Origin of the sequence: Halorubrum aethiopicum (genome assembly GCF_001542905.1) — an archaeon.
GTDB lineage: Archaea > Halobacteriota > Halobacteria > Halobacteriales > Haloferacaceae > Halorubrum > Halorubrum aethiopicum.
Genome location: NZ_LOAJ01000001.1, coordinates 834,427 through 1,057,892, shown reverse-complemented (window position 1 = coordinate 1,057,892; position 223,466 = coordinate 834,427). Strand labels below are relative to the sequence as shown.

The following is a 223,466-nucleotide window of genomic DNA, read 5'->3' as shown; positions in this document are numbered from 1 at the left end:
CCGAGAGGTTCCGCCTGTGGTTCCGGAGCAGCCGTCGCGCCTCCGCGAGCGCGGCGTCGCGGTCGCCGAGACACACCGCCAGCCCCACGTCCGCGCGCTCGTATCGCGCGGTCGCGTTGAGCAGCGTCGAGAACTCGCTGACGTCCCGCAGTTCGGTTCCCGACTCCTCGTCGAGCAGCGTGTAGGAGGTGCCGACGAGCCGCTCGATCCGGTCCGCGGGAACGCCGGAGGCGACGGCGCGCCGTATCAGCGCGGAGACGAGCGTCCGCCGCTCCGCGTCGTCGAGGTCGACCCAGCGCCGCCACTCGCCGTCGCGTCGCGCGTCGACGTCGAGGTCCCGAAGGAAGCCGATCGCGCCCGCCTCGTCGTTGGAGATCCCCGGAATCCGTACGTCGGAGGCGTACTCCAGCAGTTTGGGGAGCGGCCGGGTCTGTCGGCCGTACAGGTCGAGGTCGGTGCGCTCCTCGAGGACGCCCGCGTCGACGCCGTCCGCGACGATCGCCTCGTTCGCGCCGACGAGCCCGCCGTCGCCGTTCTGCATGTCGCCGACCGCGCCGACGACCGCCAGCGCCGCGAGGTCGCGGTTGTCGCCGTCGGGCCCCTCGAGCGCGCGGGCGAGGAGGTAGCTCGCGCCCGCCCCCGAGAGCTCGCTCGCCCCGTCGATCCCCTCGAGCAGGGGATTGAGGTGGAACGTCGTGTCGGCGTCGGCGGGCTGGTGGTGGTCGGCGATCACGGGAACGAAGTCGCCGCGGGCCTCGTGGTCGGCGATGACGTCGATCTGGCCGGAGCCGAAGTCGGTGAAGCAGACCACCTCGAACCCGCGGGCGGCGATCCCCGCTATCGACTCGGCGTCGAGCTGCTTCTCGAAGACGACCTCGTGGTCGATCCCCGCCCGCGCGAGCGCCGCCGACGCGACGGCGGCGCTCGTGAGCCCGTCGGCGTCGATGTGTGAGGCGAGCAGGACGCGGTCGGCCTCGCGCAGGCGACGGGCGCAGGCGCGGGCCCGATCGCCGAGCGCGGGAACGGGGATGTCGGCGGCTGCCATTACCGGTCCGTGGGGCGGCATCGGGGATAAACGCACGTTTCGCTCGACGGGTCGGGGAGAGGGGCGGATCGTGCCTCGAGAGTCACCGCTCCACCGTCAGTTCGATCCGGGCGTCCCGCGCGGAGCGACCGACCTCGACGACGTACTCGCCGGGATCGACGGTCCACCCCGCCTCGGGGTCGTACCGGGAGAACGCGAGGTCGTCGAGGCGGATCGTGACCGTCTCGGTCCCGCCGGCGGCGACGGCGACGCTCTCCGCCCCGGCGAACTCGCGGACGGGGCGGTCGACGCCCGCGACGCGCGGCGGCCGCACGTACGTCTGGACCACCTCGCGCCCGTCGCGGTCGGCGACGTTCTCGACCGTGACCGTGACGGCGACGTCACCCACTTCCTCGCCTTCCTCGTCGACGTCGAGAGCGGCGTCGCGGTACTCGAACGCCGCGTACGAGCGGCCGTGACCGAACGGGTAGGTCGGATCGGGGTCGCGGGCGTCGAACCAGCGGTAGCCGACGAGGACACCCTCGTCGTGGCTGACGCGCCCGTCGACGCCGGGGAAGCGCCGGCGGTCGGCCGTCGGGTACGCGGACTCCGGCGCGAACGTGACCGGGAGCCGGCCCCCCGGATCGGCATCGCCGTACAACAGCGCGGCGAGCGCGTCGCCGTGGACCTGTCCGGGGTACCAGTTGAGGAGGACCGCGTCGACCGCGTCGTGCCACGGGAGCTCGACCGGGCCGCTCGCGGCGACCGCGACGACGGTCCGGTCGGCGGCCGCGGCGACCGCCTCGACCAGTTCGTCCTGGCGGTCGGGGAACCCGATCCCGTCCCGGTCGAGCGCCTCCGTGGTGGCGTCGCGGACGACGACGACGGCGACGTCCGCGACCTCGGCGGCCGCGACCGCCGCGTCGAGGTCCGCGGCGTCGTCGGTCGCGGGGTCGTCCGCGGAGTCGTCCGATTCGCGCGTCTCCTTCTCGCCGGGTTCGTTCTCCCCGTCGCCGCCGTCGCCGCCGACGTCGTCACCGCCCAGGAAGTCGAACATCGAGATCCCCTCGACCGGCGGGTGACCGGGCGCGACGGTCACGGTTCCGTCCGCGCGCGCCTCGAGGCCCTCCCGCGGCGTCGTGGTCGTCTCCGGCGTCGTCTCCGAGGAGCCGCCCCCGCCGAGGACCGCCTCGTCGACCGCGGGACCGACGAGCGCGACGTCGGCGTCGGCCGGAAGCGGGAGGACGCCGTCGTTCTCCAGGAGGACCGACCCCCGCGTCGCCACCCGAAACGTCAGCCGGCGGTGGGCGTCGGCGTCGACGTCAGCGGGGGCTCGGTCCCCGTCCAGCAGGCCGACCCGGTCCATCGTCCGGAGGACGCGCGCCGCCATGTCGTCGAGCCGCTCCCGCGGGAGCGACCCGTCCCTGACCGCGGCGGGGAGCGCCTCGTCGAACGGCTCGCACGTCTCCGGGTCGGGCATCCCGCGGGCGATCTCGGGCGGGAGCGGGTCGGCGGGGTCGTCTCCGTCGGCCCCGTCGGTCCCGTCGTCGCCGGCCTCCACGTCGTCGCCGTCGTCTCCGGGCTCGTCCGCCCCGTCCGCCTCGTCTCCCATCGGGACGCCCGGCATCTCGACGTCGAGACCGGCGGCCGCGGCGTCGACCGCGCCCTCGGTGCCGTACCAGTCGGAGACGACGTAGCCGTCGAACCCCCACTCCTCCTTCAACACGTCCGTCAGCAGTCGGCGGTGGTCGCTCATCCGGGTCCCGTTCACGCGGTTGTACGCCGACATCACCGATCCGGCACCGGCCGCGACCGCGGCGCGGAACGACGGGAGGTACAGCTCGCGGAGCGCGCGCTCGCCGATCTCGGCGCTGACCGTCGCGCGGTCCGTCTCCTGGGAGTTCGCGACGTAGTGTTTCGGCGTCGCGATCACGTCCGCGGACTCGATCCCCTCGACGACGCCCGCGGCGGTCGCGGCCGACAGCACGGGGTCCTCCGCGAAGTACTCGAAGTTCCGCCCGCCCTGCGGGACCCGGATCAGGTTCGTCCCCGGCGCGAGCAGGGCGTCGGCCCCGGCCGCCCTCGTCTCGCGGCCGAGCGCGGCCCCGTGTTCGCGGGCCAGGTCGGCGTCGAAGGTCGCGGCCAGCGCGATCGGGGCGGGAAAGGCGGTCGCCGACTCGCCCGGGATCCGGACCCCGAGCGGCCCGTCGACCAGGGTCAACGGAGGAACCTCGAGCCGGTCGACTCCACCGAGGTAGCCCGTCGCGCGGCCGGCCGGGTCCGTCGTGCCGGAGACGAGTCGACCCGCCTCCTCGAGCGTGAGCGCCTCGACCAGCCGGGATACGGCGTCGTCCGTGGCCATGCCGGACCGTGGGCCGCCGGGCGCAAAGGCGTTCGGCCGGCGGCAGGGGGGCGGACCGCCACGGGTCCGGCAGGGCTTGCCGTAACTGACAGTTATAGATATTCGTAGATATATGCGCAACACACATGACACGTGGGTTCGACACCCGGAGTCTCCACGCCGGGTCGACCGCCGACCCGGCGACCGGAGCTCGCGCGATGCCGATCCACCAGACGACCTCGTACGCGTTCGAGGACGCCGATTCGGCGGCGGACCTGTACGCGCTCCGGGCCGACGGCGACGTCTACTCCCGCGTCTCGAACCCGACCGTTCGCGCCCTCGAGAACCGCCTCGCCGACCTGGAGGGCGGATCGGGCGCGGTCGCGACCGCCTCGGGGATGGGCGCGTTCGACGCGATCACCACGGTGCTCGCGAGCGCCGGCGACAACGTCGTCGCCAGCGAGGAGATGTACGGCGGCACCGCGACGCACCTCACCACCGTCGCGAACCGCCGCGGGATCGAGACCCGCCTCGTCGGCACTACCGACTACGAGGGGTACGCCGAGGCGATCGACGACGACACCGCCTTCGTCCACGTGGAGACGCTCTCGAACCCCTCGCTCGTCACGCCCGACTTCGAGCGGCTCGCGGGGATCGCCCACGACCGCGCGGTCCCGCTCGTCGTCGACAACACGTTCGCGACCCCCGCGCTCTGCCGGCCGATCGAGCACGGCGCGGACGTGGTCTGGGAGTCGACGACCAAGTGGATCACCGGCAACGGCACCACGGTCGGGGGGATCGTCGTCGACGGCGGCACCTTCCCGTGGGACCACCCGGACGCGGAGTACGAGGAGCTCTCCGGGGAGTCGCCGGCGTTCCCGATCGACTTCGTGGAGCGGTTCGGCGACGCCGCCTTCGCGAACGTCGTCCGCCAGCGGGCGGTCCGACCCACGGGGAGCCAGCAGTCCCCATTCGACGCCTGGCAAACGCTCCAGGGCGTGGGGACGCTCCCGCTCCGGATGGAGCGTCACTGCGAGAACGCCCGCGACGTCGCGGAGTTCCTCCGCGGGGACGACCGCGTCGACTGGGTGACGTACCCGGGGTTCGGCGACCACCCGACCCACGACGACGCGAGCGCGTATCTGGAGGGGTACGGCGGGATGGTCACCTTCGGGACCGCCGGCGGGTACGCGGCCGCGAAGACGCTGTGTGAGTCGGTCGACCTCGCGAGCTTCCTCGCGAACATCGGCGACGCGAAGACCCTGGTTATCCACCCCGCCTCCACCACGCACGCACAGCTCGACGAGGCGGCGCGGGCGGCCGCGGGCGTCACCGAGGACATGGTCCGGCTCTCGGTCGGCATCGAGGAGTCCGCGGACGTGATCGCCGACCTCGACGCCGCGCTGGAGGCGGCGGAGGACGCGGGGACGGACCGAGCCGGGACGAACGGCGGAGCGCCGGAGGAGGGGCGGTGAACATGGCGGCGACGCCCACCGAGGCCGGCGTCGCGGCGCTCGGGGAGTTCACCTTCGAGTGCGGCCGGTCGATCCCCGACCTGCGCGTCGCCTACGAGACGTACGGCGAGTTCGACGGCGACAACGTCGTCCTCGTGTGTCACGCGCTCACCGGCAGCCAGAACGTCGCCCGGACGCCGGAGCGCGACGCCGACGCCGGCCAGGCCGGCCAGGCCCGCGCGTGGTGGGACGACGTGGTCGGCCCCGGAAAGGCGATCGACACGACCGAGTACTACGTCGTCTGCGCGAACGTCCCCGGCTCCTGTTACGGCACCTCCGGACCGGCCAGCGAGCGGCCCGCGGACCTCGATCTCGCGGACGAGCCCGACCACGACCGCTGGGGGACGGCGTTCCCGCCGGTTCAAGTCGAGGACTGGACGCGCGCGCAGCGCCGGCTGCTCGACCACCTCGGCGTCGGCCGGCTTCGAGCCGTGGTCGGCGGGAGCGTCGGCGGGATGAACGTCCTCGAGTGGGCGAAGCGCTACCCGGACGACGTGGACCGGATCGTCCCGATCGCCGCCGCCGCCCGGCTCGACGCGCAGTGTCTCGGACTCGACGCGATCGCGCGCCGGGCGATCCGCGCGGACCCGAACTGGAACGGCGGCGACTACTACGGCGAGGGTCGCGACTCGCCCGACACCGGGCTCGCGATGGCCCGACAGATCGGCCACGTGATGTACCTCTCGAAGGCGTCGATGGAGAAGAAGTTCGGCCGGCGCTCGGCGGGTCGAGACTCGCTGAGCCGCGAGCAGGGCGATCTGGGGCTCGAGGCCGACCCCGCGGCCGCCTTCTTCCCGTACCGCGAGGTTGAGTCGTACCTCGACTACCAGGCGGAGGGGTTCGCGGAGCGGTTCGACGCCAACAGCTACCTCTATCTCACGCGCGCGATGGACGAGTACGACCTCGCCGCCGGCTACGGCTCCGACGCCGACGCGCTCGCCGCCTTCGAGGGCGAGGCACTCCTCTTGAGCTTCACCGGCGACTGGCACTTCACCGTCGAGCAGTCGGCGTCGGTCGCGACCGCCTTCCGCGAGCGAGACGTCCCCGTCGCCCACCACGTGATCGACTCCGACCACGGCCACGACGCGTTCCTCGTCGAGCCCGAACGCGTCGGCCCGCCGCTCCGCGACTTCCTCGCCGACGGGGTGGAGGGCCGGGCCGTCGACGACGCGGGTGGAGACGACGAGGACCCCGAGTCCGACCGCGACCCGGACCACGCCCCGGTCCACTCCAGCCTGTTCGGCGGGTGAACCGAGGGAGAGTCGGATACGGAGGAACGAAGACCCGCGGTGCGGTGGCGCGTGCCCGTGAGCGGCCGCCCTCGGCGGCCGCGAACGGCACCGCGCGAGGGAGTCGGCTGGCCGGAGCGAAGCGGAGGGCAGTCGACGAGGCTGGGGAGGCGTGAGGTGCGGGGCGGTGCTGTGCGAGGTGGGACTCAAAGGGGCAGCCGGGAGGACGAAGCCCACCGATGTAAGGACCGCAGGGAGCGAGCAGCGCGAGCGACTGAGGACCGCAGCGAGGTGCGCGAGTCCTCCCGGCTGGGGCTTTGGCGGTGTTCACCACGTCAGCAACCATGTAGAGCCGAGCGGCTGAAGGTTTAGAGCGTTCACCGCGCCGGCAACGATCTCGGTTCAAGCGATGAGAACGTGCTCAAAAAGGCTCGTCATCGAGGGGTCGAACCGGGGTCGGGCGGGTTCGAACCGAAATCGGACGTGCTCGCTTCGCTGCGCGCGACCGATAGAATTCAACCCGCCTCGCATACATTTCTGTGACTCACTTCGTTCGTCCCAGAAACGGGCTCGGGCGGGTTCGAACCACGGTCGCTCCCGTTCGCTCGCGGTGCTCGCTCACCTCCCGCTCCCTGATTCGAACCCGCGCCATACCCGCGGCTCGCGGAGTTGCTCGCCGCGGGTATGGGCTCGGGCGGGTTCGAACCGCCGACCTCAGCCTTGTAAAGGCCGCGTCATAACCAGCTAGACCACGAGCCCTCGTCGAGACCAGCCGCCGCGAGCGGAAAACGGTTTCTGTCTCGGTTGCGAACCCCGGGCGTGAACCGTCGCTTTCCCGCGTTGACCGCCGCCGCCATCGTCGTCTTCGTCCTCGCCGCACTCGTGGTCGCCACCGCGCCCTCCGTCCTGATCCCGGGTTACGAGACGACCACGGTCGAGGCGGTCGACGCCGAGACGGGCGAGACCCTCGCGACCGTCGACGCCCGGATCGCCGACGGCCCGATGAAACGCTACGTCGGCCTCTCGACGACGAACGAACTCGCCGACGACGAGGGGATGCTGTTCGTCCACCGCGAGTCCGGCGAGCACGGCTACGTGATGCGCGATATGGCCTTCGCCATCGACATCGTGTTCGTCGCCGAGGACGGCGAGATCACGGAGATCCGGGAGGCGGAACCCGAGTCGCGCCCGCTCAGAACCTACGAGGGGACGGGAAAATACGTCCTCGAGGTCCCGAGAGGGTGGAGCGCCGACAACGGGATCGAGCCGGGCGACGAACTCCGGTTCGAGTTGCCCTGAGCCGCTCGACGGGGTGCTCCGACCCCCGACGAAACCCTTTCACGCCTCGCTCGCGTCCGACCGCGTATGACCGGTCCCCTCCGACGCGCCGCCTGGAACCTCCGGTACCGCTGGCGGCGGGTGTTCGCGCTCTGCGTCGTCGGCGCGGGCGTGCTCGCGCCCCTCCTCACCGACCTCTGGTGGACGCTGCCGCTCGTCTGGTTCCTCGGCCTGTTCGTCGTCCTCCCCGTGCTCCACACCCTCGCGAAGCCGCTGCCGTCGTCGGACGGTGAGGACGGGGGAAGCGAGCGGGGAGCCGAGATCGACCCCGCGCTCGCCGCGTTGCGCGAGCGCTACGCCCGCGGCGAGATAGACGAACGCGAGTTCGAGCGGCGGCTCGACCGCCTGCTCGAGACGGAGGACGCGGAGGTCGCGGACCGCGACCGCGACGTGGCCGCCCGGATCCGCGGGACCGTCGAGCGCGAACTGGAACGCGTCCGGGAGTGACCAGGGGATCGACTCGGGCTACGGTCGGAGAGGTGGCCGACCGGACCGCCCGGACCGATCGGGACCGCCCGCTCCGATCGGGACTGGCCGGACCGACCGTTTCTTGAGCGCGCGGCCCGGACGGGAGGGTAATGGACGGACCGCTGTGGATCGACACGCACGCGCCGGAGCTGTCGGAGATCCGGCAGACCGACGCCCGCGACCGGCTCGAGCGGGCGGTCGACGAGCCGATGAACCTCGTCGTTCAGGGACCGCCGGGAGCCGGGAAGACGGCCGCGACGCGGGCGCTGGCGCGGGAGTCGCACGCCGACCCCGAGGGCGACCTGATCGAGATCAACGTCGCGGACTTCTTCGGCCGGACGAAAAAGGAGATCCGGACCGATCCCCGCTTCGAGGGGTTCCTCCAGGGGAGAAGCCGGATGGCGAAACGTGACATGATAAACCGCGTGCTGACGGAGTCGGCCTCCTACGCGCCGATGTCGGGCGAGTACAAGACGGTGCTTCTCGACAACGCCGAGTCCATCCGCGAGGACTTCCAGCAGGCGCTCCGGCGGGTGATGGAGAAACACCACCGAACGACCCAGTTCGTCATCGCGACGCGCCAGCCCTCGAAGCTCATCGCGCCGATCCGGTCGCGCTGTTTCCCGATCCGGCTGCGCGCGCCGACGACCGACGAGACCATCGACGTGCTGGAGACGATCTGCGACCGCGAGGGCGTCGACTACGACGCCGACGGGCTGGAGTTCGTCGCCAGCGCGGCCGGCGGCGACCTCAGACGCGCGATCCTCGCGGCGCAGACGACGGCCGTGGAGGGTGAGGAGATCACCATGACGACCGCCTACGAGACGCTCGGCGAGGTGGGCGACGACGACGCGATCCGCGATGCGCTCGCGGCCGCCCGCGAGGGCGAGCTGAAGGACGCCCGGAGCACCCTCGACGACCTCCTCGACGAGGGCGGGTACGACGGGCCGGGGCTGCTCCGCGAGACGCTGCGTGTCGCGCGGGCGGGCTCCGCGTACGGCGGCGACGACCTCGCGCGGCTCCACAAGCTCGCCGGCGAGGCCGACCTCGCGTTGACCGACGGGCTCGACGACCGGCTCCACCTCACCCACCTGCTCGCGGCGTGGGCGGCCGGCCGGACCGACCTCCACGCCGCGTTCCACGAGCCCGAGCCCGCGGAGGCCGAACCGTGAGCCGGAGCCCGCCGCTCGCCCGCGTCCTCCCGTTCGAGGTGGTCGACGACGCCTGGCGGCTGGCGCTCGTGCCCGCGATCGCCGCGGCCGTCGTGGGTCCCTTCCTCCCCCGGCCGGGATCGGTCTGGCCGCGCTCGCGCTCGGCGTCCTCTGGTTCCACCGCGACCCCGAGCGGACGCCGCCCGATCCGGATCGGGCGGTCGTCTCGCCCGCCGACGGCACCGTGAGCGTCGTGCGCGAGGAGGGGACGCGGCTCCGCGTCGGGGTGTACATGAGCGCGGCCGACGTCCACGTGAACCGCGCGCCGATCGCCGGGGAGGTGCGGGAGGTCCGGCACCGCCCCGGCGCGAACCGCCCGGCGTTCGACAAGGAGTCCGAGCGCAACGAGCAGGTCGCGATCGACTTCGGCGAGTACGAGCTGCTCGTCATCGCCGGCTGGTTCGCCCGCCGGATCCACCCCGCGGTCGAGCCCGGCGACCGCGTCGAGCGGGGCGAGCGCGTCGGCCACGTCTCGTTCGGATCGCGCGCCGACGTGGTGTTGCCGGCGGACGTAGACCGCGAGGACCTCCTCGTGAGCGAGGGCGATTCGGTCCGCGCGGGCGAGACGATCGTGGCGGAGCGGGAGTGAGTCGTCGCGGAGCGGGACACGCCACGGATTCGGATCCGGTCGTGATACTCGAGGCGATACGGGTTTATCTCCGGCTCCGTTGGATCGTCCATGACGGAACGGATCGACGTGTTACACGTCGACGACGACCCCTCGGTGCTCGACCTCACCGAGGCGTATCTCGACCGCGAGCTGGCGTCGGCGTCGGTGACGAGCGTGACGGAGCCGGCGGCCGGGCTGGACCGGCTCGAGGTCGACTCGTTCGACTGCGTCGTCAGCGACTACGACATGCCCGACATGGACGGACTGGCGTTCTTCGAGGCGCTGCGGGAGGACCACCCGCACGTCCCGTTCGTGTTGTACACGGGGAAGGGATCCGAGGAGATCGCGAGCCGGGCGCTCAACGCGGGCGTCACGGGCTACTTCCAGAAGGGCGGGCCCGAACAGCTCCAGCGGCTCGCGAACCGGGTCGAGCAGGCGGTCGAGGAACACCGCACCAGGGAGATCGCGGACCGCTACTCGACCGTCATCGACGCGCTCGGCTACCCGGTGTACGTCGTCGACGAGACGGGGACGTTCACCTTCGTCAACGAGCCGTTCACCGATCTGACCGGCTACGACCGCGAGGAGATCGTCGGGAGCACGCCCGACCTGATAAAGGACGAGACGGCGGTTCTGGAGGCCGAAGACCGGCTCGGCTCGATCCTCTCGAGTGACGGCCCGGACATCCAGCGGTTCCGCGTCGAGATCGACCCGAAGGATGGCGACCCGATCCCGTGTCGCGACCACATGGCCGTCCTCCCCTACGAGGGCGAGGAGTTCGAGGGCAGCGTGGGGATCCTCCGGGACGTCTCCGTGGAGGCGGCCCGCCAGGAGGAGCTGGAGACGAAACGGCGGGCGCTCGAGGAGGCCCCCGTCGGGATCACCATCACCGACCCGAGCCTGGCGGACAATCCGATGGTGTACGTCAACGACGAGTTCGTCGAGATGACCGGCTACGACCGCGAGGAAGCGGTCGGGATCAACTGCCGGTTCCTCCAGGGGCCCGACACCGACGAGGTCGCGGTCGCCGAGCTCCGGGAGGCGATAGACGCCGAGGAGCCCGCGAGCGTCGAGCTGTTGAACTACCGGAGGGACGGCACGCCGTTCTGGAACCGCGTCAGTGTCGCGCCGATCCGCGAGCGCGACGACGACCGCGTCACCGGCTGGGTCGGCTTCCAGGAGGACATCACGGCGTTCAAAGAGCGCGAGGAGGCGCTCCGCCGGCAGAACGAGCGGCTCGACGAGTTCGCCGGGATCGTCAGCCACGACCTCCGGAACCCGCTCAACGTCGCCCGCGGCCGCGTGGATCTGGCCCGCGAGGAGACGGGGAACGACCACCTCACCGCCGCGGCCGACGCCCTCGACCGGATCGAGTCGATAGTCGAGCACACGTTGACGCTGGCCCGCGAGGGGGAGACCGTCGGCGACCCGGAGCCGGTCGACCTCGCGGAGCTGGTCGACGACAGCTGGGGAACCGTCGACACCGACGGGGCGACCCTCGAGGTCGACCTCGACGGGCGCGTCCTCGCCGACCCGGACCGGCTCAGAAACCTGTTCGAGAACCTCTTCAGGAACGCGATCGAACACGGCTCGGTCGACGGCGACGACGTCACGATCCGGGTCGGCGACCTGGAGGACGGCTTCTACGTCGCCGACGACGGTCCCGGAGTCCCGGAAGCGATCCGCGACGACCTGTTCGAGCCCGGCGAGAGCGGAGCCGATGGCAACACCGGGTTCGGGCTGGCCATCGTCAAGGAGATCGTCACCGCACACGGCTGGGAGATCGCGGCGGTCGAGCCGGAGGCGGGCGGTGCCCGCTTCGAGGTCCGCGGTTCCGACCGTCCCGTACGGCCGCTCGTCGAGTAGTCGGTCCTCGAGTGGGCGGTCTTCGAGTAATCAGTCCTCGAGTAGGCGGTCCTCGAGTAAGCGATCGTCGCGTCGCGCGCGGCGAGAAACCGGATCGCCTCCCGCCGTCCGCAAGGGCCTTCACGACCCGGGTCGAAGCCGGACCGAATGGGGTCCCTCTCGGAGATTCTCGGGACCGACCGCCGCGTGATCGTCCTCGCGCTCGCGCGGATGGTCGGCGCGGTCGGCAACTCGTTTCTCATCGTCGTCCTTCCCCTCTACGTCGCGAGCGACCTGATCGACATCGACGCGCTCCTCGGCGCGAGCGTCGGGGTCGGTGCCGCGAGCGTGACGCTCACCGAGCCGCTGCTCATCGGGTTCGTCCTCTCGCTTTTCGGCTTCCTCAACAGCTTCTCCCAGCCGTTCACCGGGCGTCTCTCCGACCGGCTGGCCACCCGGCGGCCGTTCGTGCTCGCCGGGATCTTGCTCTTGGGGACCGCGAGCGCGCTCTACACGCTCGCGGACGCCTACTGGATCCTCGTCGTCCTCCGGGCGATCCAGGGGTTCGGGGCGGCGTTGACGATCCCCGCGACGGTCGCGCTCGTCAACGAGTACGCGGGCAGCGCGAACCAGCGCGGGGGGAACTTCGGCGTCTTCAACACCTTCCGGCTGATCGGGTTCGGGTTCGGCCCCGTTCTCGCCGGCGTCGTCGTCGACAACGGCCCCTACGACCTCTCCGCGGTCGGGCTCCCCGTAATAAACGGCTTCGACGCCGCCTTCGCGGCCGCCTGTCTCGGCGCGTACCTCAGCTTCCTCCTCGTCTACCTCCTCGTCCACGACGCCGCCGACGCGGCCGAGGCGGGAGACGACCTCTCGATCCGGGTCCGCGGCGAGGACCGCCTGCTCGACCCCGTCTTCGTGCTCGGGATCGCGACGGTCGCGATGGGGCTGTGTATCGCGCTGTACGCGACGCTCCAGAACCAGGTGAACCTCCGGCTGGACCAGCCGCCCGTCTGGTTCGGCGTCCAGTTCGCGGCGGTCACCATCGCGAACGTGGCCCTCCAGGTCCCCGTCGGGCGCGCGAGCGACCGGATCGGCCGGCGGCCGTTTCTGGTGGCCGGGTTCCTGCTTCTCGCGCCCACGACGCTGTTACAGGGGATCGTCCTCTCGCCGCTCCTGATGACGATCGTTCGCCTCGGCCAGGGCGTCGCCGTCGCCTTCGTCTTCGCGCCGTCGCTCGCGCTCGCCGGCGACCTCGCGCGGGAGGGAGAGTCGGGGACGACGCTGTCGGTGCTCACCATGGGCTTCGGCTTCGGCGTCGCGCTCGGCCCGCTCGCGTCCGGCTGGCTCGTCGGCTTCGGCTTCGTCGTCCCCTTCGCCGTCGGGGCGGTGCTGGCGATCGTCGCGCTCGCGCTGGTGATGACGCAGGTCGAGGAGACGCTGGAGACGACCGACGCCGCGGGCGGGGCGGCCGCGGACGACTGACGCCGTCGCGAGCGAACCCGATAAACCGCCCCCGCCCGAACGGCCGACGTGTCCCGCGACCGCGTCCACTGCGTCGACTGCCGCGAGCCGATCCCCGGCGACGCCCGGATCTGTCCGCACTGCGAGGCGGTCCAACCGTCGCCGCTCGTCGACGCCGGAATCGTCGTCGCCGGGGTCTTCGCGTTCGTCTTCGGCGCGATCCTCGCGCTGATGACGATCGGAACAACCCGGCTGGCGGGCTTCCTGCTCCTCGTCGTCGGCTTCGGGCTCGCCGTCGGCGGCTACACGCGCCACGTCGATCGGCAGGCGGAACGCCGGGCGCGGTGAGGATCGAGGACGACCCACGTTCCCGGCCACGGTCTCCCGACACGCCGACCCTTTAAGACGAACGGCGGCACACGTGCGTCCATGTTCACGCCACTCAACGCGGGGGTCGTCGTCGCGGGCCTCCTGCTCGCGTTCGTCGGCGCGGCAGTCTCCGTCTACGCCGTGTCGCTGACCGGCTTTCTGATCGGCGCCGGCGCGGGCTACCTCGCCGTCCCGAACCTCGCCGGACTGATCGCCGTCGACGGGCTGGTGCTCTCGGCCGCCGGCGTCCTGCTCGGCGGCGCGATCGGCGGCTTCCTCGCGTACGCCGGCCTCTCCTTCGCCGTCCTCGCGATCGGTGGGGTCGTCGGCGGCTTCGCCGGACGGTTCGCGGTCGGGCCGCTCTACGCGGCCGACGCGGTCGGGATCCAGGGGACCGCGCTGCTCGTGGGCGCGACGCTCGCCGGCGTCGCCGTCGGCGCGCTGTTCGGGTTCGTCCTCACGCGCACGACGCTCGTGGTCTCGACGGCGTTCATCGGCGCGGCGCTCGCGTCCCGGTCGCTGACGCCGGCGTCGTTCGCGACCGCCGCCGAGGAGCTGACCGTCGAGCCGCTGCTCTTCGACCCCACCGCGCTCCCGTTCCTCGCGATGTTCGTCCTCGGCGGGCTCTCCCAGCTCGGCCTCTTCAAGTTCGGCTACGTGACGAAGCTGGTCGGGATACTCCCCGGCGCGCGCCGCTGGACGGCGGGCGACGACGAGGGGGCCTCCTCGTGAGTCACGGCTCGTCCGCGGGCGACGCCTCTCCCGTGAGCGACGACGCTCCCGCGGGCGACGACCCCCCCGCGGGCGACGACCCCCTCGAGACCGCCACGGTGCTTCTCACGGGCGCACACGGCACCGTCGGCACCGCGGTGACGGCGCACTCGGCGGCCGACTACGTCCTCCACGACCGGGCGGAGCCGCCGGCGGAGCTCGGCGACGGCACGCCGCACCCGCACCGCGACCGCGAGACGGTCGTCCTCGACGTCGGCGAGCCCGACGCCCCCGCGTCGCTCGCGGCGGTCATGGATGACCGCGGGATCGACGCCGTCGTCCACCTCGCGGGCGAGCCGGCGGTCTCGACCCCCTACGAGGGCGTCGAGCGCAACAACGTCCGGGGGACGCGAAACGTCCTCGAGGCCGCCTCGCGGGCGGGCGTCGGGACGGTCGTCTTCGCCTCCTCGAACCACGCCGTCGGCATGTACGAGGAGCAGCACGCGCCGTCGCTGTACGACCCCGACTACGAGCTGACGGTCGATCACGAGAGCCCGCTGCGGCCCGACTCGGACTACGGCGCGTCGAAGGCGGCGGGCGAGGCGTGGTGCCGGCTCTACGCCGAACGGGAGGGGGTCGACTGCTACGCGCTCCGGATCGGCTCGGTCCGGAACCCGAGCCACGACCACCCGTTCGGCGACGCGGAGAAGGCGGTCGCGCGCGGCGACTGCGAGCGCGGCGACGACGAGTATCGGGAGACCGTCGCGCGGATGCGGTGTACCTGGCTCTCGCGACGGGACTGCGCGGGGCTGGTGGACGCGTGTCTGCGGGACGGGCTGGGTGACGGCGGTGAGGGTGAAGACGGAGACGACGGACGGGGCGTGGACGACCTGAACCCGAGCACCCTCGCCGGCGGGGCCTTCGAGGTGTTCTACGGGATCAGTGACAACCCGAACTCGTGGTTCGACATCGAACACGCCCGCGAGCGGGTGGGATACGAGCCGATGGATTCCGGGAACGGGATGTCCGAACCGCCGGAGTAGGTGGATATAGGTCGGTGTAGATGGCGTTCGTACGCCGATTTTCGACTCTCTCGGTGACGCTCGTGTGAAACCGCCGTTCCGTTACGAACGCGTCCGCGTCAGGACGGGTGAGCTCCGAGAACGTCTCGGCTGGATTACCTTTTTCACCGGCGAACGTGACGGCGGTCACATGAGCACCGGTGTCGGACCCGCTCGGCACGTCCGAAACGGCATCCGGTACGCCGCGGTTGGAGTGGTGCTGCTGGCGGCGTGGAACTTCCTCGCACCGCATGCGGGAGCACCTTCATGGGCACCGTATCTGGACGTATTGCCGGTGATCGTGGGTCGGACCGAAACGAGTGGGCTGGTCAACGCGACACACATCGGCGTCCTCGCGGTCGCCGCCGTGGTAGTGATGAGGGTCTGATCCGATTCGATACGAAGGGACAACTGCGGTGAACACCGCCAAAGCCCCAGTCGCGAGGACTCGCGCGGCTCGCTGTCGTTCGAAAGGCGCAAAGCGCCTTTCGTGATGACGAAACGGCTCTGCCGTTTCGAACCACGCTCCTCGTCGCTCGCTGCGCTCGTTTCTGCGGTGCTTGCGTCGCCGAGCTTCGTCCTTCCGAGAGACTTCGTCTCTCGACTTCCCGCTCGCTTACGCTCGCGGGAATCGCGGCTGCCCCTTTGAATCCCACCCCGCAACAGCACAGCCCCGCGCCTCACGCCTCCCCAGCCTCGCTGCTCACTGCGTTCGCAGCGTCCCTCGCGGGCTCCTCGCGGCCTTCGGCCGTTCGGAGGCGCGCCACCGCTTAGAACACGAAAACGACGGCTTCTCTCTACTCCTCGTCGATTGCCGCTTCCAGCCGGTCGATCAGTTCCTCGTTGCCGACGTACAGCGGGACGCGGTCGTGGATCCCCTCGGGCTCGACGTCGAGGATCGATCTCGAGCCGTTCGAGGAGGCCCCGCCCATCGACTCGATGACGTGCGCGATCGGGTTCGCCTCGAAGGAGAGCCGGAGCTTCCCGTCGGGCGCGTCGACCAGCGCGGGGTACGCGAACACCCCGCCGTAGGTCACCACCTGGTTCACGTCGCCGACCATCGCTCCGCCGTACCGCAGTTTGAGTTCGTCCTCGACCTCGCGTGCGTACTCGCGGAACGCGTCGGGCCAGTCCGGCACCCGGCCGCCGAAGCCGTAGACGGTCGGCTCGTCGGGCAGCGTGAGGTCGTCCTCGACGACGGAGCGGGTGACGCCGGAGCCGTCGGCGGCGTCACCGTCGCCGCGCTCGACGACCTCCTCTCGAACGCCCGACCCGTCGGCGACGACCATCGTCGTGATCGGGCCGTAGAGGACGTAGCCGGCGGCGACGAGATCCCGACCGGTGGCCGGAAGCGGCGCGTCGTATATCCCGACGACGGTCCCCATCGCGTTGTTCGACCGCAGGTTCGAGGAGCCGTCGAGGGGGTCGATCGCGACCGCGTACGCGCCCGCTCCGTCCTCGCCGTCCTCGCCGACCGCGCCGCCCACGTCGATCGCCTCGGGACGCTCCTCGCTGACGAACGAGCCGACGCCCTCGACCGCGGAGAGCGCCTCCAAGAGCAGCTCGTCGGCGTACACGTCGCCCGCCAGCACCGTCTCGCCGGAGGGGTTCTCCGTCCCGCTCTCGACGCGCCGGCCGGGTAAGGCGTCGCGGATCGTCGGGGCCGTCGCCGCGACCGCGTCGAAGACGGCCTCGACGACCGGGTCGGGGTCGGCCATCAGTCGTCGCTCTCGGCGATGGCCAGCGCCTCGGCCGGGTCGACCTCCTGGAAGACCACGGCCTCGAGCGCGTCGAGGATGCGCTCGGGGTCGTCGCGCTGGAAGACGTTTCGGCCGACGGCAAGTCCAGTCGCGCCGGCGTCGATGGCGTCCGCGACGTTCCGGAGGAACGCCTTGTCGTCGCGCATCGTCCCGCCGGACATTACCACCTGCGTCGGGCCGGCCATCTCCACGGCGTCGCCCATCGCCTCGGCGGAGCCCGGATACTTCACCTTCACCAGGTCCGCGCCGAGCTCGAGCCCGAGCCGCGCCCCGTAGGAGATCACCTCGGGGCTCCCGTCGTTGCGCAGCCCCTGTCCGCGCGGGTACGACCACATGACGACGCCCATGTCGTGTTCGCGGGCCCCCTCCTGAGCCTCGCGGAACTCCTCGGCCATCTCGACCTCGTGGTTCGAGCCGCCGTAGACGGTGAAGCCGATCGCGTCGGCACCCAGCTCGGCGGCGTACTCGGCCGAGCAGTTGACCGCGCTGTCCGGCTCGCCCCGCCACAGGTTCGAGGTCCCGTTCAGCTTCAACAGCAGGTTCACCTCGTCGGCGTAGTCGGGATAGTACGCCTCGGCGACCCCCTTCTGGACGGCCAGCGCCGTCACCGCGCTGTGGGTCGCCAGCTCGAACAGCCGCTCCGGGTCGGCCGTCGCCGGGTTCGGCTCGAAGTCGACCGGCCCGTGTTCGAGCCCGTGGTCGTACGCGAGGATGAGCGACTTTCCGTCCCTGGATATCTCGTCGGCGGCGTGTGGGAGCATCGGTACGTAGTTCCAGTTACGTTACCAAAAAGGGCTATGGTCGCTCGGCGATCGGTCGACCCGAAACCCCCGTATTACCCGGCCGTAGGGTCTCTACCTCGACAGGTTGTGAATAACTAACTATCGAAATAGTAAACGGGCTGCCGGAGAGGAGATCGGGGCGCTATCCGGGGCGACGGCCGCCATGTGACGCCCGTCTCGACCCCTGCTTTGAGGATCGCGCGGGCCGACGGTCGATCCGGCGATCGCCGGCGGATCGGCCGTCCGGCGGTCGCCGCCGAACCCATGGCTAGCAAAACGAACGAAACCCCGGTATCCACGGACGCGGTTCCGTGGCACGCCGACGTGCCCGAATCGGTCGTCGACGTCGGATGCCGGATCAGAGACGTCCTGACGTATAGTTCGACGTACCTCGTGTTCATCGCGATGATCGAGGTCCTGACGGTACACATCGTGTTGTCGATACCGCCAAACCCCGCCCCGATCGTGGTCGGGTTGGTCACCTTCGCGGTGTACGCCGGCGACCGGATCGCCGACGCGGCCGACGACGAGGTGTCGAGTCCGGAACGGAGCGCGTTCGTGACGCGCCACCGCACGCTGCTGTCGGTCCTCACGGCGATCACGTACGGTCTCGCGATCGCCCTCTCGCTGACCGGCGGGCCGCTCGCGCTCGCGATCACCCTGCTTCCCGGCGGCTTCTGGATCCTCTACGCCTCCGACTGGCTGCCGTCGCTCGGGTCCTACTTCAAGCGGCTGAAGCGGGTCCTGATCGTGAACTCGACGATCGTCGCCTCGGCGTGGGCGATCGCGGTCGTCGGCCTGCCGCTCGCGTTCGCCGAGGCGTCCGTGACGCCGCTCGCGGCGGTGGTGTTCGTCTACTTCCTCGTCGACACGTTCGTCAACACGGAGATCCCCAACGTCCGGGACGTCGAGGCCGACGAGGCCGTCGGCGTCTCGACGCTTCCGGTCGTCTTCGGGGTTCGACGGACCCGGCACATCCTGTACGGACTCGACCTGGCGCTCGTCGCCTTCGTCGTGGCCGCGCTATCCCTCGGGATACTGCCGGCCGCGGCCGCGGCGGCGATACTCGTCGGCCTCGGCTACGCGTTGGTTCTCGCGTGGTTCGTGGGCCGGAACGCGGCACCGGGGCGTCTCGCCATCGCCGGCGAGGCGAAACACCTCGTGGTGTTCGCGCTCCTCCTCGTGTTCACGACGGGGATCTGAGCGACCGGATCGACCGCGATCGGACCGAACCGACCGCGACCGACCGCGACCCGTCTTTTTTGCTCCGTGAACCGTCGCCGTCGTCCGCCGTTCGCCCGACACCGCCGTCGATCCGTCTCCGAACGCCCCTGATCCCTCTCCGAACGTCCCCGATCCGTCCCCGAACGCCCCCGATCCGTCCGGTCGCCACCGCCGATCCTCCTTGTTTTCCCGGCGTCTCCCGGATAATTCATATGTCGGGGTTCCGTTACGCCCTCACGTGTTTCCCCCGACTTCGGCGGCCGTCCCCCTCCTGTTCGGCTCCGTCGCCATCGGGGTCAGCGCCGCGATCCTCGCGTGGCGGGCGCGGCCGAATCCGGGGGCGATGCCGCTCGTGTGGCTGTTGGCCGGGCAGTCGTGGTGGTCGACGTGCATCGTCTTCAGCCTCTCCGCGGGAACGGCCGCGGAGGCGGTGTTCTGGACGCGAGTCGGCTGGGTCGGCGTCATGACCGTCCCCGTCGCGTGGATCCTGTTCTCCCTGGAGTACACGGGACGCGACGAGTACCTCACCCGCCGGAACGTCGCGCTGTTGGCCGTGATTCCGGCGCTCACGGTCGCTCTCGCGTTGACCGAGGAGTATCACGGCCTCCTGTACGTGCGGGAGGTCGGCGTCACCGCCCGCGGGTCCGTGCTCGTCGAACAGGGGGGGATCTGGTACGTGGTCGCCGCCGGCTACACCTACCTGCTCGCCGTGCTCGGGATCGTCCCGATACTGGGGCTCCTCTCGAGCGGGGCGACCGCGTTCCGCGGGCAGAGCGCGGCGCTGATCGTGGGGGTCGTCACGCCGTGGGCGACGAACGTCCTCTACAACCTGGGGGCGTTCCCCAACGTGGGCATCGACCCGACGCCGATCGCGTTCGCGATCTCCGGCGTCGCGTACCTGGGTGCCATCGACCGGTTCCGGATGTTCGGGGCCAACCCGGCCCCCGCCTGGCGCGCGAAGCAGTTCCTCTTCGACCACATCCACGAGGGCGTCGTCGTCGTCGACGGACACGACACGATCGTCGAGATGAACCGGGCCGCCGCGGAGACCCTCGAGGTGGACGTGAAGCGGGCGGTCGGGTCACGGGGAACCGAGATGCTCCCGTTGAGCGAACCGTTTCGAACCGACGGCGAACGCGAGCTCCTGACGGTCGGCACCGGGTCGGCGTCGCGGTCGTACGACGTGGGCGTGAGCGAACTCACCGACCGGCACGGGGGGACGCTCGGCTACGTGTTCACCCTCCACGACGTCACGCGGTACCTCCAACAACAGCAGCGCCTGAAGGTGCTCAACCGCGTGTTGCGCCACAACATCCGCACCGAGACCAACATCATCCAGGGGTACGCCGAGCGCACCTCCGGAGAGACGGCCGAGACGATCACACAGCGCACGGCGCGCATCGTCGAGATCAGCGAGAAGGGCCGCGACGCGATCGACCTCTTCGAGGACACGGTGAACGACCGGGGTGGAACGTCGCTCGTCGGCCTGCTCGAGCGGAGCCTCGACGACGCCCGCGACGCGTTCCCGGCGGTCGAGTTCGAACTCGAGTACCCCGCCGAGGACGCCGCCGTCTCCGAGGGCCTCTCCGTCGTCCTGAACAACCTGATCGAGAACGCCGCGCTCCACAACGACGGCGAGGACCGGCGCGTCACCGTGACGGCGGAGCTCGACGACGACCGCGCCCGGCTCCGAGTCGTCGACAACGGACCGGGGATCGACGACTACGAGCTGGACGTCCTGAACTCGGGCACCGAGACCCCGCTCCGGCACGCGAGCGGCCTCGGCCTCTGGCTCGTGAAGTGGGGGACGGAGGTGATCGACGGCTCGGTCACGTTCGAGTCGAACGACCCCACGGGGACGGTCGTCACGGCGACGGTCCCCGTCCGTCGGCGCGGTGTCCCGGACCACAACGCTTAGTCCCGCCCCCGCGCCAGCGGATCCCATGTACGAGCCATCCGACGTGGAGACGGTGGGCGTGGTCGGCGCGGGAACGATGGGCCACGGCATCGCGCAGGTCGCCGCGACCGCCGGCTACGACGTGACCATGCGCGACCTCGAACCCGAGTACGTCGACCGCGGCCTCGAGGAGATCGATTCGAGCCTCGAGCGGCTCGCCGCGAAGGGCGCGCTCGACGAGGAGCCGGCGACGATCCGCTCGCGGATCGCGGGCACCACCGACCTCGCGGACCTCGCGGACGCCGACCTCGTGATCGAGGCGGCGGTGGAGCAGATGGCGGTGAAACGGGACGTCTTCGCCGACCTCGACGGGATCGTCGACGACGGCGTCGTCCTCGCGACCAACACGTCCACGCTGTCGGTCACGGAGATAGCGGGCGCGACCGACCGCCCGGACCGGGTCGTCGGCCTCCACTTCATGAACCCGGTCCCCGTGATGGAGGGCGTCGAGGTCGTCGTGGGCGAGCACACCGCCGAGGCGGTCGTCGAGTTCGCCCACGCGTTCGCCGCCGAGCTGGGCAAGGAGACGTGGGAGTCCGACGACAAGCCGGGATTCGTCACCAACCGGATCCTGATGCCGTGGATAAACGAGGGGATCCGCGCGTACGACGAGGGCGTCGCGACGCGGGAGGACGTCGACCGCGGCATGCGGCTCGGCACGAACGTTCCCATGGGTCCCCTCGAGCTCGCCGACCACATCGGGCTCGACGTGGTCCTCGACGCCAGCGAGACGCTCCACGAGGAGCTCGGCGACCGATACAAGCCCGCCTACCTCCTGAAACGCAAGGTCGCCGCCGGCGACCTCGGCAAGAAGACCGGCGAGGGGTTCCACGTCTACGAGTGAGTCGACCGGGAAACGCCTAAGCCGCTCGCCGCCCGCGTTCGGGCATGCACCCGATCTCGATACTCGGTCCCGGCGCGGACGACCTCGCCGGGACGCTCGCGGAGCGGCTGGCGGGCCGGGTCGCGGTCGTTCGGCGGGAGGAGAACGCCGGCGGGCCGGACGAGTCGGACGAGCCCGGAACCGTCGACGGCACTCCCGCCGGCGACACGACCCTCGCGCTCGCCCCCGACGGGAGCTGGACCGGACGGGGGACCGTCGACAGCTTCGACGCGCTCCTCGACGACCTCGCGCCCGACCACGACTACCTCGTCGCGGTCGGCTACGACCGTCTGCGGGTGCCGACCGTGCTCCTCGGTCCCGACGCCGGTCCGGACGACACTCCCGGAGACGTGATCGCGAGCGGCGAGCGCCCCGACGACGTCGACGTCGACGCCCTCCTCGCGGCGCTCGAGCGCGCGGAGCCGTGGATCACCCGCGAACTGCTCGTCGAGCGCGTCGAGCGGTCGGCCGACGCGGAGCGGTCGGGCGCGATCGCGACGTTCACCGGTCGGGTCCGCGCGCGGGACGCCCCCGACGACGACCGGACGACCCACCTCGCCTTCGAGAAGTACGATGGCGTCGCCCGCGAGCGCATGGACGCGATAGCCGCGGAACTGACCGACCGGGAGGGCGTCTTCGAGGTGGCCTTCCACCACCGGACGGGCGTGATCGAGGCCGGCGAGGACATCGTCTTCGTGGTCGTCCTCGCGGGCCACCGCGCGGAGGCGTTCCGGGCGGTCGAGGACGGGATCGACCGGCTCAAAGACGAGGTGCCGATCTTCAAGAAAGAGACCACCGAGTCCGAGGAGTTCTGGCTCCATCAGCGGCCGTGAACCACTCGGTCGATCGCCCCCGAGCGAGTCGCCGTGACCCGCGGTCCGGATCCGACTCGGAGCGGGCCCGATCCGGAACCGATCCGGAACCGATCCGGAACCGATCCGGGGTCGGTCCGGGCTGATCCGGGCCCGATCCGGGGCCGGTCCGAAGTGGATCCTCCACCGAGCGACTCCGCACGCGGTCCGCGCTCGACCGCGCTTGGACGGCCCGCTCGTCAGGATTTAGGCAAAATATTCCGTTAAAAGCCGGAGGCGACGTTCGCACGCCCCTCCCCGATGCCGAATCCGGCGGGATCAGATCGAACGGATCTAAGGAACGTATAAACGGTCTACGTACCTCTCGAACGATCATAAAACGTCGTTGAGGACGTTTTACCGCTCGTTTGACGCCTGAAAGGAGCTGAAACCCCCTGAATGCCGACCAACGGTCTCCTCTTTATAACATCCCCCGTCGCCATGGAGTGGATGTACCATGAGCGCGACTGCGAACCCCTCCACGAACGCGGGCACGACCGACGACCTCTCCAAGGAGGAGCGGCTGAAGCGGTACCTGCTCGAACGCGCCGAAGACGGCGAGATGTACTTCAAAGGGAAGTTCATCTCGGACGACGTCGACCTCTCGCCGAAGGAGATCGGCGCGCTGATGGTGAAGCTCAGCGAGTCCGCAACCGAGCTCACCGTCGAGAAGTGGTCGTACACGGGCGCGACGACCTGGCGCGTCGAGTCCGCCTGAATCGGTCCCCGAACCGGACGCGCTCGCGCGTCCCCGCTGACGGATCGCTTCCGCGAACGCGGATCGCCTCCGTCGAACCCTCGTTCTCTTCGCGCCGACCGTATCCGGTCACCGGCCCCCGCCGTCGGCCGCGGGCCGGTTCGTTCCGCGTCCGGTGACGCGGGGTTTATACTCGGCGACGGCCAACGGCCCACGATGCCAGAACGCGAGGACGGGACGGCGTCGGCGGCGTCCGACGTCCCCCGTCCCGACCCGCTCCGGACGTTCTTCCGCGTCGAGGAGGTCCGCCGCGAGGACGGACGCGTCCGGTACGTGGGCGAGTCGTACATCCCCGAGCGGACGCTCCTCCGGAAGCTCGTCCCGGCGTTCCGCGACGCCGGCTACGACGTCGAGGTGGAGACCGTCGAGGACGGCCACGTCGTCGTCGCGACCCCGTTCGGCCACGGGCGCGAGGGGATCCCGTGGGTGAACGTGGGGCTGTTCCTCGCGACGGTGCTCTCCACGCTGTTCGTCGGCGCGTACGGCTGGTACTACGTCCCGCTCGCGGAGATCCGCGCGAACCCCCTCACGATGCTTCAGGCGTGGCCGTTCACGGCCGCGGTCCTCGGCGTGTTGATGACCCACGAGCTGGGCCACTACGTCGCCGGCCGGTACCACGGCGTCGACGTGTCGCTGCCGTACGTCATCCCGTTCATTTTCCCGTTCGGGACGCTCGGCGCGGTCATCCGGATGCGCGGCCGGATGCCCTCACGGAAGGCGCTCTTCGACGTGGGCGTCGCAGGCCCGATCGCCGGCCTCGTCGCCACCGTGATCGTCACGGCCGTCGGGCTCTCGCTCGACCCGATCCGGGTTCCCGCGGAGCTCGCGACCGGCTCCGGGACGATGATCCGGTTCAACAATCCGCCGCTCTTGAGCCTCATCGCCGGGGCGATCGGGCAGCCGACCTCGTACCCGGACCCGACGCGGGCGGTCCACCCGGTGATCATCGGCGGCTGGGTCGGGATGTTCTTCACCCTCCTGAACCTGCTTCCGGTCGGCCAGCTCGACGGGGGCCACATGGTCCGGGCGATGGTCGGGCCGCGGCAGGAGACGATCGCGTCGCTCGTGCCGGGGGCGCTGTTCGCGATCGCCGCGTACCTCCACTACGGACGCGGGCTCGGGCTCGACGAGTCGGTCGGCCTCTGGGCGTTCTGGGGCGTCTTCTCGCTGCTCATCGCCTTCAACGGCCCGGCGAATCCCGACGACGAGGCGCGGCTCGGCTGGCCGCGCGTCGCCGTCGGCGTGCTCACGTTCGGGGCGGGCGCGCTCTGTTTCCTCCTCGTCCCGATACAGATCGTGTCGGCCTGATCCCCCGCCGATGCTCGATCCCCGCGTGCGGCTCGAACGGCTCGGGTTCCGGACGCTCTACCGGCTCGCGGACCTGACGTACGCCCTCGGGATCGCCACGCCGAAGCGAACCGTCGCCGGAACGTACTGGAGTTTCGAGCCGACGAACCCCCACGGCGACGATCCCGGTCTGGCCGCGCTCTCCCGGCTGCCGGCCGACGCGACTCTCCTCGACGTCGGCGCGCACGTCGGCGAGCACGCGATCCCGCTCGCCGCCGCCACCGACCGCCGGGTCGTCGCGTTCGAGCCCAACGGCGAGAGCGCGGACCGGCTGGCCCGGAACGCCGCCCGAAACGGGCTCGACGTCGGGAGCGATCGCGGGATCGACCTCCGTCGGGCCGGCCTCGGCGACGAGCGCGGGTCGCTGCCGTTCTACCGCTCGACGTTCTCGAAGTGCTCCGCGTTCGACCGTGACCGGGCAACCCGCTGGGGCGCGCGCGTCGCCGCGATCGAGACGGTCCCCGTCTTCCGGCTCGACGACCTGGTCGAAGGGGTCGCCGCGGGCGACGAAGCCGCCGGAGCCGTCGGCTCTGCCGCCGGAGCGACGACCGACGACGCGGTCGTCGAGGACCACACCGCCGCCGGCGACCCGGTCCCACCGCCCGACGCGATCAAGGTCGACGTGGAGGGCCACGAGCTGGCGGTGTTGCGCGGGGCGGCGGCGACGGTCCGGACCCACCGGCCGCTGCTCGTCGTCGAGGTCCACGACGGAACCACCGGCGACGACCCGTCGGAGGACGGCGGCGGGGACTCGCCGGCTGCCGGCGACGACCGCGCCGACGCCCTCCGGTCGTGGCTCTCGGAACGCGGCTACGGCGTGGAGGAGCGCGGCGACGTCTGGGTCTGTCGGGGGTGAGTCGCCGGCGTCAGTCGTCGCGCCGCTCCCGCATTCCCTGTCTGGTGAACTGCGGGTTCCCCGGGATCGTCCGCCGCTTCTTGCGGAACGATCGGTACAACGCGACCGCGAGCGGCGTCGCGAGCAGGAGGACGATCGCCGCGAGCCGCCACTCCTCGGCGAACGAGTAGAGGATCGTCGCCGAGAGGACGCCGACCGCGAGCAGCACGGAGTAGGCGATCCGCATCGCCAGCTTGTCGAGCACCCGCGATTCGTCCTCGATGGTGACGTCGACGTGGAGGTCGCCGCGGTTCGCCCGGTCGAGGAACGACTCGGCCTTCGGCGGGACGGTGAAGAGCGACTCCGTCGTCCGCTGGAGCTGTCTGCCGGCGTCCTCGGCGATCTCGCGGGCGGTCTGCTCGTAGTACCCCTCCGCCTCCAGGTAGTTCGTCGCGGTCTCGATGAAGTCGAACTCGGGATCGAGCGTGACGCAGACGCCCTCGACGACGGTGGCGACCCGGAGGACCAACGCGAGGTTGCGGGGGAGCCGCAGCGGGAACTCGTAGATGGTCGATTCCACCTGCTCGATGATCTGGTTGACGCGGTACTGCTCGATCTGCTCGCCGCGGGCGTCAGCGATGGCGAGATCCATCACCTCGCCCATCACGTCGCGGTCGACCTCCGGCGAGAGCGTCCCCATCGAGATCAGGGTGTCGAGGATCGCGTCGGTGTCCTGTCTCGCGACGGCGACGTAGAACTCCACGATCTTCTCCTGGACGAACGGGTCGACCCGGCCGGACATCCCGAAGTCGTAGAAGACCACCGCGCCGTCGGCGTCGACGGCGAGGTTCCCCGGGTGCGGGTCGGCGTGGAAGACGCCGTCGTCGATGATCATCTGGAGGTACACCTCCTGGAGCGTCTCGGCGATCGCGGTCCGGTCGATCCCCGCCGCGTCGAGCTCGTCGACCCGGCTGATCTTCGTTCCGCCGATGTACTCCATGGTGAGCACGCGCGGCCCCGAGGCGACCTCGTACACCTCCGGGATCCGGATGCGGTCGTCGTCCGCGAAGTTCGCCTTGATCTCCTCGAGCATCTCCCGCTCGCGCCGGTAGTCCATCTCCTCGCGGATCGTCTTCGCGAACTCCTCGGAGAGGTTCTCGATCGAGAACGCCCGGCCGCCGCCGATGAACCGTCTGACGATCGGCAGCGACCAGCGGATCGCTCGAAGGTCGGCCTCGACGAGCGACTCGATCCCGGGGCGGCGAACCTTCACGGCCACGTCCTCCCCCTCGAACCGCGCGGTGTACACCTGCCCGAGGCTCGCCCCGCTTATCGACTCCGTGTCGAAGTCGTCGAACGTCTCGTCGACGGGGCCGAGCTCGTCTTCCAACACCCGCCTCGACTCCGTCCAGTCGGCGGGCGGGACGTCGTCCTGGAGCCCCTCGAGCACGTCGATGTAGGCGGGCGGGAGGATGTCCGGCCGCGTCGACAGCAGCTGGCCGAGCTTGATGAACGTCGGGCCGAGCGTGAGCAGGATGTCGAGGAGGACGTCGGCGCGTTCGCGCTGGGTGGCCGCGTCAACCTCGCGGCTCCGCCCGAACAGCAGGAACCGCTTCCGGTCCCGCCAGTAGGCGAGGATCAGCGGTGAGAACCGCCGGATCACGACGAAGAAACGCCAGTAGGCGCGGAGGTTGACCAGCGTGATCACCCGTCAGGCGCCGGCCTCGTCCCCGTCGTCGACCCCGCCATCGTCGCTTCCGCCGTCGTCGTCGCTCCCCTCGACGGGGATCCGGTGGGCGTCGGCGTCGGCGCGCTTCGGGAGCGTCACCTCGAGGACGCCGCGGTCCATCTCGGCGTCGGCGTCGTCCCCGTCGGCGTCCGGCGGCAGCGGGAGTTCGGCGTCGAGGAACAGGGGCCGGTCCTCCCGGACGTAGCGGAACCCCTCCGGCGTCGACTTCTCGCGGCGGGCCTCGATGACGATCCGGCCGTCCTCGAAGAGGACCTCCGTGGTCCCCGCGGTCGCGCCGGGGAGGTCGACGAGCAGGACGTACCCGTCGTCGGACTCGAGCAGGTCCGCAAACACCGCGTCCGGGAGGTCCCGGAGCGCGTCGCGTAACGCTGACATGGAACGTCGTACGGTCGCCGCGGCGAAAAACCTGTGGTACCCGTTCGACGGGCCGGGGCGGACGCCCGACGGAGTCAGTCGTCGAAGACGTCGCCGAGCTCCTCGAAGTGCTCGCTCACGTCCCGCCCCGTCGACTCCCCGGGGAGGATGTCGCCGAGCGCGCCGCCGAACGCCGCCCCGCCCCAGACGACGGTCACCCTGGCGAACGCCTCCAGCGTCGTCGGGTCCTCCGCGAGGAGCCGGCCCCACAGCGCCATCAGCCCCGCGGAGACGAGGAACGCGACGGTCAGGACGCCGACGAGCCGGCGGGGGACGATCCCGAGGATCGGCCGGTACACCTGGACGTCCCGGAAGTCGGCGTAGTACAACAGCCCGGTGGTCACGCCGACGACGAAACAGACGTGGCCGGCGAGATAAATAGGAAGGCCGGCGACCCGCGCCGCCGCGAACCACGCGGCGATCTCGAAGACCCCGCCCTCGACGAGAAGGGGGAGCGCGAAGACGATCCCGCCGACGAACGACTGGGCGATGTCCCGGGTCGTGTACTTGCTGATCCGCGTCGTGAACGCGTCGCTTCCCGGCATGCGCTCGACCAGCGAGATCGTCTGTCTGACCTTCTCGCGTTCGTCCTCGTCGTCGACCGTCTCCTCGAGCGAGTCCAGTTTCCGCAGGAGGTCGTCGATGTCGGGGTTCTCCCCGTCCGGCGTCGTCGGCGTCGTCGCCGCCGACGGCTCCGATACCGTCCCTCCGGATCCCCGTTCGTCGTCGGTTCCCATACCCTCGGACTCCTCCTCGGGGACAAAAGGATGTCCGGAGCCCGTCCGTCGCGGATCAGTCGAGGCGTTCCAGGAACCCCGCGAGCGCCGCGTTGAACGCGGCCGGCCGCTCGAGCATCGCGAGGTGGGCGGCGTCGTCGATCGCGACGTACTCGCAGTCCGGGATCCGGTCCGCGAGGAACTCGTGATATTGCGGGGGCGTGAGCGCGTCGCGTTCGCCGACGACCGCCAGCGTCGGGACGGTGACCTCGCCCAGCCGGTCGCGGGCGTCGAACCCGTGACAGGTCCGGAAGTCGCGTTCGGTCACCGCCCGGCCGCACTCCCGCATCGCCGTCCGCGAGCGCTCGAGGAGGTCGGCGGACGCGTCGTGAAACAGCCGGTCGGGGCCGTGGAGCCACGACACCGCGCGGTCGAAATCGTCCGCGAGCATCTCCAACAGCCCCTCGCTCACCGCGAGTCTCGCGCCCGTGCCCGCGAGGACGAGTCCGTCGAGTTCGAGGTCGCGTTCGAGCGCGGTCCACAGCGCGACGGCCCCGCCGAGCGAGTTGCCACAGAGCGCGTCGGCGTCGGTCGCCTCCGCGACGGCGACGACGTCGTCGGCGTACGCCTCGAGGGTCGCCTCCCCGGCGGGCGTCCCCACGTCGTCGCTCTCGCCGTGGCCGGAGAGGTCGAGCGCGACGACCGGGAACCGGTCGGCGAGCCGTGCCTGCGCCGTCCAGACGCCGGCGTTCCCGCCGCTTCCGTGGACGAAACAGACGGTCGGCCCGTCGCCGCCCCGGTCGAAGCGGCGGAACGCGGTCGCGCGGTCGTGGTGGATGACTCGGTCCGCGGGTTCCGCTCGGTCCGTGGGCTCCATTGGCCGATCCCCGTACGCGGGCGGGATGAAACGAGGGGATCCGACGGGAAGCGGGAGGATCCGACGGGAAGCGGGGGAGATCCGACGAGGGGCCCGCCTTCCGCGATCCCTCCGGACGTGACGAAACGGACCCGAACCGCAATACCACCGTTCACGCGTTTCTATTCTCACGTCTTGCGATTTTATCCGATTAGTTTATATACTCTCGCACCTAACTTGTGGTTAGGATGACTACCAGACAGACCCGATCGGTCGGCGACGGTTCGCTCCTTCGCCGGTACGAGTACGATGACGGGTGGGTCGTCGCCGCCGACGTCGGCGTCGACGACGAGTCGATCAGCGTCGACACCGTCGGCGACACGGCGATCGTCGTGATCGAGCGCGACGGCGAGCCGGCCGAATCGGAGTTCGAACTGCCCGGCGAGGCCCGGAGCGCCTCGGTGACGAACGGCGTGTTGACGATCGAGGGTGACCGATGAAACTCACCGTCAAACCCCTGAAACAGAAGGACGCCGGCCGCCGGCTCGCGGCGATAGACCGCGTCGCGGCCGAGGAGCTCGGGCTCTCCGGCGGGGACTTCATCCGCGTCGAGGGCTCCGACGGGGCCGCGATCGCGCGCGTCTGGCCGGGCTACCCCGAGGACGACGGGACCGGCGTGGTCCGCATCGACGGGAAGCTCCGCCAGGAGGCCAGCGTCGGCATCGACGACCGCGTGACGGTCGAGCAGGTCGACGTCGAGCCCGCGGAGCGGATCACCATCGCCCTCCCCCAGCGGCTCGGGATCCGCGGCAACATCGACGCGCTGATCCGCCGCGAGCTCGGCGGCCAGCCCGTCACGGAGGGGCAGAACGTCCAGCTCCCGCTCGGCTTCGGCTTCATGGGCGGGCAGTCGCAGGCGGTCCCGCTGAAGGTCGCGGGCACGTCGCCGTCGGGGACCGTCGTGGTCACCGACTCGACGGAGATCGAGATCTCCGAGAAGCCCGCGGAGGAGATCGTCGGCGGCGCGGGCGCGCCGGAGGGCGCGGCCGCCGACGGCTCCCCCGACGTCACCTACGAGGACATCGGCGGGCTCGACGACGAGCTGGAGCAGGTCCGCGAGATGATCGAGCTGCCGATGCGGCACCCGGAGCTGTTCAAGCGGCTCGGCATCGACCCGCCGAAGGGCGTCCTGCTCCACGGCCCGCCGGGGACGGGGAAGACCCTGATCGCGAAGGCGGTCGCCAACGAGATCGACGCCAGCTTCCACACGATCTCCGGCCCGGAGATCATGTCGAAGTACTACGGCGAGAGCGAAGAGCAGCTCCGTGACGTCTTCGAGGAGGCCACCGAGGAGGCCCCCGCGATCGTGTTCATGGACGAGCTGGACTCGATCGCGCCCAAACGCGAGGAGGCCGGCGGCGACGTGGAGCGCCGCGTCGTGGCCCAGCTGCTCTCGCTCATGGACGGGCTCGAGGAGCGCGGCGAGGTCGTCGTCATCGGCGCGACCAACCGCGTCGACGCCATCGACCCCGCGCTCCGGCGCGGCGGCCGCTTCGACCGCGAGATCGAGGTCGGCGTCCCCGACCGCGACGGCCGCAAGGAGATCCTCCAGGTCCACACGCGGAACATGCCGCTGGCCGAGGGGATCGACCTCGACGAGTACGCCGAGAACACCCACGGCTTCGTCGGGGCCGACCTCGAGTCGCTGGCCAAGGAGTCGGCGATGCACGCGCTCCGGCGGATCCGCCCCGAACTCGACTTAGAGAGCGACGAGATCGACGCGGACGTGTTGAACTCGATCCAGGTCACCGAGGGCGACTTCAAGGAGGCGATGAAGGGCATCGAGCCCTCCGCGCTCCGGGAGGTGTTCGTCGAGGTGCCGGACGTCACCTGGAACGACGTCGGCGGGCTCGGCGACACCAAAGAGCGGCTCCGCGAGACGATCCAGTGGCCGCTCGAGTACCCCGAGGTGTTCGACCAGCTCGACATGGCCGCCGCGAAGGGCGTGCTGATGTACGGTCCGCCCGGCACGGGGAAGACCCTGCTCGCGAAGGCGGTCGCCAACGAGAGCGAGTCGAACTTCATCTCGATCAAGGGGCCCGAACTCCTGAACAAGTTCGTGGGCGAGTCCGAGAAGGGCGTCCGCGAGGTGTTCTCGAAGGCCCGGGAGAACGCGCCCACGATCGTGTTCTTCGACGAGATCGACTCGATCGCGACCGAGCGCGGGTCGGGAGCGACCGACTCCGGCGTCGGCGAGCGCGTCGTCTCCCAGCTCCTGACGGAGCTCGACGGGCTCGAGTCGCTGGAGGACGTCGTCGTGATCGCGACGACGAACCGCCCGGACCTGATCGACTCGGCGCTGCTCCGGCCCGGTCGCCTCGACCGGCACGTCCACGTGCCGGTGCCCGACGAGGAGGCCCGGCGGAAGATCCTCGAGGTCCACACCCGCGAGAAGCCGCTCGCGGACGACGTCGACCTCGACGCGATCGCCCGCAAGACCGAGGGGTACGTCGGCGCGGACCTCGAGGCGGTGGCCCGCGAGGCGTCGATGAACGCCTCCAGGGAGTTCATCGCCAGCGTCTCGCGCGAGGAGGTCGGCGAGTCCGTCGGCAACGTCCGCGTGACGATGGCCCACTTCGAGGACGCCCTCGAGGAGGTGAACCCGAGCGTCACCCCGGAGACCCGCGAGCGCTACGAGGAGATCGAAAAACAGTTCCGACGGTCCGAGGTCGACGACCCGGCGGAAGCCGAGTTCGGCGCGTTCCAGTAAGCGCCGGGACCCGGACTCAGCCGTTCCGTTTTTCGCTCGGTTCCTCAGACCAGTCCCGCGACCGACAGACCGTAGAACACGGCGACGACGAGGATCCCGATCGTGATGAGCCGCCACGCGAGCTTCAACACGAACTTGCCGACGACGATCACGATCGCGGCCACGACGAGCGCGACGAGGAGCTGGCCGATCGGGTCGCCGAGGACGCCCGCCTGCCCGAGCGCGGCCGCGATGGTCGTGAGTGCGGTCATGACCACTTCCACGACGAGGCGGGGCATAAGCTTGGTGGGAAGCCACCGTACGAGTACGAATCCTGATACTTCCGTCCGATCAATCCGTGATCGTGGATCGAACACCGTTGACGTACCCGATCCGTCACACCCGATCGCCGGCTCCGGATGCCGAACTGACACCCCTTCTGTTCCGGTGTAGATACCGCTTTCGTCCCCCGATCTCACCACTCACGAATCAGTTTCACCGCGGTCTACCTATTCTTATGTGTCCGGACGGCGTGGATCGGTACCGTACTCGAACCGTAGTCGATCGGCGGGCAGACGATCACATAACGGATCGAATAGATCGCCACCAATTCGGGCCGGGAGCGGAACACAAAAGGGCCCGCTTCGCCAGTAGGGATACACATACATGAGCCAGACCACACGCCACCCGAGCGGGGTGACCGTCGAATGAGCAGCGACGGCGTCTCCGCGGACGAGCTCGAACTGCCGATCAAACGCACCACCGGCGAGACGTTGGAGGAGCGTCTCACGGCCAACGCCTACCACAACATCCTCCCCGCACGCTACCTCCGGAAGGACGCGAACGGGGAGCCCGTCGAGAAACAGGAGGAGCTGTTCGACCGCGTCGCGCGAAACGTCGCGCTCGCGGAGGCGGTCTTCGAGGCGGAAAAGCGGGACGTCGAGGTCACCGTCACGCCGGACCAGCTCAAACCCGACCACCCGCGCCGGGACGAGCTCGCGGAGGAGGTCTTCGGAGCGGGCGTCACCGCCGACGACGAGGCGGAGACGGCACTCACCGCCCACAACGTCAACAAGTTCGCCTACGACACGGTCGTCCCGGAGCTCCCCGACGGGGTCCGCGAGCACGTCGAGGAGACCGCGGCGACGTTCCGCGACGGGATGGAGTCGCTCTCCTTCATGCCGAACTCGCCGACGCTGATGAACGCGGGCGACGAACTCCAGCAGCTCTCCGCCTGCTTCGTCGACTCGCCGGACGACGACATCACCGACATCCACCAGACCGCGAAGGAGGCCGCGGAGGTGTTCCAGTCCGGTGGCGGGATGGGGTACGCCTTCTGGAAGCTGCGCCCCTACGGCGACGCGGTCGGCTCCACCGGCGGGATCGCTTCCGGGCCGATCACGTTCATGCGCACCTTCGACCAGATGTGCGAGACGATCGCGCAGGGCGGCGCGCGACGCGGCGCGCAGATGGGCGTGATGCGCGTCTCCCACCCCGACGTGATCCAGTTCATCCACGCGAAGAACAAGGACGTCTCGCTGGCCCACTCGCTGCGGCTGAACGACCCCGACGACTTCACGCACAACTCCTTCGCGGACGCCTTAGAGGAGGCCCGCGAGCTCATCGACGACGAGGGGCGCGTCCCGGAGCACCTCCGGAACGCGGTGGAGGGCCACCTCTCGAACTTCAACATCAGCGTCGGCATCACCGACGACTTCATGGAGGCGCTGTACGCGGGCGAGGAGTTCACGTTCACCAACCCACGGACCGAGGAGCCCCACGTCGCCACCCCGGAGACGAAGGAGCTCTACGACATGTTCGGGCTCGGCGAGCACGTCGAGGTCGGCGAGACCCTCTCGATCCCGGCCGCGGAGCTGTGGGACCACATCGTCGAGGGCGCGTACGAGAACGGCGAGCCGGGCGTCATCTACCTCGAACGGGTGAACAAGCAACACTCCTTCGACGTGGAGGAGAACCCGGACCACAGGATCCTCGCGACGAACCCCTGCGGGGAGCAGCCGTTGGAGGAGTACGAGGCGTGTAACCTCGGTCACATCAACCTCTCGACGCTCGCGTCCTTCGACGCGCCGGACTGGCGCGTCTGGAGCGAGGAGCACGCCGACGAGTACGACTCCCACGAGGCCGCCGTCGACGCCTTCCTCGCGGAGGCGATCGACTTCGAGGAGTTCGACGACCGGATCGCGTACGGCACGCGCTTCCTGGAGAACGTCGTCACGATGTCGGACTTCCCGGTCGACGAGATCGAGGAGAAGGTGCGGGAGATGCGGAAGATCGGCCTCGGCGTGATGGGGCTCGCCCAGCTGTACATCCAGCTCGGCGTCCGGTACGGCTCGGAGGCGGGCAACGAGATCGCCCGCCAGCTGATGACCCACATCAACCACGAGTCGAAGCTGATCTCCCACGAGCTCGCCGAGGAGCGCGGCGTCTTCGACGACTGGGCCGACTCGAAGTTCGCGGACCCGACCGCGTACCGCGAGTGGTTCGAACACCATACCGGCCTCGACGCCGACGAGTGGGCCGACGGGTTCCCGATCCGCAACCACAACACGACGACCATCGCGCCGACGGGAACCACGTCGATGATCGGCAACACGACCGGCGGCTGTGAGCCCATCTACAACGTCGCGTTCTACAAGAACGTCTCCGACGACGTCCAGGGCGACGAGATGCTCGTCGAGTTCGACGACTACTTCCTGCGGACGCTGGAGGCCAACGACGTCGACGTCGACGCGGTGAAGGAGGAGGCACAGGCGCAGATGGCCGAAAACGAGTTCGACGGCGTCGAGGGGCTGGAGACGGTTCCGGCGGCGATCGGCGAGCTGTTCGTCGTCACCGGCGACCTCTCGGGTATCGAACACGCCGCGGTCCAGTGCGCGTGTCAGGAGGGCGTCGACTCGGCCATCTCGAAGACGTGTAACTTCCCGAACGACGCCACCGCCGCCGACATGGAGGAGGTGTACCGCTACATCTACGACCACGGCGGGAAGGGCGTCACCGTCTACCGCGACGGCACCCGCTCGAAGCAGGTGCTCACCACCCGCGCGAAGAACACGGAGTTCGCCGACGAGTCGGAGGCCGCGGAGACGATCGTCGAGCAGATCCGCGAGGTCTTCGGCGGCGTGGAGGCGTTCCTCGACAACGAGGACGTCAGGGCGGCCGTCGACGCGGAGATATCGGACCTGCTCGAGTCCGCGGACCAGCCGGCGGTCGAGTACACGGAGACCCGGCCCCGTCCCGACTCGCTGTCGGGCGTGACCCAGCGCGTCGAGACGGGCTACGGCAAGCTGTACGTCACCATCAACGAGGAGGAGGACGGCCGCCCGTTCGAGCTGTTCGCGAACATCGGCCACTCCGGCGGCTACACCAACTCCTTCACCGAGGCGCTCGCGAAGGTCATCTCGACCGCGCTCCGTTCCGGCGTCGACCCCGAGGAGATCGTCGACGAGCTCCAGGGCACGCGGAGCCCGAAGGTCGCCTGGGACAAGGGCGAGCAGATCCAGTCGATCCCGGACGCGATCGGCACCGCGCTCCGGCGCTACCTCGACGACGAGATCGACAAGGGGATCCCCCAACAGCAGAGCCTCGACGACGTCGAGGGCGACGCGGCGGGTCGCGACGCCGCGGCCGACCCGCCGAGTCAGACCGACGGCGGCGCGGTCGCCGGCGCGAGTTCGACCGAGGAGCCGGCAGACGTCGGACCGGCGGCAGACGCCGAACCGACCGGTGGTTCCGGCGGAAACGCCGACGGCGACGTCACCCAGGACCTCATCGCCGCGGGCGAATCCCCCGAGTGTCCCGAGTGTGGCGGGATGAACCTCTACTTCTCGGAGGGCTGTAAGACGTGCGAGTCCTGCGGCTGGTCCGAGTGTTGAGGTAGCGTTGCGTTCCTTTTCTGCTTCGTCGGCTCGCTTCGCTTCGAGACGCTGGATCGGACGGTTCGTCGAAGACTGCTTGTTGAGTGGGTGTTACAGGTGGTCATATTCTGACAGAAACGCGACCGTTGCTGGCGCGGTGACCACCGCCAAAGCCCCAATCGCGAGGGCGAAGACGCGCTCGCGACTGTCCCTTTGAGTCCCACCCGACCGCAACCGCCCCGCACCTCACGCCTCCCCAGCCTCGCGGCTCGCGGTTTCACCGCTCGCCGCGTCCCTCGCGGTCGGGTTCGTGCCCTCCGAGCACTCACCGGCGCGCCACCGCTCCGGCGATCGCTCACTCCTTCCTATGTTGACCGAACCGAGGATCGGTCTCGCCACTGGTGAGCTTCGGGGTAACGCTGAGAAGGTGATCGACGCCGGTCAGTCGTCCTCGAGCGCCTGCGCGATGCGCTGGAGCTGGCGGGTCGCGTCGCGGACCTCGTCGCGGAGCTGTCGCACCTCGCGGACGAGCTCCTCGTTGCCGACCTCCTCGCCGCCGCCCTCGCCGCGACCGCCGGGACCGCCACCCATGCCCGGCGGGCCGCCCTGACCGCCGGGGCCGCCGCCGCCCATCATGCCGGACATCATCTGCGCGAAGGGGTTGCCGCCGCCACCGCCGCCCATGCCCGGCGGACCGCCGCCACCGCCGCCCATCATCTCCTCGGGGTCGGGCCGGTCGCCCTCCTCGCGCTCCTGCTCGCGTCGCTCGCGGATCTCCTCGACGCGCTCGCGGAAGGACTTCTCCTCGTCGTCGGCTCCCTCGCCGCCGTCGGCCTGTTCGCCGTCGTCGGCCCGTCCGTCGCCCGCCTCGGAGTCGGTGGAGTCGTCGTCTGGCATACGCCCCGATTCGGTAGCCCGGCCGAAAAGGGTTGTCGCTCCGGACGCGGCGGCGCGGTCGCCTCCGGCGAGCGGTCAGTTACGAACCAGCGTTCGACAGTTCGGACACTCCGTCGCCCCGGCGTCCCGGCCGACCGCCGGAACGTGGTCCCCGCAGTTCGGACAGCGGACCCGGCTACGCGCGTACTCGGTGCTCGACCGGACCGAGGCCTCGTCGCCGTCGTCGGTCATGTGAGGGTGATATTCACTCGCACGGTAAGTACGTTGCCTATATATGCCCTAATACACCGAATACGCGTCGGGAGTCAGTCGTGTCCGGAGACGCGGACCGGCTCGTAGGGCTCCTCGAGCCACTCGATGTCGGAGTCGGAGAGATCGATATCGAGCGCCTCCACCGCGTCCTCCAGGTGTTCGACGCTCGTCGTGCCGACGATCGGCGCGTCGACCGGCTCCTTGTGGAACTGCCAGGCGAGCGCGATCTGCGCCATCTTGACGCCCTTCTCGTCGGCCAGTTCCGCGACGCGGGCGTTGACCGCGGGACCGCCGCCCTCGCGGTAGGGGTGTCGGTAGAGGTGCTCCTCGGTCTCGCCGCGTCTCGTCGCGTCGACGTCGTCGTCGGGGCGCGCCAGATAGCCGCGCGCGAGCGGGCTCCACGGGATCACGCCGATCCCCTCCTTCTCACACAGCGGGAGCATCTCGCGTTCCTCCTCGCGGTAGACGAGGTTGTAGTGGTTCTGCATCGTGGCGAACCGGTCGAGCCCCAGCCGGTCGCTCGCGTGGAGCGCCTCGGCGAACTCGTGGGCCCACATCGAGGAGGCTCCGAGATGGCGGACCTTCCCGCGCCGGACCGCGTCGTCGAGCGCGCGAAGCGTCTCCTCGATCGGCGTCTCCGGGTCGAGCCGGTGGATCTGGTAGAGGTCGACCGTCTCCATCCCGAGCCGGTCGAGGCTGTTCTCGAGCTCCTGTTCTATCGCCTTCCGCGAGAGCCCGCCGGAGTTCGGGTTCGACTCGTCCATCCGAAAGTACCCCTTCGTGGCGACGACCGCCTCCTCGCGATGACCTTCCAGCGCCTCCCCGAGGATCCGCTCGGACTCGCCGTTCGAGTACATGTTGGCGGTGTCGAAGAAATTGATCCCGAGCTCGAGCGCGCGTTCGACGAGCGCCTTCCCCTCCTCCTCGTCGAGCACCCACTCGCGCCAGTCACGGTCGCCGAAGCTCATACAGCCGAGACAGATCTTCGAGACGGTCGTGCCCGTGTTCCCGAGCGTCGTGTACTCCATGGGTCGGCGTGGGCGGCCGCGAGCAAAAGTGTTCGTGGGGTCGCTCGATCCGCCGGGTCGCCCGCTCACTCCCTGCGGAACGACGCGGTGTACACGAGGAACGCCCCGGTGAGGATGACGAACGCGAGGAATGTCACGAGCGCGAGCACGTTCGCGACCGGAGAGAGCGGGTCGAGGAACGGCTGGCCGGTCGAGTCGAGCACGAGCACGGCCAGGAGGGCGGCGATCAGCCCGAGAAGCCAGTTGGTGAGGATCTCGTCCATGTCCCGCCCGTCGTCGACGGCGGATAAAAAGGCGGGTGTTCCTCCCCCGGAGCCCGCTCCCGGACGAGCGCGGTCAAACCGAAGCGGTCGACCCCGGAGCTATGGGACGGCCGACCCCGGAGCTATGTGACTCGCTCCCGTGCGATCGGGCGTGAGCGACTCCACCCTCTGGCTGCTCGGCGACCAGCTCAATCCCGATCTGGACGCGCTCGAGGCCGCTGACGGCGTCCTCCTGATCGAGGCGCACGGGTTCGCGGCCCGCCGACGCTACCACGCACACAAGCTGACGCTCGTCTTCTCGGCGATGCGTCACTTCCGCGACGACCTCCGCGACCGCGGCCACGACGTGACCTACCTCGAGGCGGACTCCTTCGGCGAGGGGGTCGCGACGTTCCTCGCCGAGCGACCGGACGCCGCCCTCGAGCTCATGCGACCCGCGAGCCACGGGGCGGGCGAGCGGCTCCGCGGGATCGTCGAGGCGCGCGGCGGGTCCCTGGAGCTTCTCGAGAACGAGCTGTTCTGGACGACGCCGGCCGACTGGCGTGCGTGGACCGGGGAGTCGGCGGACGACGACCGCACGTATCGCCAGGAGGACTGGTACCGCCACGTTCGCCGGGAGACGGGCGTGTTGATGGACGGCGACGAGCCCGAAGGCGGCGAGTGGAACTACGACGACCGGAACCGCGAGACGCCGCCGGACGGGTGGACGCCGCCGGAGCGTCCGCGGTTCGAGCCGGACGAGCTCACCCGCGAGACCCACGCGTGGGTCCGGAACCGGTTCGACACGTGGGGCGACGGCTCGCTCGAGGGGTTCGCGTGGCCCGTGACCCGGAGGGAGGCGTTGCGGGCGCTCGACGCGTTCGTCGCCCGCGGGCTCCCCGCGTTCGGTCGCTATCAGGACGCCATGGTCGGCGGCGAGCCGTTCCTCGCACACTCCCTGCTCTCGCCCGCGATCAACCTCGGGCTCCTCGACCCGCGCGAGCCGGTCCGGGCGGTCGAGGCGGCCTACGAGACGCGCGACGTCGAACCGGGGGCGTTCGATCCCGACGTCGGCCCCGCGGGGTCGGAGACGACGCTCGACGCGTTCGCGACGGACGGCGAGGGGGACGGCACCGCCGCCGACCTCCCGCCGGTCCCGCTCAACGCGGCGGAGGGGTTCGTTCGGCAGGTGCTCGGCTGGCGCGAGTTCGTCCGTCACGTCTACCGCGAGGCGATGCCGGAACTGGCTGACGCGAACCGGCTCGACCAGGAGCGAGCGCTCCCGCCGCTCTACTGGGACGGCGAGACCGACATGCGGTGTCTGTCGGAGGCGGTCGGCCACGTCCGCGAGCACGGCTACGCCCACCACATCGAGCGGCTGATGGTCCTGTCGAACTTCGCGACGATCCACGGCGTCGACCCCGCCGAACTCAACGAGTGGTTCCACCTCGGGTTCGTCGACGCGTACCACTGGGTGACGACGCCGAACGTGGTCGCGATGGGATCGTTCGGGACCGACGTCCTCTCGTCGAAGCCGTACGCCGCCTCGGGGAGCTACGTGAACCGCATGAGCGACCACTGCGCGTCGTGTCCGTACGCCGTCTCCCGAACGACCGGCGAGGGGGCCTGCCCCTTCAACGCGCTCTACTGGGACTTCCTGATGGAACACGAGGGGACGCTCCGCGGGACCGGTCGGATGGGACTGATGTACTCACACGTCGACAACAAGGACGGGGAGGAGCGGGAGGCGATCCGGGAGCGCGCGGCCCGCGTCCGCGAGCTGGCCGCCGCCGGCGAGCTGTGACCTCGTGCTGCCGGGTCGCCGCCGCAGCCTCACGCGCTGCCGGCGAGCGCGCGAAGGCGGGGGAGCACCTGCTCGTACCCGAGCGCGACGACGCCGACGTACAACGCGACGAGCCCCATCGCGAGCGCCCACAGCCCGACCGCGAGGTCGCCGCCGGCGAGGCCGGCGACGCCGACGCGCTCCAGCGAGACGCCGATGACCGACGCCACGCCCGACCCGACGACGAGCGCGAGGAGTTCGAACAGTTCGACCGCGAACTCGGGGATCCGTGCCATGTCGAAGCGGCCGCGACGGTCGATTATAGCCCTTTCGGCCGCGCGGTCGGTCGCCGTCACCCGCGTCGGTCTTTTTCCCCGCGTCAGTCTCTTTTCCCCGTGTCAGTCGCTCTACTCTCCGCGTCGGTCTCACTTCAGGCCGAACGCGCGCATCGTCGACGTCGCGACGCCCTTCGCGATCAGCGCCAGGCCGGCGACGAGCAGCATCAGTCCCCCGCCGATCACGGGGTCTCGAAGCGTCACGACCGCGATCGCGAGGACCACGACCACGACGCCGGCGATCCCCTCCAGTCCGAGCGTGTCTCGCATGTCAGGCGTCACCGTCCGCCGCCTCTTAAACGAGGCGTCTCCGGACCGCCGCGTCGGATCGGGACCGCCGCGCCGGAGAGTGGGGCTTTTATCGGGTGGGACGCGTATCACCCGCCACGCATGACCGACGGAGACGGCCAGGGCCGGCGCGACCTCCGGATGCCCGACGACGACGAGGTGTTCGCGGAGGTCGTCGAGATGCTCGGTGCCAACCGCGTGAAGGTCCGCTGTGCGGACGGGAAGGAACGGACGGCTCGGATACCGGGGCGAATGCAAAAGCGCGTCTGGATCCGCGAGGACGACATCGTCCTCGTCGAGCCGTGGGACTGGCAGGACGAGAAGGCCGACATCTCCTGGCGCTACGAGAAGAGCGAGGCCGAGCAGCTCCGCGAGGAGGGCCACCTCCAGTGAGCGCGGCCGCGCCGCCACGGCGGCCGCTCGCTCCCCTCGAGGCCCGATAGCGGCCGTCATCGACCGTGACCGATCCCATCCGGCTCGCGATGACCACCGCCGCGGAGACGTACGAACGCGTCCGCGAGCCGCTCGCGGACCGCGGGATCGACGTCGACCACGTCCCAGCCAAGGAGCGGGCGTTTCGACTCGATCGGACGGACGGCGGGACGGTGACAGATGCGATCCCGGCGGACGGGTTCGACGTCGGCTTCGTCTACCCGTCGCGGCTCATGGAGGGGGCGGTCCTCGACCGGCGGCTGTCGGTCCCGTGGGTGAACGGCCGGGACGCGGTCGTGACCTCCCGGAACAAGGCGGGGGTGCTCGCGACGCTCTCGGCGGCCGGACTCCCCGTCCCGCGGACGACGCTGATATCCAACCCGGTCGACGAGTCGGTCGTCGCCGAGGCGGCCGCCGACTTCGAGTTCCCCGTGGTGGTCAAGCCCAACTCGGCCACTCGCGGCGTCGGCGTCGCGAAGGCGACCGACCTCGACTCGCTTCTGGGGGTCGTCGACTACCTGGATCTCGCGCACGACTACCGCGCGACCGGCGACAAGTCGTACCTGATCCAGGAGTTCCTCCCCGGCGCGCGCGACTACCGGGCGATGGTCGTCGACGGGACCTACGCGGGCGCGGTCCGCCGCGAGCTTCCGGTCGACGCGCTCGCTGCCGGCCGCTGGAAACACAACGTCCACCGCGGCGCGGACGCGCGCGGCGTCGACCTCGACGGGGAGGGTCGCGAACTGGCCGAGCGGGCGGCGGCGGCGCTCGGGATCGACTACCTCGGCGTCGACCTGCTGGAGACCGACGACGGATACCTGATCAACGAGACGAACGCCCGCCCGACGGTCGACGCGGCGACGAAGTACGAGCCGGAGTTCTACGACCGGCTCGCGGGACTGATCCGGCGGGTCGCGGAGAACGGGTAGCGGGAGACGGGGTTACGCGACGTCGATGGAGGCGGAATCGTCGTCGCGCTCGAACTCGACCTCGAGCACGCCGTTGTTGAACGTCGCCTCGCCGGACCGCTCGTCGACGGTCGCGGGGAGTTCGACGGTCTCGTCGTACTCGCGTCGGTCGGAGGCCGCCGAGATGGTGAGCGCCTCGCCGTCACACTGCAGGGAGAGCTGCTCTTTCGAGACGGCGGGGAGGTCGGCGACGAGTCGGACGGACTCCTCGGTGGCGTACGCGTCGACGTGCGTCTCCGACCCGAAGCCGGCGTCGTCGGTCCCGTGTCCGCTCCCGGCCATCTCGTTCATCATCCGTTCGATCTCCTCGAAGAAGTCGCCGAACGGGTCGTCTCGGTCGTCTCTGTCCATGCTTCGTGTGAGGGCGGTCTCCCCGATAAGCCTTCTGTCGACGGCCGATTTCCCGTGGATCGACCGTGTGAGACCCGCTCCGCGGCGGGCTCACGCGACTCGGGCGGATTTAAGTGTCTGCGCACCGCTTTTTCGTATATGAGTAAATCGTATCTGTCCGCTGGCGACGAGGTACCCGACGAGGAGGTCGTTCGAGTCGGGCTCAACGGGTTCGGCCGGATCGGTCGCAACGTCTTCCGCGCGGTGCTGGAGGATCCCCGGATCGAGCTCGCCGGGATCAACGACGTGATGGAGTTCGACGACATGGGCTACCTCGCGAAGTACGACACCGTCATGGGACGGCTCGACGGGGTCGAGCTCGTCGACGACGAGCTGGCGATCGGCGGCACGTCGGTGCCGCTTTTCAACGTCCAGGACCCCGCTGACCTCCCGTGGGACGACCTCGACGTCGACGTCGCCCTGGAGTGTACCGGCATCTTCCGGACGAAGGAGGACGCGAGCGCGCACCTCGCCGGCGGGGCCGACACCGTCGTCATCTCCGCGCCGCCGAAGGGCGAGGAGCCGGTCAAACAGCTCGTCTACGGCGTCAACCACGACGAGTACGACGGCGAGGACGTGGTCTCGAACGCCTCGTGTACGACCAACTCCATCACGCCCGTCGCGAAGGTGCTCGACGCCGAGTTCGGCATCGAGGCCGGCACCCTCACCACCGTCCACGCCTACACCGGCTCGCAGGCGCTCATCGACGGCCCGAAGGCGAAGACCCGCCGCGGGCGCGCCGCCGCCGAGAACATCGTCCCGACCTCGACGGGCGCGGCCGGCGCGGCCCAGAAGGTCCTCCCACAGCTCGACGGCAAGATCGACGGGATGGCGATCCGCGTCCCCGTCCCGACCGGCTCGATCACGGAGTTCGTCGTCGACCTCAAGGCGGACGTGACCGAGACGGAGGTCAACGACACCTTCCGCGCCGCCGCCGACGACGGGCCGCTCGCGGGCGTGCTCGGCTACACCGACGACGAGGTCGTCTCGAGCGACGTCACCGGTCTCCCCTTCTCGAGTTACGTCGACCTCCCGTCCACCAACGTCATCGCCGACGGCGGCCTGCTCAAGGTCCTCACGTGGTACGACAACGAGTACGGCTTCTCCTGCCGGATGCTCGACATGGCCGCGTACGTCCACGCGGAGGCGTAACCGCCGCGTTTCCCCGGAATTCACAACCCCTGCCGACGGACACACCGATACACCCAGGCTCATCCATGTCCACGTTCCAGACCATCGACGACCTGCCGGCCGACTCGCGCGTGCTCGTCCGCCTCGATCTGAACTCCCCGATCGAGGGCGGCGAGCCGCAGGACAACCGCCGGTTCGAGCGACACGCGCGCACGGTGCGCGAGCTCGCCGACGCCGGCCACCGCGTCGTCCTCTTAGCCCACCAGGGCCGCCCCGGCCGCGACGACTTCACGTCGCTTTCGGGTCACGCCGAGATCCTCGCCGACCACGTCGGCCGCGAGGTCGAGTTCGTCGCCGACACCTACGGCGAGGAGGCGCTCGCGGCGATCGAGGCGCTCGAGGCGGGCGAGGTGCTCCTCCTCGAGAACACGCGGATGTGCGAGGACGAGCTGCCCGAGGCGTCGCCGACGGAGAAGGCCGACACGGAGTTCGTCCGGACGCTCGCCCCGCGCTTCGACGCGTACGTCAACGACGCCTACTCGGCGGCCCACCGGAAACACGCCTCGCTGGTCGGCTTCCCGGTCGCGCTGCCCGCCTACGCCGGCCGCGTGATGGCCACGGAGTACGAGGCCAACACCGCCATCGCCCGCAGGGAGTTCGACGGCCCGGTCACGATGGTGGTCGGCGGGACGAAGGCCACCGACGTGATCGGCGTGATGGACGCCCTCGGCGACCGCGTCGACCGCTTCCTGCTCGGCGGCGTCGCCGGCGAGCTCTTCTTACGCGCGGCGGGCCACCCGGTCGGCCGCGACCTCGAGGGGATGGATCTCTTCGACGAGCAGTGGGAGGCGAACCGCGACACCGTCGAGGCGATCCTCGAGGAGCGCGGCGACGCGATCCGCCTCGCAAGCGACCTCGCCTACGAGGACGCCGACGGCGACCGCGCCGAGGTTCCCGTGGCCGACATCGACGAGAAGACCGACGCGTACCTCGACGTGGGCTCCGACACCGTCGCCGACTACGACTCCCCCATCCGCGAGTCCGACGCCGTCTTCGTGAAGGGCGCGCTCGGCGTCTTCGAGGACGAGCGCTTCGCCGACGGCACCGTCGGCGTCCTCGAGGCCATCGCCGAGACGGACTGCTTCTCGGTCGTCGGCGGCGGCGACACCTCGCGGGCGATCGGCATGTACGGGCTGGACGAGGACGACTTCTCGCACGTCTCCATCGCCGGCGGCGCGTACATCCGCGCGCTCACCGGCGAGCCGCTGCCGGCGATCGAACTGCTCCGGAAGGCGGACGACGGCGGGACGTAACCGACCGGCGTCGACTGACTCGTCCGTGATCCCCCGTTGAAATCTCCCGTGAGAGGTACGTTCGAGTCCGACTCCGGTCAGCACAGCCACCTTTTTCATCGTCGGGTGCCCTCGCTCACTGCGTTCGCTTCGGGAACCACTCCTCGAAAAACCTGGAGGGAAAAAGCCGACTCCGCCGTCTTCGACGGCTCCGTCGGTGAACCGCTCGCTTCGCTCGCGGATGCTCACTCCAGCCGAAGGAGTGAGCGACCGATTGCGGTGGCGCGCCTCCGAGCGAGCCATCGGCTCGCGAGGAGCCCGCGAGGGACGCTGCGAACGAAGTCGTTCGAAAGACCTCCGGTCTTTCGTGATGACGAAAATCTCCGATTTTCGAACCATGAGCAGCGAGGCTGGGGAGGTGTGAGGTGCGGGGTTGTGCGGGGTGGGACTCAAAGGGGCAGCCGACTCCGGGAAGACGGCCGACGCAAGCAGCGTGGCGCGACGCGCCACGGGCAGCCGGCGGCTCCGCCGCCGGCGACACCGCAGCGAATGAAGTGAGCGAGGAGCGCAGCGAGGCCCTCGACCGGAGTCGGCTGGGGCTTTGAAAGAATTCATCGCGCCAGCAACGATCCTGTTCTACTCACCTTAATCCCCATCGAAGCACCCGTTCTACAAGCACTCGAAATATAGCGGCCGTCTCATGCGATCTCGTTCCGAACGAGAGACGCCCAACCGAGCCTCCGCCGTCGACCGCCCCGCCGTTCCCGGCGCTCAGTCGTCACCGGGCGCGAAGCTCGACGAACCGCCGCCGGCTCCCTCCGTCGGGGCCGTCACCGAGTAGTAGAACATGACCAGCATCGAGACGATCAGGGCACCGCCCCAGAGGAACCCGGTCGGCATGAGGAACGCCAGCCCGAACCCCTCGCCGAGCCAGACGATGCCGGGGATCCCCCACTGTCCGGCGACGAAGAGGCCGGTGACGGCGGTCCGGACGGTCCCCGTCACGCCCAGCGCGGGGACGGCAAAGCCCATCACGATCGCGAGGATGGAGAGCACGCCGAGGTGGGCGTGTCCGCCGATCATCCACGGCGGCACGACGCTGCCGCTCGCCAGCATCACGAACTGATGTAATCCGACGGCCATCATGACCGCCAGTCCGAGAAATCCGGACCCCTTCAGCACACGTGTCATGGATTCGTTCGTGTCGATCCGCTGAATGTTTCATAAACGTTCCCCTACGAGAACCGATTTCCGCGAATCGGTCGGTCGACGGCTCTCCCCGTCCCGCCGAGGCGCGTTTCTCCGTTTACTCAACGCTTTTTCGGCTCGACCCGGAGGAGAGCGTATGGAGCCACTGACGACGTTCACGGACAGTTCGCTTTCGGAGATCCGCCGCGACCTCCACCGACACGCGGAGGCCGGCTGGAAGGAGTTCCGGACCTCGGCGCTGCTCGCGGCCGAACTCGAGGAACTGGGATACGACGTGTTCCTCGGCGAGGACACCGTCGATCCCGACTCGCGGATGGGCGTTCCCCCGTCCGACGAGGTCGCCGCGGCCCGCGAGCGGGCCCGCGAGGAGGGCGCGCCCGCGGAGTACCTCGACCGGATGGGCGATATCACGGGCGTGATCGCGACCCGCACGTTCGGGGACGGCCCGACGATCGGGCTCCGCACCGACATCGACGCCCTGGAGCGCCAGGAGGCGATGGACGACGACCACCGGCCGGCCGCCGAGGGGTTCGCGAGCGTCCACCCCGGCGAGATGCACGCCTGCGGCCACGACGCCCACGCCGCCATCGGGCTCGGCGTGGCCCGCGCGTTCGCGGAGGGCGGCTTCGACGGCACGCTCAAGCTGTTCTTCCAGTCCGCGGAGGAGGGCGGCCGCGGCGGCAAGCCCATGGCCGAGTCGGGCCACCTCGACGACGTCGACCACCTGCTCGCGGTCCACGTCGGGCTCGACGAGCCGGCCGGCACGGTCGTCTCGAGCTACGACGGGCCGCTCTCGAACGCCAAACTCGACGTGACCTTCTCCGGCGCGCCGGCCCACGCCGGGGGCGAGCCCCACGCCGGCCGCAACGCCCTCCAGGCGGCCACGGCCGCGATCGGGAACCTCTACGGGATCGCCAGACACGGCGACGGCGCGACGCGGATCAACGTGGGACGAGTCAACGCGGACAACGCCCAGAACGTCATCTGCGAGGAGACGACGATGCGCGTCGAGGTCCGCGGCGAGACCCACGAGCTCAACGAGTACATGCTCGGACGGGCCCGCGAGGTCGTCGACGGCGCGGCGACGATGCACGACGTGACCTACGAGACGAGCCTCTACGGGAAGACGACGACCTTCGAGAACGACTCGTCGGTCGTGGAGGTCGTCGAGGCGGCCGCGGGCGCGACCGACGGGGTCGACTCCGTGATCACGAAGGAGTTCGGCGGCAGCGAGGACGCCTCCTACCTGATCCGGCGCGTCCAGGAGCGGGGCGGGACGGCGACGTATCTCGGCGTCGGCGGGAGCAACCCGGACGGCCACCACACCGCGTACTTCGACGTCGACGAGGCGTGTATCGACCTCGGCGTCGACGTGATCACGGACGCGGTCCGGCGGCTCGCGGAGAGCTAGCCCGGCCCGTCCCGGATCGACACGACGAGGCGAATCGGTCCCTCGAGACCGGCTACTCCTCGTTGAGGTCGAGTTCGAACTGCTTGTTCTCGACCACCGCGTTGAGCACGACGCTGGTGTTCGACTCGCGGATGTCGGCGTCGGTGAGGATCTCCTTGATCTGGTCGTTCATCCCGTCGGTGTCGGTGAACTTCCCGATCGCGATCACGTCGTAGTCGCCGGTGACCTCGTAGACGCTTATCATCTGTTTCTGCTGGCGGAGCTTCTCGGTGACTTCCGGCAGCGCGCTCCCCTCCACCTTCAACTGGAGGACGGCGGTCACGTCGAAGCCGAGCTTGTCGTAGTCGACGATCGGGCTGTACCCGCGGATGACCTCCTCGTCCTCGAGGTCCCGCAGGTGATTCGAGACCGTCGTCACGGAGACGTCGAGTTCGTCTCCGAGGCTGCGGAGGCTGGCGCGACCGTTTCCGAGAAGCGAGTTCACGAGCTTGGCGTCGAGGTTTTCGTACGTCATTGGGTTCGATCACGGTTTGGGGGGTTTAGAATTTTACGAACGTCCACTACTTGCGGGGACTCGGCGGTTCATGCGTCAAGCGACAAGGCCTTTATACTGGCAGATAAGGACGTAACTGTCCAAAACATGACCGGCGAGAACCCGAAACCGGACGGTGGCCTCACGGCCGAAGAACAGGCGGTACTCGACGAGATCGACGAGGAGAACGTCGACTTCCTGCGGTTACAGTTCACCGACATCCTCGGCGTCGTGAAGAACGTCTCCGTGCCGGCCCACCAGGCCGAGAAGGCGTTCAAAGAGGGCATCTACTTCGACGGCTCCTCCATCGAGGGGTTCGTCCGCATCCAGGAGTCCGACATGCGGCTCGTCCCGGACCCCGAGACGTTCGCGGTGCTCCCGTGGCGCAGCAACGGCGACGACGACTCCGCCGCCGCCCGCCTCATCTGTGACATCGTCGACACCGACGGCGAGCCCTTCGTCGGCGGCCCGCGGCAGGTGCTCAAGAGCGTCCTCGCGAGAGCCGAGGAGATGGGCTACACCGTCTCCATCGGCCCCGAGCCGGAGTTCTTCCTGTTCAAGACCGACGACGACGGGAACGCGACGACGATCCCCCACGACAACGGCGGCTACTTCGACCTCGCGCCGAAGGACCTCGCGAGCGACGTCCGCAAGGAGATCATCTTCACCTTAGAGGAGATGGGCTTCGAGATCGAGGCCTCCCACCACGAGGTCGCCGAGGGCCAACACGAGATCAACTTCAAGTACGCCGACGCGCTCACCACCGCGGACAACATCGCGACGTTCCGCGCCGTCGTCCGCGCGGTCGCCGCCCAACACGACCTCCACGCGACGTTCATGCCCAAGCCGATCGCCGAGATCAACGGCTCGGGGATGCACAGCCACATCTCGCTTTTCGACGAGGACGGCAACGCCTTCGCCGACGACGACGACGAGTTCAACCTGAGCGAGACGGCCTACCAGTTCATGGGCGGCATCCTGAACCACGCGCAGGCGTTCACGGCCGTCACGAACCCGACCGTGAACTCCTACAAGCGGCTGGTTCCCGGCTACGAGGCTCCCATCTACGTCGCGTGGTCCGACACGAACCGCTCGGCGCTGGTCCGCGTCCCCGACGCGGCGGGCGTCTCCGCGCGCTTCGAGGTCCGCAGCCCGGACCCGTCGTGTAACCCCTACCTCGGCATGGCGTCGCTCATCGCCGCCGGCCTCGACGGGATCGAGAACGACGCCGACCCCGGCGACCCGGTCCGCGAGGACATCTACGAGTTCGACGACGAGAAGCGCGAGGAGTACGGCATCGACACGCTGCCGCCGAACCTCGGCGCGGCCGTCGAGGCGCTCGAGAGCGACGAGGTCGTCCAGGACGCGCTCGGCCCGCACGTCTCCGAGAAGTTCGCGGAGGCCAAATCCCAGGAGTTCAGCGAGTACCTCACCCAGGTGTCCCAGTGGGAGGAGGACCGCTACCTCGAGACGTTCTGAGGTCGTCGATCCTGAGGCCGTCGAACGTTCCCCGTTTTTTCGCCGCGTCGACGACCCCCGAGCGGCGCGTCCGCGTCACCCGAAGATCCGGAGCAGCCCGAGCACCCACCGGAGGCCCTCGGAGACCGCGAACAGCGCGCCCTCGATCCGCGAGAGTCGGCGGCCGGTCCACAGCGCGGCGACCATCAGGACCGTCACGGCCGCGAGCCACGCCCCCGTCTCCGCCGCCGCGCCGCTCACCGAGAGCGGGCGGAGCGCGGCGGCGACGCCCATGATCCCGAGCACGTTGAACACGTTCGATCCGACGACGTTGCCGACGGACATCCCGACGTGGCCCTGCCGCATCGCGACGAGCGACACCGCGAGCTCCGGCGTCGAGGTGCCCGCGGCGACGATCGTCCCGCCGATGACCCACTCCGAGATCCCGGCGTCGCGCGCCAGCGACGTGGCCGCCTCCACCATGAAGTGTCCGGACACCAACACCAAGGCGAGCCCGCCGACGAGCAGGACGGCGTCGCGGCCGCGGAACCGGGCGTGATCCGCGAGCGTCTCTGTCACCCGCGAGTCGGGGTACTCCGTGACGATCGAGGGGTCGCCGCGCTCGTCGCGGAGCAGGTAGACCGTGTAGGCGGCGAAGCCGAGCGCGAGCGCGAGTCCCTCGGGACGCGTCACGACGCCGTCCCGGAGGGCGGCGAGCCCCGCGAACGTCGCGAGCACGAGCGCGACCCCGTCGCGGTGGACGAGCGAGCGCTCGACGGGAACGACCCGGACGAGCGAGACGACGCCGAGGATGAACGCGACGTTGTAGACATTGCTGCCGATCACGTTCGAGACGGCGACGTCCCCGAGCCCCGCGAACGCGGCGTCGATCGAGACGACGAGCTCCGGGGTCGAGGTGCCCATCGCCACGATCGTCAGCCCGATCGTCAGCTCCGAGACGCCGAATCGCCGGGCGGCGCGGACGACCGCGTCCACCAGCGAGCGCGCGCCGATCCAGAGCCCGAGGACGGTCCCGGCGATCGTCGCGAGTTCCACGAGGGAGCCGTCGAGCATCGTTTCGACGCCACGGCGCGTCGCGTATTAAACGACGCCCTCGACCCCGCCGACCCGTCCGTCGGCCACCGCCGGCAGCGCGACGACGGCGACGACGGCGACGGTCGTCGCGGCGAGCGTGACGGGAAGCGAGTCGGCGAGCGCGTACGCGCCCACCCAGAGCGCGCCGGTGACCGCGAGCGCCGGGACGGCGACCCGGAGCGGCACCGGCGGCTCGTCGCCGTCGACGAATCGCCAGCCGACCGCGCCGCCGACGCCGGTGGCGATCCCGATGCCCGCCTCGACCACCTCGCCGGTGTGGCCCCCGGCGACGGCGATCCCGGCGGCGACGACGGAGACGACCGCCGCGAGAACGAACGCGGGAGTCGGATCGAGCGCGGCGGTAGGGTCGTCGGCGGTGGGGTCGGCGGTGGGATCGCCGGCGGCGTCCGCGGCGGAGTCCCCGCCCGGCCGGAGCCGCGGGTCGCCGGCGAGCGCGAGCGCGCCGGCGACGACGGCCGCGCCGAGCAGCAGCCCGGCGATCACGTCGACGGCGTAGTGGACCTCGATGACGACCCGCGAGGCCGCCACGGCGACCGCGAGCGCGACCGCCGCGGCCGCGCGGGTCCGCCCCGTCCAGAGGCGGTCGTACGCGAGCGCCAACGCGCCGTAGGCGGCCGCGCCGCCGGTGGCGTGGCCGCTCGGGAAGCCGAAGCCGTCCGAGAGCACCTGCGCCTCGTACCAGCCCGAGAGCAGGGCGGGGAGCCACGTCGGCACGTCGACGGGGCCCGTCGCGCCCGGCGGCCGCGGGACCGCGAAGCCGGCCTTCGCGACCGCGACGGCGGCGTACGCGCAGGTGACGACCGCGATGGCGGTCGCGCCGGCTCGACGCGGCGAGCCCGCGAGCCGGTCGTCGGCGAACCAGTAGCCCACCGCGAGCAGCGTGAACAGGAACCACGGGTCCGCGAGGTGGGTGACGGCCGCGAAGACGACGACGACGACCTCGGGGAGCGCGTCGGCGACGGCGGTCCCGCCGATGCCGCGCTCCGCGGAGACGAGTCCGGTCACGGCCCGGTCAGTCGTCCCCGCGGTTGCGCGCGTAGTCGATCGCCTTTCCCGGGGTCTCGATCAGGTTGAGCCCGACGCCGACGAGGACGAAGAGCGTGTACAGTCCCAGCGTCGACAGCCCGAGGACGAGTATCGCCGCGATCGCGTAGATCCCCCGGAGGAAGGCGAACGCCCCGAGCGTCAGGACCGTCCCGTACAGCAGGACGAGGTACGGTCCCCAGCCGCGGGCGTGGCCGCGACGCATCCGCGCGCGGACGTAGCGTTTCAGTTCGGACTCCAGTTCCGGTTTGTCGACCGTGCGGTCCTCGACGTCCGTCTCGAACTCGTCGAACTCCGCACGCAACTCGCCGAGCTCCTCCTCGAGCGCCGCGACGTCCGGCGCGCCGCGGGGGCGTTCCGCGTCGCCGGCGTCCCCGGCACCGTCCGACTCGCCGTTCATACCCGTGGGTCGGCCGCGGTCGTGTTGTAACTGCCGGTCCGGCGCACGGGCGTCGCGAGCGCGGTCGCGCTCGCCGGCGACCCCGGCCGCGACGTTCCGGTCCGCGAGCACGACGTTGACCACGCCGCCGCCGACGACGACGACGGCAGCGAGGTAGAGCCACGTGACGAGGAGCAGGACGCCGCCGATGACGCCGTACACCTGGTACTGACCGGCACTCGCGGCGTACACCTGAAAGCCGGCCTGGAGCAGCGTCCAGCCGACCGCCGCGACGGCCGCGCCGGGAAGCGCCTCCCGGATGCCGACCGCCGGCTCCGGGAGCAGGTAGTAGAGCGGGAGGAACACCACCGTGAGCACGACGGGCAACGCGAGGATGCTCGCCGCCTCGACCGCCGGGATCGCGTCCGCGGCCGCGAGGAACGCACCGAGACCGACCATCACGCCGATGCCGGCCCCCACGCCGAGCACGACCGCGACCGCGTCCGTGACCTGATCGCGGAAGCCGGGCGGCGACTCGTCGCCGTAGAGCGCGCCGAAGGCCGTATCGAGCCCGCGGAACACCTTCAGCGTCGACCACAGCAGGACGACGGCCCCCAAAACTCCCGCGCCGGTTCGGCCGCTGGCGGAGTAGACGGCCGCGGCGACGGCCTCCTCGCCCGCGGGCGTGAGGAAGTCGCCCGCGGCCGCGACGAGTCCGGCGGCGATCGTCTCGCCGAACACCGCGCTCGCGACGACGACGAGCAACAGCAGCGCGGGGACGAGCGAGACGAACGCGTAGTAGGCGATCGCGGCCGCGAGGAACGTCACCTGTCGGTCCAGCGCGAGGTCGACGACGCGACGGACGGTGTCGAGTGCGGCTGTCTGACGGCGGGACACGTCCGGGGTTCGACCGACGGAACCAAAAGCGCGCCGGGGTCGACCGCCGTTCCGGGGCGTCGTCGCCCCGGAGCGTCGCCCGCCGTCCGGCTACGCCCCGTCGCCGAGGACCGCCTCGCGCATCTCCGGGATCGACGCCGACGACTTGACCGCCGTCCCGCGGTAGTGCGCCCGGCTCGCCTCGTGGCCGGCCGCGCGGAGCCGCTCGACGAACTCCTCCATGCCGATGGCGGGCTCGCTCCACTCCTTGTACAGCCGGTGTTGGTCGTAGTGGGTCGGCGTGTCCAGCTCGCGCGCGACGGTCCCGAGCAGCTTCCGCGCGCGCTTCGCCTCGCCCATGTCGTCGGTGACGCGGTCGCGGACCGCGCGCGCGAACTCGCCGTCTGCGACCGGCCCCAGCCAGAGCGGCCCCGCCGTGAGCACGCGCTCGCTCCCGCACGTCGGACAGGCGTCGACGGGGTCCGCGATCAGCCCGGGAGTCGGCTCCCGCCAGAGGCAGTCCTCGCAGTTGTCGACGTACCCCAGTTCCTCGACCGCGTCGTCGGCGGCGCGCGCGCCCGACTCGAGTTCGAGGTACGTCCGCGCGTAGTGCCGCGAGACGTGCGAGAGGACCGGCCGCGCGGCCTTGTCGTACCGCGCGGCGGTCCGGACCAGCGCGGAGATCAGCGTCCGGAGCCCCATCTCCGGGTGGTAGTCGGTGTTTCGCGGCACCGCGCCGTACTTGCGGATCCCGCTCGCGAGGTGCGCGCCACACAGCGGCGCGGTGTCGGTGGCGGTGACGCAGACGAGGTTCCGCCCGTTCGCGAACGCGGCGTCGGCGAAGGGGATCGGCGTGCCGTACGGGTCGAGATCGATCACGTCGAAGGGGCCCTCGTCGTACAACAGCGCGTTGACGTCGCGGTGGACCGCCTCGCCGTCGAAGTCGTTCACCGCGAGGTTCCGCTCGGCGAGGTCGACCGCGTCGGCGTCGACGTCGGCGCAGGTCACGTCGTACCCCTCGGCGGCGGCGCGGACCCCCCGGATCCCCGAGGCGGCCATCGCGTCGAGGTACGTCGCCGCGCGCGGCTCGCGGTCGCGGTAGGCGCGCAACGTCGCGACCGTGACGTCCCGGTTCAGCTCCTGTGTGGGGTTGAAGAAGACGCCGCCGCCGGTCCCCTCGCTCGCGCCGTCGCGGGCCTCCGGGACCTCGACCGTGACCCCGCCCTCCTCGATGTCCATGGGTCGGCTTCGTCGATACGGGACAAAAGGCCCGCGCTCCGGGCACGGCGGAGCGGCGAACGACGCGGCCGAACCGAAACGGTAAGAGCGCTATCGGACGCCAGAAAGGCGAGAGATGCGATGGCTGCTGCTCGGAATCGGACCGATCGCAGAACGGGCTCAGCGGTTTCGATAAATGGGGCGTGAGAACGCCCAAAACGACCGGTTAGGTTCGGGCCGTTCTCACTCGTTGCCGAACATCTGGCGCATCATCGGGTGCATCTCCATGAGCTGCTCTTCGGCGATCTCCTCGTACAGCTTGTACGTGATCGAGACCGCGAGCAGCAGCCCGGTGCCGGAGACCTGACCGATGGTGCCGAGCAGGTTCGCCATCACGGCGAGCAGTCCGACGAGCGCGCCGCCGATGACGGTCACCTGCGGGATGTACCGCTCCATGACCTTCTCGACGACCTGCGGGTTCCGCCGGAAGCCGGGGATCTGCATCCCGGAGTTCTGGATCTGCTGGGCGGTCGCCTCCGGTCCCATGCCGGTGGTCTCGACCCAGAAGATCGCGAACACCGCCCCGCCGACGACCATGAACGTCAGGTCGATGGCGAGCCGGACGGCGATCATCCACGGCTCGACCGACGCCGGGATCTCCCCGAGGAACCACATCCACTCGGTCCGCGCCTGGATCGGGTTCAGGTAGTAGAACAGCCCGGAGAGGGGTTCGCCCTGGTCGCTGTACTCGCCGAGCCACGCGGGCATCCCCGCCCACTGCGAGGAGAGGATCTGCCCGAGGAACTGGACGTTCGCCTGGAGCGCGCGAACGAGGATCATCGGCAGCACGGACGCGTAGATGAGCTTCACCGGGAACCGCCCTCGAGCACCCTTCACGCGGGCGTGTGACAGCGGGATCTCGACGCGGACCGACTCCGCGTACACGACGATCCCGAAGATGAACACCGTCGTGAACAGCGCGAGGACGTTACCGGGCGCGAAAAGCAGGTTCTGGAGCCCCTCGGCCGTGAACGGCGACAGCGAGACGGGAACGTCACCGAAGACGATCCCGTACCAGCTCGCGAAGAAGCCGGTCGCGCCGAGCGCCGAGAAGCTGAAGAAGCCGCCGACGATCTGCTGGCTCACGGCGGCGATGATGAACAGCCCCACGCCGGAGCCGACGCCCCACTTGCTCACGATCTCGTCCATGAACAGGATGAGGACGCCGCCGACGAAGATCTGCGCGAATATCAGGAACTGAACGCCGAACTCGCCGATCCCGAGCGCCTGTCCGACGGCCTGGTCCGCTGGAAGGAACTCGCCGGTGAACACCATGGGCGCGGCCGTCAACGCGGTCACGATGACCACGAGCAGCTTCTGGAGCCCCTGGTACAGGACCTGGTCGCGCGGGTCGTCGGTGTCGAGGCCGAGCAGGTTCGCCCCGCCGAGCAGCTGCAAGACGATCGACGCGGTGACGATCGGTCCGATACCGACCTGGAGCAGCGACCCCTGCTGGCCGGCCAACACCGAGCGGAACTGCCCGAAGAAGTCGCTCCCCTGTCCGGCCGCGAGGCCGAACGGATTGATGTTGGTCAAAAAGAAGTAGACGAGCAGGATCCCCGCCGTCCACATGAGCTTGCGCCTGAACGGGACGTGACCCGCGGGCCGCTCCACGACGGGCATCCGCGAGAGCACCGGTTCGGCGACCTCCTTCCAACTCATCGTTACGCCTCGTCGGTCTCGTCGTCGGAAGTGTTTTCTGCTTCGTCGGCCGCCTCCTCGGCGCGCTCCGAGAGCGTCGCCTCGCCGCCGGCGGACTCGATCCCCTCGACCGCCCCGGCCGTGAACGCGTCGGCGGTGACGCGGAGCTCGCGGCGGACCTGTCCGCCGCCGAGCACCTTCACCACGTCCGCGTCGTGACCGTCCTCGACGACGTCACGGGCGTCGACGACGTACGCGCCGTCGTCCTCCTCGGCGAGGCCCTCCGCGACGTACAGCGCCGCGTCCTCGTCGAGCTTCTGGGCTTTGACCTCGAGGACCTCCGTCTTGGAGTCCTCGGGGCGCTTGAAGCCGTGTTTACCGAGCGGGCCGTAGTTGTGGTACTCGTGTTTCGAGCGGCCCGCGGCACCGCGACCGCCGCGGTGACCGGCACCGCGCCGGTTCTTGTGCGTGCCGCCGCCGTGCGTCCGGGAGCCGCGCTGTCTGCGGTTCTTGTCCGTCATCGCATCGCCTCCAGGAGCGCGTCCATCTCCTCGGTGGAGTGACGACCGAGCTCGCCGCCCTCCACGATCGGGTGTTTGATGCCGTCGTGGCCGCCGCGGGGCGCGTGAAGGCGGAGCGTCGGGGAGACGCCCTGCTCGCGCAGGGTCGTCTCCTCGGCGACGATCGCCTCGGCCAGCGCCGCCACGTCGTCGTAGTCGGTGTTCTCCGCGACCCACGCGTCGTCGACGTCGGCGTCGCCCTCGAGGGGCTCGCCGCGCCGCTCGATGGTGGCCGCCACCGTCTCGACGCTCGGCTCGCCGAAGGCGACGAGGTCGTTCACCTTCGTGATCATGCCGCGGTAGGAGTCGGTCTCCGGAACGAACGTCGCGTGGTTGACGCGCCCGACGTTCAGCATGTCGAGCGTGTCGACGACGCCCTCGTTCACGTTGACCTCCCCGCGGAGCTGAACGATCGCCTGCATCACTCGCTCACCTCGTCGTAGTGGACCTGGCGCGCGTGCTGGGGCGTGCGGGACTGCGCCGCGTTCTCTAAGGCGTTGAACGTCGCCTTCGCGAGGTTCACCGTGGTCCGGGTGTTGCCGTCGGAGTTCGTCCAGGCGTCCTCGACGCCGGCGAGCTCCAGGATGTTCCGCACCGTCTCCGCGGCGGCCAGCCCGAGCCCCTGCGGGGCGGGCTTGATCTCCACGGTGACGGAGCCGGCCTTCCCCTTCGCCGTCCGGGTCAGCGAGTTCGTGCCGCCGGGCTGGTCCTCCCACGAGCCCGAGCCGCGGTCGACCTCGATGACGTTCAGCTTCGCGACGTCGATCGCCTTCTGGATCGCGCCGCCGACCTGGTCGTCCCGCGCCTGCGCGTAGCCGAGGTAGCCGTCGCGGTTGCCCACCGCCACGACACACCGGAACTTCACGCGCCGGCCGGAGTCGGTCATGCGCTGGACCATGTTGATGTCCAGCACCTCGTCTTCGAGCCCCGGGAGGAGCTGGTCGACGATCTCGGCCTCCTTCAGCGGGAGGCCGGAGTCGAGCGCCTGTTCCATCGACGTGATGTCGCCGTTCTGTACCTTGCGGCCGAGCCGCGTTCGCGGTTCCCAGCCGTCGTTGTGTCTACTCATGGTCCTCCTGTAGCTCGTCGAGCACGGTATCGAAGTGCTCGGGTAACTCGCCGGCGTCGAACTCCCCGCCGTACAGCGGCTCGTCGAGCTGCTCGGCGTACGCGGCGATGTGCTCGCCGCGCGTGCGCGACCAGTCGGCCAGCACGTCGTCGTTGTGGGGGATCTCGAGGCCCGCGTCGATCGCTCCTTCCTGTACCGCGAACGTCTTGTTGCCGGGCGTCGCCGTGTTGAGCCCGATGTCGAGGACGGCCTCCTCGAGGCCGGCCTCGACCGCGCGAGCGCCCGCGAGGTATCCCGTGAGGTACGCGCTGGGGAGATTGCCCGTCGGGGCCTCCCAGCCGTACTCAGCGAGGTCCTCGCTGGAGGCGGCCGCGTGGGTCTCGTCGCCGTCGGGTCCGGGGGTGACCAGCTGCGCCCTGACGTGAGCGTTGCTCACCCGGGCGACCAGGCGAGGCTTGCCCGATTTCAGCAGGCGCAACCTCTGGTGGTAATCCGTCCGGACCTCGCGGCGGCGCCGCATCGGCACCTTGTATCGTGGTCCTGTCGCCATTAGTCGTTCACCTCGTAGCCGTACTGCGTCCGGATGTACGCCTCCAGTCGGGCGACGTCCTCGAACTCGCCGCCGCTCGCCTTGTTGTAGAGCGTGCGGTACTCCGTGGCGTCGAGGACGTCCTCCTCGTCACGCAGCTCCTTCAGGCGGGCCCGCTGTGCGCGGATCCGCGCCTTCCAGTCGTCCTTCGTGTTCTGTCGCGCGCCGGCCTTCCCCTTCCGGGAGCCGGCACCCGTCTTGTGGCCGTACGAGCGCTTCTCCGCGCGCTCGCGGGCCCGCCCGCGGGAGTTCGTCTTCGCCTCCTTCGCGCGGATCGTTCCCTGCTCGATGAGCTCGCGAACGTCCTCGCGCGTGATCGCGTCCTCGATCTCCTCCTGGGCGTCGGGGTCGAGCCAGACGCGGCCCTTGCCGACGTCGAGCTCGTCCGCGGCCAGCCGTTTCTGGGCTTTCAGGTCACTCATCGTCCACCTCCACCTCGACGTAGGTCGGGTTCAACACGCGGATCTCGCGCTCCTCCGCCTCGTCCTCGATCAGTTCGCGTTTCCGAGCGCCGACCTTCGAGGCGATCCGCACCGCCTGCGTGTCGCCGTCGACGCCCTCGAGGTCGTCCGTGTTGTGGACGCGGACCTCCTCGAAGCCGCTCGGGTGGAGGTCGCGCGACGCCGTCGGCGAGCGGAAACCCGCCTCGACGACGGGACCCTTCGCCTTCATGCGACGGCGCTGCTTGGAGAGCCCGCCGCGCGGCTTGCGCCACGAGGTCGGGATCCGCTTTTTCTTGTGGTAGTCCTGCCGGTTGAACTGCGGTTTCCCCTCGCGGTGCTTCTGTGCGAGCGCGCGAGCGGTCTCCTCGTCCAGATCCGGCGTCTTGTCGGCGTGGCCGCGGGGACGCAGCTCCGTCTCGACCGTCTCGTCGGATTCGGCCTCCGCCGCCTCCTCCTCGTCGGTCTCGTCTTCGATCTCCGCTTCTGCCTCCTCGTCGACCTCCAGACCGCCGACGTCGGCTTTGATGCGCGCGGCGAGCGCGTTGCCGACGCCGTCGACCTCGGAGAGCTCCGACTGGGAGGCGGCCTTCACGTCCTCGACCGTCTCGTAGCCGGCCTCGCGAAGCGCGTCCGCCTTCGAGGGACCGACGCCGCTGATGTCTTCGAGTTCGTCTGCCATGTCAGGCACCTCCGGTCGGCTTCTCGACGATGTACACGCCGTCCTGGAAGACGCGCGTGTCCTTGTCGGTCACCTTGGTCAGCTGTTCGATGTCGGCGGCGGTCTGCCCGACGGCCTCCTTGTCGGAGCCCGACAGCGTGACCGTCTCGCCGTCTACCTGTACGTCCGTGTCTCCGCGGATCGGGGTGCGTCGCTGCGCCTTCTCGCCGAGGAAGTTCTCGATGACGACCTCCTCGCCCTCCACGCCGACCTGCATCGGGAAGTGGGCGTAGTACACCTCCATCGTGTACTCCCATCCCTCGGTCACGCCGTGGATCATGTTGGAGACGTGGCTCTCGAAGGTGCCGACCGTGGCGTTCGTCTTCGCGTCCTCGTTCTCCGAGGCGATAACGACAGCGCCGTCCTCGACCGACACGTCGATGTCGGGGTACCAGAGGCGTCGCGTGACGCTCCCGTTTGGACCCTCGACGGTGAGTTCGAGGTGATCGGTCTCGGCGGAGACGTCGTCCGGAATCTCGATTTCGACTCTGTTCATTGTTAGTAGACGTATGCGATCACTTGGCCGCCGATGCCCTCCTCGCGGGCCTCGTAGTGGCTCATGACGCCGTGGCTCGTCGTGACGACCAGCGTCCCGTAGTCACGGGCGGGGAGGTATCGCTTCTCCCACTTCTCGAAGTCGTCCGCGCCCGCCGAGTAGCGGGGCTTGACGGCGCCACATTCGTTGATCGCGCCTTTCAGTTCGACCTCGAACCTCCCGGCTTTCCCGTCGTCGACGTACTCGAAGCCGTCGACGTACCCGCGGTCGTAGAGGACCTCGAGGACGGAGCCGATGATGTTCGAAGCGGGCTCTACCGTGTACGACAGGTGGCCAACGCTCTCGGCGTTGTCCATGCCGGCGAGTGCGTTGGCGAATGGATCGTTTCCTGTCATGATCAGCTGTACTTCTCGAATCCCATGTCTCGAGCGACCTCGCGGAAGCACTGCCGGCAGAGGTTGATGTCGTACTTCCCGACTAACCCCTGCTCGCGGCCACAGCGCCGGCACTCGTGTTGCTGGCCGGTGCGTTTCGCCGCGTGCTCGCCCGTCTCGTTGTTCGCTTCGCTCATTCCGTTACCTCAACGTCGAAGTTCGTTTCGAGGAACGCGATGGCGTCCTCGGCGGTCATCCGGTGGTTCGACGGGATCGACCGGGTCACCTTGTCGCGCTTGGAGACGCGGTAGCCCGGTCGGACGATGGTCGTCGTCACGTCGAGCCCGTAGATGCCGATGTTCGGGTCGTACTCCTGGCTCGGGAAGTCGGTGTGGTCCTCGACCCCGAAGCTCAGGTTCCCCGTGTCGTCGAACTGGCTCGACGAGACGTCGACCAGATCGAGCGCCGTCTCGAGGAACGCGTGGGCGTCCTCGCCGCGCAGCGTCACCTTGACGCCGATCGGGTCGCCCTTGCGGATCCCGAACTCGGCGATGGTGCGCTTGGAGGTGGTCCGGACCGACTGCTGGCCGGTGACCTCCTCGATGATGTTCTCGGCGTCCGCGAGCGGCTCCCCGCCCTGACCGACGCCCATGTGGACGACGACCTTCTCCAGGTACGGCTCGCGCATCTCGTGGGACGCGCTCTCGGCGTCACTCATCCGTCTCACCCGCCTCGTCGGCGTCGTCGGTGTCGTCGTCGGTGAAGTTCTCGTCGATGACGACGACGTACTCCTCGACCGTCTCGTAGCGGTCCTCGCCGTCGCCGACGACGACCGTGTTGGAGCCGGAGCCGAGGGTGACGTCGATCGCCTCGATCTCGCCGATCTGACCGGCGTGCTGGCCGGCGATGGCGGTGACCAGGGCACCCTCCTCGTACTCGAAGTGGGCGACGACCTCCTTCGACTCGTTGTCGATGACGATCGAGTCCTTGGTGTCGTACTCGGTGCCGGCGTCCACGCGGACGTTCGTCCCGTCGTGAAGCGTCAGCTGGACGTCCCCGCCGGGGACGACCGCCTTGTTCGCCACCTTCCCGAGCCGGCTGCCCGCGGACTCCTCGTCGACGGGCGTTAACGCGAGTCGACCCCCCTCGTCGGGGAACACGCGGAAGTACTCCCCGCGGACGGGGAACGCCAGGATGTCGAACATCCCGATCGGACGCTGCTCGTCCGACACCGCGTCCCCGTTCACGAGGACCGAGTCGTTGTTCAGCGCGTAGCGCGCTTCCTTCGTCGAGTCGACGTAGCCGAGCACGTCCCGCAGCAGGACGACGAGCGGGACGCCAGCCTCGCCGTGGGGGCCTGCGCCGGCCTTCACGGTGAACGTCTGGGTCTTCCGCTCGACCGGCCAGGAGTTCGGTACCGCCAGTCGTTTCTGATGTCGCGTCATTCGTTGTCCTCCTGGAGCCGCGCCTCGCGGCGGTCGTCCGAGAGGTCCAGCTCCGTCACGCGGACGTTGCTCGCCGGGATCGGACGGGGAGCCTCTTCCCCGTCCGCTCGCTCGACGGTGACGTCCTCGACGGTGATCCGCTCGGCGGACAGATCCACCGAGAGGACCTCCGCTTCGGTCCCCGCGGCGTCGCCGCGGAGCACCTCGACGGTGTCGCCCGCGTTGACGCGGACGTTCCGCTGGCCGTACTCCTCGCGGAGCTCGGGCGTGAGCGGGGATCGGACCTTCCGTTGCCGCTCGTGAAGCGGCGCGGTCTCCGACTGTTTTCGTTGTTTGCGTGGCTGTTTCGTCATGGTTACACGATCATCGTCGCGGTGGACGCGATGCTCCCGTAGCGTTCGGCGACCTCGCGGGCGACGGGGCCTTTGATCTCCGTGCCCCGCGGCTCGTCGAGGTCGTCGATGATCACGGCCGCGTTGTCCTCGAACCGGACGCGCGTGCCGTCGGGACGGCGGATCGGCTTGCGCTGGCGGACGACGACCGCCTCCAGCACCTGCCGCCGCATCTCCGGCGTCCCCTTCGTGACCGAGACGGTCACCTTGTCGCCGATGCCCGCCTTCGGGTGGCGGTTCTTCGTGCCGGAGTAGCCGGCGACGGAGATCACCTTCAGCTCACGCGCGCCCGTGTTGTCGGCGCACGTGATGAGAGAGCCCTTCGAGAGCCCCTGCGTGACGTCGGCCTTGAGCGCCTCCATCACTGATCACCCGACAGGTTCTCGACGACGACGTGTGATTTCGTCTTCGAGAGCGGCCGCGTCTCCGCGATCGTCACTTCGTCACCTTCCTCGAGCGAGTCGAGCACGCCCGGCACGTGTGCCGGGATGCGCGACCGACGCTTCATGTACCGGTCGTATTTCGGTACGAACACGTCGTATTCTCGCTCGACGATGACGGTCTTTTCCATATCCGTCGACACGACCGTCCCCTCTCGGAGCTGGCCGCGGACGGGAAGCTGCCCGTAGAACGGGCACTTCTCGTAGTCGTAATCCTCCGGGTCGTCTGGCTCCGGAGGCATGGGTACGTCGATTCCTATCGCCATTGTGAGACACCTCGTTCGGTGCGTTCGGCGGGCCGGTCCCGCAGCCGCGTGCCATCCACCGTTACGTAGACCGCGTCTTTGCACTCGCCTCGCCGGCTCGCCGGATCCGCATCGTCACCGTCGACGACGCGTGTGGACCCGGACGGGCCGGACTGACGGGGGCGGACCCCCGCAGTATCCGACCCGAGTTGGGACGCGGACCCCGACGACTGGCCGTCGTCGGCGGCTTCATCTGTGCGTGCGGTCGCCGTCTCGACGACCGCGAACTCGAAGGTCGTGCCCGACTTGGGCACGCGCTTGTCGCTTTCCCCCGATCCGGTCCGCACCACGAGGGTGCGTTCCGTCTCGTACAGCACGCGACCGGCGATCCCGACGTGGGCGTCGCTGTCGGCGTCGGCCACCCGAACCGGGAGGCCGACGAGTTCGTGCCGTGCGAGCGTTTCGGGGGAGATCATCGTTACTCGTCGTCGAAGTCGCCTTCTTCCGCCTGGATCGTCTTGATCCGGGCGATCGTCTTCTTCAGCTCGTTCACGCGGCCGGGGCTCTCGGGCATCCCGCCGGCCGCCTGCTGTGCCTTCGTGTTGAGGAGTTCGGTCTCGAGCTCCTCGAGTTCGACCTCCCGCTCCGCCGCGGTCATGTCGCGGATCTCGTCGGTGTAGAGGATCGCCATTTATTCGTCCTCCTCGGCTTCCTCGTCGGCCGCCTCCATCTCGGCGACCAGGTCGGCCGCCTCCGATTCGATCTCCTCGTCGAGCTCGTCGAGCTCCTCGGACTCCTCGTCGACGTCGCCGGTCTCGACCGGCTCCTCCGCGGGGGCGTCCGTCGCCTCCGTCGCGGTCTCGCCCGTCTCCTCGACGACCTCCTCGACGATCTCCTCGTCGATGACGTCGGCCGGGTCCTCGTCCGGGACCGCCACGTCCTCGTCGTCGTCCCCGACGTCCGGAACCTCTTCCGGCTCCTCCTCGAGGAGCGACTCGACGCCCTCGTCGCCGGCCGCGTCGGCCTGGTCGACCTCGGGCACCTCGGCGTCCTCGCGGACGCCGAAGTCGTCGGGCAGCTCCGCGCCCGGCGGGATGATCTTGACGTTGACCCCGATGGTGCCGAGCTTCATCACCGCGACGCCCTTGCCGTGGTCGACGACCTCCTCCGCGGGCTCGCCGTTGTGCTTGATGTAGCCGCGGTTGAACTTCTCGACGCGCGAGCGCGCCCCGGTGACCTTCCCGGAGAGGACGATCTCCGCGCCGAGCGCTCCGGCGTCCATGATCCGGTCGATCGTGGTGTGGCCCGCCTTCCGGAAGTACCAGCCGCGCTCTAAGGCGTTCGCGAGCCGGTCCGCGACGATCTGGGCGTTCAGGTCGGGCTCGTCGACCTCCTGAACGTCGATCTGCGGGTCGTCCATGTCGAAGCGGTCCTCGAGCTCGGTGGTGATCTTGCGGATGTTCTTCCCGCCCTTCCCGATCACCATGCCGGGCTTCTCGGCCTTCAGGACGATCTGCGTGCCCATCGGCGTCTTGGCGACGTCCATGCCGCCGTAGCCGGCTCGGCCGAGCTCGTCCGCGAAGAACTCGTTGATCTGTGAACGGCGAAGGCCGTCCTCGATGAATTGGTGTTCGTCAGCCATTAGTTCTCAGCCTCCGGCTCCTCGATGATCAGTTCGACGTCCGCGAGCGTGGTGTTCCACTGGGTCGCCCCCGCCGCACGCGGGTTCCGTCCCGGCCGCTCGCCCACCTTGTGGGGAGCGACGTGTTTGATCACCATCTCGTCGCCGTCGAAGCCCTGCTCGTCGGCGTTGTGCTTGACGTTCTCCAGGAGCTTGAGGAAGTCCTTGGCGGCCTTCTCGGGGTAGCGCCCCGCGTCCCAGCCGTCGATGTCGGAGCGGTGGCCCGCGCCGGCGTTGTGCTGGCGCATCGGCACCGAGGTCTCCTCGTCGATGACCTCCTGGAGGTACGCCTCGGCGTCGGCGACCGTCTCGCCTTTGATCTCCCTGGAGATCTCCTTGCTGTCCTTCACGCTGATGGGCCGGTCGCGGAGCATCCCCTTGGCGGTGGTCTCCGGGTCGGCCTCGACGCTGTAGTTGATTCCCATGGGTTACTTGAGGGGCACGAACTTCGAGGACCGGGTCGCGCCGATGCCGGCCTGACCGTGTTCGACGGTGCTTCGAGTCTGGTGGAACTCGCCCAGATAGTGGCCGATCATCTCGGGTTCGACCTGGACGCGCTCGAAGCTGTGACCGTTGTACACGGAGAAGGTGATGCCGACGAACTCCGGAAGGATCGGCATGTCGCGCAGATGCGTCCGGATCGGGTCGTCGGCGGTCGTCTCCTTGTCGCGGCTTCGAGCCTTCTCGAGAAGCTTCTCCTTCTCGACGCTCAGCCCTCGAGTGATACTTCGCCGCTGTCGTGCGGGGAGCAGTTCCGCGACCTCCTCTACGTCCATCTCCTGCAGCTCGTCGAGCGAGTGACCGCGGTAGGCGAACTCCTCGCCCTCGCGGCCGATGCGGTATTCGGAACTCATTTGTTGCTACCTCGTCCGGTCCGTTTGGATGCGATGTCACCGACCTTGCGTCCCGGCGGGGCGTCCCGCGAGACGGACTTCGGCTGGCCGGGGTGTTGGCGACCGCCCCCGCCGAAGGGGTGGTCGACGGCGTTCATCGCGACGCCGCGCACGCGCGGGTATTTGGTCCCGCGCGCCTTCATCTTGTGGTGTTTGTTGCCGGCCTTGACGAAGGGTTTCTCCGTCCGACCGCCGCCCGCGACCACGCCGATCGTGGCGCGACACTGCGGGTCGAGCCGCTTCACTTCCCCGCTCGGAAGCTGGACGACCGCGACGTCGCGGTCGTGCGTGAGAAGCGTCGCCGAGACGCCCGAGGCGCGGGCGAACTTCCCGCCGTCGCCCCGGTTGCTCTCGACGTTACACACGGGGACCCCCTCGGGGATCTCCGCGAGCGGGAGCGTGTTCCCGGGCTTGATCTCCGCCGAGACGCCGACCTGGATCGTCTCGCCCACGCGCACGCCCTCCGGCGCGAGCACGAGCCGCCGGTCGTCGTCGTCGAACTCGACCTCCGCGAGCGGCGCGGAACGCGCCGGGTCGTGTTCGATCCCGACGATCTCGCCGGTGACGAGGTCGGTGTCCTCGAGCGTCTTGTGCGACAGTTCCGCCTTGTAGCGGTGGGAGGGGGCCCGGAACGTCGGGCCGCCGCGTCCTCGCCGCTGTCCTTGGATTCGTCGTCCCATCGTCAGAACACCCCGATCCGGGAGGCGACGTCGGTCGCGTCGTCCTCCTCGGAGAGCGTGACCGTCGCCTTCTTCTTGCCCTTCGACGTCACCTGCGTGTTCACGTCGGTGACGGTGACGTCGTATCGCTCCGCGACCTCGTCGCGGATCTCCGGCTTCGTCGCGTCGATGTCGACGAGGAACAGCAGCTTGTTCTTGAAGTCCATCTCGTTCATCGCCTGCTCGGTCACGAGCGGGTGCTCGATGAGCGAGCTCATCGGTCGGCCACCTCCTCGATCGCCGACTCGGTCCACAGCGTGAGCCGACCCGGGTGCGTGCCGGGCGCGAGGTCCTCCGCGTTGACCTCGCCGGCGGTCGCGACGTCGACGCCCGCGAGGTTGCGGGCGGCCCGCGACGGCTCCTCGCTCGTGACGACCAGGACGGACTTCGGCTGGCTGTACTTGCGACCGCGGGTCTTCCCGCGGCCGGAGCGCACCGAGCGGCCCTCGTCGGCCCGCTCGACGTCGGCGTCGACGCCGACGGCCTCGAGGACGCCCAGGGCCTCCTGGGTCTTCTCGAGATCCTCGAACTCGTCGCTCACGACGAGCGGGAGCTCGAGGTCCTCGTCGAACGCGTGGCCGCGCTCGGCGACGAGCTCGGCGTCGGCGGTGGCCGCGATCGCCGACCGAACGGCGAGCTGGCGCTCCTTGTCGTTCAGTTTCTTCGTCTGGTCCTTCTCGGCCTTCGGCGGGTGCGCGGCGCGGCCCGACACCGCGTGCGGGACGCGGCGGGCGACGTTCTCGGAGCGCGGGACGTGCGCGAGCCCGCGCCCGGAGCCGAACGACTCCGCGGGGGTTCGCAGTCCGGCGAACTCGTCGGCCCCGTAGGCCTGTTTCCGGTTAGCCTGTGCGGCGCTGACCGCCCGACCGATGAGGTCCGGTCGGAACGCGGTCTCGAAGATCGCCGGCAGCTCGATGCTGCCCGCGTCCCCGCCGTCCAGGTCGTGTACTGTCGTGTTCATGGATTATCCCTGGTTGGATGCGGTGGATACGTACCGGACCTCGGGGTCGAGGCGCGGCTGGTCGTTCGGCCGGATGGCCGGGCGGAAGCGCAGCAGGCGCTTGTCCGGCCCCGGCAGCGAGCCCTTGATGAGCGCGTACTCGCCGTCGACCTCGCCGTAGTTGACGAAGCCGCCGTCGACGGAGGCGTCGTCGCCCTCGCCGAAGTCGATGAGGCGCTTGTTGAGCTCGGTGCGCTGGTGGTAGCCGGTCTGGCCCTGCTGGGGGACGGTGGAGCGCACGCGGGAGGGGTTCCACGGACCGAGGTTGCCGATCCGACGCCGCCATCCCTGGCGGGCGTGTTTGCCCTTCCGCTTCTGTACGCCCCAGCGCTTGACGGGACCCTGCGTCCCCTTCCCCTTCGTGACGCCGGAGACGTCGGTGTACTGTCCGGCGCGGAAGACGTCGCCGAACTCGTGGGCACCGCCCGCCTCGACGAGCTCGAGCGCGAAGTCGGCGCGCTCCTCGAGGGAGCCGCCGCCGACGCGCGTCTCCATCACGTCGGGTTTCTTCTTCGGCACGTTCGCGAGCTCCGAGGGGGTCGTGTGGGTGATGACGCGGAGGTCATCGACCACGTCCTCCTCGAGCAGCGCCTCGAGCTCCGTTCGGTCCTCCTCGAAGGTGTCTTCGGCCGGCAGGTCGAGCGCGCGGTCGAGCTCCTCGTGGAACTCGGTCGCCCAGACCTCGGCAACCGGCTTCTGTCCGTACGGCGTCTCCTCGTAGGCTCGCACGGCGACGGCGTGCATCGGCGGCGTCTCCACCACCGTGACGGGGACGGACTCCTCCATCCCCTCACGCGGCGAGTCCGCCTCGTCGTTGACCATCATGACGTGGGTCATCCCGGCCTTGTAGCCGGCGAAGCCCTGCAGTGCGGGCGCACCGTCGTCGTCTGGCCACGAGCGGATGCGCGGTACCTCGCTGTCCGCGCGGGTGCGTGGGCCGTAGCCCAGCGAGCCTTTTCGTGGTCGGCTTGGTTGTGGCATGTGTTTACTCCGTGAGTGTGAGCGAGCCGAGGGTCGCGAACAGAGCCTCCTCCGTTCGGACTACCCCGCTGCCCTGTGCCGGGATCGTGTTCAGCCAGAGGTCGAACCCCGGATCGGGTTCGACTCGGCGGCCGTCGGCGACGGCCGCCCGGACGTCGTCGGGCGAGAGCCCGAGCATCTCCGGAAGCCCCCGTTCCGGCGCGCCGAAGGCGACGGTGTAGCCGCCGGCCTCCCGCGCGTCGACGACGAGGTCGCCGAGCCGCGAGACGGAGAGCTCCTCCCCGTGTCGCGACGTGGCGACGGCGACGTCGTCGCCGGCGAGCGCTTCCGACAGGTCCGCGCCCACGACCTGGAAGCCGACCTCCGGCTTCCCGGTGATGCGGGCGCGGACCGGTTCTCTCGAAGAGACCCTGATGGTGACGCGCTCCCCCCGCTCGACCTCCATTCCGGAGGGGACGAGCAGGGAGATCGGGTGTTCCCCCAGCGGGGAATTGACCCGGACGCGGCCTTCAGGTCCGACCTCGGTCACGAGTCCCTGTGTTGTCGACTCGTCCCCGTTCGGGGCCGAGCCGGTCCGCCACGGCACGCGAAGCGGCGGCAGCACGCCGACGTACCGGAGCTCGTCGCGTTCGCCCCAGAGGTCCTTTCGGAGCTCCGGGGGCGTCGCAGCGTACCCCAGCACGGCGCGGACGTACTCCCCGCCCCGGTCCCGTTCGCCCTCCCCGTCGGGGAAGACGACGAGCCGGTCCGCCCGGAACACCGCCGCCGCACGGGCGACGTAGCCGAGTTTGCGAGTCGCCTCGCGGTCGTCCTCGGCTTCCCGGACGACCGAGGACGGGACACAGATCGTGAGTCCGTCCTCGGTGCGCATCGTAGCGAGACTGTACCCCGTGATTCCGGACGACGGACTAAAAGGATAGCGGTCCGGTTTCCGGACTGTGGAGCGTTCACACGGGTCTATCCGGGTGTTTCGGGATCGGCCGCCGGTCTAGTCGAACCCGCTCACCAGCGTGACGACCCACTGCGCGGGGTCGCGTTCCGCGCGCACCTCGACGCGGGTCACCCACTTCACCCACTGGAACCCCCGGCGGCCGGGCGCGACGAGACGTGCGGGCGCGCCGTGGCCGTGCGAGAGCGGGTCGCCGCCGACGCGGGTCGCGAGCAGCGCGTCCTCGGCCTCCGAGAGCGGGAGGGTCCACCGGTACCCCGTGACGGAGACGAACCGGACGTATCTCTCGTCGGGTTTCGCCTCGCCGCTCTCCGTCCCGTCGCCTCCCTGCGCCCGGCCGCTCCCGTCCGCCCCGCCGGCCGCCTCGATCAGGTCGCCGACCCGCACGCCGCCCCACTCCTGAACCGTGTACCAGCCGCTCGTACAGTCGAGCAGGGCCGAGGTCTCGTCGCCGCCGACGCGCTCGAGGTCGTCAGCGGCGAACTCCCGCGGCTCCGCGACGAGCCCGGTCACCGAGAGCCGGTAGCTCGACCGGTCGATCGGGTCCGGGTCGTCGGCGACCCAGGAGGTGACCGGGAACGCGCCGTTCCCGTCCCCCTCGCGCGGCTGTGACCCGGTGAACCGCCGGTCCGCGCCGGGCGTCGAGAGCAGCCGGTTCGCGCCCTGCTGGAGCCGGTAGACGATCGCGCCCGCGATCAACAGGACTCCGTACCGGATCGCGGTCCGCCGCCCCTCGAAGTCGACCCGTCTCGGCGGCCGGAACCGGGTCGAGGCGTGGGCGACGACGAGGGGGACGAGCGCCAGCCCGAAGCCGACGTGGACGGACAGCAGCGTCCAGTAGGAGAGCCGGACGTCGAGGCCGAACACCCAGACGACCCCCGTCGAGACCGTCCCGACCGCGGCGACGAGGGTGAGGACCGAGAGGGCGGTGGACCGCCGCCACAGCGTCCGGTCGGTCAGGCGGTGACGAACCCGGGCGAGCTTCCAGCCGAGGAGGACGACGATCGCGAGTCCGAGCGCGCGGTGGAGCCAGAAGACCGGCCAGCCGGCGGGCGTCCCGACGGTAAAGGAGACCAGTCCGGTGACCGTCTCCGCGAGCACGACGGCGAGGAGGGACCAGTCGACGATCCGCGGCGGCGGCTCGAGGCGGTCGAGGGCCCTCGAGAGCGTACCACGAACCCCCATGGGATCCCCTCGGTACGAGAGCGACATAGGGCTGACGGGGGCGCGGACCGCGGGACTCCGGGTCCCGGTCCCCGTCGCGCTCACTCCTCGAGCAGGTATCGGAACGCCTGGAGGTGGTTCTCGCCGCTCTCCGTGACCGAGACGTACTGGTACTTGGAGTGTTCCTCGATCTCGATGAACCCGCGGCTTTCGAGGGGATCGACGATCCGCGCGTTGAGCCGCCGGTAGTAGCCCCGGTCGGGGTTCTGGACGCCCTCCGCGTCGTACCGCTCCACGAACGGGAGCCCCTCGCGGCGGCCGTACTCGATGAGCTCCCGCTTCGTGACGGACCCCTCGCGGTCGACGTGGTCGAGGACCGCGACGTGTTCGCGTTTCGGCTCCTCGATGTGGTACTTCGGGAGCGTCTCCGGCGGCCTCGCGCCCGAGGCGACCGGCCGTTCCTCGCCGCCCGCGTACGTCTCCGCGCGCACGTAGTACGGGACTGCTCCGGTCGCCATACACGCGATCATCCCGCCGATCGCGGTCACCTTCGAGCCGGACGCGAGGTTGACGTAGACGCTGTGTTCGCGGAAGCGATTGGCCACCTCCGCGATCGTCCCCAGCGAGCTGTACAGATCGAAGATGTCGCACTCGATCGTCTCCGTCCGGATCCCGGCGTCCCGGATCCGCTCTCTGACCTCCTCGTGGTAGGACGGCCGGTCGACCCCCTCGTCGTCGGGGTTCGGCTCCAAAAAGAGCGCCTCGTCGGCGTCGGCGTCGACGACCGGCTCCACGATGCGGTCCTTCTCGTACCCGAGCGGGACGACGTGAACCCGCCTCGGCGCGTCCAGTTCAGCCATGTTCGGAGATACGGGGCGCGGACATTGATTGTTGTGGCGATACAGTCGATAGTGACGTTTGTGACGACACAATACCTATCCGACCGCACCCCATCGCTTCAGAGAGCCGATGCTCGTTTCAACGAGAGTGAACGATCGGACGATCGAGTACTCCCCCGCCGACCGAAGCCCCTCCTCCGCCGCCGACGCGTCCGTCGTCGACGGACACGTCCCGTCTCGCCGGTCGACCGTCACGGATCCCCGACGATGACGCTCGAACAGCTCTCCCCGACGCCGACGGAGTCCGACTCCGACCGGGACCGCCGAACCGCCTCGCTCGAGGAGTCCGACGGGCTCCTCGAGGTCCTCGCGTCGGCGACCGCCCGCGAGGTGATCGCCGTCGTCCGCGAGTCGCCGTCGACGCCCTCCGAGATCGCCGACGAGCTCGACGTCTCGCTTCAGGCGGTCACCTACCACCTGCGCCGGCTCCAGCGCGTCGACCTCATCACGCCCGTCGGAGTGCGGTACTCGACGAAGGGACGCGAGATGAACCTCTACGACCTGTCGGCCGAGTCGGTGACGATCGATCTCACGGAGCCGGGAATGTGATAGGTTTAAGTGTCTCACCGGCGGAGCATCGATCGCGAAGCACGCACCGGTAGTGTAGTGGTATCACGCAACCTTGCCATGGTTGCAACCCGAGTTCAAATCTCGGCCGGTGCACTCCCTTCGGTCGTGCACCGGCCTGACTCCCGCTCGCGTTGCTCGCGGGAGTCTCGGCCGGTGCTTTCCGTGAACCAAGTGATCGAAATCACCGAGAGGTTCGACGCTATCGACCGCTTTCGATCGGCGGTACGGATACGAAACTCGCGGCTCTGTTGAGATCCTCCGTAGAGGACATGTCGTACTCCGACTGTGGTCAGTACAGGCGAAGGAGTGAACGATCGCCCGAGCGGCGGCGCGCCTCCGAGTGCCCCGACGGGGCACGAGGAGCCCGCGAGGCTGGGGAGGCGTGAGGTGCGGGGCGGTTGCGGTTGGGTGGGACTCAAAGGGGCAGCCGGCTCCGGGAAGACGGCCGACGCAAGCACCGCAGCGAACGAAGTGAGCGAGGAGCGCAGCGAGGCCCTCGACCGGAGCCGGCTGGGGCTTTGGAAGTGTTCACCGCCCCAGCAACGATCCTGTTCTACTCACCTCAATCTCTATCGAAACACCCACTCGATTAACACTCTAGAGCGACCGGCTGTTTCAGTCCAAATCGTGTCTGATGGAGTTCAGCGGAGCCGAACCCGCCCACCGTCAGCCGACGACGACCCCCGGATCGAGGACGATGGCGACGATCAGACACGACAGCACGGAGATCGCCGCCAGTCGAAGCGTGCCGGCCGCGAGACGCCGGTCGTGCGGAAGGGACTCGGCGATCCCGGCCAGCGTGGCCCCGAGAGCCATGACGAGCAGCCAGTCGCTCGAGTCGATGTTGCCGACGATCCTGGAGTAACCATACAGCCCCAGGAACGCGACCGCACCCGCGAACTGGACGAGCGCGTCGGACCGACCGGACGGCTCGCTGAACACGAGGTCGGAGAGGACGGAGGGCATGGTCCCCGTGTCTCCCTCGAGACACAAATAACGATAGTTCGACTCCGCTCCGAGGTCGGTGAGACGACGCGGCGGTCTCACCACGGCCCGTCGTAGTTCACGCGCGGGCGGTCGACGTCGACGCCCAACTCCCGCAGCGTCGCGGTCGCGTTCTCGACCGGCGCGGGCGCGGGGCGGTCGAGCGCGTCGGTCGCCGCCTCGGCGAACCGGACCCGCCAGTCGCCGTCGATCACGACGGTCGCGCGGCGCGGGACGTCGGCGTGCCCCTCCCACGAGTCGGCCAGCAGGTCGTAGGAGTCGGCGATCCCGCCGTGGAAGTCCGAGACGACCGGGAACGGGAGATCGAAGCGGTCGACGTACGCGAACCCGGCGTACAGCGAGTCGCCGGTCAGCGCGACCACGGCCAGGTCCTCTCGGTCGTGCCATCCGGCGTCCCGGACCGCCGCGAACGCCGCCGTGGTCGTCGGGACGAACGTCGCCGGCGCGAACGCGAGGACGACCGCGCGGTATGACTCCACGAGCCGGTAGAGCGCGAGCTCGGTCGCCCGCCCGTCGGCGACCGCCGGCGCGGCGAAGTCGGGGGCTTTGACGCCGGTCTCGATCATCGTTCGCTCACGGTCGCGTGCGTCGCATATAAAATCACCATCCGCGGGGTTCCGGGGATCGGACCGATCCGGAGCCGATCAGGGACCGAACGTCAACGACACGTCGGCGTTGCCCTGGAGGCCGAACATCGAGACGCCGGCCCCGCCGGTGACGCTCCACTCCTGGAGACTGGTGTGTGAGGAGACCAGGTTCCACAGTTTCGACGATATCGACGAGACGACGTTTTTGAGCCACCCGAACAGGTTCTTGAGCCTAGTCCCCACACTAGCGGCGACGGACGAGCGCAACATCGTGAGCCGCTGGGAACACAACTGCGTCGCGTAGGCAGCCTCTCGGATGGATACGGCCTCGTCGCCGCCGTTCGACCCATTCACCTCCTCAAATCCCTGTTCGAGGAGATCGAGTGATCGGACGAACTGATCTTCGCGTTCTTCGATCCGATCCCGACTGAGGCCGTGGTATTCTTCCAGTTCCATATTCGTCCGGTGTTCCAACTCCTCTCTCGAATGACCGTCTTCCTCGTCGTCTCCCGAGACCGGGTACCGTTCGACGAGTTCACTCCCCTCCAACGACTCATCGTTTGTGATAACTTTCCTCAGTTTCTCGATGTCTTCCGTCGACGCCTCGACGAACGCCTTTCGGTACTCCTCCCGGAGGTCGTCGCTCCACTCACCGCCGTCATCACCGATCTCTGCTCCGTTCATGTAGATCCATAAGGGATCGAGATCTCAAAAGAGTTAGCGAGTCACAAGATCGTCCCGTGTTTCTTCTCGGGGAGGTCCTTCTTCACGTCCTCGTAGAAGTCGAAGCGGGCGGCGAGCTGGGCGCGGAGGTCCGAGGGCGGGACGATCTCGTCGATGACGACCTCGCTCGCCATTCGATGTACGTCTATCTCTTCGCGGTACTCCTCGCGGAGCCGCTCCTCCTCGGCCGCGCGCTCCTCCGGATCGTCGATCTCGGCGAGCTTTCGGGCGTAGACCGCGTTGATCGCGGCCTCCGGCCCCATGATCGCGATCTCGCCGGAGGGGAGCCCGATGGTGCTCTCGGGGTCGTAGGCGGGCCCGCCCATGGCGTAGATCCCCGCGCCGTACGCCTTCCGGACCACGACGGTCTGTTTCGGGACCGTCGCGGACGACGTGGCGTAGATCAGTTTCTTCCCCTTCTCCAAGATCCCGTCTCTCTCCACCTGACTCCCCGCCATGAAGCCGGGGGTGTCACAGAGGTATAAGAGGGGGATCTCGTAGGCGTCACACGTCCAGACGAACTCCGCGGCCTTCTCGGCGGCGTCGGGGAAGATCGCGCCCGAGCGCTCCGTCGGCTGGTTGGCGACGACGCCGACGGGCCGCCCGTCGATCCGGCAGAACGCGGTGAGTATCTCGGATCCGTACCCAGATTTCAGCTCGAAGACGGACTCCGCGTCCGCGATCCGGTCGAGGAGGTCGCGAACGTCGTACGGGCGGGTCGGCGACTCGGGGATCAGCTCGTCTATCCCCTCGGGCGAGAACTTCGGCGGCCTCGGCTCGGATCGTGGGGGTTTCTCGCCGGCCCGGTCCGGGAGGTAGCCGATCAGGTCGGCGACGAGTTCGCGGGCGTGTTCCTCGTCGCGGGCGACGAGATCCGCGGAGCCGGACTCCTCAGCGTGGATCCGCGGACCGCCCAGTTCCTGTAGATCGATCTCCTCGCCGGTGACCATCTCGACCATCCGCGGGGAGGCGATCGCCATCGCGGAGACGTCCTCGACCATCACGGTGAAGTCGGCGAAGACGGGCGTGTACGCCGCCCCGGCGATACAGGGGCCGTAGAGCACGCAGATCTGCGGGACCGCCCCCGACAGCATCGAGTGGTTGTAGTAGTACTTCCCGATCCCCTCGCGGTTGGCGAAGAAGCCGGACTGCCGGTCGATCCGCCCGCCCGAGGAGTCCATCAGGTAGAGGACCGGGTTGCCCGTCTTCAGCGCGCGTCGTTGCATGCGGAGGAACTTCTCGACGCCCTTCGCCGCCATCGACCCGGCCTTCACCGTGAAGTCGTTGGCCATGAAGTGGACGTCGCGCCCCTCGAACTCGGCACCGCCCGTCAGGAGGCCGTCGGCCGGGAGGCGGTCGCCGTCGTCGCCGTCGAACGCCTCCGCGTCATCGCTCTCGCCGTCCGCGTCGTCGCCGGCGCTCCCGCCGTCCCGTCCGTGCGCGTTCGGGTGCCAGTCGTCGAAGGCGGCGAACGTCCCGTCCTCGAAGCGCACCCCCGCCGGGCCGTCGTCGCCCGCGTCCGCGTCGCCCGCGCCGCGCGTTCCCCCCTCGCCGCCGAACCAGAGGTCGAGGCGGTCGCGGACGAACAGCTTCCCCTGCTCCTCCAGTCGCTCGCGGTACTTCGCGGGACCGCCCTCCCGGATGTCCGCGATCTCCGCCCGGAGGTCTCGCTCGCGGTCGGTGGGGCCCAGATCGTCCTCGAGGGGATAGGCCGTCTCCGGGGGTCGGCGCTCGCCGCGGGCTCCTCGCTCTCCCCGACGTGGACGTCGACGCCGACGCCGAGGTGCGCCGCGAGCGACCGGGCGATCGCCTCGGCCTCCTCGGCCGTCGCCGCCGACCCGACGTGGATCTTCATGCCGGGGGGACTCCCGGACGGTCCTAAACTGTTTTCCATGGGAAACGCGCCCGCCGGAGGCTCCGTCGCCGTCCCCGCTTGACAATCCTTAAGCCGGCGACACGGCTACCTCGCCGCAATGAGAGTCGTCGTTTCCATCGGCGGGAGCGTGCTCGCGCCGGAGCTCGATCCCGAACGTGTCGCCGCCTACGCCGACGCGGTCGAGCGGCTGACGGCGGAGGAGTGTTCGGTCGCGGCCGTCGTCGGCGGCGGCGGCGTCGCTCGCGAGTACATCACGACCGCCCGCGAGCTCGGCGGCAACGAGGTCGAGCTCGACGAGCTGGGGATCGGCACCACGCGGCTCAACGCTCGCCTGCTGATCGCGGCGCTCGGCGACGCGGCCGCGCCCGCGCCGGCGACGGGGTACGACGAGGCGGCCGCCGCGTTCCGCCGGGGGGAGGTGCCCGTGATGGGCGGGATAACGCCCGGCCAGACGACCGACGCGGTCGCGGTCGCGCTCGCGGAGTCCGTCGACGCCGACCTGCTCGTGTTCGCGACGAGCGCCGACGGCGTCTACGATGTCGATCCCAACAGCCACGACGACGCCACGCGGTTCGAGTCGCTGTCGCCGGCCGAACTCGTCGACGTGGTGCTCCCGATGAGCCGGAACGCCGGCTCCTCCGCCCCCGTCGACCTGCTCGCGGCGAAGCTGATCGACCGCGCCGGGGTCCGCTCCGTCGTCCTCGACGGCACCGACCCCGAGGCGGTCGTCGACGCCGTCCTCCGCGGCGAGCACACGGGAACGAACGTGATCCCCGAGGGAAGCACGGAACCGGCGGCGTGGGCGAGGGGGCGATGACCGGCGACTCGGCGGACGACGGCTCAGCGGACGACGACTCGACGAACGCCGACTCCCCGCACATCCTCTCGGAGCAGGCGGACTCCGGGAGCGGGCTCTCGGGGGACGGCGAGTTCCACGCCTTCTGGGCGGACGTCGTCGCCGACGAGATCGAGGCGCGCGACCCCGACGAGCCGATCGTGATCAAGGGCGGCGTCTCGCCCTCCGGCGTCGCGCACGTCGGCAACGTCAACGAGGTCATGCGCGGCTACTTCGTCGCCGAGGTGCTCCGCGAGCGCGGCCACGAGGTCCGCCAGCTGTTCACCTCCGACGACAAGGACCCGCTCCGGAAGCTTCCCCGGAAACTGGCGAACGCCGACGGCGAGATCGTCGGCCTCGGCGACGTGGACGCGGGCGCGCTCGGCCGCAACCTGGGGAAGCCGTACACGTCCATTCCGGACCCGTTCGGCGAGCGCGAGTCGTACGCGGCCCACTTCGCGGCGCTGCTCTCCGCCGACGCCGACCGCCTCGGCGTCCCCGTCGAGATGGTCTCGAACACGGAGCTGTACGCCGACGGCCGCTTCGACGACGCGGTCCGAACCGTGCTCGCGGACCTCGAGACGGTCCGCGGGACGCTCGGGACGTACCAGGACAAGGTCGACGACGAGTACGTCCCCTTCAACCCGGTCTGTGCGGAGTGCGGGAAGGTCACGGAGACGGTGACGGCGGTCGATCTCGAGGCGGAGACGGTCGAGTACGTCTGTACCGACCTCGAGGTCGGCGACGACATCATCGATGGCTGCGGCCACGAGGGCACCGCCACGTTCCGGGAGGGGAAGCTGCCGTGGCGGCTCGAGTGGCCCGCCCAGTGGGACGTGCTCGACGTCGACTTCGAGCCGTTCGGCAAGGATCACGCCGAGGGGTCGTGGCCCTCCGGCGTCGACCTCGCGCGGACCGTCTTCGGCATCGAGCCGCCCGTGCCGATGGTGTACGAGTGGTTCACGCTCGGCGGGGAGGCGCTCTCCTCGTCGGCGGGCAACGTGGTCACGGTGCCCGAGCTGCTCGAGATACTCGAGCCCGAGGTGGTCCGCTACTTCTTCGCGCTCCACCCGAAGAAGGCGCGCGATCTCGACCTCGAGCGGATCGACCTCCTCGTCGACCGCTTCGACCGCTTCGAGCGGGCGTACTTCGGCGAGGTCGACGACGAGGAGCTGACCCGGTTCGCCGAGCGCGCGTACCCGTTCGTGATGGGATGGGGCGGCGAGTCGCCCGACGGTCGGTCCGGCGACGGTCGGGCGATCTCCGACCGTCCCGCGGACGCCGACCCCGCCGACCGCGTCCGGTTCCCGTACACCTTCGCCGCGGTCCTCGGCATGGTCGAGGACGAGGACCTGCGCGAGCGGCTCGCGCGCGACGAGGGCCACGTCGACGGCGACACCCCGGAGTGGGCGGTCCGGGAGGCGCTCGCCCGCGTCGAGCGCGCGCGGACGTGGGCCGAGCGCACCGACAACGAGTACAACTACCGGCTCCAGACCGATCTCCCGGCCGTCGAGTTCGACGACGACGTGGCCGCGGCGCTCGACGACCTCGCCGACTTCGTCGCCGCGGGCCACGACGGGGAGGCGATCCAGGCCGAGATGTACGAGACCGCCCGCGACCACGGCGTCGAGGTCGCCGACTTCTTCGAGGCGGGCTACCGGCTCTTCTTCGACCAGCCGCAGGGCCCCCGTCTCGGCGAGTTCCTCGGCGAACTGGAACGCGAGTTCGTCGTCGCCAGGCTGCGGCGGGAGGCGTGAATGCCCGAGGACCGCTCGCTCGACGAGTTCGCGCCCGCCGGAAGCGGCGAGGACGATCCGGAAGTCGAGGATGGGTCCGGCGGGGACGACCCGGAAGTCGAGGATGGCCCCGGCGAGGACGGCTCGAACGGGCACGATCCCGCAGAGATCGAGCCGGCCGAGTCGACGTCGACGTGGTCGGCGGACGGGGCCGACTGCGACCGCTGCGGCGCGACGGTCGAACGGCGCTGGCGCGACGACGACGGCTTCGTCTGTGCCGACTGTGCGGAGTGGTAACCGGTCTCGATAGCGATCCGCGACTCGATACCGTGACGTGATGGGCGGGCGTTCGGTCCCTCGGTTTGCCGCCTCGTTCCGCCACGGTGAACACTTAATACACGTCGGATCGACCCGTTAGTTACGGACGATCTACGCTGGGGTTAAGTGATATATAAATGAAATCAGATCCGGATCCGCTCTTCGACCGGTCACCGCGCGCCGTCGCGGGTCTGTACCTCCTCTGTGGCGCGGCGTGTGTGGTCGCGATCGACGTCGCGATCGGGGCGATCTCCGGCTCCGCAGTCCCGTTCTCGCCCGCCCGGATCGCGGGCGGTCTGGCGCTCGTCGGGGCCTCCTCGCTGTTCGTCTACGCCGCGGTGCGTCACCACTCCCGTCGTGCCGCCGCCGCTCGCGAGGAGCTGGAGACCTCGAACCAGCAGCTTCAGGTGTTGAGCCGGGTGTTCAGACACAACGTCCGGAACGACCTCAACGTCGTCCAGGGGTACGCCGACCTGCTCGAGCGTCGCCTGGACGACGAGCGCAGCCGCGAGTGTCTGGCGACTATCCGCGAGACCACGGAGGACATGGTCGAGATAAGCGAGAAGCTCCGGGTCATCGAGGACGCCTCGCCCGGCCCCGTGGAGGACCGCGTCGACCTCACGACGGTCGTCCGCGAGGCGGTCGAGGGGCTGGACGACGAGCGGACGGACGCGGAGGTCTCGCTCGATCTCCCCGAGCACGCGTGGATACGCGCGGACGAGTCCGTGAGCTACCCGGTCCGGGAGGTGTTCGAGAACGCGATCGCCCACAACCACGACCCCGGTCGGCGGGTCCGCGCGCGCGTCGAGACGAGCGGGACGACGACCCGGCTGGAGGTCGACGACAACGGGCCGGGGATCCCCGAGGACGAGCGGGCGGTGTTGCGGGCCGAAGAGGAGACGCCGCTTTCACACGCCAGCAGCATCGGGCTGTGGCTCGTCAAGTGGATGTGCGAGCTACAGGGCGGAACCGTGCGGTTCGACGCCACCGACGACGGCACCACGGTCATGCTTCGGTTTCGGTCGGCGGAGAGATCCCCGGACGGATAACCCCGACCCGCGTCACTCGAGTTCGGTGATCGTGACCGCGTACACCGCCCCGCAGTTGCCGCACTCGACGTGAACCCCCCGGCTCGTCTGTCCTCGAGTGAACTCGGAGATCTCCTCGGAACACGAGCACTCGAACTGGACTTTCATTACTCCAGCTAGACGCTATCCGTATTTAAAACACGGTGATCGATTCTCCTCGGTGATACTCGGGTTCCGAGGGTCGCCGATCTCCGGGCGCTCGAAAAGCTCGCCTAGGCGAGCTTTTCGATGTCGTCGGCGACAGCCGACGGCCAGAGAAGCTGTCTATGACAGCTTTTCTATATTCTCGACGACCGCGTCGGCGAACTCGCTCGTCGCGAGCTTCTCGCCGCCCTCGATCTGGCGGTGGAGGTCGTAGGTGACCTTCCCGGAGGAGATGGTCTCCTCGACGGCGTCGCGCACGAGGTCGGCGGCGTCCGACCAGCCGAGGTAATCGAGCATCTCGCGGCCCGAGAGGATCATCGCGGTGGGGTTCACCTTGTCCTCGCCGGCGTACTTGGGCGCGGAGCCGTGGACGGGCTCGGCGAGCGCGCGGCCGTGGCCGTAGTTGACGCCGGGCGCGATCCCCAGCCCGCCGATCTGCGCGCCGGCGGCGTCGGACATGTAGTCGCCGTTGAGGTTCATCGTCGCGATGACGGAGTAGTCGCCCGTCCGGGTGAGAAGCTGCTGGAGCATGTTGTCCGCGATGCGGTCCTTGACGACGATCGCGTCCTCGGGCTGCTCGCCGTCGTACTCCTCCCACAGCTCGTCCTCGGTGATGAACTCGTCGCCGTACTCCTCCTCGACGACCTCGTAGCCCCAGTCGCGGAACTGCGCCTCGGTGAACTTCATGATGTTCCCCTTGTGGACGAGGGTGACGGAGTCGCGGTCGTTCGCGAGCGCGTAGTCGAGCGCCTCGCGGATGAGCCGCTTGGAGGCGAACTCGGAGATGGGCTTGACGCCGATCCCGATGGGACCGTCGTGGAGCACGCCCTCGACGCCCATGTCCTCCTCGAGGAAGTCGCGGACCTGCTCGACCTCGTCGGTGCCGGCCTCCCACTCGACGCCGGCGTAGACGTCCTCGGTGTTCTCCCGGAAGGTGACCATGTCCATCGCCTCGGGGTTCTTCACGGGCGACGGGACGCCCTCGAGGTGGTAGGTCGGGCGGACGTTCGCGTACAGGTCGAGCGTCTGCCGGAGCGCGACGTTCAGCGAGCGGAAGCCGGAGCCGACCGGCGTCGTCATCGGGCCCTTGATCGCGACGCGGAACTCGCGGATCGCGTTCACGGTGTCGTCGGGGAGGTTCTCGTCGTACTTCTGGCGGGCGCTCTCGCCGCCGTACACGCGCATCCACGCGATGGATCGACCGGTCGCCTCCGCGGCGGCGTCGAGCACCTGCTGGGCGGCCGGACCGACGTCGGTTCCGATGCCGTCCCCGTGGAGGATCGGGACGATCGGGTTCTCGGGAACGTCCAGCTCGCCGGTCTCCTCGTCTGCGAGGGTGATCGGCTCGCCGTCTTCGGGTACGTCGACCTTGTCGTAGCTCATAACGGTCGGAGCTTCTCACACCGCCGTAAAGTGCCTGCCGCTTTCGGCCAGTAGTGTGAGCCCGGAGCGAGGCCGCGAGCGCCCGGTCGCGTGTCCCGGTCTCCGGCGCGCGAGCGCGGCTCCGCGCGCGACCGCCGACCCCGCCGCTTTCCGGAGCCTTATGGGCTCGCCCGCGGAGGGTCGACCATGCGCGTGATACTCCACGGCGGCGCGGGCGGCGTCCCCGACGAACCGGAACCCAGACAGGCGGTCCTCGACGAGGCGGCCGAGGCGGGCGCGGCCGCGTCCACGCCCCTCGACGCGGTCGAGGCGGGGGTCAGGGTCCTCGAGTCGAGCCCCCGGTTCAACGCGGGCGTCGGCGGCGCGGTCCAGTCCGACGGCGTCGTCCGCACGGACGCGGGCCTCATGACCTCGGACCGCGCCGTCGGCGCGGTCTGCTCGATGCCGGGCGTCGAGCACGCGGTCTCGGCCGCCCGCGTCGTCATGGAGGAAACCCCGCACGTCCTCGTGTCGGGCGACCACGCGGTCGAGCTCGCCGCGGAGTTCGGCGTCGAGACCGGCGTCGACCTCCTCACCGACGAGACGCGCGAGCGGTACGAGGCCGAGTCCCCGCCGGACGGCTCCCCGAGCGAGCACCTCGACTGGCTGGAGAGCCGGTTCGCCTCGGGCGCGGACCAGGTGGGCGGGTCGGGGGACGGGGCGGCCGGTGCGGGGACGAGCACGGACGGCGGAGGGGCGGGAGCGGACGGCGACGGGAAGTCGAAACGCGGCGCGCCCGACCACGACACCGTCGGCGCGGTCGCGTCCGACGGCGAGACGTTCGCGGCGGCGACCTCGACCGGCGGACGCTCGTTCGCGCTCGCGGGCCGCGTCGGCGACGTCCCGCAGGTCGGGTCGGGCTTCTTCTGTACCGAGGCGGGCGGCGCGAGCGCGACCGGGGCGGGCGAGGACATCACGCGCGTCACGCTGACGCGCCGGGCGGTCGACTTACTGGAGGAGGGCGTCGGCGCCGAGGCCGCCGCGGAGCGGGCGATCGCGGAGTTCGACGACGTGACCGGCGCGGAGGCGGGCGTGATCGTCCTCGGCGACGAGGAGGTCGGCAGCGCGTTCAACTCCGCCGGGATGCAGACGAGCGTCGCCTCGAGCGAGTGAGCGACGGCGGCCGGACTCGAGCTAGCCGCGGAAGAGGTTCAACACCTCGTCGACCACCGAGGGCTCGACGGCGACGAGGTACGACTCGCCGGGGTGAAGCACCGTCTCCGGACCGGCGAGGGTGTCGCCGGCGGCGTCGGAGACGACGAGGCTCCCGTGCGGCAGCGACACCTCCTCGAGCGAGCGCCCGGCGACGGGCGCTCCCTCCGCGACGTGGACCTCGAGGATGTCGAGCGTCCCGGTGACGTCCTCGAGCGCGCTCACGTCGGGCTCGATGGCGTTGACCGCGGCGCGCGCGCCGGCGCGCTCGGGGAAGATGACCTCGTCGACGAAGCGGTCGAACTCCTCTCCCGGCTCGCGCTCGGTCCGAACGACGGTCTGCGTGTCCGGAGCCAGCTCCCGGACGAGCAGGCAGACCGCGAGGTTCGTCCCCGTCAGGCTCGTCAGCGCGGCGACCACGTCGGCCCGCTCCAAGTCCGCCTGTTCGAGGACGCCCGGCCGCGTGGCGTCGCCCTCGATGACCGTGGCGACGTAGTCGTCGCTGAGCGCCTCCGCCCTGTCGGGGTCCTGCTCGATGACGGTCACGTCGTGGCCCCTGTCGTCGAGGATGTGGGCGACGCGGTTCCCCACGCGACCGCCGCCGGCGATGACGATCCGGAAGTTCCCGTCCATGCGTCAGTCGACGCCACCCTCCGCATTAGAAGTGTCCGTCGGAGCGTCCGCGCCGGAAGGCTCCGCGTCGGAAGCGCCTCGCCGTTCCGGGGTCGATCCCTCGCCGCGAGCGCGCAGGGCGTAGTACGCAAGGGCGCCCGCGAGGATCCAGCCGACGCTCAACGCCAGTGCCAGCGGGTCGGTTCGGACCAGATAGACCACGAGGACGCCGGTGAGGAGGAGGTTCAACGCGATCCCCAACACGGCCGGTATCGGGTAGTACGGCATCTCGTACGGCCGCCGCATGTCCGGTCGCTCCCGCCGGAGCTTGATCACGGCGGCGTTGACGACGACGAACGAGAGGAGGAAAAAGAGGCTGGAGACGTTGCCCGCGCTCTCCGTCGGCAGGACGACCGACCCGAGCATCACGACCGCGCTGAGGAGGATGGCGAGGAACGGGGTGCCGTACCGGTGGTGGATGCGGCCGATCCGCGGGAGGAGCTGTCCCTCGCGCCCCATCGAGAAGGCGACCCGCGAGGAGGCGATGACGACGGCGTTCAGGGCCGTCAGCGTCGAGAACACCGCCCCGAACACGATGAGCGCGCCGCCGTTTCGGATGATCGGGAGCCCCGTCGGCATGAACGAGGTGGCCGCCTCGGCGATGCCCGCCTCGCCGGCGGCCGCGAGCCCCTCGGCCCCGAGCGTGCCGATGGCGACGACGACGACCAGCGCGTAGACGACCACCGTGGCGCCCAGGCTGTAGAAGATCGCTCTGGGAATGTTCTCGCGGGGGTTCTCGACCTCCTCGGTGACGGTCGTGATGAGGTCGTACCCCTCGAAGGCGATGAAGGTCAGCCCCATCGCCGGCAGGATCGAGAACGCCGAGGTCCCCTCGGGAAAGAGCGGGTCGAACTGCTGGAAGGTGAAGCTCGTCTCGCCGCCTCCGCCCGCCGAGAGGAACCCGAAGGCGACGAAGACGACGAGGATGGCGACCTTGACGGCGGTAAACAGCGTCTCCGCGCTGCCGCTTGCGGCCGTCGAGACGGCGTTGACCGTCACGAGCAGCCCCACGGCGGCGAGCGCGAGCCCGACGGAGGCCGGGATCGACACCGGAACCACCGGGACCGCGACGGCCCCGACCTCGCCGGGCGCGGCGGTGAGCCCGTAGACGTGTAACAGCTCCAGGAAGTTCGGGGCGAACCCGAGCGCGTACAGCCCGCCCGCGATCATGTAGGCGAACCAGAGCATCCATCCCATCAGAAACGAGGGGAGGTCGTCGAACGTCTCGCGGACGAAGGCGTACCCGCCGCCGGACTTCGGGATCGAGGCGGCCAGCTCGGCGTACGACAGTCCGGTGAAGGCGGTCACGACCCCGTTGAACATGAACACGAGGATCGCCGCCGGACCGGCGATGTCCGCCGCCAACCCCGTCAACACGAAGATGCCGGCACCGATCATCGCCCCCATCCCGATCATCGTCGCGTCCAACAGGCCGAGCTCGGCCGCTGGCGCGCGGTCGCCGGCACTCATCGTCGTTGACGAGCGTCCCCACCCGATTAGTTGTTTGGTCGGCGACGACCTCGACCGCGGAGCCGAGGATACAAATCCGCCCCCCGCCTTGCGGGCGTATGGTCACGTTCCTCGCGGGCGGCACGGGAACGCCGAAGCTGCTCGAGGGCGCGAGCGCCCGCTGGGACCTCGACGACGTGACGGTCGTCGCCAACACGGGCGACGACGTCGAGCTCGCCGGCCACCTCGTCTGCCCGGACGTCGACACCGTGCTGTTCGCCGGCGGCGACGTCCTCGACCGCGAGCGCTGGTGGGGGATCGCCGGCGACACCACGGAGACCCACGACGAGCTGGCCCGGCTCGCGGAGGCGGCGGGGCTCGCGTCCGGGCCGCGCTACCTCGACGACGCCGCCCAGACCGCGGGCAGGCGGATCGCCCGCTGGCGGCGCTTCTCGGGCGTCGCGGAGTTCATGGAGATCGGCGACCGCGACCGCGCGGTCCACCTCACGCGGACCGGCCTCCTCGACGAGGGCCACACGCTCACCGAGGCCGTTCGAACCCTGTCGGACGCCTTCGGCCTCGCGGTCGACCTGCTCCCCATGTCCGACGATCCCGTCGCGACGCTGGTCCACACGACGGCCGACGAGACGCTCCACTTCCAGGAGTACTGGGTCGCCCGGCGCGGCGAGCCGGCCGTCGCCGACGTGGAGTTCCGCGGCGCGGAGGCGGCCGAGCCGACCGACGCGGTCCGCGCCGCCCTCGCCGACCCCGTCGTGATCGGGCCGTCGAACCCCGTGACGAGCATCGGCCCGATGCTCGCGGTGCCCGGGATCGAGGCGGCGCTCGAGGCGACGCCCGTCGTCGCGGTCTCGCCGTTCGTCGGCAACCGGGTGTTCTCCGGGCCCGCGGCGGAGCTGATGGCGGGCGTCGGGCTCGAGCCCTCGACCGCGGGGGTCGTCGATGCCTACCCGTTCGCGGACGCGTTCGTCCTCGACGACGCCGACCCGACCGAGCCCGACCGCCACGTCGAGCGAACCGACACCCGGATCGACGACGCGGACGACGCCGAGCGGGTCGCGCTCGCGTGCGACCGGGCGCTGGAGGCGCTGGAGGCGGCGTCGTGACCGCCCCGTCGCCGACGCCGTCGTCTCCGCCGGCGGCCCCCGCGGCCGCCGACCCGTTCCTCGTCGCCGCGAGCCTCAGCGGCGAGTCGGACGCGGCGTGGGCGCGGGCGGCCGCCGAGCACGTCGACTGCGCGGTCCTGGGCGGGATCGCGCTCGACCCGGCGAGCCGCGAAGCCGCCCGCGACCTCGTCGCCCGCGGGCGTTCCGAGTTCCTCCCCGAGGACCCGATCGCGTGGATCGACCGGCAGTTGGGATCGCTCGCCGACGCGCCGGTCCGACCCGGGGTCAACGTCCGGAGCGCGACCCTCGAGCCCGTCCGCGAGGCGGCCGCGGTCTGTGCCGATCACGGAGCGGTGTGTGAGATCAACGCCCACTGCCGGCAGCCGGAGCTCCGCGCGGCCGGCTGCGGGGAGACGCTGCTCGCGGACCGCGACCGCCTCGCCGACTACGTCGCGGCCGCGGCCGGAACCGGCGCGACCACGAGCGTGAAGGTCCGCACGGAGGTCGAGGGCGTCGACCTCGTCGCGGTCGCGCGCGCGGTCGCCGAGGCGGGCGGGGACTGGATCCACGTCGACGCGATGGACTCGGAGGCGGTCGTCGCCGAGGTCGCGGCGGCGGCGCGCTCGGCGGTCGCCGGCGCGTCCGTGCCCGTCGACACCGACTCTCCCGCCCCCCCGACGGTCGTCGCCAACAACGGCGTCAGGGGTCGCGAGACGGTTCGCGAGTACGCGGCGTACGGGGCCGACGCGGTGAGCGTCGGCCGGCCGAGCGACGACCCGCGGGTCCTCTCGCGGGTCGCGGACGCGGTCGCCGCGTGGCGCGACGGGGACCTGATCGAGCGGTCCGACGAGCCGGGGCGGGAGGTGTCGCGGTGACGGGAGGATCTCCCGCGGACGACGCCGCCCTCGCGCTGCTGCTCGAGGTCGCGGGGACGCCGAAGCCCGGGAACGTCGACCGCCACCGCGACCTCGCGGACCTCCGGTTCGAGTCGTTCCTCGCCGGTGCGGTCGGGGCCCGCGAGGGACTCGAGCGCGCGGCCCGCGGCGCGGCGGTCGGCCACGCGTTCGAGCGCGCGGTCGCCGGGATGGCCGACCGGGCGGGGACGAACACGCAGTTCGGCTGTCTGTTGCTTCTCGTCCCGCTCCTCCGTGCGACCCGGACCGGCGACCTCTCGCCGGACGGCCTCGACCGCGTGACCCGTGCCACGACCGTCGACGACGCGGTCGCGTTCTACCGGGCGTTCGATCGCGTCGACGTCGCGGTCGGGGATCCCCCTGAGGACGCGACCGCGCTCGACGTGCGCCGGGGGGCCGACACCGAGCCGGTCCTCCGGGAGCGTGGGCTCACCCTCCGTGACGTGATGGCGACGTCGGCGAGCGCCGGTGACGGTCTCGACCGGGTCCCCGACCGCAACGCACAGGAGTGGGTCGAGGGGTTCCCGCGGACGTTCCGCGCCGCCGAGTGGATCCTCGCCGACGAGGGGCCGTTGACGGACCGGGCCGCCAGGGCCTTCCTCGGCCTGCTCGGGACCGAGCCGGACACGCTGGTCGCGACGGCGCACGGGCCGGCGGCCGCGCGCGAGGCGAGCGCGGAGGCGCGCGCGGTCGTCTCGGGCGCGGATCCGACGACGGACGCGGACCCGACGACTCCCCCCGACGGCACCCCGTCCGACGGCACCCCGCCCGACGCCGACGCGGTCCATGGGATCGACCTCGACGCGGCCGAGTCGCTCGCGGCGTCGTTCCTCGAGCGGGGGATCAATCCCGGGACGACGGCGGATCTCACCTGCGCGGCGCTGTACGTCGCGCTTCGTCGCGGGGCGGAGACGAGCGAAGCGGGAGCGTCGAGAAACGGGAGCGAGGCGGAGCCGTGAGCCCCGACGGTTGGCCGGTCGATCTCCGGGGAGTCACGGAGTCCGTCGTCGCCACTCTCGGTCCGAACGACCTGTGGAACGTCGCCGCGCTCGGGCTCCACGCGCCCGACGAACCCGGTGAATCCGTCACCGCCCGGACGTACGGCCGGACCCGGACCCGGCGGAACTTCACCGAGCGCGGCGGCGGCGTGGTCCAGTTCACCGCCGACCCGCGCGAGTTCGTCGACGCGGCGCTCACCGTCCGCGAGGAGGCCGATCCCGTCCTCCCGGACGCAGACGCCTGGGTCGAGGTCGACGCGAGGGAGATCGACGCCGAGACCCGAGGGGACGTCACCGTGCGGACCTGGGCACTCGACCCCGTCGAGAGCGCGGTCCTCTCCGAGCGAGTGCCCACGATCAACCGGGGGTTCGGCGCGGTCGTCGACGCGACCGTGGCGGCCTCGCGGCTCGACGTCCCCGCGTACGACACGGCGGAGCTGCTCGACCGCCTGCGATACTTCGCCGACGTCGTCGATCGGTGCGGCGGACCGGCGGAGCGCGAGGCGTTCGCGCGGATCGACGGGGCGACCGGCTGGCGGGCGATCGCGGCGGAACGCGGACTCGACGCGGACGGGGTCGCGGACGACGACGACTCGGTCGGTTCGGACGACTCGGATGATTCAAACGACTCGGACGACTCGCCGTGAGTCGTCGCCGGGGGGCTACGGGGGGCGTCGTTCCCCCGTACAGCCGCTCGTGCGGGAACGAACCCTTTTAGTTCGGTCCGCCGGTATCGCTCGGTATGGCCATCAAGCCCAAGTACATCAAACAGCTCGCGAACGTCCTCTTGGAGCAGTATCCGGAGTCGTTCAACACCGACTTCGAGACGAACAAGGAGAGCGTCTCCGCGCTGACGACCGTCGAGTCCAAGGGCGTCCGCAACCGTATCGCCGGCTACATCACTCAGAAGAAGTCGCAGGCGGCCGCTTCGGCCTGATTCTCGGATCTCGTCGTCCGTTCCGATAGCCCGACGCGTCGGCGCACGTTTATCCCCGAAGCCGCGGCCACCTCGCCGGGATGGACGCGCTCGTCCGGCCGGTTCTGGACCCGACCTTCGCCGGAGCCGCGCTCGCCTTCCTGTTCTGCGGGGCGGCCCTCGGCACCGTGAGCGGGCTCGTCCCCGGACTCCACGCGAACAACTTCGCGCTGCTGCTCGCGGGGCTCGCGCCCTCGATCCCCGCCGACCCGCTGCTCGTCGGCGTCGCCATGCTCGGCGCGGGAGTCGTCCACTCCTTTCTCGACATCGTCCCCGCGCTCGCGCTCGGCGTGCCCGACGCCGCGACCGCGGTCGCCGCGCTGCCCGGCCACCGGCTCGTCATCGCGGGTCGCGGTCGGGAGGCCCTCCGTCTCTCCGCGGTCGGGTCCGGGCTCGCGGTCGCGCTGGCGGTGCCCTTCGCGGTCCCGATCACCTGGATCATGGCGCGGGGCTACCCGACCGTCCGGGCGCATCTTCCCCTCCTGCTCGGGGCGGTCGTCGCCTTCCTCGTCGTCACCGAGTCCTCGAAGCGGGCCGCGGTCGGCGGGTTGGTCGCCTTCCTCGCGAGCGCCGCGCTCGGCGTCGCCACCCTTGACGTCGACCCGTCGGCACCGCTGGACGCGGGCGGGGTGCTCGCGCCGCTCTTCGCCGGCCTGTTCGGCGCGCCCGTGCTCGTCGACGCGCTCGGCGGCGACGGCGTCCCCCCGCAGTCGGACGCCCGGATCACGATGGGGAGACGCGACCTCGGCGTCAGCGCGACCGCGGGCTCGCTCGCCGGCGCGGTCGTCGGTTACGTACCGGGGATCTCGGCGGCCATCGCGAGCGTCGCGGCGCTACCCGCGGTCCCGGAGAGCGAGGCGGACCGCGGGTTCATCGTCGCCACGAGCGGGGCCAACACGGCCAACACCGTGTTCGCGCTGTTCGCGCTCGCCGCCCTCGGTACGCCGCGGACCGGGGTCACGGTCGCCGTCGACCGCGCCGAGGTGCCGCTCGCGCTGCCGATCCTCCTCGTCGCCTGCGCCACCGCGGCGGCATGCGGGTTCACGCTCCTCCTCCTCGTCGGCGACGCGTACCTCCGGGTGGTCGGGAACGCCGACTACACTCGGCTCTCGATCGGCGTCCTCTGTCTGCTCGGCTGCGTCTCCTACGCGTTCGCGGGCTCGTTCGGCGTCGGCGTCTTCCTCGTCGCCGCGGTCCTCGGTCTCGTTCCGCCGCGGCTCGGCGCGCGGCGCGTCCATCTGATGGGCGTCCTGATCGGGCCGCTGATGTTGGGGTGAACGCAGGGTGCCGGTCCGACGGAGTGAACGTCGGCCGCGGGGCGCGGTCTCCGTCGCCGCGAGCCCAAAGAACAACGGTTAAACGTCACGCGCCGGTGAGAACTGGTATGAGCGATACCGAAAGCCGGGGCACGAAGCAGTGTGTCTCCTGTGGCATCCAGGTGTCCGGGATGAACGCCGCGCGGTTCTCCTGCCCGGACTGTGGCGCGACGATCCACCGGTGTGCGAAGTGCCGGAAGCAGAGCAACCTCTACGAGTGCCACGACTGCGGCTTCCGGGGGCCCTGAGATGGGAGACGTCGCCGCCAAGATCAAGGTCATGCCGAACAGCCCCGAGGTCGACCTCGACGAGCTTCAAGACGACCTCGAGGCCGCGCTCCCGCAGGGCGCGCGCATCCGCGGCTTCGAGCGCGACGACGTCGCGTTCGGCCTCGTCGCGCTCCTCCCGACCGTGATCGTCCCCGACGACGCGGGCGGCACCGAGGCCGTCGAGGAGGCGTTCGCGGCGGTCGAGGACGTCGAGTCCGTCGCCGTCGAGAACGTCGGCCGGCTGTAGGTCGGTCGACCCGCGCTTTTCACGGTTCGCGGCTTCCCGTCTCAGTTTCTCGGTTTCTCACGCGTTCGCGTTCACGTCACGAGCGCGTGCCGTGTTCGACCGAGGAGGCGTCCTCGAACCCCCCGGAGATGGCCGTCGCACCGGCGTTTTTGTGTCCCGTCCGCGAACGTGGCGTATGGACCTGAAACGCAAGCTCGTGGAGGGGGACCGTCCGGTCGGCGGCTGGTGTGCGGTGCCCTCGCCGGGCGTCGCGGAGGCGCTGGCGACGGCCGACTTCGACTTCGTGACCGTCGACACCGAACACTCCGCGGCCACGGCCGAATCCGTCGAGAACATGCTGCGGGCGATCGAGGCGGCCCCCGGCGACGCGGAGGCGCTGGTGCGCGTCGCCGACGTCGAGCCGGCCCGGATCAAGCGCGTGCTCGACGCCGGGCCGTCGGCGATCATGGCCCCGCAGATCGACTCGCCGGCGGCGGCGCGAGAACTCGTCGAACTGTGTCGATACCCGCCGCAGGCCGCGAGCGAGAACGGGAGCGGAGACGACCCGGCAGGTCCGGGCGACCCGGCGGACTCGACCGACCCGGGAGAGCGCGTCGACGCCGACGGCTACCGCGGTCGACGCGGCGTGGCCGGCAGCCGGGCCTCGGACTTCGGGCGACGGCTCGACGGCTATCTCCGATCCGGGGCCGACGACATCGCGGTGATCGCCCAGATCGAGACCCCGCGGGCGGTCGAGGCGGCCGGCGAGATCGCGGCGGTCCCCGGGATCGACGCGCTGTTCGTCGGGCCCGCCGACCTCTCGGCGTCGCTGGGACGGTTCGGCGAGTACGACCATCCCGCGTTCGTGGACGTGGTCGAGGAGACGATCGCGGCCGCGAACGACGAAGGGGTGCCGGTCGGGACGCTGGCGACGAGCGATGAGCTGATCGACCGCTGGGTGGAGGCGGGCTACGACTACCTGATCGCCGGAACGGACATCGGGTTCCTCTCCGTGGGGGCCGACCGGGCGATCGAGCGGTACGAAGGGCAGTTGTAGGGTTCCTCCAGGACTCTCGGCTCGATCCGTCTCGGCCGTCGGAAGCGATTCATCCCGTCGGCTCCCGTGCGGATCGCGAGGCGTCGGGCGCGGTGAACCGCGACCGCCCCGCGCCTCACGCCTCCCCAGCCTCGGCCTCGGTGACCCGCCGGACCCGCCGGCGGGTCTCCTCGGCCTCCCTCGCGCGGACTCCTCGCGCCCTGGTGGGCGCTCGGAGGCGCGCGCCGGGGTTCGGGAGGCTCCGAAACCGACCGGGCTATTCCAGATCGGGTGCCTTCTCGCCGGCGGGGACCACGATCTCCAGCCAGTTCTCCTCGGGCGGGAGCGGGCACGCGAACGTCTCGCTGTACGCACAGAAGGGGCTGTACGCGAGGTTGAAGTCGATCACGACGGCGTCGCCGTCCTCGAGTTCCTCGGCCGGGTCCAGCTCCATGTACCGTCCCTGGTAGTACGTCTGCTGGCCCGTGGTCTTGTCGCGGAACGGGACGAATATCTCGCCGTCCTCGCCCTCCTGACGATAGCCGGCGAGCTCGTGTTCCTCACCGTCGATCTCGAAGGCGAACGTCACGACCCGGAGGTAGCGGACCGGGTTGCTCGCGGTCGTCTCCATCTCGACGGGCTCGGGCTCGTCGTGGACGGTCACGGTCGCCTCGACGCGGTAGTCGGGATCCGGCGGGAAGTACTCGAGCCCGTCGAACCCCTCGCGGTGCTCCGGCGGGATCGGCGACTGCGGGTGTTCGGCGAAGAACTCGTCCTTCTCCTCGCGGTTGGCGGCGAGCCGGTCGGCGTACGCCTGGTCGCTCATGGGCGGACCGAGACGGGCCAGCGGTTTCAGGGTCGCGGTCGCGTCGCTCCGCGTCCCGCCCGGTCAAAGCTCCCGCAGGTCCGCCAGACACGCCTCCAGGTCGCGCGTGGAGGTCGCGAGCGAGAAGCCGTCGACGCGGGCGAGATCGCCGGCGTGCTCCCACAGGTCGTCGGCGTCGATCCCGTGGAGTACGACCGCGTTCGGGGTCGGGCTGACGACGCGCATCGCGACGAGCGGCGACTCCCCGCGGGTGACCCGCGTGAACACGAGCGCGCGGTTGGTCGACTGGCCGTACAGCCGGTAGAACTCCTCGCTCGACAGCCGCGTGATCGCTTGGATGGAGTCGATCACGGTGTGGCCGTTGACGCGGTCGCGGTCGCCGCGGACGACCTCCGTCGCGCCCATCGCCTCGTAGAAGTCCTCGAGCGGCACCGCGGTCGCGTACTCCCGGAGGTCGTGGACGATGTCGCTCTCGAACCCCGCCGAGAGGACGCGGGCGTACTGGCGGAGCCGGCCGCCGCCGCGCCGCTCGTCGATGTCGAGGAGCCCCTCCACGGTTCGGCGGACGACGCCGATTCCCGGGCTCTCGCGCCGGCCGCTCTCGTAGTCGGATATCACGGACGAGGACACGCCGAGCTGGTCGGCCAGCTCCGTCTGTGAGACGTCGAAGTCGGTCCGCCACTTCCGGAGGGTCGCTCCCGGGTCGTCGCTGAGCGTGATCTCGCCGGCGATCCGGCGGGAGAGCTCCTCGCGTGCGGCCTCGCTCATCGTCCGATCCCACGCGTGAGCCCCGCAAAAGGCTACCGTTCGTCCGCGGGTTCGGTCGGGACCCGCGACCGGCCGGTCACTCCACGTACAGCGAGTAGACGATCACCGCGAAGCCGGCGGCCGTCAGCAGGCTGTCGATCGCGATCCCCACCGCGAGATCCGCGCCGATGATCTGGTGGGAGACCCCGCCGACCAGCGCGCCGACGGTGACCACGCCGAAGCCGATCCCGAGCGCCCGCAGCGAGGGGTCGCCGGTGCGCTCGAACGCCCGGAGCGCGTAGTAGGTGATCGAGCCACCCAACACGAGGATGGCGGTCTTTGCCACGATTATCGTCAGGTCGATGTGCGTTGTCATGTTTCCTCACGGAGCTCCGACCACAGGTCGGCCAGCCGTTCGTCGCGCGTCGGTTCCGGCCGCTCGAACTCGACGGTCAGTTCGCGCCCGTCCGCCTCGTCTATCGAGACGACGACCTCCTCGAACGCGACGCTGTACCGCGTCGTGTGCTGGCCGTCGCGTCGGATGTCGGTCGACTCGTTCAACAGGGACGCGTCGGTGAGCTTCTCCAGTTTCCGGTACGTCGTCGAGAGCGGGACGTCACACTCCTCGGAGAGCTCGCTCGCCGTCTTGGGCTCCGAGAGCGCCGCGACGATCCGCCGGGCCGCCTCGTCGGCCAGCGCGTCGAGCACCTCCGCGGGGTCGGGTGGGTCCTCCTCGCGCGACGGATCCCGCACCATACCGGGCGCTTTCGTGCGCCGACTCTTAAACCATCCAACTCGGGCATACTTTTAAGACCCTCCCTCTGGAGAACCCAGGTGAATGCCCTCTCGGAGAACCGACACGGTCGACCTGACGCTCTCCCGCGAGGAGGCGTGGGTCGCGCACGCGGCGCTGCTCGACGCCTGCGAGCGCGCCGTCGACGCCGGCGGGGACGCCTCCCCGTACCGCCGGCCCATCGCCCGCATCGAGCGCGGGGACGAACTCGACGCGAACGGAACCGCGCTGCTCCGGGACGCCCTCGTCGACTACCTCGGCGACGCGCCCGTCCGCGACCGCGCTCCCGGCCGGGCGCTGCTCCGCCGGACCGACGACGCCGTCGATTCGACCCCGCGTCGCGCCTGACGCGCCGACCCCCGACCGCAGCTCCCCGTCAGCTCGCCGTCTCCACCGCCTCGATCAGCAGCTCCGCCACGTCGACGATCTCGACGTCGTCCTCGAAGCCCCCCGTCTTCCGGCCGTCCTCGAACATGGTCGTACACATCGGGCAGGCGACGACGAACTTCTCGATTCCGTCGCCCGCGTCGGTGTCCTCGAGCGCCTCGCGGAGGCGCTCCTCGCTCGGTTTGACCTCCTCGTCGTGTTCGGTCCAGAGGCCGCCGCCGCCGCCGCCACAACAGAAGGAGTCCGACCGCGAGCGGGGCATCTCGTACAGCTCCGCGCCGGTCGCACGGATCAGCTCGCGGGGGGCCTCGTACTCGTCGTTGTACCGCCCGAGGTGACAGGGGTCGTGGTAGGTGACGGTGTAGTCGAGCTCGTCGCCCGAGAGGTCGAGCCGGCCGTCGTTCACGAGGTCCTCGACGACCTGCGTCCAGTGGAGCACGTCGATCTCGCCGTCGGCGTTCCACGGCTCCTCGCGGTCGAACGGCATCATCGGGTCGTCGGCGAACTCCGCGAAGTCGACCTCGGGGTACTCGTTTTTCATCGTGTTGTACGAGTGCGGGTCCGTGCAGACGATCTTCTCGAACTCGCAGTCCGCGAACGTCTCCACGTGGTGGCCGGCGAGTTCGAGGTAGAGGAACTCCTCGCCGATCCGTCTGACGTCGTTGCCGTCGTTCCTCTCGTCGTCGAAGAGGATGCCGAACTCGACGCCGGCCTCCTCGAACAGCCGGGCGAGCGCGCGGGCGACCTTCCTGTTCCGGTCGTCGAAGCTTGGGTAGTCGCCCACGTACCAGAGGTACTCCACCTCGGTCTCGCGGGCGTCGTCGACCGTGAACTCGAGGTCGTCGGCCCAGTCGCCCCGCGTCGACTGCGACTCGCCGAAGGTGTTCCCCTTCGTCATCACGTCCTGGAAGACGTCCTGGAGGTTCGAGTCGACCGCGCCCTCGTCGACCAGCTGGCGGTTCATGCGGGTGAAGGAGGTGAGGTGCTCGATGTCGACGGGACAGGCGTCCATACACGCCATACACGACATACACGACTCCATCGACTCGCTCGCGATGACGCCGCCCTCGTCGGCGACGATGGGGACGGTGCCGCCGTCGCCGGCGGCGGCGCTCGCCACGCCGCCGTCGGTCGCGACGGTCCCGTCGTCGCGTCTCCCCGCCACCGGGTCGTCGACCACGGACTCGCGGTACGCCTTCAGGTCCAGGATCACGTCGCGGGGGTCCAGGTTCCGTCCGACCGTGTCGGCCGGGCAGGCGTCGGTACACCGGCCGCACTTGGTACAGGCGTCGCCGTCCAGCAGCTCCTTCCAGGTGAAGTCGTCGAGCGACTCCGCGTTCGTGTGATCGAGGTCGGCGGGGACGTTCGGGAGCCGCGCGCCGGCCGTCTCGTCGCGGACGACGACGTTCGCGAACGAGGAGATCATGTGGAACGGCTTCGCGTAGGGGATCCACGCGATGAAGGCGAAGGCGAGAAGCGAGTGGCTCCACCAGACGACGCCGTAGACCGCCTCCGCGCCCCCGGTCGTCAGCCCCGCCGCCTCGAAGCCGGCGGCCATCGCCATGCCGACGAAGCTCACCGCCTCGTCCGCGCGCGCCGGCTGGCCGACGATGCCGATGGCCTCGAGCACGAAGCCGCCGACGCCGAGGAGGAACAGCGTCCAGACGAACGCGTCGTCCTCGAGCGAGGTGTGTTTGCCCCACAGCCGTCCGTCGCGCTCGCGGTAGCGCCGGAACATCGCCATCCCGACGCCGACGACGAACAGCAGGCCGAACGCGTCGACGGCGAACTGGTACACGAGGTAGAAGTCGCCGACCCAGAAGGACTCGCCGGCGAGCGGGCGGTAGAGGTCGATGTCGATCCCGAGGATCGTCGTGGCGACGAGCAGGACGAGGAACCCCCAGAGCACGAACGTGTGCATCACGCCGGTGTACAGGTCCCCGTCGAACTGGTTCTCGTTCGAGAGGACCGTCCGCGTCGCCGAGACGACGCGGCGGGGGAGATTCGAGAGCCGGTCACGGGGGTCCTCGCTCCCGCGCGCGTACGCCGCGAACCGGGCGTAGACGCCGTAGCCGAACGCGAGGATCGCCACCGCGGCGAGCCAGTAGAACGCGGCCTTCCCGACCGGACCGATGGTCCAGAACGTCTCGCGGGTGGCCGCCTGCAGCGCGGTCATGATCTATCACGGGCATACGGTCGGGTTAAAACTTGCCACGCGAGGGCGGGACCGGGCCGCCGTCCGGGTCGGGTCGCGGTGGCCACCGGGGATCGGATCGCGATCACCCCCGCGGTCGGATCGCGATCGCCCGCGCGTCAGATCGCGGCCGACGCCGCGACCGCGAGCAGCCCGACGCCGAGCGCGAGCGCGGGGTAGTCCGCCGGCCCGAGCGCCAGCCGCGGGAGCGTCGGGTTCCACGCGAAACACCGCGCGGCCAGCGCGGTCCCCAGCCGGTCGGCCCGGCCGAACGCCCGGTTCGTCCCGGCGACCGCGACCAGTCGTATCCGCTCGCGGACGGGGAGTCGGTCGCCGCCGCGGGCGCGAACCGCCTCGCGCGCGGCCGCCAGGTCGCGCCGGAGCAGCGGGAGGAAGCGGAACACGAGCGCGACGCCGGCCCCGAGGAACGCGCCGGCCCGCCCCGGCACGGTCCGCTGGATCGCCGCCCGCGAGTCGCGAACCGGCGTCGATCGCACGTAGGCCGCGGCGACGACGAGCAGGAGGAGGACGCGATAGCTCGCGAGCGCCGTCGTCGCGGCGCGGGCGGGACGGAACCACGGCGACCCGAGCGTCGCGCCGGCGACGAGGGGGGCGAAGAGGAGGACGGGGAATGCGACCCGGTAGGTCCACAGGTCGGCGACGTCGCCGTCGGCGGCCCACAGACAGCCGCCGGCGAGGAGCGTGAGCGCCGCCAACCCTCGCGGGGTCGCGTGGGCGTAGGCGGCCGCGGCGAACCCGACCTGGACGAGCAGCTTCGTCCGGGGGTCGAGCCGGTGGGCGAGCGAGTCGCCCGGAACGTACGCGAGCGTCACGGGTCGGTCGCTCCTCCCGCGTCGCCGGCGGGGGCATCGAACGTCTCGGGAATCCGCACGCCGAGTCCGGCGAGGTCCGGGACGGCCGCGTCCGGCGGTCCGTCGACGACGACCCGCCCGTCCGCGAGGCCGACGACGCGGTCGGCGGACTCCAGCACGTCCCGGAGGTCGTGAGTGACGACGACGACGCCGGTCCCCGCCGTGTGGAGGTCGCGCAGGCGGGCGAGGACCGACTCGCGCGCGGGCTCGTCGAGCCCGGCGAACGGCTCGTCACAGACGAGGTGGTCGGGCTCCATCGCGAGCGCGCCGGCGATCGCGACGCGCTCGCGCTCGCCGCCCGACAGCGTCGCGATCCGGTCGCCCTCGCGGCCGGCCATGTCCACCGCGTCGAGCGCGGCCGCGACTCGCCGGTCGATCTCGGCGTGAGACAGCCCGAGGTTCTCCGGACCGAACGCGACGTCGCCGCCGACGGTGGCGGCCACCAACTGGTCGCGGGGGTCCTGAAACACCATCCCGATCGCGGCGCGCGCGGCGACGAGGTCCTCCTCGACGGGGACCCCGTTCACCGAGACGGTCCCCGACTCCGGCCGCACGAGCCCGTTGAACGTGCGGACGAGCGTCGTCTTGCCCGACCCGTTCGCGCCGGCGACGACGAGGAACTCGCCGTCGGGGATCGAGAGGGTGACGTCGTCGACGGCGACGATCCCGCCATCGGCCCCGTGCTCGTCGGCTTCGCTCTCGTCGTCGCCGCGGTTGCGACCCTCGTACCGACACGTGACGTTCTCGAGGGCGATCACCGTTCAGGCGGCCGCGATCGCGTCCGAGCGGACGATCCCGACCGCGGCGGCGACCTTCAGCGCCTCCGCGGGGAGGAACGCGACGGCCCCGACCGCCACCGCCTCGACAGGGCCGAGCGAGAGGACGAGCGCGAGGCCGGCGACCCCGAGCGCGTAGATAACCACGGTCCCGAGGACCATCGCGGCGATCAGCGTCGCGATCCCGGCGGACGCGGGATCGCGGAGGGCGGTGCCGCGGTGGACGACCGCGCCCACGACGCCCGCCGCCAGCGGGTACGACCAGAGGTAGCCGGCCGACTGGCCGAGGAGGACGCCGACGCCCGCGGAGCCGCCCTCGAACACCGGCGCGCCGAGCGCGCCCGCGGCCAGGTAGCACACGAGCGCGGCCGGCCCCCACGCCGGACCGAGGTAGATCCCCGCGAGGAAGACGCCGAGCACCTGGAGCGTCACGGAGACGGGCGAGACGGGGTTCGGGAAGGTGACGTACGCGAACGCGCCGACGAGCGCGGCGAACAGCGCTGCGCGCGCGAGGTTGACCGCCGCCTCGTCGCCGACGAGATCGACTGACTCGGTTCGGGTCGACATGCGCCGTGCTCTCTCGTAAACCTATTTGAGCGTACTGGTTTACGAACGCGGGTCGGCGCCGCCTCCGCGCCGGCTTCCCCGTCCGAGCCGCGGATCCCGCCGACACGCTTTTTCCGTCTCGCCGCCTCCTTCCGGGGACATGGACGAGAAGACCGAGGAGCTCCGGGACCTCTTCGTCGACGCCACCGGCTCCGAGACGGTGACCGAGCGGCAGGCGGAGTCGCCCGGAAGCCTGGTCGACCGCGACGACGACGCGGTCGCCGGCCGAGTCGCGGCGCTCGTCGCGACGATGCGCGAGCGGTACGGGTTCGATTCCGACCTCGACGACGCCGACTACGAACGCGTCGTCGCCGGCTTCTTCGACGGCGAGGACGACGCGGCGATCGCCGACGCCGTCGGCGGCTCCGGATCGGCGGTCGACGCCCGCGCGGTTCGCGACGCCCGCCTCGATCTCCACCTCGTCGCCGACGCGGACCGCGACGCCCCCTTCGAGTACGCGGCGCTGAAGCGCCTGCTCGCGGCCGACCGCTCGGTCGAGGTGGCCGCGGCGGAGTTGGACGCCGACGCCGAGACGGTTCGCGAGTTCGTCCCCGTCGCCCGCGCCGACCTCGCGTCCACGCGCGTGAACGACCGCTTCCGCGACGAGTTCCGCGCGCTGCTCACCGACGCCGACATCGAGGACGCCCACGCCGCGACCGCCCGCGAGGACGGGCTCCGGGAGGCGACCGAGGACATCGAGACCGACGTGTCGCTATAAGTCGCGGTTCGGATCCGACCTCACGTGTCGCGTCCGATTCGTTGACCCGACAGCGAAGCGAGGATCGGTTTCGAAGCCCCAGTCGCTCGGACGTACGTCGTTGCTGGCGCGGTGAACGCGACTGGAAAACCACCTCCAAAGCCCCAGTCGCGAGGACTCGATGCGCTCGTTGCGCTCCTCACTCAGTCGCTATCGCTCCTTCGTTGCGGTGCTTACGTCACGCGTCTTCGTCCTCGCGACTGCCCCTTTGAGTCCCACCCGACCGCGACCGCCCCGCACCTCACGCCTCCCCAGCCTCGCTGCTCGCACGTTCCACGCGCTCGCAGCATCCCTCGCGGGCTCCTCGTGCCCCGAAGGGGCACTCGGAGGCGCGCCACCGCTATCGATGATAGCGTATGGCCCTCGATGAACTCCACTCTCCGGATCTATCCGGATCCACCGACTCCTTATACACGATATCGCGGCGATCCCTCCCGTGACCCCCTTCAGCGACCTCGCGGCCGCGGCGTACTGCCCCCGCCAACTCTACTACCGCCGCCGCGAGGACGACCGCAGCCTCCCGGCGGAGGTCCGCGACCGGATCGATCTGGGCTACCGCTACCCGGAGCTGGTCGACGCCCCCGACTCCGTCCTCCGGCGGCTCCCGATCCGGCGCGAGCCGGCAGCGTACCGCCGGAACCTCTCGCGGCTCCGCGAGCGAGACCTGTACGACGGGCTCGTCGACCCGGCCGAGACGCGGGCGTTCCTCTCGGGCCGGGAGTGTCACGGGGTCGTCCACAAGCTGCTGGCGGGCGTCGACGACGGCCCGCCGCTCCCCGTCCTCTGTTCGCCCGGCGAGCCGCCCGAGTCGGGCGTCTGGGAGCCGCAGTCGGTCCGGGCGGTCGCGGCCGCCAAGGCGCTCGCGTGGGAGCGGGAACGCCCCGTCCCGCGAGCGATCCTCGAGTATCCCGCCGTCGGCGTCGTCCGTGAGGTCCGGCTCACGACCCGCCGGAAGGCGGCGTACCGCCGTGCGCTTCGGGCCGTGCGCGCGATCGACGGCCCGCCGGCCCGCGTCGACGACGGCCGGTGTACGTCCTGCGAGTACCGAGCGGAGTGCGGGACCCGCCGCCGAACGCTCCGGTCGCTTCTGGGGTGATCGGTGAGGGATCATCACCGAACCACCGGGGGCAGCCGACGATCGGTCGGCGAGTTCGGACGCGAACCGTCCGTTTTATTACCCTGAGGACCGTCCGCACGGGTACGAATGACACGAGACACTCGTGGTCGTTCGGAGGATAGAGCAAGTCGCCTCGCGGCGGCTGGCCGTGAAATTCGCCGACAGTAACGATCACGCCGCGGCCGACGGCGCGTCAGCCGACGCGTCCGACGCCGACCCGTCGAGCCCCGTTGCCGACGGCGGAGCCGACCGAACGACACCCACGCGGACCACGGAGATCCTTTTGAACCCGAACCCACTCACCGACCTCGAGGAGGTACAGCTACTGGACACGACGCTTCGCGACGGCGAGCAGATGCCGGGCGTCTCGCTCACGCCCGCGGACAAACTCGACGTCGCCCGCGAGCTCGACGCCGCCGGCGTCCACGTGATCGAGGCCGGCTCGGCGTGTACCTCGGAGGGCGAACGCGAGGGGATCCGCCGGGTCGCCCGCGAGGGCCTCGACGCCACGGTCACGAGTTTCGCGCGCGGCGTTCGCGCCGACATCGACCGCGCGCTCGACTGCGGCGTCGACGGCGTCAACCTCGTCGTGCCCGCCTCGGACAAACACGTCGAGACGAAGGTGGGCTCGAGCCGCGAGGAGGTCGTCGAGACCACCGTCGAGCTGGTCGAGTACGCCAAGGAGCACGACCTCTGGGTCGAGGTGCTCGGCGAGGACGGCTCGCGGGCCGACCTCGAGTACCTCGAGCAGCTCATGGGTGCCGGCCTCGACGCGGGCGCGGACCGCGTCTGCTACTGTGACACCGTCGGCGCGGCCGGCCCGGAGCGGACCGCCGAGGTCGCCTCCCGGCTCGCGGATCTGGGCCCGACGAGCCTCCACACCCACGACGATCTCGGCTTCGGGCTGGCGAACGTCCACGCCGGGCTGAAGGCGGGCGCGGACACGGTCCACGGGACCGTCCTCGGCGTCGGCGAGCGCGCCGGCAACGTGGCCTTAGAGGAGGTCGCGATCGCGCTCGACCGCTGTTACGACGTGGACACGGTGGAGGTCGAGCGTCTCTACCGACTCTGCCGGCGCGTCTCGGAGGTGACCGGCGTCGCGATCCCCCCGAACAAGGCGGTGTGCGGCGCGAACGCGTTCGCCCACGAGTCCGGGATCCACACCGACGGCACGCTGAAGGACGGGACGATGTACGAGCCGTACCCGCCGGAGACGGTCGGCCGCGAGCGCCGGCTCGTGTTGGGCAAACACGCCGGGCGCGCGGGCGTCGCGGCCGCGCTCGCCGACCACGGCGTCGACGTCGACGAGGACGAGCTCCGCGAGGTCGTCTCGCGGGTCAAGGAGCTCGGCGACCGCGGGAAACGCGTCACCGACGCGGATCTCTTGGCGATCACCGAGGACGTCCAGGGTCGCGAGCGCGACCGCCACGTGGAGTTGGTCGACCTCTCCGCGACCTCCGGCGGCAACCTGCCGACCGCCTCGGTGCGGCTCCGCGTCGGCGACGAGGAGCGGGTCGCCTCCGGCACCGGTGCCGGACCGGTCGACGCCGGCCTCGAGGCGGTTCGCGCGGCGCTCGACGACGAGGGCAGCGGGAGCGACGCCGTCTCCTTCGAGCTCGACTCCTACCACGTCGACGCGATCACCGGCGGGACGGACGCCGTCGTCACCGTCGCGGTCGACCTCTCGCGCGGCGACCGCTCCGTCTCGGTGTCGGCGTCCGACGCCGACATCACGCGCGCGAGCGTCGTCGCGATGGTCGACGCGCTCGACCGGCTCTCGGAACTCGGAGGCGACGAGGGCGAGGGAGCGGAGGCGTCGACGCCGGTCGGATCCGCCGACGACTGATCCGAGTTCGAGCTTCCTTTCGGAGACGTCGTTGAACTCTCATGCTCGGACGTGAAACGAAGAGAAACGGCCGGTCGCTGAGGAGTGCTTGTAGAACGAATCGTGTGATAGTGGACGGATCGTCGTTGCTGGCGCGGTGAACACGACTGCGGAAAACACGTCCAAAGCCCCAGTCGCAACGGCTCGCGCGACTCGTTGCGGTCCTCAGTCAGTCGCTCTACTCCTTCCTTGCGGTCCTTACATCGTCGGGCTTCGTCCTCGCGACTGCGCCTTTGAGTCCCACCCCGCACAGCCCCGCAACCGCACCTCACACCTCCCCAGCCTCGCCACTCGCGCTTTTCAAGCGCTCGTGGCGTCCCTCGCGGGCTCCTCGCGAGCCGATGGCTCGCTCGGAGGCGCGCCACCGCAATCGATCGCTCCTTCACTTGTATCGACGGTAAACGGACCAGAACGTGTCTTCCGTGCGGGTTTCAACGGGACTCTTTCAGAGGATCCGACCGTCCTCCTCGGCGCGCCGCCCGGTGATCACGCTCGGCGTGCCGCCGGTCTGGATGATGTTGAACGCGGTCATCAGGTCGGACCGCGAGATGAGCCCCACCAGCTCCCCGTTCGCGTCGAGGACGGGGAGCCGCCCCACGCCGTGTTCCTGCATCACCTGGAGGGCACTCATCGCGTCGGTGCCCGCGGTGACGGAGGCGACGTCCGTCTCCATCACGTCCTCGACGCGGTAGGCGTCGCGCTCGACCTCGCGCACCTCACGGGCGTCCTCCAGCGTGACCATGCCGACGAGGTTCCCGCCGTCCATCACCGGGTAGCCGGTGTGTCGCTCCTCGAACATCCGGCTCATCAGGTCGGCAACGGAGGTGGTCTCGGTCACGGTCTGGAGCTCCTCGCGCGGGGTCATCACGTCCGCGACCGTGACGCCCTCGAAGACCGCCTTCAGCGTCGTCTGCTGGGCCTCGCCGGAGGCCGCCATGTAGATGAAGAAGGCGAGCACGATGAGGAGCAGCTGGAACGTCAGCAGCCCGAAGACGCCCATCAGGAACGCGAATATCTTCCCGATCGCGGCCGCTCGCTGGGTCGCCTGCGCGTGCGGTTGGTTGCGCGCGAGCAGCGCTCGCAGGACGCGGCCGCCGTCCATCGGGAACGCCGGGAGCATGTTGAACCCGGCGAGGACGACGTTCAACACCGCGAGATAGCTGAACACGAAGAGCAGGGCGTTCGCCCCCGCGGGCGCGAGGACGAACGCGCCGTAACAGACCGCGCCGACGCCGAGGCTGACGATCGGCCCCGCGACCGCGATCCAGAACTCGTGTTTCCAGTCCTCGGGGAACTCCGCGAAGTTCGCGAGCCCGCCGAGCAGCCACAGCGTGATCGACTCGATCTCGTAGCCGTACCGCATCGCGACGAGCGAGTGGCCGAACTCGTGGAGGAGGACGCCGCCGAACAGCCCGACCACGGCGGCGAGCCCGAGGAGCCACGGGGTCGTCCCCGCGCCGACCGCCGCCGTGTCGATGCCCGCGTTCAGCGTCTCGTTCATCACGCCGGCTATCGTCGTCACTTCCGAGCCGATGAGGTACGCGAAAAGCGGCAACACGATCAGGAACGTCCAGTTGAGCCTGACCGGGATGCCGACGACGGTCCCGATCCGGAGTCCACGCATGCCTCCGTGTTGATCCGGCGGCCGTTTAACTGTTGACCGTCGCGGCGAACGACGATCGTAGCGATCGGCCGCCGCGACCGCCGGGGCGTTCCGAAAGTGCCCCGAAAGCGCCCGAAAGCGCCCCGAAATCGGCGGACTGCGGCGAGAGCGGAGCAGGCGGCGCGAGCGCTACTCGAACACTTCCCCGATGGCCGCGTCGAGGGCGTCGACACCGCGCTCGAGTTCGTCGCGGGTGGTACAGAGCGGCGGCGCGATGAGGATCTGTACGTCCGGCCGCCCGTTGCCGAAGAGGGCCCCCCGGTCTGCGGCCGCCTCCCGGACCGCGGCGACCGGGTTCTCCTCGTCGTCGCCGCCGGCCCACGGGTGGACGAACGGATCGCCGGTCTCGGGGTCGGCGAAGACGACGCTCCGGAGGAAGCCGCGGCCGCGCACGGTCTCGATCACGTCGTGTGCGTTCGCCAGCTCCTCGAGGCGGGACTCGAGCACCGGCGTCAGCGCCCGCGCGTCGTCGATGAGGTGCGAGTCGTACTCCTCGATGGCGGCGCGGCCGGCCGCGCAGGCCACGGGGTGTCCGGCGAACGTCTGTCCCAGGTCGTACCCCTCCTCGCGGACGGTCTCGCCGATCCAGTCGGCGGCGATCACGCCGGCGAGCGGGGCGTACGCGCTCGTGACGCCCTTCGCGAACGTGATCATGTCGGGTTCGACGCCCTCGGTGTCGATGCCGAACCAGTCGCCGCAGCGGCCGAAGCCGGTGATCACCTCGTCGGCGATCAACAGCACGTCGTACTCGTCACAGATCTCGCGGAGCCGCTCGAAGTAGCCCGGCGGCGCGGGGTAGCCGCCGCTCGTTCCCCCGATCGGCTCCATCAGGATCGCGGCGACCGAGTCCGCCCCCTCGTTTTGAATCACGAACTCCACGTGGTCGGCGGCCTGCTCGGCCAGGTCCTCGGGCGAGTCCGCGTCGAACGCCGTCGGCAGGGGCGGCAGGAACTTCCCGGAGCCGGTCGTCGCGGCGTACCGCCCCATCGTCGAGCGCGTGCTCGGGTCGCCGGTGAGCGACCCCGCGCCGGCGGTCCCACCGTGGTAGGACTGCCAGCGCGTCAGCACCTTCGGGGCGTCCTGGACCGTCCGCGCGATCTGCGCGGCCGACTCGTTCGCCTCGCTTCCGGAGACGGAGAAGTACACCTCCGAGAGCGAGCCGGGCGCGATATCCGCCAGATCCGCCGCCAGCGCGTCCCGGACGTCGTTCCCCTTCGCGGAGGAGACGTAGGGGATCCGCTCCATCTGGGCGGTCATCGCGTCCGTTATCGCCTCGTTGCTGTGGCCCGCGTTCGTACAGTAGAGCTGCGAGATGAGATCGAGGTACGCGTTCCCCTCGTCGTCATACACCGTCGCGCCCTCGCCCTCGACGACGGTCATCGCCTCGCTTCCCGGGTCGTGCCAGTGCGGGATCGTCTCCCCGCCGGTTTCGCCGCGGTCGGCATGTGGTACGTTCTCTTGCATGCGACTCAGTGGCCGCTATACCACAATAAATCCATTTATGCCGCCCCCCGACGATCGGGACGACATGAGCGGATCGACCCACGCCGACCCGGAACCGGTCGTCAAGCGCGCGAGCGAGATAGCCTACGAGCCCGTCGACGCGGCCGAAGGGCTCCGGAAGGGCGTCCTCCTCGACGAGTCCGACGGCGCGCCCAACTTCGCGATCCGGCGGTTCGAACTCGCCGCCGGCAGCGAGGTCCCGCGACACACCAACGCGGTCGAACACGAACAGCACGTCCTCGCGGGCGAGTACGTCGTCGGCATCGGCGAGGAGGAGTACACCGTGGAGGCGGGCGACTCGCTTCTCATCCCCGCGGGCGTCGAACACTGGTACCGCAACGACGGCGACGAGCCCGGCGCGTTCCTCTGTGCGGTGCCGAACGGCGACGACACGATCGAACTCGTCGAGTAGGGATCCGAGGAGAGGGCCGGACTACTCGATCGCGCCGACGCGCTCGGCGACGTACCCGAACTGCTCGCGGTAGCCGTACGCCGACAGCAACACGGGGTAGAAGGGCTCCTCGGCGCGGAGCGGCTCCCCGTCGGCGGTCGCGAAGCGGTCGCCGGCCTCGACGCGCTCGAAGTTGTGCGCGAACACCTCGTACTCCTCGGCGGCGGGCTTCGGGATCCGGTCGCGGAGCCGGAAGACGGGCACGTCCTCGCGGCCGCCGGCGTCGATCACGTCGTCGGAGCCGGGCGCGGGCAGCGCGCCGGTCGCCGCGAGGAACGCGCGGGTGACCCAGTAGGCGTTGTCGGCCGCGTCCTCGCTCCCCTGGAGCCCCGCCTCGATCTCGATGGTGTGGGGGTGTTCGATCAGCCGGCCCTCGGTGAAGGCGTCGGTCTGGATGACCGCGTCGACCGGGAGATGCGGCGCGACCGCGCGGGCGACCTCATCCATCGAGTCGACGACCGCGAACGGTTCCGCGTACGACTGCGTCGAGTGGATCGCGAGGGTGGTACAGCCGACGAGTTCCGATCGGAGCCGGTGGGCGAGCCGCTCCTCGTGTGCGTCGGCGTCGGGGTCGCCGGGAAACGACCGGTTGAGGTCGGCCTCGAGGTACCGAGTCTCCTCCGCGAGCGCCTCCTCGTTCGCGACGACCAGCTTCACCGTCCGCTCGACGTCGGGCTCCTCGGCGACGAGCCGCTCGACCGCGCGAACTCCGCAGGGCTCGTCGCCGTGGATCGCCGCGACGACCGCGACCTCCGCCGGGCCCTCGCCCAGCTCGTAGACGTCCATACCCGATCCAGGCGGCCGGCGGGTAAGTCGCGTTCGGATCGAGATTCGGCCGTTTCGTCGGAGTGGACCCCTTTGAACGGTTCCGGTGTAAGACGGCCGTTATATTTCGAGTGCTAGTGGAACGTGTGTTACATGTAATCTTACTCTGATAGAAACGCGATCGCTGCTGGCGCGGTGACCACCGCCAAAGCCCCAGTCGCGAGGACTCGATGCGCTCGCTGTGCTCCTCGGTCGCTCGTTTCACTTGCTCCCTGCGGTGCTTGCTTCGCGCGTCTTCGCCCTCGCGACTGCCCCTTTGAGTCCCACCCGACCGCAACCGCCTCGCACCTCACGCCTCCCCAGCCTCGCCACTCGCTTCGCTCGTGGCGTCCCTCGCGGGCTCCTCGCGCCCCTGCGGGGCACTCGGAGGCGCGCCACCGCTCAGGCGATCGTTCGTTGCTTAGACTCTATTGATCGAACTGGATCGGGATCGCTTCCCTCTCACAGAATTCAACGAAGCCGCCCGGTCGATTCGGACCCGCTCACTCGACCGGATCGAAGACGAGCACGTCGCCCGTGCCCACGCCGCGCTCCTCGGTCCAGCGGTAGGTGACCTCGAGGACGTACTTCCCGCGGCCCTCGTATCCTTGGTTTTCGCCGTCCTCTCCGGGTCCAGGCTCAGGCGCGTGGTGGATCTCGGTGATGACGCCGTCGGCGTCCGCGAACACGATGTCGATCCCGAAGTCCATCTCACGCATCACGTAGGTCCGCTCTTGGACCGACGCGTGGACGAACAGCATGCCGCGGTCCTCGGGGAGCGACTCCGTGTCGCTCAGGCCGAGAAATCGCAGATCTCGTGTGTCCGCGACCGCCGCGGTCACCGAGCCGAGAACGTCGCCGTCGGGGGTCTCCACGGTGACTTCGCGAGTCTCGTATCCGGGGTGGATCGGATCGTTCTCCGCGTCCGCGGAGCCGTCGGAGTCGTCGTCGTTCTCGTTGTTGCCGTCGGCGTCGGCGTCGTCCGGACCCGCGCCAGTCTCCTCGTCCTCGCTTCCGGTCGCGTTCTCTCCCTCGGTTTCGCTCGCGTCGACATCGACTTCGCCCGCGTCGACGCCGGTCGGGTCCATCGACTCGTCTCGGTTCAGACACCCGGCGAGGGAGACGGCTCCGAGCCCGGCGATAGCGCGGAGGTATCGACGGCGGGAGCAGGGGTCGGATCCGGGACGCGTCATCGCTGTCTCCGGTTCGGCGCTCCGGCGACATAAACCGGTCGTCAGGACGGGCGATCCCGTCCGACCCCGTCGCCGCTCCGTCAGTCGAGTTCCTCGGCGTACGCGTAGCTGTCCGGACCGGCGGTCGGCCGGTCGCCGTCGAGTTCGATCCGCCAGCCGTCGATCGCGGTCGGCTCTTCGAGCGCGGCCGCGAGCGTGGCGCGCACGTCGTCGACGTCGACGCCGTAGTAGTCGGCCGGGACGCCGCGGAGGTACTGGAGGGCGGTCTCGAAGAGGCTCCGCATGCCCGCGTCGCTCCCGAAGTCGACGCGTTTGTACGCGCCCGCCGCGACCTGGACCATTCCATGAAGAAAGGCGCTCTCCGTGGTGCCGCGCCCGTAGTTGTACCACTCGTCCTCGAAGCAGTCGTGTGACTCGTGGTACGCGCCGTCGTTGTACAGCCGGACGCCGTGGACCACCGCGCGTCGGAGCGTCCCGTGTTCCCACCCGTTCGACGCGGTCCGGTCGCGTCGCCAGCCGGCGGGCTCGCCCGAGAGGGGCGGCGCGACGCCCGGGTCCCGGGTGTGGTCGTCCATGCGGGTTCGTCGCGTCGCCAGCGACCTAACCGTTTCGCGGATATCGCCGTACACTTACCGTTCGGCTCCGTGCTCGGTCCATGGACGACGAGGGGACCCCAGAGCACGAGGGGGTCTCGGCGGACGAGCGAGTTCGCGAGCACGACCGGGCCCGAGACGACGAGCGATCCCGGTACGCGGCCGCGGTCGTCGACGCCATCCGCGACGGGGCGTACGTGCTCGACGCCGACCGCGTCCGGGTGTTCGCCAACGACCGCCTCCGGGAGGTGACGGGCTTCGACGACGGCCTCCTCCTCGCGAAACACCCCGAGCGGCTCGTCGAGGCGGGGTACTGGCCGGAAGACGAGGGCGACCGGCACCGCGACGCGGTCGAACGCGTCCTCGCGGGCGACTCCCGTGAGGAGCGGATCCAGCTGACGACGACGCTCGCCGACGGGTCGTCGGTGACCACGGAGACGCGGCTCACGCCGCTGACACCCGACGATCTCGATCGGACCGGCGACGGAGACGCCCCGGGCGACGGAGACGTCCCGGGCGAGAGAGACGGCTCCATCGATGGAGACGCCCCGCGGGACCCGGACACAGCCGACGCGCCGATCGTCGGCGTCGTCGGGGTCATCCGCGACGTCACGGCTCGCGTCGAGCGCGAGCGCGAACTCGAGCGGCTCAACGAGCGGCTCGAGCGGCTCTCCGGGTTCCTCTCACACGACCTGCGGAACCCGCTCTCGGTCGCGCAGGGGTACGTCGACCTGACCCGCGAGACCGGCGAGGTGGAGCGGTTGGACTCCGCCGAGGAGGCGCTCGACCGGATCGGAGCGCTGATCGACGACGCGCTGGTGTTGGCGCGCGACCCGTCGGCGATAGACGTCGACGAGACCGCGGTCGATCTCGGCGCCCTCGCGCGCGACTGCCGGGAGTCCGGCGACTTCGGGGAGCAGCCGGCCGAGGCGACGCTCGCCGTGGAGAACGGGGGACCGGTGTACGGGGATCCGACCCTCCTCCGGCGGGCGCTCGGGAACCTGCTCTCGAACGCCTTCGAGCACGCCGGGGAGGCTCCGACGGTTCGGGTCGGCGTCGACGATCGCGGCGTGTACGTCGCCGACGACGGTCCGGGCCTTCCCGAGGAGGAGCGGGAGGCGGTGACCGAGTTCGGCGTCTCCAAGGACGGCGGAACCGGGATCGGGCTCGCCATCGTCGAGCGCGTCGCGGCCGCTCACGGCTGGACGCTGGAGGTCGGCGAGTCGCGGGCGGGCGGGTTCGAGGCGCGGCTGGTCGGCGCGGAACCGACGGCATAAAGGGCTGCGGCGTCGAATCCACGACCGCGTGCGAGGGTAGCCAAGCCCGGAAACGGCGGCGGACTCAAGATCCGCTCCTGTAGAGGTCCGTGGGTTCAAATCCCTCCCCTCGCATCGCCGGGGTCCACCCCCCGTGATGCGGAAGGGCGCTCTCGGAGCGTTCTTCCCTCGCAAAAACTTCACTTCACTGAATTCACTAGTCACGGGTAGTTCGGTACTGAACCGTTACTACCGCGGGGAACGCCGCCAAAGCCCCAGCCCCGAGGACGGCGTACGCTCCCTGCGCTCCTCACTCGGTCGCTCACTTCGTTCGCTTCCTCGTTGCGGTGCTTACGTCGCCTACGCCGTCCTCGCGACTGCCCCTTTGAGTCCCACCCCGCACAGCACCGCACCTCACGCCTCCCCAGCCTCGCGGCTCCCTGCGGTCGCCGCGTCCCTCGCGGTCGGGTTCGCGCCCTCCGGGCGCTCACCGGCGCGCCACCGCACTACGCTCGTTCCCTACTCCACGCGAACGGTTCGACTCGCGCGCACGGGCATCAGCGGCAGGTCGGGGAAGACCACCTCGACGACGAACTCGAGTTCGTCGGCGTCCGGGGGGCCGAACACGCCGACCGGCGTCGTCGTCTCCCCGTCGAGGTACGTCGCGGTCTCGGTCATCTCCACGTCGTTGACGGTGACGCGGATCCCGACGCGCGCGCCGCCGCCCGCGGTCGAGACGCCGACCTCGCACAGCTCGTTCTCGCCGACGGCGATGGTCTCGGGGAACGCGCCCCAGTCGACGTCGATCCGGGGGCACTCGCGGGCGGCCTCGACGATCCGCTCGGCCACCGAGTCGCTCATCCCGGCGTTCGACAGCCCGTCGGCCCCGGCGTCGACGACCGCGGCCGGCGAGGTCAGTCCGGCGTCGGCGAGCCGCTCGGCGCGCCCGGAGCCGACGCCGTCGATGGCGGTGAGCGCGACCGCCTCGCGGGAGACGCCGTGTTCGACCCGCGCCTCGATCCGGCACGCGAGGTTGGCCGCCCGCGGGCCCGAGAAGCGGTCGAGGAACTCCGAGAGGGCGGCGAGCAGCCGCAGGGCGTTCTGGCGGATCACCCAGGCGTCCGAGCGGAGGTCCGAGGGGGTCGCGTCGGCCATCCCCGCGAGCAGGATGGCGAACACCTTCCGGTGGCCGTCCTTGAGGTCGGTGTCGCGGCCGTCGAGGATCCGGTCGACCGCGTCCGACTCGGCGGAGCGCGCCGAGACCGAGTCGAACTCGCCGGCGGCGGCGACCGTCTCGAGCACCGAATCGACCGTGAGCCGGTCGCGCTCCGCGAGGTCGCGGAACTGTCGGGCGGTCTCGAGACGCATGTAGTATTTCGAGGCGAGCCGCCCCAGCGTCGTCGGCTCGACCGCGAGGTCGTCGTCGGCCGCGACGAATCCCTCCTCGACGAGCGAGTCGAGGGCGTCGCGCACGCGGTCGCGGAGGGTCGCGAAGTCGTACGCCTCCGGCTCCGAGCGCGCGCGGACGTAGTAGAACGTCGTCTCCAGCCACTCCATCACGTCCTCCAGTCCGCGGATCGTCCCCATCGCGACCTCGGCGTTGAGGTGCGACTCCAGCTCCGCCGCGAGCCGCGACTCGATCTCCTTGCCCTCCCGGAGGAGGGTTCGGTACTTGTCGGCGTCCGCGCGGTCACACACCACCCAGCCGTACCCCACGTCGTCGTAGCCGGGACGGCCCGCCCGCCCGAGCATCTGGAGCACGTCGAGCGGCGAGATGTCGGTCTCCCCCTCCAGGGGATCGTGGTACTTCGTGTCGCGGATGACGACGCAGCGCGCGGGGAGGTTCACACCCCACGCGAGCGTGGACGTCGAGAAGAGCAGCTTGATCTTCCCCTCCTTGAACCACGCCTCGACGCGGTCGCGGTCCCCCTTCGAGAGCCCGGCGTGGTGGAAGCCGACGCCGTCGAGGACGGACTGTCGCAGGGTGTCGTTCGAGAGCTCCTTCGCGTCGTTGTGGAAGTCGTAGTCGCCCCGCGAGTCGATCGGGACGTCCCGTTCCGTGATCTCGTCGCGCGCCTTCTTCGCCGCCTGGACCGTGTCCTGTCGCGAGGAGACGAACACGAGCGCCTGCCCGTCCTCGCGGACGTGCGGCTCGGCCAAGTCGATCGCCCGGTAGAGCCGGCGGTACTTGTCGGCGAAGGCGTTCGAGCCGTGACTGTACGTCTTGACGCCGGTCTCTAAGTCGACCGGGCGATACTCCTCGCCGAACGAGTAGGTCGTCTCGGGCGGCGCGTCGAGCCACTCGGCCACGTCGTCGACGTTCGGCATCGTCGCCGAGAGCGCGACGACGCGGGGGTCCTGGAGCCGCCGGAGCCGCGAGACGGTGACCTCCAACACGGCTCCGCGCTTCTCGGAGTCGAGCAGGTGGACCTCGTCGATGACGACGCAGTCGACATCGGTGATGAAGGAGTAGCGCGCGGAGTCGTGTTTCCGGGTCGCGCTGTCGGCCTTCTCGGGCGTCGTGACGAGCACGTCGGCGCGCTCGGCGCGCCGGGGGTTGAGGTCGCGCTCGCCGGAGACGACGTACACGGAGTAGCCGAGCTCCTCGAATCGCTCCCACTCGCTCTCCTTCTCGTTCGTGAGCGCGCGGAGCGGCGCGACGAACAGCGCCGTTCCCCCCGCGGCGAGGGTCCGACAGATCGCGAGCTCGGCGAGCGCCGTCTTCCCCGAGGCGGTCGGCGCGGACGCGACGACGTTGTGGTCGGTCTCGACGATCCCCGGCAGCGCCTCGCGTTGCATCCGGTTGAACTCCTCGAACCCGAAGGCGTCGGCGAACTCCGGCACCGCGTCCGCGACCTTCATTCGGTACCACGCCCGTGGGGAGTCCCTCCGAGACCGAGGCTGGTTCGCATCACTCCCAGACGGGGGCTTCGAGGGCAAAGGCGTTTCTCATGCGGCCGGGTCGCTCTCGGGGAGTCGATCCGGGTCCAGAGGGTCGGTCCGGACCCCGACCGTTTAGGTGACCACGGGTCGACGAGGAGGTATGATTCCGACCTCTCCGGTCACGGTCGCCGCCGCGGCCGCGGTCGTCCTGCTCGTCCTCATCGGAGTCGTCAACCGGGTACGCGGTCCCTCACCCGAGGCGCGCGAGTCCAAACGGGCTCACGAGGCCGCACGGGAGCGCGAGCCGCCCGTCGAGATCGGCGAGACGTACGAGTTCGGCGTGACGGAGCTCACGGACCACCACTCCGGGAGCGAGGTCGCGGTCGGCAAGGTCGAGGGGTTCGTCGTCTTCACGGAGGACATTCCGGACGGCATCGGGAAGGGCGACGTGATCCGGGCGAAGGTGCTCTCGTTCAACGAGGGGCGGACCTCCGCGGACGCGACGTTCGTGACGAAGGCGTGAGGGGGGCGAAGGACGAGGGCGACGAGGCGGGTCACTTCCGCTCCGAACATGGGGTTCATACGTGATGCCGACGAAGGAGTGGCGTAATGGCTCAGGCCGGGAATCAGGACCTCACGGAGCGGTTCATTCAGTTCTACCGCAACTACTACCGCGAGGAGATAGGCACCCTCGCACAGAAGTATCCCAACGAGCAGCGCTCGCTGTACGTCGAGTACGACGACCTCTTCCAGTTCGACCGCGACCTCGCCGAGGACTTCCTCACGAAGCCGGACCAGATGCGCGAGTACGCCGAGGAGGCGCTGCGGCTCTACGACCTCCCCGCCGACGTCAGCCTCGGGCGCGCCCACGTCCGCCTCCGGAACCTGCCCGAGAACATCGACATCCGCGGGATCCGCGTCCACGACGACCACATCGGCAAGCTCGTCTCCGTCCAGGGGATCGTCCGCAAGGCGACCGACGTCCGCCCGAAGGTGACGGAGGCGGCCTTCGAGTGTCAGCGCTGCGGGACGATGACGTACATTCCCCAAAGCGACGGCGGCTTCCAGGAGCCCCACGAGTGTCAGGGGTGTGAACGCCAGGGCCCCTTCCGCGTCAACTTCGACCAGTCGGAGTTCATCGACTCCCAGAAGCTCCGGATCCAGGAGTCGCCCGAGGGGCTCCGCGGCGGCGAGACGCCCCAGTCGCTCGACGTCGACATCGTCGACGACGTTACCGGAAAGGTGAGCCCCGGCGACCACGTCACCTGCGTCGGCGTCCTCCACATCGAGCAGGTCGAGCAGGGCAACGAGAAGTCCGCCATCTTCGATCTGTACATGGACGGCGTCTCCATCGCCATCGAGGACGAGGAGTTCGAGGACATGGACATCACCGACGAGGACCGCCGCGAGATCATCGAGCTCTCCAACCGTGACGACATCTACGAGGCGATGGTCGACTCCATCGCGCCCGCCATCTACGGCTACGAGGAGGAGAAGCTCGCGATGATCCTCCAGCTCTTTTCGGGGGTCACCAAACACCTCCCCGACGGGTCGCGGATCCGCGGCGACCTCCACATGCTCCTCATTGGCGACCCAGGTACCGGAAAGTGTGTTGCTGGTGATACGAATGTGCTCCTCAACGATGGGCGAGAGGTTCCGATACGCGAGCTGGTTGAGCGAAACCTCGACGACCTGAAGCCCGTCGACGACGGCGTCTGGGACAGTGTCGATTTCGAAGTTCCCGCGCTTCAGGAGGACGGCGCCGTCGGGGCGTCCCGCGCCACAAAAGTCTGGAAGAGAGAGGCGCCAGAAGAGATGTATCGGGTCGAAACGGCATCGGGCCGTGAACTTGACGTGACGCCGTCTCATCCGCTGTTCGTCCAGCGAGACGGCCAGTTCGCTCCGGTCCGTGCCGAGGAGCTGGAAGCAGGTGAGTTCGTGGCGACACCTGCTCGGCTCGACGTGGACGCCAACGACACGCTCGACGTCGATTTCCGGAAGGCGCAGTCGTACAATGCTGTCCGTCTCGACGCGCCCGAGCGGTGGACGCCAGCGCTCTCCCGGCTAATTGGATACATCGTTGCTGAAGGCTACGTCGAGAAACGCGACGACCACTCGGGGTTCGTTTCCATCACGAACGACGACGAGGAGGTCCTCGAAGACGCGCGGAACACGCTCGACGACCTCAACCTCGAAACGACCACCAGGAAGCCACACGATGGCAAGAGCGCGCGGGAGTTGCTGTGTTCCGCCGGCGAATTCGTCAGTTTCCTCAACGAAATCGATGAAGCGCTACTGAAGAGCTCCGCTGAAAAGCGCGTCCCGCCGAGGCTCGCAGGCGCATCCGACGAGATTACCGCCGCTTTCGTCGAAGGATTCATCGAAGGAGAAGGGCACGTCTCTGCGTCGCAACGCGAGATAACGGTTGCGTCGATGAGCGAGGAGCTTCTCGAAGGAGTCCGGTCGCTCCTGCTTCAGCACGCTATTACATCCCAGTTACACGAGCGGCACAACGGAAGCTACCGGCTCCGTATCAGCGGCGCACAATTCGACCGCTACGTTACTGAGATCGGGTTCGTCACCGAACGGAAACAGTCCGCAGCGGAGGAGCATCTCGAAACGGATCGCAATACGAACGTGGACGTGATTCCAAACGTTGGTCCGACGCTTCGTCGACTACGTGAGTCACTGGGACTGACACAGTACGAGTGCGGTGTCCCACGGAGTACGTACCGACACTACGAAGCCGAAAGTCGGAAGCCAAGTCGGCAGGCTCTTAAGCGAATTGTCGACGCGTTCGAGGACGCGTGTGGATCTCCCGTCGACGGCGACACCGACGTTCTCGCCAAAACAGACGGCGGGGCCACCGCACGCAACATTGCCGCGCTCCGGCGACTCGCGGAGAGCGATATCCGCTGGGATCGGATCGAGTCCATCGAGCGAGTTGAAAGCGAGGACGAGTGGGTGTACGACCTCGAGGTCGAAGGGACTCACAACTACGTCTCGAACGGGGTCGTCTCACATAACTCTCAGATGATTTCGTATGTAGAAAACATCGCGCCCCGATCGGTCTACACCTCCGGGAAGGGCTCCTCGGCGGCGGGGCTCACCGCGGCCGCGGTACGCGACGACTTCGGCGACGGTCAGCAGTGGTCGCTCGAGGCCGGCGCGCTCGTCTTAGCCGACAAGGGGATCGCCGCAGTCGACGAACTCGATAAGATGGATTCGAGCGACCGCTCCGCGATGCACGAGGGGCTCGAACAGCAGAAGATCTCCGTCTCGAAGGCGGGGATCAACGCGACGCTGAAGGCGCGGTGTTCGCTGCTCGGCGCGGCGAACCCGAAGTACGGGCGGTTCGACCAGTACGAGCCGATCGGGGAGCAGATCGACTTGGAGCCCGCGCTCATCTCGCGGTTCGACCTGATCTTCACGGTGACCGACCAGCCGGACCCCGAACACGACTCCCGGCTGGCGAAACACATCATCAAGACGAACTACGCCGGCGAGCTCAACACCCAACGCGAGGAGCTGGCGACCTCCGAGTTCACCTCGGATCAGGTCGCGGAGGTGACCCAGGAGGTCGCCCCGGCGATCGACGCCGAACTGCTTCGGAAGTACATCGCGCACGCGAAACGCTCCTGTTACCCGACGATGACGGAGGAGGCGAAGGAGCTCATCGAGGAGTTCTACGTCGACCTCCGCTCGAAGGGCGCCGACGAGGACGCGCCGGTTCCGGTCACCGCTCGGAAGCTGGAGGCACTCGTCCGGCTCTCGGAGGCGAGCGCGCGGGTTCGCCTCTCCGATACGGTCGACCGCGAGGACGCCGACCGCGCGACCGACATCGTCGAGTCGTGTCTCCAGGACATCGGGGTCGACCCGGAGACGGGCCAGTTCGACGCCGACGTCGTCGAGACGGGCACCTCGAAGAGCCAGCGCGACCGCATCAAGAACATCAAGGGACTCATCGCGGACATCGAGACGGAGTACGAGGAGGGCGCGCCCGTCGACGAGGTCCTCGACCGCGCGGGCGAGATCGGTATGGACCCCGGAAAGGCCGAACAGGAGATCGAGAAGCTCCGGACCAAAGGCGAAGTGTACGAGCCACAGCAGGGTCACCTGCGGACGACGTAGATGGACCGGATCTCCGCGCTGCGGAACGTCGAGGACGCCCTCCGCGCGTTCGAGAACGGCGAGGAGGACCTCTCGGGGACGGAGCGGCGCGTCGCGGCCGTGCTCCGGACGTACGCGACGGAGTTCGACGGCGAGGACGCCGTCTTCCGCGCGGTCGGCGACCCGCCGGTCGACGGACGCGTCGTCGTCGCGCCCTCCGAGCCGGCGGCGCGGGAGCGGGTGCTGGCGGCCGCCGGGATCGACCGCGCTCGGGATGCGGACTCGGGATCCGATCCCGATCTCCCGGAGTTCGACCTCGAGCGCGTCTAACGTGAGTTCTCTCGACCGATCGACCACGCCGGTCGCCCGCCCGCCTTCGGAACCGCTTTATCCCGTAGCCGAGCACCGTCGGTCGTGTTACTGGTCGTGACGTACTCGGAAGCGGCCCGGACCGGGCTCCGCAACGCGTGCCGCCGCCACGGCGACCAGGTGGTCCGGCGGTTCGGCCGCGCGGCGCTGCTCGAGGCGACCGCGTACGGCGCGTTCCTGGCGCTGCGGCTACGCGAGAGCCACGGCGACGCCGTCCAGATCGAGCGGACCGAACCGTTCAACGAGTTCGCGCTCGTCGACGACGCGGTCAGGGAAGCCGCGAGCGCCTACGCCGACCGGGACGCGAGGTCGACGCCGTACGCGTCGTTCGCCGCCGGCACGGATCACCCGGATCCCGAAGCGATGAAGCGCCGAGAGCTGTGACCGCTCTCGGAACCGAGGGCGGGCCGGACGCCGGCTCCCACGACGCGCCGATCCCGAACCCGGAGGCCGTTCTCGGTCGGGTTCCGACCGGGACGAGCCTCCGTCGGGAGCTCGCCGCCGCGGCCCGCTCTCGCGGCCGGACCGCGTCCGTCGACGACGAGATCGCGGCGATCCACGCGGACCTGACGGCGATCGAGGTCCCGGAGGTCGACCTCGAGAGCGCTCGACGGCGGCTCGCCGACGCCACCGGCGAGGAGGGTCGCCTGAAGGAGCGCGTCGCGGCGCTCCGCGGCGACGTCCGGGCCCGTCGGGCGGTCGACGCCGACCCCGCGGAGGCGCTCGCGGACCTCGAGTCGGCCGCGGCGGAGCTGTCGGAGGCACAGACCGACCGGATCGCCGCCGAACAGACCCTCACACGGGAGCGCGAACGGGCGGCCGCGACCCGCGACGAACGCGAGCGACGGCTCGCCCTCCGCGATCGGCTGGGAAACCGGGAGCGGGACGCGCGGGCGGAACTCGCGCTCGCGGTGTATCCCGCGTTCCGCGAGGCGTTGTCGGCGGTTCCGGGAGGCGATCCGGCGATCGCCGGCGCGACCCCGAGCGAGTACGGTGGCTCCGACCTCGCCGCCTCGCTCGCGGCGATACGGATCGCGGAGATCGAGGGGCCGGTGAGCCTCCGTCCGGCGGCCGCCTCGTTCCTCGACGCGCGGGACGAGATGGACCTCGAGACGGTCCTCGGCGTTCCCGTGACTCGGCCGGACCTTTAGATAGGATGCGGCACCAGCCGGCGCATGAGCGTGGATCTCTCCTGGACCGTCGACCGAGAGGGCGGCGCTCGGTTCGTCGCCTGCCGCGTCCACAACGCCGCCGCGGTTCCCCGACGCGTGCGCGTCCGGAGCCGGATCGACGGACCCGTCCTCCCGCCGCGGCGGTCGGGGGTTCCGGAGGCGGGCTGGGACGCCGCGGGCGTGACGCTCCGTCTCGAGCCGGGCGAGCGCCGCGGCGTCGGGTTCGCCGCGGTCGCGCCGGCGGACGGATCGATCGCCGACCCGCCGGTCGAGATCGCGGACGCCAACCCGATCGACGACGCCGACCGGCCCGCCGTCACGGCGGACGCGGCGGTCCGGTCCCTCGGCGATCACCGTCCGCCCCGTGACGTCCTCGTCGACCCCCGACGGATGGACCCGCTCGCCGCGGCCGAAGATCGCGGGGAGAACGGGGTCGTCGTCGACGCGACACCGTCGACCGAGGACGATGTGGCATCGATGAGCGAGGACGGTGCGGCACCGTCGGTTGAGGACGATGTGGCACCGTCGATCGAGGACGATGCGACTCGGTCGGACGATCGTACGCCTTCCGGATCGACCGGCGACGACGCTGGCGACGTAGATGACGTTGATGACGCGGACGACGTTGACCACGAGACGGAACCTCGCGATCCTCGATCGGATCCCGAGGCCTCCCCCGTCGTTCCGCCGGAAGCGGACGGGCTCGCCGAACCGCTCGAGCGGTCGGAACGCCGCCTCGAGGGGATCGAGCACCGGATCGAGCGAGCGGAGCGGTTGACCGACGCCGACCTCGCGACGGCGACCGACGCGGTCGACCGCCTCGGCGGCGCGGAGGCGGTCGCGATCCTCGAGGAGCGCGTCGCGGACGACGCGACGGCGCTCCGGCGACTGAGCGAGCGCGCGGCGTCGCTGGCTGCGCGCGCGGAGGAGACGGACGTGCCGACCGACGCGCTGGAGCGGCTCGCGTGATACTCGCCGTCGCGGGCGGCAAGGGCGGGGTGGGGAAGACGACGCTCGCGTACAACGTCGCGGCCGCGCTGGACGCGGTCGTCGTCGACGCCGACCTCGGCATGGCGGACCTCCCGGCCGGTCGAGGCCCCGACCTCCACGACGTGCTCGCCGGGCGCGCGGCGGTCGCGGAGACGCTCCGTCCCGGTCCGGTCGACGTGATCCCCTGCGGCCGAACGCTCGCCGGCGCGCGGGCGTCGGACCTGACCCGCCTCGCTGACGCCGTCGACGACCTCGAACGGGTCCACGACACCGTCGTGATCGACTGTCCGGCGGGACGGCGCGCCGACGCGGGCGTCCCGCTGGCGGTCGCCGACGCCTGTCTCGCGGTCGTCTCCCCGCGGGCGTTCGCGCTGGCCGACGCGATCCGGACGCGGGAGCTGGCGAGCGAGCTCGACGCGGGGCTCGTCGCCTGCGCGGTCAACCGGGTCGTCGAGGAGCCCCCGACGGACGCCATCGCGGACGCGCTCGGCGCGCCGGCCGCGGTCGTCCCGGCCGACCCTCGTGTCGGCCGCTCCGTCGTCGGGGAACGTCCCGTCGTCGACGCCGCCCCCGACAGCGCCGCCGCCGACGCGGTTCGCGAGATCGCGCGTCGAGTTCCCCGGTGACGGGACGGCTCGCGGCGGGGGGCGGCGGCCGGCGAGACCGCGTGGTTTTAGCCGCGGCGCGCTCGACGATCGGCCGATGCTCACGGCCGCGCTCCTCCTCGGCGTCGTCGTCCTCGCGTTCCTCGCCGTCGCGGTCGGTCCGCTGTACGCGGCGGATCGGTTTCGGGAGCTCCGGGAACCGACCGAGCCCGAGCGCGCCGCGCTCGACGAGCTCCGTCACCAGGCCGGCCTCGGCGTCGACCGGGTCGCGATCGTGGGCGGCGACGAGGGCGACTCGATCGACGTCTCGGTCGAGGGGCCGCCGCGCCGACGGGTGCTCTTCGTCACCGAGGCCGTCCTCGGGGACCTCGGGGAGGACGTCGCCGTCGGCCTCCTCGCCGCCGAGGCGGGCCGCGTCGGGACGTACTACGCCGAGTTCCGCGCCGCCGCGGTCGCCGTCGTCGTCGGGATCCTCGCCGGGATCGTGACCGCGACCGTCCCCTTCGACGCCGGCTTTCTCGCCCTCGTCGCGATCGGGCTCGCCGCCTTCTGGGCGGGGCGACGCGTCCAGTACGCCGCCGACGACCGCGCCGCCGACGCGGTGGGGGCCGCCAGGGTCGCGGACGCCTTCGAGCGCGTCGCGGAACGGCGCGGGATCGAGCCGGAGACCGGCGACTGGTCGACGTGGTTCGAGGTCCAACCCCCGCTCGGGGACCGGATCGCGGCGCTGAGCGAGCGGGCGGAGCGGGAGGCCGCCGGGACCGCGGAGGCGGACGACGATCCCGGACCGACCCGCAACGCCTAAGCGGCTCCGCGGGTCACGCGGACGTATGGCACCCGAACACGCCACTGGCGGGATCGTCCCGACGACCGACGGCGGCGCGTTCGGGCCGTTTTTCGCGTGAACCGCGCGCGGCGGAGCCGCCCCGCGGCGGGGCGGTGAAACCGCGCGGTTCGATCGCCGCGTACCGCGCCGGCGACGTGCCGGAACCGTTAGGACCCACGCACACACGTATCCACACAACCGAATGCGACTCCCGGAACGACAGCTCGCGGTCCTCGAGGCCGCGAGCGCGACGGACGAACGGACGATTGACGAGATCGCGGCCGAGACGGGCCTGAAACCCGAGACGGTCACCGGCGCGGCCTTCGACCTGCGCGACGAGGGATTACTCGCCGTGACGGAGACGACGGCGGCGGTCGCCGAACTCACCGAGGAGGGACGCGAGTACGTCGCCGAGGGACTCCCCGAGACGCGGCTCTACCGGGCCGCGGTCGACGCCGGCGCGGCCGACGGACCCGTCCCGATGGGCGAGGTCATCGGCCGCGCCGACCTGGCGGGCCCCGAGGTCGACATCGCGCTCGCGAACCTCCCGCGGAAGGGGTTCGGGACGATCGACTCGGGCGAGCTCGCCGTCGACCCGGACGCCGCCCCCGACGAGGACCCCGAGGCGGCGGCGCTCGAGACGCTCGCCGACGGGGGGAGCGTCGACGACGAGGGCGTCCTCGATCGACTCGCCTCGCGCGGGCTCGTCGACCTCGCGGAGCGCACCACCCGCGCGGTCACGCTCAGCGACGCGGGCGTCGACGCGCTGATGGAGGGCGTCGAGGCGGCCGAGACGGTCGGCCAGGTGACGCCGGAGCTCCTCGCGAGCGGGGAGTGGGCGGACGTCGAGTTCGCCGAGTACAACGTCGAGGCGGACGCCCCCGCGGTCGAGGGCGGCCGGAAACACGTGCTCCGCCGGACCGCCGACCGCGTGAAGGACGTGCTCGTCGGCATGGGATTCCAGGAGATGGAGGGCCCCCACGCCGACAGCGACTTCTGGATCAACGACTGCCTGTTCATGCCCCAGGACCACCCGGCGCGGACCCACTGGGACCGGTTCGCGCTCGACGTGGAGCCGATGGCGGAGATCCCCCCGCCCTGATCGACCGCGTCGAGACCGCCCACCGCGACGGGTGGGGCGAGGACGGCGACGGCTACCACTCCCCGTGGTCCGAGGAGTTCGCGCGCGAGGTGGCCCTGCGCGGCCACACCACCTCGCTGTCGATGCGGTACCTCTCCGGGTACGCCGGCGCGGAGCTGGAGCCGCCCCAGCGGTACTTCTCCGTCGAGAAGGTGTACCGCAACGACACGCTCGACCCGACGCACCTGCTCGAGTTCTTCCAGATCGAGGGGTGGGTGATGGCCGAGGACCTCTCGGTGCGCGACCTGATGGGCACCTTCGAGGAGTTCTACCGCCAGTTCGGGATCACGGACATCCGGTTTAAACCGCACTACAACCCATACACCGAGCCCTCCTTCGAGCTGTTCGGCGACCACCCCGAGACCGGCGAGGAGATCGAGATCGGCAACTCCGGCATCTTCCGCGAGGAGGTGACCGGGCCGCTCGGCGTCGACTGCGACGTGATGGCGTGGGGGCTCGCCCTCGAACGGCTCGCGATGCTCACCACCGGCGCGGAGGACATCCGCGACCTCCACGGGACCCTGGCGGACATCGACTTCCTGCGGAACGCGGAGGTGAGCTACTGATGCCCGTCGTCGACGTCGACCCCGACGCGCTCCGCGGACTCACCGGCCGTACGGAGAAGACGGACGAGGAGTTCAAGGAGGACCTCTTCGGGCTCGGCTTGGAGTTCGAGGGGGAGACCGACGACGGCGACCTCCAGTTCGAGTTCGCGCCCGACCGGCTCGACCGGCTCTCGGTCGAGGGAGTCGCCCGCTCGCTGCGCTACCACTACGGCGACGACCGCGGGGTGTACGTCCCGGACACGAACGACGCCGAGTGGACGATCGAGGTCGACGAGTCGGTGCCCGACGAGCGCCCCTACGTCACGGGCGCGGTGGTCCGCGGCGTCGACCTCGACGAGTCCGCCCTCGAGTCGCTCATCCAGCTCCAGGAGAAGCTCCACGCCACGATGGGTCGCGGCCGCGCGAAGGGCGCGATCGGGATCCACGACCTGGCCATGATCAAGGGCGCGCCGCTGCGGGAGGGCGCGGAGCGGTCGATCACCTACCGCGGGATCGAGCCGGACGGCGAGACGTTCGTCCCGCTCGACGCGACCGACGAGCAGACGCCTGCGGAGGTGCTCGAGGAGCACGACACCGGCCGGACGTACGCCGACCTCGTGCGCGAGTACGACCGCTATCCCGCGATCTACGACGAGCTCGGGCTGTTCTCGTTCCCGCCCGTGATCAACGGGAAGCGGACCGAGGTCGACGCCGGCTCCCGCGAGCTGCTCGTCGAGCTCACCGGCACGGACCAGTGGACGATCGACAAGATGTGTACGATCGTCTGTTACGCGCTCTCCGCGCGCGGCGCGACGATCGAGGAGGTCGAGGTCGCGTACGCCGACGGCGCGACCCACCCCGCGGAGTACGGCCCCGACCTGGTCCGCCCGAACCTCGAGGTCGACGAGAAGTCGGTCTCCCACGGCCGGATAGAGACCTTACTCGGCGTCGACTTCGAGCCGGAGGAGGTCGTCGACTGCTTCGAGCGCTCCGGGCTGGACGCGACGTACTCGCTCGGCGAGGACGTGAGCTACGACGTGGAGATCCCGCCGTACCGCGTGGACGTGCTCCACCCCCTCGATCTGGTCGACGACGTGGGTCGCGCGCACGGCTTCGACCGCCTGGAGCCGCGCTACCCCGACGTGGGGACGGTCGGCGGCCGACACGAGCGCACCCGGCTCGAGGACGCGGTCCGGACGAGCCTCGTCGGGCTCGGCTTCGAGGACCTGCTGAACTTCCACATGACGAGCGGGGTCGAGAACTACGACCGCATGAATCTGGAGCCGGGAACCGACGCCTTCGGCGGCGGCGACCCCGTCGAGATCACGGAGCCGTACAGCGAGGAGTACACCCAGCTGCGGACGTGGGCGCTCCCGTCGCTGCTGCTCCTGCTCGAGGGCAACACCCACAACGCCTACCCGCAGGACGTCGCCGAGATCGGCTTCGTCGCGGAACGCGACGAGTCGGAGAACACGAACGTGGCCGAGTCCCGCCACGTCGCCGGCGCGGTCGCGCGCCGGAATGCCTCCTACGAGGCCGCGAAGGGCCGGCTTCAGGCGGTGTGTGACGACTTCGGTGCGGACCTCGATACCCCGCGAACCGAGCACCCGACGTTCATCGACGGCCGGACCGCGAGCGTCGTCGTCGACGGCGAGTCCGTCGGCGTGATCGGCGAGGTCCACCCCGAAGTGCTCGTCGAGCACGACCTGGAAGTGCCCGTCGCCGCCTTCGAGTTCGACCTCGACGCGCTGCGCTGACGGGATCCGAATCCGTCGCGGCGCGCGCTCACGGGCGCGGCACCCCGCGTGACTCGATCCGGCGGACCGTGCCGACGCGACCGGAACGGACCGGATCCGCCGGAGCGGACCAGATCGACCGGGGAAGCGGTCGCCGAGGCCGGCGAAGGGAGGGCGCGGGCGGGAGTTCAGAACAGCCCGGGAACCAGGACGTACGTCAGCAGCATCCCGAACAGGCCGGCGAAGAGGGCGAAGATCGCCATCGGAACGACGGCCTTCCGCAGGAGGTCGCCCTCGCGCCCGGTGATCCCGACGACGCCGCAGATGGCGGCGACGTTCAACACCGAGACCATGTTCCCGAGGCCGCCGCCGACGTTCTGGAGGCTGACGACGATCGTGCGGGAGAGGCCGACCGCCTCGGCGGCGTCGTACTGGAGGACGCTGAAGAGGATGTTCGAGGACGTGTTGCTCCCGGTCATGAAGGAGCCGATCGCGCCGACCCACGGGGAGACCACGGGCAACAGCCCGCCGGCACCCATCGCGAGCGCCCGGCTGAGCGCCTCCATCATCCCGAGCAGGCCGGCGGCGTTGGTCTGTGACTGGATCATGACCTGCGTCATCGAGACGGCGATGACGAGCGTGAGTGCTGCGGAAGCGACCTGCTCGACCGATCGCCGCCACGCCGCGCCCATCTCGTCGGCGTCCATTCGGTGGAGGAAGCCGGTGAGGACGGCGATGGGGACGAACGGCATCGTTCCCGGGAGATAGAGGTACTGGAGCGTGTATCCGAGCTCCGTTCCGAGGATGGACTCGATGGAGAGGGAGAAGCTCTGGATCCACGCGAGGACGTCGGTGCCCGCGACGGAGAGATCCGGCCACCGCGTGAGAAGTAGCGCGACCGCGACGAGCAGGTACGGCGTCCACGCCAGCAGCACGGACATCTCCTTTTTCGGCCGGTCTCGGGAGATCTCGTCGAGCTCGAGGCCGCCGAGCCACGCGTCGTTCCACGTCGAGTCGTCGGGGAACTCCCACTCCCGTTCCGGGACGAGCACGTCGTTGTTCGCGAGGAGGAGGCCGACCGCGAGGACGACGAACCCGGCGGCGATGTCGGGAAGGGCGGGGCCGATGAACCACGCGATCAGCAGCTGTGTCCCTCCGGTGACGGTTCCGAGGAGGATCGCGAACGGGGCGATCGGGAGGGTGCTACGCACCGCGTCTCCGAGGCTCCGCCCGCCGTCGGCGTCGTCGAACCAGTAGGTCAGGAAGAGGACGCCGAGCAGCCCCCAGAACACGTACGTGACCCCCGTGACGACGCCTGACCACGCGGAGACCATCGAGAGGAACTCGGCGACCCCCATCGACCCGGACAGCGCCGGTTCGATGACGGCACCCGTGCCGCCGATGACGGGCGTCCCGGCCGCGCCGAACGGCGGGTTCGGGGCGTTGAAGAAGAGGCCGAACACCGCGGCGGCCAGCGGCGGGAACCCGAGGCCGATGAAGAGCGGCGCGGCGAGCGCGCCCGGCGTGCCGAACCCGGCCGCGCCCTCGATGACGGTCATGAACCCCAGACCGATGAGCAACAGCTGGACGCGACGGTCCTCCTCGATCCGGCCGAAGTACCACCTGATGGTGGCGATCGCGCCGCTCCCCTCGAGGTAGTTCATGAGCAGGATGGCCCCGAAGACGATGAGGATGATGTCGACGGCCTGAAGCGCGCCGTAGACGGCCGACGCCACCAGCCAGTCGGGCTCCATCCGCCAGTACGAGAGTCCGATGCCGCCCGCCAGCAGCCACCCGACGCCCATCGCGCGGGCCGCCGACCAGCGGAGCCCGGCGAGCAGGACGAACGCGACGCCGATCGGAACGGCCCCGACGAACGCTAGCGTGAGCACGTTGGTCATGGTCGGTGATCTCGGTTCCGTTCCGTGGTCCCGCAACCAGACATATGTAGTTTTCTTCGATTCTCTCGTCGTGGAGATATCGCTGCGGAGCGTGAGACTGGAGCGCCGCCGACGCGAGCACCCGTGCGGATCGGTGAGGAGGGAAACGCCCATTAGGCAGTTTCCTGAACCGGTAACACATGCCAACCGAACCGCTCGCGACCTTCGAGTCGTCGCTCACCGAGATCGGGATCGAACTCGTTCGAACGACGGCCGAGGGGTTCGAGTCGGCACTCTCGCCGCGTCTCGACGCCCCCGCGGTCGGCACGCCGCTCCCGTTCGCGGGCGTCTCCCTGCCGGACGCCGTGGAGACCGATCCGACGGTGGCGGACCTCGAGGCCGCGAGGACGGGCGTCACGGCCGCCGGGTACGGCGTCGCCGACTACGGCTCCGTGGTGATCCGGGGCGGCCCCGCCGGCGAGGAGCCGGTCAGCCTCTACGCCGACGAACACGTGGCCGTCGTCGCCGCGAGCGACGTCCTCCCGGACATGGAGGCGACGTTCGACCGGCTCGCCGAGGACGTGCGCGAGGGAACCGGACGGGCCGTCATCGCGACGGGGCCGAGCGCCACCGCGGACATGGGCGCGCTCGTGAAGGGCGCGCACGGTCCGATGGAGGTCACGGTCGTGCTCCTGGAGGACCGGTAGATGGCCGTCGACGACCGCCGGCGGAAGGCCGAGCGCATCCGCCACCTCCTCGAGACCGAGGGCGACAGCGTCCGCGAGAACACGCGGGTGTTCAACGAGGGCCGCTACGAATCGACCGCGGACCTCGACGACTACGAGGAACTCAAAGACGAGGCCCGCGCGATCAAGGAGGACGCGATCGAACGGCTCCCCGAACTCCTCGACCGGGTCACCGAGGCGGTCGAGGCCAACGGCGGCAGCGTGTACCTCGCCGACGACGCCGCCGACGCGAACCGGTACATAACCGAGGTCGTCGACGGCCGGAACGTGGTGAAATCGAAGTCGATGACGAGCGAGGAGATGGACGTGAACGACGCCCTCGAGGAGAGCGGCGCGGACGTCCGGGAGACCGACCTCGCCGAGTTCGTCCTCCAGGTCGCCGACGAGGCCCCCTCACACATCGTCGCGCCGGCCATCCACAAGTCCCGCGAGGAGATCGCGGACCTGTTCAACGAGGTGTTCGACCCGGAGGAACCCCTCGAGACCGCCGAGGAGCTGACGCGGTTCGCCCGCGAGTACCTCGGCGAGGAGATCCTGGACGCCGAGGTGGGCATGACCGGCGCGAACTTCGTCGCGGCGGACACCGGCACGCTCGCGCTCGTCACGAGCGAGGGCAACGCCCGGAAGTGCGTCCAGGCCACGGACACCCACGTCGCGGTCGCGGGCGTCGAGAAGGTGATTCCGAGCGTCGAGGACCTCCGGCCGTTCGTCGAACTCATCGGCCGGTCGGGGACCGGACAGGACCTCACCTCCTACGTCTCGCTTCTCACGCCGCCCGGCGACTCGCCGACGTTCGGGGGGAGCGGCGAGTCCGGCTCCCCCGGCGATCGCGACCTCGAACCGGGCGACGACCGCGAGTTCCACCTCGTGCTCATCGACAACGGCCGCATGGCGATGCGCGAGGACGACGACCTGCGGGAGACGCTGTACTGTATCCGGTGTTCGGCCTGTGCGAACTCGTGTGCGAACTTCCAGCACGTCGGCGGACACGCCTTCGGCGGCGAGACGTACTCCGGCGGCATCGCCACCGGCTGGGAGGCCGGCGTCCACGGCCAAGAGAGCGCCGCCGAGTTCAACGACCTCTGTACGGGGTGTAGCCGCTGTGTGAACCAGTGCCCGGTGAAGATCGACATCCCGTGGATCAACACCGTCGTCCGCGACCGGATCAACCGCGGGACGGACGGCGAGTTCGACTTCCTCGTCGAGGGGCTCACGCCGGACGCGGAGCCCGGCGGGCTCGACCCGCAGAAGCGGCTGTTCGGGAACTTCGATACGCTGGCGAGACTCGGGTCCGCGTTCGCGCCGGTCTCGAACCGGATCGCGCGGAGCGGTCCCGTCCGCTCGCTCATGGAGCGGACGCTCGGCGTCGACCGCCGCCGCGAGCTTCCGGCGTTCGAGCGCGAGACCCTCGTCGAGTGGTTCGAGGCCCGCGGCCCGCGGGTGTCGCCCGACGAGGCGCGTCGGACCGCCGCCCTCTACCCCGACGCGTACACGAACTACGTGCGGACCGAACGCGGGAAAGCGGCCGTCCGCGTCCTCGAGGCGCTGGGCGTCCGCGTCGAGGTCCCGGCCGCCGGCGAGAGCGGCCGTGCGCCGCTCTCACAGGGAATGGTGTCGACGGCCAGGTCGAACGCCGAGGCCGTCTACGAGGCGCTCGCACCCTCCCTCGCCGCGGGTCGCGACGTCGTCGTGATCGAGCCGTCGGACGTCGCGATGTTCCGCGGGGAGTACGAGCGGCTCCTCCCCGAGGACGAACACGCCGCGCTGCGGGAGGACAGCTACGAGGTCATGGAGTACGTCCACGGCCTCCTGGCGAACGGCGCGGACGCCGACGCGCTCGCGGCGGGCGACGGCGAGCGGATCGCCTACCATAGCCACTGCCAGCAGCGCACGCTCGGCCTCGAGCCGCACACGGTCTCGGTCCTCGAGGAGCGCGGCTTCGACGTCGCGACCTCGGACGTGGAGTGTTGCGGCATGGCCGGGAGCTTCGGCTACAAGTCGGAGTACTACGACCTCAGCGTCGACGTCGGCGAGTCGCTCGTCGACCAGTTCACGACGGACGACACCGCGGACCGCGCCGTCGTCGCGAGCGGGACCTCGTGTCTCGAACAGCTCGACGCGCTGCTCTCCCGCCGGCCCGCACACCCGGTGCGGCTGCTCGACGCGCGGTAGCTCGGTCGCCGGCCGCGCGACCCGGCGTCTCGACGCGGGTCGCCGGAGGTCAGCCGTCGAAACCGTCCTCCCACCGGAAGGTCCCGTTCCGCTGGACGACCTCGCCGTCGACGGCCATCGTCGAGTCCGCGCTCACGTCGCTTATCATGTCGACGTGGACCGCGCTCTCGTTGCCCGACTCGCCGTCCGGCAGACAGGCGTCGTAGGCGCGGCCGACCGCGAGGTGGACCGTGTCGCCCATCTTCTCGTCGAAGAGGATCGAGTCGGTGAAGCGGTCTATCCCGCGGTTCATCCCGATGCCCAGCTCGCCGAGCCGACGAGCGCCGGGGTCCGTCTCGAGCACGCTCTCGAGCGCCTCCTCGCCGGAGTCGGCCGAAAAGTCGACCACTTCGCCGTCCTCGAAGACGAGGCGCACGTCCCGGACGCGGGTCGACTCGATCGTCATCGGCACGTCGAAGAAGATCTCCCCCTCGGCGTCGTAGGGGGCCGTGAACACCTCGCCGGAGGGCAGGTTGTGCGAGTCGTAGGCGACGGAGGCGGCGGAGTTGACCGCGGTCCGCCCCGCGATCGACATCGTCACGTCGGTGTCGGGCGCGTCCGCGCGCTCGGTGCGGATCCGGACCTCCTCGCCCGAATCGAGGACCTCCTTCATGCGGGCCATCTCCCCGGCGAGCGCCTCCCAGTCGCGGAGGATCGCGTCGTAGACGAAGTCTCTGTACTCCTCGTAGGCCATTCCCGCCTGCTGGGCGAGGCTCCGGGTGGGATGGACCGTCGACACCCAGTCGGTGGCCATCCGGCGCTCCCTGACCTCCTTTCGGGATCTCGCGTAGGCTTGCCGCGTCTCGCGGCCCACGTCCGCGGTCGCGGCCGTGTTGCGCCCGCCGCCGAGCCGGAGGTAGACGTCGGCCGCCTCGAGGAGGGCACGGTCGACGGCGGGGTCGGGGAACTCCGGGGCGTCGTCGCCGCTCGCGCTCTCACGCTCGCGGCCCTTCAGGTACGCCCGGCTCAGCTCGTCGGAGCCGTACAGCGTCGTCACGGCTGCCCCCCTCTCGCCGAGCGCCTCGGCGACGGCGACGCCGAGGTCGTGGGCGTCCTCGGCGACGCTCACGACGACGTGGTCCCCGGGATCGACCCGCGCGCTCCAGTCGACGAGCACCTCCGCGTGCTCGCGTACGCGTTCGTCCATGAGAGGCGAGTCGCGGGCGGGCGGTAAATCGGTGCCGGCGCGGTGAACGGTTCGGAAGCCTCCACCTCCCACCGCACGGCACCGCACCTCACGCCTCCCCAGCCTCGTCGCTCCCTTCGGTCGCGACTCCCTCGCGCGGTACTGCTCGGCCGCGAAGCGACCTCGCAGGCACGCGCCACCGCAGGTGGCTTGTGGGTTCCGGACACGCCGCGGACGAGGAGATCTCCGAGGCCGGCTTTTTATTCGCGCGCCTCCACCCGAGCGTATGGCCGACCGGAACGTCCACGGGGAGGAACTCGCCGCCTGTAGCACGGACCCGACGACCGGCTTCGAGCGCGACGGCTGCTGTGGGACCCACCCCGGCGACCGGGGCCGACACGAGCTCTGCGCGGTGATGACCGAGGAGTTCCTGCGGTTCAGCCGGGAGCAGGGGAACGACCTCGTGACGCCGCGCCCCGAGTTCTCCTTCCCCGGACTCGACCCCGGCGACCGGTGGTGTCTCTGTCTCGGCCGCTGGGTCGAGGCGCTTTCGGCCACGCGGGACCGGCGGCTCCCGGAGACGACCGTTCCGCCCGTCGTCCTCGAGGCGACCAACGAGGCCGTCCTCGACACGGTCGACCTGGAGACGCTCGAGGCGCACGCCTACGACGCGTGATAGTGTTTATTGTAAGTCATTTCCGGCGCTCCCCCGACCCGTCCTGGCGGAGCCCCGGTAAACGGTTACAATAAACACTAGAGACCTCGCTACTCCAAGTCCAGCAGCGCCGCGACCTCGTCGAGGTAGTCGTCGTAGATCCCGACGGCCGACTCGATCGGGTCGGGCGAGGCCATGTCGATCCCGGCGAGTTCGACGACCTCGAGCGGGTAGTCGGATCCCCCCGCCTCCAGCATCTCGCGGTAGTCGGCCGCGGCGGACTCGCCCTCCTCGAGGACGCGCTCGACGATCGCGGCCGCCGCGGAGATGCCGGTCGCGTACTGGTAGACGTAGAAATCATAATAGAAGTGCGGAATTCGCTCCCACTCGCGCTCGATGCCGCCGGTGAGCTCCGCGGGGTCGTAGTACTCGCCCTTGAGGTCGGCGTAGGTCTCGTCGAGCACGTCGGGCGTGAGCGCCTCGCCGGCCTCGACGCGCTCGTGGATCCGCTGTTCGAACGTCGCGAACATGGTCTGCCGGAACAGGGTGGACCGGAACCGCTCGAGGTACTCGTCGAGCACGTGGGTCCGGAGCTCCTCGTCCTCGACGGTCTCGAGCAAGTGGTGGGTGAGGAGCGTCTCGTTGACCGTGGAGGCGATCTCGGCGACGAAGATCTCGTAGCTCGCGTCGTGCCACGGCTGGGCGTCGCCCGCGAGTTCGGAGTGCATCGAGTGGCCCAGCTCGTGTGCCAGCGTGTACATCGAGGCCACGTCGTCCTGGTAGTTCATCAGGACGTACGGCTGGGTGTCGTAGGTGCCCGAGGAGAACGCGCCGGAGCGCTTCCCGCGGTTCTCGTAGACGTCGACCCACCGGCTCTCGAGCCCCTCAGCCATCCGCTCCTGGTACGCCTCGCCGAGCGGCGCGACCGCCTCGACGACCCACTCGACCGCCTGGTCGTACTCCACGTCGGGGCCCTGATCGCCCGTCAGTGACATGTAGAGGTCGTGACTCTCCAGGGTGTCGACGCCGAGGGCCCGCCGTTTCAACTCGGCGTGTCGGTGGAGGGTGTCGAGGTTGCCGCCGACCGTGTCGACGAGCGTGTCGTACACCTCGACCGGGACGTTCGAGCCGTCGAGGGCGGCCTCGCGGGCGGTGTCGTAGTCGCGGATCCCCGCGCTCGCGACGTGTTCGCGCACCGCCTTCTCCAGGGAGGTGCCCACCGTGTTGCGGACGTCGGCCCACTCGTCGTAGAAGGTCTCGTGGACCCGGCGGCGGAAGTCGCGGTCCGGGTTCGTCTGGAGCTTCGTGAAGTTGGCCTGGGTGATCTCGACTTCCTCGCCGTCGGGGTCCTCGACGACGCCGTAGCTCATGTCCGCGTTCGTCAGCATCGAGTAGATCTCGCTCGGCGCGCTCGTGACCTCCGAGAGGTCCGCGAGCACCTCCTCGACCTCCGCCGAGCGCGTGTGCGGTTTCATCCGCAACACGTCCTCGAGGTAGTGTTCGTACGCGGCGAGGTCGGGCTCCGCCTCGAGGAACTCGGCGAGCCGCTCCGCCGTGAGCGACTGGAGCTCCGGCTGGAGATACGAGATCGCGCTCGACGCCTCGGACTGGAGCGAGGACGCCCGCGCCGACATCGCCTGGTACTCCTGGTCCCGCGTGTCCTCCGCGCTCCGGAGCCGGGCGTACACCGCGACCGCCGACAGCTCGCGGAACACCTCCTCGCGGAGCTCCAACAGCTCGAGGAGCGTCTCCGGACTCTCGGTGACGCGCCCCTCGTAGGCTCCGAGCTCGTCGATCCGTCCCTCCACGTCCTCGTAGGCCGCCGCCCACGCCTCGTCGTCGGCGAAGACGCTCTCGAGGTCCCACTTGTACGCCTCGTCGATCTCGGACCGCTCGGGAACCGAACTCATACGTCCCCGTCGATCCCCCCCGGCACTAAGCCTTGTCAAAGGGGGTATCGGGTCCCCGGAGACCGGACGGCCGCGGGCGGCCGAACCCGCGAGGCGGTCACCCGCCGCGGACCCAGTCCGCGAGGTCGACCACGAGGACGAGCGCGTCCTCGCCGTCGCGGTAGTACCGCCTCGCCCGCCGGACCGGCTCGAACCCCTCGGCCGCGTACAGCGACCGGGCGGGGTCGTTCCCCTCGCGGACCTCGAGTTTGGCGACGGCCGCCCCCGCGGTGCGGAGCCGCGCGAGCCCGGCGCGCAACAGGGCCCGCCCGACGCCTCGCCCACGGGCGTCGGGGCGGACCGCGAGGTCCTTGACGTGCCCGATGTCGCGGCCGGCGTTCGGAGTGACGTCCGCGACGAGGTAGCCGAGGACCTCGCCGTCCCGCTCGGCGACGAGGAACGCCGGCGCGTCGATCAGCCGCTCGAAGGCGTCGTACGGCCAGGGGTCCGAGAAGCACTCGCGTTCGATCCGGAGCACCGCCAGGAGGTCGGCGCGCTCGACCGGCCGGATCGTCACCTCGGCGGGGGTCACGTCCGCGCTTCGGGAGCCCCCGGAATAAACGCGACGGGCGCGGTCGGCACGCGACCCGGGACGCGATCCCGGCCGGTCGACCGCCCGGCGCGGCGGCGCGGGGTCACGCCTCGCCGGTCGGCTCGACGGGGTCGGTCGGGTCGGCGGTCGGCGATCCGGACCGAAGCCGGTCCCAGAGGAACAGGGCAGGGGGGAGCGCGATCACGGAGATGACGAACGAGTAGAACACGCTCATCGCGATCAGGACGCCGAAGTCGCCGAGCACGGGCGTGATCGCGAGCCCGAGCGCGCCGGTCCCGAGCGCGGTCGTGAGCATGCTGCCGACGAGCGCCCCGCCGGTCCCCGTGAGCGTCGTCCGCAGCGAGGTCGCCACGTCGCCGTTCTCGCGGTACTCGTCGACGAACCGGGCGGTGATGTGGACCGAGTAGGCGATCCCGATCCCGATCGCGATGGAGAGGATCGTCGCCGTCAGGGCGTTCAGCGGATAGCCGAGGTACCGCATCGTCCCGACCAGCGACGTGACGGCGATCGTGATCGGGAACACGTTCACGATCCCGAGCATCGGCATCCCCTCCAAGACGCCGTAGGTGATCACGAGGAACACGCCGCTCAGGCCCACGGCGAGCACGAGCCCCTGGATCGCCGAGTCGAAGATGATCGCCGTGATCGCGTCGAAGACGACGATCTGGCCCGTCGCCGTCGCCGCGTAGCGGTACCGCTCCGCCTGCTGCCGGCCGTCGTCGGAGATCTCGCTCTGGGTCGCGCCGCTCTCGACGGTGTACTCGACCTGCGCGCCCCGGCGGTCGTCGGTGAGGTACTGGCCGGCCCGTTCGCCGGCCGACGAGTCGAACAGCTCCGCGTAGATCCGCTCGAGGTTCCGGTCGGGGATCCCGTTCCCGTTCAGGTCGTTGCGGGCGACGAGCGCGGCGAACTCCTCGTCGTTTGCCGCGTGTGACCGGATGACCGTCACGATGCTCGTCGTCTCCGCGCGTCCCCCCTCGCCGACCGCCAGCGTGTCGGGCGGGTCGTCGGTCGGCGCGGCGAGCGCCTCCAGCGCGTGGTCCTCCTCGAAGGGCCCCTCGACGTACACCGTGAGCGACGCGTCCTGGCTCGCCGAGAAGCTGTCCTCGAGCAGGTTCAGCGTCTCCGTGACCGTGTACTCGCTCGGCGCGAACGGTCCGGGGATGTACTCGACGTACCCCGGCTCCTCCTCCGGCGGGAGGAAGTCCTCCTGTTCGAACGTGGTGTCGACGCCCGCGCCGTACGCCCCGAACGCCCCGCCGGTGAGAAGCAGGAGGACGACGAAGACCGCCGGGGCGCGCTGGCCGACCGACACCGAGACGGCCAGCAGCCGGCCGAGCGCGGACTCCTCGGAGGCGATCGGGGTGGTGCCGAACTCCGGCACGCCGTACCGCTCGCGGAGCCGGTCGAGCTCGAGCTTCGCGGCCGGCAGGAACAGCCCGAAGATGAGGAACGTGAAGACGATCCCGACCGCCGAGACGATCCCGAGGTTCCGGATCGGGTCGAGCCCGGAGGTCACGTTCGCGCCGAAGCCGAACACCGCGGTCACGGTGACGATGACGAACGCGATCGCGAGCTGGTTCGCCGCGGTCCGCATCGCCGGCACCGGGTCGTACCCCTGGACGGTCTCCTCGCGGTACCGGTTGATGAAGTGGATCCCGAAGTCGACCCCGACCGCGAGCAGCAGCACCGGCACGGCGATCTGCTGTTGGTCGAACGGGATCCCCGAGAAGCCGAGGAACCCGAACGTCCAGATCAGCGTCATCAACAGCGCGAACAGTCCGAGCGCCAAGTCGATCGGGTCGCGGTACGCGACGACGAGGAAGCCCAGAAGCAGGACGACGACGACGGGCATCACGATGAGCAGCGAGTCGGCGATGACCCGTCCCGTCTCGGCGTTGATGATGCCGGTCCCGAAGGTGCGGATGTCGGCCGGCTCGTCGTTCGCGAGCGTCCGGATCTCGGTCTGTACCGACTGGAGGTCGTCGAACCCCTGCGGCACGTCGTGTCTGATCACCGTGATCGTCGTCGAGGCCGACGTCTCGGTCGGGTTGAAGTCGTCCGAGACCGCCGCGGAGAACCCCGGACGCTCGCTCAGCCGCCGGACGACCCGGCGGAACTCGGCGTCGGTCGCGCCCGCGACCGCCGCCCGCATCTCCGACGGCGTCTCCGCCGAGGGGTCGATCCCCTGCGCGATGGCCGTCGCCGGGCCGTTCGCGGACGCCATGTAGAGGCCCTCGCGGGAATCGACCCGCTCCAACAGCCGCAACATCACCAGCGTCTCCTCGCGGGTGAGGACGTCGTTCCCGCCGTGGATCAGCTGCGTCGTCTCCGTCTCGGCCGTGAACGGCTCGTCGAACTCGTTTTCGATCGCGTCGAGCGCCTCCTGTTCGGGGAGGTCCTCGGAGAACCCCTCCGTCGGGTTCGTCTGCGTCTCGACGGCGGTCATCCCGCCGGCGAAGACCGCGGTCGCGAGCAGGAACGCGACGACGACGGCCCGCGGCCGCGAGACGATGACTTCGTTGAGTCGCGTGGTGGCGTCCTCGATCCACCGTCCGGCTCGGGTCATCTATTCTCTCTGTGTGACGTAGAGGCCGCCCCCGAGGACGGCGAGCGCGACGAGGACGCCGAGCACGAGCGGGAGCGTTCCGATCCCCGACAGCGGGGAGCTCTCCTCGGCCTCGACGACGGTTATCGGCACGCGGGTCGTGTCCGACAGCTGGCTGTCGCCGTCGGCGTCGTCGTACCGGAAGTCGAACGAGATGGGGTACGTCTTCGGCGTCCCGGAGGCCGACGCCGACAGGTCGAACGTCATCGTGGTCGACTCGCCCGGCTCCAGCGTCGACACGAACCCCTCGTCGTTCTCGCTGTCGAGCGGGCTGTCCGCGAACAGCCGCGCCTCCACGTCCGTGACCGGCTCGTCCAGCTCGTTCGTCACCTCGACGGCCAGATCGACCTGCCCGCCGGCTTCGATCTCGCGCGTCTCGACGGCGAGCCCGAACTGATCGCGTTGCGGCTCGACCGCGTACAGCAGCTCGAGGTCCTGATAGGCCCGCCGTTCGTTCTCCTCGTTGCGGTACTGGACGACGATATCGGAGGTCCGGTCGATCGGCTCCGCCTCGCCGCCGACCGCGATCGGCAGCCGGAACGACCCGGACTCGCCCGCCTCGAGCGTCCCGACCGCGACGGACGACTCCCGCGGGATCACGTTCGGCGACTCCTCGGCGAACTGGACGACGACGTTGCGCGCCGGGTCCGGCCCCTCGTTGGTTACCGTGCCGGACACCTCGCCCTGCTCGCCGACGTAGAGGTCCGCCTCCACGTCGTCGACGCTGAACCGCTGTTCGGCCCGCGGCGTCACCCCGACCGACGGGTCCTCGTCGACGCGCGCGTATCCCTCCGGCGTCTCGAAGGTGACCGTCCCGTCGAGGGCGTACTCCCGGACCGACGCCCCCGGCGTGAACGCGACGTCGTAGCGGACGGTCGTCGTCTCGTTCGGCGCGAGCGCGTCGACCTGTGCCGTGTCGCTCGTGGTTCCGCCGAACGTGATCTGGGGGCTCGACGACGACATGGCCACCGACAGGTCGCGCGCGCCGTCCGCGCCGACGTTTCGCACCTCCGCCTCGAGGACGCCCGTCTCGCCGACCTTCGCGTCGGTCGTCGCGTTCACGATCTCGAAGCGTGCGTCGCCGTCGACCTCGACATCGACCTCGGTCGTGAGCGTCCGCTCCCGGTCGTAGGTCACCCCGCCCGACTGCTGGTAGGTGTAGGAGTACTTCACCTCGACGTCGATCGTGTACGTTCCCTCCGCGACGTCGCTGGGGACGCTCACGGCGATCGGCGCCTCGCCCGGCGCGTTCTCAGTGACGGCGCCGATCGCGAGCGTCCCGGTCTCGACGGAGAGCGGCGTCTCCTCCGCGTCCGCCTCGACGCGGACGTTCCTCGCGGTTGTCACGATCTCGCGCGACGACGAGGTACCGAGGTCCAGGTCGCCGTCGTTGGTGATCTGGAGCGGAAGCGTGTTGATCTCGCCCGGGTTGAGCGTCGGATCCGACGTGCTGACGGCCAGATCCGGGGAGCCGCGGATCAGCCCGCCGGACTGCTGAGCCGTCGTCGTCGGAGCCGTGGCGTCGCCGAGACCGCTTCCCGCTCCGCCGGACCCCGCCCCGCCGCCGGTCGTCGCCGCGACGGCGAGACCGGCCGTCCCGCTCGTCAACAGCGCCACGGACACGAGGGCGACGAGGATCGACCGCCCGTTCATCCGTTCCTCCGGTCGGCGACCGCGGGGGATCGATGCCGCTCGGTCCGGTTCGAAGCCGCCCGAAGGATCGGACGGTCCGTCCGGCAACCGACGAGTTCGGGGCGACCTCCGGCGAGGTCCTGCGTGCGTCTCATATACCGAACGTGAATCCACGAATCAATAACACCTTTGTTTTTGGGTTCGTACTGCCGCCATGATCAACGCGATACGCCACCGGCGACTCCACACGGGAGGAGGCCGATGAGTCGGTTCTCCGAGTCCGAGCGCGAGCGGATCCGGTCACAGCTCGTCGAGGACGGTCGCGAGCTGTTCGCCCGGTTCGGCTTCGACCGCACCCGGATCAAGGACGTCACCGAGTCGGTCGGCATCGGCACCAGCACCTTCTACCAGTTCTTCGACTCGAAGGAGACGCTGTACGTCGCGGTGCTCCACGCCGAACAGGAGCGGATCGAGGCGCACATCGACGCGGCGGTCTCGGAGGCCGAGACGCCACGCGAGGAGGTGAAGACGATGCTCCGCACCACGTTTCGGGAGGTCCGGTCGAACCCGCTCGCCTCCCGGCTGATCGTCGGGGGCGAACTCCAGCAGCTACACGACCAGCTCTCCGAGGAGGACCGCGAGTCGATCGGGTCCGATCCCCGCGAGGCCGAACTCCCCTACGCCAGCCGCTGGGCGGCGATGGACGAGGTCCGGTACGACGACCCCGACCTGATAAACGGGCTGCTCCGCTCGCTGATCTTCGTCACCCGCGCGCAGGACTCCCCCATCGCCGTCCTCCACGTCTCCGAGTACGAGGAGGTCGAGGCCGCCCTGATCGAGACGATCGTCGACGGGCTGTTCGTCGACTGAGAACCGGGAGTCAGAAGCGTTAAACGCTCGCCCGAACGACCACTTCGTGAGGGCGCGTAGCTCAGCGGACAGAGCACTTGGTTCCGGACCAAGATGCCGCGGGTTCAAATCCCGTCGCGCCCGTTACATAACCTCTTGGTACGGATACATGGCAAACAACCGGACAGCGCCGGTTACTCGTCTTCGAGAGCGTCGTAGACGTCCCGGTTCGAATCCCGGTCGTCCGCCGCGACCCGCCGAACCAGTTCCCGCCGGATGTCCTCCATCACGTCGTCAAGCGGAGAGGTAGTTTCCGCGCCTTCCTTGGTAGTCATACCTGAACGGACGCTTCGAAGGCCGTTAATCGTTCGGTCCGAGGGATCGCCGGTCAGCCGGTCCAGCCCGTACCGAACGAGTTCGTCTCGCCACTCCTCGATCTCACCGGCCAGATCCAGCTCCTCGGTGTGGGATCGCAGATACTCGGTGGTGTCCTCCTCATCGACGGCCGTCTCGTCCGTCCCGAACCCTTTCAGAATCGCTCTCACTTCGTCGTCGTACTCGAACCGATACCCGTTGAGGAAGTAGAAGACGACCGTCACGTTGAGCGCAGTCCGTTTGTTCGCATCGACGAACGGGTGATTGGCGACGAGGAGCCGGAGGAGGTGGTACGCCTTCTCGTGGATGGTGTCCGGTACGGAACCGAAGCTGCCCGATTCGATGTAGTTCAACGCGAACGCGATGTCACCGCGGTTCCGAACACCGGCGGGAGTGTCGGGGTACTCCGCGACGACGTCGTCGTGGATGCCGACGACGTCCTCGACGGACGGGTACCACAACGAGTCGGCCATTCGATGTAACGTCGTTGCTGTACGAGTGTAGATGTTGCTATGGATGATCCGAGTGAGCGATGTCAGAAACCACCGTTCTCAGGACGCCGATCTCGACCGCCTCACGCCTGAAAGCTCCAGTCGTTCGACAGTCGAAGTAGCGCCCGCCGCGCCCGCCTTCTCGCGGGACGGTCAACGACCAACAGCGAACGCACCGCAGAGGCGTCTTTACTACCAAATACGCCGAATAAGGGATCCGTGAAGCGGCGTCTCGGATCGGATTGAACACGCCGCGTATCGCGACCCCCTCAGGTCGGGCGATCGGGTTCATCAGGGAGTGATCCTTGGATGATTGACCTCCGGCCCGGCTCGTCGGAGCCGGGAGTCTGTCGGGAGTGTGGCCCACGCTCCGAGCGACTTCGGCGGGTCCACGGTGGCCTCCCAACCGGGTCGCTCGGACGCGCTCGAACAACGTTTTTTGGCTCCGACGGCGTTTCTCGGGACCACCGGAACCGATGGAGCTCACCGCGGAGGATGTCCGGGAGCGATGTACCGACGCCGTCCTCGAGCACGGCCGGAACTACCTCGAGGACGGGCGGATCGTCCGCCTGTCGCGGTTCGACGACGAGATCCGGGCGGCGGTGCGCGGGAGCCGGATCTACGAGATCCACGTCGACGGCGCGGCATCGGAACTCGAGACGCGATGTGACTGTCCGTACGACGGTCCGGGCGCGTGTAAACACGTCGTCGCCGTCCTGTTGTGTGCGATCGAGGACCCGCCGCCCGACGAGAGCGAGCGGATCGACGACCTCCTCGAGGACGCCGCGGTCGCCGACCTCCGGGCGTTCCTGCGCGAGGAGCTCTCGTCGAACGTCGACCTCCGGGACCGCTTTCGCGCCCGCTTCGGGGCGTCGACGACGCGGTCGGTCGAGGGGATCCGTGCGGAGATAGACGACCTGTTCGAGGGGACGAACCCCGAGTACGCGGTCGTCTTCGAACCGATCGACTTCCGCGAGTACCTCGATCTTGCGGAGACGCATCGCGAGCGGGGACGGTACGAGTCGGCGGCGACGATCTACCGCGGGCTCGTCGAGGCGCTCGACGACGACATGGAACTGGTCGACGGCGCGTACGACCACTTCTCGGAGACCTTCGCCGACGCGCTCGACGGCTACGTCGACTGCGTGGCGGCCGCCGACCTCGATCCCGACGAGGTCGACCGACGCGTCGGGTTCCTCGCGGAACGTGCCGCCTCCGGGACGCCGTCTCTCCGCGAGCGTTTCGAGCGGGCCGCCGACGAACTGCGCGAGCGAACGCGGTGACGCGACCGTACCGCCAACGCGAGCCGTACACCGCCATGCGTATCGTTCACACCCCTCCGGCGAATATAAACGTCGACGCCGCGTACGCGTACTTCACCCCGACGAACCCATGATGCTCCCGACACACGCGATGGTGGGCCTGGCGCTCGCGGCCCCGCTCGTCTCCATCGCGCCCGAGATCGCCCCCGCCGCGCTCGCCGGCGCGCTCGCCGGGAGCGTCGTCCCCGACCTCGACCTGTACTCGGGCCACCGCCGCACGCTCCATTACCCCACCGTGTACGCCCTGCTCGCGGTCCCGGCGGTCGTCGCCGCGGCGGTCGTGACCCTCCCCGAGACGGTGCTCCTCGCCGCGTTCCTCCTCGGCGCGACGGTCCACTGTCGGATGGACCGCTACGGCGGCGGGCTCGAGCTCCGCCCCTGGGAGGGGACCTCCGAGCGCGCGGTGTACGACCACGTCCGCGGCCGCTGGCGGCGGCCGAAACGCTGGATCCGGTACGACGGCTCGCCGGGGGACCTGACGCTTCTCGCGACGCTGTCGCTCCCGGTTCTCGTCGTTCTCGATGGCCCCTTCCGGCTCGTCGCGGCCGCCGCGCTCGTCGTCGGCGTCGCGTACGTCGCGCTCCGACGGCGGCTCGCCTCGCTCGCGCCGGTCGTCTTCGGGTACGCCCCGGACGGGCTGGCTCGCTACGTCCCGGATCGGTACCGACGGTAGTCCCGCCGCTCCGTCGGACGAACCTGCCGATCTGCCGCCCCGCGAGAGTCGTCACAAACACTTTTCACTGCGTATTGGTAGGTTCTCACGTATATGAGCGGGACCCACGAGGCGATCCGCGTCCTCCACGTCGACGACGACCCGGGTCTCGCGGAGATGATAGCGGAGTTCCTCGAGCGCGAGGACGACCGGATCGAGGTTCGGACCGAGCACGACGCCGAGGCGGGGTTGCGCGCGCTCGACGACGACGGGATCGACTGTGTCGTCTCCGACTACGACATGCCCGGCCGCGACGGGATCGAGTTCCTGCGGGCCGTCCGCGAGGAGCGGCCCGACCTCCCGTTCGTCCTCTTCACGGGGAAGGGAAGCGAGGAGGTCGCGAGCGAGGCGATCTCCGCCGGCGTCACGGACTACCTCCAGAAGCGCGGCGGGAGCGAACAGTACGCGCTCCTCGCGAACCGGATCCGCAACGCGGTCGAGGCCGACCGCGCGCGCGATCTGTTGGCAGAGCGGACCCGCCGCCTGGAGACCCTCATCGAGAACCTCCCGGGGATGATCTACCGGTGCCGGAACGCTCCGGAATGGCCGATGGAGACCGTCAAGGGCGAAGTCGAGTCGCTCACCGGCTACGACGCCGAGGCGCTGGAGCGAAACGAGGTCGTGTGGGGCGAGGAGATCATCCATCCCGACGACCGAGAGGACGCCTGGGCCGCCGTCCAGGAGGCCCTCGACGCGGGCGGTACCTTCGAGGTCACCTACCGGATCCACACGAAGGGGGGCGAGACGAAGTGGCTCTGGGAGCGCGGGCGCGCCGTCTCCGACCCCGGCGGCGACCTCGAAGTGCTCGAGGGGTTCATCACCGACATCACGGAGCGGAAGGAGCGCGAACGGCGGCTCGAGCGGACCACGACCCGGCTCGCGGCGCTCTTCGAGAACTCCCCGGACATGATCGACGTTCACGACGCGGAGGGGACGATCCTCGACGCGAACCCCCGACTGCGTGCCGAGACCGGCTACGACGAGTCGGAGCTGGTCGGGATGAAGGTCTGGGAGATCGACGCCCGCCTCGATCCCGAGGAGGCCCAGGAGATCTGGGCGGAGATGGATCCGGAGGACCGGGTGGAGCTCGAAAGCGAGTACGTGCGACGGGACGGGTCGACGTTCCCCGTCAGGGTCCACCTCAGGCGCTTCGACATCGACGGCGAGAGGCGGTTCCTGGTGAGCAGCCGGAACGTCGCCGACCGCAGACGGCGCGAGCGGAAGCTCGAGGAGCTGCGCGAACGGACGCGACAGCTCAACTACACGCGGACCGTCGAGGAGACGACGCGACTGGCGACCGAGGCGGCCGACGAGATCATCGGGGCCCCCCTGACGGGCGTTCATCTCCTGAACGACGAGGGAACCCGGCTCGAGCTGTCGGCGTTCGCCGAGGGCGTCCCCGAACTGTTCGACGAGCTGCCCAGTTACGACCGCTCGGCATCACCGGGATCCCGCGCGAACCTCGTCTGGGAGGCGTTCCGCGACTCGGAGTCGATCCACCTCCGCGACGTCGCCGCCTCGTCTCGGGTCACCGAGGAGACGCCGGCCGGGAGCGTCGTGCTCCACCCCATCGGCGACCACGGCGTCTTCGTCATCTCCTCGTCGGAACCGAACGACTTCACCGAGACGGACGTGCTCCTCGTGGAGATCCTCGCGAACTACCTCGAGGCGGCGCTCGACCGCGTCGAACGCGAGGAGACGCTTCGGACGCGCGAGAATCGCCTCGAACGCCTCCACGACGCGACTCGCGAGCTGATCCGCGCCGGATCGAGGGTGGACGTCGCCGACCGCGTGATCGAGGCCGTCGAGGGGATCCTCGGCTTCTCGGTCGCCGTGGTTCGGCTCTACGATGCCCAGGAGAACGGGCTCGTCCCGGTGGCCACCTCCGAGGCCGTCCGCGACGTCGTCTCGGAGCGCGAGGTGTTCTCCCCCGGCTCCGGGAGCCTCAACTGGGCGGCCTACGAGGCCGGCGAGGTCCGCGTGTACGACGACATCGAGGCGGAGCCGGACGCCGTCGATCAGGGGAGCGGACTACGGAGCCTGATGCTCCTTCCGATGGGCGACCACGGGACCCTCTCGATCGGCGAGTCGACCCCGAACGCCTTCGACTCGACCGACGAGTTCCTCGCGCGGATCCTCTCGACGGCGGCCGAGACCGCGCTGGACGAGCGCGAACGCGAACGCGAACTCCGCCGCAGCCGCGACGAACTGAAGCGGCAGAACGAGCGGCTCCAGGAGTTCGCCGACGTGGTGAGCCACGACCTCCGGAACCCCCTCACCGTCGCCGAGGGTCGCCTGCGGCTCGTCGAGGAGGAGTGTGACAGCGAGCATCTCGAGGGCGTGATTCGCGCACACGACCGCATGAACGAGCTGATACAGGACCTCCTGACGCTGGCCCGCGAGGGTGAGGAGGTCGGCGATCTCGAGCCCGTCGCGCTCGCCGACCTGCTCGAGAGCTGTTGGGTCCACGTCGACCGACCGCCCGGCGCGCGGATCCGCGTCGACGTCGACCGAACGGTGCGGGCGGACCGGACCCGCCTCCAGCAGCTCTTCGAGAACCTCCTCCGGAACGGCGTGGAACACGGTTCCACGGGCAGCCGGACTGCGTCCGGCGACGACGTGGAACACGGTCGTTCGAGCGACGGCGACGCCGTGACGGTCACGGTGGGCGAGCTGCCGGACGGGACCGGGTTCTACGTCGAGGACGACGGGATCGGCATCCCCCCGGACGCGCGTGAGGACGTGTTCGATCCGGGGTACTCCACCGACGAGGGCGGCACCGGCTTCGGGCTCAGCATCGTCAGACAGGTCGTCGAGGCCCACGGGTGGGAGATCCGGGCCGTCGAGGGGTCCGAGGGCGGCGCGCGGTTCGAGGTCGCCGGCGTCGAGTTCGTCGACTGACGCCGGGAGGGTGGAGGACGGAAAGGAAGAGCGGCGGCAGGGACTACCGCTCGACCCGGTAGACGTACCCCCCACAGCCGCACTGGTCGACGACCTCCGCGCTCGCCTCGGGGAACCGCTCGCGGAGGCGGTCGCCCAGGTACGGCTCGGGGTCGCCGTGTTCGGGGTGCGTGACGAGGTTCACGTGGTGGGCCGGATCCGTCCGCTCGACCGCGAGCAGCGCGTGGTCGACGAGCGATTCCCTGTCGTCGGCGTAGCGGTCGAGTTCGAGGTTCGCCGACCACGAGCCCGCGTGCTCCTCCGTGAGGAACGCGGGGAGGTCGTCGTCGGTGGCGGTCGCCCCCGTATCGGTGGCGGTCTCGGTCATACGTCGCGTTCGTCACGCGGACCCCTGTCTCACCGGGCGAACGTGTTCGGGAGCGGACCGGAGCGGTCGGGGGTCGGCTCGCGGCGGGCCGTCCGCCCTAGCGAACCACCGTCACCGACACCGGCGACCCGCGGAAGACGGTCCGGGCGACGTTGCCGACGAGCAGCCGATCGACGAGCGACCCGTCGTGAGTCCCCACCACCACCGTGTCGAACTCCTCGGCCCGCTCGACGATCCGTTTCCCGGGCCGCCCCACCGCCACCTCGATGGCGACCTCTTCGTCGTACTCCGCCGCGATCTCCCGCGCCCGGTCGATCACGCCTTCGGCCTGGTCGCGCATCTCGCCCTCGAGGTCCTCGGCGAGCGCGATCCCCGTGGCCTCGCCCATCATCGAGGAGGGCTCCCCGGTGACGTGGAGGACCACGATCTCCGCGTCCCCGTGGACCTCGAGCGCGTATCGCAGCGCCCGTTCGGCCACCTCGGACCCGTCCATCGCCACGAGCACGCGTGCTATCATGGCCCGCCGTACGCGACGCCCGGGCATAAATCCCGACGCGGATCCCGCCGTCAACGATCCGGCGGCGACCCGGAAACGACCCGCCGTCGACCCGCCGACGACCCGGCGACCTTTTAGGTTCCTCCCCGCTATCGATCGGCGTGACTCACCGGGGTGACCGCGACCGTGTCGGCGAACCGTAAGGGCGACCGCCGCGAGCGCGAGCTGGTCAACGCGCTGGACGAGAAGGGGTTCGCCGTGATGCGCGCGCCGGCCAGCGGCTCGGCGACGGAGCGGGAGCTCCCGGACGTACTCGCGGGCGACGGCGACACCTTCTACGCGATCGAGGCGAAATCCAGCGCGGGCGACCCGATCTACCTCTCCGGCGAGGAGGTGGAGGCGCTGCTCTTCTTCGCGCGCAACTTCGGCGCGAAGGCGCGCATCGCGGTCCGGTTCGACCGCGAGGACTGGTACTTCTTCCATCCGGGCGACCTGTACACCACCGACGCCGGCTCCTATCGCGTGAAAAAGGAGACGGCGCTCGCGGAGGGCACCGACTTCCCCGAGTTCGTCGGCGAGACGGAGAAGGTGACCCTCGAGGAGGTCGCGACCGACCCCGACGAGGAGCGCCGGGAGATCCTCGAGGCCGTCCGGGACGGCCACATGTCGGTCGAGGACGCCCTCGACGTGTTGTAAGTTACCTCGGCGGACTGCGGTGGCGCGCGCCGTGAGCGGCCCGGCGGGCCGCGAACGACTCGCGCGAGGGACGCTGCGAACGAAGTGAGCAGCGAGGCTGGGGAGGCGTGAGGTGCGGTTGCGGTGCTGTGCGGGGTGGGACTCGAAGGGGCAGTCGCCGGCGGCAACGCCGCCGGCTGCCAGAGGCGCGTAGCGCCTCGCTGCCGTGAGGGCGAAGCACGACGACGCAAGCACCGCAACGAGGGAGAGCAGCGACCGAGTGAGGAGCACAGCGAGTCGCGCGAGTCCCGCGAGCGTGAGCGAGCGGGACCACGAAAGTCGCAGCCTGCGCAGCGAAGCGAGCAGGAACGTCTTTCGGAGGTCCTCACGGCTGGGGCTTTGGCCGTGTTCACCGCGCCAGCAACGACCTGTGGCCTCACCTACGTATCGACGAGCGGCCGGGGATCGGAGACGATCACCGCGCCGGCAACGACGCCGTCTCCTCCCTCCTCACTCCTCGCGATCGACGTCGACCGGCACCAGCCGCGAGGCCGGAAAGCCGTACCGCCTGGCGTCGTCGATCCCGTGGGCGGGCCCGAGCGACTCCGCGTACACCGCCTCGACGACGGGTTCGTGCGCGCCGTAGGCCGCGTTGGTCGGGTACGCCTCGATCGCCCGCCCCTCGTCGGTCCGGTACTCGTCCGCGCGCCGGTCCGTGACGCGGGTGACGACGAGGAGCTTCCCCGTCTCGCGGTCGTACACGGCGTCGCCGCGCTCGAAGCCGTGTCGCGCACACAGCCGCGGCCCCGACGCCGCGAACGGGACGAACGTCTCGACCCCGCAGACCGCACAGACGCCGACGCGCTCGTCCGGTGCGGGGAGCCGTCCCTCCGTCACCTCGATGGCGACCCGCCGGAGGTGTTTACACCGCTCCCCGCGGATCTCGTGGTCCGGGCAGCTACAGGTCCCGGCGTCGAGCGCGACGACGTAGGTCCCGCCCTCGGTCTCGACGACGTACCGTCGGTCCCGGAGGGGGCGCACCGTCATCGGCTCGCGTTTCGCCCGTTCCGAGCGGTCGTCCTCGCGGTTCGAGTCGCCGTCGGCGTCGTCACGGTCACGGCCTGGGTCCTCGCGGTTCAGGTCCTCGCGGTTCGGAGCCTCGCCGTCCGCGTCGTCGCGGTCACGGTCCTCGTTGCCGCCGCCCCGCTCGTCGACCGCGAACGACGCCGGCGGGATCCGTCTGTGAGTCATGGCGTTCGCCGGGACGCGCCCGGTTCACCCCGACGTACGGGGCCTTCGGGCTTAACGTGTCGGCCGCTGGTCGGGGATCCGTCGCCCGCCGTCGATCGGGAATCCGTCGCCCCCCGCCGATCGGCGGGGCTCGCTCGCCCGCGGGCGGGAGCGTTACGCGACCCGTCCATCGAAGTCCTTTTTTAGTGCCGACGGGAACCGGGAGCATGGAAATCGATGCGGAGCTGCGTCGACAGATCACCGTCTCGCTCGCGGCTGCGGCGGTGTTCGTCGCCGGACTGGTCGCCATCGGCGTCACGTTCGACGGCTCCTCGCTCCCCGAGTCCGGCGCGATCGCGCTGGTCGGGCTTCTCACGGGTTTCGTGTTGCTGATGGCGCTGGTCGGCGCGTACCTCATTCGATCGAAGGACGGCGACGCGTAGTCCCCCGGTCTCACTTCTCGACGGGTTCTCCCTCTCCCGTAGCCGCATCCCCGCTCTCGTCGGCGGTGGCGGCCCTCCCGTGTTCCTCCCGCCAGTCGACGATCTCGTCGCCGTCGGCCTCGTTCACCCGGGTCTCGTAGTACGAGAGGGGGTCGGCGGCGACGCGCATGTGGTCGTCCTCGTTGTGACAGATGCCGTAGTTCGACAGCGTCTCGCACGTCGGCGGCGGGTACTGCGTCCCGCGGTCGTCCGCGAGGTACTCCGTCTGATAGCGGATCCCCTCGGCGTCGAGGCTCGTGTCCACACAGAAGGCGACCACCTCGTCGGGCGACATTCCGATCCCGACGAGAAACGCCATCAGCGCGAAGCTCTCCGGGCCCGACAGCTCGACGCCGCGTTCCGCCTTCCCGATCAGGTTCTCCATACACGGCGGGAAAAGCGCCGGCGCGACGACGTCGATCGGCCCGGCGTAGGTGCGCTCGGAGAGCAGCCGCTTCAGCTCCGCCACGCGCGACTCCAGCTCCGCCGCGATCCCCTCGCCGGCCTCCAACTCGAACGGGAGCCCCTCGCGGACCCGCGCCTCGATGGCTGCCCCGAGCGCCTCCAGCAGCTCCTCGCGCGTGATCCGCACCGCGCCGTCCGCGAGCGCCCGGTTGACGAGCCGCCAGGAGTCGCCCCACGACGGCGAACTCAGCCGGAGGTACGGACCGACGGCCATCCGGTAGTGGCTCGGGTCGCGGCTCCCGCGGACCGGCTCGGCGCGGACGGCGTCCGACAGGTCGAACTCGGCGAGCGCGTCGTCGAGGTCGACGGTCGGCGTCGGCGTCGACCTGAGCCCGTCGTCGCGCTCGAGGTCGGCCCGGAGACGGTCGAGCGCGGTCGACGCCTCCGCGGCCGCGTACTTCTCGATGGCGGGATCGGAGTCGAGAAGCGAGACGAGGATCCGGGCGATGGGATACGAGAGCAGCTCCGCGCGGGCGTCGACGTCGGTCGCCGAGCTCCCGAACGCGCCCGCCTCGGGCTCGACCGTGCCCTCGAGTAACGCCCGCTCGACGCGCTCGCGAGCCCGGTCGACCGCCGGCGCGTCGGCGGCGACGAGCTCCGGCAGCGACGCCGACGCCCCGGCGACGGCGTCGCGGGCCCCCTCGAAGAACGGGTACTTGGCGTGGAGCGCGTCCATGTCCGGCCCGAGGTAGAGAGCCGCGGCGAATAAGCGGTGCGGTCCGGGATGCGGGTCGTGTGGCAGGATCGGGCGCAGTCCGGGACGCCGGCTCCCCGGCGACTCACTCGGTCAGCCCGTAGCCGCGCCTGAACAGCAGCACGTCGATCCCGGCCGCGGCCGCGGTCATCCCGGCGAGCACGACGAGCGAGAGCCGCGGGTCGACCTCCGCGACGCCGAGGAAGCCGTAGCGCACGCCGTTGACCATGTACACCATCGGGTTGAGAAGCGAGACGTCGCGCAACAGCGGCGTGAGGTCCTCGAGCGAGTAGAACACCGCGCCGAAGAAGACCAGGGGCCGGAGGATGAACTGGTTCATCACGGTGAGGTCGTCGAAGTCGCTGGCGGCGAGCCCGCCGATCACGCCGAGGCTGGCGAAGAGCAGCGTGATGACGAGCAGGAACGCGAGCAGGTACAGCGGCTCCTCGACCGGAACGGGTCGGAACAGCGCGGTGACGATCGTCCATCCGATCGCGGCGATGAGCCCGCCGACGAGGGCCCCGCGGGTCGCGGCCGCGAGGACGTACGCGCCCACCATCCCCGCGTACGACAGCGGCGAGGTGAGCACCTCGTGGATGTACTCGTTCCAGCGCCCGTGGAAGATGGAGAAGGAGGCGTTCTCGAAGCTGTTCGACACCGCGCCGAGCACGACCAGTCCGGGCAGGATGAAGAGGATGTACGGCACGCCCGTGATCGTCCCGACCCGCTCGCCGAGGATGACGCCGAACACGGAGAAGTACAGCACGTTGGTGATAAAGGGCGGCGCGAACGTGTTGCTCGGCCGCCGCAGGAACCGCAGGACCTCCCGCTTGGTGAGCGTGAGGAAGCCGGTGAGGTCGACGGCTCCGGCGTCGCCGCTCATCGGGAGCCCTCCCCGCCGCCGGCCGCGGCGGTCTCGAGAGGCGCGTCGTCGGAGCCGTTCCCGCTCGATCGGGGAGTCTCCCCGTCCGCGCCTTCGTTCCCCTCGTCGTGGCGGGTCATGTCCACGAACACCTCCTCGAGGGAGGTGCGTTTGATCTCCATGTCGAGGATCTCGTGGCCGCCGCGGTCGAGCTCGCGGACGAGGTCGGGCGCGACCAGCCCGCCCTGTCGCGCCGTGACGACGAGGCGGTCCTCCTCGAGGCTCACCTCCTCGATCCGGTCGTCGTCGGGAAGGAGATCGGAGAGCGCGCCCGCGGACGCCGGCGGGTCCCGGAGCGCGATGACGACGCGGTCCGTTCCGCGGTCCATCAGCTCCTCCGGGGAGGCGACGGTGACGACTCGTCCCCGGTCGAGGATCGCGACCTCGTCACAGAGCCGCTCCGCCTCCTCGATGTAGTGGGTGGTGAGGAGGACGGTCGTCCCCTGCTCGTTCAGCTCCGTCACGAGGTCCCACAGGTCGCGGCGCAGCTGGACGTCGACGCCGGCGGAGGGCTCGTCGAGGATCAACAGGTCGGGGTCGGTGACGAGCGCGCGCGCCAGCATGAACCGGCGTTTCATCCCGCCGGAGAGCCAGTCGAAGCGGGTGTCGCGCTTGTCGTAGATCCCGACCTGCTTGAGCGCGCGCTCGGCGCGCTCCGCCGCCACGTCGCGTGAGACGCCGTGATAGCCAGCCTTGTGCTCCAACACCTCGTGGATCGGGAAGAACCGGTCGACGTTGAACTCCTGTGGGGCGAGCCCGATGCGGTCGCGCGCCTCCCGGTAGTCGTCCTCCACGTCGTGGCCGAAGACGCGCGCCTCGCCGCCGGAGGCGCGCACGAGCCCGACGAGGACGTTGATGAACGTCGTCTTCCCGGCTCCGTTGGGGCCGAGCAGCCCGAAGAAGGCTCCCTCGGGGACGGTCAGCGACACCCCCTTCAGGGCGTCGAGGTCCCCGTAGCTCTTCTGAAGGTTCTCGACCTCCAGTGCGTTCGTCATGCGAGCAAGGAGACCGGCCCGCGGGTTAAACGACTCCGTTCGGCCCCGTGGTTGGCCGCCTTCTCCGCCCCCCGTCCGCTCCCGATCGGCGGGTCTCCGTCCCTACTCGTCGACCTCCTCGACGGCCGCGCCCGGCGCGTTCTCCTTCACGCTGCGGAGACCGTTGACCGCGTTCCGTTTCGAGGCGTATCCCTGCCCGCCGTCGGCGATCACGTTGCCGTTGTCGTGGACGAGCCGCCAGCGGCGCTTCCCCGCCTTGTCCTCGAACACCTCGAAGGTCGCGTTGCTGCCGCCCTCCTCGGGCGGTTCCTCCTCCTTCTTCAGGTCGACGACGTGTGCGCCGGGCGCGTTCCGTTTCACGGACTCGAGGCCGTTCTCGGCGTCGCGCCTGTCCGAGTAGCCACCCCCGCCGTCGGCGATGATGTTCCCGTTGTCGTGGACGAGCCGCCAGCGCCACTCGTCGGCGGCGTCCTCGTAGATCTCGAACGTCGCCTTGCTCGCGGCGGCGTCGAGGTCGACGTCGCCCTCCTCCTCCGTCCACTCGACCTCGAGTTCGAGCGCGACCGTGTCGCCCTGGCGTTCGATCTCGACCTCCATGTCGGGGTCGGCCGGCGGGTCGACGGTGACCGTCCCGGCGTCGTCGACGGGGACCGGCTCGCCGCGGCCGAGCGCCCTCGCGATCCGCCGGAAGTAGGTAGCGAGCGCCTGTCGGCTGCGCGACCGTTCGGACTCGTGGACCGTCTCCTCCGTCTCGTCGGACATACACCGGCACGTCTCCGCGAGCACACAAAACGCTATGGTCGAGGCGGGACGCGAGGGATGCGGGTTCGAGGCGGTACGGTTCGGACCGGTACGACCCGGCCGGAAGCGACGCCGTCCGGTGTCCCGGTTTCACCTCCGCCGCGCGTGGCGGGCGCTTAAGACGACGCGGGGCCGACCCACGGGCGATGGAGGGTGCCGATCCACGGGGCGGCGATCCGCGGACGACCGACGGCGGGACGCTCCCCGGAGCCGACGAGGAGGACGACGCGGGCGGCTCCGACCGCGTCGTCCTCCACGTCGACATGGACTGTTTTTACGCCTCCTGTGAGCGCCTGCGCCGCCCCGACCTCCGCGGCGAGCCCGTCGTGGTGGGGATGGGGTACGAGCCCGGCGAGACGGTCGGCGCGGTCGCGACCGCGAGCTACGAGGCCCGCGCGTTCGGCGTCGAGAGCGCGACGCCGATCTCCGAGGCGCTCGACCGGCTGCCGCGGCGCGCCGACGCCGACCCCGCAGATCCGGACGCGCCCGACCCCGAGGAGACCGGGCGCTACCTCCCCGTCGACATGGCGTTCTACGAGGAGGTCGCCGGAGAGGTGAAAGCGGTCCTCCGCGACTGCGCCGACGTGCTCCGCGAGGTGAGCGTCGACGAGGCGTACCTCGACGTCACCGACCGGACCGCCTGGGACGCGGCGGGCGGCGCGGACGGCGGCGAGCCGGCACCGAGCGCCGCGGCGGGGCCGGGCGAGGTCCGGACGCTCGCGGAGGGGTACGCCCGGCACGTCAAACAGCGCATCGAGCGGGAGGCGGGCGTGCCCGCGAGCGTCGGCGTCGCGCCGAACATGTCGGCGGCGAAGGTCGCGAGCGACGCGGACAAGCCGGACGGGCTCGTCGTCGTGCCGCCCGGTTCCGTCGAGGCGTTCCTCGCGCCGCTGCCGACGGCCGCGCTCCACGGCGTCGGCCCGGTGACCGAGCGGGCGCTCGCGGAGCGCGGGATCGAGACCGCGGGCGACGTGGCCGCCGCCGACCCGGAGGCGCTCGCCGAGGCGTTCGGCGACCGCGGCCGGGCGCTGGTGCGGCGCGCCCGCGGCGAGGACGACCGCGAGGTGACCCCGCGGGGACTGCCGAAGAGCCTCTCGCGGGAGTCGTCGCTGCCGCGGACGACCGACGAGGAGCGCAAGCGGGAGACCGTCTCCGCGCTCGCGAGCGACGTGGCCCGGCGCGCCCGCGAGCGGGGCTGCCTGTACCGCACGATCGGGATCAAGGCGGTCCTGCCGCCGTTCGACGTCAACACCCGTGCCCGGAGCCTCCCCGGCCCCGTCGACGACCCCGAACTGGTCGAGGAGGTGGCGCTGGAGCTGCTCTCCGAGTTCGACGACGACGAGGTCCGCAAGCTCGGCGTGCGCGTGTCGAACCTCGACTTCTCGGAGGGCGACCAGGCGACGCTCGGCGGGTTCGAGGAGGCCGACGGGGCCGACGGAACCGAGAGGCCCGACGAGGGATCCCGACCGCCCGATCCGCGGACCGCGGCCGACGGTGACGACGACGGCGACGGCAGCAAGCTCACCGACTGGGTCGGCGAGGAATCGACCGCCGAGGAGGAGTGGGACGGGGGAGGCCACCGGGACGACGGGGACGACGGAGACGACCCCGGACCGCGTCGTTCCGGGGAGGGACAGGCGTCGCTCGGCGACTGGGAGTGACCGAGGGAAACGGGCCGACGGATCGGCGTCGACGCGACCGCGAAGCGACGGCGAGGCCGATCGGGCGCGTCGACCTTTTTGTGTCCTCGCCGACACCGACCGGACATGCCCTCCCTCCGCAGGCTCCTCCTCGGTTCCGACCGGGAGAACCGACCCCGGCCCGACCCGCGACTCGTCGTGCCGCCGCTCTGTTTCCTCGGCGTCCTCGTCGGCTACGCGGTGGGCGTCTTCGAGGTCGTCGGGGGCGTCGTGTTCCTCCCGTGGGACGCGGCGGTCGCCGGCCTCCTCGTCGCCGGCGTCCTCGCCCACCGCGGCGACGGGCTGGCGGTCGCGTGGGTCGTCGTCTACGCGGCGCTTCTCGGGTACAGCGCCGACCACTACCTGCTCGGGCTCTCCGGACGCCCCCTCCTCGAGCGGGTCGCCGCGCTCCTCGGCGTCGACGGGCTCGTCTACCTCGGCGTCCAGGCGCTCGTGTTGGGGACGCTGGCGTGGATCGGCGGGACGGTCGCCGCGCGCGTGACGGCGGCCGTCCGGGACCGCCGGTCGACGACGGACCGCGAGTGACGGCGGCGTGTGGACCTCCCGCCGTCGCCCCGATGCCGAGGATTTACCTCGCGGAGCGCCGAGTCGGTGGTATGAGCGACCTCGCGTGGGAGACGACCGACACCGAGATCGACTACCGCTGTCCGGGGTTCGACGTGCGCCGGGACGAGGTGCGGTTCCCCGACGACGGCGACGGGGAGTACCACTACGTCGACGAGCCGCCGGCCGTCGTGGTGTTGCCGCTGACGCCCGACGGCGACGTCGTCGTCATCGACGAGTGGCGGCAGGCCGTCGGCCGGACCAACCGCGGGCTGCCGGCGGGCACGGTCGAACCCGAGGACCGCGACGACCTGGAGCGGGCGGCCGCCCGCGAGCTCGCCGAGGAGACCGGCCACGAGGCGGCGGCCTTCGAACACCTCACGACCGTCGAACCGGCGAACGGGGTGACGAACGCGGTCCACCACCACTTCCTCGCGACCGAGTGTGAGCCGACCGCCGACCGCGACCTCGACCGCGACGAGTCGATCGCGGTGGAGACGGTCCCGTACGACGACCTGCTCGCGAGCGTCGTCGACGACGGCCTCCGCGACGGCCGGGCGGTGACCGCCGTGACGTGGTACGAGCTGCTGTACCGATGACGGCGGAGCGTTCGCGGCCGGCCCGGCGGCGACCCGCGACCGACGGACAAGCCCTTTGCCCGACCGGACCGAACGGGAGCCGATGACGGATCCCTCCGACGACCCGGTCGACCGCGCGCCCGCCGCGGACGCTCACGACGACGACTCCGCCGCCACCGACTCAGCCGCCGGCGACCCGGACGCGACCGCCGTCGATCCCGCCGGGACCGCCGCCACCGACCCCGACGGGACCGCCGCCGACGACCCCGCCGGGACGGGCGGCGGCTCCCCCGCGATCGCGGTCGCCGTCGCGGCCGTGCTCGGCGTTCTCGGTCCGGTGCTGGCGGTCCTCGGCGGGCAGGGGATATTCCTGGTCGACTCCGCGGTCGGCGGGCTGCCGCTGGCGGTGTACGTGGTGCTCACGCTGATCGTGGGGCAGTACGTCGCGTTCGGCGGGCTCGCGGTCGGCTACCTCGCGTGGCGGGGGTTCGACCGGGCGGGGATCGTCTCGTATCTCGGCGTCCGTCGGCCGAGCCTGACGGAGGTCGGGCTCGTCGTCGGCGGCTGGGTCGTGATCGTGATCACGCTGCTCGTCGTCTCCTCGGTCGTCCAGCTGCTCGGCGGGGAGGCGGCCTCGAACCAGAGCGCGGAGCTCGCCATGCGGAACCCGGCGATCATCCCGCTCTTCGTCGTCGCCATGTTCCTCGTCGTCGGGCCCTCCGAGGAGGTCCTCTACCGGGGGATCGTCCAGGGACGGCTCCGGGAGTCGCTGCCGGCGGTCCCCGCCATCGCGATCGCCTCCGGGATCTTCGCGTTCATCCACGTGATGGCGCTGACGGGCGGGGTCTCGGGGCGGCTCACCACGGTCGCGATCCTCTTCTTCCCGAGCCTCGTCTTCGGCGCGGTGTACGAGTACACGGAGAACCTGGTCGTCCCGGCGCTGCTCCACGGCCTCCACAACGCGGTCATCTTCACCCTGCTGTATGTCACCGTCACCTACAGCGACGAACTCGAGGGGATGGCGGAGGGCGGCACGGCGGTCGCGGAGGCGGATGCGGCGGTGACCGGGGCGGTCGCGGCGGTCGCGGAGGCGAGCGCGGCCCTGCTCCCGCTGCTTCCGGCGTGAGCGCGGGAAGGCCCGGCGGATCGGACCCGCCTCAGTCGGCCGCGTCGCCGACCCGATCGACCGGGGTCGCGGCGTCCGGCGCGATCTCCTCCTCGCGGAGGTAACACTGCGGGTCGGGCGCGAAGAGGTCGCCGGTCGTCCGCAGCGCCCGGAGCCGCGAGCCGCCGCGACAGATCGAGCGGTACCGACACTCCGCACACCGGCCGGTGAGCCGGTCGTCGCGGTCGCGGAGCGCGGCCAGCAGCGGGTCCGACTCGTCCTCCCAGATCGCGGCGAAGGGGCGGTCGCGGACGTTGCCGAGCGCGTGGCCCTGCCAGAACTGCGTGAGGTGGACGTTGCCGACCGGATCGACGTCGGCGACGCGCTCGCCCGCCGGGTCGCCGCCGTTGCGTTCGAGGTACGCCCGAATGCGCTCGGCGTGTTCCGGGCCCAGCTCCCGGCGGGCGTACTCGACGAGGTAGCCGGCGTCGGCGTAGTTGCCCACGAGCAGCGTCTCGATCTCCTCGCCGCGGTCGTGGTACTCGCGGGTGAGGTCACACAGCGTCCGGACCGCCTCGCGTTTCCGCGCCGGCGAGAGGTCGGCGTCGACGATGTCCGCGCCGCGGCCGCCGTAATCGAGGTGGTAGAAGCAGAAGCGGTCGACGCCGACGTCGGCCAGCAGGTCGATCACGCCCTCCAGGTCGGGCGCGTTCGCCTCGGTGATCGTGTACCGGAGCCCGGTCTTCAGCCCGACGTCGAGACAGGCCTCGATCCCCCGGACCGCCGCGTCGAACGCGCCCTCCCGGCCCCGAAAGGCGTCGTTGCGCTCGGCGAGCCCGTCGACGGAGACGCCGGCGTACTGAAGGCCCGCCTCCTTCAACTCGGCGGCCGCCTCCCGCGTCAGGAGCGTCCCGTTCGTCGAGAGCACCGGCCGTATCCCGCGATCCGCCGCGTACGCGACGAGTTTCGGGAGGTCCTCGCGCATCAGCGGCTCGCCGCCCGAGAAGAGCACGACCGGGACGCCGTAGTCGGCGAGCCCGTCGAGAAGCCCCTTCGCCTCCGCCGTGGAGAGCTCGCCGGGCGCGCAGTCGGCGTCCGCGCCGGCGTAGCAGTGGTCGCAGTGGAGGTTACACCGCTTCGTCGCGTTCCAGACGACGACCGGGCGGCGCTGTTTCCGCTCCGTGATCTGCGGCTCGGCCGAGTCGCCGGCGGCGTCGTACCGGAGCCCGTCGCTCTCGGCGTCGAGCCCGCAGAGCAGCTTGCTGATCGAGATCATCGACGATCCTCTCCCTCCCGGACATCGGGGGTCCCCTCCGTCTCCTCGCGGACGCGCGGTTCGCCGCCGGGGCGGGCGTCCGCGACGTCGGAGTCACCTTCGTCCGCCGAATCCCCGAGCGAGTACGTCGAGAACCGGCGGGTCTCGTCGGCCGGGCAGAGCCAGACGTCGCGGGCGTACCACGCGAACAGCCGGCTCGCCTCCTCGTGGGCGACCTCCGCGGACGGGGCCGCGACGGTCCCGACCCGCCGCATCGGGTCCGATTCGGACTCGCGGACGAACACCTCCCACCGGCGCTCCCGGGTCCGACGGGGCGTCTCGTCGAGGCTGCGCTGCGCTTTCTCGACCATACGGGGCGTATCGGTGCGGGAAACATATCGGTCCGAGCGCGCTCCCGGACCCTGGGAACGCCCGCGAACACGTTCGCTGGATCGCTGAACGGAGAGGAGCGCGTACCCACGGAGGAGAGATGTTCGACGACCTCGACACCGACCGACGCCCGCTCGTGCTCGTCTGGGAGGTCACGCAGGCGTGCGAGCTCGCCTGCCGGCACTGTCGGGCGGACGCGAAGCCGGCCCGTCACCCGGACGAACTCACCACGGAGGAGGGAAAGCGACTGCTCCGGGAGGCCGCCGAGTTCGGCGACGGCCAGCTGGTCGTGCTCTCCGGCGGCGACCCGCTGGCCCGCGAGGACCTCCCGGAGCTGGTCCGGTACGGGACCGACCTCGGCAACCGGATGACGGTCACGCCGAGCGGCACCCGGTCGCTCGCGCCCGATCGGGTCCGCGAGCTGGCGGACGCCGGAATGTGCCGGATGGCGCTCAGCCTCGACGGCGCGAGCGCCGAGAGCCACGACGCGTTCCGCGGCGAGGCGAGCTTCGCGGACACCGTCGCGGCCGCGGAGGCGGCCCGCGACGCCGGCGTCCCCTCCAGATCAACACGACGGTCTGTGCGGAGACGGTGGAGGAGCTCCCGGCGATCCGCGACCGCGTCCGCGAGCTGGAGGCCGTGCTCTGGTCCGTCTTCTTCCTCGTTCCCGTCGGGCGCGGGCGGGTCCTCGACCCCGTCTCCCCGGAGCGCGCGGAGGCCGTGATGGAGTGGCTCCACGACGTCGACGCGGCGGAGCCGTTCGGCGTGAAGACCACCGAGGCACCGTTCTACCGGCGGGTCGGCCTCCAGAACGATCGGACGGGATCGGCGCGCCGCGGCGGGATCACGGCCGGTCGCGGGTTCGCGTTCGTGAGCCACGTCGGCGAGGCGTACCCGTCGGGCTTTCTCCCCGAGTCGGCGGGGAACGTCCGCAAGGAGTCCGTGGTCGAGATCTACCGGAACGCCGACCTCTTCGAGCGGCTCCGCGAGCCGGAGGACCTGACGGGGAAGTGCGGGGCCTGCGGGTTCAAGCACGTCTGCGGCGGGAGCCGGTCGCGGGCGTACGCGCACACCGGCGACCCGCTCGCGAGCGACCCGCTCTGTCCGTACGTCCCCGAGGGGTACGACGGCCCGCTCCCGGAGGGCGTCGACCGCTCGGGCCGGGCGTGATCGGAGCGAGCATCGTCCCGACCGAACCGCTTATTCCTCGCGCCGGGGTACCTCCGGTCGGACAGAGGGAGCCCGACTCCCGTGCCACTGGCATGAGGAAAGTCCCCCACCGGCCGGACGGGCGACCGGGCACACGCCCGGAGTCGGAGACGGCTGGCTCTGGAACAGCAACGACACCCCCCGCCCCGACCCGTGATTCGCGCGAACCGACCCGTAAGGGAAGGGAGTTAACCCGAGGAGGGCCGACGGGCGGGAACGGATGGAACGGCGAATCCTCGCCGGTGCAAGTCCGCGCCACAAGGTAGTCCGGCCACGGCGCGGACGCTCAGCCGAATGTCGGGACGAACCGAAGGGGGCTTACTCCCCTCAGTCCGCTCGCACGCCGAGCGACGCGACCGGCCGTAAAGAACCCCACGTCCGTGAGAAGCCGAATCGGGTTCACCGGCGCGTATGAGACCTCATACGGCCGTTTCCGGTCGATCACGAACGTTCACCATCAAGGGAAGCGTTCAAGTCGTCAGCACCGCTAACAGTGTGTATGTCCGAGGCACAGACCGTTCGGCTGTCGTACGACGACGGGGCACGAGCGGTCGAACTCGCACGCGAGGCGGTCGAGTCGTTCGTTCGACACGGACAACGCGAACAGCCCGGGAGCATGCGCGAGGCCTTCTACGCGCGGACCGGGGCGTTCGTTCGACTGGAGTCGACCCGCGGGCGCGGCCGGCTGCGGGGGTGTGCCGGCGCGTGGGACGGGTCGGATCAGCTCGGTCACGCCATCGTCGAGGCCGCTATCAAGGCCGCCTCCGGCGACTCCTGCGGCTCGGAGGTCGAGCCGAAGGAACTCGAGAACATCACCGTCTCGGTCTGTGTCGTCTCGAACACCGTCCTCACGAACGACCCGCTCGAGGACCTCGAGATCGGCACCCACGGCGTCGCGGTCGACGGCGGCAACGCCCACGGCTGGCTCTACCCGACGGTCCCCGTCGAGAACGGCTGGTCGGGCGCGGAGTTCCTCTCGCGGGCCTGCCGCAAGGCGAAGATCTCGCCGACCGCCTGGCAGGACGACGACACCATGGTGACGCTCATCGAGGGCCAGGTGTTCCGGGAGCGCCCCGACGGCGGCGCGGTCGAGGAGCTGTAACCCCGACACCCTGACGAACGTACCACCGGAGCCGACCGCCGTTTTCCCCCTTACTCCGACCCGTAGCCGACGCGCTCCGCGTCGGCGAGCGCGCGCTCGGTCGCCGCCTCGAGGTCGAACGCGCCGTCGGCGACGACCTCCCCGCCGCGGATCACGGGCTCCATGAGCGACTCCGCGCCCGCCGGACCGTCGCGGTCGGCGAGCCCGACCGCGTGGTCGCCCGCCGCGGTGCGGTAGACGGCCTTCGCGCCCGAGAGCTTCCCGCGTTTGGCGGCGGGCTCGCCCTCCACCGCGACGATGTCGAGCGCGAAGTCGACCGGGTCGGCGTTGGAGACGTAGCCGCCGACGCCGAAGCCGTCGACGACGTCGCGGAGCCGCCGGAGGTCCGCCGGCCCGAGCCCGCCCGAGACGTACACGTCGACGTCGCCGTGGCCGCGGGCGTCGAGCTCCCAGTTCACCTCCCGCACGATGTGTCTGAAGTCGCCCCGACGGGAGCCGGTGGTGTCGAGGCGGACCCCGTCGAGCCGGTCGCCGAGCGCGTCGACCGCCCGCAGGACCTCGTCGACCTCGTCGGAGTAGGTGTCACAGAGCGCGATCCGCGGGACCGACTCGTCGACCGCGTCGTCGAAGGCGCGCCAGGCCGCCTCCTGCTCGCCGCGGCCGAAACAGATCGACAGCGCGTGCGGCATCGTCCCCGACGCCTCCCGGCCGATCAGGTCGCCGGCGGCGACGTGCGAGAAGCCGTCGAGTCCCCCGACCAGCGCCGAGCGCTCGACCGCGGCCGTCATCGCGGGGTGGACGTGGCGCGCGCCGAAGGAGAGCACCGACGCGTCCGGCGCGGCGACCCGGCAGTCGAGCGCGGCGGTCGCGATGGCGGAGGCGTGCGAGAGGAAGCCTAAAAGCGAGGTCTCCAGCCGCGCGAACGTCAGGTACTCGCCCTCGATCCGCATCACCGGGCCGCCGTCGAACAGCCGCCCCTCCGGGATCGCGTGGACGTCGACGTCGCGGCCGGACAGCAGCGCGACCGCGTCCTTCAGCCCGGCGAGCAGCTCGAACTCGCCCGTCGGGAACTGGTCCGCGGTCACCTCGGCGACGACGCGGGGGTTCCGTCCCGCGCCCTCGAGGGCGGTCGCCGTGCGGTCGAAGTAGGCGTCCGTGGCCCGACCGCTGCGGACCGCCTCGGCGTCGACGATGTCGAACTCGGTCATGACCGGACGTTCGGCCGGCGGGGACGAAAAGTCATCCGTGTCGTCGCCGCGGTCGCCGCGGTTAGCTACCGCCGCGAGCGACGACGGAGGAGCGCGGTCGCGGAGAGCAGGGCGACGACCGCGGCGACGACGCCGAGTCCGGGCACCCCGTCGTCCGTGGACCCGCCGTCGCCGGGGTCGGCGTCGGCGCTCGTTCCGTCCGCGTCGTCATCCGAAGAGCCGTCATCCGAAGCGACGTCATCCGACGCCCCACTGTCGTCCGGATCGGTCGCGCCGTTCGACGGCTCCGTCCCGTCGTTCGTCATCCCGTCGTCGAGCGCTCCGTCGTCGAGCGCTCCGTCGTCGAGCGCTCCGTCGTCCGCGGTCGTCCCGTCGTCTCCCGTCCCCGATGCGGGCTCCTCGAGGTCGATGCCGGGCCGGAGCTCGAAGACGTCCGGCGGATCGGGCGCGTGGACAATCGTCACCCTGGTCCCGTCGCGCTCGACGCCGTAGGCCCCGCGGAAGTCGCCGGTCGGGATGTCGCGGACGCCGTCGTCGAGGCGGTCCGCGCCGTGTTCCTTCAGCATCGTGCGGTAGGTGGCGTGGAACTCCGCGGCGTCCGTCGGCGTCCGCCACTCGGTCACCCAGACGTAGCCGTCGCGCTCGGCGTCGCCGGCGTCGTTCCGGTACGGGTACAGCTCGTCGTCGACCCACCCCGTCGTCGCGGGGTCCGCGTAGTTGTACGCCGACCGCGTGTCGAGTTGTTCGTCGGTGGCGGTGTGGACCCGGACGTTGGCCGAGACGTCCCGCGTCGGCTCGAGGACCGGGTGGTCGTACTCCCAGCTCTGGTACCAGAACATCACGAACATCGACGCCTCGCCGGCGGTCTCGGAGCCGTTCACGCCCTGGTCGGCGTACGTCTCCCAGCCGCCCTCCGCGGCGTCCTCGAACTCGATCTCGCGGGTCTCGTAGCCGGGTTCGCGGTGGATGACCGCCGCCGTCGCGTTCGGCGGGTCGTTCATCGTCTCGTTGACCGCGCTCCAGCCGCCCTCGTCGATCAGCGCCTCGACGTAGAACGGCCCGTCGGAGTACGGCTGGAGGACCGTCTGGAGGATCCCGAGGTTGTAGTCCGCCGCCGACCCGCCGCCGGATCCGCTGGAGTCGGGGGGCGCGAGACAGCTCCAGTTCGTCTCACAGCGGTCGGCGTACCGCTCCTCGACGTAGACCGCCTCCCCCTCGACTATCCCGTCGACCGCGAGGTCGGCGTCCTGGGTCGCGCCGACGAACCGCGGCGCGGCGAGGTCGTGGTACTGGTCCTGCATCGCGTGGGTCAGCTCGTGGATCAGCGTCGACTCGCTCACCTGGAGCTCCTCGCCCTCCGCGACCACGAGGACGATCCGGTCGTCGGCCGGCGAGTAGAACCCCGAGACGGAGCCGCCGAACACCGTGTCGATCGCCTCCGCGCTCGACTCGTCCTCGCCGACGACGAAAAGCGCCTTCCACACCTGGTCGTTCCAGCGGCGGAACTCGGCGTCGCCCGTCGCGTTCGTCCCGTTGCCGCCCGTCCCGTTCGCTCGGAACTCCTCGCGCGTGACCGTCTCGACCGGGACGCCCGTCTCGAAGGGGCGCTCGCGGAGGCGCTCGACGCGCGCCATGCTCCGGTGGGTCAGCGTCTCGAGTTCGGCCTCCGTCAGCCCGTCGGATTGGTCGAAGCCGAGCTCCTCCGCGTGGTACGTCCCGTTCCAGCAGCCGACCAGGTCGTTGTCCGCGGCAGTCTGGCAGTCGGCGGCGGTCTCCGCGACCGCCGCGTCCGCCGCGGCGACGCCGCCGGTCCCCGCGACGAGGAGGGCGAAGAGGGCGAGCGTCGCCGCGAGGGGGAGAACCCGTCGCATACGGTCGATTACGGGGGACCGGGTAAGTAGTTTGTCCGTTCGGTCCCGGCTCCGGGAGGCGGTCGCCTGCGCCGCCGAGTCCGATCTTTTGTGCCCGGACGCGCAAGGGACGACCATGCCGTACGATCCGGCCGACACCGCGGTGGTCGTCGTCGACATGCAAAACGGGTTCTGTCACCCCGACGGGAGCCTCTACGCCGAGCCGAGCGAGGCGGCGATCGGGCCCGTGACCGACCTCGTCTCGCGCGCCCGGGAGGCCGGCGCGCGCGTCGTCTACACCCGCGACGTCCACCCGCCGGAACAGTTCGAGGACGCCCACTACTACGACGAGTTCGATCGGTGGGGCGAACACGTCGTCGAGGGGTCGTGGGACGCCGAGCTCGTCGACGACCTCGACGTCCGCGAGTCGGACCACGTCGTCGAGAAGCACACCTACGACGCCTTCTACCGGACGGACCTGGAGGGATACCTCGAGACGCACGGGGTCGACGACCTGCTGATCTGCGGGACCCTCGCGAACGTCTGCGTGCTCCACACCGCCGGCAGCGCCGGGCTGCGGGACTACCGCCCCGTCGTCGTCGAGGACGCGCTCGGCTACATCACCGCCGACCACCGCGACTACGCCGTCGAGCACGCCGACTGGCTGTTCGGCGAGACGACGACCCTGGACGCCGTCACGTTCGACTCCGAGTGAGGCCGCGGAGGGGGCGGAGCCGAAGGGAACTGAACGGAATCGGAGGGAGTCGAACGGGACCGAACGGAATCGCCGGTCGCGGCGATTATCAGCCGCGTTAATCGGCGTGTAACCCTTTTTTAGCCCGGACGGGAGTGGGGGGTATGGAACTCTCTCGACGCGGCGTGCTCGGCGGGCTCGGGGCCGCGTGTGCGGTCGGGGCCGTCGGCTTCGCCGGGGCGGTCTCGGTGGGCGAGGAGGGCGGCGACGGAAGCGACTCGGACGACGCGACGACCGGCGCGGGCGACGCCGACGGCGACGGCTCGGGCAGCGACTCGGAGGCGTCGACCGCGACGTCGGTCGCCGTCGACCCGGAGGCGCCGTTCGAGGCCCGGCTGCTTCGCGAGGACGGATCGGACGGCGGGTCGGGCGACGGCCCCGGCGACCTCCTCTTCGAGGCCGCGGACCTCGACTACGTCCAGGGGGTCACCGAGGACGAGGGCGAACACCTCGTGGGGATCTCGCTCTCGGAGGACGGACAAGAGTCGTTCCGCGAGCGGCTCGAGGCGTCGGGCGCGGCCGACGACCCGGAGCCGTTCGCGGTGTCGATGACGCTCGACGGCGAGGAGGTCCGCCGCGTCGACCTCGACGACTCCACGGTGGCGGCGCTGACCGACGAGGAGTGGGGCGGCGTGTTGACGCTGCCGTTCGGGGACGCGAGCGTCGCGGAGTCGGTGTACGCGTCGCTGGCGACGGAGTGACCGCCGGCGGGAGAGGACCGTTTATTACGCCGGCAGCCGTCGGGGCGAGCGTGAGCGACCCGACCGAGCGGTCCGGCCGCGACCGCGGAGGCGACGCCGATCGTGGAGGCGACACCAACCGCGGAGGCGACGCCGGTCGTGAAGGCGACCACGGCGGGCGACCGTGTCCCCGCTGCGGGGAGGCGATGGTCCACAGACACTGCAAGTACGTCTGTCCGATCCACGGGGTCGTCTACGACTGTAGCGACACGTTCTACTAGGGGTTCGGCGGCGGTCCGCGGCCCGACGAACGGGCCGGGAGCGGACGTGAAATAATCGTGGATTCGCGGGAGAAAATAACCGGTCGTGAGGGTCGATATTCGTGGGAACTGTTATGGTTCTGCGGGCCGACCCGTTGTACATGATGGGCGACCCGCTCCCGACCCTCCTCGCGGCGTCTCAGGGGTCACCATGGTAGAGAAACGCCAGGTTGCCCGTGGCAAGCGGATCCAGCGCCGCACCGGGAAGACGTTCCACGTCGCCACCCGCCTGCTGCCCGAGGAGATCCGCCACCCCACGTACGTGTTGTACGGGTTCTTCCGCGTCGCCGACGAGATCGTCGACGCCGAGGAGACCGCGCCGCCGGCCGAACAGCGCGCCGAACTCGAGCGGCTCCGCCGGGCCGCCCTCGGCGAGGAGCCGACCGACGACCCGGTGTTGTCGGCGTTCTCGTCGGTCCGCGAGGAGCGGGACATTGCGGACGCGGACGTGAACGCCTTCATCGACGCGATGGAGAGCGACATCGACACCGACCGCTACGAGACGTACGCCGACCTCGAGGCGTACATGGACGGCTCCGCGTCCGCGGTCGGGCGGATGATGACGGCGATCATGGACCTCGATCCGGCGGCCGAGGAGGCGGCGCTGCCGCACGCGACCCGGCTCGGCGAGGCGTTCCAGATGACGAACTTCCTGCGGGACGTCCGCGAGGACGTCGTCGAGCGCGACCGGATCTACCTCCCGCTCGAGACCCTGCGTCGACACAGCGTGAGCGAGGAGCGAATCTTGAACCTGGAGTTCGACGACGACGTGGCCGCCGCGATCCGCGAGGAGCTCGTCCGGACCGAGCGGCTCTACGAGGAGGGCGTGGCCGGGATCAAGTACCTCCCGGAGGACTGTCAGCTCGCGGTGTTGCTGGCGGCGGTGCTGTACGCCGACCACCACCGGCTGATCAGGAAGCTCGGGTACGACACCGTCTCGACGACGCCGGAGCTCTCCTTCACCCGGAAGCTCTCGCTTCTCGTCCGGACCCGCTGGAAGTGGCAGTGGAACTCCGACCCGGAGGCGGTGTTCTACGAGATGAGCCACGGGTTCGACCGCGACCACGGCCGCCACGGGCACGGTCGCCACGACCACACCGCCCTCCGGACCGACTGACCCGATGAACCGGGCGGGGTTCGTGCGGCTCGCGCTCGTCGCGTTCGAGCTCGGGATCGCCGCCTTCGTCGTCCGCGGGACGATCCGGCTCCTCGCGCCCTACGGGGTCGCCGTCGCGCTCTCCGCGCCGCTGCTTTTCGCGGCCGGCGCGATCCTCGCGGGGCTCGTCGTCGTCGCCACCCTGGACGCGACCGGGATCCGGCCGCTGGAGTGAGGACGCGACGGCGACCCATTCCGGTGAGCGCCCGTTGAGAGAAATTCTTATGCGATCCTCGCGACGACGGGGAACCATGACGGGCCGTTACGGCGACCTCGACTATCCGACGATCACCAAACGGAGCTTCCTGTTCGGGGTCTCTCTGTTCCTGATCGGGGCGCTCGGCGAGCTGACCATCCACACGACGGGAGCGCAGGTTCCCGGCTGGGAGGAGACCCTCCTGCTCGATCTCGAGTTCCTCGGAACCGCGATCGCGCTCCTCTCGCCGTTCGTGTTCGGGATCCTTCTCCCGCTCACCGAGTAGGGAGCGCGACGGCCCCCCGACCGACGCGAGCCGGAACGCCCTTTTCCCGTCGCCCCCGAGCGAGGGTATGAATGTACGAGCCGTCGCCGACCTCTCGCCCGCGGAGCGGCGCGCGTTCTTCGAGCGCGACGCGGGGATCGACGCGGTCCGCGGGGACGTAGAGGAGATCGTCGACCGGGTGCGCGAGGAGGGGGACGTGGCGGTCCGCGAGTTCGCCGAGGAGTTCGACGGGGTGGCCGTCGGCAACCTCGACATCACCGACGAGGCCGCGCGCGCACACGCCGAACTCGAGGACGCGGACGACCCGGTCCTCGACGCGGTCCGCGAGGCCGCCGACAACGTCCGGGCGTTCCACGAGCGCCAACGGCCCGAGGACTGGCGCGAGTCGTTCGAGGGGCGCGAGCTGGGTCGGCGCTTCCGACCGATCGACCGCGCGGGCGTCTACGTCCCCGGCGGCGCGGCGGCGTACCCCTCCAGCGCGCTGATGGGCGTGGTCCCGGCGGTCGTGGCGGGCGTCGACCACGTCTCCGTCGCGACCCCGCCCGCGGACGACCCGAACCCCGTCACGCTCGCGGCGATCCACGAGGCGGGCGCGGACGCGGTGTACCAGGCCGGCGGCGCGCAGGCGATCGCGGCGCTCGCGTACGGGACGGAGACGGTGACGACCGTCGAGAAGGTGGTCGGCCCCGGAAACAAGTGGGTGACCGCCGCCAAGTCGATCGTCCAGGGCGACGTCGAGATCGACTTCCTCGCGGGGCCGAGCGAGGTGCTGGTGCTCGCGGACGGCACGGCCGATCCCGAGTACGTCGCCGCCGAACTGCTCGCGCAGGCCGAACACGACCCGGACGCCTCCGTCGTCGCCGTGACCGACGACGCCGACCTCGCGGCTGCGGTCGCCGAGGCGGTGGAGGCGGGCGTCGACGAACGCGAGCGGGCGGAGACGATTCGAGCCGCGCTCGACGGCGACGCCTCCGGCGTGCTCCACGCGCGGTCGATGTCGGAGGCGGTGCTGTTCGCGGAGGAGTACGCGGCCGAGCACCTCTCGATCATGGCCGACGACGACGAGGCGCTGCTCGACCGGATCTCGAACGCGGGCTCCGTCTTCCTCGGTCCCCACTCGCCGGTCGCCGCCGGCGACTACGCGGCCGGGCCGAACCACGTGCTGCCGACGAACGGCGGCGCGAAGCGGTACGGCGGGCTCTCCGTGGACACGTTCCTGCGGTCGTCGACCGTCCAGCGGCTCGACCGCGAGTCGCTCTCGGACATCGCCGACGTCGTGACGACGCTGGCGGAGGCGGAGGGGTTGGAGGCGCACGCCGAGAGCGTTCGCAAGCGGTTCGAGTAGGGCGGGCGGAGCGTTCGGGGGCGGAGACGCGGTCGCGCCGGACGGCCCACGCGGGCTCGGACGAACTACGCCGGGTCGGACGGATTACGCGGGATCGAACGTGTACAGCCGCACCTCGCAGGCGGGACAGACGAGCGTCTCGGCCGGCTCCTCGCCCGGCCCGCTGTAGCCGCCACAGCAGGGCATGTCGACGCCCTGCTCGAGTTCCGTCTCGCAGTCCGGACAGCGGTCGAGGAACATCCGGTTCGTCCGCGCGGCCGCGAGGCGGACCGAGTCGTCGTCGAGGAACGGCTCGGCCGCGCGGTAGCCGGCGATCTCGGCGATCGCGGTCGGCCGGTCGACCCACGTCTCCTCCATGACGGTCGCGTCCTCCGCCGCGAGCGCGATCCACTCGCGGTCAGCCCGGACCACGCGCGAGGCGGTCGCGGGCGAGATCTCCCGCGCTATCTCGGCGAGCGCCTCGGTGTCGCGGTCGCGAAGCCGGTCGATCTCCGCGCCCCAGCGCTCGTCGTAGGCCGCGGTGGGAGCCACCGTGTCGCCGTCGACCGCGAGCACGTCCGCCGAGACGAGGCGGTCGAGGAGGACGGCGGGGTCGACGGCCGTCCGGCGGAGCGAGCCGGTCCCGCCGTCGGGGGGCGCTCCCGCCCCGTCGGTCGCGTCCGGTCCGCCGGCCGTCTCCGCTCCACCGCCCGCGCCGACCCCGTGGAACACCGCCTCGCTGCCGGGGATCGGGGCGACCAGTCGCGGCGCGAACCGCGGCGTCCCCGGAACGACGTATCCCCGGAGCCAGACGAGCGCGAGCCCGGCGAGGGCGACGGCCCCGCCGAGCGCCGGCGAGCCGACGGCCGTGACCGCCGCGGCGGCGATCGCGACGACGGCCACGTTGACCGTCGTACACGGCCAACAGCGGTTCTCGCCGGTGTGGGCGGGTCGCCTGAGGTCGGTTGCGGTGGGAAGGCGCATCCACGCGGAGTTCCGGCCGCGGCGGCATCAACCTTGCCGTGATCGGGCGGACGGGACGGGATCGACGCGGCGCTCCCCACGAGTACGTTTCTCACGGGAGGGCTCGAATCGCGTCCGGGCCCGTCGGCGGTCTCCGGAGCGTTCGTGAGCGCTCGAATCCGGAACGTACGGGTCATAGCAGCCTTCTTAGGCCGAACGAGGGGAGAATCGGCCGTAATGGTGGAAGACACCTGCGGACGAACGGGACCGAGTTCGAGACGGCGGTTCATCAGCCTCGGCGGCGCGGCCGCGATCGCGGGACTGGCCGGGTGTTCCGGCGGGTCGGGCTCGACCGGCTCCGGCGGCTCCGACGGCTCCGGCTCGGACGGCTCCGGCGGCTCGGGCGGCGACGGAGGGGGTGGCGGCTCCGGCGGTGACGGAGAGTCCGGGGATCCGATGCTCGCGGAGTCGAGCGCGTTCGACCCCGAGAGCCCGAACTGGGAGGAGAACAACTACCTCTCGACGCCGCTCGTCGACGCGGGGTACGAGCGCGGGACCCAGGCGGACCTCGAACGGATGGGGAACCGCGAGGTCGAGGAAATTCCCCACGGCGAGCCCGTTCAGGAGACGCCGGAGGACGAGAGCGAGTGGCTCGAGCCGGACACGCTCGTCTTCACCGAGAGCCCGAGCGAGGACGTTCAGGGTCGCTACGAGGAGGACTTCCAGGCCGTCTTCGAGCGGATCGAGGAGGAGACCGGCATCCCGGTCGAGTACAACCGCGTGAACAACTACGCCGCCTCCGTCGAGGCGATGCGCTCGGAGCGCGCCCACATCGCGAACTTCTCGACGGGGACCACCGCGTTCGCGGTCAACCTCGCCGGCGCGGTGCCGTTCGCCGCCGGGATCGCGCCCGACGGCGCGTTCGGGTATCGGCTGTTCGCGACGACCCGCGCCGACGCCGAGGAGGTCCAGGCGGTCGAGGACTTCGCGGACGACGACGTCCGGATGGCCCACGCGGAGCCGGCGTCGAACTCCGGCCACCAGGCCCCCTCGGCGCTGTTCGACCAGTACTTCGACGTGACCGCCGGCGAGGACTACGAGGTCAACTTCTCCGGCGGCCACTCCCAGACCACCCGCGGCATCGCGGCCGGCGACTACGACGCCGGGCCGATCTGTTCGACCTGCTTCCTCGACACCGTGGAGGCCGACAGCAACCTGAGCTTCGACGACTTCAAGGTCGTCTGGGCGTCCGACCCGTTCCCGAACGGCCCCGTCGCGTACCGCTACAACCTCCACCCCGACATCCAGGAGGGGATCCGGGCCGCCTGGCTCGACTCCGACTTCGCCGGCACGGCGTACGCCGAGCGGACCGGCTACGAGGAGTACGTCCCCATCGAGTACCGCCGCCACTGGTACAACATCATGGTCATCCAGCGGTACAACGGCGTCGAGTACACGCAGGGCTCGCTGAGCGAGTGATCCGATGACGCTCGACGTAACCGACCTCCGGAAGACGTATCCGACGGGGGACGAGGCGCTGAAGGGGGTCGACCTCTCGATCGACGGCAGCGAGACGACCGCGATGATCGGTCCGAGCGGGGCCGGGAAAAGCACCTTCATCCGGTGTGTCAACCGGCTCACGGAGCCCACCGGGGGGACGGTCGAGATCGACGGCACCGAGTTGACCGCGCTCGACGACGACGGGCTCCGCGAGGCCCGCCGCGACATCGGGATGATCTTCCAGGAGTACAACCTCGTCGAGCGGCTCACGGTGATGGAGAACGTGCTCACCGGGCGGCTGGGGTACGTCTCCGCGTGGCGGGCGTTCCGGCGGTCGTTCCCGCCCGAGGACGTCGAGCGCGCCTACGAGATACTCGACCGCGTCGGGCTCGACGGCATGGAGAACAAGCGCGTCGACGAGCTGTCGGGCGGGCAGCGCCAGCGCGTCGGCATCGCCCGCGCGGTCGTCCAACAGCCCACGATCCTCCTCGTCGACGAGCCGACCTCCAGTCTCGACCCCGAGACGTCGAACACGGTGATGCGACTCCTCACCGAGATCGCGGCCGAGCGCGAGGTCCCCGTGTTGATCAACATCCACGAGGTGGACCTCGCGGTCGAGCACGCCGATCGGATCGTCGGGCTCCACGACGGCGAGGTCGTCTTCGAGGGACCGGCGGCCGACCTCGGCGACGCGGCGCTCGACCGCGTCTACCGCGGCGGCGACCCGCCCGAGTCGGACGCGTCGCGGTCGGCGCTCGGCGCGAGCGACGGCGACGGGACGGCCGCCGAGGGCGACCCCGTCGACCCCCCCGCCCGCGACGGCGTGGTCTCGGCCGACGGCCGAACCGCGGACCGGCCCGCCTCGGGAGGCTCCTGAGATGGCGGCCGAACGGCGCACCTGGCGGCGACCGACCGTCTTCCGCCGCCGGGAGTTCAAGTGGGCGGCCTACCTCGGGATCGCCGCCTTCTTCCTCTGGTCCGCGTGGGGGATCGGGGCCGACCCCGCCCGGATCGTTCGGGGGTTCGGCCGCGGGCTGACGCTGCTCGGCGACTTCTTCCCGCCGGAGGCGACGCCGCGACAGGCCCGGCGGATCGTCGACAAGATGGTCGAGAGCGTCGCCATGGCGATGATCTCGACGGTCACGGGGATCGCGATCAGCGTCCCCGTCGCGTTCATGGCCGCGGAGAACCTCTCGCCGAAGCCGCTCTACTACCTCAACCGCGGGTTCATCTCGCTGTCCCGCGCGCTCAACGCGATCATCGTCGCCATCCTCGTCGTGAAGGCGGTCGGGCTCGGTCCCCTGGCCGGCATCATCACGATCACGTTCAAGACGGTCGGCTTCTTCGCGAAGCTGCTCGCGGAGGACTTAGAGGACATCGACATGGGGAGCGTCGACGCGGTGCGGGCGACCGGCGCGTCGCCGGTCCAGACCCTGATATACGGCGTCGTCCCCCAGATCGTGCCCCGCTTCGCGGGGCTCAGCGTCTACCGCTGGGACATCAACATCCGGACCTCGACCGTCGTCGGGATCGTCGGGGCGGGCGGGATCGGATCGGTGCTTCTCACCGCCTTCAACCGCTACTCCTACCAGTACGTCAGCGCCATCCTCGTCGCGATCATCGCGGTCGTGCTCGTCGCGGAGGGGGTCAGCGCGGTCGTCAGACGGAGGTACCAGTGACGTCGAGGACCGAAGCCGCACGGACGTGGGAGCGGTTCGACCGCCGCCGCAAGGTCGGTCGGTTCCTCGGGGTGCTCGGCGCGCTCGTCGTGTTCGTCGCGTCGTGGCGCTTCCTCGACACCGGGATCACGAACGTCGAGACCGTCCCCCGGGAGATCAACGATCTGCTCACCCGGATGTACCCGCCGGACGTGGCGTACGTCCCGGAGATCGTCGGGCCGCTCGTCGAGACGCTCCACATCGCCGCGCTCGGCACCGTCGGCGCGCTCGTGCTCGCGGTTCCCGTCGCGCTGCTGGCGGCCGAGAACACCACGCCGAACGCCGCGACCTACTGGCTCGGGAAGCTGATCGTGACGGTGAGCCGCTCCGTGAACACGATCATCTGGGCGCTGATCTTCGTCGTCGTGTTCGGGAGCGGCCCCCTCGCCGGCGCGGTCGCCATCGCGTTCCGGTCGATCGGCTTCCTCGGGAAGCTGCTCGGCGAGGAGATAGAGGAGATCGACTTCGGACAGGTCGAGGCCGTCCGCGCCGCGGGGGCCTCCTCGACGCAGGTGTTGATCTACGGCATCCTCCCGCAGGTCAAGCCGGCGCTCGTCGGGCTCAGCGTCTACCGCTGGGACATCAACGTCCGCGACTCGACGATCCTCGGGTTCGTCGGCGCGGGCGGCATCGGCGTCCAGCTGTTCCGCGCCGTCAACGCCTTCGCCTGGCAGTCGGTGGCGACCATCCTGATCGTCATCCTCGGCGTCGTCCTCGCGAGCGAGGGACTCTCGGCGTACGCACGGGGGCTCACCCGATGAAGGTCGTCGACGCGGCCGGCGACGGGGTCGTCCTCTTCGACATGGACGGCGTGATCCTCGACGGGCGGGGGACCGAGGCCGCGGTCCACGCCCGCGCCCTCGACGACGTCCTGGAGGAGCGCGACCTGGAGATCGACGACGACCTCCGCGGCGCGCTCGCGACGTACGAGTACGACGACGCGTTCCGCGCCGCCTGCGGGCGGCTCGACGTCGACCCCGACGCGCTCTTCTCGGCGCGGGAGGAGCGCAGCGCGAAGCGGACCGTCTCCCGGCTGGCGGCCGGCGTCCGGACGCTGTGTCCCGACGTCGACGCGCTCGAGCCGATCGCGGAGCGCGCGACCGTGGGGCTGGTGAGCAACAACTACCACCCGACGGTGGAGTTCGTCGTCGACCACTTCCGGCTGACCGAGTTCGAGTACGTCCGGGGCCGCGACCTCGGGCCCGACGGGTTCGACCGCCGGAAGCCCGACCCGTACTACCTGAACGAGGCGCTCGACGCGCTCGACGCGTCCGGCGGGGTCTACGTCGGCGACCGCGCGACCGACGTGATCGCCGCCGAGCGGGCGGGCCTCGAGAGCGTCCTGGTCCGGCGCGAGCACAACGCCGCGCTCGACCTCGACGCGGAGCCGACCGTCGAGGTCGGGAGCCTCCACGAACTCGTCGACCTCCTCGCGCCCGCCGGGAGGGCGGACGACGGACGACGTCGATAGCGACGTCGCTCCCGGCAGAAACGGTTATTTCCCGCAACGACCTCTCGAAGTCATGATACCGTCGCTGATCGGGGCGTTCGAGGGGCTCACCGCGGTCGAGGCGACGGTCGCGGTGCTCCTTATCTCCGTCGTCGCCGCCGTGGGCATGGAGTTCGTCGTCCTCCGCGTCGCCCGACGGTACGTCGCGACCACGGACGGCGAGTACGACGACATCGTCATCGACTCGCTGCGCGCGCCGCTCGTCGTCACCGCCGCGCTGGCGGGCGTGTACGTGCTCACGCAGATGCCCGCGGTCCGGGCGTCGGTGGTCGTGGACCCGGGGCTGCTCGACGACCTCTTCGGCCGCCCCTCGCTGTCGGTCGTGATCCTCGTCTGGGCGTACGCGGCCAACGCGGTCGTGAACCGGCTCGTCGCCGCCGTCAACGCGGAGGGGAGCCGGTTCGACTTCGCGCCCGTCTTCTCGAACGTCTGGAGTCTCGCCGTCCTCCTCGGGAGCGTGGGGTCGCTGCTGTGGCTGTGGGGCATCGAGATCACGCCGCTCCTCGGCGCGGCCGGCGTCGCCGGCATCGCCGTCGGCTTCGCCGCGAAGGACACCGTCGCGAACTTCTTCGGCGGCATCGCGCTCTACTTCGACGACACCTACAAGATCGGCGACTACATCGTACTCGACGACGGCACCGCGGGCACCGTCATCAAGGTCGGCGTCCGCTCGACGACGCTTCTCACCCGCGACGAGGTGATGGTGACCGTCCCCAACGCCGCGCTCAACGCGGCGAAGGTGACGAACGAGTCCGCGCCGCAGCGTCGCCGTCGCGTCCGGGTCCCGATCGGCGTCGCCTACGGCACCGACGTCGACGCCTTCGAGGCGCTCGCGATCGACGTGGCGCTGGCGGAGCCGCTGGTCCTCGACTCGCCGCGCCCGCGGGCGCGGCTCCGCTCGTTCGGCGACTCGGCGCTCCAGTACGAGCTGCTCTGTTGGGTCAAGGGTCCGACCCGACGACGACGCGCCCAACACGAGATCAACCGCGCGCTGTACAAGGCGCTCGCCGACGCGGACATCGAGATCCCGTACCCGAAACGCGACGTCACGATCGCCGGCGGACGCGACCCCGGCGTGTCCGACCCCGCGGCCGCCGACGGATCGGTTCCCGTCGCCGAGGACGGATCGGCTACTGTCGCCAACGACGGATCGGCTCCCGTCGCCGATGACGGATCGACTCCCGTCGCCGATGACGCGGCCTGATAGTGTTTATTGTAACTGTTTACCGGTGCTCCGCCAGGACGGGTCGGGGGAGCACCGGAAATGACTTACAATAAACACTATGAAACCGGACCGCGATCGCCCGCCGACCGGCGACGCGACTCGGAAGCGGATATATATCGCTATTGAGAGATCCGATCGGGTATGAGGTCACGGGAGCGCTCGGTTGGGGACCCGAGCGGCACGTATCCCACATAGCAGGGTACATGATCGTCGGTCGGGTACCCTGCGGCATGGTACCCGTACCCGACCGGAGCCGAGGCGAGGACGGACCGACGGACGCAGCGCGGATCGCCCGGAGATGAACGACGGAACGGACCCGTACGAGCGGAAGATCCAGCTCACCGGGGGACGACGTACACGGTCTCGCTGCCGAAGGGGTGGGCGAACGACCGCTCGCTCGACACAGGGGACACCCTCCACCTCTACCCGAGGGGCGGCCGGCTGCTCCTCGCCCCGCCGGAGGCGGAGGGGGAGAGCGGACGGTGTCGCTGTCGGCGGCACGACACGACCCGACCGGGATCGAGCGGCTGGTCGCCGCCGCGTACGTCGCCGGTGCCGACGTCGTCCGCGTCGACGGCGCTCCGGACCGCGCCGGGCGGGCGGCCGTCCGCGACGCGGTCGCCGGCCTCGTCGGGATCGAGATCGCGGAGGAAACGGAGGAGGCGGTGGTCGCGCGGACGATGCTCGACGTCGCGGACCTCCCGCCGACGCGGACGCTGGAGCGGATGGCGGACCGGACCCTGACGATGCACGGGGACGCCGTCGCGGCCGCGCTCGCTGGAGACGGCGAGGCCGGAGGGCGCGTCCGCGACCAGGACGACGACGTGGACCGGCTGTTCGGCCTCCTCTCCCGCGAGTTCCAGCGCTCTCTCGTCGAGGTCCCGGCGGACGGCGACGGGGGCCTCACCCCGTTCGACCACTACGCCGTCGCCAGGCAGCTGGAGCGGGTCGCGGACCACGCGACGAAGATCGCCGAGGCCGCCGAGGCGATCGCGGAGCCGCCCGCGGACCCGGTCGCGGCGGACCTCGACCGGCTCGCGACCGACGCGCGGGCGACGGTCGAGCGGGCGTTCTCGGAGACGATCGGGGAGTGTGACCCGCGGACGCTCGGGACGGCGATCGCCGACGCCGAGGACCTCCTCGAGGAGGCGCGGCGGGTCGATCGGGAGCTCTACGAGCGGAGCCTCGCGGACGGGTACGTGCTCGCGACGGTGCTCGACAGCATCACGCGCACCGCCGAGTACGGGATCAACGTCGCCGAGGTCGGGCTCCGCGCGGCCCTGCGGGACGGTCCGGACGGCTCGACCGCCGGATCGGCGTGACTCTCCCGATCGGCGGGCCGCCGATACGTGGCATGTTACCGAGAGTCATGTCACCCGTTTACACCGCCAGGGTTTTCATCCTGCGACGGGTATCTCGGCGTATGAGCACCGAATCGGTTCAGGGAGGCGGCGACGATCCGGCGATCGAGGTGACGCCGGAGGCCGCCGCGGAGGCGCTCTCGCTTCTGGAGGGCGAAGAGCTCGACACCGACGAGGCGGGGCTCCGGCTGTTCGTCCAGCAGGGCGGCTGTGCGGGGCTCTCCTACGGGATGCGCTTCGACACCGAGCCGGAGCCGGACGACCTCGTCGTCGAGCACCACGGGCTGCGGGTGTTCGTCGACCCCGCCAGCCGGAACTACATCGGCGGCAGCAAACTCGACTACGAGAGCGGCCTCCAGGCCGCCGGCTTCCACGTCGAGAACCCGAACGTCGTCTCCGAGTGCGGCTGCGGGGAGTCGTTCCGGACCTGAGGGCCGGGCGGTCCCGAGCCGTGTCTCGCTTCTTAAGTCGCTCGACCGAGTACCGTACGGTATGGAACTCGACGCGTCGACGACCGCGGACGGCGAGCGGGTGTACATCGACCGAACGCGCGCCGAACGCGGGGCGGAGGGGCCCTTCTACCTCGTCTACACGGACGCGGACGCCGCCGATCGGTGGGGGTTCGCGTGCGGGAACTGCGGCTCGCTCGACACGGCGATGGACACGATGGGGCGGATCCAGTGTACCGACTGCGGCAACCTCCGGAAGCCGGACGAGTGGGACGCCGCCCACGAGTGAGTCGCACGAGCCGGCGCGTGCGGGGCGAACGCGGGGATGTGCGATCCCGAGAACCGTGAGAAAGTTTATCACGGATCCCGATCAACGGTCGGATCGATGGCCACTGCGAGCATCCCACCGACGACGGAGGCCAGAGACGTCTTTCGTGAGCTCGGATACAGCGTCTCCGAGGGCGGACGCGAGTTCGTCGCGGAGCGAAAGTGGCGACGCGTCCTCGTCACGGCGCTGTGTATGGAGGACGACGATCTGGGCCCGTATCTCACGGACGGTGGGGAGACGCCGCGACTCCGTTGTTTCGTCACGTGGCGGACGAACGCCGACGACCTCCAGGAGCGGCTCACGTCGCTGAAGCCCCCCTACGACTGGGCGGTGATCGGCGTCGACCCCGACGGCGACGACTTCTCCGTGATGGAGGGAGCGCCGGGGAGCCCCTGAACGGAGCCGGCGGTCCGGCGATCGACCCACGATCCGCGGACGGTTTTATAATGGCGTGCGATCAACCGGCACGCATGGTGTTCAAGAAGATCACGCTGATCGGAACGAGCGAGGAGAGCTTCGACGCCGCCGCGGACGAGGCGATCGACCGAGCCGAGGACACCCTGGATAACGTCTACTGGGCAGAAGTACAGGAGTTCGGCGTGGAGATCAAGAACGCGCCGGAACGGGAGTACCAGGCCGAAGTCGAGATCGCCTTCGAGCTCGAGGACTGAGGCGACGCTCCCGTTTCGTCGACGCGGTCTCGATCGAGACACGTGGCTTGTCTGGAACGTCTCTCACCGGACGGTGAGCGGTCAGCACGGACCGAAAGTCCGAGACTCGTCCGTCCGAACCTTGATACGCGTGAGAACGACAGGGAGACGGTATGAGCGCGACCGAGGACGCGATCCGCTCGAGAGCCATCGGCGCGGGGATCGGGATCGGCGTCGGCATCGGTGCCGGGTGGGGGATCGTGATGGCACGGGTCATGGGCGGCGAGGTCTCGACCGGACTCACGATGGGGGCGGGTGCCGGGTTGGCGATCGCGCTCGTGTCCGGTGCCGCCGTCTATCGTACGGCGACGGCCGAGTGATCGATCCCGAACGGGGCCCTCACGCCGAGAACTCGTAGAGCTCGTCGCCGACGTGGTGGATCGAGGAGACGACCTTCCCGCTGTCGCCGACCATCTCGTCGCCGTCGACCATCGCGCGGCCGACCGCGAGCACCTTCCCGTGGGTCTCCTCCGCGATCACGACGAGGTCGCCCTCGCGGATCGCCGCGTCCGCCTCGACGATGCCCGGCCGCATCACGTCCGCGCCGTCGGAGACGAACGAGATCGCGCCCGCGTCGACGGTGACGACGCCCGTCTCGGGCTCGTAGTCGTTCGCCCCCCGGACGGTGAGGAACGGCTCGTCGTCGTCGACGTAGAAGACCGCCGGCTCGCCGTCGACGAGCACCAGCTCGTAGTTCGCGTCGACGAACTCGACGAGCTCGAACGTCTCTCCGTCGACGTCGACGCCGAGGTGGTCGGCGACCGCCTCGCGGATCGCCGCGATCTCGTCGCTTCGGAGGTGGTGACGGGATTTCACCTGCATGACCGCCCGATCGACCGGCGCGCCGATAAAGGACCCGTTCCGCGTTCGCACGCCGGCACTGCGGACGCCACGCGGTACTGCTCAGCGGAGTGGCACGCGACGCGGTTCTCGGGTGCCACACGACGCGGTTCGCGGGAGGGCGGACGACGCCGGTTCGCGGGGCCACGTCGCCCCGATCCGCGGGGTGAATTCCCGGAGCGTTGGCCCGATCAAAACGGTATTAAACCACCTCTCCATAGTCGTCGGTATGCTTGACCCACTGCCGATCGCGCTCGCAGCGATCGCGACGCTGACGGTCGTTCTCGTCAGTACGCTGAAGGGGACGGGGTGGGAACCCACCGAGGACATCTCCGACGAGATCGTCGAACGGCGCGCCGAGTCCCTCCCGGATCCCGGCTTCCCCGAGCCCGGCAACCGCGCGATCGGCGCGGGCGGCGGTGGCGGCGGCGCGATCCCGGCGAGCGGCGAGGGCGGCGAGGGCGAACTCGAGGAGGGCGGCTCGGCGAGCGCCGGCCCCGGCGACATCCCCGAGGACGAGATCGAGTACTTCGAGGTCGAGTTCGCGAAGCAGGGCGAGACGGTCGAACTGGCGAACAACGAGCCGATCCTCGATCAGGGCGAAGAGCAGGGATGGGACCTCCCGTACGCCTGCCGGCAGGGACAGTGCGTCTCGTGTGCCGGACACATCACGGACGGCCCCTCCGAGGACTTCGTCGAACACGACAACCAGCAGATGCTCGACGAGGACGAACTCGGGGACGGCTACACGCTCACTTGCGTCGCGTACCCCCGCGACTCCTTCACCATCGAGACCGGCGAGGCCCCCTGACCCTCCGGCGACGACCCCCGATCCCCTTCGGCGACGGCGCGCTCGCGACACCCTTTTTTTCGTCTCCCCCGTACCCGCTCCATGTCACTGGCAGCCGTCGCCGGCGGGCTCCTCCTCGCGCTGGCGGCCGCGCTCGTCCACCGCGACGCGACGCGGGTCGGCGTCGAGACGGGATCGCCGGCGCTGTGGGCCGGTCTCGTTCTGCTCGCCGGGGGAACGGGGGCGGCCACGGCGCTTCTCGTCCCCGACGCGCCGATCCCGGGCGTCCTCGTGGTGGTCGCGTTGGGGCCGCTCCTGTACCTCCTCGAGCGCGACGACTCGCTTCACGGCGGCGACGACGCGGACCCGACGCGGCTTCCGAGCGCGGCGGCGGACGGACCCCCGTCGGCCGAGGAGGAGACGGCGCGGCCGGACGCCGGCGAGGACCCGGGCGACGGCGGACCCGACCCGCCGGCGAGTCGGGACGGTCGGGACGAGTGAGGCCGGACGAGGGCCCCCGCGAGTCTCCGGTCATCGACGGTGAGGTAGTTCGTTTCGACGATGCGAGCGACTCCCAAACCGCAACCTTCCAAAGGTTCGGGCGCGAAGGGGAGGTAATGAGCGACGAGAGCCTCGCGGAGCGGATCGAGACGTGGATGGTCGGCCAGATGCCGATCATCCAGATGCACGGCGGGACGAGCGTCGTGCGCGAGGCCGACCCGGAGACCGGCGAGGTCGTCGTCGAACTCGGCGGCGGCTGTGCGGGCTGTGGCGTCTCGAACATCACCGCCGAGAACATCCGCCGCGACCTCATCACCGACTTCGAGGCGGTCACCGACGTCACGGTCCGAGTCCCCTCCTCCGGCGACCAGGGGGCCTCGACCGTCGAGGGCGGCCGCGGCGGCGAGCTCCGCCACGAGACGGACGCCTCGAACCACTTCTGAGCGGGACGCGTTTCGAGATCTCCCCGGCTACAGCGCGTTCTCCAGCGCCGAGGCCACGCTCCGCGCCTTCTCGGCGAGCGCCTCGTCGACGTGGCCGGCCGCGACGGACTCGCCGAGGACCTCGTCGTCGACGCGCTCGACCGTCCCGTCGGGGTGTTTGATCACGTCGACGTGGAGGTCGACGTAGCGGGCGGCGTCCGGGAAGACCTCGACGGGGGTACAGACGTTGACGTAGGTCCCCTTCACCGTCCCGTCGGAGCCCCGGTAGGTGGTGGGGTACCACCACCGACCCTCCTTGAGGCTCGTCGTCGCCACGTCACCGGCCTCACGGCGGGTGCCGAGCCCGTCGTAGTCCCCGCCGGGCGTCATCTCCCGCTCGACGGTGATCGATCCGTCGTCGTCGACCGCGGTCACCGTTCCCTCGCCGAGGGTGATCAGCCGGCCGTCGGGCTTGCCGTGTTCGATCCGGAGCCGGTCGCCCTCCGTCGGGCCGAAGGCGTCGCGAACGGCGGAAACGGGGAAGTCGGCGTCGGGATCCGGATCGCAGATCGCCTCCGCGAAGTCGACGCCGGCGGACGCCGACCCGGAGCCGGCCTTGATCCGGTGGTGGCCCGGCATCGTCGCGGTCACCTTCCGGCGGACTGCGTCGAGCGCGAAGCGCGACTCGCGGCCGAACCAGACCCACGCGCCGGCGTTCGGGCGGGCGAGCGGCTCGGCGCGCGTCTCCGCGGAGTCCGCGAGGAGGCCGACACCGCCGGCGTCGCGGTCGTCCGCGTCGCCGACGCCGACCGCCTCCGCGAGCCGCTCGGCCTCGCTCACGGCGCGTTCCAGCCCCGCCTCGAGGTCGTCCACGTCGGCGTCGAGCGCGGCCGGCCCCCAGACCGCGCGCCACCCGTCGGGCGGCTCGATCCCGAGGAGCTCGGTCATCCCCGCCAGCTCGCGGGCCGCCTCGTCGTCGCGAACGTCGACGCGGGTCCCCGAGCCCGGCTCCAGGGTGACGAGGCCGGTTCCGACCCGGAGCGCCGCGTCCAGTTCCGGCCGACGCGACTCCCAGGGCGCGGCCGACGACCGCACCTGGGTTCGGACCCGATCGCCGGTTTCGACCCGCGCGTCGACGTTCCCGTACGGGAGATACCCCTCGACGGGGCCGTCCGGAACGGGGGCGTCGTCCGCGGCCGTCTCGTCCCGGGAGGAGTCGCCGCCGGATCCGACAGCCAACTCGAGGACCGCGCCGCCGCCGAGCGTCTCCACCACCTCGCCGTCAAGGACGGTCCCGACGGGCGTCGGATCGGTCCACGCGAGCGCGTCGATCCCGACGTCGACGAGGCGGTCCCGGATCGCGGCGACCGCGTCGGGATCGCCGGCGACGCCGACGCCCTGGCGGTCGTCGGTCGTCTCGATCGCGGCGTCGGGCGGGGCGGCGGGGAACGTCGCGTCGAAGCGTCGCCGGATCGGCGGCGAGGCGTCGACGACCGTGTGGTCGGCCTCGAGCAGGAGTCGCGTCAGCGCGGTCGCGTAGATCCCGCGGACCCGCGCGTTCACGACCGCACACCTCGACTCGCTCGCCGCTCGCTCGCGTTCTCGCGTCGTTCGTCGGCGTCCATGTCCGGGGGTTTCGGCCGCGACCGCTTGAACCTCCGGTGTCCGGCGGACCGGACGACGACGGGAGCAAGCGAATTCGACGACGGCGAGACGAGGGAATTCGACGACGACGGGGAGCGCGGTCGCCGGCACCCGTCGCCGCGACAACACTGACCGCCACGGCGACCCATTAAGTTGGGCGGAGCCGAACTGCGTCGCATGGACTCACGGTCGGACCCCGTCGAGCGGGGCGACGACGGCGACCGCGACCTCTACGACGTCGCCACGTGGGAGGAGCGCACCTCCCTCGACGGGCTCGCGGTCGCGTTGTACTGGCTTCTCACGCGCTCGGCGAAGGCGCTCCTCGTGCTGCTGGCCGGAGTGATCCTCCTCAGCATCTTCGCCTCCTTCGGCGTGGGACTGATCTTCGATCCCGCCATCGCCGTGTTGCTGGCGCTGTCGACCGTCCCCGCGCTCGGGCTCGCGGCGTACGTGTACGTCTCCGACGTCACGACCGGCGAGCCGCTCTCGCTTCTGGTCGCGACGTTCCTGTTGTCCGTACTGACCGCGACGTTCGCGGCGGTCCTCAACGGCGCGGCTCGCCCGCTCTTCGAACCGCTCGGGTTCCTCGGGACGATCCTCTTCTTCTTCGTCATCGTCGGTCCGATAGAGGAGACGGTGAAGCTGCTCGCGGTGCGGCTGTACGCGTACACCGACGAGCGGTTCGACGCCGTGATCGACGGCGCGGTGTACGGCGCGATCGCCGGGCTCGGCTTCGCCGTCATCGAGAACCTCCTGTACATCGCACGGAGCGTCGACATCGCGGAGCTCTCGCTCGGCCTCGCGGCGCTCGGCGCGGGCGACGGGATCGCCGCGCTTCGCGCGCTCGCCGGCCCCGGCCACGTCGTCTACTCGGCCTTCGCGGGCTACTACCTGGGGCTCGCGAAGTTCAACCCCGAGAACCGCGGGCCGATCGTGATCAAGGGACTCGTGATCGCGGCGACGATCCACGCGCTGTACAACACCCTCGTGGGGCCGGTGACGGCGATCGCCTCGGGACTGTTCGGCCTCCCGCAGGTCCTCGCGCTGTTCGGGTTCGTCGTCGTCTTCCAAGGCGCGTTCGGCTACGTCCTCCTCCGGAAGATCTGGCGGTATCGAGACGCGTACCTCGCGACGCGGAACGCGAGAGGGAGCGGCGCGACGGGCGACGGACGCGGCCCGGAGGCGACTCCCGAGCGGGACGAGTTCGAGGAGTAATCGGGAGGGGAACCGGAGATCGTCCGCCTACGGGGGCGACTCGACGCGCGAGCGGTCGCCGGTCCCGCCGGTGAGCGCGCTCGCGAGCGCGCCCTTGACGACGACGTCGTCGCCGAGTTCGGTGAGCCGGATCTCCGGGACGTTGATGAACACCATCTCCGCGAGCTTCTCGCGGACCGGATCGAGGACGCGCTCGGGATTGTTGAGCGCGACCGCGCCGCCGACGCTGACGACGAGCGGGGCGTACGCGTGGATCACGTTCGCGACCCCCATCGCGTTCCAGTGGGCGAGCTGGTCTATCACGTGGTCGGCGAAGGTGTCCGAGCCGGCGGCCTCGAAGACGTCGACCGCGGAGAAGTCGGGGTCCTCGATCGGGAGCGCGGTCTCGATGGGGTCCTCCTCGTGGAGCTCGCGGGCGTACTTCGGGATGTTGTTGCCGGAGCAGTACCCCTCCCAGTGGCCGTCGAGGCCGCACCCGCAGGTCATGAACCCGTGCGGGTCGACGGTCATGTGGCCGACCTCGCCCGCGTTGCCGTCCCACCCCGAGAGGACGTTGCCGTCGACGGCGACGCCCGCGCCGATCCCCGAGGAGACGGTGAGGTACACCATGTCGTCGGGGTTGCGCTCGGAGTGGAAGCGCTCGCCGATCACGCCCGCGTTGGTGTCGTTGTGGAGGTGGACCTCCTCGGTGTCGAGCAGCCGCGAGACCGGGCCGACGAGCGGGATCCGCTCGACGGTGTCCGGGAGGTTCGCCGGGTTCAACACGACCCCGGCCGCGAGGTCGAGCGGACCGATGGAGCCGATCCCGGCGGCGGCGACCGCGTCCGGATCGACGCCGGCCTCCGCGCACGCGTTTCGGACGACGCTCAACACCGCCTCGGTGACGGCGATGCCGGTCGGGCCACGGGGGGTGCCGCGCGCGTCGGAGCCGAGCACGGTCGCCGTCTCGTCGCCGACGACCGCGCGGACGTTCGTCGCGCCGAGGTCGACGCCCACGTAGTAAGCCATCGGCGGAAAGAGGGCCCCGTTACCACTTAATCGGGACGGTTCGGGCGACGCGGTCGATCGCGACCGGTCGAACGTAGATCGTCGAAAGGGAACGCCCGAGACCGGAGTCAGGGCGCGACGCGGCGTTTCGACTCGACGGGCTCCTCGCGCACGAACGTCACCGGACACGGCGCGGAGAGGATCACGTCCTGTGCGACGCTGCCGAAGACCGCCTTGCCGGTCGGCGAGCGGTGGCGACCGCCGACGACGACGCGGTCGGCGTCGGTCTCCTCGGCCAGCGCGACGATCTCGTCGGCGTGGTCGCCGACCGCGCCGCGGATCTCGTGGTTCACGCCCGCCGCCGAGAGCGCCTTCGAGATGGATCTGGTGGTGGTGTGCCGTTCCGCGACCGCGTCGGGGGTCGACCCCTCGCTCTCGGCGTCGACGCCGAGGTTCGACCGGACCTCGGCGAACTCGTCGTCGCCGAACACGTGCGCGAGGACGACCGTGGCCCCGGTTGGCTTCGCGACGCTCGTCGCCTCCGCGGCGAGCCGCTCGGTTCGTTTCTCGTCCTCGGTTCCGACCGCTAACAGGATCGTCTCGATGCTCATACCTTCCGTTGTCGGCCGGCGTGCTTAAAGCTGCTGATTTTTAACTCAATATTGAATTAATATTCATGACAAGGGCGGACGCGACGGATCGGCCGTGAGAGCGAGAGAGACGGCTCCGCGGCGGAGAGGAAACACGATCTCGAGACGGCCGCGTCGCTCGAGGGGTGACGGTCGCCGGCGAGAACGGGAGCGGAGGCGTCGGGAGTCGGGGGAGAACGTCAGTAGTCGGGGGCGTCGTCCTCGACCTCGCGTTTCAGCGAGTCCCGTCGGGACTTCGCGTCGCGGCCGGTGGCCTCGAGCAGGAAGGAGTTCTTCGCGTCGACCGCGTCGGCGGCGGCGTCGGCGTTCCCCTCGGCGATGACCTCCTCGGCCGGGCGTTCCTCGAAGTGGACCGCGAGCTTGTCCTTCTTGCCGCTGTACTCGGCCGCACCGGCGACGATCCGCTCGAAGACGGGGTTCTCGGGATCCTCGACCACGTACAGCTCGTGGCCGTCGTACTCCTCGGTGCCGGTGACCTCGCCGAAGTACTCCTCGATGGAGCCTTTGAGATCCGGCATGCGCTCGTCGAGATGCTCGCCGCGACGCATCTTGTACTGCTTCATGCCGCGACCGTTCGACAGGGTCGCGTAAACCAGTTTCGTCACGGAGAACCGGCGTCACACGCCGGGCTCGAGGCTCGAAACGACGAGAAACGGAACGGTGAGAGGGAGGTCGAAACGCGCCGGTCCGGCGACTACTGCGGGCGTTCCGCGACGTAGCCTCGTTTACACTCGGGACAGATGTCGCCCGCTCGCATCGAACTGCCGTCGGACCCGACGGTCATGCCGCACTCGGGACAGTAGTACTCCGTCGGAGTCGTCCCCGTACCCTCCGGCTCCAACTCGGGGCTCTCCTCGCGGGTGATCCCGGATCCGGGGCCGTCGTCCGCCGCCTCGGCGGCGGGCTCGTTCGGTCCACTACCGCCTTCGACGCCGCCCGCGGATCCGGTTGATGACCGGCGCTCCGCCGGCTCGACGTACTCCGCGTCCGCGGAGCCCGCACCGGACTCCGCGACCTCCGGGGTGAGACCGCCGAACTCGACGCCGCTGTCGCCGTCCCCGCCGACCTCGGCGTCGAACCCCTCGTCTTCGGCCTGCTGTTCGGGCCAGGGCGTCGTCTCGAACGCCGTATCGTCGTCGTCCGCCTCGACCTCCGGCCACTCGCCGCGGTCGCGGTCGTCCGCGGCGTCGGTTGCGTCCGCGTCGTCCGCGTCGAGGATCACGCCGTCGTCGCGGGCGTCTTCGCCGTCACGGTCGGGACCGGCGTCGGAGGCGTCGGCCGGATCCGGCGGAGCCTCGTCGGTACCGCTCCCGGCGGCATCGCTCCCGGCGGCATCGCTCCCGGCGGCATCGCTCCCGGCGTCGACCGACCCGGCGTCGGCCGCGTCGACGTCGGGACCGGGGCCGTCGTCGATCAGCTCCGCGCCCTCGTCGTCCGCCGCGACCGCGGCGTCTCCGGGGGCGGAGTCGTCGACCGGAGCGTCGACCGGGGCGTCGACCGGAGCGTCGTCCGCCGACCCGTCGACCGTCGCCTCGCCCTCGGCGGGGGCGTCCTCGAGGATCTCCGCGTCGTCCGCGTCGGGGTCGGCCGCGTCGACGCCGTCGTAATCGATGTCGGGGCTCCGGTCCGCTCCGCCGGAGCGGGACGACGGCTCCGCGGGCGTTCCGCGTCCGTCGGGCCCGTCGGCCGGCCCGGTCGACCCGGGCGTCTCCGCCCGCTCGCTCGCGTCGGATGCGCCGGTCGTGTCGGCCGGGGACGCCCCGGCGGTCGCCTGGTCGGTGAGCTGTTCCATCGTCGTGACCTCGGTGTTCTCGCTCACGACCTGCGTCTCGCCGCAGCGAGCGCAGGTCTTCACCTCCCTGACGGTCGTGACGACTTCCCCGCCGTCCTCCTCGCGCTCGCGCTCTAGTTCGGGCTCCGAGAAATCGTGCCCGAGCAGACACCTGAGTCCCATTACACCACCCTGCGGTGCCGAGGGTAAAAAACGCCCCGTCGGCGTCGGACGCCCGGCACACGCCGGTCTCGGGTTCGAGACGGGCCGTCGGCGTCGATCGGGGTGATCCGCGACGCACACCAGACTCTTTGAGGCCTCGACGCGTACGGTATCACGCACCATGCCGACCGTGTACTACCAGGGCGAGGAGATCGAGTGCGAGGAGGGTGCCGTCTTGCGCGACGTGTTGAAGGAGGCCGGACTGTCGGTGTACAACGGCAGGTCGGAGCAGTTCAACTGTCGCGGAACCGGCTCGTGTGGGACCTGTGCGGTTCAAGTCGACGGCGAAGTCAGCGAGCCGGGCCGCAAGGAGAAGGCCCGACTCTGGCTCCCGCCCCACCACCCCAGCCACGACGTTCGGCTCGCGTGTCAGACCCGCGTCGAGGGCGACGTCGAGGTGACGAAGGGCCGGGGGCTCTGGGGCCAACACGTCTAGCGACGGCGACGGAACCGCTCGTCGCCGCCGCTACGCGGTCGATAACAGCCCGCGACGGACGTGAGTCCGCACCGCGGGAACAAAACTCGTTTTCGCGTGTCGGAGCCGTGTTCGGCGTCAGCCGGACGACCCGCCTCGGTAGCCGGTTTACTGCCGAACGACGTTGGTCGCGCGGGGACCCTTGGGCGAGGACTCGATGTCGAACTCGAGCTCCTGACCCTCCTCGAGGTCCGGACCGCCAACGTCCTCCATGTGGAAGAACACGTCGTCGTCCTCGTCCTCAGTCGAAATGAAACCGTAGCCGCCAGTGTCGTTGAAGAAATCAACCTTTCCTGTCGCCATTGCGTTTAGACACACGCCGGTCGGGGGAATAAGACTTGCGAGTGTACAGTTAACACGACCGTCACTCGACGATCGTTTTCGATGTTCGTCAAAACAACCGCGTCCGGTGACCGTCCGAGCGGTTTCGCCGGAGGGAACCGACGGACCGGTCGGTTCCCCGCCGCGCCCCGGTCAGACGCGGACGTTTATACTCGAGCGGGACCGATCCGGTGGCGTGTTTCCCAGCTTCCGGGAGAACGGACCCGCGATTCTGGTGCCGGCCGCGTGGCTCGTGGCCGCGAGCGCGGTCCTCGGGGTCGTCGGCACGCACGCGCTGTTCGTCGCCCACGTCGTGATGAGCGCCCTGCTCGTCGCGTTTCTCGTCGGCTCGTGGGACGAGATGGGGTCGGGTGCCCTCCGCGTCTGGAGGCTCGTCGTCCTCGCGGGCACGCCCGCGACGCTCGCGGGCGTCGTCGGCTTCCTCGCGCTCGACGGCCGGATCGCCCTCCCCGCGGAGCCGCTCCTCGCGGTCGCGCTGTACGGGTGGATCCTGCTCCCGGCGGCCGGGCTGGCGGACACCGGGCGGCGGGTCGAGCGGGCCGGGCGCGCGTACGGTCTCGGCGCGACCTGCTGTGTCGCCGGGGCGGTCGGCGTCGCGGTCTCGGGAACGGCGACCGGGACCGCCGCGGGACTCGCCGTCGTCGGCGTCGGTCAGACGATCGGGATCGTCGCCGCGACCGTCGGGGAGTGAGTCGGCGCAGGGAGTGAGTCGGCGCAGGGAGTGAGTCGGCGCGCGGCGTTCCGGCGCGCGGCGTTCAGTCGTCGTCCGCGGTGCCGGCAGCCGGCGGCTCGGCCTCGAAGGTCGGCTCGAAGTCGGGGCGCTCGACGCCGAGCAGCTCGTAGGGGTCGGCGTCGTCCGGCATCGCCGACTCGTACCCGTCCGCGCCGCCGCGCTCCTCGAACTCGGCGACGACCTCGGCGCGGAGCTCCTCGTCGGCCAGCAGCCGGAGGAGCGTCCCGCCGATCGTCTTCGCGGCGTACAGCATTCCCTCCGTGCCGGTGGAGCCGCTTGCGGCCACCGCCTGCCAGGAGTGTGGCGGCGTCCCGACGGGCCACGTCGCCGTCGTCATCCGGCCGAGCGGGACGATCTGGCTCACGTCGCCGGAGTCGGTGGAGTACGACCCGACCTCGCCGGCGTCGAGCGCGTCGATCGGCTCGGTGAAGTACGCCGAGTCGCGGGCGCGGTCGCGGTGTTCGGGCTCCAGTTCCTCGAGCTGCCCCGACACGTCGCCGAGCGACTCGCGGAGGTCGTCGGCGAGCGGGTCGTCGACGGAGAACGCGCCGATCTCGCCCATCGTCTCGCGGATGGCGTCGCCGAGCGTCTCGTTCGGTCGGACGCCGTAGATCCCGCTGATCTTGGTGACTTCGACGTCGACGTCGCCCATCAGCGCCGCGCCCTCCGCCGCCCTGCGGAACCACGCGGAGACCTCGTCGACGAGGTCGCGGCTCGGCGCGCGCACGAGGTACTCGCCCGTCGCCTCCGGCGGGACGACGTTTGCCGCGTCGCCGCCCTCGGTGATCACGTAGTGGAGCCGGACCGGGTCGGGGACGTGCTCGCGCATGTACTCGACGGCCGTGTTGAGGAGCTGGAGACCGTCGAGCGCGCTCCGGCCGGCCTCGGGCGAGGCGGCGGCGTGGGAGGACTCGCCGTGGACGGTCACCTCGAAGCCGTCGACCGCCAGACACGACCCCTTCGTGGGCGCGTTGTACCAGCCCGGATGCCAGGAGACCACCGCGTCGATGTCGTCGAACGCGCCCGCGCGAGCCATGTACACCTTCCCCGCGCCGGCCTCCTCGGCGGGCGTTCCGACGTAGACGACAGAGCCCTCGAGGCCCTCGTCGATCGCGTCGGCGACCGCGAGCGCGGCCCCGAGCGAGCCGACCCCGAAGAGGTTGTGGCCGCAGCCGTGGCCGTTTCCGCCCGCCTCGATCGGCTCCTTCGTCGCGCTCACGCGCTGTGAGAGGCCGGGGAGCGCGTCGAACTCGCCCATCGTGCCGACGACCGGGTCCCCCTCGCCGTACCGGGCGACGAAGGCGGTCTCGACGTCGCCGACGCCGACCTCGACGTCGAAGCCGCGCTCCGCGAGGACGCTGATCAGTCGGTCGGCCGCGTACGTCTCCTCGAAGGCCGTCTGCGGGTGCTCCCAGATGTCGCGGGCGAGCGCCGTGAGCTCCTCGCGCCGGTCCTCGACCGCGTCGGTCACCGTATCGAGTTCCATGCCAACGGATGGCGAAGACCGGTCAAAAAGGGTTCGGACGCGGCGAAGCGGTGCGAGCGGCCCGAAAACCCGCTGACGACGGTCCCGAGGGACGGCGACGGCGGCCCAACAGATATACATACGGTCTACGCGAGGCATTATGCGATCGGACGGGTCCCCGCCGGAGGCCGGCGGCGACCCCCGTCGAGACCGAATGCCGTCACGAGACACCCCGTCCCCGAACGACCCCGACGACTCGGTAGACAGCCACCAGGAGTCGGCCGACCGCGACGAGACGCCCGCTCCGGCCGGGAGCCCGCTCGCGCGAGCGTGGGAACGGCTGTCATCGGTTCGCGACCGCGTGCGCAGGCGGTTCGAGGTCGACGCCCGGTCGCTCGCGGCCGTCCGGATCGCGCTCGCGCTCGTGATCCTGGTCGACCTCCTCCACCGGTCGCAGGACCTCGCGCTGTTTTACACCGACGCGGGCGTCTACCCGGTGGCGGCCTACGAGGCCACCTACGGCCAGTACACCGGCGTCTCGCTCCACGCGCTCTCGGGGGACCTCTGGTTCCAGGGGGCGTTGTTCGTCGTCGCGGGCGTCTTCGCCGTCGCGTTCCTCCTCGGCTACCGGACGCGGCTGGTCGGCTTCGTCTCGCTGTTGCTCCTGTTCTCGCTTCAGGCGCGGAACCCCGCCGTCCTCAACGGCGGCGACCGGCTGTTCCGCGTGCTGTTGGCCGTCGCGCTCGTGACGCCGCTCGGCGAGCGCTGGTCGATCGACGCGCTCCGGCGCGGGTCGGCGAGGGAGACCGTCGCGAGCTTCGGGACCGCGGCGCTTCTCGTCCAGCCGGTGGTCGTGTTCACCTCGAACGCGATCCTGAAACACGCCGGACAGGAGTGGTACGCCGGCGACGGCCTCATGATCGCCTTACACAACGACGTGATGACGACCGCGCTCGGCAAGGTCGTCGTCGACTTCCCGGCGCTCCTGACGCTGCTCAACTACGGCTGGGTTGTGTTGCTCTCCGGGTCCGTGCTGTTCCTCCTGGGGACCGTCGACCGCGCCCGGATGGTCGCCGCCTTCGTCTACACCAGCGCGTTCGTCGGGATGCTGTTGACGATGGCGGTCGGGCTGTTCCCGCTGTTATTGATGACGGCCATGCTCCCGTTCCTCCCGGGACTCTTCTGGGACGAGCTCGCCCGCCGCGTGCCGTCCTCGTGGCGGGAACGGCTCCCGAGCGAGGAGGCGGCGCTCGGGATGCTCGGGCCGCTCGGGCGACCCCCGATCGAGCGGCGGGTCCTCGACCCCGACCGGGAGGGCTGGTACGGGGAGGCGTCCGACTACGCGGTCGCGTACGCCAAGTCGCTTCTGACCGTGCTGGGCCTTCTCGTCCTGGTGTGGATCCTGGTGTTCAGCGCGATCAGCGTCGGCGGGTACGACGTGCCGGAGCAGATCGATTACGAGCACCTCGACCAACAGAAGTGGGGACTGTACGCGCCCGATCCGACGGAGTCGTACAGCTGGTACTCCTCGCGGGCGTACTTCGCGAACGGCTCCATGGGGAACGCGTTCGGCGGCGGGGAGCTCACCTTCGACCGGCCGCCGGACCCGGCCGCCGAGTACCCGAACTTCCGCCACCGGAAGTTCATGTCGGCGGTCAACAGCGCCGGCCCGGACGGGATCATCGCGGAGAGCTACGCCGACTGGGTGTGTGAACGAGCCCAGGAGATCCACGAGGAGCCCGTCGATCGGGTGACCGTCTACCGGGTGTACCAGGAGAGTCCGATCGACGGCGAGTACGACGACCCCGGCCGGCAGATCGTGATCGAACGCGACTGTTCGACCGCCTGAGTCGGGCGATCGACCGCCAGGCCGAACCCGCCGCGCCGGTTTGGTCGGGATCACGAATCCGTGAGCGTTCCGTCCTCACTTCGGTCAATAGAGACGAAGGAGCGACCGATTCTGCGGTGCGGTGGCGCGCCGGTGAGCGGGTGCGACAGCACCCGCGAACCGCCCGCGAGGGACGCGGCGAGCGGAGCGAAGCGGAGGGAGCCGCAGCGAGGCGCTACGCGCCTCTAGCAGCCGGCGGCGAAGCCGCCGGCGACGAGGCTGGGGAGGCGTGAGGTGCGTCGCGGGGCTGTGCGGGGTGGGACTCAAAGGGGCAGTCGCGAGGAGGCCGTAGGCGACGCAAGCACCGCAGGGAGCGAGTGAAACGAGTGACCGAGGAGCACAGCGAGCGTACGGCCTCCTCGCGACTGGGGCTTTGGAGGAGTTCACCGCGCCAGCAACGATCTCGTTCTTATCAACCCAGTCTCTCACGAGATACCCGTCGAATAAGCACTCGGAGTATAACGACCGTTTCACTCGAGAGACGATGGAGAACCGATGAGCCGACGGGACCACGACAGGTTTTAGGACGCCACGGACCTCCCTTCGCGTGTATGGTCTCGACCGGCGACACCGCACCGACGTTCACCGCGACGTACAAGGGATCCGACCACGAGACGTTCGATCTCGAGGAACACCTCGGCGACGGCCCGGTCGTCCTCGCCTTCTTCCCCGGCGCGTTCACGCCGCCGTGTAGCAACGAGATGGTGGCGCTCCAGGAGCGGTACGACGACTTCGAGGCGGCCGGCGCGACCCTGTTGGGAGTCAGCGCCGACTCCGCGTTCTCGCTCGGTGCCTTCGCCGACGAGTACGACCTCGCGTTCGACCTCGTGAGCGACATGGACGGCGATACGATCGAGGCGTACGGGCTCTCGATGGATCTCGCCGATCTCGGGCTCTACGGCGTCGCCAACCGCGCGGTGTACGTCCTCGACGACGAGGGCACCGTGACGTACGCGTGGGTCGCGGACGACCCGACGAACGAACCCGACTACGACGCGCTGCTCGAGGCCGTCGAAGCGGCCTGACGCGGGCGAGTCCCCGGTCTCTCTGCTCGTGTACCGGCGGGCGTTCCCGACACGCTTTTTTCATCGCGCGGAGAGACGGAGCCGAATGCGTTCGCGAACCCCGCAAGGAACCGAGGAGCGACCGGGCGGCGTACGGCTCCGGGCGCTCCGTCGGCCGCTCGCCGTCTGGGCGCTCATGGCGGTCCTCGCCGTCCTCAACGGCGGGTTCAGGGAGGTCGTTCTCGTGTCGCGGCTCGGCCATCGCGTCGCGCACCTCCTCAGTACCGCCCTGCTCGTCGCCGCGATCCTCCTCGTCGCGTACGGCTTCTTCCGGTCGACGTCGGTCGACTACCGCCGGACCGAGCTGGCGGCCGTGGGCGTCTGCTGGACCGTCCTGACCGTCGGATTCGAGTTCCTCGTCGGGTACGTCGAGGGGACGCCCGTCTCGGTGACGCTCGGACAGTACGACGTGCTCGCGGGACAGGTGTGGATCGCCGTCCCGGTGACCCTCCTCGTCGCGCCGCTGCTGTTCGGTCACGCCTCTCGGCGGGGGTAGCGGACCGGTCGCCAGCGTCCGCCGGCAGCCCACGATCGACCATCGGCAGCCCACGATCGACCGCCGGCCGCCAACGTATATACCGCCGCACGCACATCCCTCGGCATGGAGTCACACACGGTCGGCGGCGGCGAGGGGACGGAGCTACGCGTCGACGCCGCGGGACCGCCGGACGCGCCGACGGTCCTGCTCGTTCACGGCTACTCGCAGTCGCGGCTCTGCTGGTACGAACAGTTCGACGGGGGACTGACCGAGGAGTTCCGTCTGCTCGCGCCCGACCTGCGCGGTCACGGCGACTCCGAAAAGCCCGCGGGCGACGGCCCGTACCGCGACCCGGAGCTGTGGGCCGCGGATCTGCGCGCCGTGATCGAGGAGCTGGCGACCGACGATCCGGTCCTCGTCGGGTGGTCGTACGGGGGACTCGTCGTCGCCGACTACCTCGCCGTCGAGGGGACGGCGGACGTGTCGGGGGCCGTCTTCGTCGGGGCGATCACGGAGAAGGGAACCGACGCGGCCGGCGAGATCGCCGGCGAGGAGTTCGCCGCGATGCTCGACGACCTCGAGACCCGCGACGCCGAGGCCAGCGTGGCTGCCCTCGAAGCGTTCCTCGACATCTGTACCGCCGAACCGGTCCCGCCGCGGGAGTACCACCGCATGCTCGGGTACAACGCGCGGTGTCCCCCCCGAGTTCGGGAGGCGCTCCAGGCGCGGACCGGCGCGAACGCCGAGACGCTGCGCGGTCTGGACGTCCCAGCGCTGTTCGTTCACGGAGACGCCGACCGAGTCGTCCTCCCGAAGGCCGCCGAACGGCACGCCGACCTCGTCCCCGACGGCGAGGTCTCGATCTACGAGGGCGTCGGGCACTCGCCGTTCCTCGAGGCCCCGGAGCGGTTCGATCGGGAACTTCGCGAGTTCGCGCGACGCGTCACCGGGAAATAGCTCGCGGAGAGGGAGCGGCCATGTTCGGCCAGTACAGCCAAAACGACGAGCGACTCCGCCGTGCGGTGGCGTCGCCGGCACGTAGCACCGGCGTCACGCGAGAGCGAAGCTCTCGCCCTGCGCCTCCGAGCCCCCGGAGGGCGCGAGGAGCCCGCGAGGGACGCTGCGAGCGTGGCGAGGTACGAACGAAGTGAGTACCCCGATAAGCGAGCGGCGAAGCCGCGAGCAGGGAGTCGCAGCGAGGCGCTCCGTGCCTCTGGCAGCCGTCGGCGGAGCCCCGGCAACGAGGCTGGGGAGGCGTGAGGTGCGGGACGGTGCGGTCGAGCGTCTCGAAGGGGCGATACTGTTTTCACGGTGGTTTTCGTGAGAAGAACGATGGCGACTCCAGACCCCTCCGACGACTCGTCACGGCCGGCGCGGGACACGGTCGAATCGCTCTACGGCGGGACGCTCGACGTCCTGATGACGGGGATCGCGATCATCGTCCCCCTCGTGATCTCGCTGTACGTTCTGACGATCGCCCTCGATTTCATCACGAGCGCGCTGACTCCCTTCATTCGGGTGCTCAGGTGGTTCGGCGTCATCGCGTGGTTCAGGGAGACCGACCTCGTCTCCGTGCTGATCGAGTTACACGTCTACGGCTACGTCATCGACTTCTTCACGGAGATCATCGCCGTCGGCGTCCTGCTGGGGATCGTCGTCGTCGTCGGGTCCGTCGGTCGCCACCGGTACGGCGAGCAGGCGATAGACGTCGTCGACCTCGCGCTCGCGTCGATCCCTGGTATCGGGACCGTCTACAAGAGCTTTCGGCGGATGGGCGACGTGATGCTCGACAACGAGGCCGAGAACTTCCAGGAGATCAAGCTCGTCCAGTGTTTCGGCGACGACGTCCACGTCATCGGCTTCGAGACGAGCACGTCGCCGGAGACGGTCGCCGAGGCGGCCGGCCACGACGAGATGGTCACGCTGTTCATCCCGCTCGCGCCGAACCCCGTCACGGGCGGCTTCCTGACGCACGTCCCCCGCGACCGCGTCATGGACGTGGACATGTCCATCGAGGAGGGCGTCCGAAGCATCCTCACGAGCGGCGTCGCGAGCGGCGAGCGCGCCGACGAGCAGACTCCCGTCACCATGGGCGACCTGGAGAAGGTCACCGACATCGACCGTCTCCAGAACGCGATCGGGACCGACGAGGAGGACGCGGACGACGAGAAGACGTAGTCGATCGCGTGACGTCAGGACGCCTCTCCCCGATCTGACTCGCCGAGACGATCGACCGCTCCGCTCACGGGTTCAGAGTGTGCCGCCTCCCCGATTTGAGACGCGTGAGACTCCCTCCGGTCGTCTCACTGTTCCCCGCTCGCTTCGCTCGCGGGGACGGGGGACAGCTCGCTCTTCAGTCGGAGCTGACGAATGCGGATCGCGCCGAAAAGGTATGCCGCCTCCCCGATTTGAACGGGGGACAGCTCTCCGAGATCGGCCATTTCACTCGCTCTCTCTGTCGCTTTCTGCGCTTCAGAGAACAACCAATGAGCGAAGAACTCGAACCCATTTCGCCGGCTGCGGCGAAAGAGATGTATCTCGAAGCGCGAAAGCAGGAGGTATCGCAATCGACTCTCGACGGCTACCACTATCGGCTCAAGCACTTCATCCGATGGTGCGAGGACGTTGAGGCGATCGAGAATCTGAACAACCTCTCTGGGCGCGATCTTCAACGATTCAAGACATGGCGGAGAGACGATGGCGATCTGAAGCCGATCACGCTTCGGGGGCAACTCGACGCCCTCCGCATCTTCATCCGTTGGTGTGGATCCATCGACGCAGTCGAACAAGACCTCCACGAGAAATTTGAGGCACTGATGCCTCAACTCAACAAGACCGACGAACAGAGCGAGAGCATATTGGATATCGACCAGGCGCAATCTCTGCTTGAATACCAGCGGAAATTCGAGCACGCATCTCGTGCGCACGTTATCATGGAAATCCTGTGGCATACGGGAATCCGTCTTGGATCCCTTCGCTCTCTAGATCTTGAGGACTACGATGGAGACGCTGAACGGCTCACGATCCGCCATCGACCAGAGACGGATACGCCACTCAAGAATGGGAAAGAAGGAGAGCGTATAGTTGCCCTGAGTGCCGAGGTTTGCCGCTCAATAGAGGATTGGAGAGACCATAACCGCCATGACGTGGAGGACGAGTATGGGCGTGAGCCTCTTCTCACGAGTCGGAATGGCCGTATGAATCATACGAGTATCCGAGATGCGATCTATCGAATCACCCGTCCCTGTTACTATGGTGACGATTGTCCAAAGAGTCGAGATCCCGATGAATGTGAGGCAGGTGAATACAGTGGTTATAGCAAGTGCCCGGTCAACGTCTCCCCCCACGATATCCGTCGGGGTTCAATAACTCATTTTCTGACCGAAGATGTTCCTGAGAAGGTCGTCTCTGATAGAATGAATGTCGGGCAAGACGTTTTGGATAAGCATTATGACAAACGGGATGAAGAAGTGAAGGTCGAACAACGCCGAAACTATATTAGCGGGATCTAATTCGTCCAGTACTCTCAGATGAGGATCTTCCTATATTCCCACATCTGAAGAAGATACCGTCAAAAAAGCGATTTTATCTGAGGTTGCTCAAAGATGCGGTTCATAGCTCTTTTACTGAAATCTAGCTTGTCCATCAAGTAGGGAACTATTAACTATACTCTCATATCATGTAGCTTCATGAGCCCAGTTCGGAGGCGACTATTCGCTGGCTCAATTGCGCTCCTTCTATTGTTTGTTGGAGTTTTTGTAGGATATTGTATTCAAGCATATTCACCGAGTTCTGAAACCATTACTAGTACATTACAGACGCTTGTAATGGCACAAGCATCCGTATTAGCAATTGTATTCTCTGTTACCTTTGTTGTTTCTCAGATAGTGAGTACAAGATATTCACCAGCGTTTATCAAGCTATTCGTTAGATCACCGTTATTTCGAGAAGCACTCTATCTAGCTATTGGATCCATTATTGTATTACTAACTATCCTCGGTTTGATTCCTGCTCTCGGTACGAATGCGAAGGAATCACTATTCATTTGGATGATTGGGGTCTCGGGAGCCGTTTTAGTAGGCGTTGTTATTTATATAGGAGAATTCCTTGAACAAACAACGCCGACAAATCTATTACGGCACTATCATGCGCAGTTAACGCCAGAATCATACCGAGAGCAGTCAATAGAAGCTGGAAAAAACAATTCATTAGCTGATCATCCTTTACAGCCGATTTATGATCTTACGAGAACTTCAATTCAGCAAGATGAACTAGCGGTCGCTTCTGAAGGCGAAGAAACAATTCATCAGATCACTAATGATGTAATTGAAAGTCAGATAGCAGCAGATGGTATTGATTCTATTGTCATTCCCGATGAATATGAGGACAAATATGCTCAATCCGAAGAAAGCGAAAGAATCGGCCTCCTATTTACGCCAGTTCTTAGTGAGTACCTCCCTAGAATCGCACTTAGTTCGGTCGAAGAGAATTATATTGAATTATCACAAAATGCTGTAAATCATATTGGTGATCTTGGTGGGAAAGGCATACAATACAACAATATCACTATCTCTGACCTCGCACTTATATCAATATACAATGATGTGATGCTCGGGATTCCTGATCCTCTTGAAGAAGAATCAGGTCAAAGTCGGGTGTTACACACTTCAATCACAAATTCGCTCGATATAATGGGATATCTCATAGAAAATAGAGATTATGACCTTTTTCTTGACCGTTCATCACATGCGTACGAAATGATGAGATGGGTTGACGGAGTTACACCTAAGAAAAACCTCGTCCATAATGTCACAATTAAAGAACTGATCGATCGACAGGTTGAGTGGTACAAAAAGACCGTCTCAGAGAACGCCAAAGAGATTGAAGCTATTGATCCCCCTATTCATGAGATGGTAGGTAGTCGAGATCGAGATAGCATTCATTCGAATTACGATCCTCGACAGCACAGTAATTCAACTATTTCTATTCTTATTAATATACGAATACACATGATGACAATTACTGCGCAGCACTACCAATCTGTAGACTGGCCCGACGATGGAGGAACCATTCCAATGTATATTTCTGGAGCATGGCGAGAGCTGTTAGTGTATTCATTTAATCACCCACCCACAGCGAGTGCCATACTACTTGCTCAAAGATTTCTCGAAACCGTTGGATATACCGCAGTTCGACGGGGTGAAAAATCGGATTTTGAAGGCATGCCGACTTTAACAATAGTTCTTCGAGAAGGAGGAATCATTCCATTAGAGATTGCTTTTGATCGAATTCTGAAGAACCCGAGTTTTGATGATGTTTTTGGACTTGAATCATTCAGAGGTCTCCCGCGTCACACGGCATGGATCCCTTTTTCAATGGAGAATCATTCTGATGAGTTCTTAGAAACAATCAAGAAAATACGCGGAGATGTCCGAACGAAATATTGGAATAGACGATTCAAAAAAGGAAGATCAAATGCTGAGATTTTGGAAGTACACATACAGTATAACACAGATAGCGATATGTTTGAAATCGATTAGAAAACATCTGTACCCTTCAGTCTCAATTCACTTGACAAATGGCTTCCGCCCTTGAGAAAATGAGCAGTGTCCTATTGTCAAATTTTGGCTCTACAGGTAAGACGGAATTCGGTCTCAGAATCAGATGCTCAGACACGAGAGAGACCCCGGTCACGTCCCATTGACGTGAACATGGTGGAAAAATAGTTCTGTTGAAATCCTTAGTACGGACAGTACAATCTCTATCCTAACTTATTCAGACACACCGAATCAGAGGAAAACGAAGAAATCCGTGAGTGAATTGAAGAACAGACTTGAGAGAGACCAGTACGGTCTGTATAAAGAAGTCCAGTATCCACGAGTGATCGGAATGGGTACGAAATATGCCCAGAAGCTAGGCTCTTTAGATTACTTCCATCTTACACAAGTCATCAATAATATTATCTAAAATACGGCGTGATTTCGATACCATCGGATTTACGCTACCGTCATCCAAGATCACTCCACGATTCTGAATATCTCGAACCGCCCGGTCATGACGAATTAAGCGGAGTGGAATTTCCCGTGGCAGTTCGTCGAGCTCTGCCGTGGTTCGTTCCCGAATTGTTTCTTCGATCTCGTCAATTACCTCGATAGTTTCTCCCTCGGCTCTTTCATCTATGTTTTCTAGGGAGCAGTAGACTCCATGGCTCTTCCTATTGGTGTTGCATTTTGGAGCCCCACCACCAGAATTTCCTACAGCGTTTGAGTTTCCAAGTGGGGCCCCACCACCAGAATTCTCAACTGCATTATCGTTCCCAAGTGGAGCGCCGACACCCGATACTGGTTCTTGCTCTACTGACATTATTGTCTTTGAGTTTGAAGTTGAGATTGAAAATACGTCGCTTCCAAAAGTAGTAGTATGGATGTGAAATTGGAACTCTTGGAACCTATACAGGCACTCTTGGATTTATTTGGCTTGAATCCGTATAGTTGGCAGACACTAGACGACCTAATGAGTCAAGCGAATGAAACGGGGGAGAAAGCACCAATCCGGGCTCCCCTGTACGACATCCTGCCTAAGGGTGGAGGCCTTAGACATGAAAAAATATCCAATCAAAAGACATAACATTTCCGCCGAGAGCGTACCTAAGACGCTCAGAGAGCACAATCAGTGGATTTGTTGGCGCCACGAAGAGGGAAAGAAGCCTCCCTTCGATCCTGAAACAAACTGCAAACGTAATCCCATCAATACTGAAACTTGGTCAGACCTTGAGACTGCGCTTGATTCCTATCGTCGGGGGAATTACGATGGTATCGGGTTCGTCCTGACAGACGAGGACCCATTTGCTGGAGTTGATTTTGACGATATACGCGAGCCCTCGACAGGAGATGTTGATGAGAAAATTGAGGGAATAATCAAACGACTCAACTCTTACTCAGAGGTATCTCCATCAGGGACAGGAATTCACACTCTCATCCAAGGAGAGAAGCCGTCGGGTTACACTAACATAGAAAACATTGAGGTGTACGACTCGAAGCAATACTTCACCTTCAGCGGAGAACATCTTGAATCGACGCCTAAGACTATCAAAGACCGGCGAGAAGAGTTGATATCCATTTGTGAACAACACCTGCCCAAGAAATCCACCAGAAACGAACGAGATCGCGCTGAACTCCCCGCAGATGACGGAGGCGAGAAGATAATTGAAGAAGCCCGAGGATACATTCGTGACTTTCTCTATGGTCAGGAGACAGGGCCACGCGCACGAAAATACTATAACGACCTGCTTAACGGGCGATACGCCAAGCGTGGATTCAAGAATGATCGGAGTGGGGCTGAGACTACACTCTGCTCTTTCCTATACGGAATCTTCCTCGATGGAGGCGCTGACCGACAGCAGGCCCGCAGTCTGACATATCACTACTTTACCCATGCGGCGACCGAAAATCCATACACGAAACGGAGCGGAGAGAGACGAAAATGGGTAGCAGGGAGCGCTGACTGCCAGCGGAACTACCGACAGAACACTCTTGACTACGCGATAGAGAACTTCGAATTCGAGATATGGAACCTCTGGCGACAGAGCGGTAATCGAAAGACGAACGACTACTCCGAACACGCCTATGAGATCGCCATGGACGCACTCTACGAACTCACCGTAGCATATTCTCTCTCTTCTAACCCCCCCACCCTGTCTATTAATATGACCCCAGAATCGCAAGAATCTGGTGGCGGGTCATCGAGTGAGAATCCATATCCGACGATGGGCGAGATTGTTGAGAGAGCGCGGAAAGAGTACGAACTGTCGGAAGGGTCGTATGAGAATATTCTCCGAAATATTCGACAAAAAGGCGGGGCAAAGATGGCGCGAATTGGGTCAAGTACGTACGTGTATTATCCAGCGACCTATCCAGACCCCGCAGACGCCTGCTACGTGAAAGTTGAGGGGAAGAAGCGTGATCCTGAACCAGAGTCACAGAGGGAGGAATGGAATCAGGAGGTAATGACTGATAGAGGTACTATTTCGGCTAAACCCGAGAGCAATTAAAAGCTCGAACAAATCTGGAAGGCCCGGCAGGGCAACCATAGATCAGACTACGATCCGGACGTATATCGGTGCCCAACAGATGGCCGTAATAGAGTCGATATTGATGATCCTAGTAGTCTCTACCATCACGTGAGACTGTCCAGCGATAAGACTCACCAGCACCGTAGGTTGAATGAGAACTTAGAAATCGAAACGGAGTGGTGTGCTCTGTTGAATCCGCAGGAGGCGTTGGGATCGGATTACTCTATAGTCTCCTCAGGAACTCTGTCGAGGGAATTCTAAAATGCAGTCTCGGCAGGGATGTAGAGGATCAAGATCACTGGTTAGATCGATTCACCTCCTTGACGACAAAGAGCGAGATAATCACATCTTCAGAGATCGTGTTCTCTGTGCCGTCATCGGATTCAACAGAGCAGAGTGGTGTAAACTGGATTGGGGATGGGGTGTGCCTAGGTGAGTTTTCGGGACTTCCTATTGATGCTCCAATTACTCTACAGTATAAGATTCCGTTTCAATTGGAATATCATCTGCAGGCCGTTTGAGAGTATCAAATATCCGGTGTACCGTCGTATGGAGTTTACTTTCACATGCAGGATAAGGTATATTTGCCAACGCAACGACAGATGAGGCATGCCAAAAATCAAACTGAGGTTCGGTGAAGCGCAAGCCGACGAGTCGATCCCTCCACTTGAAACTTTAGCTGAAGAAGTTGAGAGAAATGGTATATTTGGCACGACAGGCAATCGGAGAGGTGTTTCGATGGAGTCTGAAGGAGAGGAGTACACCATCGGAGATGATTACATCTATCTGCGATACGTTCACGAGGTCACCGAGGAACGAAAAGAGATTGATGAGGGCGAAGTCGTCATCGGTGAAGGAAATATCGCCCGAATCATGCGGTTCCTGCTGACGCAAGACGGATCATACGCGTACGAGTCAACGTCTGGAGTGTATGATGATAATGCTCTGGAGTATTTGATCGGAGATGATTCGTTTGAGATCGATTTCCAATGTAATCGATATAATCGATTTACGCGCGAGCAGATGAAAGAGTTCTATGAGGGCGCATTCCGCGTTCGAGGCCTGAAGTTAGATGAAATCGGAGACAGAGATGAGGAAAATACCTCCATCGATTCTGATGTGGCAGGCCATGTGGATCGAGCCGGCGAAAGCGTAGTTCGAGCGGAATTTAGCACAGGTCAGCAAGACAATAATCTCCAAGGTCCGCCTATCGTTGACGGATTCGCACGTCTCTCAGAAGTGGATTACCTTCGGATGAAGAACGCTGAGGGTCAAATTAATGAGGCATATCAAAGTGGCCGCTACACAATCAGTCACCCTGCTGACATTGATCTTGATCAAGAAGGCGAACGTGTCCGTGATGTTCTTTCTTCCGTTACCGATGGACTGGCTCACGAAGAAGATAGCGACTGATTTCGGCTGACTGAACGAGGTTTGATACTGCTAGAGTTCCCGATATCCTGGTGATCAAATGAGTGACGAGGATGAATACAACTCCATCGCAGATCGACAAAAGGCAGGAAAACCACGAGTTCATCGTGAGTTGACTGAAAATGCACGTGACCGACTCTTCCCGATTGTTTCAAATCCGGCTAGTGTTCCGCTGACCAAATTGAGCAACGGCATTCCGGATTCCATTATTAATCAGGCTTTGAATGCCTCTTCGCAGGATGTAGGCTATTCCAAAATCCAAGAGTACCGACACGAAATGCGTACACCATTTGCTGAGCTACAGAATCTAATTATGACTGCCGAGACGGATACCGTATTAACGGTGATAGAGAATCTGTTTGAAGCAGTCACTTTCAAAAAATCGCCTAATGAGTGGGAGGATGTACCTCTCACACAGACACCTCTACAGAACAAACATGAGTTTGTAGTTCAAAGACTACCCGAAACCGCTCAAAAAATCAATACTGTACTGGAGACAGAGTGTATTCTGTGGAAATTAGAAGTTGAGAATACCGAGTTCAACTTCCGACCAGTCGGATCAGAGATGATGGAAGACGCTGTTGAGAACTTCATCGCCATTGCTCAATCGAAAAGATGGCAGTCCGTATCTTCACCATATAACACTGCTCACAACTTATACGCTGACAGAAAATATGGCAACGAAATTCCTGAGAAGCTTTATAATAGTATTGAGGAACTTGCCCGCACGATTTGCGTAGACTTGGAAGGATGGGAAGATAATCGTGAACAGAACCTATCGGTCTATCTCAATCGAATGCGTGAGGAGGGACTCTTTGAGCCGAACAACATCATGCACGCCGAATTGGTTGACCTGACGGAGTCAATGGAGAAGGCGTTTCAGAAGGCCGGTGCAGAGCGTAAGAATCGTCATAAAGAGATGGATCGGGAATACTGCACCCTCCTGCTCCATCAGGTGTCGGCCTATCTGACTTTCCTTATCCGGAGTTACGAGTCCGAGTTTGGCGATGAAGACTATGAGTAGCCGCTGTGGGCCGTTCAAATCACATCTTCGCAAGTAACTTTGCGATCAGCAGTCCCCCCGGCAAACCGACTACGATCAGCAGGACTATCGAATCCGCCGCAGTCCGTAGGATCGTTACTCCCTGTTCGGTCTGAAGTGCCGGTGTCATGGCGAAAGCGTTGAGGATGTATATCGAGAGTACTCCGAGAATGCTCAGGACAACGCCCGATACTATTCTCTCGACCGCGTCGGCCATGGTAGGAATATCGTCTCCTCTCCGAAAGTATCCTGCGGCTAAGGGGTGAGGCCGTCCAAATCGGTCAATCGCTCATTTGGGATAATATCGAAGGGAGTAGGGGACGGACAATTTCGGGAGACAATTATTCGTACTGTCTTCAGCCACCTGACTGGAAAGTCTTGTGCGGACCTTGATTCCATCCTATTGTCGGTCGATGGATATTACAGTATCAAGTTGCAGAATGTGAAATATGCGCGACCCGTCAGTTGATGAACATCGGCTTGATATTGGATCTGAGTATCACATGGATGATATCAAGGGCATATTCGATAGTGGGGGCTTCATGGCCGGCATCAACCCCCGGAAGGACGAGCACGGAGACGTAGAGTACATTGTCCTCACTTCAAGTGGAGATAGTCATTACTCGGACCACCTACGAGGCGATCGGGTCCGATATATCGGTCAAGATCATGGAGATGGGGATCAGCCTACATCTGGTCGAAACGGTCGGCTGATTGCCCAGTGCGACGAGTTGTCTGTTCCGATCTACTTCTTCAGTCGAGAGAGTAAGGGAGAGGATTGGGAGTATGAGGGGCTAGTCGACGTTGTCGATCATGAGTATATCTCTGATGGGACTCGGATGATTAACCGATTCCTCCTCGAAAAGTTGGGAATACCCTCTTCAGATGATTACGAGGAGGTCGAGAAGGCAGTAGTTAAGGAAAATGATGATCCTCCGCTAGAGGAAGATACAGATGAAACCGAAGAGACGGGATCTCGGAAAACAAGATCGGCCCTCTTCCGCCGGCGAGTAAAGCGGTACTACGATGAGACCTGCGCCATCTGTGGGTCGAATCGGAAGACACCTGAAGGTAATTCGGAGATTGAAGCGGCTCATATCTACCCACGAAGAGAAAATGGACGGGACCACTATCGGAACGGGCTTGCACTTTGCAGGCTCCATCATTGGGCCTTTGACTCCGGCTGGATTTCAGCAACGGATGACTTCGAGATCCTTGTCAGGCAAGAAGATGGTCGGGACGAGTCTGAAGAGTTCGCATCTCTGGAAGGCAATCAGTTGATTCTCCCTTCGAGTGAGGATCATTGGCCTCTTCCGAAATATCTCCAAAAACATCGCGAGATGCACGACTTCGACAGCGTGTAGTGGCCGATCTCGTGAGAGCGCGTAGACTGGAATATGAGCCAAGATAATAGCGAGCAGAGTCTTTCTGCTGCTTCTCTCATAGACTCGCTCTATAGACTCGTCAGCGGCTTTAGAATATCCTTCGAGAGCTATGGATTGCCCCGACGCATTCCTATGGAGAATTTCAGTATTTCAGAGGTTGTGTGGTGTGTACAGGGGCACGAGTAACTACAAGGGCCTTCCCGGTCAAATGAGGATGAAGCGCCAGAAGGCGTCGGGGCGCGAGTGGAAGCATGGTCAAATCTAATCGGGAATTCGGCGGTAAAATCGCCGTAAGGCGTTGCCTGCGTGCGAATGAAAACCGAGTAGAATCGGGATGCCGCCTCCCCGATTTGAACGGGGGACAGCTCGATCTTCAGTCGAGTGCTCTCCCAGTCTGAGCTAAGGCGGCTCGCGTCTCGACCAAGGCCGAATCGAGACAAAAGGATTTCGAAAGACGGCGGTCGCTCCGGGACGGGACCGCGACGGCACGACACGGACCCGATCCGAGGGTGACGACGGCATTCCGCGTCGATACCGGTTTCGTCGGCACCGAAACGCGACGGAGCCGGCGGTCGGACGAACAACTATGTGTCTCGGTACCGAACCGATCGGAACGATGGCACCGAACGGGACCGATGACGCCGAGGAGGAGCCCGGGCCGTGGTGGCGGCGGCCGATCGAGGCGGTCGTCGCCGCAGGGCGGTGGGTCGCGGACACCTTCCGCGGATACGCGGGGATGCGCGAGTTGAAGCGAAATCGGCGGTAGGAGGCGTCTCGAACGCGGCAGCGACGCTCGCCAGTCCACGACGGGAGGAGGATGGGACCGCCCGGATTCGAACCGGGGTCACGGGCACCCAAGGCCCGAAGTATACCAGGCTAACCCACGGTCCCTCGCCTCTCACTACCGGCATGAGCCGCTAAAGCGTTTCGTTCGGCGGGCGGGCTTCCGCGGCGGCGACCGCCTACACGCCCCAGAAGAACGCGATCCCGAGCGTCGTCACGACGGTCAACAGTATCTGGAGGGGCGCGCCGAGCCGGAAGTAGTCCGTGAACGCGTAGCCGCCGGGCCCGTACACCATCAGGTTCGTCTGGTAGCCGATCGGCGTGAGCATCGCCGTCGACGCCGCGAACGTCACCGCGAGCACGAACGAGAACGGGTCGGCCCCGATCGCCGTCGCGGTGTCGACCGCGACCGGGATCATCAACACGACGCTCGCGTTGTTGCTTATCACGTTGGTGACGAGCGCCGTGAACAGGTAGAACAGTCCGAGGACGACCACGGGATCGAGCCCGCCGGAGGCGGTGACGACGACCGCCGCGAGCCACGCGGCGGCTCCCGTCCGCTCCATGGCGACGCCGAGCGGGATGAGCCCCGCGAGGAGGAAGATCACGCTCCAGTCGACCGAGGAGTACACCTCGTTCGGCTTCACGCAGCCGGTCGCGACCATCGCGACGATCCCGCCGAGCGCGCTCACGAAGATGGGGAGGACGTCCAGCGCGGCGAGCGCGACGACGGCGGCGACGATCCCGAGCGCGACCGGGATCTTCTCCGTCCGGAAGTCCGGCCGCGTGAGCCGACCGCCGACGACGAAGTTCCGGTCGCTGTCGAACCGCCGGATCGTCTCCTCCGTCGCCTGGACGAGGAGGGTGTCGCCGGGCCGGAGGCGGCGCTCGTCCATCCGCGCGTGGATGACCCGCCCGCCCCGCCGGATCGCGAGGACGGTCGCGTCGTACCGGTCGCGGAAGTTCAGCGTCTCCAGCGTCTCGCCGACCAGGCGCGCCTCCGCGGAGACGACCAGCTCGACGAGGCTCTGTTCGGTCGCCGGCTCGATCGCCTCGGCCTCGGTCGTGAGCCGTGCCTCCTCCACCTCGGCGTCGGGCGCGAGGTCGAGCCCGTCGGCGTCGAGCAGCGTCATGAGGCTCTCGCGGTCCGTCCGCAACACCAACACGTCGCCCTCGCGGAGCTCCTTCGGCCCGAGCGGCTCCGTGAACGCCCGGTCGTCGCGGACGAGCTGGACGATGTCGGCGTCGATATCGAGGGGTTCGAGACCCTGGTTCACCGTCCGACCGACGAGCGGCGAGTCGCCGCGGACGACCACCTCGGTCAGGTACTCCGTCATCCCGAACTCGTCCATCAGCGCGTCGTCGGTCCGGATCCGCTCGGGGAGCAGGTACGGCCCGACCGTCGCGAGGTAGACGCCGCCCGTGAGCAACACGACGACGCCGAGCTTGGTGAACTCGAACATCGAGAACGGGTGCCCGAGCAGCCGCGCCGAGACGTCCGAGGCGAGGACGTTCGTCGAGGTCCCGATGAGCGTCAACATCCCGCCGAGCATCGCCATGAACGAGACGGGCATGAGCAGCTTCGAGGGCGACACGCCCGTCCGCTCGGAGATGGCGTTCACCATCGGGATCATGATGGCGACGACCGGCGTGTTGTTGATGAACCCCGCCGTCCCGCCGGCGAGCCCGAGCACCGCGAGCAGCTGTCCGCCGGGGCTGTCGCCGAAGCGGTCGGCGATCCACGCCCCGATCCCGTTGACGAGCCCGGACTGCCGGATCCCCTCGCTGAGGACGAACATCGCGAGGACGGTCACCGTCGCGGAGCTGGAAAAGCCCGCGACGCCGGTCGCGGGATCGACCCGGGTCCACGGCTCGAGGGCGACGAGCGCGACCATCACGCCGATCGCGGTGACGTCTATCGGTACCGGGGCCGTGACGAAGAGGACGAGCGCGACGGCGACGATCGCGAAGACGAGGAGGATGTCCGGGGTCAACGGCGGAAGAGCCGATACGGAGAGGGGGCCCGATCCGACCCGTAACGCCCCGAGCGCGGTCATGGCGGAGTCACGAGACCGAACGGCGAAAAGGTTGAGGTCGGCCCGTCCGTCCCGGGCGGCCCGGTCGTCGTGTTCGGCTCGCTCGTCGCGGGCGACTCACTCCTCGTCGTCGTACAGTTCGAGGTCGGCGACGAGGTCGTAGGGATCGGTCCCCTTCCGGACCGCGTCGAGGATCCGGAACGCCTCGTCCGGCGCGAGGAAGTGCCGACAGATCGCCCGGCCGAGCGGGGTCGGCGAGAAGCCGTCGATGAACTCCCACTCTAAGAGCTTCCCGACCGCGTGTTTCGTCGGCACGTCGCCGATCATCCGGTCGTTGAGCCGCTTGGCCTTCCTGCCCGCGACGACGACGTTCGCGAGCGTCTCCTCGACGGCGGCCGTCTCGTCGTAGTGGGTCGCCACGTCCTCCATCTCGCCTTTGAGCAGAGTAAAGGCGACCTCGTCCTCGGTCCGGTCCATCGAGTTGTGGTAGACGGCGTCCGGCTCGACGAGGAGGTACACCCGACCGCGGTCGTGGTAATCGGGCCGCCCCGCGCGCCCGAGCATCTGGGAGAACTCCTGGACCGAGAGCCACTCGATCCCCATCGCGAGCGTGTCGAAGATCACCTGCGAGGCGGGGAAGTCGACCCCGGCCGCGAGCGCCGCGGTGGTGACGACCGCCGACAGCTCCTGGTTCCCGAACATGCGCTCGACCTTCTTGCGGCGGCCGTAGTCGAGCCCGGCGTGGTACGGCGCGGAGTCGTACCGCAGCTTCCGGCTGATCTCGTGACAGCGCCGCCGGGAGTTCGTGAAGATGATCGTCTGCCCGCGGTATCCCTTCGAGGACTTCGTGTCGAACTCGCGTTTCACCAGCTTGTCGGCGATGTCGGCCTTCTCGCGGCCGTCCGCGAAGGTGACGTGGCGCTCGATCGGCACGGGTCGCTCCTCGAACTCGATCAGCGTCGCCCGCAGCCGCTCGGCGAGCCACTCGGGGTTGCCGACGGTCGCGGAGAGGTAGACGAACTGGGTGCCGTCGTACCCCTCGTGACGCTCCATGCGGTCCTCGCTGTAGTACTTGAGCCGGGAGATCAGCCCGTCGAGCCGGTGGCCGCGCTCGCCCTCCTTCAGGGTGTGGACCTCGTCGATGACGACGGTCCCCACGTCGCCGAGGTCCTTCCCGGTCCGGAGCGCGTGGTCGATCCCCTCGTAGGTGCCGACGATCACGTCGGCGTTCGGGTCGAAGCGGTTGCCGTCGTCGGCGATCCGCGAGGATCCGACGCGGATCGAGACGTCCAGCACGTCGCCGTAGCGGTCCTCGAAGTCCTCGTGTTTCTGATTGGCGAGCGCGACGAGCGGGACCAAAAAGAGGAGCTTCCCGTCGCCCTTCAGCGCCCGGTCGATCCCGGCCAGCTCGCCGACGAGCGTCTTGCCCGTCGCGGTCGCGCTCACGACGAGCTGGTCGTCGCCGTCGAGGAGCCCGTTCCGCACGGAGAGGCTCTGGACGGGCAACAGCTCCTCGAAGCGACCCTGAACGTGGTCGGCCAGTGCCGGATGGAGGTCGAGCTCGTCGGTCCGCACCGGCGAGACGTCCTCGACGGTCGCGGACACCTCGTCGTACTTCGTGAGGTCGGGGTCAAGCCCGCCCTGAAGCAGGTTGACGATCCGGTCGAGGTCCTTCGAGTCGTACAGCAGCTCCTCGAGCCGCTCCTCCGCCGCGCCGGTGAACTCGCCTTTGTACGACAGCTCACGCTCGAGTTCCCGGCGGGCGCAGTCCCGACAGATGTGCTCGCCGTTGTGTTCGATCGCGGTGTCTTCCGTGATCGGGCCGTAGCGGCCGTCGTTCGCACAGCGCCGGCAGGTCCGAACCGTCATCGCCTCCAGCTGGTAGCCGTCGAGCATCTCGCGGAGCCGCTCGCGGCGCTCGGGGGAGGTCTGCTCCGAGATCCGGATGCGGGAGGCCGCGCGGGCGAGGTCGACGAACTCGTCGGGGGAGCGGGGGTGGTCCTCGCCGTCCCGGAGGACGCGGAACTTTCCGGGACGCGGGCCCGCGGACGTCTCCTTCAGCTCCAGGCGACCGCGAAGCACCCGGCTGCCGTCCCGGTTCGCGACCACGGTGTAGTCGCTCCGCGCCTCGTGGAGGAACAGCGTCTCGACCTCGGCCAACTGCTTTGACACTGCCGACGGGTAGGCGCGGCGGGTATTTCAGCGGTTCGTCTCGGCGGCCGCCGCTCAGGGGCGGAGTCGAGGCGGGACGGACGCGGAGAAGGGAGGAACCGAACGGACTCGCGGGGAACGGAGGTGTCGAAACGGGGGTGTCGACGCCGGGCGCGTCGTCTACGCGACGAGCAGCTCCTCGCCGCGCTCGACCGTGATCCGGCACGGCGGCGAGAGCTTGTTGTACGCGCGGCGGAACGCCTCCTTCACGGCGGGGGCCTGGTCGACGTCGCAGTAGGCCGTGAAGACCACGTCGTCCTTGTTCAGTCGCGCGGCGGTGCCGACGGGCTTGCCGAACGCCTGGCGCATCCCGTCGGAGACGCGGTCCGCGCCCGCGCCGGTCGCCTGCTTGTTCTCGCGGATGACCTGGTGGGGGAACTTCCGGAGCGTCATCTTGTAGGTGCCCTCGCCGAGCTCCTTGATCAGGTGGCGGTTCGCCGACAGGCGCGCGCTCTCGAGCGAGCCGTGGCGGATCTGGAGCTCCTCCTCGACGCGGAGGCTGATCTCGACGGGGTAGTCCTCGGGCTCCGAGGAGAGGTCGCCCATGTTGTGCTGGGCGATCTTCGAGCCGGGGATGCCCGTGATGTACTCGCGTCGGGTGTAGGACGGTTTGTCTATCGTCCGGTACATAGAGGCGGGTTTGTCGGACATGGTTACTTGTCCGATGTAGCCCCCGCTGCGTCGATAAAGCCTTCGATACCGTGGCGGAGCCGGCGGGGAGTCGCGTGCGTGAGGGCTCGGAGTCGTCCTCATCGAGGTCGTTCTCGCCGGAGCCGACCGGGGGCGTCCGCATCGAAGCCGACCGAGGGCGTCCGCATCGGAGCCGACCGAGGGCGTCCTCACCGCTCCGGCGTCGGCTCGAGCGCGACGTGCTCGAACCCGCGGTCCGCGAGCCGCTCCGCGGCCCGGTCGGTGACCGAGGGCGCGACGAGCACGCCGCGGACTTCGGGTTCGGCGGCGTCGGCATCGGCATCGGCATCGGCGTCGAGGGAGTCCCCGTCGACCCCCAACTCCTCGCGGAGCGCCCGCACGTACCGGGCGAGCTGCCCGACCGCGTCGGGGCCGACCCGCCGGCGTTTCAGCTCCACGACGACCGGATTTCCGTCGGCGTCGACGCCGAACACGTCCATCGGGCCGGCGCTGGAGGGGCGCTCCGTCTCCCGCGGTTCGAAGCCCGCCTCGATCAGGTCCGGGCGTTCGAGGATCCGGGTGCGGAGGTCCTCCTCGCTGCCGTGGAGATCGAGGTCCCGGCCGCCGGTGACCGGCATCGCCGACAGTTGGTGGACATCGGAGAAGCGAACGGTGAGGGTCTCGGCGGGGTTGGTTCGGGTGGAGACCACGCGGAGCCGTCCCTCCCGGACCGCGGCGCGGTGTTCGGAGCCCGGCGGCTGCCAGTTGACCGGCTGGCGGCCCTCGTCGGTGTGGACCAGGGCGGCCCCGTCGGGTTTCAAGAGGAGGAGCCGGTCGCCGGCAGCGAGGTCGGAGGCGGCGCGGCCCTCGTAGGAGACCGTACAGCGGCCGAAGAGGCTCACCAGGTCGCCGCGCTCGAAGGCGTTTTCGAGCTCCCAGAGCGCCTCGCGGTGGCTCGGGTCGTGGAGGCTCGTGACTGTCACTACGAGGTGTACGGGATCGTGGCTCAAAAAGGGCGCGAGGACGACGTGGATCCCGGCGAGAGTGTTTGTGAAGCGAGATCCGGATGAGAATCCGAAGGGATGGTCGTTAGAGACGGGACCGCCAAAGCCCCAGTCGCTCGGCCATAAGTCGTTGCTGGCGCGGTGAACACGGCCAAAGCCCCAGCCGTGAGGACCTCCGAAAGACGTTCCTGCTCGCTTCGCTGCGCAGGCTGCGACTTTCGTGGTCCCGCTCGCTCACGCTCGCGGGACTCGCACGACTCGCTGTGCTCCTCACTCGGTCGCTGCTCTCCCTCGTTGCGGTGCTTGCGTCGTCATGCTTCGCCCTCACGGCTGCCCCTTTGAGTCCCACCCCGCACAGCACCGCACCTCACGCCTCCCCAGCCTCGTCAGTCGCCTCCGCTTCGCTCCGGCGACTGACTCCCTCGCGGGCTCCTCACGGCCGCCCGTGGCGGCCGCTCGGAGGCGCGCCACCGCGTCTATCTTATAAAACGCCACGCACGGTAACATCGCCCAAAGCGTCCGAGAGACGGCTTACGTCCCGTGCTCCCAGCTCCCCATGTACTCGCGCTGCTCCGCGGAGAGCGAGTCGTGGTCGACGCCCTCCGCCGCGAGCTTGATCTCGGCGACCTCGCGGTCGAGGTCGTCGGGGACGTCGTGGACGCCGGCCTCGTAGTCGTCGGCGTTTTCGGCGAGTTCGCGGACGACCACGGCCTGAACGCCGAAGCTCTGGTCCATGACCTCGACCGGGTGGCCCAGGGCGATGGGGGCGGCGAGGTTGACGAGCCGCCCCTCGGCGAGCACGTTGAGCACGCGGCCGTCGGGAAGCTCGTACCCCTCGACGCCGTCGCGGGCCTCGAAGCGGTCGACCGCGAGGTCGTCGAGCTCCTCGAGGTTGATCTCCACGTCGAAGTGGCCGGCGTTCGCCAGCAGGACGCCGTCGTTCATGACCTCGAAGTGCTCGCGGGTGATCACGTCGCGGTTGCCGGTGGTCGTGACGAACACGTCGCCCGTCTTCGCGGCCTCCGCCATCGGCATCACGTCGTACCCCTCCATGTGTGCCTCCAGCGCCTTGCGCGGGTCGACCTCGCAGACGATCACGTTGGCGTTCTGACCGGCGGCCTTCTTCGCGACGCCCTTGCCGCAGTAGCCGAACCCGCCGACGACGACGTCCTTGCCGGCAAACGAGAGGTTCGTCGTCATCGCGATGGTCGCGAGCGAGGACTCGCCGGTGCCGTGGACGTTGTCGAAGAGCCGCTTCATCGGCGTGTCGTTCACGGCGAAGACGGGGTAGTGGAGCTCGCCGTCGTCGTCCATCGCGCGCAGGCGGTGGACCCCGGTCGTCGTCTCCTCCGCGCCGCCGAGGATGGAGTCGATCAGGTCGGGGTACTCCTCGTGGACGAGCTTCACCATGTCCATCCCGTCGTCGACGGTGATGGTGGGCTCGTGGGCGAGACACGCGTGCATCGCGTCGTAGTACCCCTCGTCGTCGACGCCGCGGACCGCGTAGGAGGTGATCGCCTCGTGGTCGTTCAGCGCCGCGGAGACGTCGTCGTGCGTCGACAGCGGGTTACAGCCGGTGATGGCGACCTCCGCGCCGCCGTCGGCAAGCAGCTCGACGAGGTTCGCCGTCTTCGCCTCGACGTGCATCGCCATCGCGACCGTCTCGCCCTCCAGGGGACGCTCCGTCTCGAACTCCTCGCGGAGCGCGTTCAGGATCGGCATGTGCTGGAGCGCCCAGTCCATCTTGCGACGCCCCTCCTCGCGGGCCGTCTCGGGGTCCGAAAGGTGCTCCGTGACCGGCGGATACGTCTGCTCGCTCATGAGATTCGCTTCGCTCACCGCACACTAAACGATGCCGACACCGGGTCGCGGTCGAGAAAAGTGATCGCCTTCGGTCGCCGATCGATCCTCAACTACGGCTGGTTCCCGTTCCCGTTGCCGGGAGCGTTCCCCGGTCCGTTGCCGTTTCCGGGGTCGGCGTCGTCCTCGTTCTCCTCGGTGTCGTCCTCTTCACCGTCGTCTGCGTCGTCTTCCGACTCGTCGTCCTCTTCCTCGGTTTCATCGTCGTCCGCATCGTCCTCTTCGGTCTCGTCGTCTTCCGACTCGTCGTCCTCCTCGTCCTCTTCGGCATCGTCCTCTTCGTCCTCTTCGGCGTCGTCTTCCTCGGTCTCGTCGTCTTCCGACTCGTCATCGTCCGCGTCCTCTTCGGATTCCTCCCCCGACTCGTCGTCGTCCGCGTCGTCATCGGGACCGGCGTGTGCCGGCGGACCGCGCTCTCCGTCCTCGTCCCCGCCGGCGTGGTCCGGCGCGTTGCCGGGGGCGTCGCTCTCGTTTCCGTCGTCATCGTCCGCCTCGTCCGGGTCCTCGGGGCCGCCCGCGTGGTCGGGCGCGTTGCCGGGGTTGTTCTCCGTCACGAAGTCGGAGACTGCGCCGCCGATGCCGCCGTCACGGTCCTCGAGGTTCGAGATGAACTCGCGGACCAGCTGGCCGAACGGCCGCTCGTCGGCCTCGTCGTCGGCGGTCAGGTCCACGGTCGTCGTGGCCGTCTCGTTCTCGAACGTCGCGGTCACCTCGACGGTGACGTTCTCCTCGGGAGCGGGCAGCTCCACCGTCCCGTTCTCGTCGGTGGTGTAGTTCCCGTCGCCGACGTAGGTCGCGTTGGTGTCGTCCTCGGTTTCGTTCGTCGCGTTCTCCTCGTCCACGGTCGTGACGTTCACGGAGGCGTTCTCGACCGCCGTGTCGTTCTCGGTCACCGTGACGACCGGCTCGTCGTCGGTTTCGCTCACGTCGATCTCGAGCCCGTCCGGCGCGTCGAGGTCGACGGTCGTCGAGACCGTCTCGTTCTCGAACGTCGCGGTCACGTTCACCGTGACGTCCTCCTCGGCGGCGGGTAGCTCGACCGTCCCGTTCGCGTCGGTCGAGTAGTTCCCCTCGCCGACGTAGGTGGCGTTCTCCCCGTCCACGGCCGTGACGTTCACCGAGGCGTTCTCGACCGCCGTGTCGTCGTCGGTCACCGTCACCAGCGGCTCCGCGTCGGAGTCGTCGACCTCCACCTCGAGCCCGTCGGGCGCGTCGAGGTGAGCGAGCGTCGACCCGGTCGCGTTGCCGTCGGTGGCGGTCACCTCGATCCCCACGTCCTCCTCGGGAGCGGGGAGCGAGACCGTCCCGTTCTCGTCGGTCGCGTACTCACCCGTCCCCGCGTACGAGGCGTTCGCCTCGTCGTCCGCGACGCTCACGATCACCGTCGCGTTCTCGACCGCGGTGTCGTTCTCGGTCACCGTGACCGTCGGTTCGCCGTCGACGTCCTCGACCGTCACGCCGAGGGACTCCTCGGCGGCCGCGACGCCGGTCACCGCGCCGACCGCGACGACCGCGATCAACAGCAGACCTATCGTGCGTTGGCTCATGTCCGGTCGGGTCGTGACGCTGACTTCCCTTAAGCGGGGAACTCCGTTAAGCCCGATTAACCCGGATTGTAGTCGGGTTAACCCGGCTCTCTGAGGCGTTCGCGGATCGAGGGCGATCGCGGGCGGTTCGAGCGGAGCGTCGGGAGGATCTCCCCCCGATCGCGGCTCGTCCGCGACTCGCCCGCGACTTGCCCGCGATTCGTCCGCGGTCTGGCTCGGCTCGCCCGCGGTCCGGCTCGGCTCGACCCGTCCGGTCGGACGGGCGTGGCCGCGGTCACGCGTCCGCGGCGGTCGCCGGGCGTCGGGACCGGCCCAGCGCCAGTCCCGCGAACGCCACGACCGCCAGCTGGACGCCGACGCTGACGGTCGATCCGGCGACCCTGACCGCCGTGATCGCCCGCTGCTCGGGGCCGAGCCAGAGGAGTACCCCGGCGGTCACGACGAGGTACGCGACCGCGGCGACGCCCCCGGTCGCGAGCACGAGCGTCCCGTCGCCGCGGTCGCCCTCTCTCCCCCGGCCGACCCAGTAGGCGACGCCGAGGAGCAGCCCGTAGACGAGCACGAACGAGACGAACCGACTGCCGGCGATGTAGATGGAGAGGGCGGAGGGAGACGGGATCTCGAGAGACAGTTCGATCAGGATCGGGGGGAGCCGGCGTGCCACGCCGATCGCGGCCGCGACGACGGCCGCGACCGCAGGGGGGAGGAGGGCTCGATTCATGCGCCGATCCCGATCCGGTGGCGTGTTGAACGTTGCGGTCGGGCGGGTCTCGGAGGATCCGGCTACGTCCCGGGGTCGGGTGTCAGTACGCGTCCGGGCTCCCGTACGTCTCGGGGTCGACTCGGTACGCCGGCTCCGCGCCGCGGAGGTATCGCCGGACCTCCTCGGCCGCCTTGCGCCGCACCTCGCGTTTCGACTCCTCGGAGTACCACGCGATGTGCGGGGTGACGACGACGTCGTCGCGGCCGACCAGCCGGTCGTCCGCCGGCGGCTCGGCCGGGAGGACGTCCAGCCCGGCGCTCCGGACCGTCCCGTCCTCCAAGGCGTCGACGAGCGCGTCCGCGTCGACGACCTCGCCGCGTGCCGTGTTCACGAGGATCGTTCCCGGCTCGGCGTCGTCGCGCTCGCGCATCGTGTCGAAGGCGTCCGCGTCGAACATCCCCCGCGTCTCCGGCGTCAGCGGGGTGTGGACGGATATCACGTCGCTCTCGCGGAGGAGGTCCTCGAAGCCCGCGGGTTCGGCACCGAGGTCCCGGATCGCCGCGTCGGGCACGTACGGGTCGTGGACGACGACGCTTCCGAACTGCGGGGCCGCCTTCCGCACCGTTCGGCTCCCGATCCGCCCGCAGCCGACGACGCCGACGGTCAGTTCCTCGGGTCGCGAGAGCGGCGCGCTGACCTGCCAGTCCCAGCCGCCGGCCGCGGTGTCGGCGCTCGCGGCGGGGATCCCGCGGACGAGCGACGCACAGAGCCCGATCGCGTGCGCGGACACCTCGTCGGTCCCGTAGTCCGGGACGTTCGAGACGGCCACGCCGTTGGCGTCGGCCGCCGCGAGGTCGACGTTGTCGACGCCGACGCCGGCGCGGACGACCGCCCGGAGGCGAGAACAGCCTTCGAGGACCGCGGCGGTCATCGGCGTTCCCGCGTCGATGACTATCGCGTCCGGGTCGGCCTCGATCACCGCCTCCGGCGAGCGGAGGGGGTCCTGCGTCAGGACGACCTCGTCGCCGAAGACCTCGCGCTCGGTCGCGAGGCTGGTGAGTTTCGTGTCGCTGATCACGACTCGGGGTCGGTCGTCGTCCCCGGTTGACGGAGTTGTCTCGGTCATCGTCTCCACGGATCCGCCGACGGGCCATAATACCTCGACTCGAAGCCGACGAGGATGTCGACTCGTACACGAGAAACGGGGCGGTGGCGCGCCTCCGAGTGCCCCGGGGGGGTACGAGGAGCCCGCGAGGGATGCCACGAGCGAAGCGAGTGGCGAGGCTGGGGAGGCGTGAGGTGCGGGGCGGTACGGTTGGGTGGGACTCAAAGGGGCAGTCGCGATTCCCGCGAGCGTAAGCGAGCGGGAAGTCGAGAGACGGAGTCTCTCGGAAGGACGAAGCCCGGCGGCGTAAGCACCGCAGCGAAGGAGCGGGAGCGACTGAGCGAGGAGCACAACGAGCCGTGCGAGTCCTCGCGACTGGGGCTTTGGAGATGCTCACCGCGCCGGCAACGACGTAGACCCGAACGGCTGGGGTTTTGAAACCGTTCGCCGCATTCCGATATTACACCCCGTACAGTCGGACGATCGGCGCGTCGGCGGTGCTCACATCCGGAAAACGAGAGCGAATCGAGTCGGATCCTTCCCGATCGATCCCCGCCAACAGCGTTATTCCCGCCGAACGCCTACGGTTTCCACACACAGTGTCCACTCATCACACCTCCACCGACGACGCGGACCCGCGCCCGAAGGCGGTGCTGTTCTGCCCCGACTGCGGCCACGAGAGCGGCCTCCCCGGCGACTGGATCGTCGACGAGGGTCCCGGACGGACCACCCACACGTGTCCGGCCTGTGACGCGACGGTCGAGGAGCGCCGCCGACCGGAGCCGCTGCTCGCGCCCTGATCGGCGGCAGCCGGGGACGGCCGTCGACGACAGGCGATAGCACGGCCACGCCTCCCTCTCTTCGCGATCCCGCGTGCGAACCGTTCTCGTTCGACGAACGATCGCTTCGATCCCGATCCTCACGGACGACCGTGTGCTTTCGTTCGGGTTCGGAACCCCTCCGAAACGGTTTTGCCGGGCCCTGACGGACGGTCGATATGCCAACGGATCCTGACACGGGATACGACCCGTCGCTGGGTCGGAAGTTCGTGTTCGTCACGGGCGGGGTCATGTCCGGGCTGGGCAAGGGAATCACCGCCGCCAGCACCGGCCGACTCCTCTCGAACGCCGGCTTCGACGTGACCGCGGTGAAGGTGGACCCCTACCTCAACGTCGACGCCGGGACGATGAACCCGTACGAACACGGCGAGGTGTACGTCCTCAAGGACGGCGGCGAGGTCGACCTGGACCTGGGCAACTACGAGCGCTTCCTCGGGACCGACATGACGTTCGACCACAACGTCACCACGGGGAAGACCTACCAGCACGTCATCGAGCGCGAGCGCGCCGGCGACTACCTCGGCAAGACCGTCCAGATCATTCCCCACGTCACCGACGACATCAAGCGGCGCATCCGCGAGGCCGCCGAGGGGAGCGACGTCTGTCTGATCGAGATCGGCGGGACCGTCGGCGACATCGAGTCGATGCCGTTCCTCGAGGCGCTCCGGCAGTTCGCCCACGAGGAGGACGACGAGGACATCCTCTTCGCCCACGTCACCCTGGTTCCCTACTCGAAGAACGGCGAGCAGAAGACGAAGCCGACCCAGCATTCGGTGAAGGAGCTGCGCTCCATCGGGCTCCAGCCGGACGTGCTCGTCGGGCGCTGTGAGGACCGGCTGGATCCGGAGACGAAAGAGAAGATCGCCCTGTTCTGTGACGTGCCCACGGACGCCGTCTTCTCGAACCCCGACGTCGAGGACATCTACCACGTCCCGCTGGTGGTGGAAGACGAGGGGTTAGACGAGTACGTGATGGAGCGGCTCGGGATCGCCGACGAGGCGCTCCCGAAGGCCGAGCGCTCGACGGAGTGGCGCGACCTCGTCACGCGCGACCGCGAGGACGAGATCGACGTGGCGCTCGTCGGCAAGTACGCGCTGGAGGACGCGTACATGTCGATCCACGAGGCGCTGAAACACGCCGGGATCCAGACGGAGACGGAGGTGAACGTGCTGTGGGTCGACGCCGACGAGACGCGCGAGGAACACGAAAAGCGACTCGCGAGCGCGGACGCGGTCGTCGTCCCCGGCGGGTTCGGCTCCCGCGGCACCGACGGGAAGGTGGCGGCGATCCGGTACGCCCGCGAGAACGACGTCCCCTTCCTCGGGCTCTGTCTCGGCTTCCAGATGGCCGTCGTCGAGCACGCGCGCAACGTGCTCGGGCTCGAGGACGCCCACTCCGCGGAGATCGACGCCGACACGCCCCACCCGGTCATCGATCTCCTCCCCGAGCAGTACGAGACGGAGGAGATGGGCGGGACGATGCGGCTCGGCGCACACGAGACCGACATCGAGCCGGACACGCTGGCGGCGCGGGTGTACGGCGCGGACTCCTGTACCGAGCGGCACCGCCACCGTTACGAGGTGAACCCCGAGTACATCGACCAGCTGGAGACCGACGGGCTCGTCTTCTCCGGGCGCGCGGACAACCGGATGGAGATCCTCGAACGCGCCGATCACCCGTTCTTCTTCGGGACGCAGGCGCACCCCGAGTTCCGGTCGCGGCCGGACCGGGCGAGCCCGCCGTTCGTCGCCCTCGTCGAGGCGGCGCTCGGATCGACGGACACAACCGAGCGGAACGCGGACGTGAGGCTATAGATGGTCGAGACGGACGCGTTCATCGAGGAGGCGGTGGCGGAGATCCGCGAGGCGGTCGGCGACGCGAACGCCGTGATCGCCTTATCGGGCGGGGTCGACTCCTCGGTCGCGGCGACGCTGGCGTACGAGGCGATCGGCGACCGGCTCACCCCGGTGTACGTCGACACGGGACTGATGCGGAAGGGGGAGACGGACGAGATCCGCGAGACGTTCTCCTTCATGGAGTCGCTGCGGGTGATCGAGGCGCAAGAGCGCTTCTTCGACCGGCTGGAGGGCGTCACCGACCCCGAGGAGAAACGCCACGTCATCGGCGAGGGGTTCATCGACGAGTTCGAGACGGTCGCCCGCGACGTCGACGCCGACTACCTCGTCCAGGGGACGATCTACCCCGACCGCATCGAGTCCGAGGGGAACATCAAGTCCCACCACAACGTGGGCGGGCTCCCCGAGGTCGTCGACTTCGAGGGGATCGTCGAGCCGGTGCGCGACCTCTACAAGGACGAGGTCCGCGAGGTCGCCCGCGCGCTCGACCTCGAGGAGATCATCTCCGAGCGGATGCCGTTTCCCGGCCCCGGACTCGCCGTCCGGGTCGTCGGCGAGGTCACCCCCGAGAAGGCCGAGGTCGCCCGCGAGGCGTGTCACGTCGTCGAGGAGGAGCTCGAGGAGTACGACCCCTGGCAGGCGTTCGGGGCCGTGATCGGGAAGGCGACCGGCGTGAAAGGCGACAACCGGGTCCACGGCTGGGTGGTCGCCGTGCGCTCGGTCGAGAGCCGCGACGGGATGACCGCCCGCGCCCAGGAGATCGACTGGAGCACGCTCCAGCGCATCCAGAGCCGGATCACGGGCGAGAACGAGAACGTCGCCCGTGTCGTCTACGACGTGACCCACAAGCCGCCGGCGACCATCGAGTACGAGTGATGGCGGGGAACGCGCGGACTGCGGTCGTCGCGGGACCCGACGAGCACGGCGTCGGTGAGGAGTTGACGGCGCTCGACGCGACGGTGTCGCGGGTTGAGGGGGTCGTCTCGGCGGACGCCCTGAAGACGGCGGGGATCACGGAGGCCGACTACCTCGTGTTGACCGACGCCGACGAGGCGACCGGCATCCCGGTCGCGAAGGAGCTGAACCCGTCGGTGACGGTCGTGACGTACGCGGACCGCTCGCTGCCGGAGTTCGTCGCCGGCGTCGCCGACCTCGCGGTCGACCCGGCGCTCGTGACCGCGACGCTCCTCGCCGAGGAGCTGGTCGCTGGCGGGCCGGCCGGCGGCGGGGAGGGGGACGCCGCGGGCGACGAGGACGCGGCCGACGACGAGACGTCCGACGGCGAAACGACCGACGACGCGACCGCCGCCCCGACGGGCGACGACGCGGCCGATCCCGGCGAGTAGATCCGGGTCCTCGTCTCCGCGTCGGCTGCGATACCTGCCACGGTGCCGACCCCTTATGTGCTGGGGCCCGAAGGGGGCGTATGGACGAGCAGTCACGCGCCGACCGCCGGTCACCGGTCGGCGAACCCGTCGTTCGCTCGGACCCGGCGGTCACCGGCGAGCGCGCGGCCGAGGCGGTGGGGTTCGACCCCGACGATCCCGAGAGCGTCGCCGAGGCCGCGGAGACGGTCCGCCGCTTCGCGTCGGGCGACGTCGGCGACGACGACCACGTGTTGATGCTCCGCGGGGCCGCCGCCTGCGCGGCGTTGGTCCGCGGCGTCGGCTCCTACAAGGAGGCCGCGGCCCGCGCCGGCGACGGGGTCACCGTCGCGTTCATTCGCAAGTGGGCGCGGGTTCACGACCTCCCGCAGGCGATCCGTCGGCAGGTCGCCCGCGGGCACGTCACGCCGAGCGCGGCCAAACACGTCGCGCGCCTCGGCGGGACCGACCGGTACCTCCTCGCGTGGGCCGCCATCGACGGCGACATGACCGTCCGGGAGGTCCGATCCGTGGCCTCGGCCGTCAACGACGGCGACGAGGTGGACGACGCGGTCCGCGAGGTCGGCGTCGATCTCGGCCGGATCGGCCTCGACCTCCCGACCGAGACGTACGTCGAACTCCGCCGGCGGGCGGCGATGCGGAACGTCGAGCCGGGCGCGATCGTCGCGACCGCGCTCGAGGACCACTTCACGTCGTCGCCGGGCGAGGAGTGACCCCGCGTCCCCTACCGTTTCTAAACGTTTATCCGTGGTCTGGCCGTAGCGAGTGACGCGGGCCGGTAGCTCAGTTAGGGAGAGCGTCCGGCTTTTAACCGGACGGTCGGGGGTTCGAATCCCTCCCGGCCCGCTGTTCCGTCGCGAGCAACGTCGCGAGCGGCGGTACCGTGATGAGAGAGGGATTCGAACGTTTTCCTACTGAAACGGTCGTTAGATTTTGAGTGCTTATAGAACGGGTGTTACAAGTGGTCTTACTCTGATAGAAACGCGATCGTTGCTGGCGTGGTGAACACCGCCAAAGCCCCAGCCGGCTCCGGTCGAGGGCCTCGCTGTGCTCCTCGCTCACTTCGTTCGCTGCGGTGTCGCCGGCGGCGGAGCCGCCGGCTGCCCGTGGCGCGTAGCGCCACGCTGCTTGCGTCGGCCGTCTTCCCGGAGCCGGCTGCCCCTTTGAGTCCCACCCAACCGTACCGCCCCGCTCCTCACGCCTCCCCAGCCTCGCTGCTCCTTTCAGTCGCCGCGTCCCTCGCGATCGGGTTCGTGCCCTTCGGGCACTCACCGGCGCGCCACCGCCCCGGCGATCGATCGCTCCTTCGCCTGTAGCGAACGGATCGGACATCGAACCCTAAGAGACGGGCTACGCTACGGCGTCAGTGGTCGCATAAAAGCGCGTTCGTGGACGGCCCGTTCGGGCCGGCCATGGGTGGTTAGGTCAGACGGTTGGCAGTCGGTGCGACGGTCGGGGTGGCTGGGTGGATGTGGTCGTTCCCGAACTTCACATCGCGCCGCCCATGCCGCCCATGCCGCCCATGCCGCCGCCCATGCCGCCGGGCGCGCCGCCGGGGCCGCCCTCGTCGCCGTCGTCGTCGGTGCCGCCGCCCTTGAGGTCGCCGGCAGCGATGACGTCGTCGATGCGGAGGATCATGACGGCCGCCTCGGTGGCGGACTCGATGGCCTGGGTCTTGACGCGGAGCGGCTCCACGACGCCCTCGGCCTCCATGTCGATCACGTCGCCCGTGTAGGCGTCGAGACCGGCACCGAACTCGCCGCCGTCGTGGCGGGAGCGGAGGTCGACGAGCGAGTCGATGGGGTCGAGACCCGCGTTCTCGGCGAGGGTGCGCGGGATGACCTCCAGCGCGTCGGCGAACGCCTCGACGGCGAGCTGCTCGCGGCCGCCGACGGAGTCGGCGAAGTCGCGGAGCTGGAGAGCGAGCTCGGCCTCGGGCGCGCCGCCGCCGGGCAGAACCTGCCCGTCGACGAGCGTCGTGCGGACGACGCCGAGCGAGTCGTCGATGGCGCGCTCGATCTCGTCGACCACGTGCTCGGTGCCGCCGCGCAGGATGAGCGTGACGGACTTGGCCTCCTCGACGTCCTCGACGAAGATGCGCTCGTCGCCGCCGACGTCCTTCTGGGCGACGGAGCCGGCGAAGCCGAGGTCGTCGGACTCGATGTCCTCGAGGTTCGAGACGACGCGGCCGCCCGTCGCGCGGGCGAGCCGCTTGAGGTCGTCGGACTTCGCGCGGCGGACCGCGAGGATGCCCTCCTGTGCGAGGTAGTGCTGGGCCATGTCGTCGATGCCGTCGCCGACGAAGACGACGTCGGCGTCGATGTCGACGAGGTGGTCGACCATCTCACGGAGCTGCTGCTCCTCCTGGTCGAGGAACTGCTGGAGCTGGTCGGGGTCGGTGACGTTGACCTCGGCGTCGATCTCCGTCTCCTTCACCTCGATGGCGCCGTCGAACAGCGCGACGTTGGCGTCCTCGACCGCGTAGGGCATGTTCTCGTCGACGCGCTCCTTGTCGACGATGACGCCCTCGACGAGCTCGGACTGGTCCACGGAGCTGCCGACGACCTTCTCGACGGAGACGTTCTCCGTGTCGATGCCGTCCTCGTCTTTGACCGCGAGCACGGCGTCGACGACGAGCTCGGCGAGCAGGTCCTTGGAGTTCTCCGCGCCCTTGCCGGTCATCGCCGTCTGGGCGATCTCGACGAGGGTCTCGCGGTCGTCCTCGGTGACCTCGATGGCCTGCTCTTCGACGATCTCTTTGGCCTTCTCGGCGGCCTGGCGGTACCCCTGCGCGAGCGTGGTCGCGTGGATGTCCTGGTCGAGGAGCTCCTCGGCCTGGTCGAGGAGCTCGCCGGCGACGACGACGGCGGACGTGGTTCCGTCACCGACCTCGTCCTCCTGCGTCTCGGACACCTCGACGATCATGTTCGCCGCCGGGTGGTCGATGTCCATCTCCTTGAGGATGGTGACGCCGTCGTTCGTGACGACGACGGACCCGCCGGAGTCGACGAGCATCTTGTCCATCCCCTTCGGACCGAGCGTGGTGCGGACGGACTCCGCGACCGCCTTCCCGGCCGTGATGTTCATGTTCTGGGCGTCCTTTCCGGAGGTTCGCTGCGACTCCTCGGAAAGTACGATCATCGGCTGGTTACCCATCCGCTGTCGCTGGGACATAATCAACCTCCGATTGTTTGTGATTCTATATAAATCCTTCGTTCGGATTGTGCGGAACCGCAACACGGAGGGGGTTAGCAGGGACGCATGTGGCTCGTTATCACGACCCTTTATATGGAACGATCGATCGAGGAATCCCGGGAT

Annotated in this window: 219 protein-coding genes, 7 tRNA genes, 1 other RNA gene and 7 pseudogenes (1 of these 234 running past the window's edge); 122 read left to right on the top strand and 112 right to left on the bottom strand. The window is 69.2% G+C overall.

Translation table 11 applies throughout. The annotated features are described in order from the left end of the window. Together AXA68_RS05140 and AXA68_RS05135 are read right to left on the bottom strand one after the other, a co-directional pair. On the bottom strand, positions 1-1,045 hold the 5' portion of the coding sequence (locus AXA68_RS05140) for a DHH family phosphoesterase (protein ID WP_066413723.1). The gene continues 377 nt to the left of window position 1, outside the view; only the first 1,045 of its 1,422 coding nucleotides appear in the window; it begins with the start codon at positions 1,043-1,045; its stop codon lies off the left edge, out of view. A gap of 82 nt (positions 1,046-1,127) precedes the next feature. Beyond that, positions 1,128-3,386 carry a beta-glucosidase gene (locus AXA68_RS05135; protein WP_066413720.1) on the bottom strand — a complete coding sequence of 753 codons (2,259 nt, stop codon included), beginning with the start codon at positions 3,384-3,386 and terminating at the stop codon, positions 1,128-1,130. A 125-nt stretch (positions 3,387-3,511) separates the two neighbouring features. Here AXA68_RS05135 and AXA68_RS05130 point away from each other — a divergent pair, with 125 nt between their 5' ends. Then, on the top strand, positions 3,512-4,840 hold the full coding sequence (locus tag AXA68_RS05130; protein WP_066413717.1) for an O-acetylhomoserine aminocarboxypropyltransferase/cysteine synthase family protein: 1,329 nt from the start codon (positions 3,512-3,514) through the stop codon (positions 4,838-4,840). 2 nt (positions 4,841-4,842) lie between these two features. Continuing rightward, a complete protein-coding gene (gene metX, locus AXA68_RS05125; RefSeq protein ID WP_066413715.1) occupies positions 4,843-6,129 on the top strand; it encodes a homoserine O-acetyltransferase MetX in 1,287 nt (428 codons plus the stop codon). A 664-nt stretch (positions 6,130-6,793) separates the two neighbouring features. Here the strand turns inward: metX and AXA68_RS05120 are convergent. Continuing rightward, positions 6,794-6,867: transfer RNA gene (locus AXA68_RS05120), tRNA-Val, on the bottom strand. A 60-nt stretch (positions 6,868-6,927) separates the two neighbouring features. On the opposite strand from AXA68_RS05120, the gene AXA68_RS05115 reads away from it, so the two are divergent. The 10 genes and pseudogenes from AXA68_RS05115 to AXA68_RS05070 all read left to right on the top strand — a co-directional run bounded on the left by AXA68_RS05115 (position 6,928) and on the right by AXA68_RS05070 (position 15,573). Beyond that, entirely contained in the window at positions 6,928-7,407 is a 480-nt protein-coding gene (locus AXA68_RS05115) for a DUF192 domain-containing protein (RefSeq protein WP_066413713.1), read from the top strand. 66 nt (positions 7,408-7,473) lie between these two features. Next, positions 7,474-7,893 carry an SHOCT domain-containing protein gene (locus AXA68_RS05110; protein WP_066413710.1) on the top strand — a complete coding sequence of 140 codons (420 nt, stop codon included), beginning with the start codon at positions 7,474-7,476 and terminating at the stop codon, positions 7,891-7,893. Positions 7,894-8,024: 131 nt separating this feature from the next. Further along, the gene (locus AXA68_RS05105; RefSeq protein WP_066413707.1) at positions 8,025-9,086 is read left to right on the top strand and encodes an AAA family ATPase; all 1,062 of its coding nucleotides are present in this window, start codon (positions 8,025-8,027) and stop codon (positions 9,084-9,086) included. Next, positions 9,083-9,714, top strand: a pseudogene (locus AXA68_RS05100) (protein sorting system archaetidylserine decarboxylase). The gene AXA68_RS05105 and the pseudogene AXA68_RS05100 overlap by 4 nt, the downstream one beginning before the upstream one ends. A gap of 90 nt (positions 9,715-9,804) precedes the next feature. Continuing rightward, the gene (locus AXA68_RS05095; protein WP_066413704.1) at positions 9,805-11,601 is read left to right on the top strand and encodes a PAS domain S-box protein; all 1,797 of its coding nucleotides are present in this window, start codon (positions 9,805-9,807) and stop codon (positions 11,599-11,601) included. 147 nt (positions 11,602-11,748) lie between these two features. Further along, positions 11,749-13,065 carry an MFS transporter gene (locus tag AXA68_RS05090; RefSeq protein WP_066413702.1) on the top strand — a complete coding sequence of 439 codons (1,317 nt, stop codon included), beginning with the start codon at positions 11,749-11,751 and terminating at the stop codon, positions 13,063-13,065. Between the two features lie 48 nt (positions 13,066-13,113). Further along, positions 13,114-13,392: a hypothetical protein gene (locus AXA68_RS05085; protein WP_066413698.1), complete on the top strand. Its 279-nt coding sequence runs from the start codon at positions 13,114-13,116 to the stop codon at positions 13,390-13,392. Positions 13,393-13,473: 81 nt separating this feature from the next. Next, positions 13,474-14,145 (top strand): phosphate ABC transporter permease, encoded by a 672-nt coding sequence (locus AXA68_RS05080; protein WP_066413696.1) that lies wholly within the window; start codon positions 13,474-13,476, stop codon positions 14,143-14,145. Beyond that, complete coding sequence (locus AXA68_RS05075) at positions 14,142-15,167, top strand: NAD-dependent epimerase/dehydratase family protein (RefSeq protein ID WP_232745050.1); 1,026 nt, start codon at positions 14,142-14,144, stop codon at positions 15,165-15,167. The genes AXA68_RS05080 and AXA68_RS05075 overlap by 4 nt, the downstream gene beginning before the upstream one ends. Positions 15,168-15,336: 169 nt before the next feature. Then, entirely contained in the window at positions 15,337-15,573 is a 237-nt protein-coding gene (locus AXA68_RS05070; RefSeq protein ID WP_066413691.1) for a hypothetical protein, read from the top strand. Positions 15,574-15,982: 409 nt separating this feature from the next. Here AXA68_RS05070 and AXA68_RS05065 read toward each other — a convergent pair whose 3' ends face one another. Beyond that, on the bottom strand, positions 15,983-16,903 hold the full coding sequence (locus AXA68_RS05065) for a class 1 fructose-bisphosphatase (RefSeq protein WP_066413689.1): 921 nt from the start codon (positions 16,901-16,903) through the stop codon (positions 15,983-15,985). After that, positions 16,903-17,706 carry a class I fructose-bisphosphate aldolase gene (locus AXA68_RS05060; protein WP_066413686.1) on the bottom strand — a complete coding sequence of 268 codons (804 nt, stop codon included), beginning with the start codon at positions 17,704-17,706 and terminating at the stop codon, positions 16,903-16,905. Before AXA68_RS05060 ends, AXA68_RS05065 begins: the two co-directional genes overlap by 1 nt. A 285-nt stretch (positions 17,707-17,991) precedes the next feature. On the opposite strand from AXA68_RS05060, the gene AXA68_RS05055 reads away from it, so the two are divergent. The 7 genes from AXA68_RS05055 (at position 17,992) to AXA68_RS05020 (ending at position 25,602) form a co-directional block, all read left to right on the top strand. Then, on the top strand, positions 17,992-18,930 hold the full coding sequence (locus AXA68_RS05055) for a UbiA family prenyltransferase (protein ID WP_066418371.1): 939 nt from the start codon (positions 17,992-17,994) through the stop codon (positions 18,928-18,930). Between the two features lie 259 nt (positions 18,931-19,189). Next, on the top strand, positions 19,190-20,869 hold the full coding sequence (locus AXA68_RS05045) for a histidine kinase N-terminal 7TM domain-containing protein (RefSeq protein WP_066413682.1): 1,680 nt from the start codon (positions 19,190-19,192) through the stop codon (positions 20,867-20,869). Positions 20,870-20,894: 25 nt separating this feature from the next. After that, the gene (locus tag AXA68_RS05040; protein ID WP_066413681.1) at positions 20,895-21,752 is read left to right on the top strand and encodes a 3-hydroxyacyl-CoA dehydrogenase family protein; all 858 of its coding nucleotides are present in this window, start codon (positions 20,895-20,897) and stop codon (positions 21,750-21,752) included. 44 nt (positions 21,753-21,796) lie between these two features. Beyond that, positions 21,797-22,624: a molybdopterin synthase gene (locus AXA68_RS05035; RefSeq protein ID WP_066413678.1), complete on the top strand. Its 828-nt coding sequence runs from the start codon at positions 21,797-21,799 to the stop codon at positions 22,622-22,624. A 475-nt stretch (positions 22,625-23,099) separates the two neighbouring features. Beyond that, a complete protein-coding gene (locus tag AXA68_RS05030) occupies positions 23,100-23,360 on the top strand; it encodes a DUF7123 family protein (protein WP_066413670.1) in 261 nt (86 codons plus the stop codon). A 195-nt stretch (positions 23,361-23,555) separates the two neighbouring features. Further along, a complete protein-coding gene (locus AXA68_RS05025; protein WP_066413668.1) occupies positions 23,556-24,707 on the top strand; it encodes a site-2 protease family protein in 1,152 nt (383 codons plus the stop codon). Between the two features lie 10 nt (positions 24,708-24,717). Further along, positions 24,718-25,602 (top strand): FkbM family methyltransferase, encoded by an 885-nt coding sequence (locus AXA68_RS05020; protein WP_066413666.1) that lies wholly within the window; start codon positions 24,718-24,720, stop codon positions 25,600-25,602. A gap of 10 nt (positions 25,603-25,612) precedes the next feature. On the opposite strand, the gene AXA68_RS05015 is transcribed toward AXA68_RS05020, so the two are convergent. The 4 genes from AXA68_RS05015 to AXA68_RS05000 all read right to left on the bottom strand — a co-directional run bounded on the left by AXA68_RS05015 (position 25,613) and on the right by AXA68_RS05000 (position 29,338). Then, on the bottom strand, positions 25,613-27,289 hold the full coding sequence (locus AXA68_RS05015; protein ID WP_066413663.1) for an ABC1 kinase family protein: 1,677 nt from the start codon (positions 27,287-27,289) through the stop codon (positions 25,613-25,615). Between the two features lie 3 nt (positions 27,290-27,292). Next, positions 27,293-27,706, bottom strand: a complete 414-nt coding sequence (locus AXA68_RS05010; protein ID WP_066413659.1) for an Hsp20/alpha crystallin family protein — start codon at positions 27,704-27,706, stop codon at positions 27,293-27,295. A gap of 74 nt (positions 27,707-27,780) precedes the next feature. Continuing rightward, entirely contained in the window at positions 27,781-28,482 is a 702-nt protein-coding gene (locus AXA68_RS05005) for a hypothetical protein (RefSeq protein ID WP_066413656.1), read from the bottom strand. Between the two features lie 55 nt (positions 28,483-28,537). Further along, on the bottom strand, positions 28,538-29,338 hold the full coding sequence (locus tag AXA68_RS05000; RefSeq protein WP_066413654.1) for an alpha/beta fold hydrolase: 801 nt from the start codon (positions 29,336-29,338) through the stop codon (positions 28,538-28,540). A gap of 227 nt (positions 29,339-29,565) precedes the next feature. Here AXA68_RS05000 and AXA68_RS04995 point away from each other — a divergent pair, with 227 nt between their 5' ends. Both AXA68_RS04995 and AXA68_RS04990 read left to right on the top strand, forming a co-directional pair. Then, positions 29,566-29,817: an Hsp20/alpha crystallin family protein gene (locus AXA68_RS04995; protein ID WP_066413649.1), complete on the top strand. Its 252-nt coding sequence runs from the start codon at positions 29,566-29,568 to the stop codon at positions 29,815-29,817. After that, on the top strand, positions 29,814-32,087 hold the full coding sequence (locus AXA68_RS04990; RefSeq protein WP_066413648.1) for a CDC48 family AAA ATPase: 2,274 nt from the start codon (positions 29,814-29,816) through the stop codon (positions 32,085-32,087). Before AXA68_RS04995 ends, AXA68_RS04990 begins: the two co-directional genes overlap by 4 nt. A 44-nt stretch (positions 32,088-32,131) precedes the next feature. Here the strand turns inward: AXA68_RS04990 and AXA68_RS04985 are convergent, their stop codons facing one another. Then, positions 32,132-32,365, bottom strand: coding sequence for a hypothetical protein (locus AXA68_RS04985; RefSeq protein WP_066413647.1), 234 nt, complete (start codon positions 32,363-32,365; stop codon positions 32,132-32,134). A gap of 408 nt (positions 32,366-32,773) precedes the next feature. On the opposite strand from AXA68_RS04985, the gene AXA68_RS04980 reads away from it, so the two are divergent. Continuing rightward, complete coding sequence (locus AXA68_RS04980) at positions 32,774-35,959, top strand: adenosylcobalamin-dependent ribonucleoside-diphosphate reductase (protein ID WP_066413646.1); 3,186 nt, start codon at positions 32,774-32,776, stop codon at positions 35,957-35,959. A 423-nt stretch (positions 35,960-36,382) separates the two neighbouring features. Here AXA68_RS04980 and AXA68_RS04975 read toward each other — a convergent pair whose 3' ends face one another. The 4 genes from AXA68_RS04975 to AXA68_RS04965 form a co-directional block, all read right to left on the bottom strand. Further along, positions 36,383-36,838: a hypothetical protein gene (locus tag AXA68_RS04975; protein ID WP_066413645.1), complete on the bottom strand. Its 456-nt coding sequence runs from the start codon at positions 36,836-36,838 to the stop codon at positions 36,383-36,385. 75 nt (positions 36,839-36,913) lie between these two features. Then, positions 36,914-37,069 (bottom strand): hypothetical protein, encoded by a 156-nt coding sequence (locus AXA68_RS17045; RefSeq protein ID WP_198530018.1) that lies wholly within the window; start codon positions 37,067-37,069, stop codon positions 36,914-36,916. A gap of 74 nt (positions 37,070-37,143) precedes the next feature. Beyond that, positions 37,144-38,118 carry an aldo/keto reductase gene (locus AXA68_RS04970; protein WP_066413637.1) on the bottom strand — a complete coding sequence of 325 codons (975 nt, stop codon included), beginning with the start codon at positions 38,116-38,118 and terminating at the stop codon, positions 37,144-37,146. A 65-nt stretch (positions 38,119-38,183) separates the two neighbouring features. Beyond that, positions 38,184-38,381: a hypothetical protein gene (locus AXA68_RS04965; protein WP_066413635.1), complete on the bottom strand. Its 198-nt coding sequence runs from the start codon at positions 38,379-38,381 to the stop codon at positions 38,184-38,186. A 151-nt stretch (positions 38,382-38,532) separates the two neighbouring features. On the opposite strand from AXA68_RS04965, the gene AXA68_RS04960 reads away from it, so the two are divergent. Next, positions 38,533-40,164, top strand: coding sequence for a cryptochrome/photolyase family protein (locus AXA68_RS04960; RefSeq protein ID WP_066413633.1), 1,632 nt, complete (start codon positions 38,533-38,535; stop codon positions 40,162-40,164). 29 nt (positions 40,165-40,193) lie between these two features. On the opposite strand, the gene AXA68_RS04955 is transcribed toward AXA68_RS04960, so the two are convergent. Both AXA68_RS04955 and AXA68_RS04950 read right to left on the bottom strand, forming a co-directional pair. Continuing rightward, the gene (locus tag AXA68_RS04955; protein WP_066413630.1) at positions 40,194-40,439 is read right to left on the bottom strand and encodes a hypothetical protein; all 246 of its coding nucleotides are present in this window, start codon (positions 40,437-40,439) and stop codon (positions 40,194-40,196) included. Between the two features lie 129 nt (positions 40,440-40,568). Continuing rightward, complete coding sequence (locus tag AXA68_RS04950) at positions 40,569-40,748, bottom strand: DUF7470 family protein (RefSeq protein ID WP_066413627.1); 180 nt, start codon at positions 40,746-40,748, stop codon at positions 40,569-40,571. A 120-nt stretch (positions 40,749-40,868) separates the two neighbouring features. Between AXA68_RS04950 and eif1A the strand changes: the two genes are divergently transcribed. Next, a complete protein-coding gene (gene eif1A / locus AXA68_RS04945; RefSeq protein WP_066413624.1) occupies positions 40,869-41,159 on the top strand; it encodes a translation initiation factor eIF-1A in 291 nt (96 codons plus the stop codon). 89 nt (positions 41,160-41,248) lie between these two features. Next, a complete protein-coding gene (locus tag AXA68_RS04940) occupies positions 41,249-42,127 on the top strand; it encodes an ATP-grasp domain-containing protein (RefSeq protein WP_066418369.1) in 879 nt (292 codons plus the stop codon). Positions 42,128-42,139: 12 nt separating this feature from the next. On the opposite strand, the gene AXA68_RS04935 is transcribed toward AXA68_RS04940, so the two are convergent. Further along, on the bottom strand, positions 42,140-42,517 hold the full coding sequence (locus tag AXA68_RS04935; protein ID WP_066413622.1) for an Hsp20/alpha crystallin family protein: 378 nt from the start codon (positions 42,515-42,517) through the stop codon (positions 42,140-42,142). 138 nt (positions 42,518-42,655) lie between these two features. Here AXA68_RS04935 and gap point away from each other — a divergent pair, with 138 nt between their 5' ends. Further along, positions 42,656-43,708, top strand: a complete 1,053-nt coding sequence (gene gap, locus AXA68_RS04930; RefSeq protein ID WP_066413621.1) for a type I glyceraldehyde-3-phosphate dehydrogenase — start codon at positions 42,656-42,658, stop codon at positions 43,706-43,708. A gap of 65 nt (positions 43,709-43,773) precedes the next feature. Then, a complete protein-coding gene (locus AXA68_RS04925) occupies positions 43,774-45,000 on the top strand; it encodes a phosphoglycerate kinase (RefSeq protein ID WP_066413620.1) in 1,227 nt (408 codons plus the stop codon). A gap of 750 nt (positions 45,001-45,750) precedes the next feature. Here the strand turns inward: AXA68_RS04925 and AXA68_RS04920 are convergent. Next, positions 45,751-46,170: a hypothetical protein gene (locus AXA68_RS04920; RefSeq protein ID WP_080505156.1), complete on the bottom strand. Its 420-nt coding sequence runs from the start codon at positions 46,168-46,170 to the stop codon at positions 45,751-45,753. A 154-nt stretch (positions 46,171-46,324) separates the two neighbouring features. On the opposite strand from AXA68_RS04920, the gene AXA68_RS04915 reads away from it, so the two are divergent. Continuing rightward, positions 46,325-47,599: an amidohydrolase gene (locus AXA68_RS04915; RefSeq protein WP_066413617.1), complete on the top strand. Its 1,275-nt coding sequence runs from the start codon at positions 46,325-46,327 to the stop codon at positions 47,597-47,599. A 52-nt stretch (positions 47,600-47,651) separates the two neighbouring features. Here AXA68_RS04915 and lrp read toward each other — a convergent pair whose 3' ends face one another. After that, entirely contained in the window at positions 47,652-48,113 is a 462-nt protein-coding gene (gene lrp, locus AXA68_RS04910) for an HTH-type transcriptional regulator Lrp (protein ID WP_066413610.1), read from the bottom strand. A gap of 126 nt (positions 48,114-48,239) precedes the next feature. Between lrp and glnA the strand changes: the two genes are divergently transcribed. After that, positions 48,240-49,610 carry a type I glutamate--ammonia ligase gene (gene glnA, locus AXA68_RS04905; protein ID WP_066413607.1) on the top strand — a complete coding sequence of 457 codons (1,371 nt, stop codon included), beginning with the start codon at positions 48,240-48,242 and terminating at the stop codon, positions 49,608-49,610. A gap of 75 nt (positions 49,611-49,685) precedes the next feature. On the opposite strand, the gene AXA68_RS04900 is transcribed toward glnA, so the two are convergent. The 31 genes from AXA68_RS04900 to AXA68_RS04750 all read right to left on the bottom strand — a co-directional run bounded on the left by AXA68_RS04900 (position 49,686) and on the right by AXA68_RS04750 (position 70,941). Further along, positions 49,686-50,663: a calcium/sodium antiporter gene (locus tag AXA68_RS04900; RefSeq protein ID WP_066413593.1), complete on the bottom strand. Its 978-nt coding sequence runs from the start codon at positions 50,661-50,663 to the stop codon at positions 49,686-49,688. Positions 50,664-50,690: 27 nt separating this feature from the next. Next, entirely contained in the window at positions 50,691-51,710 is a 1,020-nt protein-coding gene (locus AXA68_RS04895) for a phosphatase PAP2 family protein (RefSeq protein ID WP_066413590.1), read from the bottom strand. A 7-nt stretch (positions 51,711-51,717) separates the two neighbouring features. Continuing rightward, positions 51,718-53,025, bottom strand: coding sequence for a YihY/virulence factor BrkB family protein (locus tag AXA68_RS04890; RefSeq protein WP_066413586.1), 1,308 nt, complete (start codon positions 53,023-53,025; stop codon positions 51,718-51,720). Positions 53,026-53,115: 90 nt separating this feature from the next. Next, positions 53,116-54,243, bottom strand: a complete 1,128-nt coding sequence (locus tag AXA68_RS04885; protein WP_066413583.1) for a tRNA (guanine(26)-N(2))-dimethyltransferase — start codon at positions 54,241-54,243, stop codon at positions 53,116-53,118. Between the two features lie 222 nt (positions 54,244-54,465). After that, positions 54,466-55,944: a preprotein translocase subunit SecY gene (gene secY / locus AXA68_RS04880; RefSeq protein ID WP_066413581.1), complete on the bottom strand. Its 1,479-nt coding sequence runs from the start codon at positions 55,942-55,944 to the stop codon at positions 54,466-54,468. 2 nt (positions 55,945-55,946) lie between these two features. Next, positions 55,947-56,444 (bottom strand): uL15m family ribosomal protein, encoded by a 498-nt coding sequence (locus tag AXA68_RS04875; protein ID WP_066413579.1) that lies wholly within the window; start codon positions 56,442-56,444, stop codon positions 55,947-55,949. After that, positions 56,441-56,905, bottom strand: a complete 465-nt coding sequence (locus AXA68_RS04870) for a 50S ribosomal protein L30 (RefSeq protein ID WP_066413575.1) — start codon at positions 56,903-56,905, stop codon at positions 56,441-56,443. Before AXA68_RS04870 ends, AXA68_RS04875 begins: the two co-directional genes overlap by 4 nt. Next, positions 56,905-57,552, bottom strand: coding sequence for a 30S ribosomal protein S5 (locus AXA68_RS04865; protein WP_066413566.1), 648 nt, complete (start codon positions 57,550-57,552; stop codon positions 56,905-56,907). The genes AXA68_RS04870 and AXA68_RS04865 overlap by 1 nt, the downstream gene beginning before the upstream one ends. Beyond that, the gene (locus AXA68_RS04860; protein WP_066413564.1) at positions 57,545-58,102 is read right to left on the bottom strand and encodes a 50S ribosomal protein L18; all 558 of its coding nucleotides are present in this window, start codon (positions 58,100-58,102) and stop codon (positions 57,545-57,547) included. Before AXA68_RS04860 ends, AXA68_RS04865 begins: the two co-directional genes overlap by 8 nt. Next, positions 58,102-58,563, bottom strand: a complete 462-nt coding sequence (locus AXA68_RS04855; RefSeq protein ID WP_066413562.1) for a 50S ribosomal protein L19e — start codon at positions 58,561-58,563, stop codon at positions 58,102-58,104. Before AXA68_RS04855 ends, AXA68_RS04860 begins: the two co-directional genes overlap by 1 nt. Beyond that, complete coding sequence (locus tag AXA68_RS04850; RefSeq protein WP_066413560.1) at positions 58,556-59,263, bottom strand: 50S ribosomal protein L32e; 708 nt, start codon at positions 59,261-59,263, stop codon at positions 58,556-58,558. The genes AXA68_RS04855 and AXA68_RS04850 overlap by 8 nt, the downstream gene beginning before the upstream one ends. A gap of 1 nt (position 59,264) precedes the next feature. Beyond that, the gene (locus AXA68_RS04845; RefSeq protein ID WP_066413557.1) at positions 59,265-59,798 is read right to left on the bottom strand and encodes a 50S ribosomal protein L6; all 534 of its coding nucleotides are present in this window, start codon (positions 59,796-59,798) and stop codon (positions 59,265-59,267) included. 2 nt (positions 59,799-59,800) lie between these two features. Then, on the bottom strand, positions 59,801-60,193 hold the full coding sequence (locus AXA68_RS04840) for a 30S ribosomal protein S8 (protein WP_066413549.1): 393 nt from the start codon (positions 60,191-60,193) through the stop codon (positions 59,801-59,803). Positions 60,194-60,195: 2 nt separating this feature from the next. Next, a complete protein-coding gene (locus tag AXA68_RS04835) occupies positions 60,196-60,369 on the bottom strand; it encodes a 30S ribosomal protein S14 (RefSeq protein ID WP_066413547.1) in 174 nt (57 codons plus the stop codon). Continuing rightward, positions 60,366-60,890, bottom strand: a complete 525-nt coding sequence (locus AXA68_RS04830) for a 50S ribosomal protein L5 (RefSeq protein WP_066413546.1) — start codon at positions 60,888-60,890, stop codon at positions 60,366-60,368. Before AXA68_RS04830 ends, AXA68_RS04835 begins: the two co-directional genes overlap by 4 nt. Then, positions 60,883-61,617 carry a 30S ribosomal protein S4e gene (locus tag AXA68_RS04825; protein WP_066413538.1) on the bottom strand — a complete coding sequence of 245 codons (735 nt, stop codon included), beginning with the start codon at positions 61,615-61,617 and terminating at the stop codon, positions 60,883-60,885. The genes AXA68_RS04830 and AXA68_RS04825 overlap by 8 nt, the downstream gene beginning before the upstream one ends. Then, positions 61,614-61,970, bottom strand: coding sequence for a 50S ribosomal protein L24 (gene rplX, locus AXA68_RS04820; RefSeq protein WP_066413536.1), 357 nt, complete (start codon positions 61,968-61,970; stop codon positions 61,614-61,616). The genes AXA68_RS04825 and rplX overlap by 4 nt, the downstream gene beginning before the upstream one ends. 2 nt (positions 61,971-61,972) lie before the next feature. After that, positions 61,973-62,371: a 50S ribosomal protein L14 gene (locus tag AXA68_RS04815; protein WP_066413534.1), complete on the bottom strand. Its 399-nt coding sequence runs from the start codon at positions 62,369-62,371 to the stop codon at positions 61,973-61,975. Continuing rightward, complete coding sequence (locus AXA68_RS04810; RefSeq protein WP_066413531.1) at positions 62,371-62,715, bottom strand: 30S ribosomal protein S17; 345 nt, start codon at positions 62,713-62,715, stop codon at positions 62,371-62,373. Before AXA68_RS04810 ends, AXA68_RS04815 begins: the two co-directional genes overlap by 1 nt. Further along, positions 62,706-63,170, bottom strand: a complete 465-nt coding sequence (locus AXA68_RS04805; protein ID WP_066413528.1) for a ribonuclease P protein component 1 — start codon at positions 63,168-63,170, stop codon at positions 62,706-62,708. The genes AXA68_RS04810 and AXA68_RS04805 overlap by 10 nt, the downstream gene beginning before the upstream one ends. A gap of 2 nt (positions 63,171-63,172) precedes the next feature. Continuing rightward, positions 63,173-63,385 (bottom strand): 50S ribosomal protein L29, encoded by a 213-nt coding sequence (rpmC, locus tag AXA68_RS04800; RefSeq protein WP_066413526.1) that lies wholly within the window; start codon positions 63,383-63,385, stop codon positions 63,173-63,175. Next, positions 63,386-64,336, bottom strand: coding sequence for a 30S ribosomal protein S3 (locus tag AXA68_RS04795; protein WP_066413524.1), 951 nt, complete (start codon positions 64,334-64,336; stop codon positions 63,386-63,388). Then, positions 64,336-64,800 (bottom strand): 50S ribosomal protein L22, encoded by a 465-nt coding sequence (locus tag AXA68_RS04790; RefSeq protein WP_066413521.1) that lies wholly within the window; start codon positions 64,798-64,800, stop codon positions 64,336-64,338. The genes AXA68_RS04795 and AXA68_RS04790 overlap by 1 nt, the downstream gene beginning before the upstream one ends. Positions 64,801-64,803: 3 nt before the next feature. Beyond that, complete coding sequence (locus tag AXA68_RS04785) at positions 64,804-65,229, bottom strand: 30S ribosomal protein S19 (protein ID WP_066413518.1); 426 nt, start codon at positions 65,227-65,229, stop codon at positions 64,804-64,806. Next, positions 65,226-65,948 (bottom strand): 50S ribosomal protein L2, encoded by a 723-nt coding sequence (locus tag AXA68_RS04780; protein ID WP_066413516.1) that lies wholly within the window; start codon positions 65,946-65,948, stop codon positions 65,226-65,228. Before AXA68_RS04780 ends, AXA68_RS04785 begins: the two co-directional genes overlap by 4 nt. 2 nt (positions 65,949-65,950) lie before the next feature. Continuing rightward, positions 65,951-66,205, bottom strand: coding sequence for a 50S ribosomal protein L23 (locus AXA68_RS04775; RefSeq protein WP_066413506.1), 255 nt, complete (start codon positions 66,203-66,205; stop codon positions 65,951-65,953). Further along, on the bottom strand, positions 66,202-66,948 hold the full coding sequence (gene rpl4p, locus AXA68_RS04770; RefSeq protein ID WP_066413502.1) for a 50S ribosomal protein L4: 747 nt from the start codon (positions 66,946-66,948) through the stop codon (positions 66,202-66,204). The genes AXA68_RS04775 and rpl4p overlap by 4 nt, the downstream gene beginning before the upstream one ends. 3 nt (positions 66,949-66,951) lie before the next feature. Continuing rightward, positions 66,952-67,968, bottom strand: a complete 1,017-nt coding sequence (locus tag AXA68_RS04765; RefSeq protein ID WP_066413499.1) for a 50S ribosomal protein L3 — start codon at positions 67,966-67,968, stop codon at positions 66,952-66,954. 4 nt (positions 67,969-67,972) lie between these two features. Then, on the bottom strand, positions 67,973-68,839 hold the full coding sequence (locus AXA68_RS04760; RefSeq protein WP_066413496.1) for a putative RNA uridine N3 methyltransferase: 867 nt from the start codon (positions 68,837-68,839) through the stop codon (positions 67,973-67,975). Positions 68,840-68,956: 117 nt separating this feature from the next. Then, positions 68,957-70,102, bottom strand: coding sequence for a molybdopterin-dependent oxidoreductase (locus AXA68_RS04755; protein WP_066413493.1), 1,146 nt, complete (start codon positions 70,100-70,102; stop codon positions 68,957-68,959). Positions 70,103-70,182: 80 nt separating this feature from the next. Then, the gene (locus AXA68_RS04750; protein ID WP_066413491.1) at positions 70,183-70,941 is read right to left on the bottom strand and encodes an HFX_2341 family transcriptional regulator domain-containing protein; all 759 of its coding nucleotides are present in this window, start codon (positions 70,939-70,941) and stop codon (positions 70,183-70,185) included. A 246-nt stretch (positions 70,942-71,187) separates the two neighbouring features. On the opposite strand from AXA68_RS04750, the gene AXA68_RS04745 reads away from it, so the two are divergent. Together AXA68_RS04745 and AXA68_RS04740 are read left to right on the top strand one after the other, a co-directional pair. Continuing rightward, positions 71,188-71,529 carry an ArsR/SmtB family transcription factor gene (locus AXA68_RS04745; protein WP_066413489.1) on the top strand — a complete coding sequence of 114 codons (342 nt, stop codon included), beginning with the start codon at positions 71,188-71,190 and terminating at the stop codon, positions 71,527-71,529. A gap of 43 nt (positions 71,530-71,572) precedes the next feature. Further along, positions 71,573-71,643: transfer RNA gene (locus AXA68_RS04740), tRNA-Gly, on the top strand. 573 nt (positions 71,644-72,216) lie between these two features. On the opposite strand, the gene AXA68_RS04735 is transcribed toward AXA68_RS04740, so the two are convergent. From AXA68_RS04735 to AXA68_RS04720, 4 genes and pseudogenes are all read right to left on the bottom strand, one after another. Continuing rightward, positions 72,217-72,516 (bottom strand): hypothetical protein, encoded by a 300-nt coding sequence (locus tag AXA68_RS04735; protein WP_066413484.1) that lies wholly within the window; start codon positions 72,514-72,516, stop codon positions 72,217-72,219. 77 nt (positions 72,517-72,593) lie between these two features. After that, positions 72,594-73,121: a redoxin domain-containing protein gene (locus AXA68_RS04730; protein WP_066413481.1), complete on the bottom strand. Its 528-nt coding sequence runs from the start codon at positions 73,119-73,121 to the stop codon at positions 72,594-72,596. Between the two features lie 78 nt (positions 73,122-73,199). After that, positions 73,200-73,826 carry a hypothetical protein gene (locus AXA68_RS04725; RefSeq protein ID WP_066413478.1) on the bottom strand — a complete coding sequence of 209 codons (627 nt, stop codon included), beginning with the start codon at positions 73,824-73,826 and terminating at the stop codon, positions 73,200-73,202. A gap of 41 nt (positions 73,827-73,867) precedes the next feature. After that, a pseudogene (locus AXA68_RS04720) lies at positions 73,868-75,720 on the bottom strand (acyl-CoA carboxylase subunit beta). Positions 75,721-75,838: 118 nt separating this feature from the next. Here AXA68_RS04720 and pyrH point away from each other — a divergent pair. From pyrH to AXA68_RS04700, 4 genes are all read left to right on the top strand, one after another. Next, a complete protein-coding gene (gene pyrH / locus AXA68_RS04715) occupies positions 75,839-76,558 on the top strand; it encodes a UMP kinase (RefSeq protein WP_066413475.1) in 720 nt (239 codons plus the stop codon). After that, a complete protein-coding gene (gene lysS / locus AXA68_RS04710; RefSeq protein WP_066418368.1) occupies positions 76,555-78,333 on the top strand; it encodes a lysine--tRNA ligase in 1,779 nt (592 codons plus the stop codon). The genes pyrH and lysS overlap by 4 nt, the downstream gene beginning before the upstream one ends. Continuing rightward, a complete protein-coding gene (locus tag AXA68_RS04705) occupies positions 78,334-78,609 on the top strand; it encodes a DUF7573 domain-containing protein (protein WP_066413472.1) in 276 nt (91 codons plus the stop codon). Between the two features lie 158 nt (positions 78,610-78,767). Beyond that, positions 78,768-79,679, top strand: coding sequence for a sensor histidine kinase (locus AXA68_RS04700; RefSeq protein WP_066413469.1), 912 nt, complete (start codon positions 78,768-78,770; stop codon positions 79,677-79,679). 12 nt (positions 79,680-79,691) lie between these two features. On the opposite strand, the gene AXA68_RS17435 is transcribed toward AXA68_RS04700, so the two are convergent. Beyond that, a complete protein-coding gene (locus AXA68_RS17435) occupies positions 79,692-79,826 on the bottom strand; it encodes a hypothetical protein (protein ID WP_255417605.1) in 135 nt (44 codons plus the stop codon). Between the two features lie 156 nt (positions 79,827-79,982). Then, positions 79,983-81,245, bottom strand: coding sequence for an isocitrate dehydrogenase (NADP(+)) (gene icd / locus AXA68_RS04695; protein WP_066413464.1), 1,263 nt, complete (start codon positions 81,243-81,245; stop codon positions 79,983-79,985). 186 nt (positions 81,246-81,431) lie between these two features. On the opposite strand from icd, the gene AXA68_RS04690 reads away from it, so the two are divergent. Continuing rightward, positions 81,432-82,397, top strand: a complete 966-nt coding sequence (locus AXA68_RS04690) for an isoaspartyl peptidase/L-asparaginase (RefSeq protein ID WP_066413461.1) — start codon at positions 81,432-81,434, stop codon at positions 82,395-82,397. A 21-nt stretch (positions 82,398-82,418) separates the two neighbouring features. Here the strand turns inward: AXA68_RS04690 and AXA68_RS04685 are convergent, their stop codons facing one another. Both AXA68_RS04685 and AXA68_RS04680 read right to left on the bottom strand, forming a co-directional pair. Next, positions 82,419-83,069, bottom strand: a complete 651-nt coding sequence (locus AXA68_RS04685) for a potassium channel family protein (RefSeq protein WP_066413459.1) — start codon at positions 83,067-83,069, stop codon at positions 82,419-82,421. A 3-nt stretch (positions 83,070-83,072) separates the two neighbouring features. Further along, complete coding sequence (locus AXA68_RS04680; protein ID WP_066413456.1) at positions 83,073-84,578, bottom strand: APC family permease; 1,506 nt, start codon at positions 84,576-84,578, stop codon at positions 83,073-83,075. A gap of 98 nt (positions 84,579-84,676) precedes the next feature. Between AXA68_RS04680 and cofD the strand changes: the two genes are divergently transcribed. From cofD to AXA68_RS04635, 9 genes are all read left to right on the top strand, one after another. After that, positions 84,677-85,681, top strand: a complete 1,005-nt coding sequence (gene cofD / locus AXA68_RS04675; RefSeq protein ID WP_066413454.1) for a 2-phospho-L-lactate transferase — start codon at positions 84,677-84,679, stop codon at positions 85,679-85,681. Continuing rightward, positions 85,678-86,556, top strand: a complete 879-nt coding sequence (locus AXA68_RS04670) for a tRNA-dihydrouridine synthase (protein ID WP_066413447.1) — start codon at positions 85,678-85,680, stop codon at positions 86,554-86,556. Before cofD ends, AXA68_RS04670 begins: the two co-directional genes overlap by 4 nt. Then, positions 86,553-87,554, top strand: a complete 1,002-nt coding sequence (locus tag AXA68_RS04665) for a triphosphoribosyl-dephospho-CoA synthase (protein ID WP_066413445.1) — start codon at positions 86,553-86,555, stop codon at positions 87,552-87,554. The genes AXA68_RS04670 and AXA68_RS04665 overlap by 4 nt, the downstream gene beginning before the upstream one ends. After that, the gene (locus tag AXA68_RS04660; protein ID WP_066413443.1) at positions 87,551-88,240 is read left to right on the top strand and encodes a DUF447 domain-containing protein; all 690 of its coding nucleotides are present in this window, start codon (positions 87,551-87,553) and stop codon (positions 88,238-88,240) included. The genes AXA68_RS04665 and AXA68_RS04660 overlap by 4 nt, the downstream gene beginning before the upstream one ends. Before the next feature lie 95 nt (positions 88,241-88,335). After that, on the top strand, positions 88,336-88,530 hold the full coding sequence (locus AXA68_RS04655) for a 30S ribosomal protein S17e (protein WP_066413442.1): 195 nt from the start codon (positions 88,336-88,338) through the stop codon (positions 88,528-88,530). An 80-nt stretch (positions 88,531-88,610) separates the two neighbouring features. Then, positions 88,611-89,846, top strand: coding sequence for a tripartite tricarboxylate transporter permease (locus AXA68_RS04650; protein ID WP_066413435.1), 1,236 nt, complete (start codon positions 88,611-88,613; stop codon positions 89,844-89,846). Between the two features lie 107 nt (positions 89,847-89,953). Further along, positions 89,954-90,133 (top strand): HVO_2753 family zinc finger protein, encoded by a 180-nt coding sequence (locus AXA68_RS04645; RefSeq protein ID WP_066413427.1) that lies wholly within the window; start codon positions 89,954-89,956, stop codon positions 90,131-90,133. Position 90,134: 1 nt separating this feature from the next. Further along, complete coding sequence (locus AXA68_RS04640) at positions 90,135-90,401, top strand: elongation factor 1-beta (protein WP_066413425.1); 267 nt, start codon at positions 90,135-90,137, stop codon at positions 90,399-90,401. Positions 90,402-90,576: 175 nt separating this feature from the next. Beyond that, positions 90,577-91,437, top strand: coding sequence for an HpcH/HpaI aldolase family protein (locus AXA68_RS04635; protein ID WP_066413423.1), 861 nt, complete (start codon positions 90,577-90,579; stop codon positions 91,435-91,437). A gap of 256 nt (positions 91,438-91,693) precedes the next feature. Here the strand turns inward: AXA68_RS04635 and AXA68_RS04630 are convergent, their stop codons facing one another. The 4 genes from AXA68_RS04630 to AXA68_RS04615 all read right to left on the bottom strand — a co-directional run bounded on the left by AXA68_RS04630 (position 91,694) and on the right by AXA68_RS04615 (position 93,745). Then, positions 91,694-92,242: a DUF1684 domain-containing protein gene (locus tag AXA68_RS04630; RefSeq protein WP_066413421.1), complete on the bottom strand. Its 549-nt coding sequence runs from the start codon at positions 92,240-92,242 to the stop codon at positions 91,694-91,696. A 63-nt stretch (positions 92,243-92,305) separates the two neighbouring features. After that, positions 92,306-93,010 carry a helix-turn-helix domain-containing protein gene (locus AXA68_RS04625; protein WP_066413413.1) on the bottom strand — a complete coding sequence of 235 codons (705 nt, stop codon included), beginning with the start codon at positions 93,008-93,010 and terminating at the stop codon, positions 92,306-92,308. A gap of 76 nt (positions 93,011-93,086) precedes the next feature. Continuing rightward, positions 93,087-93,365, bottom strand: a complete 279-nt coding sequence (locus AXA68_RS04620) for a DUF7521 family protein (protein WP_066413411.1) — start codon at positions 93,363-93,365, stop codon at positions 93,087-93,089. Beyond that, on the bottom strand, positions 93,362-93,745 hold the full coding sequence (locus AXA68_RS04615) for an ArsR/SmtB family transcription factor (RefSeq protein ID WP_066413409.1): 384 nt from the start codon (positions 93,743-93,745) through the stop codon (positions 93,362-93,364). The genes AXA68_RS04620 and AXA68_RS04615 overlap by 4 nt, the downstream gene beginning before the upstream one ends. 82 nt (positions 93,746-93,827) lie before the next feature. Between AXA68_RS04615 and AXA68_RS04610 the strand changes: the two genes are divergently transcribed. Continuing rightward, positions 93,828-94,130: a DUF7853 family protein gene (locus AXA68_RS04610; RefSeq protein ID WP_066413407.1), complete on the top strand. Its 303-nt coding sequence runs from the start codon at positions 93,828-93,830 to the stop codon at positions 94,128-94,130. 28 nt (positions 94,131-94,158) lie between these two features. Here AXA68_RS04610 and AXA68_RS04605 read toward each other — a convergent pair whose 3' ends face one another. From AXA68_RS04605 to AXA68_RS04590, 4 genes are all read right to left on the bottom strand, one after another. Further along, positions 94,159-96,345: a (Fe-S)-binding protein gene (locus tag AXA68_RS04605; protein WP_066413404.1), complete on the bottom strand. Its 2,187-nt coding sequence runs from the start codon at positions 96,343-96,345 to the stop codon at positions 94,159-94,161. A gap of 137 nt (positions 96,346-96,482) precedes the next feature. Beyond that, positions 96,483-97,196 (bottom strand): energy-coupling factor transporter transmembrane component T family protein, encoded by a 714-nt coding sequence (locus tag AXA68_RS04600; protein WP_066413402.1) that lies wholly within the window; start codon positions 97,194-97,196, stop codon positions 96,483-96,485. After that, positions 97,193-97,993, bottom strand: a complete 801-nt coding sequence (locus tag AXA68_RS04595; protein ID WP_066413400.1) for an energy-coupling factor ABC transporter ATP-binding protein — start codon at positions 97,991-97,993, stop codon at positions 97,193-97,195. The genes AXA68_RS04600 and AXA68_RS04595 overlap by 4 nt, the downstream gene beginning before the upstream one ends. Before the next feature lie 3 nt (positions 97,994-97,996). Further along, positions 97,997-98,578: a biotin transporter BioY gene (locus tag AXA68_RS04590; RefSeq protein WP_066413398.1), complete on the bottom strand. Its 582-nt coding sequence runs from the start codon at positions 98,576-98,578 to the stop codon at positions 97,997-97,999. Between the two features lie 139 nt (positions 98,579-98,717). Between AXA68_RS04590 and AXA68_RS04585 the strand changes: the two genes are divergently transcribed. The 3 genes from AXA68_RS04585 (at position 98,718) to AXA68_RS04575 (ending at position 102,337) form a co-directional block, all read left to right on the top strand. Further along, entirely contained in the window at positions 98,718-99,335 is a 618-nt protein-coding gene (locus tag AXA68_RS04585) for a hypothetical protein (RefSeq protein WP_066413395.1), read from the top strand. Between the two features lie 475 nt (positions 99,336-99,810). After that, the gene (locus tag AXA68_RS04580) at positions 99,811-100,470 is read left to right on the top strand and encodes a CRISPR-associated protein Cas4 (RefSeq protein ID WP_066413392.1); all 660 of its coding nucleotides are present in this window, start codon (positions 99,811-99,813) and stop codon (positions 100,468-100,470) included. Positions 100,471-100,594: 124 nt separating this feature from the next. Then, positions 100,595-102,337, top strand: a complete 1,743-nt coding sequence (locus AXA68_RS04575; protein ID WP_066413384.1) for a 2-isopropylmalate synthase — start codon at positions 100,595-100,597, stop codon at positions 102,335-102,337. 484 nt (positions 102,338-102,821) lie between these two features. On the opposite strand, the gene AXA68_RS04570 is transcribed toward AXA68_RS04575, so the two are convergent. Then, complete coding sequence (locus tag AXA68_RS04570) at positions 102,822-104,000, bottom strand: CBS domain-containing protein (RefSeq protein ID WP_066413381.1); 1,179 nt, start codon at positions 103,998-104,000, stop codon at positions 102,822-102,824. 168 nt (positions 104,001-104,168) lie between these two features. Continuing rightward, positions 104,169-105,503 carry an aminotransferase family protein gene (locus AXA68_RS04565; protein WP_066413379.1) on the bottom strand — a complete coding sequence of 445 codons (1,335 nt, stop codon included), beginning with the start codon at positions 105,501-105,503 and terminating at the stop codon, positions 104,169-104,171. Positions 105,504-105,567: 64 nt separating this feature from the next. Here AXA68_RS04565 and AXA68_RS04560 point away from each other — a divergent pair, with 64 nt between their 5' ends. Continuing rightward, positions 105,568-105,954, top strand: a complete 387-nt coding sequence (locus tag AXA68_RS04560; RefSeq protein ID WP_066413377.1) for a cupin domain-containing protein — start codon at positions 105,568-105,570, stop codon at positions 105,952-105,954. Positions 105,955-105,975: 21 nt separating this feature from the next. On the opposite strand, the gene AXA68_RS04555 is transcribed toward AXA68_RS04560, so the two are convergent. From AXA68_RS04555 to AXA68_RS04545, 3 genes are all read right to left on the bottom strand, one after another. After that, entirely contained in the window at positions 105,976-106,779 is an 804-nt protein-coding gene (locus AXA68_RS04555; RefSeq protein ID WP_066413374.1) for a succinylglutamate desuccinylase/aspartoacylase domain-containing protein, read from the bottom strand. Between the two features lie 521 nt (positions 106,780-107,300). After that, positions 107,301-107,990 (bottom strand): DUF192 domain-containing protein, encoded by a 690-nt coding sequence (locus tag AXA68_RS04550; RefSeq protein WP_066413364.1) that lies wholly within the window; start codon positions 107,988-107,990, stop codon positions 107,301-107,303. Positions 107,991-108,070: 80 nt separating this feature from the next. Continuing rightward, the gene (locus tag AXA68_RS04545; protein WP_066413361.1) at positions 108,071-108,565 is read right to left on the bottom strand and encodes a DUF309 domain-containing protein; all 495 of its coding nucleotides are present in this window, start codon (positions 108,563-108,565) and stop codon (positions 108,071-108,073) included. Positions 108,566-108,645: 80 nt separating this feature from the next. Between AXA68_RS04545 and AXA68_RS04540 the strand changes: the two genes are divergently transcribed. Further along, positions 108,646-109,860 carry a PAS domain-containing sensor histidine kinase gene (locus AXA68_RS04540; RefSeq protein WP_080505153.1) on the top strand — a complete coding sequence of 405 codons (1,215 nt, stop codon included), beginning with the start codon at positions 108,646-108,648 and terminating at the stop codon, positions 109,858-109,860. A 30-nt stretch (positions 109,861-109,890) separates the two neighbouring features. Beyond that, positions 109,891-109,974, top strand: a tRNA-Leu gene (locus tag AXA68_RS04535). A gap of 384 nt (positions 109,975-110,358) precedes the next feature. Here the strand turns inward: AXA68_RS04535 and AXA68_RS04530 are convergent. After that, the gene (locus tag AXA68_RS04530) at positions 110,359-112,701 is read right to left on the bottom strand and encodes a DEAD/DEAH box helicase (protein ID WP_066413359.1); all 2,343 of its coding nucleotides are present in this window, start codon (positions 112,699-112,701) and stop codon (positions 110,359-110,361) included. Between the two features lie 181 nt (positions 112,702-112,882). Between AXA68_RS04530 and AXA68_RS04525 the strand changes: the two genes are divergently transcribed. The 10 genes and pseudogenes from AXA68_RS04525 to pheT all read left to right on the top strand — a co-directional run bounded on the left by AXA68_RS04525 (position 112,883) and on the right by pheT (position 124,237). Continuing rightward, positions 112,883-113,245, top strand: coding sequence for a hypothetical protein (locus AXA68_RS04525; RefSeq protein WP_066413356.1), 363 nt, complete (start codon positions 112,883-112,885; stop codon positions 113,243-113,245). Positions 113,246-113,331: 86 nt separating this feature from the next. Beyond that, a complete protein-coding gene (locus AXA68_RS04520; RefSeq protein WP_066413353.1) occupies positions 113,332-116,853 on the top strand; it encodes an LAGLIDADG family homing endonuclease in 3,522 nt (1,173 codons plus the stop codon). Beyond that, entirely contained in the window at positions 116,854-117,162 is a 309-nt protein-coding gene (locus AXA68_RS04515; RefSeq protein WP_066413350.1) for a DUF7854 family protein, read from the top strand. An 84-nt stretch (positions 117,163-117,246) separates the two neighbouring features. Beyond that, the gene (locus AXA68_RS04510; RefSeq protein ID WP_066413349.1) at positions 117,247-117,585 is read left to right on the top strand and encodes a DUF7855 family protein; all 339 of its coding nucleotides are present in this window, start codon (positions 117,247-117,249) and stop codon (positions 117,583-117,585) included. Next, a complete protein-coding gene (locus AXA68_RS04505) occupies positions 117,582-118,352 on the top strand; it encodes a DUF7856 family protein (protein WP_066413347.1) in 771 nt (256 codons plus the stop codon). Before AXA68_RS04510 ends, AXA68_RS04505 begins: the two co-directional genes overlap by 4 nt. Before the next feature lie 24 nt (positions 118,353-118,376). Beyond that, on the top strand, positions 118,377-119,342 hold the full coding sequence (locus tag AXA68_RS04500) for a DUF7857 domain-containing protein (protein ID WP_066413345.1): 966 nt from the start codon (positions 118,377-118,379) through the stop codon (positions 119,340-119,342). Next, complete coding sequence (locus AXA68_RS04495; RefSeq protein ID WP_066413343.1) at positions 119,339-119,989, top strand: nucleotide-binding protein; 651 nt, start codon at positions 119,339-119,341, stop codon at positions 119,987-119,989. The genes AXA68_RS04500 and AXA68_RS04495 overlap by 4 nt, the downstream gene beginning before the upstream one ends. 76 nt (positions 119,990-120,065) lie before the next feature. Beyond that, positions 120,066-120,773: a peptidase gene (locus AXA68_RS04490; protein WP_066413341.1), complete on the top strand. Its 708-nt coding sequence runs from the start codon at positions 120,066-120,068 to the stop codon at positions 120,771-120,773. 223 nt (positions 120,774-120,996) lie between these two features. Then, a pseudogene (gene pheS / locus AXA68_RS04485) lies at positions 120,997-122,501 on the top strand (phenylalanine--tRNA ligase subunit alpha). Beyond that, a complete protein-coding gene (gene pheT, locus AXA68_RS04480; protein ID WP_066413338.1) occupies positions 122,501-124,237 on the top strand; it encodes a phenylalanine--tRNA ligase subunit beta in 1,737 nt (578 codons plus the stop codon). The pseudogene pheS and the gene pheT overlap by 1 nt, the downstream one beginning before the upstream one ends. Before the next feature lie 167 nt (positions 124,238-124,404). On the opposite strand, the gene AXA68_RS04475 is transcribed toward pheT, so the two are convergent. Further along, complete coding sequence (locus AXA68_RS04475; protein WP_066413335.1) at positions 124,405-126,117, bottom strand: L-lactate permease; 1,713 nt, start codon at positions 126,115-126,117, stop codon at positions 124,405-124,407. Between the two features lie 179 nt (positions 126,118-126,296). On the opposite strand from AXA68_RS04475, the gene AXA68_RS04470 reads away from it, so the two are divergent. Next, the gene (locus tag AXA68_RS04470) at positions 126,297-126,803 is read left to right on the top strand and encodes a LutC/YkgG family protein (protein ID WP_066413332.1); all 507 of its coding nucleotides are present in this window, start codon (positions 126,297-126,299) and stop codon (positions 126,801-126,803) included. Beyond that, positions 126,804-129,014, top strand: coding sequence for an LUD domain-containing protein (locus tag AXA68_RS04465; RefSeq protein ID WP_066413329.1), 2,211 nt, complete (start codon positions 126,804-126,806; stop codon positions 129,012-129,014). A gap of 49 nt (positions 129,015-129,063) precedes the next feature. Here AXA68_RS04465 and AXA68_RS04460 read toward each other — a convergent pair whose 3' ends face one another. Continuing rightward, a complete protein-coding gene (locus AXA68_RS04460) occupies positions 129,064-130,200 on the bottom strand; it encodes an aminopeptidase (RefSeq protein WP_066413327.1) in 1,137 nt (378 codons plus the stop codon). A 265-nt stretch (positions 130,201-130,465) separates the two neighbouring features. On the opposite strand from AXA68_RS04460, the gene AXA68_RS04455 reads away from it, so the two are divergent. Further along, positions 130,466-130,855, top strand: coding sequence for a DUF2237 family protein (locus tag AXA68_RS04455; RefSeq protein WP_066413326.1), 390 nt, complete (start codon positions 130,466-130,468; stop codon positions 130,853-130,855). A gap of 89 nt (positions 130,856-130,944) precedes the next feature. Here the strand turns inward: AXA68_RS04455 and pepF are convergent, their stop codons facing one another. The 4 genes from pepF to AXA68_RS04435 all read right to left on the bottom strand — a co-directional run bounded on the left by pepF (position 130,945) and on the right by AXA68_RS04435 (position 137,597). Next, positions 130,945-132,744 carry an oligoendopeptidase F gene (gene pepF, locus AXA68_RS04450; RefSeq protein WP_066413325.1) on the bottom strand — a complete coding sequence of 600 codons (1,800 nt, stop codon included), beginning with the start codon at positions 132,742-132,744 and terminating at the stop codon, positions 130,945-130,947. A 97-nt stretch (positions 132,745-132,841) separates the two neighbouring features. After that, a complete protein-coding gene (gene rimI, locus AXA68_RS04445) occupies positions 132,842-133,315 on the bottom strand; it encodes a ribosomal protein S18-alanine N-acetyltransferase (RefSeq protein WP_066413322.1) in 474 nt (157 codons plus the stop codon). Between the two features lie 103 nt (positions 133,316-133,418). Continuing rightward, positions 133,419-135,905: an efflux RND transporter permease subunit gene (locus tag AXA68_RS04440; protein ID WP_066413319.1), complete on the bottom strand. Its 2,487-nt coding sequence runs from the start codon at positions 135,903-135,905 to the stop codon at positions 133,419-133,421. Beyond that, on the bottom strand, positions 135,906-137,597 hold the full coding sequence (locus AXA68_RS04435; RefSeq protein WP_066413317.1) for a COG1361 S-layer family protein: 1,692 nt from the start codon (positions 137,595-137,597) through the stop codon (positions 135,906-135,908). It lies immediately after the preceding gene. Positions 137,598-137,837: 240 nt separating this feature from the next. On the opposite strand from AXA68_RS04435, the gene AXA68_RS04430 reads away from it, so the two are divergent. Further along, entirely contained in the window at positions 137,838-138,446 is a 609-nt protein-coding gene (locus AXA68_RS04430; protein WP_066413314.1) for a TetR/AcrR family transcriptional regulator, read from the top strand. A 50-nt stretch (positions 138,447-138,496) separates the two neighbouring features. Beyond that, positions 138,497-138,569, top strand: a tRNA-Arg gene (locus tag AXA68_RS04425). Positions 138,570-138,907: 338 nt separating this feature from the next. On the opposite strand, the pseudogene AXA68_RS17555 reads toward AXA68_RS04425, so the two are convergent. Further along, positions 138,908-139,273 (bottom strand): annotated as a pseudogene (locus AXA68_RS17555) (type II toxin-antitoxin system death-on-curing family toxin); the annotation flags it as partial. 494 nt (positions 139,274-139,767) lie between these two features. On the opposite strand from AXA68_RS17555, the gene AXA68_RS04415 reads away from it, so the two are divergent. The 3 genes from AXA68_RS04415 (at position 139,768) to AXA68_RS04405 (ending at position 144,226) form a co-directional block, all read left to right on the top strand. Beyond that, complete coding sequence (locus tag AXA68_RS04415; RefSeq protein WP_066413311.1) at positions 139,768-140,574, top strand: SWIM zinc finger family protein; 807 nt, start codon at positions 139,768-139,770, stop codon at positions 140,572-140,574. A gap of 109 nt (positions 140,575-140,683) precedes the next feature. After that, entirely contained in the window at positions 140,684-141,286 is a 603-nt protein-coding gene (locus tag AXA68_RS04410; RefSeq protein WP_066413308.1) for a hypothetical protein, read from the top strand. A gap of 93 nt (positions 141,287-141,379) precedes the next feature. Continuing rightward, on the top strand, positions 141,380-144,226 hold the full coding sequence (locus AXA68_RS04405) for a hybrid sensor histidine kinase/response regulator (RefSeq protein ID WP_066413306.1): 2,847 nt from the start codon (positions 141,380-141,382) through the stop codon (positions 144,224-144,226). Between the two features lie 43 nt (positions 144,227-144,269). On the opposite strand, the gene AXA68_RS04400 is transcribed toward AXA68_RS04405, so the two are convergent. Further along, on the bottom strand, positions 144,270-144,593 hold the full coding sequence (locus tag AXA68_RS04400; RefSeq protein ID WP_066413304.1) for a CGCGG family putative rSAM-modified RiPP protein: 324 nt from the start codon (positions 144,591-144,593) through the stop codon (positions 144,270-144,272). Between the two features lie 97 nt (positions 144,594-144,690). Then, positions 144,691-145,110, bottom strand: a complete 420-nt coding sequence (locus tag AXA68_RS04395) for a universal stress protein (RefSeq protein WP_066413302.1) — start codon at positions 145,108-145,110, stop codon at positions 144,691-144,693. A 153-nt stretch (positions 145,111-145,263) separates the two neighbouring features. Between AXA68_RS04395 and hjc the strand changes: the two genes are divergently transcribed. Then, positions 145,264-145,785, top strand: coding sequence for a Holliday junction resolvase Hjc (hjc, locus tag AXA68_RS04390; protein ID WP_066413300.1), 522 nt, complete (start codon positions 145,264-145,266; stop codon positions 145,783-145,785). A 489-nt stretch (positions 145,786-146,274) separates the two neighbouring features. On the opposite strand, the gene AXA68_RS04385 is transcribed toward hjc, so the two are convergent. Next, positions 146,275-147,015 (bottom strand): SWIM zinc finger family protein, encoded by a 741-nt coding sequence (locus tag AXA68_RS04385; protein WP_232745047.1) that lies wholly within the window; start codon positions 147,013-147,015, stop codon positions 146,275-146,277. A gap of 206 nt (positions 147,016-147,221) precedes the next feature. Between AXA68_RS04385 and AXA68_RS04380 the strand changes: the two genes are divergently transcribed. Next, entirely contained in the window at positions 147,222-147,437 is a 216-nt protein-coding gene (locus AXA68_RS04380) for a DUF7472 family protein (RefSeq protein WP_066413299.1), read from the top strand. Between the two features lie 10 nt (positions 147,438-147,447). Here AXA68_RS04380 and AXA68_RS04375 read toward each other — a convergent pair whose 3' ends face one another. The 4 genes from AXA68_RS04375 to AXA68_RS04360 all read right to left on the bottom strand — a co-directional run bounded on the left by AXA68_RS04375 (position 147,448) and on the right by AXA68_RS04360 (position 151,314). Beyond that, a complete protein-coding gene (locus AXA68_RS04375; RefSeq protein WP_066413298.1) occupies positions 147,448-148,617 on the bottom strand; it encodes a DNA primase large subunit PriL in 1,170 nt (389 codons plus the stop codon). A gap of 103 nt (positions 148,618-148,720) precedes the next feature. Beyond that, positions 148,721-149,518 (bottom strand): ABC transporter permease, encoded by a 798-nt coding sequence (locus AXA68_RS04370; RefSeq protein WP_066413297.1) that lies wholly within the window; start codon positions 149,516-149,518, stop codon positions 148,721-148,723. Continuing rightward, positions 149,515-150,552: an ABC transporter ATP-binding protein gene (locus tag AXA68_RS04365; RefSeq protein WP_066413295.1), complete on the bottom strand. Its 1,038-nt coding sequence runs from the start codon at positions 150,550-150,552 to the stop codon at positions 149,515-149,517. The genes AXA68_RS04370 and AXA68_RS04365 overlap by 4 nt, the downstream gene beginning before the upstream one ends. Before the next feature lie 102 nt (positions 150,553-150,654). Then, the gene (locus AXA68_RS04360; protein WP_066413292.1) at positions 150,655-151,314 is read right to left on the bottom strand and encodes an HVO_2922 family protein; all 660 of its coding nucleotides are present in this window, start codon (positions 151,312-151,314) and stop codon (positions 150,655-150,657) included. Positions 151,315-151,499: 185 nt separating this feature from the next. On the opposite strand from AXA68_RS04360, the gene AXA68_RS04355 reads away from it, so the two are divergent. The 4 genes from AXA68_RS04355 (at position 151,500) to AXA68_RS04340 (ending at position 155,300) form a co-directional block, all read left to right on the top strand. Continuing rightward, positions 151,500-153,014 (top strand): DNA polymerase Y family protein, encoded by a 1,515-nt coding sequence (locus AXA68_RS04355; protein ID WP_066413289.1) that lies wholly within the window; start codon positions 151,500-151,502, stop codon positions 153,012-153,014. A 105-nt stretch (positions 153,015-153,119) separates the two neighbouring features. Next, entirely contained in the window at positions 153,120-153,578 is a 459-nt protein-coding gene (locus tag AXA68_RS04350) for a hypothetical protein (protein WP_066413287.1), read from the top strand. Positions 153,579-153,649: 71 nt separating this feature from the next. Further along, positions 153,650-154,195, top strand: a complete 546-nt coding sequence (locus AXA68_RS04345; RefSeq protein WP_066413285.1) for an NUDIX hydrolase — start codon at positions 153,650-153,652, stop codon at positions 154,193-154,195. Between the two features lie 82 nt (positions 154,196-154,277). Beyond that, complete coding sequence (locus tag AXA68_RS04340) at positions 154,278-155,300, top strand: CPBP family intramembrane glutamic endopeptidase (RefSeq protein ID WP_106388645.1); 1,023 nt, start codon at positions 154,278-154,280, stop codon at positions 155,298-155,300. 31 nt (positions 155,301-155,331) lie between these two features. Here AXA68_RS04340 and AXA68_RS04335 read toward each other — a convergent pair whose 3' ends face one another. Continuing rightward, positions 155,332-156,555, bottom strand: a complete 1,224-nt coding sequence (locus AXA68_RS04335) for a TIGR04347 family pseudo-SAM/SPASM protein (protein WP_066413283.1) — start codon at positions 156,553-156,555, stop codon at positions 155,332-155,334. After that, positions 156,552-156,905 (bottom strand): Htur_1727 family rSAM-partnered candidate RiPP, encoded by a 354-nt coding sequence (locus tag AXA68_RS04330; RefSeq protein ID WP_066413281.1) that lies wholly within the window; start codon positions 156,903-156,905, stop codon positions 156,552-156,554. The genes AXA68_RS04335 and AXA68_RS04330 overlap by 4 nt, the downstream gene beginning before the upstream one ends. A 119-nt stretch (positions 156,906-157,024) precedes the next feature. Between AXA68_RS04330 and AXA68_RS04325 the strand changes: the two are divergent. The 3 genes and pseudogenes from AXA68_RS04325 to AXA68_RS04315 all read left to right on the top strand — a co-directional run bounded on the left by AXA68_RS04325 (position 157,025) and on the right by AXA68_RS04315 (position 159,235). Continuing rightward, positions 157,025-158,094 (top strand): annotated as a pseudogene (locus AXA68_RS04325) (radical SAM protein). A 60-nt stretch (positions 158,095-158,154) separates the two neighbouring features. Further along, positions 158,155-158,466: RNase P RNA component (gene rnpB, locus AXA68_RS04320), an RNA gene on the top strand. 166 nt (positions 158,467-158,632) lie between these two features. Then, positions 158,633-159,235, top strand: a complete 603-nt coding sequence (locus tag AXA68_RS04315) for a TIGR00296 family protein (protein ID WP_066413275.1) — start codon at positions 158,633-158,635, stop codon at positions 159,233-159,235. A gap of 50 nt (positions 159,236-159,285) precedes the next feature. Here the strand turns inward: AXA68_RS04315 and AXA68_RS04310 are convergent, their stop codons facing one another. Both AXA68_RS04310 and AXA68_RS04305 read right to left on the bottom strand, forming a co-directional pair. Further along, positions 159,286-160,443: a nicotinate phosphoribosyltransferase gene (locus tag AXA68_RS04310; protein WP_066413271.1), complete on the bottom strand. Its 1,158-nt coding sequence runs from the start codon at positions 160,441-160,443 to the stop codon at positions 159,286-159,288. A 65-nt stretch (positions 160,444-160,508) separates the two neighbouring features. Beyond that, entirely contained in the window at positions 160,509-162,314 is a 1,806-nt protein-coding gene (locus AXA68_RS04305) for an Hvo_1808 family surface protein (RefSeq protein ID WP_066413268.1), read from the bottom strand. A gap of 115 nt (positions 162,315-162,429) precedes the next feature. Between AXA68_RS04305 and AXA68_RS04300 the strand changes: the two genes are divergently transcribed. From AXA68_RS04300 to hisD, 7 genes and pseudogenes are all read left to right on the top strand, one after another. Continuing rightward, the gene (locus AXA68_RS04300) at positions 162,430-163,008 is read left to right on the top strand and encodes a cysteine hydrolase family protein (protein ID WP_066413266.1); all 579 of its coding nucleotides are present in this window, start codon (positions 162,430-162,432) and stop codon (positions 163,006-163,008) included. Positions 163,009-163,151: 143 nt separating this feature from the next. Further along, on the top strand, positions 163,152-163,748 hold the full coding sequence (locus AXA68_RS04295) for a hypothetical protein (RefSeq protein ID WP_066413257.1): 597 nt from the start codon (positions 163,152-163,154) through the stop codon (positions 163,746-163,748). Between the two features lie 143 nt (positions 163,749-163,891). Beyond that, positions 163,892-164,008, top strand: a pseudogene (locus AXA68_RS17505) (HVO_2523 family zinc finger protein); the annotation flags it as partial. A gap of 190 nt (positions 164,009-164,198) precedes the next feature. Next, complete coding sequence (locus tag AXA68_RS04285) at positions 164,199-165,164, top strand: phytoene/squalene synthase family protein (protein WP_066413252.1); 966 nt, start codon at positions 164,199-164,201, stop codon at positions 165,162-165,164. 4 nt (positions 165,165-165,168) lie between these two features. Then, positions 165,169-165,378: a hypothetical protein gene (locus AXA68_RS04280; protein ID WP_066413250.1), complete on the top strand. Its 210-nt coding sequence runs from the start codon at positions 165,169-165,171 to the stop codon at positions 165,376-165,378. Positions 165,379-165,454: 76 nt separating this feature from the next. Beyond that, complete coding sequence (locus tag AXA68_RS04275; protein WP_066413248.1) at positions 165,455-165,685, top strand: DUF7860 family protein; 231 nt, start codon at positions 165,455-165,457, stop codon at positions 165,683-165,685. 67 nt (positions 165,686-165,752) lie between these two features. Further along, positions 165,753-167,030 carry a histidinol dehydrogenase gene (gene hisD, locus AXA68_RS04270; protein ID WP_066413246.1) on the top strand — a complete coding sequence of 426 codons (1,278 nt, stop codon included), beginning with the start codon at positions 165,753-165,755 and terminating at the stop codon, positions 167,028-167,030. Positions 167,031-167,114: 84 nt separating this feature from the next. Here the strand turns inward: hisD and AXA68_RS04265 are convergent, their stop codons facing one another. Next, positions 167,115-167,993, bottom strand: coding sequence for a hypothetical protein (locus tag AXA68_RS04265; RefSeq protein ID WP_066413244.1), 879 nt, complete (start codon positions 167,991-167,993; stop codon positions 167,115-167,117). 216 nt (positions 167,994-168,209) lie between these two features. Here AXA68_RS04265 and phnD point away from each other — a divergent pair, with 216 nt between their 5' ends. The 12 genes from phnD to AXA68_RS04205 all read left to right on the top strand — a co-directional run bounded on the left by phnD (position 168,210) and on the right by AXA68_RS04205 (position 177,093). Further along, entirely contained in the window at positions 168,210-169,451 is a 1,242-nt protein-coding gene (gene phnD / locus AXA68_RS04260) for a phosphate/phosphite/phosphonate ABC transporter substrate-binding protein (protein WP_198530017.1), read from the top strand. 4 nt (positions 169,452-169,455) lie between these two features. Beyond that, entirely contained in the window at positions 169,456-170,349 is an 894-nt protein-coding gene (gene phnC / locus AXA68_RS04255) for a phosphonate ABC transporter ATP-binding protein (RefSeq protein WP_066413242.1), read from the top strand. 1 nt (position 170,350) lies between these two features. Next, positions 170,351-171,151 (top strand): phosphonate ABC transporter, permease protein PhnE, encoded by an 801-nt coding sequence (gene phnE, locus AXA68_RS04250; RefSeq protein WP_066413239.1) that lies wholly within the window; start codon positions 170,351-170,353, stop codon positions 171,149-171,151. Then, positions 171,148-171,951 (top strand): phosphonate ABC transporter, permease protein PhnE, encoded by an 804-nt coding sequence (gene phnE / locus AXA68_RS04245; RefSeq protein WP_066413236.1) that lies wholly within the window; start codon positions 171,148-171,150, stop codon positions 171,949-171,951. The genes phnE (AXA68_RS04250) and phnE (AXA68_RS04245) overlap by 4 nt, the downstream gene beginning before the upstream one ends. Then, positions 171,948-172,661: an HAD family hydrolase gene (locus tag AXA68_RS04240; protein ID WP_066413234.1), complete on the top strand. Its 714-nt coding sequence runs from the start codon at positions 171,948-171,950 to the stop codon at positions 172,659-172,661. The genes phnE (AXA68_RS04245) and AXA68_RS04240 overlap by 4 nt, the downstream gene beginning before the upstream one ends. Positions 172,662-172,713: 52 nt before the next feature. Beyond that, positions 172,714-173,904: a mechanosensitive ion channel family protein gene (locus AXA68_RS04235; RefSeq protein ID WP_066413232.1), complete on the top strand. Its 1,191-nt coding sequence runs from the start codon at positions 172,714-172,716 to the stop codon at positions 173,902-173,904. 503 nt (positions 173,905-174,407) lie between these two features. Continuing rightward, entirely contained in the window at positions 174,408-175,247 is an 840-nt protein-coding gene (locus AXA68_RS04230) for a PhoU domain-containing protein (protein ID WP_066413224.1), read from the top strand. A 101-nt stretch (positions 175,248-175,348) separates the two neighbouring features. Continuing rightward, complete coding sequence (locus tag AXA68_RS04225; protein ID WP_066413222.1) at positions 175,349-175,717, top strand: HesB/IscA family protein; 369 nt, start codon at positions 175,349-175,351, stop codon at positions 175,715-175,717. 61 nt (positions 175,718-175,778) lie between these two features. After that, on the top strand, positions 175,779-176,024 hold the full coding sequence (locus tag AXA68_RS04220; RefSeq protein WP_066413221.1) for a DUF5816 domain-containing protein: 246 nt from the start codon (positions 175,779-175,781) through the stop codon (positions 176,022-176,024). A 96-nt stretch (positions 176,025-176,120) separates the two neighbouring features. Further along, complete coding sequence (locus AXA68_RS04215; protein WP_066413219.1) at positions 176,121-176,459, top strand: DUF7116 family protein; 339 nt, start codon at positions 176,121-176,123, stop codon at positions 176,457-176,459. A 74-nt stretch (positions 176,460-176,533) separates the two neighbouring features. Continuing rightward, a complete protein-coding gene (locus AXA68_RS04210) occupies positions 176,534-176,734 on the top strand; it encodes a dodecin (RefSeq protein WP_066413217.1) in 201 nt (66 codons plus the stop codon). Between the two features lie 152 nt (positions 176,735-176,886). Further along, positions 176,887-177,093 (top strand): hypothetical protein, encoded by a 207-nt coding sequence (locus AXA68_RS04205; RefSeq protein WP_066413214.1) that lies wholly within the window; start codon positions 176,887-176,889, stop codon positions 177,091-177,093. Between the two features lie 19 nt (positions 177,094-177,112). Here the strand turns inward: AXA68_RS04205 and AXA68_RS04200 are convergent, their stop codons facing one another. Continuing rightward, on the bottom strand, positions 177,113-177,595 hold the full coding sequence (locus tag AXA68_RS04200) for an RNA-binding protein (RefSeq protein WP_066413211.1): 483 nt from the start codon (positions 177,593-177,595) through the stop codon (positions 177,113-177,115). Positions 177,596-177,842: 247 nt separating this feature from the next. On the opposite strand from AXA68_RS04200, the gene AXA68_RS04195 reads away from it, so the two are divergent. The 3 genes from AXA68_RS04195 (at position 177,843) to AXA68_RS04185 (ending at position 179,347) form a co-directional block, all read left to right on the top strand. After that, the gene (locus tag AXA68_RS04195; RefSeq protein ID WP_066413207.1) at positions 177,843-178,424 is read left to right on the top strand and encodes a 2Fe-2S iron-sulfur cluster-binding protein; all 582 of its coding nucleotides are present in this window, start codon (positions 177,843-177,845) and stop codon (positions 178,422-178,424) included. An 81-nt stretch (positions 178,425-178,505) separates the two neighbouring features. Then, entirely contained in the window at positions 178,506-178,904 is a 399-nt protein-coding gene (locus tag AXA68_RS04190) for a hypothetical protein (RefSeq protein ID WP_080505152.1), read from the top strand. A gap of 116 nt (positions 178,905-179,020) precedes the next feature. Next, the gene (locus AXA68_RS04185) at positions 179,021-179,347 is read left to right on the top strand and encodes a NifU family protein (RefSeq protein WP_066413205.1); all 327 of its coding nucleotides are present in this window, start codon (positions 179,021-179,023) and stop codon (positions 179,345-179,347) included. A 27-nt stretch (positions 179,348-179,374) separates the two neighbouring features. Here AXA68_RS04185 and AXA68_RS04180 read toward each other — a convergent pair whose 3' ends face one another. Next, positions 179,375-180,889: a DUF402 domain-containing protein gene (locus AXA68_RS04180; RefSeq protein ID WP_066413203.1), complete on the bottom strand. Its 1,515-nt coding sequence runs from the start codon at positions 180,887-180,889 to the stop codon at positions 179,375-179,377. 258 nt (positions 180,890-181,147) lie between these two features. On the opposite strand from AXA68_RS04180, the gene AXA68_RS04175 reads away from it, so the two are divergent. Continuing rightward, complete coding sequence (locus AXA68_RS04175) at positions 181,148-182,185, top strand: PrsW family intramembrane metalloprotease (protein WP_066413201.1); 1,038 nt, start codon at positions 181,148-181,150, stop codon at positions 182,183-182,185. A 27-nt stretch (positions 182,186-182,212) separates the two neighbouring features. Here AXA68_RS04175 and AXA68_RS04170 read toward each other — a convergent pair whose 3' ends face one another. The 4 genes from AXA68_RS04170 to AXA68_RS04155 all read right to left on the bottom strand — a co-directional run bounded on the left by AXA68_RS04170 (position 182,213) and on the right by AXA68_RS04155 (position 185,776). Next, positions 182,213-183,193 carry an ROK family protein gene (locus AXA68_RS04170; protein WP_066413199.1) on the bottom strand — a complete coding sequence of 327 codons (981 nt, stop codon included), beginning with the start codon at positions 183,191-183,193 and terminating at the stop codon, positions 182,213-182,215. A 107-nt stretch (positions 183,194-183,300) separates the two neighbouring features. Then, a complete protein-coding gene (locus AXA68_RS04165; protein ID WP_066413196.1) occupies positions 183,301-183,783 on the bottom strand; it encodes a universal stress protein in 483 nt (160 codons plus the stop codon). Positions 183,784-184,001: 218 nt separating this feature from the next. Further along, positions 184,002-184,385 (bottom strand): DUF5611 family protein, encoded by a 384-nt coding sequence (locus AXA68_RS04160; protein ID WP_066413194.1) that lies wholly within the window; start codon positions 184,383-184,385, stop codon positions 184,002-184,004. A 131-nt stretch (positions 184,386-184,516) separates the two neighbouring features. After that, positions 184,517-185,776: a DUF7093 family protein gene (locus AXA68_RS04155; RefSeq protein ID WP_066413192.1), complete on the bottom strand. Its 1,260-nt coding sequence runs from the start codon at positions 185,774-185,776 to the stop codon at positions 184,517-184,519. A gap of 160 nt (positions 185,777-185,936) precedes the next feature. Between AXA68_RS04155 and AXA68_RS04150 the strand changes: the two genes are divergently transcribed. Continuing rightward, complete coding sequence (locus AXA68_RS04150) at positions 185,937-186,251, top strand: 2Fe-2S iron-sulfur cluster-binding protein (protein ID WP_066413190.1); 315 nt, start codon at positions 185,937-185,939, stop codon at positions 186,249-186,251. Between the two features lie 147 nt (positions 186,252-186,398). On the opposite strand, the gene AXA68_RS04145 is transcribed toward AXA68_RS04150, so the two are convergent. After that, positions 186,399-186,593: a cold-shock protein gene (locus AXA68_RS04145; protein ID WP_023499165.1), complete on the bottom strand. Its 195-nt coding sequence runs from the start codon at positions 186,591-186,593 to the stop codon at positions 186,399-186,401. A 214-nt stretch (positions 186,594-186,807) separates the two neighbouring features. Between AXA68_RS04145 and AXA68_RS04140 the strand changes: the two genes are divergently transcribed. Beyond that, positions 186,808-187,323: a hypothetical protein gene (locus AXA68_RS04140; RefSeq protein ID WP_106388644.1), complete on the top strand. Its 516-nt coding sequence runs from the start codon at positions 186,808-186,810 to the stop codon at positions 187,321-187,323. 64 nt (positions 187,324-187,387) lie between these two features. On the opposite strand, the gene AXA68_RS04135 is transcribed toward AXA68_RS04140, so the two are convergent. Further along, positions 187,388-188,851, bottom strand: a complete 1,464-nt coding sequence (locus AXA68_RS04135; protein WP_080505151.1) for an amidohydrolase — start codon at positions 188,849-188,851, stop codon at positions 187,388-187,390. Positions 188,852-189,044: 193 nt separating this feature from the next. Here AXA68_RS04135 and AXA68_RS04130 point away from each other — a divergent pair, with 193 nt between their 5' ends. The 7 genes from AXA68_RS04130 (at position 189,045) to AXA68_RS16630 (ending at position 197,800) form a co-directional block, all read left to right on the top strand. Continuing rightward, on the top strand, positions 189,045-190,679 hold the full coding sequence (locus tag AXA68_RS04130; protein ID WP_157884780.1) for an HTTM domain-containing protein: 1,635 nt from the start codon (positions 189,045-189,047) through the stop codon (positions 190,677-190,679). Positions 190,680-191,269: 590 nt separating this feature from the next. Next, a complete protein-coding gene (locus tag AXA68_RS04125) occupies positions 191,270-191,743 on the top strand; it encodes a redoxin domain-containing protein (RefSeq protein WP_066413188.1) in 474 nt (157 codons plus the stop codon). A gap of 85 nt (positions 191,744-191,828) precedes the next feature. Continuing rightward, the gene (locus AXA68_RS04120) at positions 191,829-192,278 is read left to right on the top strand and encodes a hypothetical protein (RefSeq protein ID WP_066413185.1); all 450 of its coding nucleotides are present in this window, start codon (positions 191,829-191,831) and stop codon (positions 192,276-192,278) included. 105 nt (positions 192,279-192,383) lie between these two features. Further along, entirely contained in the window at positions 192,384-193,217 is an 834-nt protein-coding gene (locus AXA68_RS04115; protein WP_066413183.1) for an alpha/beta fold hydrolase, read from the top strand. 375 nt (positions 193,218-193,592) lie between these two features. Beyond that, the gene (locus AXA68_RS04110; RefSeq protein WP_066413178.1) at positions 193,593-194,438 is read left to right on the top strand and encodes a DUF502 domain-containing protein; all 846 of its coding nucleotides are present in this window, start codon (positions 193,593-193,595) and stop codon (positions 194,436-194,438) included. Between the two features lie 308 nt (positions 194,439-194,746). Continuing rightward, positions 194,747-195,772, top strand: a complete 1,026-nt coding sequence (locus tag AXA68_RS04105) for a tyrosine-type recombinase/integrase (protein ID WP_066413177.1) — start codon at positions 194,747-194,749, stop codon at positions 195,770-195,772. A 177-nt stretch (positions 195,773-195,949) separates the two neighbouring features. Further along, entirely contained in the window at positions 195,950-197,800 is a 1,851-nt protein-coding gene (locus AXA68_RS16630; protein ID WP_157884779.1) for a DUF2254 family protein, read from the top strand. 382 nt (positions 197,801-198,182) lie between these two features. On the opposite strand, the gene AXA68_RS16445 is transcribed toward AXA68_RS16630, so the two are convergent. Continuing rightward, on the bottom strand, positions 198,183-198,623 hold the full coding sequence (locus AXA68_RS16445; protein ID WP_106388643.1) for a hypothetical protein: 441 nt from the start codon (positions 198,621-198,623) through the stop codon (positions 198,183-198,185). Between the two features lie 235 nt (positions 198,624-198,858). Between AXA68_RS16445 and AXA68_RS16625 the strand changes: the two genes are divergently transcribed. The 3 genes from AXA68_RS16625 to AXA68_RS16620 all read left to right on the top strand — a co-directional run bounded on the left by AXA68_RS16625 (position 198,859) and on the right by AXA68_RS16620 (position 202,786). After that, complete coding sequence (locus tag AXA68_RS16625) at positions 198,859-200,310, top strand: hypothetical protein (protein WP_157884778.1); 1,452 nt, start codon at positions 198,859-198,861, stop codon at positions 200,308-200,310. Between the two features lie 630 nt (positions 200,311-200,940). Continuing rightward, positions 200,941-201,744, top strand: coding sequence for a hypothetical protein (locus tag AXA68_RS04100; RefSeq protein ID WP_066413176.1), 804 nt, complete (start codon positions 200,941-200,943; stop codon positions 201,742-201,744). A 58-nt stretch (positions 201,745-201,802) separates the two neighbouring features. Continuing rightward, positions 201,803-202,786, top strand: coding sequence for a hypothetical protein (locus AXA68_RS16620; RefSeq protein ID WP_157884777.1), 984 nt, complete (start codon positions 201,803-201,805; stop codon positions 202,784-202,786). A gap of 19 nt (positions 202,787-202,805) precedes the next feature. On the opposite strand, the gene AXA68_RS04090 is transcribed toward AXA68_RS16620, so the two are convergent. Further along, positions 202,806-203,021 (bottom strand): hypothetical protein, encoded by a 216-nt coding sequence (locus AXA68_RS04090; RefSeq protein WP_066413172.1) that lies wholly within the window; start codon positions 203,019-203,021, stop codon positions 202,806-202,808. A gap of 232 nt (positions 203,022-203,253) precedes the next feature. On the opposite strand from AXA68_RS04090, the gene AXA68_RS15845 reads away from it, so the two are divergent. Beyond that, positions 203,254-204,168 (top strand): HNH endonuclease, encoded by a 915-nt coding sequence (locus tag AXA68_RS15845; RefSeq protein WP_080505150.1) that lies wholly within the window; start codon positions 203,254-203,256, stop codon positions 204,166-204,168. 356 nt (positions 204,169-204,524) lie between these two features. Here AXA68_RS15845 and AXA68_RS04085 read toward each other — a convergent pair. Then, a tRNA-Phe gene (locus AXA68_RS04085) sits at positions 204,525-204,598 on the bottom strand. Between the two features lie 207 nt (positions 204,599-204,805). Here AXA68_RS04085 and AXA68_RS04080 point away from each other — a divergent pair. After that, on the top strand, positions 204,806-204,955 hold the full coding sequence (locus tag AXA68_RS04080) for a hypothetical protein (protein WP_157884776.1): 150 nt from the start codon (positions 204,806-204,808) through the stop codon (positions 204,953-204,955). 52 nt (positions 204,956-205,007) lie between these two features. On the opposite strand, the gene AXA68_RS04075 is transcribed toward AXA68_RS04080, so the two are convergent. The 9 genes from AXA68_RS04075 to AXA68_RS04035 all read right to left on the bottom strand — a co-directional run bounded on the left by AXA68_RS04075 (position 205,008) and on the right by AXA68_RS04035 (position 216,089). Beyond that, positions 205,008-205,080 (bottom strand) — tRNA-Pro (locus AXA68_RS04075). Positions 205,081-205,151: 71 nt separating this feature from the next. Then, positions 205,152-207,029 (bottom strand): SLC13 family permease, encoded by a 1,878-nt coding sequence (locus tag AXA68_RS04070; protein ID WP_080505149.1) that lies wholly within the window; start codon positions 207,027-207,029, stop codon positions 205,152-205,154. A gap of 96 nt (positions 207,030-207,125) precedes the next feature. Next, positions 207,126-209,180: a DEAD/DEAH box helicase gene (locus AXA68_RS04065; protein WP_066413166.1), complete on the bottom strand. Its 2,055-nt coding sequence runs from the start codon at positions 209,178-209,180 to the stop codon at positions 207,126-207,128. A gap of 159 nt (positions 209,181-209,339) precedes the next feature. Continuing rightward, entirely contained in the window at positions 209,340-209,870 is a 531-nt protein-coding gene (locus AXA68_RS04060; RefSeq protein WP_066413164.1) for a 50S ribosomal protein L16, read from the bottom strand. A 188-nt stretch (positions 209,871-210,058) separates the two neighbouring features. Next, the gene (gene nucS, locus AXA68_RS04055; RefSeq protein ID WP_066413162.1) at positions 210,059-210,832 is read right to left on the bottom strand and encodes an endonuclease NucS; all 774 of its coding nucleotides are present in this window, start codon (positions 210,830-210,832) and stop codon (positions 210,059-210,061) included. Positions 210,833-211,384: 552 nt separating this feature from the next. Further along, on the bottom strand, positions 211,385-212,674 hold the full coding sequence (locus AXA68_RS04050) for an adenosylhomocysteinase (RefSeq protein ID WP_066413158.1): 1,290 nt from the start codon (positions 212,672-212,674) through the stop codon (positions 211,385-211,387). A gap of 92 nt (positions 212,675-212,766) precedes the next feature. Then, on the bottom strand, positions 212,767-214,260 hold the full coding sequence (locus tag AXA68_RS04045) for a DNA primase (protein ID WP_066413156.1): 1,494 nt from the start codon (positions 214,258-214,260) through the stop codon (positions 212,767-212,769). Between the two features lie 274 nt (positions 214,261-214,534). Continuing rightward, a complete protein-coding gene (locus tag AXA68_RS04040) occupies positions 214,535-214,981 on the bottom strand; it encodes a hypothetical protein (RefSeq protein WP_066413154.1) in 447 nt (148 codons plus the stop codon). A gap of 82 nt (positions 214,982-215,063) precedes the next feature. Beyond that, on the bottom strand, positions 215,064-216,089 hold the full coding sequence (locus AXA68_RS04035; protein ID WP_066413152.1) for a C-terminal binding protein: 1,026 nt from the start codon (positions 216,087-216,089) through the stop codon (positions 215,064-215,066). A gap of 578 nt (positions 216,090-216,667) precedes the next feature. Between AXA68_RS04035 and AXA68_RS04030 the strand changes: the two genes are divergently transcribed. The 6 genes and pseudogenes from AXA68_RS04030 (at position 216,668) to AXA68_RS04005 (ending at position 220,994) form a co-directional block, all read left to right on the top strand. Continuing rightward, entirely contained in the window at positions 216,668-216,868 is a 201-nt protein-coding gene (locus AXA68_RS04030) for a hypothetical protein (RefSeq protein ID WP_066413149.1), read from the top strand. A 197-nt stretch (positions 216,869-217,065) separates the two neighbouring features. Further along, positions 217,066-218,721, top strand: a complete 1,656-nt coding sequence (locus AXA68_RS04025; protein ID WP_066413146.1) for a CTP synthase — start codon at positions 217,066-217,068, stop codon at positions 218,719-218,721. Next, positions 218,722-219,639 carry a glutamine-hydrolyzing GMP synthase gene (gene guaA, locus AXA68_RS04020; RefSeq protein ID WP_066413144.1) on the top strand — a complete coding sequence of 306 codons (918 nt, stop codon included), beginning with the start codon at positions 218,722-218,724 and terminating at the stop codon, positions 219,637-219,639. It begins immediately after the preceding gene. After that, positions 219,639-219,971: pseudogene (locus tag AXA68_RS04015) on the top strand (DUF7126 family protein); the annotation flags it as partial. The gene guaA and the pseudogene AXA68_RS04015, both read left to right, overlap by 1 nt. A 218-nt stretch (positions 219,972-220,189) precedes the next feature. Next, positions 220,190-220,861, top strand: a complete 672-nt coding sequence (locus AXA68_RS04010) for a DUF7119 family protein (protein ID WP_066413139.1) — start codon at positions 220,190-220,192, stop codon at positions 220,859-220,861. A gap of 59 nt (positions 220,862-220,920) precedes the next feature. Then, a tRNA-Lys gene (locus tag AXA68_RS04005) sits at positions 220,921-220,994 on the top strand. 642 nt (positions 220,995-221,636) lie between these two features. On the opposite strand, the gene thsA is transcribed toward AXA68_RS04005, so the two are convergent. Beyond that, entirely contained in the window at positions 221,637-223,289 is a 1,653-nt protein-coding gene (gene thsA / locus AXA68_RS04000; protein ID WP_066418350.1) for a thermosome subunit alpha, read from the bottom strand. Between the last annotated feature and the right edge of the window lie 177 nt (positions 223,290-223,466).

Bases quoted from the DNA above. Each gene is read 5' to 3' on its own strand.
- AXA68_RS05135 (WP_066413720.1), bottom strand. From the start codon at position 3,386: ATGGCCACGGACGACGCCGTATCCCGGCTGGTCGAGGCGCTCACGCTC.
- AXA68_RS05130 (WP_066413717.1), top strand. From the start codon at position 3,512: ATGACACGTGGGTTCGACACCCGGAGTCTCCACGCCGGGTCGACCGCC.
- metX (WP_066413715.1), top strand. From the start codon at position 4,843: ATGGCGGCGACGCCCACCGAGGCCGGCGTCGCGGCGCTCGGGGAGTTC.
- AXA68_RS05110 (WP_066413710.1), top strand. From the start codon at position 7,474: ATGACCGGTCCCCTCCGACGCGCCGCCTGGAACCTCCGGTACCGCTGG.
- AXA68_RS05105 (WP_066413707.1), top strand. From the start codon at position 8,025: ATGGACGGACCGCTGTGGATCGACACGCACGCGCCGGAGCTGTCGGAG.
- AXA68_RS05095 (WP_066413704.1), top strand. From the start codon at position 9,805: ATGACGGAACGGATCGACGTGTTACACGTCGACGACGACCCCTCGGTG.
- AXA68_RS05090 (WP_066413702.1), top strand. From the start codon at position 11,749: ATGGGGTCCCTCTCGGAGATTCTCGGGACCGACCGCCGCGTGATCGTC.
- AXA68_RS05080 (WP_066413696.1), top strand. From the start codon at position 13,474: ATGTTCACGCCACTCAACGCGGGGGTCGTCGTCGCGGGCCTCCTGCTC.
- AXA68_RS05070 (WP_066413691.1), top strand. From the start codon at position 15,337: ATGAGCACCGGTGTCGGACCCGCTCGGCACGTCCGAAACGGCATCCGG.
- AXA68_RS05065 (WP_066413689.1), bottom strand. From the start codon at position 16,903: ATGGCCGACCCCGACCCGGTCGTCGAGGCCGTCTTCGACGCGGTCGCG.
- AXA68_RS05060 (WP_066413686.1), bottom strand. From the start codon at position 17,706: ATGCTCCCACACGCCGCCGACGAGATATCCAGGGACGGAAAGTCGCTC.
- AXA68_RS05055 (WP_066418371.1), top strand. From the start codon at position 17,992: ATGGCTAGCAAAACGAACGAAACCCCGGTATCCACGGACGCGGTTCCG.
- AXA68_RS05040 (WP_066413681.1), top strand. From the start codon at position 20,895: ATGTACGAGCCATCCGACGTGGAGACGGTGGGCGTGGTCGGCGCGGGA.
- AXA68_RS05035 (WP_066413678.1), top strand. From the start codon at position 21,797: ATGCACCCGATCTCGATACTCGGTCCCGGCGCGGACGACCTCGCCGGG.
- AXA68_RS05030 (WP_066413670.1), top strand. From the start codon at position 23,100: ATGAGCGCGACTGCGAACCCCTCCACGAACGCGGGCACGACCGACGAC.
- AXA68_RS05025 (WP_066413668.1), top strand. From the start codon at position 23,556: ATGCCAGAACGCGAGGACGGGACGGCGTCGGCGGCGTCCGACGTCCCC.
- AXA68_RS05020 (WP_066413666.1), top strand. From the start codon at position 24,718: ATGCTCGATCCCCGCGTGCGGCTCGAACGGCTCGGGTTCCGGACGCTC.
- AXA68_RS05010 (WP_066413659.1), bottom strand. From the start codon at position 27,706: ATGTCAGCGTTACGCGACGCGCTCCGGGACCTCCCGGACGCGGTGTTT.
- AXA68_RS05005 (WP_066413656.1), bottom strand. From the start codon at position 28,482: ATGGGAACCGACGACGAACGGGGATCCGGAGGGACGGTATCGGAGCCG.
- AXA68_RS05000 (WP_066413654.1), bottom strand. From the start codon at position 29,338: ATGGAGCCCACGGACCGAGCGGAACCCGCGGACCGAGTCATCCACCAC.
- AXA68_RS04995 (WP_066413649.1), top strand. From the start codon at position 29,566: ATGACTACCAGACAGACCCGATCGGTCGGCGACGGTTCGCTCCTTCGC.
- AXA68_RS04990 (WP_066413648.1), top strand. From the start codon at position 29,814: ATGAAACTCACCGTCAAACCCCTGAAACAGAAGGACGCCGGCCGCCGG.
- AXA68_RS04985 (WP_066413647.1), bottom strand. From the start codon at position 32,365: ATGCCCCGCCTCGTCGTGGAAGTGGTCATGACCGCACTCACGACCATC.
- AXA68_RS04980 (WP_066413646.1), top strand. From the start codon at position 32,774: ATGAGCAGCGACGGCGTCTCCGCGGACGAGCTCGAACTGCCGATCAAA.
- AXA68_RS04975 (WP_066413645.1), bottom strand. From the start codon at position 36,838: ATGCCAGACGACGACTCCACCGACTCCGAGGCGGGCGACGGACGGGCC.
- AXA68_RS17045 (WP_198530018.1), bottom strand. From the start codon at position 37,069: ATGACCGACGACGGCGACGAGGCCTCGGTCCGGTCGAGCACCGAGTAC.
- AXA68_RS04970 (WP_066413637.1), bottom strand. From the start codon at position 38,118: ATGGAGTACACGACGCTCGGGAACACGGGCACGACCGTCTCGAAGATC.
- AXA68_RS04965 (WP_066413635.1), bottom strand. From the start codon at position 38,381: ATGGACGAGATCCTCACCAACTGGCTTCTCGGGCTGATCGCCGCCCTC.
- AXA68_RS04955 (WP_066413630.1), bottom strand. From the start codon at position 40,439: ATGGCACGGATCCCCGAGTTCGCGGTCGAACTGTTCGAACTCCTCGCG.
- AXA68_RS04950 (WP_066413627.1), bottom strand. From the start codon at position 40,748: ATGCGAGACACGCTCGGACTGGAGGGGATCGCCGGCGTCGTGGTCGTG.
- eif1A (WP_066413624.1), top strand. From the start codon at position 40,869: ATGACCGACGGAGACGGCCAGGGCCGGCGCGACCTCCGGATGCCCGAC.
- AXA68_RS04940 (WP_066418369.1), top strand. From the start codon at position 41,249: ATGACCACCGCCGCGGAGACGTACGAACGCGTCCGCGAGCCGCTCGCG.
- AXA68_RS04935 (WP_066413622.1), bottom strand. From the start codon at position 42,517: ATGGACAGAGACGACCGAGACGACCCGTTCGGCGACTTCTTCGAGGAG.
- gap (WP_066413621.1), top strand. From the start codon at position 42,656: ATGAGTAAATCGTATCTGTCCGCTGGCGACGAGGTACCCGACGAGGAG.
- AXA68_RS04925 (WP_066413620.1), top strand. From the start codon at position 43,774: ATGTCCACGTTCCAGACCATCGACGACCTGCCGGCCGACTCGCGCGTG.
- AXA68_RS04920 (WP_080505156.1), bottom strand. From the start codon at position 46,170: ATGACACGTGTGCTGAAGGGGTCCGGATTTCTCGGACTGGCGGTCATG.
- AXA68_RS04915 (WP_066413617.1), top strand. From the start codon at position 46,325: ATGGAGCCACTGACGACGTTCACGGACAGTTCGCTTTCGGAGATCCGC.
- lrp (WP_066413610.1), bottom strand. From the start codon at position 48,113: ATGACGTACGAAAACCTCGACGCCAAGCTCGTGAACTCGCTTCTCGGA.
- glnA (WP_066413607.1), top strand. From the start codon at position 48,240: ATGACCGGCGAGAACCCGAAACCGGACGGTGGCCTCACGGCCGAAGAA.
- AXA68_RS04900 (WP_066413593.1), bottom strand. From the start codon at position 50,663: ATGCTCGACGGCTCCCTCGTGGAACTCGCGACGATCGCCGGGACCGTC.
- AXA68_RS04885 (WP_066413583.1), bottom strand. From the start codon at position 54,243: ATGGACATCGAGGAGGGCGGGGTCACGGTCGAGGTCCCGGAGGCCCGC.
- secY (WP_066413581.1), bottom strand. From the start codon at position 55,944: ATGAGTTGGAAGGAGGTCGCCGAACCGGTGCTCTCGCGGATGCCCGTC.
- AXA68_RS04875 (WP_066413579.1), bottom strand. From the start codon at position 56,444: ATGACGGACAAGAACCGCAGACAGCGCGGCTCCCGGACGCACGGCGGC.
- AXA68_RS04870 (WP_066413575.1), bottom strand. From the start codon at position 56,905: ATGCAGGCGATCGTTCAGCTCCGCGGGGAGGTCAACGTGAACGAGGGC.
- AXA68_RS04865 (WP_066413566.1), bottom strand. From the start codon at position 57,552: ATGAGTAGACACAACGACGGCTGGGAACCGCGAACGCGGCTCGGCCGC.
- AXA68_RS04860 (WP_066413564.1), bottom strand. From the start codon at position 58,102: ATGGCGACAGGACCACGATACAAGGTGCCGATGCGGCGCCGCCGCGAG.
- AXA68_RS04855 (WP_066413562.1), bottom strand. From the start codon at position 58,563: ATGAGTGACCTGAAAGCCCAGAAACGGCTGGCCGCGGACGAGCTCGAC.
- AXA68_RS04850 (WP_066413560.1), bottom strand. From the start codon at position 59,263: ATGGCAGACGAACTCGAAGACATCAGCGGCGTCGGTCCCTCGAAGGCG.
- AXA68_RS04845 (WP_066413557.1), bottom strand. From the start codon at position 59,798: ATGAACAGAGTCGAAATCGAGATTCCGGACGACGTCTCCGCCGAGACC.
- AXA68_RS04840 (WP_066413549.1), bottom strand. From the start codon at position 60,193: ATGACAGGAAACGATCCATTCGCCAACGCACTCGCCGGCATGGACAAC.
- AXA68_RS04835 (WP_066413547.1), bottom strand. From the start codon at position 60,369: ATGAGCGAAGCGAACAACGAGACGGGCGAGCACGCGGCGAAACGCACC.
- AXA68_RS04830 (WP_066413546.1), bottom strand. From the start codon at position 60,890: ATGAGTGACGCCGAGAGCGCGTCCCACGAGATGCGCGAGCCGTACCTG.
- AXA68_RS04825 (WP_066413538.1), bottom strand. From the start codon at position 61,617: ATGACGCGACATCAGAAACGACTGGCGGTACCGAACTCCTGGCCGGTC.
- rplX (WP_066413536.1), bottom strand. From the start codon at position 61,970: ATGACGAAACAGCCACGCAAACAACGAAAACAGTCGGAGACCGCGCCG.
- AXA68_RS04815 (WP_066413534.1), bottom strand. From the start codon at position 62,371: ATGGAGGCGCTCAAGGCCGACGTCACGCAGGGGCTCTCGAAGGGCTCT.
- AXA68_RS04810 (WP_066413531.1), bottom strand. From the start codon at position 62,715: ATGGCGATAGGAATCGACGTACCCATGCCTCCGGAGCCAGACGACCCG.
- AXA68_RS04805 (WP_066413528.1), bottom strand. From the start codon at position 63,170: ATGATCTCCCCCGAAACGCTCGCACGGCACGAACTCGTCGGCCTCCCG.
- rpmC (WP_066413526.1), bottom strand. From the start codon at position 63,385: ATGGCGATCCTCTACACCGACGAGATCCGCGACATGACCGCGGCGGAG.
- AXA68_RS04795 (WP_066413524.1), bottom strand. From the start codon at position 64,336: ATGGCTGACGAACACCAATTCATCGAGGACGGCCTTCGCCGTTCACAG.
- AXA68_RS04790 (WP_066413521.1), bottom strand. From the start codon at position 64,800: ATGGGAATCAACTACAGCGTCGAGGCCGACCCGGAGACCACCGCCAAG.
- AXA68_RS04785 (WP_066413518.1), bottom strand. From the start codon at position 65,229: ATGAGTTCCGAATACCGCATCGGCCGCGAGGGCGAGGAGTTCGCCTAC.
- AXA68_RS04780 (WP_066413516.1), bottom strand. From the start codon at position 65,948: ATGGGACGACGAATCCAAGGACAGCGGCGAGGACGCGGCGGCCCGACG.
- AXA68_RS04775 (WP_066413506.1), bottom strand. From the start codon at position 66,205: ATGAGCTCGCTCATCGAGCACCCGCTCGTGACCGAGCAGGCGATGAAC.
- rpl4p (WP_066413502.1), bottom strand. From the start codon at position 66,948: ATGAACACGACAGTACACGACCTGGACGGCGGGGACGCGGGCAGCATC.
- AXA68_RS04765 (WP_066413499.1), bottom strand. From the start codon at position 67,968: ATGCCACAACCAAGCCGACCACGAAAAGGCTCGCTGGGCTACGGCCCA.
- AXA68_RS04760 (WP_066413496.1), bottom strand. From the start codon at position 68,839: ATGCGCACCGAGGACGGACTCACGATCTGTGTCCCGTCCTCGGTCGTC.
- AXA68_RS04755 (WP_066413493.1), bottom strand. From the start codon at position 70,102: ATGGGGGTTCGTGGTACGCTCTCGAGGGCCCTCGACCGCCTCGAGCCG.
- AXA68_RS04750 (WP_066413491.1), bottom strand. From the start codon at position 70,941: ATGGCTGAACTGGACGCGCCGAGGCGGGTTCACGTCGTCCCGCTCGGG.
- AXA68_RS04745 (WP_066413489.1), top strand. From the start codon at position 71,188: ATGACGCTCGAACAGCTCTCCCCGACGCCGACGGAGTCCGACTCCGAC.
- AXA68_RS04735 (WP_066413484.1), bottom strand. From the start codon at position 72,516: ATGCCCTCCGTCCTCTCCGACCTCGTGTTCAGCGAGCCGTCCGGTCGG.
- AXA68_RS04730 (WP_066413481.1), bottom strand. From the start codon at position 73,121: ATGATCGAGACCGGCGTCAAAGCCCCCGACTTCGCCGCGCCGGCGGTC.
- AXA68_RS04725 (WP_066413478.1), bottom strand. From the start codon at position 73,826: ATGAACGGAGCAGAGATCGGTGATGACGGCGGTGAGTGGAGCGACGAC.
- pyrH (WP_066413475.1), top strand. From the start codon at position 75,839: ATGAGAGTCGTCGTTTCCATCGGCGGGAGCGTGCTCGCGCCGGAGCTC.
- lysS (WP_066418368.1), top strand. From the start codon at position 76,555: ATGACCGGCGACTCGGCGGACGACGGCTCAGCGGACGACGACTCGACG.
- AXA68_RS04705 (WP_066413472.1), top strand. From the start codon at position 78,334: ATGCCCGAGGACCGCTCGCTCGACGAGTTCGCGCCCGCCGGAAGCGGC.
- AXA68_RS04700 (WP_066413469.1), top strand. From the start codon at position 78,768: ATGAAATCAGATCCGGATCCGCTCTTCGACCGGTCACCGCGCGCCGTC.
- AXA68_RS17435 (WP_255417605.1), bottom strand. From the start codon at position 79,826: ATGAAAGTCCAGTTCGAGTGCTCGTGTTCCGAGGAGATCTCCGAGTTC.
- icd (WP_066413464.1), bottom strand. From the start codon at position 81,245: ATGAGCTACGACAAGGTCGACGTACCCGAAGACGGCGAGCCGATCACC.
- AXA68_RS04690 (WP_066413461.1), top strand. From the start codon at position 81,432: ATGCGCGTGATACTCCACGGCGGCGCGGGCGGCGTCCCCGACGAACCG.
- AXA68_RS04685 (WP_066413459.1), bottom strand. From the start codon at position 83,069: ATGGACGGGAACTTCCGGATCGTCATCGCCGGCGGCGGTCGCGTGGGG.
- AXA68_RS04680 (WP_066413456.1), bottom strand. From the start codon at position 84,578: ATGAGTGCCGGCGACCGCGCGCCAGCGGCCGAGCTCGGCCTGTTGGAC.
- cofD (WP_066413454.1), top strand. From the start codon at position 84,677: ATGGTCACGTTCCTCGCGGGCGGCACGGGAACGCCGAAGCTGCTCGAG.
- AXA68_RS04655 (WP_066413442.1), top strand. From the start codon at position 88,336: ATGGCCATCAAGCCCAAGTACATCAAACAGCTCGCGAACGTCCTCTTG.
- AXA68_RS04650 (WP_066413435.1), top strand. From the start codon at position 88,611: ATGGACGCGCTCGTCCGGCCGGTTCTGGACCCGACCTTCGCCGGAGCC.
- AXA68_RS04645 (WP_066413427.1), top strand. From the start codon at position 89,954: ATGAGCGATACCGAAAGCCGGGGCACGAAGCAGTGTGTCTCCTGTGGC.
- AXA68_RS04640 (WP_066413425.1), top strand. From the start codon at position 90,135: ATGGGAGACGTCGCCGCCAAGATCAAGGTCATGCCGAACAGCCCCGAG.
- AXA68_RS04635 (WP_066413423.1), top strand. From the start codon at position 90,577: ATGGACCTGAAACGCAAGCTCGTGGAGGGGGACCGTCCGGTCGGCGGC.
- AXA68_RS04630 (WP_066413421.1), bottom strand. From the start codon at position 92,242: ATGAGCGACCAGGCGTACGCCGACCGGCTCGCCGCCAACCGCGAGGAG.
- AXA68_RS04625 (WP_066413413.1), bottom strand. From the start codon at position 93,010: ATGAGCGAGGCCGCACGCGAGGAGCTCTCCCGCCGGATCGCCGGCGAG.
- AXA68_RS04620 (WP_066413411.1), bottom strand. From the start codon at position 93,365: ATGACAACGCACATCGACCTGACGATAATCGTGGCAAAGACCGCCATC.
- AXA68_RS04615 (WP_066413409.1), bottom strand. From the start codon at position 93,745: ATGGTGCGGGATCCGTCGCGCGAGGAGGACCCACCCGACCCCGCGGAG.
- AXA68_RS04610 (WP_066413407.1), top strand. From the start codon at position 93,828: ATGCCCTCTCGGAGAACCGACACGGTCGACCTGACGCTCTCCCGCGAG.
- AXA68_RS04605 (WP_066413404.1), bottom strand. From the start codon at position 96,345: ATGACCGCGCTGCAGGCGGCCACCCGCGAGACGTTCTGGACCATCGGT.
- AXA68_RS04590 (WP_066413398.1), bottom strand. From the start codon at position 98,578: ATGTCGACCCGAACCGAGTCAGTCGATCTCGTCGGCGACGAGGCGGCG.
- AXA68_RS04585 (WP_066413395.1), top strand. From the start codon at position 98,718: ATGGACGAGAAGACCGAGGAGCTCCGGGACCTCTTCGTCGACGCCACC.
- AXA68_RS04570 (WP_066413381.1), bottom strand. From the start codon at position 104,000: ATGCGTGGACTCCGGATCGGGACCGTCGTCGGCATCCCGGTCAGGCTC.
- AXA68_RS04565 (WP_066413379.1), bottom strand. From the start codon at position 105,503: ATGCAAGAGAACGTACCACATGCCGACCGCGGCGAAACCGGCGGGGAG.
- AXA68_RS04560 (WP_066413377.1), top strand. From the start codon at position 105,568: ATGAGCGGATCGACCCACGCCGACCCGGAACCGGTCGTCAAGCGCGCG.
- AXA68_RS04555 (WP_066413374.1), bottom strand. From the start codon at position 106,779: ATGGACGTCTACGAGCTGGGCGAGGGCCCGGCGGAGGTCGCGGTCGTC.
- AXA68_RS04550 (WP_066413364.1), bottom strand. From the start codon at position 107,990: ATGACGCGTCCCGGATCCGACCCCTGCTCCCGCCGTCGATACCTCCGC.
- AXA68_RS04545 (WP_066413361.1), bottom strand. From the start codon at position 108,565: ATGGACGACCACACCCGGGACCCGGGCGTCGCGCCGCCCCTCTCGGGC.
- AXA68_RS04540 (WP_080505153.1), top strand. From the start codon at position 108,646: ATGGACGACGAGGGGACCCCAGAGCACGAGGGGGTCTCGGCGGACGAG.
- AXA68_RS04530 (WP_066413359.1), bottom strand. From the start codon at position 112,701: ATGAAGGTCGCGGACGCGGTGCCGGAGTTCGCCGACGCCTTCGGGTTC.
- AXA68_RS04525 (WP_066413356.1), top strand. From the start codon at position 112,883: ATGATTCCGACCTCTCCGGTCACGGTCGCCGCCGCGGCCGCGGTCGTC.
- AXA68_RS04520 (WP_066413353.1), top strand. From the start codon at position 113,332: ATGGCTCAGGCCGGGAATCAGGACCTCACGGAGCGGTTCATTCAGTTC.
- AXA68_RS04515 (WP_066413350.1), top strand. From the start codon at position 116,854: ATGGACCGGATCTCCGCGCTGCGGAACGTCGAGGACGCCCTCCGCGCG.
- AXA68_RS04500 (WP_066413345.1), top strand. From the start codon at position 118,377: ATGAGCGTGGATCTCTCCTGGACCGTCGACCGAGAGGGCGGCGCTCGG.
- AXA68_RS04490 (WP_066413341.1), top strand. From the start codon at position 120,066: ATGCTCACGGCCGCGCTCCTCCTCGGCGTCGTCGTCCTCGCGTTCCTC.
- pheT (WP_066413338.1), top strand. From the start codon at position 122,501: ATGCCCGTCGTCGACGTCGACCCCGACGCGCTCCGCGGACTCACCGGC.
- AXA68_RS04475 (WP_066413335.1), bottom strand. From the start codon at position 126,117: ATGACCAACGTGCTCACGCTAGCGTTCGTCGGGGCCGTTCCGATCGGC.
- AXA68_RS04470 (WP_066413332.1), top strand. From the start codon at position 126,297: ATGCCAACCGAACCGCTCGCGACCTTCGAGTCGTCGCTCACCGAGATC.
- AXA68_RS04465 (WP_066413329.1), top strand. From the start codon at position 126,804: ATGGCCGTCGACGACCGCCGGCGGAAGGCCGAGCGCATCCGCCACCTC.
- AXA68_RS04460 (WP_066413327.1), bottom strand. From the start codon at position 130,200: ATGGACGAACGCGTACGCGAGCACGCGGAGGTGCTCGTCGACTGGAGC.
- AXA68_RS04455 (WP_066413326.1), top strand. From the start codon at position 130,466: ATGGCCGACCGGAACGTCCACGGGGAGGAACTCGCCGCCTGTAGCACG.
- pepF (WP_066413325.1), bottom strand. From the start codon at position 132,744: ATGAGTTCGGTTCCCGAGCGGTCCGAGATCGACGAGGCGTACAAGTGG.
- AXA68_RS04440 (WP_066413319.1), bottom strand. From the start codon at position 135,905: ATGACCCGAGCCGGACGGTGGATCGAGGACGCCACCACGCGACTCAAC.
- AXA68_RS04435 (WP_066413317.1), bottom strand. From the start codon at position 137,597: ATGAACGGGCGGTCGATCCTCGTCGCCCTCGTGTCCGTGGCGCTGTTG.
- AXA68_RS04430 (WP_066413314.1), top strand. From the start codon at position 137,838: ATGAGTCGGTTCTCCGAGTCCGAGCGCGAGCGGATCCGGTCACAGCTC.
- AXA68_RS04415 (WP_066413311.1), top strand. From the start codon at position 139,768: ATGGAGCTCACCGCGGAGGATGTCCGGGAGCGATGTACCGACGCCGTC.
- AXA68_RS04410 (WP_066413308.1), top strand. From the start codon at position 140,684: ATGATGCTCCCGACACACGCGATGGTGGGCCTGGCGCTCGCGGCCCCG.
- AXA68_RS04405 (WP_066413306.1), top strand. From the start codon at position 141,380: ATGAGCGGGACCCACGAGGCGATCCGCGTCCTCCACGTCGACGACGAC.
- AXA68_RS04400 (WP_066413304.1), bottom strand. From the start codon at position 144,593: ATGACCGAGACCGCCACCGATACGGGGGCGACCGCCACCGACGACGAC.
- AXA68_RS04395 (WP_066413302.1), bottom strand. From the start codon at position 145,110: ATGATAGCACGCGTGCTCGTGGCGATGGACGGGTCCGAGGTGGCCGAA.
- AXA68_RS04385 (WP_232745047.1), bottom strand. From the start codon at position 147,015: ATGACTCACAGACGGATCCCGCCGGCGTCGTTCGCGGTCGACGAGCGG.
- AXA68_RS04380 (WP_066413299.1), top strand. From the start codon at position 147,222: ATGGAAATCGATGCGGAGCTGCGTCGACAGATCACCGTCTCGCTCGCG.
- AXA68_RS04375 (WP_066413298.1), bottom strand. From the start codon at position 148,617: ATGGACGCGCTCCACGCCAAGTACCCGTTCTTCGAGGGGGCCCGCGAC.
- AXA68_RS04370 (WP_066413297.1), bottom strand. From the start codon at position 149,518: ATGAGCGGCGACGCCGGAGCCGTCGACCTCACCGGCTTCCTCACGCTC.
- AXA68_RS04365 (WP_066413295.1), bottom strand. From the start codon at position 150,552: ATGACGAACGCACTGGAGGTCGAGAACCTTCAGAAGAGCTACGGGGAC.
- AXA68_RS04360 (WP_066413292.1), bottom strand. From the start codon at position 151,314: ATGTCCGACGAGACGGAGGAGACGGTCCACGAGTCCGAACGGTCGCGC.
- AXA68_RS04355 (WP_066413289.1), top strand. From the start codon at position 151,500: ATGGAGGGTGCCGATCCACGGGGCGGCGATCCGCGGACGACCGACGGC.
- AXA68_RS04350 (WP_066413287.1), top strand. From the start codon at position 153,120: ATGCCCTCCCTCCGCAGGCTCCTCCTCGGTTCCGACCGGGAGAACCGA.
- AXA68_RS04345 (WP_066413285.1), top strand. From the start codon at position 153,650: ATGAGCGACCTCGCGTGGGAGACGACCGACACCGAGATCGACTACCGC.
- AXA68_RS04340 (WP_106388645.1), top strand. From the start codon at position 154,278: ATGACGGATCCCTCCGACGACCCGGTCGACCGCGCGCCCGCCGCGGAC.
- AXA68_RS04335 (WP_066413283.1), bottom strand. From the start codon at position 156,555: ATGATCTCGATCAGCAAGCTGCTCTGCGGGCTCGACGCCGAGAGCGAC.
- AXA68_RS04330 (WP_066413281.1), bottom strand. From the start codon at position 156,905: ATGGTCGAGAAAGCGCAGCGCAGCCTCGACGAGACGCCCCGTCGGACC.
- AXA68_RS04315 (WP_066413275.1), top strand. From the start codon at position 158,633: ATGTCCGAGGCACAGACCGTTCGGCTGTCGTACGACGACGGGGCACGA.
- AXA68_RS04310 (WP_066413271.1), bottom strand. From the start codon at position 160,443: ATGACCGAGTTCGACATCGTCGACGCCGAGGCGGTCCGCAGCGGTCGG.
- AXA68_RS04305 (WP_066413268.1), bottom strand. From the start codon at position 162,314: ATGCGACGGGTTCTCCCCCTCGCGGCGACGCTCGCCCTCTTCGCCCTC.
- AXA68_RS04300 (WP_066413266.1), top strand. From the start codon at position 162,430: ATGCCGTACGATCCGGCCGACACCGCGGTGGTCGTCGTCGACATGCAA.
- AXA68_RS04295 (WP_066413257.1), top strand. From the start codon at position 163,152: ATGGAACTCTCTCGACGCGGCGTGCTCGGCGGGCTCGGGGCCGCGTGT.
- AXA68_RS04285 (WP_066413252.1), top strand. From the start codon at position 164,199: ATGGTAGAGAAACGCCAGGTTGCCCGTGGCAAGCGGATCCAGCGCCGC.
- AXA68_RS04280 (WP_066413250.1), top strand. From the start codon at position 165,169: ATGAACCGGGCGGGGTTCGTGCGGCTCGCGCTCGTCGCGTTCGAGCTC.
- AXA68_RS04275 (WP_066413248.1), top strand. From the start codon at position 165,455: ATGACGGGCCGTTACGGCGACCTCGACTATCCGACGATCACCAAACGG.
- hisD (WP_066413246.1), top strand. From the start codon at position 165,753: ATGAATGTACGAGCCGTCGCCGACCTCTCGCCCGCGGAGCGGCGCGCG.
- AXA68_RS04265 (WP_066413244.1), bottom strand. From the start codon at position 167,993: ATGCGCCTTCCCACCGCAACCGACCTCAGGCGACCCGCCCACACCGGC.
- phnD (WP_198530017.1), top strand. From the start codon at position 168,210: ATGGTGGAAGACACCTGCGGACGAACGGGACCGAGTTCGAGACGGCGG.
- phnC (WP_066413242.1), top strand. From the start codon at position 169,456: ATGACGCTCGACGTAACCGACCTCCGGAAGACGTATCCGACGGGGGAC.
- phnE (WP_066413239.1), top strand. From the start codon at position 170,351: ATGGCGGCCGAACGGCGCACCTGGCGGCGACCGACCGTCTTCCGCCGC.
- AXA68_RS04240 (WP_066413234.1), top strand. From the start codon at position 171,948: ATGAAGGTCGTCGACGCGGCCGGCGACGGGGTCGTCCTCTTCGACATG.
- AXA68_RS04235 (WP_066413232.1), top strand. From the start codon at position 172,714: ATGATACCGTCGCTGATCGGGGCGTTCGAGGGGCTCACCGCGGTCGAG.
- AXA68_RS04225 (WP_066413222.1), top strand. From the start codon at position 175,349: ATGAGCACCGAATCGGTTCAGGGAGGCGGCGACGATCCGGCGATCGAG.
- AXA68_RS04220 (WP_066413221.1), top strand. From the start codon at position 175,779: ATGGAACTCGACGCGTCGACGACCGCGGACGGCGAGCGGGTGTACATC.
- AXA68_RS04215 (WP_066413219.1), top strand. From the start codon at position 176,121: ATGGCCACTGCGAGCATCCCACCGACGACGGAGGCCAGAGACGTCTTT.
- AXA68_RS04210 (WP_066413217.1), top strand. From the start codon at position 176,534: ATGGTGTTCAAGAAGATCACGCTGATCGGAACGAGCGAGGAGAGCTTC.
- AXA68_RS04205 (WP_066413214.1), top strand. From the start codon at position 176,887: ATGAGCGCGACCGAGGACGCGATCCGCTCGAGAGCCATCGGCGCGGGG.
- AXA68_RS04200 (WP_066413211.1), bottom strand. From the start codon at position 177,595: ATGCAGGTGAAATCCCGTCACCACCTCCGAAGCGACGAGATCGCGGCG.
- AXA68_RS04195 (WP_066413207.1), top strand. From the start codon at position 177,843: ATGCTTGACCCACTGCCGATCGCGCTCGCAGCGATCGCGACGCTGACG.
- AXA68_RS04190 (WP_080505152.1), top strand. From the start codon at position 178,506: ATGTCACTGGCAGCCGTCGCCGGCGGGCTCCTCCTCGCGCTGGCGGCC.
- AXA68_RS04185 (WP_066413205.1), top strand. From the start codon at position 179,021: ATGAGCGACGAGAGCCTCGCGGAGCGGATCGAGACGTGGATGGTCGGC.
- AXA68_RS04175 (WP_066413201.1), top strand. From the start codon at position 181,148: ATGGACTCACGGTCGGACCCCGTCGAGCGGGGCGACGACGGCGACCGC.
- AXA68_RS04170 (WP_066413199.1), bottom strand. From the start codon at position 183,193: ATGGCTTACTACGTGGGCGTCGACCTCGGCGCGACGAACGTCCGCGCG.
- AXA68_RS04165 (WP_066413196.1), bottom strand. From the start codon at position 183,783: ATGAGCATCGAGACGATCCTGTTAGCGGTCGGAACCGAGGACGAGAAA.
- AXA68_RS04160 (WP_066413194.1), bottom strand. From the start codon at position 184,385: ATGAAGCAGTACAAGATGCGTCGCGGCGAGCATCTCGACGAGCGCATG.
- AXA68_RS04155 (WP_066413192.1), bottom strand. From the start codon at position 185,776: ATGGGACTCAGGTGTCTGCTCGGGCACGATTTCTCGGAGCCCGAACTA.
- AXA68_RS04150 (WP_066413190.1), top strand. From the start codon at position 185,937: ATGCCGACCGTGTACTACCAGGGCGAGGAGATCGAGTGCGAGGAGGGT.
- AXA68_RS04145 (WP_023499165.1), bottom strand. From the start codon at position 186,593: ATGGCGACAGGAAAGGTTGATTTCTTCAACGACACTGGCGGCTACGGT.
- AXA68_RS04135 (WP_080505151.1), bottom strand. From the start codon at position 188,851: ATGGAACTCGATACGGTGACCGACGCGGTCGAGGACCGGCGCGAGGAG.
- AXA68_RS04130 (WP_157884780.1), top strand. From the start codon at position 189,045: ATGCCGTCACGAGACACCCCGTCCCCGAACGACCCCGACGACTCGGTA.
- AXA68_RS04125 (WP_066413188.1), top strand. From the start codon at position 191,270: ATGGTCTCGACCGGCGACACCGCACCGACGTTCACCGCGACGTACAAG.
- AXA68_RS04120 (WP_066413185.1), top strand. From the start codon at position 191,829: ATGCGTTCGCGAACCCCGCAAGGAACCGAGGAGCGACCGGGCGGCGTA.
- AXA68_RS04115 (WP_066413183.1), top strand. From the start codon at position 192,384: ATGGAGTCACACACGGTCGGCGGCGGCGAGGGGACGGAGCTACGCGTC.
- AXA68_RS04110 (WP_066413178.1), top strand. From the start codon at position 193,593: ATGGCGACTCCAGACCCCTCCGACGACTCGTCACGGCCGGCGCGGGAC.
- AXA68_RS04105 (WP_066413177.1), top strand. From the start codon at position 194,747: ATGAGCGAAGAACTCGAACCCATTTCGCCGGCTGCGGCGAAAGAGATG.
- AXA68_RS16630 (WP_157884779.1), top strand. From the start codon at position 195,950: ATGAGCCCAGTTCGGAGGCGACTATTCGCTGGCTCAATTGCGCTCCTT.
- AXA68_RS16445 (WP_106388643.1), bottom strand. From the start codon at position 198,623: ATGTCAGTAGAGCAAGAACCAGTATCGGGTGTCGGCGCTCCACTTGGG.
- AXA68_RS16625 (WP_157884778.1), top strand. From the start codon at position 198,859: ATGAAAAAATATCCAATCAAAAGACATAACATTTCCGCCGAGAGCGTA.
- AXA68_RS04100 (WP_066413176.1), top strand. From the start codon at position 200,941: ATGCCAAAAATCAAACTGAGGTTCGGTGAAGCGCAAGCCGACGAGTCG.
- AXA68_RS16620 (WP_157884777.1), top strand. From the start codon at position 201,803: ATGAGTGACGAGGATGAATACAACTCCATCGCAGATCGACAAAAGGCA.
- AXA68_RS04090 (WP_066413172.1), bottom strand. From the start codon at position 203,021: ATGGCCGACGCGGTCGAGAGAATAGTATCGGGCGTTGTCCTGAGCATT.
- AXA68_RS15845 (WP_080505150.1), top strand. From the start codon at position 203,254: ATGCGCGACCCGTCAGTTGATGAACATCGGCTTGATATTGGATCTGAG.
- AXA68_RS04080 (WP_157884776.1), top strand. From the start codon at position 204,806: ATGGCACCGAACGGGACCGATGACGCCGAGGAGGAGCCCGGGCCGTGG.
- AXA68_RS04070 (WP_080505149.1), bottom strand. From the start codon at position 207,029: ATGACCGCGCTCGGGGCGTTACGGGTCGGATCGGGCCCCCTCTCCGTA.
- AXA68_RS04060 (WP_066413164.1), bottom strand. From the start codon at position 209,870: ATGTCCGACAAACCCGCCTCTATGTACCGGACGATAGACAAACCGTCC.
- AXA68_RS04050 (WP_066413158.1), bottom strand. From the start codon at position 212,674: ATGAGCGAGCAGACGTATCCGCCGGTCACGGAGCACCTTTCGGACCCC.
- AXA68_RS04045 (WP_066413156.1), bottom strand. From the start codon at position 214,260: ATGAGCCAACGCACGATAGGTCTGCTGTTGATCGCGGTCGTCGCGGTC.
- AXA68_RS04040 (WP_066413154.1), bottom strand. From the start codon at position 214,981: ATGAATCGAGCCCTCCTCCCCCCTGCGGTCGCGGCCGTCGTCGCGGCC.
- AXA68_RS04035 (WP_066413152.1), bottom strand. From the start codon at position 216,089: ATGACCGAGACAACTCCGTCAACCGGGGACGACGACCGACCCCGAGTC.
- AXA68_RS04025 (WP_066413146.1), top strand. From the start codon at position 217,066: ATGCCAACGGATCCTGACACGGGATACGACCCGTCGCTGGGTCGGAAG.
- guaA (WP_066413144.1), top strand. From the start codon at position 218,722: ATGGTCGAGACGGACGCGTTCATCGAGGAGGCGGTGGCGGAGATCCGC.
- AXA68_RS04010 (WP_066413139.1), top strand. From the start codon at position 220,190: ATGGACGAGCAGTCACGCGCCGACCGCCGGTCACCGGTCGGCGAACCC.
- thsA (WP_066418350.1), bottom strand. From the start codon at position 223,289: ATGATCGTACTTTCCGAGGAGTCGCAGCGAACCTCCGGAAAGGACGCC.